The organism is Veillonella sp. LMAG:90 (assembly GCF_008679445.1).
GTDB lineage: Bacteria > Bacillota > Negativicutes > Veillonellales > Veillonellaceae > Veillonella_A.
In genome coordinates, this window is sequence record NZ_NAND01000001.1 from 57,672 (window position 1) to 288,357 (window position 230,686).

A 230,686-nucleotide genomic window follows, 5' to 3' on the forward strand; every position below is an offset into this window, starting at 1 on the left:
ACCACAAATACAGGAATGTCAAACACCTTAACCGGCGTACTCTTTAATGTATCTATCTCGCAGTCACAAATAATAACTGCGCCCACATTGGTAAAATCGGTTTGATGCGGCCGAATAACGTCACGTTTCGTCAATATACCGACTACTGATTCCGCCTGTTCTGATACTACTACTTTTAACTCGGTCATATACAACCTCCTTTATCTTCGTCACAAGCAGCCTTTGCTGCCAGCCATATGTCTAATACAATCGCCGAGACGTTAACTATTGCCGGCAACCGCTACACGATACGCAGCCACTCATGTGGGCCACTTCATATTCAAAAAACTCTTACTATTTATTATACCCTATTTTTCTTCTTTCGGTATATTTAATGCTTTGAATAAATCAACAAAAGGGGTATTATAAAGTTATATATACTCGTTATAAAACAATCATGACATTACACTTTCAAGATTCTATGCCTATAGCAGAAAGGGTTTGCCTTATGAATATCATTATTGAAAACGGTCTTATTTGCACAGCCACCGATCATTTCGTCGGTGATATCGTGATTACCGGTGACACGATTACCGCCATTACCGCACCACATGCGGCCCGGCAAACAGTTGGCTCCGGCACTAACAATAGCCCTGCTGAACAGGAATTCCAAACAGTCGTCCCTATTAAAGATCAAGGCACCGACTACGAAATCATTGACGCCACGGGGCATTATGTCGTGCCCGGCGGCATCGATCCGCATACTCATTTTGACCTGCAACAATCGCCGAAACATCGCGCCTGTGACGACTTTTTACATGGTGGCATCGCGGCGGCCTGCGGCGGTACAACTACCATTATCGACCACATAGCCTTCGGTCCTGCCGGCTGTTCCTTACATCATCAATTCGATGTATATCGCGACCTCGCCAAAGATTGCCCCGTGGATTATAGCTTTCACGGCGTTTTTCAACATGTTGACGATTCCATTTTAAAAGAAATCAATGAACTTGTAACCAAAGAAGGATTCCCATCTTTTAAAGCTTATACCACCTATGGTTCGCCCATGCACGAACCGGAACTCTTTGCCTTGTTGGAACGTTTAAAGAAATGCGGTGGTCTTTTGACCGTCCATGCAGAAGATGACACGATTACCAATACACTGCGTAATCGTTTGACCAAGGAAGAATTGCTGCCTATCGGCCACGCCTTGACGCGCCCTAATACGGCCGAGTCAATCAGCGTAAATACCGTTATCGGTCTCGCCCGCGTTGTCGGTGACGCACCGGTCTACTTAGTGCATATGTCGGCGCACGAAAGCCTCAGCGAAATCCGTCTTGCCCGCCAAGAAGGGCAAGCCAATATTTATGCCGAAACCTGCCCGCAGTATCTTTTCTTAACAGATGATAAATTTAAAGACGGCGGTCCCATGGAAAGCATTAAATATATGCTGGCACCGCCCCTTCGTAAAAAAGAAGACCAAGACGCGCTGTGGCAGGGCTTACAGGACGGCACGGTCCAGGTGGTTGCCACCGACCACTGTCCATTTACCATTGCTGAAAAGCAAGCCTATGTGGACGATTTCAGAAATTGTCCCGGCGGCATCAGTGGTGTAGAAGAACGCATGCCGCTCCTCTTTAGCGAAGGTGTTTTGCAAAAACGCCTTACGCCGGAGCAATTCGTGCAGGTGACAGCCACTAATGCGGCGCGCATCTTCGGGATTACAAACAAAGGCGATATTAAAGTGGGCTATGATGCGGATCTTGTTCTCTTTAATCCTAACGAATCACGGACATTCCGCGCCGATAATTTAAAAACTACCTGTGGTTACTCCGCCTACGAAGGCATGACCGTCAACGCCACGGTGGCCAAAGTATTCCTCCGCGGCCAACTTATTGCCGAAAACAATACATTCTGTGGCAAAAAAGGGTACGGCCAATTACTCAAACGACATATAAAAGCAGCTGACAAATAAACCTCGGTTTACTACATATAAAACGTCTGACAAACAACCTTCGGTTTTACCCCGAGTCATACTTTTAAACATCAAAAAAGCCCCGAAGCGATAACAACTATCGCCTCAGGGCTTACTTTATTTTACATATGATTCAGCCTGCCTCAATTATTCAGCCGGTTCAATGGTGCCTTTAAATTTATCGGCAATGAACTGCTTAATCGCCGGGGAGTGGTAAATCTCAGCAATTTTTTTATACGTAGGATTGTCTTTATCCTTTTCACGAGCCGCTAAAACCATGACAGCCAACGGTTCATTCTTAGGTTCTAAGAAAATCCCCTGCTTAGCCACGTCAATACCGGCACTCATTACATAGTTCATCGGAATCGCTGCTACCGTCACATCATCAAGACTGCGTGGTAATTGTGCTGCTTCCAATTCTCTGATTTGTAAGTTTTTAGGATTGGACACAACATCAGCCGGCGTAGCTTTGAAGCCAACACCTTCTTTTAAGGTAATAAGACCGGCTTTAGCCAATAACGCTAAGCCGCGACCGCCATTAGTCGGATCGTTCGGAATAGCTACAACAGCGCCATCGGGAATTTCATCAACACTTTTCACCTGATTGCTGTATAAACCCATGCGCATCAAAATTGTTTTGCCGATAGACACTAAATTAGCGTTATTATTTTTGTTAAAGTTTTCCATAAATGGTACGTGTTGATAGCTGTTAAGATCCAAGTCACCTTCAGCCAACGCTTTGTCCGGTGTTACATAATCGGAAAATTCCACAACTTTTACATTGATGCCTTCTTTAGCCGCTTCTTTGGCTACCGCTTCCACCACTTCCGCGTGCGGACCGGCCGTTGCGCCGATTCGAATTTCCTTCGATGAGGAATCAGTGCCGCAACCGGCAATACCGATTGCCAAAATTCCCACCAACACAGGTGCTAACCATTTTTTTAGATTCATTTGTAAGACCTCTCTCTCATTTACACTGCCCTATGGGCCCCTCAAAAAGTATCTTGGCACTACATCTCGGGTTCTCAGTCCGGATGCAAGCAAACTCTCAAACCAACCGTTATGCGAACAATGATAACGCCAACTGCAGTTCAAAGAGTTTTGTAAACCCCACTTCGCCAAGCTTATTTATTATCCTACCACATAAACCGGAAATAAAAAAGTCCCACAATAACCTTTTTTAGATTATTGTGAGACTTTTATGTTCTTCCCAAAGGAGATTTCTATTGATAAAGCTCTAAACGCTCTATGTCAATCTAAATAAATAACTATTTAATAGCCGTTACCGAACCTTCTGCTGCGGCAGACTCTTCACGAGCAGGACCACCGGCACCGAGTCCGTCTTCATGAACGAATTCTTCGTGAACAACCGGACGTTTATTCATGCCAAGACCATAGTAGAACGCCGTAACAATAGCGATAAACAACCAACCTACCACTAAGGATACACGCGTATCTTCATTCCAAATCATACCGATAGTAACGAGTACCAAGAAGCCCAAGCAGAAATAGTTGGAATATGGATACAATGGCGATTTGAACGGATGCTGATCCATGATTTCTTTGCCCCAACGTTCTCTGAACTTGCGCTGTGCTCCGGCCAATACGAACCAGGATACCATAGCAGGGAAAACGCTGGCACTATAAATATATAAGAACAATTTGGAGTCCGGAATCAAATAATTCAACACAACCCCGAATACTAAGGAAAGCATGGATACATAAATACCGTTGCGCGGTACGCCCGATTTAGATAATTTCGCAAAAATCTTAGGGGCCTGACCGTTTTTAGCCAACGTATACAACATACGACCACAACTATAAATACCACTGTTGCAACCGGATAAAGCGGCTGTCAAAACTACAAAATTGATAATACCGGCAGCACTGGCAATCCCTACTTTAGAGAATGTCGTTACAAACGGACTGCCTACAAAACCCAGTTCATTCCAAGGATAAATACAAAGAATAATAAAAATAGCACCAACATAGAAAATCAAGATACGCCAAACAATGCCTTTAACCGCTTTTACCAAGGTATGACGCGGATTCTGTGCTTCACCGGCTGTAATCCCTACCAATTCAACCCCTTGGAAGGCTGCCGCAACAACGCACATAGCCGCCAACATACCGCCGAAGCCGTGCGGTGCAAACCCGCCATGTTCCCATAAATTGGAGAACCCGATAGGTACACCGTCATTACCAAAGCCGAATAAAATCATCATGGCCCCGATAACGAGCATAAATACGATGGTCCCTACTTTAATCAAAGCAAACCAGAATTCAAACTCGCCATAATATTTAACGGACGCAAGATTGGCTGCGACAATAATTGCCATAGCTACGAAAGCCGATACCCAATGGGGCAGTTCCGGGAACCAATAACTCATGTAAATCCCAACCGCCGTAACTTCGGCAAGCCCTACGGATATCCACATAAACCAGTAGCACCAAGCAGTTATATAACCGATATACGGTGAAATATAGCGATAACCATAAGCCGCAAACGAACCCGGTACCGGCTCCAAATACAGCATTTCACCCATAATACGCATAATTAAAAACATTACGACCCCGGATAAAGCGTAACACAATAATACGGCCGGACCGGCTGTTTGTATCGTGCTGGCTGAACCCATAAATAAGCCTACCCCAATCGTACCGCCCAGGGCGATCATTTCCACGTGACGGGGTTTTAAATTACGCTCTAAGTTTTTTCCCGATTCCATATTTTTACTCCTACTCTATGTTTCTAATTTGTCTCCTCTCTATATGTGTCATCTCCCTAAAACACTCTCCCTTTAACGCATGGCTCCTTGTTAGCGTAAAATAGCCGGGAAGCCATTGTCTGCTAAGGTAGCCAACAGACTGGTAACATGTTTTTCATTCATGGTTTCAATTTCCAAAGCTACATGTACATAGCCCACTTCAATGTCACGCTGACTGCGGTCATGATAAATACTCAAAATATTGGCATTGCTGTCAGAAATTATGCTCGTAATTTTGGATAAAACATGCGGTTTATCTTGTACCACAACATCAAAATAAGCCCGACGCCATGTTTTAACAAGGCCGTTGTTGATGATGCGGTCAATCATGTTTACGTCAATATTACCGCCGCTTACCATAGCCACTACGTTCTTGCCTTCAACGCCGGCAATTTTATGATTCATCAACGCTGCTACCGGGCAAGCACCGGCGCCTTCGGCCGCCGTTTTTACACGTTCCAAAAGGAACAAAATAGCTTCCGCAATTTCCGCTTCACTAACGGTAACGATTTCATCCACATATTGAGACACGATGTCAAATGTCAAGGTACCCGGCGTGCCTACGGTAATCCCGTCGGCCAAGCTCTTTAAGGCCGGCACGGTCGTAATTTTACGAAGCTCTACCGATTCCTTCATGGACGGCATGTTCTGAGTCTGTACGCCGACGATGCGAATACTTGGTTTTAATTCCTTCGCCGCTACCGCAATACCGGAAATTAAACCGCCGCCACCGATTGGCACGACGATAACATCTGTTTCAGGCAATTTTTCAAGAATTTCCAAACCGATTGTGCCTTGACCGGCAATAACCAACGGGTCATCAAACGGATGACAGAAAGTAAACCCTTTCTCCTTCTGCAATTGGCAAGCCTTTTCATAACAATCGGCGTAAAAATCACCGGCCAGCACTACGTCCGCACCATAACTTTTAGTGGCATCAATTTTGGCAATCGGTGCATTGGTAGGCATGCAAATCGTCGCTTTACAACCATATTCCTTAGCGGCCAACGCCACGCCTTGCGCATGATTGCCGGCCGACGAAGCTACAATCCCACGAGCTCGTTCTTCCGGTGACAATGACGCTACCTTGTTATACGCACCGCGCAATTTGAATGAACCGGTACGCTGGAAGTTCTCCATTTTTAAATGGACTTCACAACCGCATTGTTCACTCAAAGAGGTAGAATGCATCATAGCCGTTCGCTGTGCAACCCCTTTCAGATGTTCTTGCGCTTCCCTAATCATTTCCAGTGTTACTAATGCCATGCGTTTAATCCTCCTCATCAAAGAAAACTCTCAGTGATTCTCTCTCAGGCATATAGCGGTACTTAAATTTAGGATATCCCACCATAATAGCTCCGGCAACCCTATACCCAGCCGGTAAATTAAGTAATTTCAGCAGTGGTTCATAGCCTACTTGTGCGCAAAATTCTACAAAGCCGGACCAACAACTTCCCAGGCCTAAGGAAGGTGCCATTAATTCCGCATAAGAAAGGGCAAAATGACCGTTGTCGCGGCCGCGTTCAATCAATTCATCCTTGCTTATGGCCAGGACTAAAGCAGGTGCTTTATGTAAAATAAAATCACGCCCAGTCCGGTTATAGCGCTTTGCATTATACGCATAAATTCGCATACGACTATTTTCTTTCCCCAATCCGTTCATCCAGTCCATCACGGCTTCACTGATAGCGGCCAGCGTTTCCTTATTCTGAATCACTCGATACGAAATGCCTTGGCTATTGGAGCCGGTAGGAGCCATGCGAGCCACATTCAAGAGTCTCGTAATTTGCTCCTTTGAAACCGGTGTATCACGGAATGTACGAATAGATCGGCGATAGCGGATAAACTTCTCTGCCTCTTCAGGACTTGGTACTTGGTAATCCCCAACCGGAATTTGATCGGCGCGCGGCGTTACTGTATAATCAATCGCATTTGTTGGACAAACTGCTACGCAATGTCCACAAGAAATACAACTGCCAAAACCGGCGGCCGGACCGTTTTCTTTCATAACCAATAATCCTGTCGGGCACTCTGCCACACACATTTTACACTGGATACATACATCTGTACGCACCGAAAAGCTCATCGTAAAGCCCTCCATTCGTAATATCACGACTAAATTATACTCCTAAATTTCAAATCTGTAAATTCTAAATGTACATCCCTCTAGTACAAAAGTATTTATCTCATTAAGTTATTTCATTTATGAGTTTTTAGGATAGTTAAATAAATATAGTCTCTGTCAAATTGAATAAATATAGATTTTGCAAAACGTAAAAAAATAGCTTCAATTATATAAATTGAGAATACTTAAGTAATGCTAATAATCGAGCTCTTTGAAATCGAATAAATTCGTTCACCATCGATTTGTAAGGTACCTCAATCATTAAGTCATAATTTTGAGGATAATTTCTAAGCATCGTACGGCATCTCAAAATATAACCATAGCACGATTTACAAAAAAATAAAAGGGTAAACTCATCTAATAAACCCCATAATTCAAATTCAGTTTTCAGAATTAAAAACTCTTCTTATTTAATCCTTTTTCTGTACGACTGTTTTCTCATGCCTCGTATTCGCCCATCAATAAAACCTTAAACTTTTTCAACTAAAATATGAAATGAATTCTCAACTTTAAACCGTGAATGATAAATTTATAATTTTTTAACTAGGTAATTTTGTTAAAATCAATTAGAATAAAGAGGAAAGGAGTACTCTCATGACCTTAATAACGACCAAAGACTTAGTCTTTAACAATATGATTGAATACCCTGATATGACCATTGAAAAAGGCAAAATGACCTTCATTCAAGGTGCCAGCGGCTCCGGCAAAAGCACCCTTTTTCGCTTATTCAATGCCACTATTAATCCCTCACAAGGAACCATCTATTACAATAAGGTAGATATCAGCACTATCAATGCATTAGAATTGCGCCGTAAAATCCTACTGATTAATCAACAAGTGTATCTCTTTGACGGCACTATTGCCGATAATTTCCGTCAATTCCATGCATATCGCGGCTCTACCCCACCGACCGAAACAGCCATGAAGGAGTTTCTTCACATTGCGGCGGCACCGTTTACGCCGGAACAAGATGTGGCCCGTTTATCCGGCGGTGAAAAGCAGCGTGTCTTTAACGCCATCATGCTTTCCTTCAATGCGGAGGTTTATATGTGGGATGAACCGAGTGCCGCCCTCGACTCACCGACAGCTACGACCTTCTTCACGCGCATGAAGGAATATATGGCCAAACACGACAAAACAACGTTGGTCATTTCTCATGACGACACACTCTATCCTAAATTCAGCGATGCTTTGATTGAACTTAAAAGTCGTCACGAAGTATAAACATACGGTTCCATAAGATTGGAGTTTTTATTATGACTGAAGCTATTTCCATGCAATTAGGCGGATTCTTATCCATCTACTTATTGCTCCTCGTTATTGCCGGAATTTTCACATATTGTAAAATCCCGCAGACGAAATTTCTCTTGCTGGGCACCTTACAGATGACGGTGCAGTTAATCATTGCCGGATACGTGTTGCTCTACATTTTCCAAAACCCGTCACCGATTTTTGTCTTAACCTATCTGTCCTTGATGGTCGGCTTTGCCGTGACTCGAACGCTTCGCAAAAATCCATGGCTTAACCGTAAATTCAAGTGGATTACTGCCTTATCCGTCATCGGCACCTGTATCAGTATAACAAGCTTTATGCTGCTTGTCGTTATCCGCAAAGACATTTTAACGCCCCAATATGTCATTCCGATCAGCGGTATGCTCGTAAGTGCTACCATGAACGGCGCCACTTTGGCGTTAAAGTCATTTAAAGAAAATCTCGATTCTCACAAACAGCAAATCGAGGTGCTCTTAAATATCGGCACACCGCCGGCTAAGATACTGCATCCATTTGTGATACAGTCCTTAGAAACGGCTTTTTTACCGACCATGAACTCCATGGTGGGCATGGGGATTATCGCCCTTCCCGGTATGATGACCGGTCAGATTTTGGCCGGTGCCATGCCGAATGAAGCCGTGCTGTACCAAATTACCATCATGGTTGCCAACTGTACCACCGTGTGCTTATCGTCGTTTTGCCTACTTTACTTCGGGGCTCGCACTTTGTGGAATGACAGGTATCAGTTATAACTAAGCACATCGGGCTCTTGCTCAGTAAAAAGAAGAAGGAGATTGCTCTCGGACTCCAATTTCTTACCAACAAAATCATATACAATCTTCCATAAATAATGTCTTTGGACTTCATAAGTAAAAAGAAGAAGGGTATTGCTCTCGGACTCCTGGTTCTACAAGAACAAAGTCGTCTACGAGCAATACCCTTCTTCTTTTTTTGCGTTACGCCGTTCCCTCAGTACGTTATTTATGTCTGATTGCTATAAAGACTGTGCGGAATTAACTCGGAGTCCTTACGTGCAAGGCTTGTTCTTTTTACATTAGCCTGTGCCCTCCGTGCATTAGTTATAACTTAGGGGAAGGAAAGGCCTATAAAAAGCATATTATTGTCCGGATGTTTCGTCTGTGAATTTGATGTCTACCAGATCCCACTTCTTGGTGTCTACGTATTTCTTTTGGAAGTAGTCTCTGATGTGTTGTTGGGCTTCGTTTTTAAGGTTTGTCATGTCGCCGTCTTTAATGCGTTGCATAACAAATTTACCGCTTACCAGGGCATCTTTTTGGCTGTCATAAGTATATTCGGTACCGCTTTCATCAATGTATAACACCCCGTCCCGTTCAGTTAAGTTAAATGGTTCAAAATCATGACCGATTTCTTTAAACGTATATTCCGGCTCCATTTTTGGCAATAAGCCTTGTCTGTTAGGCCCATTAGGAATGCCAAATACCATCCAACGGTCGCCCCGCTCGTACTCATCCATATTTAAAAAGTTCATCTTTTTCGGGGCATAGCGATACTGCCTAAAATTCCCTGTATACGTATGGTCGGTCTTTTTTTCAAAAGTAACAAGAATGATTTTATCACTGGAGTATTCATAGTTAACATCCTTCATTGTCGGAGTCTCTATATATCCCCATGTGCCCGAAAAGTCTTGTGAGCTTCCCAAACTGCCACAACCACTGAGAACAAGCATTAAAGCCATAGCCAAGGCCATCAACATATAGGTTACCTGTCGCTTCGTTTTCATAACAATCCCTCCCTATACTGTGGCCTGACGTCGACGATAGATTACATAGCCGATGCCTGCCAAAACAACAATACCCAATGCGCCACCGATAAGAAGACCGGAGCTGCCATCTTTTTTAAATTGGAAATAAATAGGATCGCCTGCGGCATAGATGACCGTGTCATCATTTTTCAAAATGCCCTTGCCGATGCTTTCCTTAATAATTTTGCCATCCACTTCAATGGTCGTAGCACCCGATGCCTTACCTAAATTAAAGGTGTACATATCAGGATCATCGCCATATGGATAAATTACATTTATTTTAGCATCAGGATTACGTCCGAAAACGGCCGCACTCATCTTAGCCAGTTCATCTTTATTGGCAAATTTCGCTTCTAATTTCCACATTTGAGATTGTACCGTTGCACTGTCCCCTTTTAATTCCTTCCCGTCAGGTCCGATGGCTTCAAGTTCTACTTTACTAATATCAATCGACGCCTGCCCGTTTGAATTCTGGGTCACCGCACTCAATAAATCCCCTTTACTGATTGGTACCGGTGATTGAATCGTGGCCTTCCATTCCCCGCTAAAGTCCGATTTTACCTCAATCTCAGAAGTAACTTGAGCACAACCTGCCGCCAGCAACAGGCATAAGGCTAAACATAAGAACACTAACCGCTTCATACGCTCCACTCCTTACTAAAATAGAATAATAAATTAAATACTCCCTAAATACACATTTGTGCATTTCAAAACTTAATTTCATTATATCAGTTATTCTGTATCATTTGTAGCAGAATTCCTATTCGCCTATTTTATATAATATCTATAGGCAATTGTGAGGTTAATTCAGTCTAATCTTGTTTCACCGGAACAATAACGCATTAAGGTTTGGATGTTTAAAATCTTAATTTCTCTGCGGGCCGTATCGATAATACCTTCTTCTCTCAAGCGACCGATATGGCGTGTCAGATTAACGCGGCTCATGCCGACGAGTTCTGCCAATTCTTCTTGTGAAAAAACCAATATTCCCTGGCCCACTTCACTTTGAGCATTGTGTAACAAAAGTATTACATTACACACTCTGACAAAACCCGAGTTGTACTCCTGATGAGCTGTTTCAAAAAGCAAGAGATTTATATAGCGAGCATAGGAATTTAACATGTATTTATTAATTTGTGGGTATGCATCCATTAATTGGCCGAATTCATCCCGTGAAAAGCGCCAAATTTTCATGGGCGTAATAGCTTCAGTCACCAAGGTTTGTTCAATTTTAAATTCCAATTCGTGAAAACCGGGGAAAATGGTGCCTGAGCCATGATAGGATATAATCTTGCGCCGACCCGATTCGTGTACCAAATAAGTTCTTGCAATACCCGACTCTATATAGTTGATATACTGAACATGCTCGTCCGGTTGCCACAAAAAATCACCGGTTTTAAGTTGTATTTCTTTATGTGGCTGAGCCTCAAATAAAGGCTTTAATTCAACGAAATCATTGGTAAAAATATACCGTGGTATTAACATGTTTTCACCTCAAATCGAACATTGATGTTATATTTTCACATTTATTTCCATTATTTTTTGTTACCGTTATTATAGCATTTATTATCATTATTATAGCATTTTTCAAGGAGGTCTTTCACACCATGAGCCAACAATCTACATCAAATCCAACTATGAGCATGCCTGCAAGCACAGCTTCCGCTTCCGGCAAAACATTACAGCTCGTCTATCCCCAATGGCAAGGAGGCGCTAACCCGAACTATCAAATAGGTGCCCAAGTTTTAGCGGCACTGCTCCCTTCTTCGCCTAATACTGAAAAAGTATATGTACCGGTAGCCGATGAAAAAGCAACTCTCGCCGCCAATGAAGAGCAAACCGCTCAAGACGTTTTTGCCGAAAAGATTCTCCTGCAACAACAGACTACGGCTCGGGAAATTCTTAAGGTTAAACAACCGCGCAAAATTATCACCATCGGCGGTGACTGCTCTATTTCGCAAGTACCGTTCGATTACTTGCACCAGCAATATCCGAATAATACGGCGATTCTATGGCTTGATGCCCATCCCGATATCATGACACCGAAGGAGTTCAACCACGAACATGCCATGGTGTTAGGAAATTTATTGGGTCATGGCGCCCCTAGTTTTGCCAAAACCGTGAAAGCTCCGTTCCGGCCGAACCAAGTCCTCTATGTAGGCTTAATTGAATCCGGCCTTCTACCGCATGAAAAAAGCTTTATTGCTGAGCATTCCTTGTCCTATTTGACACCACAGGATTTAACCTCTACCCAGCCTGTTACGGATTGGCTTACGGCTAATAAGATTGAACACGTCATGGTTCATTTGGATTTAGATGTTCTGAGTCCTACTGATTTCCGCAGTCTCCTCTGCAACAAACCGCATCAGGGCCCGGTTGAATACGCAGTTGGTGAAATGACATTGGCTAAGATTTTCCAAATTCTTCAAGCGGTTAGTGAAAACTCTGAGCTCGTAGGTCTATCCATTGCCGAATACTTGCCATGGGATATTATTAATCTTCGGAACGGGCTGTCAAAACTAGATATTTTCAAGTAAAAATCATTGTTATAAATAACTAAATATGCACAGCAAAAAGGGGCTGTAACGAAATTGAGTTTTTTAACTCACATTTCAGTTACAGCTCTCTTTTCAATTAAAACAAGGATATTTCCAAAATCAACAATTCTGAAAATATCCTTGTTTTTTTGTTTTTTAGCGCACTTAAATAAGCCTTTAGCTTTTGGCTTTTAATTACGCAGCAGAATTAGTTTCGAACAACCGTTGACCTAATCGCTTCTTCTGTATTCGGTTATGCAGCTTCAGTAAATTGTATCCAAAAGCTAATAGTAATAAATCTTTTTCTACGTTAACTTTGCCTCGGTGCCTGAACCTGGTGTATTCAAAATCTTCTTTTGTTATGCCAAAAGCACCTTCCACCTGAATAGAACGGTTTACTCGAAGTTGTAAGCCATAGTCACTATCAAATACAGCCTTGTTTTTGGCTAATAATTCGCGGTAATCAGTAGCAATATATATCGTCTTATTCCCCTTAGGAAGTTTTCCGAACTTAAGTTTTTGGCATTCCTTACGTAAGCCACAATAATTGCAGTTTTCACACCGGTATACTCGGTTTTGCTTAATGAAACCGGTCTTACTTTTGTTTCTGCGTATGTATTGGAATCGTAATGTACGGCCTTTGGCACAAGTAAATGTATCGGTCGCCTCATCATATACCATGTTATCCGCTCGACCAATATCTTTCTTATACTTTTTCGTTTTACTCAATTCATATGTACTTGGTTTAATACAAGTTTTGTAATCATGAGCCCATAACCATGCCAGATTTTCGTTGCTGTCATAACCGGCATCAGCTACCACATATTGAAAGTGTTGTTTGTATTGTCCTTCTAATTGTTGCATAAATGGAATTAAGGTGTTCGTATCTGTAGGATTTGGAAATACGCCAACGCCCATAATATATTCACTATGAACAGCTAGTTGAACATTGTAGGCCGGTTTTAATTGGCCGTTTAACATATGATCTTCTTTTAGTCGCATAAACGTAGCATCATGATCAGTTTTAGAGTAACTGTTGCGAGAGCCTAGAATAGCTAACTTTTCATCATATTCATTTCGCTTGTCACGCAAGGCTAAACAGGATTCAAAAGCTCTTTGCAATGGATGTTTTCGTTTACCGGTACCGTGTACAAACTCAATTTGCTTTTCGCGTATGGATTGCTCCAGCAAAACCAATAGTTCATCTTCAGTCATATCTGAGACGTCTATGTCCAAAAGATTTTGTATTTCATATTGAAGAACTAACAATTTATCCGGTAACTTAGCATAGTGCTTAAGAATTGCCTTTTTCCACACAAAGGTGTATTTATTTGCATAGGCTTCCCATTTAGTTCCGTCGATGAATACTTCAGAAAAATCTAAGCTGTCAAATTCACTTAATGCTTGAATAAATTGAGATAACAAATCTCTAAGTACATCAACAGTTAAGCGTTGAAAGAATCGATGAAATACCATATGAGACGGAGTCGGATAGCCCTGTAAGAGCCACATGTAATGGATATTTTTAGTGCATTGCTCAGCAATTTTGCGAACAGATACAATGCCTTCGGTCATAGCTAACACATAGACTTTAAACAAAAGATGGGGAGGTACTAAAGATTTTCTTCCTTTTGAAGAATATAAATGCTGCAACCTTGTATAGTCCAGTTCCTCCAATACAGCATCCAGTAATCTCACCGGTTCTTTTGGTCCGATCTGAAAGCCATAATCCAATGATAAAACTACTTGGCGAAAGCCAGAAAGTTTAGTATAATTGCCTTGTTGGATATGGTTTCTGTTCATAAATTAATTATACCAACAAAGAAGGCCCTTCGGGGCCTTTTTTCTTATACAAATATAGCAAGAATGCGGCTTGAAGACACTTTCGTATCTTCAAACCGCATTCTTGTTTTTAGGGGTGTATTTCGTTACAGCCCCTTTCTTTGTATGCTTATAACATTTTCTTGATGTTACAATTTACTTATTTTGCTTAAGCAACTTCTGTGTCGCCACCGGTTTTATTGCTTACCGGACGGTCGATTGTGGACGTATCGTTGAATGCTTCCTGGTCGAAAGTGCCCATAAGTTTATCTACCACAATGGCATTGGTCATGGAACCACTTACGTTAAGCATGGTGCGACCCATATCGATGATTGGGTCAATAGCCAATACCGGAGAAATGGAGCTGAAGAACGCGCCAAGACCAGTACCGGACAAAGATACGGATGCAGCCATAGTAGCTGTACCAGGCACACCGGCAATACCGATGGAACCTAAAGCGATTACGATAACACTCATAACATACATGGTCATATCGAGTGGTACACCGGCAACGTTCGCAATGTATACGATACACAAAGCCGGGAACACGCCGGCACAACCCTGCATGCCTGCAGTAGTACCGAAGCTGCCTACTGTATTAGCAGTAGCCGCGTTAACGCCTAAACGTTTAGTCAAGGTATCTACCGTTAACGGTAATACACCCATACTGGAACGGGATGTGAAAGCCAAGAACAATGGAGCTCTTGCTTTACGGAAGTACATAATTGGGCTTACGCCGAAGATTGTTAAAAGTACAGCCTGTACAATTAACATAATTACTACACCAACGTAAATCAATACGATGAAAAGACCCATATCGGCAATAGCCTGGAAGCCTTTTTGAGCCAAAGTTGTTGCTAACAAGCCCAATACGCCGTAAGGCATAAGGCCGATGATGAAATCTGCCACCCAAGAAATAATGAGGTGCAATTCATCAAATAATTTAGTAACCAATTCGAGTTTGTCGGTGCCTGTTTGTTTAATCAAACGAGCAATACCGCCAATGATAACGCCAAATACTACAACGGCGATAACGTTAGTTTCCGCCATAGCGCTGATTGGGTTATTCGGAATCAAGGCACGCAAAGTATCTACTACAGGTTTTACTTCACGCATCTTGGCAGGTGCACCGCCGGCGGCAATACCTTCACCCAAATGAGTTACGGAACCAAGCACAAGACCTACAACAGCAGCAATAGCTACCATTACTAAGGCTACGAAAGCGGTAGAGCTAACTAATTTTTTCAAATCAGCGCCGCGTTCCATGTGCAAAATTACGTGAATGATGGAAATAAATACCAATGGAATAACGAGCATACGGATTAAATCAATGAACCCGCCACCAATTAAGGAGAACCATTTGGTACTTTCTTTAATGTACACAACTTTCATAGGATCGTCCGGGAACTGTGCAATGAATTGCACCACGAAGCCCAAAACGGCGCCTAATAAGGTACCGATGATAACAAGGTTACCAAAGGCTGTTTGACGACGTTGTAAGTAGTAAACAAACCCCAACATCGCTACAAACAAGATTAGAATACCGATGGTAATCGGATTGCTAACCATTAAAAACTCTTGGAAAAATGGAATATCCACTTTTTCCCTCCTTACTGTATTCAATTGTGAATGTGACGATGATATTATAGCATAAGTTCTTTTAAATTCCTACTATTTCACAGGGATTATTTTCAAAATATTTCGATATATAAATTAGTCGATTTACATTGATACAATATCCGCGCAACAGCAGGTCGAAACAGCTTTCGTACAGCTATCTTTATCAGTACATTCACTAACCCTAAATTTTGTAAAATCTTTTGACGAAAATCTCCTATAAAAAAGTCCGACGTCATAGGGCACAATTTGTGCTTACGGCGTCGGACATTTCCTTACCTAGTCAACGAGAATAAACGTTACATTGATAGGACCATGAACCCCTACTACACGAACCAATTCGATATCGGCTGTGTTGGAAGGACCTGAAATGTGAACCACATTGGATGGGAACCCTTCAGGATTTTCTTTATATACTTTGGTAAGAGCACGCATAGACTGCGTCATGCGAGGCACAATGTCAGAAGTACGGATAACCGCAATGTGACAAAGTGGCAACAAACCGATGGAACGGCCGCTGGCTTCAAAGCTTGGTTGAATAACCGTTGCTGTTTCGGCAATCCCTAAGATTGGGAAAGTAATACCGATTTCAGCCACTTTGGCTTCGTCAATATTAGCTTGACGACCGGCGGATGGATTCCATTGATAGAAGGTGGTACCTTCTTTATCTACCTTATCAAAGTTTTCTTTTAATTGGAATTTTTCAGCTTCTTCACAGCAAGGATAAATTACTTTACCGCCGCCGCGTTCTTCAATTTCTTTTAAGATTGTTTCGACTACATGCGCTTCATCAGTAGTTACAAATTTAGTACCTACTTTTTCACATTCCACTTTGAACATGTCTACAACTTGTTCGTGGGAAAGGTCGGAGTACATTGCCTCTTGAGGTCCTTTTTCATAAGGATACGGTGCTACGAAAGTAGGAATCTCTTTACGACCCAACGCATGAGAAATACGGCTAAAAAATGCTTTACGTTTTACATCATCCATTGTCTTGTCTCCTTACTTACGTTTGCTAGCTTCATATTCAGCATATACATCGCGGAATTTCTTGAGTTTCAATGTACCCATTTCTTTCGCTTTCATCCAGCCGCCTACTACCGGCAATAATTTAGTCCAATCGGCCATGTTACCGTTCTTACTCATGAGTTTCATGCCGATGGCACCTAACTTAGTACCATAATCGAAGAGGAAGGAATTACTGAATACAGTAGCCACTGTTTTGAAAATAGCTTCTTCTGCTGCCGGACGAAGATGCGCTTTGTCGGCAATGTTAACGCGATGTTTCAAAAGTAATTCATGGAGTGGAATCTTAACCGGACAATGTTCCCAGCATTCGCCGCACAAAGTGGAAGCGTATGGCAAATCGCCCGCTTTTTCATAACCAACCAATAATGGAGTCAATACCGCACCCATTGGACCCGGATAGATGGAGCCGTACGCATGACCGGTGATATGACGATATACCGGACAGATGTTCATACAAGCACCGCAACGGATACAACGAAGCATGGAGTTGAATTCGCCGCCCAAAATATTGGAACGACCATTATCGATGATAATGATGTGAAGTTCTTCAGGACCGTCGGCTTCACCTGGTTTGGCAGGACCGGTAATCATGGAGAAGTAGTTTGAAATCTTAGCGCCTACAGAGGAGCGAATTAAGAGTTCCATCATAATGTCAAGACCGGCAAAGTCAGGTACAAGACGTTCCATACCCATGAGACAAATCATAGTCTTAGGCATGGAGCTACTCATACGACCGTTACCTTCATTGGATACGATAGTAATAGTACCGGTTTCAGCTACGGCAAAGTTACAGCCGGTGAAGCCGATATCGGCGCGCAAGAAACGATCGCGAATACGTTTACGTACGAAACGTGTCATTTCTTCCGGATCTTCCGTACCTTCATAACCGAGTTTGTCGTGGAACATTTCACGAATACGACCACGAGCAAAGTGCAACGCAGGTACTACGATATGGGAAGGTGGGTTCCAGTCAGCTGTCTGCAAAATGAATTCGGCCAAGTCAGTTTCGTTAACTTCCACGCCTTCTTTCATCAATGCTTCGTTAAGGCTGATTTCTTCGGACACCATAGTTTTGCCTTTTACGACCATTTTGGCGTTCTTGGCACGAACTACTTCCATTACATATTCATTTGCTTCTTCAGCTGTATGAGCAAAGTGCACTTTGGCACCGGCTTTAGTAGCGTTTTCAGCAAATTGGTTTAAATAATAGTCGAGGTTGCTTAATACATGATCACGAAGTTCAGCCGCTTCTTCACGGAAATCTTCCCATTCAGGTACTTGATCAACCAACGCTTTACGTTTTGCATAGAATACATCTTGCGCTTTTTGGATGGCCTTTACCTTAAAGTCATTGGCAAGAACATCCTCAACACGTTTTTTAAACGGGCGTTCATCGTATAAAATAGCCATGTTCAGTTCCTCCTAACGACTAGCGGGAATTCAATAATTCCGCAATGTGCATTACTTTGATGCGACGATCGATTTCGCCGTCTTTATAAAGACGATCAAGCATACCTTCAATATTCATAAGACAAGCTTGGTCACCACCGGCTACTACATTAGCGCCGGAGTTGTAAATATTCATTGCTTTTTCGCGAGTCATAACAGCAGAAATCTCAGGCTGTTTAACCGTAAACGTACCGCCGAAACCACAGCAGCCTTCCGCGCGATTCATTGGCAAATATTCTAGACCTTTAATATTTTCCAATAATTTCATAGGTGGTTCCTTGATACCCATGAGACGTGTTACGTGACAAGATTTGTGGTACGTAACTTTGTCGTTAAATGTTGCACCTACGTCAGTTACGCCTAATACATTCACGATAAATTCGGTGAATTCATAAATGCGTTCACTGACTTTGGCGGCACGAGCCATCCATTCAGGTTCGTCGGCCAAAATATGACGGTATTCGTCACGAATGGCAAAGGCACAAGAACCGGACATACTCACGATATATTCTGCGTTTTCGAAGACTTCAATTGTATTCTTGATAGCCCCTTTAGCCGCATCATTATACCCGGAGTTCACGAACATCTGTCCGCAGCATACTTGCTTTTTAGGTACTGTGATATCACAGCCTAAACGTTCTAATACCTGTACGCCGGCCATCCCCACGTGGGGATAAAACATGTCAATCAAACATTGTGAAAATAAATGAATTTTCATTTCCTCACATCCTCAACTTTCCTACGTACTTACACTTACTAGATTACCCACACTTGCGTATACTTCCCATTTTTTTCAACATTAAACGGTCTATATTGTATATTCGCACGGAAATCATCACTATTATTATATAGAATAACAAATATAATGTCCAAAGAATTGCGATATTGGCAAACGCCCTATGTCATATGCGTTTTACGAATGCTTGAAATAGGATTTAGTAAAAAATTTGTATACAGAACGTAATTATTTGAATAGTGAATCTCATTACCGCTAAACCGCCCCTTTATCTCTTTAAAGCCCCCGTGGTTCGTGATATAATCAATGTATTAAGGATATTATTTTTTAGTATTTGTAAAATCAATAATAAAGTGCATACTTTATCAAGGTGAAAACCGTTATTTTAACAACCTGTAACAGAAAGGGGTCTCATTTATGACATCACGTTCTTTACGTTTAGCCGTTCTCGTGGCTACACTTTTAACAACAACTACCTACACCGGCTTCGCCGCCGATGCGGACAACACTACGGCGTCTACCGCCACAACGGCTGCCGTAACAACAACCGCTACGGATAGCGATTCCATTGACACTGTAACAACTGCCGCTACTTCGACCGTTCAAACTAAAGAGTTAACCGAAGCGGACAAAGAAAAGGCGCAATTAGTCGAATCGATGAACGAAAAAGCGGCTGCCCGTGCTGCCGAGGAAGATGCCAAAGGTTTTAAAGATGTAAAAAATCATTGGGCTGCCATACCAATCAACGTGATGCTTGAGGATGGTATCTTATCCGGCAACGGTCAAGGTGAATTCAAACCGGATGACGCTTTAAAAACTGCCGATGCTGCCGCTCTTTACAACAAGCTCATTGCGTATGACAAAGCACAGCAAGCTGCCAAAGCAGCCAAAAGCAGCCAAAACAAAAAGAACACTAAAAACACCACCACTGTTAAAGATGTGACCGGCGAGGAGTTGCTCGCACCGTTCAAAAATCAGGAAACGTTAACGCGTGAAGAGTTTGCTCAAACCGCCGCTGAATATTTAGCTTACAAAGACGAACTTACCGTGGCTTCCATTAAAAGCAAAACGAAAGCTAAAGAGTATAAACCAAATATCGTGGTAGCACCTGACGAAGTGAACTTCCCGGATGAAAAGAAAATCGACAGCGATTATAGATCCTCCGTTACCACTTTGGCCAGCCGCGGCATCATCGCTTCCGGCGGTGACGACAATTACTTCCGTCCAACTGAAGACATCACCCGTGCCGAAGCAGTTGCCATGTTATTCCGCATCGAAAAAGGTATGACCGTAGCCCCGGCAACAAGCACTAAAGCGAGCGATACCACTGCTAAGGCTACCAACAGTGCAACCGGCGACAAAACAGCCGCTACAACTACCAAAAATCCTACTACCGGTAATGTAACCGCTAAAAAGACCAGCGAATTAGAAGCGCAGTCTGATCTAGAAAATAAAGTTTTCAAAAAATTAAACAACCTCTACAAAACACCGGGCAATTTCCAGAACTACGGCGTAATGTATTGGCAAAATGATGTGCTACATGTAGCCTTCAAGAGCGATGACGATCTTGCTCAATTCGAAGACATTTTAGCTAAAAACGACAAAGATAAACCGGCCAACGAAACATTGGCTAATCGTGTTCATTTAGAAACAACCCAATACAGCCAGGCTGAATATGACCGTATTGAAAACAACTTCCGCACGTTCTACGCTCAAAAACAGCCGGCCGGCACTATCTTGGGTGCTTATCCAAGCGTAGCTCACAATCAGCTTATTGTCCGTGTCGACAAAGGTTTCGATTATATGAATGATTCCATCCGTAATGCGTTCGGCAACAAGGTTCACGTTTTCTTGGTTACCGACAATGCCGACTCCACTACTGATACTGCTAAGAATTAATTAAGGAGTCTTCAGCCATGTTTGCAACACCTTTCACGCGCCGAGATTATCTCTACCTGGCCGCCATCGGAATCTGGCTCTTATTCGCCTACGGGCTCTTCGCCTGGAACTTTCCCATAACCGACACGGTAGAATCCAATTATGCCTTAAGTGCCGTCAATATGCTGCAACATCAAAGCTATCTGTCTCCCATGATTTACGATCAGTACTGGTATGACAAACCGATTTTCACCTATTGGCTCTTAATGACATCCTTCAGCCTATTCGGCATATCGGATTTTGCGGCGCGCCTGCCGTTCATCCTTTGTGCCGCCCTGAACGGCATGTTTATGTATTATGGCATGCGCCTCATCGCTAAGCGTCGTGATTTAGCTTTATGGTGTGCCATTATGCTGGGCACTTCGTTAGAATTTTGGTATATCAGTCATGCTATTTTGACGGATGGTTATTTATTCCTATTTACCCAAGGAATTCTCTACTTTGCTTATTTAGGTCTGCGCGGCCGACATGTAACACGCCATATGATGCTGGCCTACGCCTCGGCGGGGCTTGCCGTTTTGACAAAAGGACCGGTCGGCCTCATCCTGCCCGGCCTTATCCTTATAGCCTATGTCGCTCTTTTCCAGCGTGATACACTCACGTGGCAGCGCTTGTTCCACCCATTGGGCCTGCTCGCCTTTGCGTTAGTCGCCTTGCCTTGGTACATCCTGATGTACAGCTACCACGGCATGGCCTTCATCGAAGAGTTCTTGGGCCTCCATAATGTAGTTCGTGCCACAATACCGGAACATCCGGAGCAAAACTGGTGGTTTATGTACTTTGTGCTTTGGCCCGTATCCTTATTGCCATGGACAGGCCTCACTATTTACGAACTCATCTATGGTGAACGCAATTCTTGGTTCAAATATCTCTTAACTTGGGGGCTCGGCGTATTTATTTTTTATAACCTCATGGCCACCAAGTATATTACCTACACATTCTTGTGTATCATTCCGTTTATCATCTTGACCGCGCAAGGCTATATTCGTTTAAAAGGCCATCTTTTGCGAAATATCCCGCCTCGCGAAGTTAAAGTTATCGCCATGGCACCGGACAGCGATTTCTGTTGGCTCCCGCAGCAAACAAAATCGTATAGCAAAAACCTGCTTGTCCTATTACCGGCCTTTCTCTTAGTGGCTATCGCCATCATCGGTGTTTGGCTTGGCAGCCGCACCCAACCGGATGTGGATTCGTCACAACTTAGCATCGCTTTAAGTATCGGGGCCGTGCTCTGTGTCTTGCCCCTTTTATATGCTCTTATCAGACCACATATCTGCCGAAGTATAAAAGCCGTCGCCATAAGTACCAGCATTCTCTATGTATTATTACTCTGTGCTTTACCGCCAATCGTAGATGATGCTTCTACTGAAAAACTGGCTGATACCTTAGCCTTACGGCCAACTACGCAGATGTACTACTATCGCGATTATCGCACATCCCTCGTGTATTACACGGGCCATTCGGTAACGCAAATCATACCGGACCCGGACGCGGAAACCATCTGGGATAAGGGCAAAAATGTAATGCCTGTATTGTCTGAAGCAGATACTGAAAAAGCCATTCAAGGTCAAAGGGATTACTTTATCTTTGTGCCGAAGAAATATAAAGATGATTTCTTAAAAACTTCACTTAGTCAGCATACGACTGAATTCTATCAGGTGGAAAATATTATAGTTTTCAAACCGAAAGCACAATAGTTTTCAAACCGAAAGCACAATAGTTACAAACGATTTACAAAACCCAATTTTGGAGGAGTACCATGTCTAAATTTTTTACCACAAAGTCCCTCGCCGTACTTTGTGCCCTCGTGCTCACCGGCGCAGTGGCTCAGGCCGACACCGTAACGGTAACCGGCCCTGACGACGCCGTAAGTGACGATTATACCCCCGTTCGTGTTGTCAAAGAATCGACAGGCAACGAAACAACCTTTAGCCCTTTGGTGTTAAAATATTACACCACTAACAATACGGCTCAAGCCGTAGGTGAAGCCGCTAAAGCCGCCGTAACTGAAAAAAATGCCGTAACTGAAAAAAATGCCGTAACAGAAAAAAACGCCGAAACGACAGTGGCTGATAAAAGCGTCAAAACCATAGACGCGAAAACAGACGCTATTTCGGAAACGGCTAAAAAAGGCGCTGACACAGCTAACACCAAAAAAAGTGCCGAAAAAAACTCTTCAACCGACAACACCTTAGAGAACGGCACTTATAAGCCTTTTACCTTTAGCATCGCCACAAACTCCTCCCGTGTTTTTGAAGACGCTCGCAAATATACTTTTGTAGACATTCCTGCCGATTACTGGGCTGCCAAAGCCATTGCGGTTATGACAAACCAACAATTAATTTCCGGCTACAGCGACAATACCTTCCGTCCGGAAAAACCGATTAGTCGCGAAGAAGTGGCCTCACTTTTTAGCAACTTAATTTCCGGTGAGTCGTCCGTCATGCTGTCCAGCTCCTTCAAAGACATTACCTCCGACCGTTGGTCGGCCAATGCCATTGAACGGGTGGCTCAACTGAATATTATCAGCGGTTACGGTGATAACACCTATCGCCCGGAACAATTCATGTCCCGTCAAGAATTCGCCGTAGTAGCAGATAATTACATTCACTATCTGGGCTACAACACCGATGACCAAGCCGCCATGGAGGCTGTTCATTATACTGACCAGAAGTTCATCGCCCCTTGGGCTCAATCGGCCGTACGGGAACTGGCTGCTTTAGGTTTCCTTCATTACCAACCGCGCTTGTTATTTAGTCCTGAAAAATACATTACCCGTGCCGAGGCAACGGAAATTATGTATCGCGTTACAAACAGTAGTGCTGCCGTGGCCTTACGCGAAAAAATCTTACACCAACAGGTAGAGAATAAAATGCTCAATTTAATTAACCACACATTCGGTAAAGAGTATGTATTCCGCACCCATGGTGCCATGTATTGGCAGGACAATAAATTGGTAGCTGCCTTAAAAAACGAAAATGATGTCCAAAAATTAGGCGCCGCTCTTGCGTTTTCTAAAGATAGCGATTTGCGTAGCAATACCCTAGTAACAACAGGCGTCATGAACGAAATTGAACTGGGAAAACTACAAACCGAAGCCGCTTACTACTATAATCAGCAGGAACCAACCGGCTCCATATTATCCGCCGCACCAAATAAAAATGCGTCGGGGTTAATTTTGGTGGTTGACCAATTAAACACAGAAAGTAATAAAGCGATGGCAAAAAAATTCGGCTCCAAAGTAACGATAACGGTTGCCGAAGAAGCAAACTAAGTGTACTGCTCGAAAAATGATTGGCTCGACGAGCTAATAAAACGACTATATTTAAGCGAGTGAGCTAAATAAACCCTTTAATAAAAAGAAGGTTTACGCTTTCCAATATCCGCTCTCCTATTTGAGCGAGAATTAATCAATAAAACACATTACTAACATGAAAAAGAAGACCTACTCCCTTCCCCGCTGTTTCACACCAAGGGGACCCCTTTGGAGTAGGTCTTCTTTTTCATTGTTTATATCACAGTGCCTATTATTATATGTTATCTCGCTCAAATATCACCAACGCCATAAATGCCAATAACGTAAACCTTCTTTTTAATTTCATAGAGCCTCTGCACCAGCCTCACTCGCTTAAATAACATAGCTTCAATTAAAGCTATTCGAGCCAATCTTTTTTCACCGCCAAAACACTTAACTCGCCACCTTCGGCAACGGTTATCTACTAAATGGAATCCGAATTTTTTCTGCCCACCCTTTTGGCGGAAGGGCGGAGAGAAATAAAAAGGCCGTATCTTATACGGCGACTCCACTTGTTTCGCCTAATGGTGCTTCGGTGAGTGACATGGCTCGGACTTACACTATGGTTTTAAAAGAGACCCTTATCTTATCTACCTATTGCTGCTTGTCACAAAGAGCGATATAAGATGAGGGGATTATCCTAAATCACCGTAATATACGAAGAAGACCTCCTCCTCCTCCTTCTCCTCCCCCCTTTTGGCGGAAGGGCGGCGAGAAATAAAAAGGCCGTATCTTATACGGCGACTCCGCTCGTTTCGCCTAATGGTGCTCCGGTGAGTGACATGGCTCTAGTTCACAGGATTGTTCAAAGAGGACTCTTATCTTATAAAAAGACACGGTGTGATGCGATTAAGCGGGTGTAAGATAAGATTGGCACTATTTAATATTTAGCTGCATTAGAAGACGACACATATCTTATGAAGCGACTTTTGCTGCATGCAGCCCAGGAGCAAATAAGATATGTGTCGCCTTCTTGATAAAAAATAGGGACCCTTATCTTACACCCGTAAAACGGTACAGCCATTCCGGCTTATATAAGATAAGAGTCCCTTTATTAATCACTATAACCAGTCACTCACCGAAGCACCTGCCGTAAACAGCTCAGCGCCGGTAAGATACAACCTTTTTATTTTTTACGCGCTACGCCCGTTTTCACAGCCACATCCGCAACGGCTTTAGCTACTGCGAGTGGAACGCGTTCATCGAATGCGTTAGCAACTACATAATCTTCACGAAGGTCTTCGTCAGCTACGAGGTTAGCCAAGGCATCGGCAGCAGCCAATTTCATTTCATCATTGATTTTAGATGCGTGAACGTCGATGGCACCGCGGAACAAACCAGGGAATACGTTTACGTTGTTAATCTGGTTTGGTGCATCACTGCGGCCGGTACCCATAACGCGTACGCCGCAAGCTTTAGCATCGTCATACATGGCTTCCGGATTTGGGTTAGCCATAGCAAATACGATGGAGTCTTTTGCCAAGTTTTTCAAAATTTCAGGTGTGAAAGCACCGGCAGCGGACACGCCGAGCAATACGTCAGCGCCTTTAGCCACTTCAGCCAAAGTACCTGTTTTTTCTTCCTGGCCCAACAACTTGATTAATTCAGCTTGCAAGAAGTCAAGGCGTTTGTAGTTTTTGTTGAGTACTCCGGAACTTACCATCAAGGTAATGTCGCGAGCGCCTGCCAAGTACAACAAACGAGCAATATTAGCACCGGCTGCACCGGCACCGTTTACAACGATTTTAACTTTGGTAAGGTCTTTTTTTACAAGACGAAGAGCTGCTTTAACGCCGGCCAAACAAGCGATAGCTGTACCGTGTTGGTCATCATGGAATACCGGAATTTCAAGTTCTTCTTTTAAGCGGTTTTCAATTTCATAGCATTTAGGCGAGGAAATATCTTCCAAGTTAATGCCGGCAAAGTTTTTCTGCAATAATTTAACAGTGCGGATGATTTCTTCCGTGTCTTCCGTATCAATTACGATTGGCACACAGTCTACATTACCGAAACGTTTGAAAAGCAAGGATTTACCTTCCATTACCGGCATAGCAGCCGCTGCCCCGATATTGCCAAGGCCGAGTACACGAGTCCCGTCAGATACAACCGCCACCATGTTACCGCGGCAAGTTAAATCAAAAGACAACTCTTCATTGTCTTTAATGCGAAGGCAAGGTTCAGCAACCCCCGGCGTATACGCTACGGATAAATCGTGAGCATCCTTCAAAGGATATTTTGTACCGGTTGTCAAAAAACCACCTAATTCTAATTTCTTTTGTACTGCTTCTTCGCGTACGTCCATGTAATTTCCCTCCTATTGTTTTAATGTCGGTAGATTTCTACCATAAAAGATTTCTGCCATTTCCTGTTTCAATAATTGGTTAATGTGCTTGCGTTCTTTTGGCGTCAAATCGTCTTCCGTAATCCCAAAAAGGTAATTATTGATGTCATATTCTTTGAGCATCATTTTCGTATGGAAGATGTTTTCCTGATACACATTCACATCAATCATGTTATACAAGTTCTTGGTTTTTGCATCAATATAGTTCTGAATAGAGTTGATGCGATGATCAATATAAAGTTTTTTGCCTTGTACATCGCGTGTAAAGCCACGTACTCGGTAGTCAAGGCTGATAATGTCCGAATCAAAACTGCCAATCAAGTAATTTAAAGCTTTGAGCGGCGAAATTTGACCGCAAGTGGACACGTCAATATCGGCGCGGAACGTGCTGATACCGCGATACGGATGACTTTCCGGATAGGTGTGAACCGTCAAATGGCTTTTGTCCAAATGACATACCACATCTTCCTTATGAATTTCTTCTTCCGAAATCAAAATCGTCACACTGGCGCCTTGCGGATCATAATCCTGCTTAGCCACGTTAAGTACGTTAGCACCAATAATATGAGACACTTCTGTCAAAATATCCGTTAGCCGTTGTGCATTATACACTTCATCAATGTATTCAATATACTGCCGTTTTTCAGCTTCGGTATTCGTATAGCAAATATCATAAATGTTAAAACTCAATGTCTTTGTTAAGTTGTTAAAACCGTATAATTTCATCTTTTTAATCGGTTTCACGGATGTCTCCATAATATTTTGTACACCTTCCTCATTCAATACTTATTCCTATATTTCATTATATCGAAACTCTTCATCGTATTCAATACTTTCGATATCTTATTTTATAATATTCATGTAAAAATCTAATTGATAATCGGCATTTATGTAAATACTACTTAATAATCGGCGACTCCCACGGCTGTTCTTTTAAATAATAGAAGCGACCCGTGAAAAAACCGTCCTCATAAGTAGCCACCGCAAAGGTACCGCCCGACTTATCCCGCGGCAGTGCGGGACTCCCCGGATTGATAAAAAGCCCATGACCGTCACTATACTGACTGTGATGATGACTGTGCCCCGCAATGCACAAGGTAGCCCCCATACTTTCGCCTAGTGACAACACTTCCTGAATGCGATTATACGGCAAAAACTGATCCCCGTGAGTCATATAAATATATGTGTCCTTAAAAGGAATCAGCTGTTCGCGCGGCTCTAAGGGCCGTTGACGGTCATTATTACCGCGAACCGCCAATACGGGCACACTCGTTTGCTTAGCCATATAGCGTGCATCATCGCCATAATCGCCGGCATGGAGCCATAATTCAATAGGCCAATCAGCGGTAGCTGCCAAAATCTCATCAATTTTGTTCAAATAACCGTGGGTATCACTGATAATACCCACACAACTGACTGCTTGTGCGCTCATAGAGCCTCTCTTTCTTTTTATTGTAAATATATTATTATTTGGTGCTTACTTTAATTGTTTGTTACCTATTTAATTGTTTGTTACCTATTTAATTGTTTGTTACCTATTTAATTGCTTGTTGCCAACTTTGATTGCTTGTTACTTATTTTATTGGCTTATTACTTACTGTGATTTCAACTTTTCAAGTAACTCTTTTAACGCTAAACCTCGATGGCTGATCGCATTTTTTTCGTCCATGGATAACTGGGCCATCGTTTTTGCAAACTGCGGCAAGTAAAAATACGGGTCGTAACCGAAGCCGCCGTCGCCTACGGCCTCTGTCTGAATTAAGCCTTCACAATAGCCCGTTGCCGTCAGTTCACGACCGTCCGGATAGGCCAACACGAGTTCACATACATAGCGTGCCGTTCTTTTTTCAAAAGGCACGTCTTTAACAGATTCAATGAGTTTATGATTATTCGCCTCATCATCGCATTGAGGGCCCGCATACCGCGCCGAATATACGCCCGGTGCGCCATCAAGCACATCAACAGCGAGACCGCTGTCATCTGCCAAGCAGGGCAAACCGCAAGCCTCCATATAATATTGCGCTTTAATGCGTGCGTTGGCCAAAAAAGTCGTGCCCGTTTCTTCCGGTTCCGGCACCTTCACAACCTCACCGATGCTTACTGCCTCAATACCGACTGTTTCAAGGGCTGCTTTAAATTCACGCAACTTCCCCTTATTGTGGGTTGCCACAACGATTTTCATATATTGCTCCTACCAAAACCTCATAATTTGATACATGGAATACGCTACCTTAGTATTAATATCATATCCACTGTTAACTTAACATTAATAACTTAGACGGCGCTAACTTAACATCAATCGCTTAGGCGCCCGTACCGATATATTTGGCTTCATCACCGAGGGCTTCTTTTTGAGCCGCCATCAAAGTATCGGTAGCGGATTCTGCCAAGTCTAGCAACGTATTAAGCTCAATGCGGCTGAACGTACCATGTTCACCGGTGCCCTGCACCTCGATTAAATTGCCGGAGCCCGTACGAACTACGTTCATATCCACAATAGCTTGGCTATCTTCTTCATAACATAAGTCCGTAACCGGTCCTTCTTGACCGATACCAACGGAAATAGCGGCACAGTAATCGCGAATCGGATACATACCTTCACCGTCATACATCGTATTTACCGCATCAACCATAGCTACAAAAGCGCCGGTAATGGCCGCCGTACGGGTACCGCCGTCAGCCTGCAACACGTCACAATCAAGCGTAATCGTTCGTTCACCGAGAGCTTCCAAGTCCACTACGGCACGCAACGCACGGCCGATAAGGCGCTGAATTTCAACAGTACGACCGGTCTGTTTACCTTTGGCCGCTTCACGGCTGTTACGAGTTTGCGTGGCTCGTGGCAACAACGAGTATTCCGCCGTTACCCAGCCGCGACCTTCACCCTTCATAAAGCGAGGTACTTTTTCTTCAATAGTGGCATTACAAAGCACCTTCGTATTGCCGAATTCAATTAATACCGAACCTTCCGCATAGGCCGTAAAATGGCGTGTAATTTTAATAGGCCGAACAGCCTTTGGATTTCTTCCGTCAATTCTTATATTTGTCACTCCTATTTGGGTTGGTCACCCCTATTTCGTATTCATTTCCTATTATATCATAGGATATAACATACTATTAGTTCCTATTTGAAAACCGCCTATATTACTACAAGCGGTTTGAATGTTAATAATTTATTCGTCTTTTTTGCCGTCCCCGAACAAAATTCTCATATAATCACAACGAGCATAAAGAATACGATCGACAAAAACTTCGCTACCGTAAGAGCGATAAAAACTGATATAATTTCCGCTCACAATAAAGCGATAATCGCTTTCTATATCCGCAATTGAAGATAGCATCGGCCCAGCTTCTGCATAAGTCTGTAAAATTCGGAGGCTATTTGTAATTTGACCTACAATTCCCAATGCAGCTGACTCATTCATTAACTCTTCTATATTATAAGTTTTAATCCCGATAAGGTCTTTTTGAGCTTCTTCAGATAAATGTAAATTATTCATTGACTATCCCAAGATTCTTCTCTACCTCTTCCAAAGTTAACCAGCCCTTCTCTTCACCGGATTTTCGACCTTTTGCCAATTCATTCATCAGGCGGAGTGTTGCCTGCACCTTTTCAAAGTCTTGTATATCAAGAATTGCATATCTGCCGCGCCCATTTTTTGTTAAAAAAACCGGGGCACCAACAGTCACATCGCGTAGTACGTCACTGTAATTTCGTAAATCGGAAATAGGTTTAATATTTGGCATATTGCTCAACTCCTTTCACTCATAGTATATCTCAAATTTGCCGTAAAATTCAACATCAGTTTTTACAGCAATTATTCTATATCGACTGCAAAATTGCTTTTTTTCACAGAGAGATATTTTCGCAAAACGATAAGGCAATATTTTTATCAAAATATTATATCCTATATTTCTTCCTGTACGTCCTTCATAGGATCCACTACCACATAACGGTCCGCGTTACCGGCTTTTTTAGCCGCCAAGGTTGCGTCATAAGCATCTCTGCGACATTCGTCATCGGCCTGCCAAGGAATGAACGTAGCATACACATGTTGGGAACCGAATGGGCCGCCATCGCTACGAGAATCAATGCTCATATACCCCACCTTGTCCGGATAGAGGCGGATTTTTTCATCACGGTATTCGGAAATGCCCGTTTCATCATAATAAATCTGACGGCGATCTTGCCAAAAATCTCCTAAACCCAAGAGCGCATCCACTTGCATTTCGTGGCGGCGATGCCACTGGTCGGCCCATTTTCTGATAATATCATCAATACGGCGCGTCACATCGGGACGTTGGCGATTTGTATCTTCGTCAAAAGCCGGTTCCACTACCTGACTGTAATCAAGGCCTGCCATGGAAAGGACAATACCCGTATTTACATACGGTAACGCTTCTTGCACCGAATAACCGCCTTCGAGGACGGCAATATCGGCTTTTAAAATATCCGTAAGTCGCGCATAGCCTTTAGCGGTGACCATCATGTTCGCCAGGGGATCACTGAAATGATTGTCCTGACCGGCTGAGTTAATAACAATATCCGGTTTAAAATCATTGAGCATCGGCATTACCAAGTTCTGTAACACTTTAAGCATCCCTTCATCGCCCGTGCCCGGCGGGAGCGGAATATTTACGGTTGCACCGACCGCTTGAGGCCCACCATATTCATACATAAACCCGGTACCCGGATATAAGGTGCGCCCGTCTTGATGGAAGGAGATAAATAAAGTATCCGGATCGTGGTAAAAAATATCCTGTGTCCCATCACCATGATGAACATCTGTATCCACGATGGCAATGCGGCGCACGCCGTAATGGCGGCGCAAATAAGCAATCATAATGGCTTCCACATTGACCGTACAGAAACCGCGAATGCCGTGCACCATTTTCATAGCGTGGTGTCCCGGTGGGCGCACCAGCGAAAAAGCCCGTGTCACTTCACCGCGCATAACTGCTTCCGCCGCGGCAATGGCGCCGCCAACCGATACACGATGTGCTTCAGTCACCCATTTTTTCAAAGAAGGGGCTCCCACATGGACCCGTTCTATATCCTGCCACGAAGCTAGTAACGGATTATATTCACGAATAGCCGGATGTTCCAAAAGGCCTTCTTCCAACAGTTGATCTCGCGTATATAGCAAGCGTTCTTGCCGTTCCGGATGGGTCGGCGAAATTTTCCAGTCAAAGGCCGGGAAAAATACGAGGCCCAAAGTATTCTTATTGTACATATTCACTCACCCCCGGTTCCAATTGAGCTTTCACGGTAATTAAACGATGCATAGACTGCCAACCTTCAATAATCGGCACGTCTTCTACCGAAATAATATGTCCTGACGGCGCATTCGTAAGACCTAAGTCGCCTGCCGCCTTTTGCAAATAGTCTAACGCTAACGACTCGGCTTGCGCCGCGGTCTGTACCGATCTTTGTTTTTCGTGAATGCCCAGTTCCGGTACTACCAAAATACCTTTAGCCGTATCTACATGTACCGTAAGCATCAAAGTTTCACGGGCCACCGCGGCACCAACCGCATTGGCTACCGGTGCATTCTGCGGAATCTGAACCGGCAAGGCTAAGCGTTCACTTACAAATGGGGCCAGCGTTACAGCTGTACCGCCTACGGCCACCAGTTTTTCCGGTTTAAAAATCTTCGGTTCTACAATATCGCGCACCACATAAATAGGCAGTTTATTTTCCCGTTGCACCGAAGCCGCTATGCCGTCGGTAATTACCGTAACAGCTGCCGCTACAATGTCTTTGGCAAACGCTATAACAGCATCTTTAGCTATACCTTCAGCAGCATTGCCCGCAGCTATACCTGCATCAGCATCGTCCGCAGCTATGGCCGTATTATCTGTATCGGCAACATCTTTATCGGTCCCCGCAACATAACCATGAGGCGCTTTTTGCAACAAATTAGCCAGTCCCTGCCAAGCCATATGCGTATCGCCATAATTAGCTTTACCCAACACAATGAGGGCGTCCCCAAGCGTTGGCACGGTGCCGCCCAATACGAGGGATGGGCCCAATCTGTCGGGACCTACGGTCAATTTACCGTTTTCATCAAAAGCAACGGCCGATTCGCCGCCGATGCCTACGGAACTTACCGCAAAGGAGCGTACGGCGCTTGGATAATTACGTATCATCGCACCGCCGCGAGCCATCATAGGCACACCGTTTTCCCACAGCGAAATATCTGTAGTGGTCCCACCCATATCGAGGGCGACCGTCATATCTTTAGGCATAGAGCGAAGGGCCGCCATCCCCAAAACACTGGCAGCCGGTCCCGTAAAGGCCGTTTCAACAGGGCTTGCCTTCATTCGTTCTAACGGCAACGAACCACCATCGGCTTTTAATATGTATATAGGCGCCGTCAAACCATAGCGAGCCAAAGCTGCTTTAACGGCTTCACTGAAGTCTTCAAAGGTTCCCTGCACGGCACTGTTAAAATAAGCACTTACGGTACGACGCGGGAAGTTTAAGGAACCGCTTAATTCGGCACCGGCCGATACCGTTTCATAGCCGGCTGCCAATAATTCTTCTTTTAAGGCTTGTTCCAATTTTGGATTACGCACGCTGAATTTGGCCGATACAGCGGCTCGTGTATTTTGTTTTTCGCCGGGAATTTGGTCCAGCTCACGCTGTCTCAAAGGGGCTGCCAATGAACCGCGATGATCCGTATAACCGTTAAGTACAATTGGTGTTACCGGCAACAAGGGCCGAATATCCATGCCCGGCCCCGGAATCACATATAAATCAACCGGATCAACTTGATTCATGACGAGTGCATTCGTTACAATCGTCGTGGACAAAGTCACCCGTGTCACTTTTGTAGGCTCAATAGCAGTCGCTACACCGGCCAAAGCGGCTTCAATACCTTCCATTAAATTCGGCTTGGTGGTGCGGCATTTATGACTTTTTAAAATCCGTCCCTTATCTACGACTACGGCATCCGTAAAGGTACCGCCTACGTCAAGACCTACTAACATAGGAACAACTCCTTTCCCTAAGCTCCGCTATTTAATAGCAATAATACGTTAACTATATCATTGATACATCAAATATATATCTAAAAAATCAAAGAATAGTTTAGCAAAAAACTCTCTATATATAGTGTAACAAGGTTTTTAACAAACAAAAAGAGGCCCTAAGGCCTCCTTTTTATTTTCGCTCCGAAATGGAGGCGAAGTTTTTAATAATAACGATTGGCGTCATCTGATCATCATTGCCAAACGGATTGTCAATCAAAATGCGCGCAATGCGTTTAGGGTCCATACCGCGGCTGTGACCGAGAACGGCAGCGCGCTTCAAATCATTAACGTCGGCTACTACGGCACCGTAACTGCCGGTGCGTTGTACAATGCGTTCCGCCACTTTATCCGCGTCTTTCGGACCATACACAATGTGTTTATCGAACGGCGGCATTGTCCCCGTAACGTCATCCGTAAGTGCAGCCGCACGGGAAATTTGGTAAAAAACGCCGTCTTTGCGGAATATTTTAGCGATGGCCCCCAAAATAAAGGCGCCAAATACCTTCCATTTACCATCAAGTTCCATTGCGGACTGCATGCCGTACACGGAGCTCATAGAGCCTTCAGCCGGTACAAAACGGCACAACAAACGAGCCTGCCAAGTAGGACGAAGCTCTTCCGGACGGGTGATGCGGCCCTGCGTAATCGCTACTACAGATTCCGCCACACATACAATATCTTCCGGCCCGATATCTTTGCCGGCATAATGCATAATTGCTTCTACAATATCATCTCGATGGGTCAGTATACGAGTATGAACCGGTACTAATTCTAAATTTGCCATGGTTACCTACCTCCTACTGCCGCATAGCATGCTGTAATTCTTCAGCTGTCAAAATTAAACGATTTTTAGAAATGTGCCAATCACTGCGACCGACAACCTGGTATACAATATCAATATTCATATCAGGAAAACCTACCAAATCTTTGCGAATATTGCCCGTTTTTGCATTCAAAATAAGACGCAAGCGAACGGTGCCGCCTTTGCGCGGTTCGATGATAACAGATTTCCAATACCCATCATGACGTTCTTCCGCCGCATCGGTCGTCCACGACGTAATGGATACCTGATCAAACTGTTCCTGCGGCAACAAATGACGTGGATATAAATCCATAATAGTACCGTTTTGACGGCCTTTATTTACGAATGGAATATCCGATACCAAGGTTACCTGATTAAAACTGATGTCTTCTACTTCAAATTGAGTACGACGTTTAGGTAACATGACAATTTCTTCATTCCCCTGTTTCCAGGCAAAAATGCGAAACGCCACAAATAGAACGGCAACGATGAAAACAATCGTTACGATTATGTTAACTAATGTGTAAAAATACATATCCATATACTGCTCCCTTATAGTTTTATAGTGTAATAATCCGAACGTTGAAATCTTCCGGCGGAATCAATATTGAAGTCATGCGCTCAGCCAGTTCTTTGTCTTTGGTAAAACAAATATCCAGCTTGCCTTTAGCAGACTGCGAATTCAAGAGTTGCTGCGCTTCCAATATATCTTTCACTTCCTCAGCTGTTTCATAGGCCGGGTCGATAAATGTCTTGTTGCCACCCGACATGTGCTGCATCAAATCCATCAAAAACGGAAAATGTGTACATCCCAAAACGACTGTATCGGAACCGCTCTTTATAATCGGATCCAAGTACTGTTGCAATGATGAATGAACAATATGGTCATCCAAGTGGCCCTGCTCAATCAGGTGGGCCAAATCAGGGCAAGCCTGTTCCCATACGGCAACCGCAGGCTGTAACTCATGCGCTTCTTCAATATGTTTGTGACTATCAATAGTAGCCTTGGTAGCCATGACGGCAATCTTCTGAGTCTGACTCGTATCAATAGCGGTCCGCACACCTTTAGCCATACCTACCACCGGAAAGTCAAAGGTAGCTTGTAATTCATCCAAGGCCACCACGGAAAAGGTGTTGCACGCAACCACCGCCATCTTCACAGGCACCTTGGCTAAAAAATGACCGATATTCATAGCAATCTGACTGATTTCTTCCTTAGGTCGATTGCCAACCGGATTATTCATATTGTCGCCAACAAAAATAAAGTCTTCATGGGGAAACATTCGTCGCAATACGGCTAATACTGTTAATCCCCCGACCCCGGAGTCAAATACTCCGATAGGTCTTTTAGAGGCCTCGGTTGCGGCTGCTTTACTCATGACTCTTTCTCTCCTTTATGGTGCGGATAATTGGCTCATAATAGGTATCGCTTAAACGAATTACCTTCCCCGTCGCCTTATCGGTGAACACATTCTGCGTCTCACCGGTTGCAATCAATGCACCATCCGCTTCACGCACTATACGATACGTAAAAACACATTGAGCTCGTGTTACTTTGGTCGGCGTCACTTCAACGGTTAACACATCATCGAAGCGAGCCGGCTCCTTATATTCACAAGCCACTTTTGTAATCGGGAACACAATCCCGTTATCCATCATATCCCACAGGGAAATGCCACAGGTTCTGAAAAATTCCACCCGGCCTAACTCAAACCATCGCAAGTGATTGGTATGGTGAGCTACTTCCATCATATCAGTTTCATAAAATCGTACCTGCAATGATGTGGTAAACATATACTTATTTCACCTCTCATTACTATAAAATAATTCACCCTTCATTGTACGCCACCAATAGGTGGCTGTCAAACTATTGTAAGTGCCATGACCCAATGCCATGCACTCAGCTTGGTTAATCAAAGCAACCTATTGCAAACCACCGTGACCTAACGCAATGCACTCAACTTGGTCAATCACGGCAGCCTATTGCAGACCGCCGTGACCTAACGCAATGCAGTCGGCTTTCGTAATCGGATCATCCGATGCCAAACGTGGTAAAAAGACATCAAAGGCTGTCGGTTTACTGAATAAAACACCGCCCGGCAGGCCTACAAGCGGTGTGCCGTCACTCATGTAGGCTATGCATACCATGGAGCCCGGTAAAACCGGCAAGCCATATGTCACCACATGAGCCGCGCTCTTGGCAATTGCGCCCGGCGTCAAATCATCGGGATCCACACTCATGCCACCGGTACAGAAAATAATATCCGCCCCTGCGTCTTTTACCGCTTTAATAGCGGCCATAATTTTATCCGTATCATCAATAACAATCTCATGCGCTACGATTTTCATACGAAACGGTTCCGTTCGTTCTCCAATAATCGGGCGGAACGCATCTTGAATGCGACCTCTGGCCACTTCCGAGCCGGTCGTTACAAGACCGATGCGTTTTCTCACAAAAGGTTTTACCGTAAGGAGCGGTTGACCTTGCCAAATAGCCTTAGCCTGTTCAAGTTGCACTTTAGGGAGCCACAAAGGGATGCAACGCATACCGGCTAATTTATCACCACGCTTAACCGCCGTATTAGTGAATTTGGTAACGATTGTAAGGTCACCGATACTGTTAACCGCCTGCAATCGAGCCACATCAATTTTGAGCATCCCATCCCAGGCTGCAAACGCTTCAATTTTACCTTCACGGACATCAGATGCATAAATACTGTCATTAGCTAACAAGGCATATAATCCCACCGCTACATCTTCTTCGTGCAATGTATCGGCCAATATCGCTTCATCGCCCGGTTCCTGCACAAAAACGTGCTCCTTGCCTAATTCTAAAAAAGCCGGAATATCTTCTTCACGAATGATGTGACCTCGACGAAACGGCGTATCTTTAACTTCGCCAATGACTATACGCGCTATATCATGACATAAAACTTGGCCGACAGCTTCCTCAACGGCTACTTTTTTCATGAAAACCTCCTCTACAAATCATATGTTACAACAAAACCCAAGCTACTTGAATCTCATCAAAACATCATCTATACGAAACTATATATTTTTAATTAAAAACAGACTCCCGTTGTCCTCCACTAAAATACTTTTATTCGTTTAACTAAGTATTTAATCTTAAATCCTTTTTAAACGCACAAAAGCCTCGGCATATGCCGAGGCTTTTGTGCTTGAGAAAAAAGAGAGAGAGAACATTTGAATCACATTCAAATGTTAAGGGGCTTTGGGGGATGCCCCGAGATATGACTCTGTGGTCATATCCTGAAATGATTATAGCAAACTGTAAGAAAAAAGTAAACAGTTGTTATGCAAATTTTGCACTTTTTTCATGCAAATTTTTTAAATTTGTCTATCCGGTGCAAACTTCATCTTACAAAACGCTTTTATCAAGTTCCCAACTCCGGCATCAAAAGTCTTATAAACCAAATGGCTCGTAAATCGGCATGTGCTTTTTTAAATACAAAAGCATTGCGAATATGTTTACGCATCGCCTGTTCGGCTGCTTCACCATCGTGATTTCGAATAGCAGCCATAATTTCATCATGCTCCCGATTACAAGAGTCGGTGCGGGCTTGATCCATGGTACTGATGTACATGTCACGATTTACCATTTCACGGAACTCGCCCAAATAATCCATAACCCGTTCATTTTGTGAGAAGAAAGAGATTAACGTATGCAAACGACTGTTGATTTGAACACGCTCTTCCGCATCCGTCGTAGCCGAACCGGCATCACAAAGAGCCTGTAATTCTTCAATCTGTTCATCCGTGCACAATTCGGCACATAAACGAGCGCCCAAACCTTCCATCACTTCACGGCACTGATACATTCCGATAATTTCTTCCGGTGTATACCCTTTAACCGTTACACCTTTCCAAGGTTTGATGACTACCAGATTGTCCTTAGCCAATTTACGAAACGCTTCGCGAACCGGTGTAGCACTTACATTAAGCTGTTCCGCAATTTTCACCTCGTTCAGCTTCACCTGCGGTTTCAACGCGCCCGTCAAAATGGCTTGTTTTAATGTAACATATACCTGTTCACTCAATGGCAATCGGCCAATGGAGTCAATCGAATTAAGATGATATTCTTCTTGTTTACCCATAGTAAATCCTCTACTTTCGCGAATAGCACTCAGCCTACTCTTTGTAGTGACAGTCAATCTTTAGTATACTATAATGTATAAATACTTTATAATAGATATTACAAGGCTGTATGCTTATTTTCTGCAGACTATATTAATCTAATTATAAAGGTAAGTTCTGCAAAGCGTCAACTAAAATACAACGGGAGAACATATATGAGTCGCTGTTTAGTTATAATAAATCCTGTCTCAGGCGGAGGCCGTGCCACCCAGTATGCCATGGAGCTGCAATGGCAACTAAGCACCCTCTTTGATCATATGGAAATTAAATTCACTACCAAAGCCGGAGATGCGACCCGATTTGCCAAATATGCCACAGAGAATGGCTACGACGCCGTATTCTGCATGGGCGGTGACGGCACCATTAATGAAACGGTAAACGGTATCGCCCAAGGTGGCGGTAAAGCCAAATTTGGCTTTGTACCGGTAGGTACGGTCAACGATATGTCGCGGGCCCTCGGCATTCCACTGGAGCCGTTAGCTGCCATTCGCGCGTTAAAAAACAGTAAGATCCGCCGCGTCGATATCGGTCGCTGCAACGATCAATATTTTTGCAACAACATTGCCGCCGGCGTTATTCCTAAAGTAGTAGAAGAAGTAACACCTAAAGAAAAACAACTCCTTGGCCCTTTGGCCTACTTTGTAAAAGGAGGTCAAGCCCTTTTCACCACTAAGGATTACAGTTTTCACATTCAAACGGATGACCACGATTTTACCATCCGCTCGCCATTGGTAATCGCATTGCTTACCAATGTAGTATCCAGTTTTGAAAAATTTATGCCTCAAGCTTCGGTTGATGACGGCTATATGCGCATCATCATCTTCAAAGAATATTTCATCATGGACATATTGCGTATCTTACCGCTCATCTTGCGCGGATCGATTTACACGTCGAAATATGTGACGATTTTAAAAGTGCGCAAAGCCAAAATTACCTTGCTCGACGACATCGAATTGCCTACCAATATGGATGGCAACAAGGGCCCTCTCATGCCGGTTGATTTAGAAGTACTGCCGGGCTTTTTGCAGGTATATGTGCCGAATAAAAAAGACAAATAAACGCTAACCTATAGCGAACCCACATTAAAACTTCAATCAATGCATATAAAAACGCCGTTCAACTCGTACTGAACGGCGTTTATTTATTTCCATATTAGCTTGAACGTTGCACGTTAATTCTCCCGTAGCGGCTTATTGCCGAGGAGCTTATTTATACATCCAAACATGCGGACAACCTTCCTCGTCAAATACTTCGCCGGCCGCCGTATAACCGAGTGTTTCATAAAAACCTTTGGCCTGCACTTGGGCGGCTAACTTAGTTTTAATGCCACCCATGACACGAATAAAATCTTCCGCTGCCAAGAGAATCTTAGCTCCCAGTTGCTGCCCGCGGTGCGTTTTCATAACAGCCACCCGGCCGATAATAAAGGTGGACGCTTCATCTTTATCTCTAAAAAAACGACACGTGCAAACCGGTTCATTTTCAATAAAGCCTACCAAATGAGCGGCTTCCGTATTATCTATATCGTCAAACTCTTCTTGAAAGCCCTGTTCCTCTACGAATACGGCTTGGCGAATCGCACGCGCCTCATCCGGTAATTCAGAATATATAGATACTTTCCACGACATAATAAACTCCTTTAAATGATTATATTGAACTTGCCCGGTGCTATGCCTAGTGCGATTGTTTTACTTATTCCGAATCATAGACGGAATAATGCCTACTACACAAAAGGCCATAAATACCATTAAACTGTATTGAATATTAGCCAACAATACGGCCTTATCTACATTAGCAATAGCCGTTCCGGCTGCCCCGGTATTACGGGCCAAAATGGATGCCACAATCGCCATACTAAGCACCTGTCCCAATAGGCGAACCGTGCTGATAACAGAACTGGCCATGCCAAAATAAGCGGGCGGCACCGAGCCCATGATAGCGTTATTATTCGGTGCCGAGAACATGGCAAACCCGACGCCCACGATAATCAAGGCTGTAATAATAAGGGCCGTCGATGAAAGATTCATAGCCGTCCACATCACGAGGAGCCCTACGGCAATAACGCCCATCCCGGTAGATGCCAAAACGGCGGATCCGTAACGGTCGGATAAGGAACCCATAACCGGCGACAAGGCGGCCATTACAATGGATTGAACCAATAAGAACCAACCGGCCGTTTCCGAATCATAGCCCATAATCATCTGCAAATATAGGGATAATAAAAAACCAATCGCAAAGGTAGCGCTATAATTCAGCATAGATGCCAAATTAGAAAACGCAAACGTCTTGTTTTCCAGAAAAATACGTACCGGCAATAGCGGTTTGGCCGCACGGGCTTCGTGCCAAATATATATAATCGTCGTCACAATACCGGCTCCGAAAATATACTTAGCTACCGGCAATTTTACAATCTCCGATAGGCCGTAAAGCCCCATAACCAACGATGCGGCGTACAGCAAAATACTAACCGGATTCATATAGCCCTGCTCTTTATTTACCCAATCTTCTTTCATAAAAAGGATTGTCATTATGGTCGCAATCATACCGAGAAACGCGATAAAGTAAAAAATACTTTGCCAGCCGAAGCGATAGTTCAAAAAACCGCCGATAACCGGTCCCACCGCCAAGCCGATATACACTACTGCTACATTCATACCCATAGCCCAGCCGCGCCGTTCCGGCGGAAACACTAAGGCAATAATTGCGGTCCCCGTAGAGAACAGCATAGCTGCCGCAATTCCCTGCAGCCCGCGCAAAACCATGAGCCAATGAATAGTCGGCGCAAAATGGATAACCAACGAGCTCAATGTAAATAATATGGTGCCGATTAAAAATACCTTCTTTTTGCCGATGCGATTTCCCAGTTGACCCATGGGCACCGTAAAAATGGCGCAGGTCAATAGGAATGTTTCAATAACCCAACTGAGCTCCGACGTACCGGCATGAAACTCCCGGCCGATATCCGGCAACGACATATTCAAGGAACTGCCGCAAAATGGCGTCAAAAACGACGCAATCATGACGATGATTAATATTTGATTACTTCTGTTGACAGCCAAATTAAAACCTCCCGACTTCACTGCCAAAACCTATACCTGATTTCAAGAATTGATATGTTCTAAAAATTGTAAAACCTAACATAAGTATACAATAAATTTTAACAACAAGTGCAAACTGCCATAGAATCGAGTTCTTCGTTTGGTTTATTACCATCTACGAGTAAAGTCAACTTACTGGTATATGGATTTAACATGAGACCATGGATTTTAACATCATTTGGAATGAGTGGATTCTGACGAAGCTGTGCTACCGCTTTAATTACATTCTGTTCAGAATGACAGAAATTATTGGCCCAGCGATCCATTTCACAACGAATCATGGTAATCGCTTCCGGCGAAATACCGCGGTCAATCATGCGCTTAGACAGTTCATCGGGACAAGTTTTTTCCATGCCGCAATCTTCATGACCGACGATAAAAATTTCTTTGGCTCCCAATTCGTAAATACTTACCACAAGACTGCGAATAACATCACTGAACACATCGGTAATGCAGTTGCCGGCTACACGAATAACGTTGGCATCGCCGCGGTCAATGCCCATCGTACGTTCCAATAAATCAACCAGACGCGTATCCATACAAGTCAAAATGGCAATGTGACGTTGCGGCGTCTTAGGGGACGGCATCCCCGCTTCACCGTATTCTTTAATAATATCAGCCACATAGGCTTCATTAGCTTTTAAAACTTCTTCTAATAATGACATGACAGCCACCTCCATAACGGAATACTACTTCACTATAACTATATCACATTCTTTCGATGTGCGTGGCAAAAAAAATAGATAACAGCAGAAATAAAACTCAGCTTCACTCATGTTAAAACTCAAAAAATCCGCAACAATAGCGGCTGAATTGTACAATAGAAACTTTCCAATTACAATTCTAAATTACCGATATTACTACGGATTTAAAAGCATATTAAATTTCGAAATCTCACGCTATTACTGATTCCGTTTTAAACAAATATCAATATATTCAGAAAAGGAATTGCATATCTTTCTAACCTTATCTCTATATACCGAAAAAACAAACCCATCTTGATTCATGACAACAATAATATTATCAATACCGATATTTTCTAACACGAAACAACCTTTTGGAAAATCCTTATTAAACCTGCGCTCTTCTTTGGTCGCCTCAACCACATTCATAGGACCACTAATATTTAACCCAGTTAGCTCTGTTCCCCAAAAACTAATTGCACCAAATTGTTTTAAATAATCAATATAATCAGTAGAAAATTGCACGCCTAAACACTTTTGCGCCTTACTAATTTCTATTGATTCGGCACCATTAACTTTATACAAGTTAGGAATATTACTAATTTTTTCAACAATATTACTCATAATAGCCCCCTATAAATTTTCAGCACGTTCTGTCCAATGTTGACTTTTCTCACTTGCATATCTTATGCGATTAATTTCACTATCAATGGTTTTCCTATGCAGGATTTTATCATTTCCCTTGCCTCGATGTTCTTCAGACGTCAATTCAGCAAACGGGCTGTCAGATTTTTGCCCAATATGATGTAATTCTATAATTTTACCGTCCCGATTTATCGGCGACAAGCCATAAGAAATGCGTTCTTGGTTACTTCTTCCCATAGAATCCATTTGTGTCCAATCTATATCCATTCTAATTAAACAGCTTCGTTTATTTATAGTAGCTTCTTTAAGACTTGCCTTCTCATAAATATTATATTCTTCTACTGAGTGCATACAGTCAATGACTTTGTTAGACCAATTTATCTTTTCCTTGATTTTTATTCGCTCTGCTTCATTTAAGACATTTTCGATAAAGGGGGGCTCACTAATATCATGTGCACTAACCTTCTCAGCTTTTTCATTAATCTCAGCAAACCCTAAATTCTCTGAAATAGAAAAAGAAGCTTTTTTAACTATATTAACTATTTGAGACCAATCTAACAACGTCTCACTTTTTTCAGATTCATATAGAATTTCGATATTTCCAATCTCATTTACTTTATTTTTTTCATTGCCTTCAACCTTCTTGATTTCTTGTTTATTGGGAGTAACCCCTTCAAAAATAGTGCTCATACATCCCCCGCTCTACAGTTATTTAGTTAATTAAAGCACGGGAAAAATCGTCATAGTCAATAAAACCTCTCATATCCCGACAATAATCACCCCATAACTGCTTACTAATAAGTTCAGCTACCGTTTTTAAATTCATGTGATAATATGCGTTCAACAACTCTGTCAAGTTCGTATAATTTTTTTGATTAGAGCTATTTATAAAATTACGAATCACCTTCACTTGTTCATTAGATAATAATTCCCTATTAGTAAAAATGCTAAAACTTAAAAGTTCTATTACGTTGTCCGCTATACAATCTAATACAAGAGTTTCAATAGTATCTGCAAATCGTATAGTAGAGATAGGTTTCATTACTTCCTTATCTTCTATCTCACCACAAATATTTTTAAAATAATATCGAATTGTCTCTAAATCTTTTTCCAATAAAATTAAAAATAATAACTGAATACTCCATTTATTAAAGCTTTCACTGTAGTAGCTCTTTAATATAGATTTATTAATCTCAAATAATTTTTCATCTAAATTATCCATATACAGCTCACTATCTAATGTAATACTTTCAGGAGCACGTTCCAATCTCACCACTACAGGCTGTATCATGCCCTCCTTATGGCACAAAGCAAAACCCGTCTTAAGATAACCTAAGGAGACAGCCTCTGACCTATTAACATTAATCGTATTAGAAACAATATCTTGATCATCTTTAGCAACAATTCTGTGGACTATTTTATTAGATGAATTTTTAATTACATCAGCTGCTAATTTAGTAGGAATCTGCTCGACAACAATAACTCCCTCACCATATGATCTCATTTCAGCTAATATATTTGTGAAGTGTTCAACAGCTTTCCCTTTTGCATTTCCTCGTTCCGAATTAATTTCCAAGGATATATTCTTCAACAATCTATGTGCTTCTTCTATTACTAAAAGATGCTTAAGCCCTGTACCTCTATTAATGGCTTCATCGACTCTTCTATATTCATTTAAATAAATAAGCAACAATCCTAATGTAAAGGCCTTATCACTATCGTCAGACAAACCTTCTATTTCTATTACGACCTTACTTTCAAATAATTTTTTAAAATCAACTACGTCTGCAGTATTAAAAATATACCCTTTGGAGCCTACACACAACCCTTCAATACGAGTTTGAATAGCACTTTTAATATTCCCTTTTATTTCATTTTCATAATCCAATTCTTCCGTTAAATATCGTTTTATCTCATCCTTCAAATCGTCCATCGTAGGAAAGAGATATTTATGAGTTTCATTACTATATGAATCCTCTAATGTTTTCTGTCCAAATTGTTCATCTGCATACTTAGCATTATTCAATAATGGATGAATTCCTAAAGTTAAATCCCAACCTTTTTTTGCATATATATTATTCAAACATTTTTCGAATATATATGGCATAGGTCCATAAAATGCAAAAGATGCAGAAAATAAATCTTTTAAATAATCAATATGCTGATTTGGTTTAATCCCCATGGGAACATAAAATGGGTTTATTTTTAATCCCCTCAATTCAGGATTACCTAATGTATAGATAGTATCAACCTTCGTACTATGTCTATATTCTTTTTTTACAGGCTCAATTACCAAATATGGTGTATCAATAGCATTTAATATCTGTTTAACCGTATTAGTTTTACCACTTCCGGTAATTCCACATACAAATGTATGTTTAACCAAATCATTTTCAGCAATACCAAAAAAATGATTATTAATAGGGCAATCATAATCACAAATATTGCCAATACTTTTTTCATTGGTCGTGCTTTGATAATTAATAGCAAATCTTTTTATTTCTTGTATCTCAAATCCAACTATGTTCTCTGTAGGAATACTAAAAACACCACACAACTCTTCTGAATTCATAAAATTACTTAAAGGGCTTTTTTCGTCTTTAGTAGTATCTAAAAACCCCTTTGGAATCATTAATAGTGGCTCATTCTGTACCTCCGATTCACAATTAGTGTCTAATATTTTACAGGAGAATGTAACCGGGGGTAATTTTCCCAAATTGCCAGAACTAAGCACACGATGTAAAGTACTTTTTATAAGATTATATCCAATTTCATTATCTGATGAGTAAGTAATAACAGTATCCCACAAACCAATATTACGTCCTAATTTCAATCGTTCTATAACATCACTTATTTTACTTAATAATTCCTGAGCAAAACTGGTTTCAATCTGACTAGAAACTGAGAAATTAGTATTGAACGAAGCGGATTCCGATCGACTATTTCCAAGTATCTTTGTAACAGTTCGACTTTCACTTTGTCCATAAGTTTCAGAGTTCTGTGCACTTATAAAAGGAACTCCTCCCCCTACAGAAATGGTGTCATGAGTAGATTTTCCTTTGCTATTACTTTCAGATAGACTCCCACTGCAACTTTCACTATGGCCCATCGATAAGCCCAACTGCGTAGAAATATTTCTTGTTGCTAGTGCAGCGTATTTATCTTTTAATTCTAACGCTTTCTCTAATTGTTTTTGGATTATTTTTTCATTAACCGGTTTACACAAAATCAGAAGCATATAGTTTTGCCCATATAAGTTTCTAATTACAGGAGAAATATCACTTTCCTCCTGCTTTCCCTCTAATGGCAAACTTGGATTTCCTATAATCGTTCCAATATAACGCTTGCTTCTATTATTGCTATGGTTTCTGTCTACAATATTATCACTATCAATTATTTCTATCGAAATTTCGCCTAAAGTTCCCTTCAGTATACCTAAAATATTATTTTTATCTTTCGTTACCGGGACACCGAAAATCAGGGATGCAGAATTTGCATTTCCCACTACCCCATAACAAAACGAAGTTTCAATAGCATTCATTGAAGTGAAAAGATGTTGTAATTTTTTTTGAAGAAACTCAAACTTATTAATAACATTATAAATCTTACAATCACAAAACTGGAAAAAATTAAATTGAGTTAATAAATCATTAATATCTTCTTGTCCTAACTTTAAAGCATCTTCATTAGAAATCAAATGCGAAGGATAAAATAATTCTTTAAATTCAACCTCTAATGCTTGATAATCATCTTCGACATTCAATATTTCCATATTATTTTTATCAACAAATTTATTTGCATTATAAACCATAACTCTTCCCCTATAGTACATTCTTATAACGATTTATAATAATATTCCCATATTTACTTTACGACCAACAAACATTATTAGTTTTAGACAGATACTATAAATTATTATCAATTTCAACCTTAAGAGGCTCTACTAATTTAAGATACTCATAAATCTTTCGATTTATCACTTCCAATTCTTGAAATAATTTCTTTCTTTTTTCTGAATCATTTTTTTTATATTGTAATTCATCAATCTTACTTTCAAGACTATGATTCATTATGTCAAATGAATCAATGCATATTCCTAAAATATAATTACCTATATCAATGAAATTCTTTAAATCTGATACAACAACATTTTCTAATATTGACATAAATTCGTTTATAATAAGCCCTGCATGCTCCTCCCGAGAATATTCAACAAATTTATCGTCCTTAGAAAAAGCATCAATAGCAAACGATAGTAACTTTACACCTTGCTGAAAATTGGTTCCAGGTTCATTGAGTTCCGCTTCTCGCTTAGGTAATGTGTCAACATTAGCATCATCTTTCGTCAACAAAAATAAACGCTCAAAATCTAATTCTATGAATATTACTTTCCCAAACATCTTTTTATATTTAACATTTATGCTCTCCTTATTACAAAAACTATCCAATTCATTATATCTATCCGACAATTTATTTTTGATATTACTTATTTTCTTGTTGATATTATCGATTCCATCATTAATATAACTTCTCAATATATCGAATTTTTTATCAGAAATCATAGTATCTGATGAGTTTTTGTAATCCATTAAAGATTTCACAATTTGTTTCTTAGTATTTTTTATTTCTTCTTCAATAGGCGTCTTGTTTTCACTGAAATCAATGAACATATCATTTACAAAACTATATATTTCCTTAATCACTTCTATGCTCTTAATTAATCTATCTCGTTCAACTTCTATTTTCCGTTCAATTGCTTTATTCTCTTTTAAATGCTTCTGATTTAGTTTTAAATCATTTTCATTTTTTAATTTTATTTTAGTAAGCCGGTTCTCAATACTTTCTAATAGTTTATACAACCGAAAATACTTCAATTTTCTAACACACTCTGCTATCTGTTTCTCCAATTTAAAGAAACTTGATTTTTTAGCAGCTTTATAATAAAAACTATTTAGTTTCGTTCTATTTTCGCACCAAAGATTACTTATACTTCGATAATCAAAGTTTGTTCCTTCCAAACTACGAAAATATTCATCAATTTTTTCAATCGTATTTAATTTTTTACATTTATTTATAAACAGTTGCATCTTACTATCTATAAACAAAATATTCCCTTCTTGAATATTATTTTTACAATCTTTAATCACTCGAGAGTTCAAGTCATGAAGTTTTTCATCATCAAAATTTGCAATTTTGTTTCTCACCCAAAACAATATACCTTCCTTATTTTTATCTGTATTATTTCTTAAAAAATTTTGAAATGCATTAAACTCTTGTGATTGATCATCTAACGATTCCAAAAAGATAATCGCATTCGCCACGCTGATATTCTTTTCTGCTAATCTTCCTAATTTCCCCGATGAACTTAAAATAGGAACCTCTACGATAGTCTTTCCCTTATGTTCGTCAGGTAAAGGGCATTCTATATCAAACTCAACTACAATATCTTTCCATTTTAATCGCATTTCTTCAATATATTGCTCAATTAAATAAAAATACTCTTTACAATCAATATCATAATTATTTTCACTACTTATAGCTTCATTTAATCCACTTACTTTTATTCGATTTAAATCACCTTCATATTTTATTAAAAACTCGCTATCTATTAAAGCTGTCGGGATTTTCTCAAATCGATTATTTCTTACAGCGTAATCTTTTATATACTGTTTAACATTAGACTCACCCATTATATATTCCCAATCATCATTAGCTTTTTTTACTCCCAGTTTAAACTCCTCTCCATTTTTTATCTTTATTATTGCACTTATGCAGGATGTATTGTCCATTGGGAGTATTTCACTATTTAAATAAGCATTAATAAATGTTGACTTGCCACTATTATGCTTACCAAGGACGACTAAATTAAAGACTTCAGCTTTAATATTTTCAGCTATTTTATCAAAATCGGCTAAGTCATTCTCTTCATCTTTCAATATCTTTTTTAATTCACTATATTTATCTAACACTTCTTTTTTTACATTCTCATATTATTTTAAAATCATTTCCCTTAACCTCATTATCGCCTATCAACAATTAATATCATTATCTAATGAATAACAATTGCCCTTTATAAACCACCATTAAACAGAGTAATACAGAAGAATTTCACTAGTTATCAGATATACTGTATCAATTTTTACACGACTCCTTATTCAATAAAACACTTATTCGGTTTTGTCACTACTATTTATATTATAACTCTAAGATATAAAGCTCTCGCTTCATAATTCTTCATCATTTTCTTATATTTAGTATGCCACAAAATATAATTTTACGATACACATAAATAAATTACTTATATTGATTTTTACTTCTTATCAAAAAATAAATTTATTCGGTTGGTTAATTGTAAACTGAAATTGAACATATAAAAAATCCATAGTGAATACCGATTTGTGTTATGATTAAGGTCGCTAAACCAAATCTTTTACACGAGGTATCGATATCACTATGGACTCTATTAATCATAACACATCATTACGTACAAACAAACACTTATCTTACGAAGAACACTTTTTTATTGAAAAGCAATTACAAGTAGGTGTATCAAAAACAGCGATTGCTAATGCATTAGGCCGTTCTCGTACAACGATTCAAAGCGAAATACAGTGCGGTTCTGTAGAACAAATTAAAGCCGGCAAACGAGTTTTAATGTACTTAGCAGATTATGGACAACTTAACTATGAGAAAACCCGTCAAGGCTCCTTCAACACTCGTAAAGCCGGTATCATTTCACCTTTTCTTACGTGGGTAGAAGAGTAGGTATTAGTCCATAAATGGTCACTTGATGCTGCTGTAGGCTACGCCTTGCGTAAGTGCTTGTTTGTACGTAATGAAATGGTGTCTACCAAAACTTTATATAACTATCTACATGAAGGTCTTCTCCGTATTAAACCCATGGATTTACCGTTAGTATTACGTCGTTCTACACGTAAACACAAGAAAAACCTTGGTAAATCCATTGATCTACGCGATGAATCTATTCTGACTCGTGAAGAATTTGGTCATTGGGAACTTGATACTGTCCGTGGCATTAAAGATAAGCATGATGAAGTGATTATTTCCCTATTGGAACGTAAAACACGGGCTTATGTAACATTGCGTTCTCCGTCAGCTAAAGCAGCTGATATTAAAAATACGCTAGAGAGCTGGTTACTAAGCTTCAGTACTCATGACTCACTACAGCAACTCTGCAAGACAATTACAGCCGATAACGGTCTTGAATTTGCATCTATTGCTGAGTTAGAAACAGAGTATTTACAAGTGTTTTTTGCTCATCCGTATGCAGCTTGGGAACGTGGTTCTAACGAACGACACAATGGCTTATTGCGCCGTATTATTCCCAAAGGAACTGCTATTCGTGATGTTTCAGAAGCAACACTTCGACGTGCTACCGATTGGTGTAATGCACTGCCACGCAAAATTCTGAACTACCGGACACCACAAGAAGCCTTCATTGAAGAAGTTAATAAGTTACGGGGTTTTTAAAAGTGTTCAATTTCATATTGCAATTTACTAAAGTATTTACAAACATAACCAAAGTTGATAAAATATAAAAAGACATTTGCGGCCGTAGTTCATCGGTAGAACGACGGCTTCCCAAGCCGTAGAGGTGGGTTCGATTCCCATCGGCCGCTCCATAATTTTAACAATCAAAAAGCCATTAGGATTAACTAAACGTTAAAATCCTAATGGCTCTTTTATTTCTTTATTTTTATCTGTGTTATTCTATATTTTTCGGATTCCCCTATACCATTCGCTTACGGTTCCACACTTTACGTTTCCGTTGTGCATTTACATATCTAATCCGATACACGATATTTTTCAAAACATTGGCAATCATGATGAGCAAAGCCCCGATTAGCCCTTGACCATCCATGACTTCATTAAGGAAGAAGTATGCCAAAATGGCCGCAAAGACCGGTTCCATGGAGAAAATTAAACCCGTGCGGGACGGCGATAAGTAACGCTGTACGATGCTTTGCATAACGAAGCAAAAGGCACTGCATATAACGGCTAAGCCTAAAATAGCTCCCCACTGCATGCCCGTTTGTGGTAAATGAGGTGTTTCAAAAATAAAAGCGCTAAGCCCGCTGAATATAGCAATGGCTCCAAACTGCATCAATGTAGCCGAAAACATATCCTTCTCATTGGCCATCCGACCGACGACTACAATGTAAACGGCGTAACCGAAGGCGCCCCACAAACAATAAAGAGCCCCTATATCGAGGGATAAACCGTCTTTGACAGTAAAGAGCACTAAGCCCACAAAGGCCAATGCAATACTTAAGATGGTAAGCATAGGCGGCATCTTACGCTGCCAGACACCTTCTATAATCGGCACTAAGACCACCGCCGTAGTTCCTAAGAAAGCAGCCGTAGAGGCAGTCGTATGTTTTAGCCCCACAATCGTGCCAATTAACGAAGCATAGACCATAAATCCGAGAAATAATCCTTTAGCGACCGTTCGTTTGGAACAAATGTTTATTGTTTTTAAAAGTAACGGTAATACACATACAAAGGCAATTGTGAATCGTAAACACATAAGCGTAAACGGATCCACACCGGTCAGCGCAATTTTCATCAATAAATAGGATGAACTCCATGAAAACGTAACAAACAGCATCATTAGCTCAGCTTGCTTTACGGACATTTCCAATCTCCTCAATCCATCATATAACACACACTCAAATTATAACTGCATATTGCAAAAACGATTTGCCCACACAATAGTGCAACAAATCGTAATTACAAAGCACAATATTAGCGCTACAAACCTAACAGAATTTGTTCACGCTCAATACACATTAGCTACTCTTTTATCCTAGTATATATCATCTGAAAAATAAAAACAAGCTAAATTCTTATGCTTAAAACCTATTAATTTAATGAGACTTTGCCCGTTTCCAGAGTAAAACTGCCGTCCTGATTGCGAATTTCCAATTCTTCTTTTTGCGCTTTCAAAGCCGGATCATTAGGTGTTCCCAATAAACGACCATATAAGAAGTGATAGCATACAAAGGCAACCAGTGCCACAATAACGGTTAGTAAGAACATATTGGTAAAACCTACGATTTCCTTAACCCCGCCTAATACGTAAGGGCCAAAACCAAGACCGATATCAAGGGCAATAAAGTAAGTGGATGTAGCAATCCCGATGCGATGGAACGGCACCATTTTTACCACCACGGCCTGTCCGTTGGACATGTACGTGCCATATCCGAGACCCACAAAAACGGCGGATAATAAAATCATCCACGATGCATCGGCAAAAGCCAATAATAATATACCGATAGCCAGCGAAATAAAGCAAGGATATAATACATAGTTTTCACCTTTGCGGTCAAAGATGAGTCCCAAGGATGGTCGTGTGAGGGTAATTACCACTGCATACACAACGAAGAACCAGGTACCGGCCTGTACCATATTAATATCACGGGTATAAGACGCCATAAAGCCTAAAATCCCCGAATATGCAAAACCGACAAGAACCGAAATCAATGTGATGGAATTAACGCGCGGTTCCAAATAATCGGAAATACGGCGCCCCGATTCTTCTTTTTTAATAGCTTCACTGAACTGAGGTTCTTCGTATTTCATGCTCAACGCAGCAATCACACAAAGGATTACAAGACCAACACAAATTGCCACAATAGTACGGAATCCCGTAAGTGACAAAAGAAAAATCCCTAAGAACGGGCCGATAGCGGCTGCCAAACTGGTACTCAAACCATAATAGTTAATCCCTTCACCGCGCCGTGCTTTCGGAATAACACTGGCCACGATAGTGCTGGTTGCGGTTGAAGTAATCCCGTAAGCAAAGCCGTTAATAAAACGAATCGTATCAAGCACAATCAAATTAGGAATATAAAAATATAACGCCGTAGATATTAAGTAAATTCCCAAACCTACATAAAGTACTTTGCGACTCCCTAAGGTACTTACAAAGCGTCCTGCAAAAACGCGGGCCACTACAGTACCAATAATATAAATCCCTACAGCCAAACCGGCTTGACTTGAAGTAGCATGCAATGTATCTTTCGCTACCACCGCAATAATTACGATTAATAAATAATAAATCAAAAATACCAATAAATTAATCACTGTGTCCAGCACAAACGGCAATGTCCACAGTTTCTCTTTGTGAGCCTCCATACCTAATAGCATCTCCTTGAAAAAAACATCGACATGAAATTGTACGTACTACAGTGGCTAATTATATTCGTTTAAACAATTTATGTAAAATTACAAAAGAAAAACTCAGTCATAAATTTTATAAATAACCAATCACAAGCGCAAAAAAGACCGTAGTATCTATAGTTATAACCACAGATACTACGGTCTTTATTTTAGATTATCTAATTACCGAGCAAAAATTATATAATCTTAAGAAACTGCGTTTCTCTTATAAAATGGAACGATAGATTTCTTCAATTTCAGCTTGAGATACGTCGCGTGGGTTGCCTGGCGTACAAGCATCGTTTTTAGCGGATTCAGCCAAGAACGGAATGTCTTCTTCTTTAACGCCGGCTTCTAACAAGCTCTTAGGAATTTCTACATCGTCAGCTAACTTCTGGATAGCGTCGATAGCCGCTTTCTGGTATTCTTCTTTACTCATGCCGTCAACATTCTGAACGCCCATAGCTTTAGCAAGATCGCGATATTTTTCACCGGTTGCCGGAGCATTGAATTTCAATACAGCCGTAAGCATCATAGCGCAAGCTTTGCCATGTGGAATATCATACAAAGCGCTCAAAGGATGCGCCATAGAGTGAACGATGCCAAGGCCTACGTTGGAGAAGCCCATACCGGCAATGTACTGACCAAGAGCCATAGCTTCACGGCCTTTAGGGTCGCCGGCTACTGCGTCACGAAGGGAGCGACCGATGATTTCGATAGCTTTCAAATGAAGCATATCAGTCATTTCCCAAGCACCTTTAGTGATGAAACCTTCAACAGCATGAACCAAAGCATCCATACCGGTGGAAGCGCACAAGCCTTTAGGCATACCCATGGATAAATCAGGGTCAACGATAGCTACGATTGGAATGTCATGAGGGTCGGCACATACGAATTTACGACGTTTTTCTTCGTCAGTAATTACGTAGTTAATAGTAACTTCAGCTGCTGTACCGGAAGTAGTTGTTACCGCGATAATAGGTAAGCATTTGTTCTTAGTATCAGCAACACCTTCAAGGCTGCGAACATCAGCAAATTCAGGGTTTGTCATGATGATAGCAATGGCTTTACTGGTGTCGATAGTGCTGCCGCCGCCGATAGCTACGATACAATCAGCATTTGCTTTTTTACAAGCTTCTACGCCGTCTTGCACGTTCTTAATCGTAGGGTTTGGTTTTAAATCGTCAAAAATTTCATAATCTACGCCGGCTTCATCCAATAAAGCAGTAACTTTAGTAGCTACGCCGAATTTAATCAAGTCTTTACCGGTGGTAACCAATACTTTTTTCAAATTGTTGGCTTTTAATTCGCCTACAATGTTATTGATTGCACCAAAGCCAAAGTAGGATGTTTCGTTAAGAATCATGCGATTAACCATTTGTGTTGCCTCCTAATCGAGAGAAATTAGAATTTACCTTTTGAAAAAATTGCCTTGCTTATACATTTCTGTATATGAACCCGGAATTCCTGCCGGAGTCATTTTTATTTGGTGCCACAACGTGCCGATGCAGCGTCATGGCACCTATATGAAACCCTTACAAAGGTTACATAACTGATTTATTTTTTGTTACGCCATAAAGCATCGGCTACCGGAGCTAATGCTTCTTTTTGAGCATCTGTCAACGGTTTGATAGGTACACGGCAGTTTTCCTGCATAGGTGCGCCTAATTCTTTAAGAGCCCATTTCATAACCGGATTGAATGGTACATGCACTTCATAGAAAGCAAAGTAAGCATCAATCTTGCGTTGTAATTCTTTTAAAGCACTTAAATCTTCAGCATCCAACGCTTTGATTACATCGGCACACATTTTCGGATCCACATTGGATTGAGCGCCGATACAGCCGTCACCACCGGAGATTACCGATGGGATACAGTTGTTGTCATAGCCTGTGTACACTTTGAATTCAGGATATTTAGGCTTTAAGAACTGAATATAGCGTTGCGTATGACGCAATACCGGATGTGTATCTTTAACACCTACCAAGTTATCGTGTTTTTCACGAAGACGAAGCAAGGTTTCAGCCGGAATATCAAAACCGGTACGATCACCATAGTTATAGATATAAACAGGACCATTAATGGCACTCAATACTTCATCAAAGTAAGCAAATACGTCATCGCCGTTGCAAGCGCTGTAGTATGGACCTACAATAATAACCGCATCAGCACCGGCTTTAAGTACTTCATTGGAAAGCTGAATAGTTTCCGCTTTTACCATACGACCGGTACCGGCGATAACTTCCCAGCGGCCTTTGCCGTATTCAATGGCATCCAAGATAAATTCCTTGATTTCATCATATGAAAATGCATAGAATTCACCGGCGCTGCCACCGGCCAATACGCCGTCAATACCGGCTTCAATCAACTGATCGTAAAATGCATGCATCTGATCGTAGTTAACTGTTTCGTCCGCATTCATCGATGTCAAAATCGGACATATATATTTTGCTTTCACAAGCCTTACCCCCTACTTCTTATTCAAATCGTATACCATTTCCATGTCGGCCCACCATTCATTTTTCTGAGCGCCTTCGATACGAGTTTGACACGGATCGGTTTCACGCCACCAACGCTGTGTTTCCGGATCGTTGGCCATTTTTGCCATATCGTATTCAAAATCATCGCCTTCATAGACCATAATTGAAAACAGCAAATCATCACGATTGAAAATCTGATAGTGTGTAATACCGCATTCACGAATCATTTTATTTACACTGGCGAATGGGTCGGCATGTAATGCCTTGTAATATTCCGCTTTTTCAGGGCGAAGTTTAATTACGCTGGCAAACACTTGAGGTTTATTTAATTTATATAATTTTTTGGCATTTTTAGAGAAAATGTCAGGATCATCATGGAAGTATTCACGTACGGAGTTTAAATGATCCTTAAAGTTAGAATACAATTCCACAACCGGGAAGTTTGATGCATAAATTAAGCGACTATGGTCAAAGGTACCGGAAATAAAGTCTAATAAGTTCTTAACAAACACCTTATCTTCCGTAGCATAACCGGATACTTTACAGTATACATTCGGCAAGGATGCCAACTTAGTCATCGCTTCTTTGTAATCCGGCGTCAATTCCGTTACGTTACCGCAATGGTTGATAACTAATTTTAAGTCCGGAACTTGTGCTGCGGCCTGATAAATATCAATCAATTCTTCTACACGGTTACAGCTTTCAAAAATTAAGCCTTTATCAGCCAATACTTCGAGGCCTTCAATGAAGCTGCGTTCCAAACAACGGCCCCGTGGGGAGCTGTCGATGTGAAGCGGTTCACGTACACCTACGATGCCGGCCGGCAAACGAACATGACCGCTCAAATTACGAGCGCGCATAATTTTTGCCAAAATCTTAGGACTGTTCAACTTGAAGATAAATTCATCTTCTTTAATCGCGTCGTCGCAGTCCACTTCGATATAGATGCCCCCTTTAAAGTCTACGCCGGCTTTGGCGTATTCTCTAACCAGGTCATCCATGGAAAAGCTCTGCTGAATTACCCCTTTGCAGGAATTCAACCAAGGTAAATGTAATACATCCAAGTCCCATATATGTAAATGGGAGTCTACAATTTCCAACATGTTACCGTCTCCTTTAATGTAAGACATTCTTATAGCTTATTTATAATCAATTTTTAGCCATATAAGTGGATTGCCGACATTTCAGCCGGCAATCCTTGTCAGTACGTATTAGTCTTTAGATACACCATTCAAACCGTACCAAGCTACATATAAGAAGCAAGGTAATAAGAGTAAGAAGCTGGCACCGGTACCCCAGTGGTCGGCTACATAACCCATGAAGAACGGCATGAACGCACCACCTACGATACTCATGATTAACAAGCTGGCTGCTTTTTTAACTAAGCTGTTAGGAATTTTCACAACAGACAAAGCGAAGATTGTTGGGAAACTGATAGACATGAAGAAGAAGGATAACCAGAGAACGATAACGGCCGGTAAGTCATGTACGAATTGTAACACAACCATAATCCCCGCATTGATCAAGGAGTAAGTAGCCAAGATTACGTTACTTCTAACCTTTTTCATGATAGGTGTTGTTACGATACGACCAAGTAAGAAGGCTACCAAGGCGATACTGAAGAAGTAAGCCGCTTCATGGTCAGCCAAACCATGCCAGTGTTCTACGGAGTAGTTAATGAAGAATGCGCCGGCACCTACTTGTGCAGCAATATACAAGAACTGAGCAATAACACCTAAACGGAAATGACGGAAGGAGAATAATTTACCATAAGAGCTGTCAGTATCTTCTTCTACAACATCACCGGCTGCTTCGCTAACTTCAGCACCTTCCGGCATGCGTGTAAACACGAAGAGTGCCAATACAGCAAGTACTACTACGGCAATCCCTACATATACCATCTGAACGTTGGCCATGTTTTGGTCAATGTTGCCGTGGGATAAGGACAAGAACAATACGCCGCCAACGATTGGTCCTAAGAACTGGCCAACACCGTTGAAGCTTTGTGCCATGTTGATACGGAACGCCGCATCTTCATCACTACCTAATTTGGTAATGTACGGGTTGGCATTTGTTTCCAAGCTGCCGAGACCGCAGGCGATAATAAAGAAGGCTAATAAGAATAAGTTAAAGCTTTGTTCGTTACTGGCCGGGATAATAAGTAAAGCGCCTAATGCATATAAGGCCAGACCCATAATGATACCGCCTTTGTAGCCGAATTTAGTAGCTACCATGGAGGCCGGAATTGCGATTACGAAGTAACCGCCGAAGTAAGCTGCTTGCAATAAGCCGGATACGGCTTTAGTAATACCCAAGTGATTTTGGAAGTTTTTATTCATAACGTCCAAGAGGCCATAACTGAAACCCCAGAGGAAGAATAAAGAAGTTACTAACCAAAACGCGATTTTAATGTTTCTGCTGGTAACGAGTTTACCTGCGGCACCTTGTTGATTCATGTACAGTACCTCCTATTAGCTCAACGCACGATCGAGATGAACATAGCCGCCATCTACGAATACCCATTGACCGGTAGTATGCGAGGATTTAGGCGATAATACGAAAACTGCTGTGTCAGCAATTTCTTCGATTGTTGTGAAACGACGTTCCAACGGAATTTTGTCGGTAATAACTTTTTTACGAGCTTCCGGATCGTCAAATGTTTTAATCCAATTAGCGTATAAAGGTGTCCAGCATTCGCTGACTACTACACAGTTGCTGCGTACGCCGTCATCCAATAAAGCGGCTGCCCATTCACGGGTAAGACCCAAGATAGCACCTTTAGCGGCTGCATAAGCACTGGTTTTACCTTGACCGGTTAACGCCGTTTTGGATGTGATGTTCAAGATAGAACCTTTGGATTTACGCAAGTAGTCTACCGATGCGTGTACCAATTCATAGTAGTGAGTCAAGTTACCATGAATGCTCTTTTCAAATTCCTGCCAAGATGTAGTGTCGAGGTCTTTGTTGTCATTGGCACCGGCATTATTTACAATACCGTAGATGCCACCGCGACGAGCTGCTACATCGTCAACGATGCCTTTGATTTTGTCAGTGTCGTTTAAGTCAATTTGAATGAATTCATAGTTAGTCGTGATAGCTTCCATATCTTTTTTGAATTCGTCAGTGATTGGCGAACGGGAAAGAATAATAGGAATCGCACCTTCACGGGCCAACGAAAGGGAAATACCACTGCCGATGCCTTTACCGCCACCGGTTACAAATACAACCTTGTCTTTTAATTGCAAATCCATGATACATACCTCCAATTTAAATTAACACTCTATACACCTATAAACCAACTAAGTCGCGTACCTCTTACCGGACTTACTGTTTATATTCCTTGGAAACACGGCCGACTCGATTCACACACAATCTCATCTGCCATGCGTACGGCCTGCCGTACTATACGGTTGTGGCCAAGCGCCAAATTGAAAAGTCATTCTGTTCATTATGTTCTGCTTTTGTTAGTTTGCCGTTAGCCACTTCACAAATAGCATCTACAATTTCATAACCCACTTCTTTAATTGTTTGTTTACCGTCCACTACGGTGCCCGCATTTAAGTCGATAGCATCATTCATATTGTTATATGTAAAGGTGTTGGACGATACTTTGATTGTCGGTGCAATCGGGCTGCCTGTCGGCGTGCCGCGGCCGGTTGTAAATACTGCAATATTACATCCGCCGGCTACCATGCCGCTCAATTGTTCAATATCATTGCCCGGTGTATTCATAAAGGTTAAGCCTTTATCCACAATCGGTTTTGCATAATCTTTTACGGCCACTACCGGACTGTTACCGGCTTTATAAATACAACCTAAAGATTTTTCTTCAATACTGCTGAGGCCGCCTTCTATGTTGCCCGGACTTGGGTTAGCACCGCGAATATCCGCATTGGAGTCGATAACTTCTTGTTCAAACCCTTTGATGGTACTCATGATTTGTTCACTCACAACACCATTGATACCGCGTTTTGCCAAGATATGTTCTGCCCCGATAAGTTCGGTTGTTTCCGCCAAGATTACGGCCCCGCCGTGACTGACTACGATATCAGAGGCTACGCCGAGCGCCGGATTGGCACTTAAACCGGAGAAGCTGTCGCTGCCGCCGCATTCCGTACCGAGTACTACATCCGCCAAGGTACCTTCACTGCGTTCTTCTTTTAACGCTTCGGCCAACATATTTTTAACAATTTCTGTGCCGCGACGAATACTCTTTTCCGTACCGCCGGTGGCCTGAATATTGAAAAATTCTACTTTCTTATACGGTGCGCGCGCTTTAATTTCTTCAGCTACGGTGTGAGCCTGCACTACCTCACAACCGAGGCCGACTACCAAAACGCCATATACGTTTGGATTAGCTGCGGTGCCTACAATAACATCTTTCGTCTGATCCGCATCATAGGAAAGTTCGCTGCAACCGTGTTGATGATTTACATATACAACTTTGGTGTCATCACGACGTTCTACATCGCTGTACATAACACCGTTGGCAATACGTTCTACCACTTTGTTGGCGCAGTGAACACTTGGGATTACCAAGATATGATTGCGGAAACCGAAGCTGCCGTCACTGCGGCGATACCCGGTCAATTTATAGCTGTCTTTACCTTTTTCAATATTTGTTTTACGTTCTACATCTTGATCAATATCGCGAACTTCCGAATCCAAGTCGCCGCGACCGCGTTCGCCTTCGATATTGTGAACATGAACCCATTGGCCCGGTTCAATATCTACTTCAGCTACACCGATATGGGAATCATATTTAATAACGGGACTGCCTTTGGCGATTCGTTCCGTCGCAAATTTGTGACCTTTTGGAATCGGTTCTTTAATCACTACACCAAGAACCTCTTCGCCAACTTGTAAGGGCTCAATAGCTGTTGCTACATTATCAATTGAGCCTACATGAATACCTTTCATCTGTTACACCTCCACAATGCACTTGTTTACAGGTTTAAGCCGGTCATTACCAAGCTTCTAAAAAGAGTAACTTCTTCACACACATTTTGTATATTTTCACAAACTTGTACTTATATACATACTTTTAATCACAGTCTAAATTCAACCTGTTCGCATATAAGAATTGTGTTTGTGTTTCGTATATACAAACACAAATATTATTTACGTACTATTTATGTTCTTATCATATACTTATCATACGTAAAAGTCAATAACATTCGTATATACGCAATAACTATTTATCATAATAACAATAACCAAAGGCAGTAAATTGCGAAAATCATATTATAGTATGCATATACGAACAAACGTGATACAATATATATGCAAATTATATACGTTAAAGATTTTGGCATAATATATTACCTTTAAATAAAACAATATTGAGAAAGGAGGTTTTTAATATGCCTTCAAAAAAATTAATTAAACATGATGCCTTGCCCTCCGATTGCACGCCTTCGCCCACACAACATAAACCGACTTTGCGAGTTATTAAGATTCTTGAAACGGTGGCCGGCAGTAACGGGTTAACCCTATCGCAAATTGCTACACAGCTCGATTGCCCAAAAAGTACGCTCACCCCTATTTTAAAAACATTAGTAGATAATAACTTCTTACTCTGCGAAGACGAGTCTCTAATATATACTATTGGTAAACAGGCCTTCATCATCGGCAATACGTACCAGCATAACGGTGATATTTTGACACTCATTAAGGACCAAATGGAGACTATGTCTTCCTTGTGTAAAGAAACCATCCATCTGGGTATCTTGGAAGGCAATGAAATTATGTACCTGCAAAAGGTAAACAGTCCGAAACCATTACAGCTGATTTCCTCCATCGGTAAACGCTTACCGGCTTACGCCACCGCTTTAGGCAAAGCCTTATTATACGACCACTCCTTGGAGGACTTACGTCAATTGTTCCCGAATTCATTACCGCCGTTAACCGAGAATACCATTCCTACGGTAGATGCACTCTATCAAGATATCCATAAAGACGCCAATGATGAATTTACTTACGAAGAAGAGGAAATCACGAAATACGCCCGCTGTATTGCCATGCCACTGCGCGTAAACAACCAAATCGTGGCCGCCCTCAGCATTAGTTTCATCGTCTTCGATGCTACACCGGAACACATTACGAACATAAAATATATTTTAAGACGCTTCGGTACCGTCATTGCCAAACTTATGGAAACTAAAAACTTCCAATACTAATTCAATAGAGGTATTAATACACAAAAAAGTTCCCTATCACAACCGTACTCAATCATGAGTTCAGTCGTAATAGGGAACTTTTATATATGCACTGCTATTAAAAGTATAATATTTTTACGGGTTAAAGGACATTTCTACGTTTAATTAAAATGCGGCAAGCACCTGCAACGAATACACCTAAATATAAATACGCGGTACCCGTTCCGAGAAATCGCAGAAGATTTCATACGGGATGGTGCCAACCAAGGTGGCAATTTCAAGTACAGTTATGCTTTCATCACCTTGTGTGCCGATTAAAACAACCTCATCGCCGGGATGAACCGGTACGCCCTCTGGCATAGCCACCATTAACTGGTCCATGCATACACGGCCTACAATGGGACAGCGACGACCATGAATGAGCACACTGCCGCGATTCGACAAGCTGCGCGGATAGCCATCGGCATACCCTACCGGCACGGTAGCGACCGTGGTCAAACGGTCCGTCGTATAGGTACCGCCATAACCGATGCGTTCACCGGCTTTTAAATGTTGCACATGTACAACTTTGCTATACATACTTAACGCCGGGCGCAAGCCTAAGCGATTCGGCACGTCTAAGGATGGCATGATGCCATACTGAATAATACCGGGACGCGCATCGGTAAATAAACTATCTTTAACCGACAACAAACCGGCACTGTTAGCCAAGGAAAAACGGAACGGTTCGGAGCGATGGGCGCGAATCATTTCCACCATATTGCGGAACAAGGCCGTTTGTTGGTGCGCACTGGTTTTATCGGCCGCATCAGCGCTGGCCATATGAGAAAAGAACCCATCCACATGTAAATGCGGATACGCTTCCACTTTTTGCATAAAATCCAAGGCGTGATCCGGATGAATACCGATACGATGCATCCCCGTATCAACGGCAATACAACATTCAATAATCGTATCATGACGGGCGGCACAAGCTTCCAAAGCCGCCAGGTCAGTAGACTCACAGATAGCCGGTCGCGAATTACCTTCCACAATTAAATCAAAAGACTGGGGCAAGGTAATGCCCAATAAATAAATCGGCACCATAATCCCGGCCGCACGAAGTGGTAAGGCTTCTTCCGGAAAGGCTACGGCCAGCGATTCATAGCCTTCTTCTACGGCAATACGGCCTACCATGACACTGCCATGGCCATAGCCGTTAGCTTTAATTACCGCCGTGCTGGTACTCCATTCCGGTAAACTATCTTTGATGCGACGCAAATTCTCACGAATAATGGCCGTATCGATTTCTATGTGGGTCGGTCTCATACGTTAAATTCCTCCTAAGCGACAGCCTGTATGCCAGCTGTTGCATAAGACAATGCATATTACATGTCTATAACATGTATGTTAAGTAGTAAGGTAAAAAAATATATTTTAGTCACGTTTTTATTATACGCTAAAATTCTATAAAATCTACCTTTATTATACATCGCACCGATTACCATAGCAAAAATACCCGAAATCAGATAAAACAGCTTAGCTGAATTATCTGACTTCGGGTAGCTGTAGCAGGATTTCTGGCCGTTATATAACGGTTGAATGCACCTGCTGATTATAATATTGTCTCCGCTTTAGCGCCACATAGCACAATAGGTTTTATAAATAGCCTGAGCCTCTGCCACCGTTACAATTTCGAATTTTACAGTTTCACCCGGTCCCATTTGTGCCAAAATCGGCAAATCAGGGGTGATAACCGTAGCAATTTTAGTATAACCGCCGGTAGTCTGGCGGTCGGCCATTAAAATAATCGGCTGGCCATCGGCAGGCACTTGAATCGATCCAAATACGGCACCATCGGAAATAATATCAGCACCGTCTATGTGATTCAATTTAGCCCCGGCCAAGCGATAACCCATGCGGTCGGACGCAGCGGTAATCTCATAAGGCTCGCTCGTCATAATGGCGTAGCTTTCTTCCGTAAATCTATCCGCCTGAGGACCTAACACAATACGAATTGCCTGCTTAGCTCGTCGTGCCATAGGTGTTTCATACTGAAGAGGCACGGTATAATCAGGTAAAACTGCTCGATTAAGCCCGGTCGCGGCGATTCGTTCATCGCCGAGTATGAGCACATGCCCTTTTTGCAAACGACTGCCACCATAGCCGCCCAACTTTGATTTTACATGTGTAGCCACACTGCCGTTTATTACGGGTACATTAAAACCGCCGCGCACCGCAATATACATGCGTACGCCATTCGTACTGAATGTGGATGATACTACATCACCCGTTTGTAAGCGAATCGCCTCATTCATCGCCACCGGCACATCGTTAACCATAGGTCCCATCAAAGCCCCCGTAAAGGCTACTACACAGGGTTCAACAACCGTAAAGGTAGGACCCATAACGGTACATTCCAAAGCACCCAGATTCATAGGATTACCTACGAGACGTTGCCCTAGTTCGTAACTTTCAAGATCCATCGCACCGGCCACGGGCATACCGTACTGCTGATAGCCCGCCCGACCGCCGTCTTGAACGGTTGTAAAAAAGCCCGGCTGTTCTATTTGCCAATACGCAATAGGCGACACGCCGCTATGAGGATTGCCAATCAAATGAAAGGCATGAGCGGCACCGTTTTTTGTAAAAGTATTATCTACCATGGAGCTCACTCTCCTTACAATAAAATGACTTTACTTCATAGGTCGCCAAATGGGCCTTAATATCTAAAAATTCTTCTTCCGAAACCGGCACATAGCGCACATAATCACCGGCTTCCAAAAGGGTCGGTTTTTCACTGTTGCCATCATATAAACGAACCGGTGTGCGTCCGATAATTTGCCAGCCGCCCGGCGAATCGGATGGATACATCCCCGTTTGTGCCCCCGCAATACCTACAGAGCCGGCCGGGATCAGGGTGCGCGGCGTAGTAAGACGAGGGGTAGCAATACGTTCATCCATACCGCCAAGATAGGTAAAGCCCGGAATGAAGCCCAACATGTACACCAAATAATCGGTACCGCTGTGAATATTGATGACTTCTGACGCCGTAAGCCCTGCATGTTCGGCTACAAAGTCCATATCCATGCCATACTCGCCGCCATACACGGTGGGAATCTCTACGACCCTTACCTTGTCGGCTGCAGCTGTTTCATTCTCAGTTTGCGACGCTGCGCTTATCATGTCGCAAATGGCGTCATAATCTTTTTTCAGTGGGTCATAAATCACTAAAATCGAACTATACGTAGATACCATTTCTTCAATGGTATGGCCCACTTCAGTTTGCAAAGCCTGCACCGTATGACGAATTCTGCGATTAATGGCCGGATCGATTGTATCCCCGAATACGGCCGTTACCGCTTTATCACCTACCGGTGCAAAGCGCAATGTTTCCTGTATAGGTGTCAATACCGCCACCTCCTAATCAATGAGTAGCCCGTTTATTTTTAAGCTACTGAATTAATTTCAAAATACCTTGTAACGAAATATAACCGATGTACGCGGAAATAGCGACTACGGCCCAACCGCTCCACAGTAATATTGGGGAATGCTTATATTCTCCCATAATGTCTTTACGCTTGGCCGCAATCAGCATAACGGCTAAAGTAACCGGCAAAATAAGACCGTTCAACGAACCTGCTACGATGAGGAGCATAGCCGGTTTGCCGATGAGTACCAAGATAACTGCCGACGCAATGATGAACCCGATAATCCAAAGATTTTCGTGGCGTCCCACAGTTTTAAACAGAGTTTTTAAAAATGACACCGATGTGTAGGCCGCGCCTACTACGGAAGTGATGGCGGCACAGAAGAATACTAAGCCGAAAATACGATAGCCGATTTCACCGGCGGCAAAACGGAACGCATCAGCAGCCGGATTGCCTGCATCCAAAGTATAGCCCTGCATTACCACGCCCAATACGGCCAAGAAGAAAAGCACTCGCACCAAGGTTGTTACGCCCATGCCAAGAGTGGCGGAACGACGTACTTGCGATAAATTTTCCTCACCTACTATGCCGGCGTCAATCAAACGATGACCGCCGGAGAAAGTAATGTAACCGCCAACCGTACCACCAAGTAAAGTAATGGTGGCAAGCCATTCATATTTTAGCGGCAACACACTATGCTTTATGGCTGTCCCTACCGGCGGCGCTGCTACCACGGTAACATAGGCAATTAATAAGAGCATTAAAATCCCTAAGTATTTGGTCACCGCATCCATAGCTTTGGTCGCCTTGTGGGAAATAAAGACAATGACGCCTAAAACGGCTGACAAAACGGCCGCGATATTTGTATCAAGCCCAATCATTACATTAATCCCAAGAGCGGCCCCACCGATATTACCGATGTTAAAAGCTAAACCGCCCAAAGCAACCAGAAAGGCTACAAAATAACCGAGTCCCGGCAATACGCGATTCGCAATATCCTGACCGCGCAACTTGGAAACGGCAATAATGGTCCACACATTGAGCTGCGCTATATACGATAAAATAACGGATGCCACAATAACAAAGGCAAAGTCCGCTCTAAACTGATCCGTAAAAGCCGCCGTCTGCGTCATAAACCCCGGACCGATGGCCGATGTAGCCATCAAAAAGGCCGCCCCGATTAAAACGGACAGACTTTTTTTATTATCATCAACTCGCTTCATAGAAAACCTCCCTTAATACCTCTTTATCCCTAGCCGGCAAAATTAGCCACCGTTAAACCTGCTTTTTCGAGCCCTTCCCGAAGTTCCTTCGTAAAGGCTACCGCCTCCGGATTATCACCGTGAACACAAATGGAATCAGCGACAATCGGAATGGTTTCACCCGTATTAGCCACTACGGTGCCTTCTTTTACCATCTGCAAAATACGGGCCAATGCTTCCTGCGGATCTTTGACAAAGGCACCCGGTTCACTGCGTGGTACTAAAGTTCCTTTAGCCGTATAGCCGCGATCGGCAAATACTTCCTGAATAACCGGAATGTTGCGTTCTTTGGCCATCTCAACCATAACACTGCCACTGAGTGCCATAATGGCAATGCCATCACCCAGCGCTTCTATACCGTCCAATACAGCGGACGCTAATTTCGGATCCACGCAAGCCGTATTGTAAAAAGCACCATGAAGTTTTACATGCTGTAGCGGCACGCCGGCAGCTTTACAAAAAGCCTGCAAAGCCCCTACCTGATAGAGCATATACGCTTTAGCTTCCGCCGGTGTAATCGTCATGTTGCGGCGTCCGAATCCCATTAAATCGGGATAGCCCGGATGAGCACCGACAGCTACGCCTTTTTCTTTACAAAGTTGCACGGTTTTCGCCATGATGAGCGGATCCCCGGCATGCCAACCGCAAGCCACATTGGCACTGGTTACATGCGTAAGCACCGCTTCATCCATCCCCAACGTATAAGTACCGAAACTTTCACCTAAATCACTGTTCATATCCACGCGCATCATAATCGCTCCTTTCTAAACACCTTTCTCTTTTTTCTGCAACCATAGCTTCTATAACCCCATCAGATGTTATTTTAATCTTCTATAGAATATAGTTTAAATAAATTATAGCACTAAATCATGAATGTGCAATTCAAAAATACAAAAATATTCCCTAAATGGTTAAACAATTTACCTAGCCGATCACAGCCTCGTACGCCTCGCTGATTACAGCCTCATACACCCCGATTACAGCCGTACACATAACCTCCTAATTTTAAGTCTACCGAAATTATCTACTTTCAACGTCCCAAAATCGTCATTTTAAATCAAAGGATTTATGAGTTCCGTCCATAAAAGACATTTGCTTCATTAATAAAACATACAGAATCCATTCAAAATTCCTATCTAATAAAAAAATATTTATATAAGCCTATAAGAACCCCCTCGCGACAAACTATATCGAACTTATTCTCATTTATTATTAATTTTACAAAACTTTTACAGAGGGACATGAAAAACTTTACACAGCTTAGTTATACTGTGTGTACAAACTAAATTGGTAAATACGTCCATTTCTAATTAGGAGGCAATTGAATCATGAACTTCAAACGTAAGGCATTTACAGCAATGGCAGTAGCAAGCGTGTTAACACTCGGTTTACTTGGTTGTGGCAATGACAGCTCTGCCCCTGCAAACTCTCAGGCATTAAAAGGAACCATCACTTCTTCCGGTTCTTCCGCTTTACTTCCATTAGCAAAAGATGCTGCGGCTGAATTCAAAAAGAAACATCCTGATGTATCCATCGTATTGAACGGTGGCGGTTCCGGTACCGGCTTGAAACAAGTTTCCGACGGCACTGTAAACATCGGTAACTCCGACGTTCCTGCTGAAACAAAATTATCCAAAGAAAAAGCAGCTGAACTCGTTGACCACAAAGTAGCAATCGTAACTGTAGCAACTGTAGCTAACAAAGATGTTGCTAAAGCAGTTCCAAACTTGACTAAACAGCAATTGATCGACATCTTCACCGGTAAAGTAACTAACTGGAAAGAAGTTGGCGGTCCTGACCAGAACGTAGTATTGGTAACTCGTCCTACTACTTCCGGTACTCGTGCTCTCTTCTCTGAATTTGCTCTTGACAAAAACCAAGAAGCTTCCAACAAATCGTTAGAAACTGACGACTCCGGTGCTTTAATTCAGAGTATCGCCAACACTCCTGGCGCTATCGGTTATGTAGCTCTTCCTTACTTATTAAATAACTCCAGCGTAACTGCTATCTCCATCGACGGCGTGGCTCCTACCCTCGAAAACAGCTACAATGGTTCTTACAGAGTATGGGGCTTCGAACACATGTACACTAAAGGCCAACCTGACGCTCTTCAGAAAGCATACTTAGACTTCATCATGTCTGATGAATATGGTAAAAAATTGGAAGCTCAAGGTTACGGTGTAGCCTCTAAAGTTAAACAGTAAAAATAGGGGTAATAATAGATGAACATTGAAAGCACTTTACGCGCCGATAGAATATGGCGTAACGTTATCAGAGGCGCAGGTCTCTTCCTACTGATTATTACAGCAGCGATTGGGATCTTCCTCCTCTATCGTGGTACCGGTACCTTCACTATCTACGGGCACAGTCTTTCAGAATTCCTATTCTCAACCCAGTGGCAGCCCGCCGACACGCTTGACGGCGGCGGCCACGTTGGAGCCGGCATTTATATTGTCGGCTCTCTTATTACCTGTGCTCTCGCCTTGATAATGGCAACGCCTGTAAGTATTGCGTTAGCCATCTACATGGCGGAAATTACACCTAGCGTCGGACGTCGTTTCTGGCAACCGGTGATTGAAATTTTTGTAGGAATTCCTTCAATCATCTATGGTTGGCTAGGTCTTACCATCTTGGTACCTTTCCTTCAGAAGTACACTACAGCTGACAGCGGTTTCTCCGTATTGGCAGCATCCATTGTACTCGCAATCATGATTTTCCCAACGATTACATCTGTAACCATGAACGCCATTAACAGTGTGCCTAAAACATACCGTCAAGGTGCTTACGGCTTAGGTGCTACCCGCTGGGAAGTAATTTACAAAATCGTTTTACCGGTAGCTAAACACGGTATCTTAGCCGGCGTTGTACTCGGCTTGGCACGTGCCTTCGGTGAAGCCTTGGCGGTAGCCATGGTAATCGGTAAAATGAAAGCCTTCCCTAAATCCTTATTGGATCCTACCGTTAACTTAACCAGTGCGATTGCAGCGGATATGGGCGGTACTATGGAAGGCAGTGAATACAATATGGCATTATGGACCATGGCATTATTCCTATTCGTAATTTCCTTATTGTTCATTTTACTCATTCGCTACATTACATCTAAAGGAGGCAACCTAAGTGAAAGCAAGTAAAGCCATTCCGGGCCCTCGTCGACGGGCTTTATCTACCGACCGCTTGGTTACACTGGGTTTGCATATCCTTGCAGGCGCTACCTTATTACTGTTAGTTGGTTTTGTCGGCCATATTGCCTGGAGTGCCTTGAGTGAATTCAAACCTGAGCTCTTAGCATTCTCACCAACCGGTATCGGTAACCAATTCTTCAATACGATTTATCTCGTGTTCTTAGCCTTACTCATCAGTATTCCCCTCGGCATCGGTGCCGGTATCTACATGGCGGAATACGCAACTAAAGGTAAAGCACAAAAGATTATGCGTATCTCTATTGAAACCTTATCTTCTTTACCTTCCATCGTTCTCGGTTTGTTCGGTTACTTGGTGTTCATCATCATGACCAACTCCCAATGGAACTTATTCGCCGGTGCATTAACGGTATCCATCTTAACCTTACCGCTTATCGCAACTATCACCGAAGACGCCTTGCGCGCCTTACCGGCATCCTATGCAAAAGGTAGTTACGGTTTAGGTGCTACCAAATGGCAAACTATCAGCCGCGTATTAATTCCGGCCGCATTCCCGGCTATTATTACAGGCATCATCTTAGCAGCCGGCCGTGTATTCGGTGAAGCCGCTGCTCTTATGTTTACCGCCGGTATGAGTACCGACATCAATTGGGCCAGCACGGACATTACGTCCCCTACCAATGCGTTCAACCCATTCCGTTCCGGTGAAACATTATCCCTTCAAATTTGGGCGTCCCGCAGTGAATCTTTAGATCCAAATGCAAGTGCCATGGCCAACTTAAGTGCTCTCGTACTTTTAGCGCTCGTTTTCACATTCAGTATCGGTGCTCGTGCCTTGAGCCGTCACCTTAATCGTAAAAACCTAGGAGACAACAAATAATGGAAATTTCTGAAGTAGCAATGCCCAATCAGCAAGTGTTGGTAAATGCCGGTGCTAAAGCTGTAGCCGATCAAGCGGTAGGCAACGCGTTTACGGTAGAAAACCTCGATTTCTACTACGGCACCTTCCATGCCTTAAAAAATATCAACATGAACATTAAGAAGAACGAAATTACTGCATTAATCGGACCTTCCGGTTGCGGTAAATCTACCTTCTTACGTATCTTAAACCGCATGAACGACCTTGAAGGTGATGTTACCGTTAAAGGTAAAATCCTTTTAGAAGGCGAAGATATTTACGCCGACATGGAACCAATCGTTCTTCGTCACCGCGTAGGCATGGTTTTCCAGCAACCTAACCCATTCCCACAAAGCCTTTATGACAACGTAGCCTTCGGCCCACGTTTACAAGGCATCAAAAAAGCAAGCGAACTCGACGAAATCGTTGAAAAAAGCTTGACCCAAGCTTCCTTGTGGAATGAAGTAAAAGACCGCTTACACAAAAGTGCCATCAGCTTATCCGGTGGTCAACAACAGCGTCTTTGCATCGCTCGTACCTTGGCAACTCGCCCTGACGTAATCCTCATGGACGAACCTACCAGTGCGCTCGATCCTATTTCCACTGCTAAAATCGAAGAATTAGCGTTAGAATTAAAAGAAGACTACACAATTGTTATTGTTACACACAATATGCAACAAGCTGCTCGTATTTCTGATAAAACCGCTTTCTTCTTAATGGGAGATTTGGTAGAATATAATAAAACAAAGACTATATTTACCGAACCAACACAGCCAAAAACGGCTGACTACATTAACGGTCGCTTCGGTTGATAACAGGAAACTCCCCGGAACGAACTCAATGCAGTTCGTTCCTTTTTTTCTATCAGAATAAGGAGATAGCTATGAAACAGACCCACCCTTTAATTTATTGTGTAGAAGATGAAGACAGCATTCGCGGACTTATCTCCTATGTGTTAAACGGGCAGGGCTTTGAGGTCGGCACCTTCGAGTCAAGCGGACCCTTTTGGGCCGCCCTGGAAGAACGCCGGCCTCAACTTGTCTTGCTCGACATTATGCTGGAAGGTGAAGACGGTTTATCCATCTTAAATAAACTTCGTGAAAAACCTGCTACCCAGGATTTGCCGATTATTATGATTACCGCCAAAACTTCCGAAATTGATGTCGTGCAAGGTCTCGACGGCGGTGCCGATGACTACATCACTAAGCCTTTCGGCGTCGTTGAACTTGTTTCCCGTATAAAGGCTTTATTGCGTCGTACCCGTCCGATAACGCCACCTAAGAAATCCGTGCTCACTTGTGATGATTTAGTACTGGACAAAGACAGTCGCATCGTCACCCTTGATGGCCAACCTATTGCGTTAACCCTCAAAGAATACGAACTCTTACTCTACTTCATGGAAAACACGGGCATTGCCCTTTCCCGTGAACGCATTATGGAAGTTGTTTGGGGCTTCTCCTATGAAGGCGAATCCCGTACCGTTGACATGCATGTTGTTACCTTAAGACAACATTTAGGCCATGCCGGCCGCCATCTTAAGACTGTTCGCGGCATCGGATATCGTTGGGAGGCCACCATATGAGACAGAAGTTCTTCCGTGCCCTGTTCGGCTTGGGCATGTTGAGTCTCGTAGTCAGCACCGTAATTCTCAGTTATTTATTCTACAATAACTGGAAACATGATTTTCGCACCGTACTCTATACGGAAGGTCGAATTATTGCGTCTACAGGCACATTAACACCGGACCGATTACAAGCCATAGCCCAATCCACCAATAATACCTTGCGTATTACCTGGATTTCCTACGAAGGAAAAGTATTATTCGATTCCGTCCACGATGCGGATTCAATGGATAATCATCTGCAGCGTCCCGAAATATCACAGGCCATCCTCCACGGCGAAGGCAGTGATATTCGTGACTCTTCCACCATCCATGCCATCAGTTACTACGAGGCCATTCGCCTGCCGGATAACTCGATTTTGCGAGTCTCCCGTAACGGTTCTACCGTTTACAAAGTTATCTTAGACGCCGCCCCGGGGCTCTTCCTGCTCTTTGCGGCCATGTCGGGCGGTTGTTATCTCTTAGCCCGGCGTTGGACGGCTGATGCCATCTATCCGATTGAAGAAATCGTTAAAGCCTGGACCTCGCACGGCGATACCAAGCCCGTTATTGACGAGGCGTACAATGAAATTACACCGCTTCTATCGCGTCTGTCTTTTCAAAAAAATGAACTTGAAGCCATGATTTTGCGTCTACAGGCCGAAAAAAATACCCTCCGGTCTATTATGGAAGAAATGGACGAAGGGCTCTTATTGGCCGAATTAGACGGCACCATCATTACATATAATGAACACTTGAAAGAGTTTTTAAACGCTAAAAGCGAATTACACGGCGAATCGCTTTTACTGCTTTCCGATGATGTAGAATGGCGCAAAAATGTAATTAACGCCATGCGCAAACATCAGGGCGGCGAATATTTGCTTCATAAAGATAATCAGCATTTTCATATTATCTTCCACATTACGGAAGAAGATCGCTACAAAGGTCGCTTGCTTGTTATCATCTCAGATATTACGCAGAGCTATTTAGAGCAACAGCGCCGTTATGAGTTTACCTCAAATGTATCACACGAACTAAAAACACCGCTTACTACCATCAGCGGCTATGCGGAAATTCTTGCTAAGGGTATGTATCCCAACAAAGAAGAAGCGACCCTACTGGGCGGTCATATTCATACCGCTGCCCTTCACATGCAGGAACTAATCGACACTATTTTAAAACTCTCCCGCATCGAAGACGAAGGGTCTGAAGTACTATTTAAACAAACCTCAATTCGCTCCGTCATTAATTCAGCTTGGCAACAATTAGCCACTAAGCGACAGGGCAAAAATATCACCTTGGCCATAACCGGTGAAAGCCCGTCCTTACTTCTCTCCCCTAAGTTGATTGAAGAAGTGTTTATCAATCTCTTTGACAATGCTATTAAATTCAGCAAAAACCTGGATAATCATATTATTGTTAATATTTGCACCAAAGAAAGCTTTACCGTTGTCAGCGTCACCGACGAAGGTATCGGCATTCCTAAAGACAAACAAGCCCGTATCTTTGAACGTTTCTATCAGGCCGATCCGAGCCGCAACAGCAAACGTGAAGGCAGCGGCCTTGGTCTTGCCCTTGTAAAACATATTATGGAAATCCACAGTGGTTCCGTAGCTGTTAAGAGTGAACCGGGTGAAGGAACAACCTTCATTCTTCGTTTCAAAAACAACGACAACTAAATATTATGTAACCAATTAAGGCGTTAACTTTAAATTAAATCAATTTAAAGTCAACGCCTTGAGGTTTTTTAAGGGTTAATTGGAAGTGATTTTCAACTTCATTTTTCGAGTATACGTTATGCTCATATAGTCCTCTAAATCAAGATGTATTATGCAAAATTAATACTATAGAATTTCAATTTCACATGATTTTTCTTTATTTCATTTATGCGTATATGGTATCATTATTATACAGAGGAACATTTTAAAGGGGGTCATTATTATGTATGAAAATTTAGCAACTTTACAACCGGTTATCTTAGCGGGTCACAACAGTTCCCGCATGGGTTATAACAAAGTGTTTGCCAAATTCGGCGACCAAACATTAATTGAAACTATTTATACTATGTTAGCTTTTTCCTTCGAAAAAGACCCTATTATTGTAACCGATAATAAGACCCTTTTCGATAAATTTGAACCGTTAAAGGACGCCACGGTTGTGGAAGACAAATATCCGGGCCATCATACCTTAGGCGGCGTAGCGACAGCTTTTGAAGCGACCGATGCGGAAAACCTCTTCGTTATCGGCGTTGACATGCCGTTCCTCTCCCTCGTAGTATTGGACCGCATGGTAGAAGCCCAAGGCGTTGCTCAAGTCGTAGTACCTATCCTAAACGGCAAAGATATTTGCTTGCACGCCATTTATAATCGTAAACTCTTACCGATTATGAAAGAAAAAATCGCAGCCGGTGAAAAATTGCTTCATTCCTTCTACAAAGAAGTACCGCTTTTACAATTACCATTGAAGGAAAACACGTTGGAAGCGGATATTTTCATCGACATCAACACACCGGAAGATTTGGAATATGCTCAAGAATACTTCCACAAAATCCACGAAATCGATACGGATAAAGTACTCGTGCATCATCCGGAAAAATAACATAACCAATAATTCAAAACCCATAATGCGTTTGCGCAAAAGCATTCGTATTATGGGCTTTTTTGCTTTAAGGCGCATTTTAGTGTATTACTGTATACTTCAATATATTCCGGGTATCTTACTATCTGTTCTCTCCTACCGTGCTTATCGGCCTGCATATGATATAATCTTCTTAATACTCTATATGATTATACTAAAGTAATTAAAATGAGATTTATATAAAGGTGATTTATTATGAAACTATACGAAGTATCTAACCGTCCTACCGCTCTTATCGAGCAATTAACAACTGTTTGGGAAGCCTCCGTACGAGCCACCCACCTATTTTTATCCAATGATGAAATATTAGCTATCAAAGAATATGTCCCCAAAGCTTTAACCGCCGTTCCCCACTTAATTATAGCCGAAGATGATCCACAACAACCTATTGCCTTCATGGGCATTGACGAGCAAACCGTGGAGATGTTGTTTATCGCACCGGTCATGCGTGGCCATGGTCTTGGTAAACAATTGATTCAATACGGCATCGATACCTATGAAATTAATCATGTTGCCGTTAATGAGCAAAATCCGGAAGCTAAGGGCTTCTATGAACACATGGGATTTAGCGTATATAAACGCACTGAACTTGATGAGCAAGGTAATCCGTATCCATTACTATATATGCAATTAAAAAGATAGCAGATTCATTAAAATTGCTTACTTGCTGAATCTGCTATCATATTACAATTAAACCACCTAAAATTGTCATTTACTGCCGATTAATTGCGATTTTGTGCTACGCCTTGCATTCCTGATTGCATAAATTGGAACAGAGCCCGCTGTGCCATAAGCCACTCTTCGGTACGCTGCCAATTATACTTTTGATTTATAGCATATAGTCCGTGCACGCAAAACAAAAAAATAGCGTCAGCTACGGCTTCCGTGACTTTTAACTCTTTCGTAAGCGCTGCCACTTGCTTAGGCCGTTCATTAAAGTATAAATTATATATAATATGCTCAGCCAATAAGACATCTTTAAAGATTGGCATATATTTACGCTCACCGGAAACGCGCTGACAGAGCGGTAGCCGTGAAAATACGGACTCATAAGCAGCATACAGTTCGTCCCCGGTCTTTGCCCGATTCAAAGCTTTCGTAATCTGCGCTAAATTATCATCCTCTACGTCATTATCGCCGGCTGCCATTATAGCATCTTCCAAAAGCTCGTCGATTACATCCATCGGATTAGTATAATGCAGATAAAAGGTAGCACGCGTAATGCCGGCGGTCTTACTCAATTGTGATACAGTGATTTTTTCAAATGATTCTTTTTTCAAAAGCATTAACAAGGCTTCCTTTATTTGATGCCTGGTATATTCTTTGCGTGACATAATCTTCATACATCATCCTCCCATACACTGTTACATATAGTTACACAAGTATATAAGTAAAAATACTTATCGCTGATTTATGCTATTTTACATTAAAAATTTTTCGCCAATTATACACTTTTAGACAATGTGTCAAATTAGTTTACACATTGTCTTTTTTTGTTATTTCAAGTATAACAGATTCTGCTATACTTAAGCCATAATTAATCGAAAAAATTAAATCAGTGCTAAAATTAGTGTTAAAAACAATTGTGTAAATTTAAAGTATGTGTGTATTATGTAAAGGAGAATTATCATGAAATCAAAATTATTTGCATCCCTCTTAGCCGCTACTGTAATTGCTACTACCGGTTTTACTGCTTCTGCAGACAGCTCTTACGAACATATCCGCAATGCTACCGGTAAATTAACTTACAACGATACAACATTCCTCATTGACCCATTCTTTGCTGCTAAAAACAGCTTCCCGGGCTTTGAAGGTACCTTCAACAGTCAGCAACGGGTGCCACTCGTTGACCTTCCAAAATCTGTTAATGAAATCTTAAACGATGTAGATGCTGTAGTAGTAACCCATACTCATCCGGATCATTGGGATGAGGCGGCTGCTAAAAGCATTAACAAAGATACCCCTATCTTCGTTCAAAACGCATCTGACCAAGCCTTAATTCAGAGCCAAGGTTTTAAAGATGTACGTGTATTAAGCGATACAGCTACCTTTGAAGGTGTAACATTGTCTCACCGCAACGCAACTCACGGTACCGACGCTATGTACCAAAATAAACAGGCGGCCGACCTCTTAGGTGAAACCATGGGCGTTGTATTCACCATGCCAAACGAAAAAACTGTTTACATCATGGGGGACACCGTTTGGACTCCGGATATTACTAAATCTATCAGCAAATTCAATCCTGACGTACTCATAATGAACACCGGTTATGCTAAATTACTCGGTTTTGAAGACAGCATCATCATGGGTACCGAAGATGTAGGTAAAGCTGCTACCTTAGCGCCTAACGCTAAAATCTTAACGGTTCACATGGATACGGTAAACCATGCTGTTGTTGACCGCAAAACGATGAAAAAATACGTTGACGGCATGGGCTTAAAAGATCAAGTAACCATTCCTGAAGACGGGGAAACCGTAAAACTATAAATCACTTATATAGTATCTCCAATTGAATACTGAAACATGTTAAGATTTACTATTCCTAAATGTAACATACTATGAAAAAAAGGATGATGAGCCACCTGACTCATCATCCTTTTTAGTTCTCTGAAATTACATACAAAAAGGCATCGGTCAATAGACCGATGCCTGAACATTCGATAATTAAGAATCCTATTCAATATATTATTTTTTGGATTCGTCCATTACATCATATAACATTTTAAAAATTTCCGGATCACAAGGATATTCTTCCCCGTTAACGCCACGAATTACCCAGTCGCCGGGATTCGTTTTAACTACGCCGTTCAAAGTGAGCAAATAGCGCTCGCCGGTTTCTAAAATAGCGGTCAATTCATTAGGCTTATGACGAATCGCTACCGCTTTTTCAGCATAGAGCTTTTCATCATAATAAATTTCATGGGCTTCCGCCGCACAATGAGCTTGTAAAATAGTATCAATCAAAATCGGTTCAGTAATAGAACCTACGGTTTCTTCACACAATGTGATAACCTGCGCATTGAAGGCAGGATCGAAATGTAAAGCCAGCGGTGTTTCCGCAGCGTTCTTTACATCCTTATAAATAAATATTTCATGATTCTTAATCTGGAGCCAACGATAATCCAGCTTATAGGCACCAGCTAATACACTTGCTAAATTCTGCTTAAAATTCATAATTTACCACCATCATATTCACTACTAATGTCTTATACCGGCGTCCCGTATATTACGGTTGCGGCTCCTGAGAAATATAATCATGCAATTCCTTTACGGATTCGGCATCATGTACCGATATTTCAAATATTCGGCTGACTCCCGCCTCTTTAAGATTTTTGCGAGCTCTGGTCACATCGCCACCTAGGTCCATCTTCGTAATAACCCCGATAACTTCTCGATTAAAAGAAGCGGCAAAGTTCGGCGGAAAAATACTTTCCTTTTCATCCGCTTCATTTAAAAACAAGACGATATCTGCATCATAGGCATTCAACAAAATTGCCCGATAATATATGGGATTTTCTACAAATTCACCGGGTGTGTCGATAATCGATCCAATGCGGCCGATGGATTGAGTTTTTCGAGCTTCCGGACTGCCGTACATCAACGTATTGGCCAACGTCGTCTTACCAACTTCCGTACGCCCCACCATGATTACAGTTTTTAACGCTTGGTCCGTCTGTTCCATCTGCTCACCTCCGAATCTGCAGGCCACTAGCACCACTGACATCTATTATACTACAGATTTCCTCTAAATACCTATTAAATAAATGACACTAGCATGAATAACTGACGAATTAATTCATCAGGTACGTGTGATTTGCGTTGGGAAAAATCCTAAAATTTTATCCAAACCTTCCATCACGGCTTTCATAGCCGATTCTACACCGGATACATCACCCGTAATCAATAAGGCACCGGAAAAGCGATCCACAAAGCCCAATTCAATACCTGCAGCCTTAGTCGCAATATCGGCAGCAATAATGGTACCTTCACCGGGAGTAATCGTCAAAATACCGATAGCTCCGCGTTTTTTCTCATCTAACCCCATTTTGCGGAATAATTCCGGCTTTGGATTCGCAATAATATGAGCAATTGTAACCTGTTTGCCGGGTACAAATTCCTGAATAATGCGTTGTTTATTTTCTACAGCGTCTAAAAAATCCATAATACAATCCTTTCTGTGCAAGCCACAGTCCCTTTATAATTGATATACTCAGATTCCTGACATGTTTCAATTAGTCTGGTATGTTTTAATTTGTCGTATATGATCCATCAATTCGTTTGATTAAAACTTTATGATTCATTAGGTAATGACCGCCCTGAGCCTCCTCCGCTCTTTTTATGAGCAGTAATTACCTAACATTACTCACTCCGTATCAGCCTAAGCTGAATACGTTGTATCCCTTTAATACCCATCCTAATTGCGATTCATATACCAACAACCCGCTTAACTAAAATTAATAGCTGGGGAGTTAATGATCTGCGTTTAGGATACTCGTCGTTTTCTTATTTAGGCGCAACAGCCAAGAAGAATAATACGGCTATGGTTGCCCCGATGATAGGTCCGATAACAGGAACCCAGGCGTAACCCCAATTAGCCGTCCCGCGGTTAGGTACCGGTAAGATTGCATAGGCCAAGCGAGGGCCAAAGTCGCGCGCAGGGTTGAGCGCAAAACCGGTGGTAGAACCGAAGGAAAAACCAATGGACGCAACTAACATACCAACGATGAATGGGAATAAACCGTCACTCATTTTGCCGAGACAAAGAATTGCCAATATAAACATAAACGTAGCAATAACTTCGGATAATAAGTTCATGAAGCGGTTATCACTCATCGGGCCGGTGGCAAAAATACCAACTACATTGCCTTCATCCGGACCGGTTTGTTTGAAGTGAGGGAAATAGTGAATCATAGTAATAGCGGAACCAACGAAGCCTCCCAACATTTGGGCTGCCACAACAGGCAATACCTGGTCCCACGGAAAAAGGCCGCCGGCAGCGAAGGAAATAGTAATAGCCGGGTTCAAATGAGCCGGACCGCCGAGTGCTATACCGATATACACGGCAAAGGTTACGGCCAGACCCCAACCAAAAATCAAACTCATCCAATTTGGCGCAAACGCTTTCGCCAACGTATTTTTTAATAAAACCGAGGAGTTAACCCCACTACCAAAAGCCATTAAAACAGCCGTGCCAACAAACTCACTAATCAGGATCTGTGTATCCATACGCGACTCCTTACATGATCATTAATAATAGATTTTCCAGATCGTCCTTCGAGGCGGCATATGGATTTGTCTGATAGGTCATATCCTGTAATGCTTTATCCGCCATAATAGAAACTTTCTGTCTTGCCTCCTGTGCCGAAACGTTGGCTGCCGCACTGATATTGAGCGGACATTCAACGGTTCTTGCAAGTTGTAAGATAGCTTTAACTAACGCGACTAAAGCATCTCTCTTGTCTGTACCGTTATCTGCAAAGCCGAGCTTCTTTGCTAGCTGTACATATTTCTCATACGCCGTTTCACTATGAAAGGCGTTAAACATAACGACTCTGGCGATAAGCATCGCATTAGCCAAACCATGAGGAATGTGGAATTGACCGCCCAGCTGATGCGCTAAGGCGTGGGTAATACCGAGTCCGGCTCGGTTAAAAGCGAGCCCCGCCATGCAGGATGCTTCATGCATCCCCATGCGGTCTTCTTCCGTAGCTCCCGGTGCAAAACACTTAGGCAGGTATTCGAATACCAACTCCAAGGCTTTTTCGGCGAGGGCATCCGTAAAATTATTAGCCCCCGTCGAAACTATGGCTTCAATAGCATGAACCAACACGTCCATCCCGCTGTAGGCCGTTACTTTAGGTGGTGCCGTTTTGACAAAAAGCGGCGTTAAAATCGCTTCTTGCGGCAATAAGCTTTCATCTAATATAGGATATTTTGTCTGTGAAGTAGGATCCGTAATAACGGCAAATGACGTTACTTCGGAACCGGTGCCGCTGGTGGTCGGAATTACCGTAAAATAACGTACCCCGCTATACCCCATATGACGGGCAAAGTACAATACGGCTTTAGTCAAATCGATGGCCGAACCGCCACCAATGGCAATAACTACTGTAGGTTGTAGTTTCTGAATGAATTCCACCCCTTTAACCACATGGCTGATAGGCGGATCCGGCACAACGTCCGTATAAATGCTCACCTCGTTCTGTGGGCGGAGCTCATTCAAAATATAGTTTAAGTTTTCTGTTCCTTCTAAAAACGGATCACACACAACCAAGATCCGCTCTTGCCGAAATTGCTTCAATCGTAAGAGGGAATCATGGCCGGCAAAGATTTTAGTAGGAAATGTCCATTGATTCATAGCTGCCTCCTAACGAATTTGGAAGCCTGTAGTCAAGCAGCAACGACGGCGACGTGCAAAGTGACGGGCCGATGTAGTTGCTTCACCGGTTGGTGTGGCAATCGTAAAGGTGGTTGTACCTTCGCCGTTGTAACCGAGACCTGCATAGGATGGACCATTTTTAACGAAAATGGACGTTTTCATAGCACGTGCCATTTTGTTAAGGCGTTCCAAGTTAAGCGAATGCATGGTTGCCGTATGATGTAAACCGGCTTCTAAGAAGAGGCAAGTTGCCAAACCGTCTTCGAAGTTTTCTACCGTTACAATCGGTAAAATCGGCATCAACATTTCAATCGTAGCAAACGGATGATGTTTGTCGGTTTTCATGATGATGAGGCGTGGGTCGCCGTCCACTTCAATACCGGCATCACGCAAGATTACGGCGGCATTGCGGCCTACATATTTGCGGCTTGGTGTGCAGTTTTTCTGCAACGTAATATCCAACAATTTTTGGATTTGATCTTCTCTTTCGATAAGAACCGCACCGGCCTTTTTCATTTCTTCAATCAATTCATCGGCGATGGAACGAACGGCTACCACGCTTTTTTCTGCAATGCAGAGAATATTATTATCAAAGCTGGCGCCCATTACGATATCCTGAGCAGCCTGACGAATATTGGCGGTTTCATCAACGAATGCAGGCGGATTGCCGGCACCGGCGCCGATTACCTTCTTGCCGCTGCACAATGCCTGATGTACAACGCCCGGGCCACCGGTTACAACCAATAAAGGAATATCCGGATGTACCATCATTTCCTGAGCCGCTTCAATAGACGGTTCAGCGATAGTAACGATTAAGTTATTAATACCGATAGCATCAGCTACGATTTTATTAAGTTCACTTACGAGCCAACGGGATAACTTTTTAGCCCCCGGATGAACGCTGAAGAAAATTGCGTTGCCTGCCGCTAACATGCCGATAGCATTACAAATCAAAGTTTCACTTGGATTAGTACTTGGCGTAACGGCACCGATAACACCGTACGGGGATAATTCGTATAAAGTCATCCCGTTATCACCGGTTTCACATTCCGTTACCAAGTCTTCTACCCCCGGTGTTTTGTCGAGAGTAAGATTCAATTTAATAATCTTATCTGCTACACGGCCCATACCGGTTTCGTCATAAGTCATCTGAGCCAATTTATTCACTAATGGACGCATGCTCTGACGAATGGCTTCAATGGCTTTACCGCGAGTAGCCAAGGTGCATTCTTCGAATTGAATTTGTGCCTGTTTAGCGGCCGCTACGGCAGCGTTTACAGTGCTGAATACGCCCGGTTCATCAGGTAAGGAACCTTCCGAAGCGCTAACGCCGGTGTCAGTCCCGTTCATAATATTCATAACCATAGAGCGAATCATGCGTTCTAACTCTTGTTTATTTTCCATACTTTGCCTCCATATAATCCATTGCATATTCTCCGATAGTCACATCTTCAGCGACTGTCCCCCCACTAATACCTAAGCCACCTATGAGCTTACCGTTTTGCGTCAGCGGAAAGCCGCCGCCAAATGTAACTAAAGGCCTGGATACCATGGATTCAATCTGATATAAATCAGCCCCGGGCTGAGTGATTTCTTTCAAAGCTTGGGTCTTACATTTTAGAGCCACTGCCGTATAGGCTTTGCCGGCCGAAATTTCGGTACTTACGAGCAACACATCAGCCATGCGATAGGCAAGAACCGGATTACCGTGTACATCCACTACAGTAATAACAACCGGTACGCCCATAGCTTCGCTTTTGGCTGTTGCCCCTTCAAGTAAGCACATGGCCATACGACGCAGTCGTTCTTCTTCATTTATGGGCTTGGTTCCAACCTCGGTATGACTCTTAGCAGGTGAAGCCGCTTCTACTGCCCCATCCAATTTAGCCATAACCTTTGAAGAAACTTCGTCCACATAGAACATGAAGTCTTCCATACGCGCCAGCGTATAGATGCAGTCGGATAACCGGTTTACAAACGCTAACGCTGTCGGTCTAACCGGTTCGCCCTGCCGCAAGCCGTTGAGTTTTCGTTCCGCCCGTCTGCAAACGGTACGGGCCACATGAAGCTCAGCAGCTGCTAAATTATTGCCCTGATATATAAAACTTGTGAGCGGTGGCAATAATTGCGTATAGCGGTCGATGATTGATTCCAGCTCTTTTATATCCGCCTCACTGATGAGGGTGCTGTACTGTGTTAATTTAGCTTGGTCCATCGTCGCTACTTCCGCACAAAGTCTAAATAACAGGCCTTGTAAATTATGTAAAATTTGTTTTGTTTCCGGATACCGCACCAATTTTTCACACACACTTAAGTGCGCATTCAACTCATCAAGGGTGCCATAGGTGTTGACCCGTTCCGAGTTTTTGGCAACGCGAGTACCGTCAAACAGTCCCGTCGTGCCCTTATCGCCCATTTTTGTGTAAATAGCCATGGTGGCCCTCCTATTTATCAAAACTGTCTATAATACCTACGATAGCGCAATCAACAGCGCTATTGATGTCCTGTCCGTCGCCGAATACATGGCGAGCAGAAGAACCGCGGGTCAACAATACGTATTCACCAATCCCGGCACTCACAGTGTCCGCCGCCACTTCATACGAAGGTAACGGTTCCTGATTGCCGTCAACGTATTGTATAATCATCAACTTCAAGCCCACTAAGGACTCGTGTTTTTGTGTCGATACAATACTGCCTATTACTCTACCAGTCTGCATATCGTTTCGTCCCTTCTACACATACAAGTTGGCGGTCGCGCAATTCATCAAGCCCGAGAGCGGTAAATCGCTGACCACGAAATATTAGTATAACGGACTCTTTGTTGCAGGTACGAATCGCCGACGCACTAATGATGCGCTCTTTGAAACTGTATACCTTGCGGCCTTGTTTATCTTTAAAAGTAAACGGCCAGGCTAATATCATCGCCGGATTCCATTGTTGGTTGACACACATATCCGTAACCACCGTCATATCACAACCATAAGCGACAGCTCGGTCGAACCACGTCACTAAAGGACCTTCGATTCGCTCGGTCAGTTCATTTAATTGTGATTGAGTTAAGCCGGTAACCTCCACCCGTTGATGATGCAGCAAGGTGCGTTCCTCAAGCTTGCCGTCGTGAGCCAAATCCACCTGTCCTCGGCTTTCCATTCGCGCCTGCAAGCGTTTGAGTACTGCTGCAATAATTTCGTCCATAACTACCTCATTCCCTGTAAGATTGCCTGTAGCGATGTTTTTTTAACTCTATCAGCACTTCACCTTAGCCATGAAATCCACATTTGAGTTATACACTGCCAAGGGCAATTCCTAAAGGGGTTACAAATTCCGGATATAGAGGCTTTATAACCTCCCGTCCGATGACTTTCTCAAAGGTATCGGCAAAATCAGTAAAATTAGTGGCACCGCCTACGACATATACCGGACCGTTCTTGCGATAGGCCCCGTCCGTCAAGGCTTTATTGGTTATGGTGGCCATTTTTTCGACTACCGGACGAATTACCGGATACACTTCCCGTTCTCTTGAATGATCTCGCTTGAGAAGTTCCGCATCCGCTTGGGAAATTCCATAATTACCGCTCAGCACAAGCGTCATATGAGAACCGCCGGTCGGTTCATCGGCGGTGTAACTCACTTTGCGCCGTTTAATCACGGTAATTCCCGTCGTGCCGCCGCCCACATCGACTACAGCACCATTTACCATATCAAGTACCAAGGCGGCTGCCGTCGGTTCATCATATATGGCGGTTACTTCAAAATCAGCGCCTTCAAGGACATGACTTACCACGTCTTTGTTTTTGCCTAAAGTGCCGGGCGGTACGGCCGCTGCTGCCTTCGTTAAGGAGCAACCCAGTTCCGCTTCGGCTTTTGCTTTTAAACGCCGAGTTATGGTAACTGCCCCCACATAATCTACCACTAAGCCGTCTCTTACGGCCTGCGCGTATTCAAAAGCACCGTATACCGGTTGACCGCCCGCATCAACTACGGCAAGGACGATGGACGATGTGCCAAGATCGACGCCGACCCGTAAGGTATCAGCTTCCTTTTCTGAAATTGTGCGTGTCGCTCCTTCCTCAACGCATTGATTAAAAGCGGCCAATAGTTGATTTACTTCTTCAATACTGCGCATACTTGCCTCCTACCGTACTATTTTCGCCATCGTATGAGCATCCACTTGTGCCGCATTCGCCTCGTCCGTATCTAAATGCATTTCCGTCACATAATCAGGGGAAACGCGAATGATAACATCTTCGAAAACAGTCGTTCGTTCCGGTGTCACAACTCGTACCTTTACGGTATCGCCATTATTTACGCCCAACTTTGGCGCATCATCGGCATTCACATGGATGTGACGCTTGGCGATGATACAGCAAGGAATCGTAATTTGAGCGAATTCCGTTTTTAAGGTAATGGGCACCGCTTTATCAAGCTGACCGGATAACACAATCGGTGGTTTTACGCCCAGCATACGAGCATCAGTTTGTGAAATTTCCACTTGCGATGCTTTGCGAAGCGGTCCCAATAAACGAACTTTACCAATTTCATTCTTTGGACCCACAATAGTTACCACTTGTTCAGCCGCAAATTCACCGGGTTGTTTTAATTGTTTCTTGGACTGTAAGGTCACATGAGGGAATAAACGGTCATAGTCGGCTTGACTGAGATGAATGTGACGATTGGAAATCCCAATTGGGATTTCCGGCGTCTGCACATCTTGGATAATCTGGCGAATCAGCTCTTTTAAAGCATCTTTATCCATCATAGGTTATCCTTTGCTAATTAGTTAATCTGTAATCAGTGTTACTAATTCAAGTGTTTTATAAAAAGCAATGGTCTTATTTAACCAAGATGCTTTCTACATCGCTATGAGGGCGTGGAATTACATGAGTGGATACAACTTCGCCCACTTTAGCAGCTGCTGCGCAACCTGCATCAACAGCAGCTTTAACAGCGCCTACATCACCGCGAACCATTACAGTTACCAAACCGGAACCGATTTTTTCATAACCGGTCAATGTTACGTTAGCTGCTTTTACCATAGCATCGGCTGCTTCAATAGCGCCTACTAAACCTTTTGTTTCTACCATGCCTAATGCATTATTCATTATAAATCCTCCTTTAATGGATCCTGCTTATCTGTAAATCTTGTGTTTCAACCAAAGTGCTTACCTTTTGGGCTATTCTTTTGGTTTTGTAGTTGTTTTAGCTCGACTCGGTCGTTTCTTTGGCGTTGGTTTTACAACCTTCATCAAGGCTTCTTTCGCTGTATCAACGGAAGATTCCGCCTTGGTGCTTGCGGTTGGATTTGTTTTAGACGCCTCAGTTTTGGCAGTTTCAACCGTTTTAACCGGTTCGGCCGTTTTAGCCGGCGCTTTTACCGTCGCCGTAGTCGCTGCTTTTGCCGGTTCCGCTTTAGCGGTTTCAGCCGGCTTAGCTGCTTCACTCGATTTAGCCGGTGTACTCTTCACCGGTTTAGCCGTAGAAGCTGTTGTTTTAGCCTCCGCTTTGGCCGGTACCTTAGCAGGTGTTGCTTTGGCAGGTGCCGCTACTTTAGTAGCCGCTACCGGTTTAGCTTCGGTTTTTTCAGCGGGAGCCGGTGTTTCTTCCCTCACAACGTCCGTTGCCTTAGGGTTTAATACCGGTTTACCGCCACCGCTTAATAGCATTGCATCAATGCCCTCAGCCGGTCTTGGAATTACTTTATGCGCAATGTAATGACGTTCGTGTTTAGCTTGGGCTACCCCGGCCTGTACAGCTGCCTGAACAGCACCTACATCACCGGTTACTTTAACGGTCATCCAACCGCCGCCACGTGCTTTTTCCACGTTCAAAATCGTTACATTAGCTGCTTTCACCATCACGTCAGCCGCTTTAATGGCCGCTGCCAATCCGGCTACTTCCAAGAGTCCTAATGCTTCTTTCAAAATGCCACCTCCAATCCGGGGTCGGTTTTAAAAGGATTGCCTTTTACCAGGCGAGCTGCATTGGCCCCTAACGCTCGCATAGTTTGTTTTGCTTGTTTATAATTACGCAAACGATATATAAATTGATGAGGCGGTAAGTTTTTATAACTCAACACCAAAGTATCAGCACTGCAGCCTACTCCTACGGATAAGGCCGATGCATGAGAGGCTTCATCAGCCATAAGCAATATATCATCGCTTGCGGCACGTGCCTCTAAGCTATAGGGAATTCCTTCTTCTTCAATACCGAACAAGAGATCCTGAATAGTTTCCACTGATACATTGGGGTGGTGATAAATCATAATGGTCGGTTTAGGTGCAATAATAACCTCCATAATTTATCCCCTCCGCTCTTTGGCATACGATAGAATCAAGCCGGTTGCCACCGCATTACGTGCCCCTTCGGTGCCGCGCACATTGCCGCGCCCGGCTACCAAATTGTAGTGAGACAACGCATCCGTTACGAGCTGCGGCACTTCAAAGTCCAAAGCCGAACCGCCTACAATAACTACGAAAGGAATATCACGCACATTGTGCGTTGGGCTTACAGCCCGTAAGGCTCGCAGGGAATTGGTTACAAAAACACGTTCCTTCGCAGTTTGACGAACAATCTTAATTTTTTCCATTGATTGGTCCCCTTCGATAGGAACGAGTCCTTCGTCGGTTACAATTACCGTCTTGGCGAATAAATCGGCCGGTAACGGATCTTTGAAAAATTGCACATTGCCGTCTTCATGGCGGATATGATACACGCTGATTACTTTGGCTAATGGGAATTTCTTAATGCTTTCAGCTAAATGGATATCTTCCAGTCCCAATTCAGAGTTAATCAACATTGTTACCATATTACCGGCTCCGGCTAAGTGAATAGCCGTAACCCGTCCGTCAGGTGACATAATCGAAGCATCGGTAGAACCTGCCCCGAGGTCCAGAATCGCCAACGGCGTTTCCGTACCCGGTGTAGTCAAAGCCCCGAGAATGGCCGATTCAGCTTCCTGACCGCCGATTTCTACAGGGATTTTGAGCTCCCGTTCTACTTCTTTGGCGATAATTTCCATCTGTAAGTGATCCGATTTAACCATGGAGGCAATGCCCACGGCCTGTTCCATAGAGAACTCGCCGGCAAGGCCGCCTTTCACATTAATCGGCACCGATGTATCTACTGCCAGTAAATCTTCAATAAAAACATCATTTGGTGATTTATTGGTTAAGTCCGCCATAGTCTGACGAACTCGTTCCAGCATACCGCCCACATTCGTGCCCGCTTCACCGCATACATTGTCGATGTGGGACACTTGGCCAAGGGTAGCCATAATCTGTTCGGCACCTGCTGAAATATCGATGGATACGGTACGTCCGTCGCCGGATGCCACGATGGAACCGGCTGGGATTACACGTTCTTTGACATCCCCGGCAGGGGTTTTAATAACCACCGCCGAACGATTGCCGATAAGCGCTCTGGCGATAGGTACTATGTTCTTGGTCTCATCCGCTGTCAAGTTGAAAACTGTAGCAATACCGTAAGGATTAGACAATTGGGAAATTACTTTACCCGGTTCTACTACTTCCACTGCAGCCAACATACCAAGCGGTACTTTATCGACATAGGCTACTTCATCAATAATCGGAATCGGCTGCTGCAAACGGTTGGCTACCAGCACGCCGTCATCGGCCTGCAAGATAGCTCCTTTGATGCGATAGCCTTTTGTTACATACGCATTAATCAATTCGGCTACAAGCTGAAAATCTATTTCTTTCGGTACGACTACGATATAGTCATCCGACATAGGTTTATCCAGCAATTGTAGGATATGAGCCGTATAGCCCACACCGATACCAAGACCGCCCGGAGTTTTCGGATTATGCCCAATCATGGTTGATTCGGTAATAATCGTTTCTGTAATCGTCTCCATCGCCACGTCGCCAATAACCGGGGTAGCTTCATTGATACGAATTAAATCGATGTCCTTAAGGGACAGGCCCGTTTTGGCAACCAGTTGACGAAGCGATTCAAAGAGTCCTTGAATATTATCCTTAGTTCCTTTGATCCCGGTCGTATTGGCAATCGCCGATCCGAGAAAACGAACTTCACCGGACTCGTGAATTTCCGCTAACGCTGATTCTGTTGTGGAATTACCTATATCAATACCAACGACTCGCTTCATACACAAAACTCCTAACTCTTAGTTATCACCTTTCAATTTCTTACGTTTTTCATAGTTTTCAGCCGCTTCACGAACGAATTCAGCGCAAATTACAGCACCGTATTCTTTTTCAAGTTCATCAGCCATAGCCAATAATTCCTGTTTGGAGGAACGGTATGGACGAAGAGCATTATACATTTCCAATAAGCGTTTATCGCCTACTTTAGTCATTTCAGCAGCGCGGGAGAAGTTGTATTCAATCTGATCGCGACCGCCGGCTTTAGCGATTTGACCTTGTGCTTTTAAGATTTCAGGGCTGATACGCATATCATCCATAGAAACCTGACCGGCCATAACGGCATCCAAGGTAATATCATCTAAGGAACGATTGCCCACTTTAATCCATTCAGGATGTTTTTTAGCAATTGGGTAATCCGCTACTGTAGCAACGTGTTCGGTTGTGCTTGTCTGAGCTACGGCACTTACCGGAGAAGGGGTTCCCTTTTGCATATCTTCTAAAATTTTGCGAATCATCGCTTCCATATCTTGACTCATAAAGGCCTCCTTATAGGCTTACGCGGCATTCATCAGCCGGTTTACCTTTAACCACTCGTTTTGTTTCCTTAATGTGTAAAAGGGCTGACAACGCTTGATATTTAGGGCGTGCCATTTGATCGTTAAGCGTAGCTACCGGATTAGGGGATTCGCCCTTAGCGTATTTAGCTGCGTTTTTACCGATGGCGCGGTATACTTCTTCCGTAAGCAATGGTGCTTGTGGGAATAATTCCAAGTTGGATAACGGTTGTAAATCACGTTGGTGAATTACGGTAGTACCTTTGGATTGAATACCGATGCAAACGCCGGAACCGGATAAGCGGTCGCCTTCAACGGCTACGGCTGCTACGTCGGACGAACGATATACACGAACTACACGAGCTTTTAAGCCTTCTTCTTCAATACCGGCAACGAGTTGACGGATTACATTGCGATGTGGTACGCCTACGATAGTCGTGCGTTGGCTGCGACCAAATGCAGGACCTACAGCAATAACCACTTCATCAGGTGATGTATGGGCTTCAGCCGGGCCGCCGGTCTGAATCCAAGTATCATCTACGTCCTCTTCTTTAGGACGAGCCGGAGCCGCCGTTTCGGAGGAACCGGCAAAAGTAACAGGCTTGCTGGCGCTACCCATTTCTTTAAGCACTTCCATAATCAGTGCGCGTAAAACTTGCTCATTAACTTCAGCCATATTGATGCCTCCTTAAATATCACGCGGATCGATTGCGTTAGGAATATTTTTAATTACTTCCCAATCTTCGCCTTCCAAACGATAACCTGTGCCAACGCCGGCATAGTCGTTAGGATTGTTAATTGCTGAAATTACATTGAATTTATCGTCAAAAATAGCGGATGTCTGTAAGTAGTCACCGGCAATTTTCTGTTTCAACAAATTAAGAACGCTTTGGGCTAAATCATTGAAGCCGCGTTTAGCAAGACCTTTTACAAAGTCAATACCGGTAACGCCGCGATTCATAAGATCGGCAGCTGCTTTGATGTCAGCTACTTTATCGCGAGGCGGCATATCTTTGGAACCGTTAGCATAAGTAGCAGCTTCTACTTCTTCATCGGTAATAGCCGGTAAGCCGAGTTCAGCGAATAAACCTTGAAGCGCACGAGCTGCTTTATTACGAACAGCTACTACAGCATCTTCCGTAGCCGGTTTCAAACCGCCGTTAACTTTGAGGTCACGCTGAATGATTGTCCAGTCATCATAGTCTTCCGCATCCCAGTTGGAGCCGGCAAACATGTTGTCATAGTTTGGCGTGGAGCTGTAACCGGAACAGATGAAGTCAGTACCAGGGCAGAACTGCATGAGTGTACGAGCCGTACGACGTAAGTCGGAATGACTGAATGTCTGGTCATTACTGGATGCACATTCGAGGTCGAGCATAGCAGCGATCAAGTTTTCTGCCAATACCGCACGAATACCGGAAGGTACAGCTGCCGGAATACCGATACAGCTTACAGAACCGTTTTGGATACCTTGTACGCCGGCGCCTTTAGTAATGTAGAGGCAACGAGTTTCAAGGTATAACATGGATTTACCTTCTGCTTGACCCATCTGAACTTCAGAGCCTGTACCGGAAGTAAAACGCATTTTCAAACCACGGGAAGCATAAGCGGATGCTAAGAATGCTTTCGACCATGGAGTGTCATCACCATCGGTGAATACATCTTCAGTGCCGTATACGGAAATTGTTTCAGCATACGCTGTGAAACCGCGCATACCGAGTTCCAATTCAGTAGCTTCTTCCAAGGAGCATTGAGTCAATACGCCCGGACGACCGGCTTGGGAACCTACCAAGATACTGATAGCGTTAAGCGGTGCATAACGAGCAACCGCTACGGTTGTTTCTTCTTCGGCAAAACCGCGAAGTGCACCTTCAGCCGCATCAGCAGCGATTTGAACCGGGTTATCGTTAACGTTTGTTACGTGAGCCTGGTTAGCCATGGTGCGACGAGCACGCATTTTCTGCATACATTGCATCATTTCAACAACGTTGAAATTACTTACTACTTCAACCATTTTGGCCGGAGTCATGGATTTTGCAAGACTGGCGATTTCGCTGCGAGGTACGGTTGGTGTCAAAATCATGTTGGCGATTTTGCGGGAATCCATAGCCATAACTTCTTCAGCACGTTCCAAGCGGATTGCATAATTAGCAATAAATGTATCAATCAAGTCGAAATCTTCACGACGTTTGCCGTCAAGTTCTACAATTCGACCGTTTTCAATGCGGATACTAGGTTTAGGATCCTGCGGCGATTCCATGGCTATAAAGCCTTCTTCCACCCATTCTTTTACATAACCATCCTGGTTAACAGGGCGTTTGCTTAATACTTCAAAACGTTTTGATCTCATATGTCAAGCTTCCTTTCTATCGAAGTTAAATGTAAGAAGGAGCATCATTTTTAGGTTCGCTACCTAAAGTGCCTAATAATTCTTTACCGATTTCGCGAGCTGTAATAACAGCCTGACGAACTGCACCGGAATCACCGGAGATCTGTAAAATTACTTCGTTGGAGAAGCTTGTGCCGTTTGCAGGAGATGCATAGCCGATAACGTCTACGTTAGCTGCTTTTACAGCCACATCAGCCATTACCACGCCGATAGCTGCCGGAGCACCTACGATAAGGCCGAATGCTTTGCCTTCAGGAGCGCCGAATGCGGTGTTAATAGCATGGCTTGCGCGAGCTGTATATTGTAATTCGATGTGGCCTGCTTCATTAGCGTATACGTCGCCGAAAGTACGTTCAACTTCTTTAAGCGTTACTTCAACGGCACGTTTTACGTCGGAAACGTCGTCGCCACCGAATACGATTAAGGAACCGTGACCGGCGCCGCCTTTAGTGTCGCGCGCGAGTTCGATGCTTACGATTTCAGTGTTGGTAGCTTTTACGGCTTCATCAGCGGCCATAATGTGAGGGCCGGCACCGGTACGAGCACCTACAACACCGATTGAACGATATTTTTTTGTTAATTTCATGGCATCCAATACTTGTTGATCCACGTTAGCGATTACTAAACCGATAGTATCACCAAATTTTGCTGTGCCAATGAATTCTGTTAAACTGCAACTGTTCGCCATAATTTGTTCCGCTCCTTTGCTTTCACTTTGATTCGGGGTGGCTGCCGATAAGTTATCGGCTTTTTGTAAAACGCGTTTCAAAATCTCATCAACCATTTGATCCGTATTACTCATTAAGCTTCACCTTTTTCCTTTAAGATAACGCTTTCCACATCTTTGTGAGGCCGTGGAATTACATGCGTCGAGACAACTTGCCCTACTCGTTCGGCAGCTGCTGCACCGGCATCGACAGATGCTTTTACGGCACCTACATCGCCTCGTACCATAACGGTTACGAGACCGGAACCAATTTTTTCAGTTCCCACGAGGGCTACATTGGCGGCCTTTACCATGGCATCGGCGGCTTCAATAGCACCGACTAAGCCTTTAGTTTCAACCATACCTAGTGCTTCTTGCGACATACAATTCATCTCCTATCTTGGGCGCACATAAAACAAAAAATAAAAATTCAAATATTCACCACATTTTGCGGTTTTCTGTATACGCTAATTATACAAAATACTAGTATTCCATTTTTTAACACATTTTTACGAATTTTGATTTTTTTGTTCTACTTTTAACATTTTTTTGTTATAATTGGTATAACGATTAATCATAAAACCTCAGTAAGTTCTGTGTTTATCATGTGTTTTAGTTATTTGTTGTATTACTATTTTTTAATCCTTTTGTTTTGTACGCCCATACAAACAGAAAAGAGAGAGGGGTGGCAACGATGCCAACCGGTAATTTTAAGACAGAAACAACCATGATTAATGAGATCATGCGTGATTTTACAAACATTACGGAATTAGCAGCCGTATATGTAGATTTGCGCGGTCGTGTGCTTTCGTGCAAATACAACTTCAGTTATTTTTGCAAGTATATTCGCAGTCATCCTACATTGTCGCGTCTTTGCGCCTATTGCGACGCCTATGGCGGCCTCGAAGCATCCAAAGGACATTGCCCGTCTGCTTATCGCTGTCATGCAGGCATTGTAGACTTTTCTGTGCCCGTAATTCATGAAGGTCATTTACTGGGCTTTATTTGTGCCGGTCAAACAGCCGTAACGGATCCGCAGTTGCCACAAATTGCAGCACGCAGTGATTGGCAAAACGACACAACGGCCAAAATGTATTACCGTCAATTGCCCATTTATTCTACGGAAGAAATAAATAGTGCCTCTAAAGTATTGAACCTTATGGCCGGCCATTATTTCCCGGACATATTAAACCGCAGTCTTGATATTCCTGAATTACAAAGCAGTAAATCCGATGTACAGCATCATATGAAAACGTCGTATCGTCCGGAAATAAAAAGGGCTCTTGTTTATATCGACAAGCATTTAAACAACAACCCTTCACTACGGGATATTGCCTCCCACGTTTACTTAAGTGAATCCTATTTGTCCAAAATCTTTAAACAAGAAACGGGCATGTCCCTCGTGCAATATATTAATGAACGCAAATTGGAACAGGCCAAATTGATGCTTCGCGGTTCTGACTCATCTATCGAATCCATTGCTCGTAATCTGGGCTATAATCGAACCAGCTACTTCTGCAAGGTTTTCAAAGAAGCTACTTCGGAAACACCGCATTCCTATCGTCGTAAATACAGATTTTAAAAAATAGCTTTATAGCCAAAAGATTTTGCAAGAATTTCTAAACGTTCTTAGCAAAATATATCCGCAAATATGAAAGCAGTATTTAACTCACAATTGAATTAAATACTGCTTTTTTGCTAACTATAAATCATTATTCAATTTTTAATTTGTGGAGGCCCCCATGATTAATAAAGAACGCCTATTAGCACATCTCAACGCCATGCAAACCATAAGCACCATCGAAGGTGTGCCGGGAATCAATCGCATTGCCTTTACTGATGAGGATTGGCAGGGACGGAACTATCTCATAAAACAGCTGAAAGAGCTTGGTCTAAGCTTACGCATCGATGACTTCGGCAATGTCATCGGCCGTTACGAAGGTCATAATCCCGACGCCCCGGCCATCATGATGGGGTCCCATACCGACAGCGTGCCCCAAGGCGGTAACTACGACGGTCTTGCCGGTATCGTGGCCGCCCTGGAAGTTATCACCGATTTAAAAGAATCAAAAGAAATGCCGGAGCATCCGCTTGATATTGTCCTCTTCATGTGCGAAGAATCAAGCCGCTTTGGCAGTGCCACTTTGGGAAGCCAGGCTATGCGCGGTCAATTGAGTCTCGATCGTTTGCAAACATTGCGCGATAAAAAGGGACTCAGTCTCTATGAAGTACTCAAAGAACGCGGCTTTAATCCGGATACCCTTCCTCATGCAAAATTTACGACGCCCCTAAAAGCCTTTTTAGAACTTCATATCGAACAAGGCATTGTTCTCGAAAAAACAAACCACACCATAGGTATCGTAACCGGTATCGCTGCACCCACACGCTATAAGGTGCATATTCACGGCACCGCCGGTCATAGCGGAGCCACGCCTATGAATCACCGCCACGACGGTCTGTGTACAGCCGCCGAAATCATCCTTGCTGCCGAACGGATTGCTCAAAACAGCGAACCTATTCCGGTCGTAGCTACCGTCGGTGTTATCGAAGCCACGCCAGGTGTCATGAACGTCATCCCCGGCGAAGTAACCTTAGGTCTCGACATTCGCAGCATTTCCGCCGAAGCCAAAACGCGCGCTACCCAAGACATTCTGCACGCCATTTCACAAGTCGGCGCCCAACGCGAGATTCCTATCGACACCACGCTAATCGCCGATGAAATCCCGCTCATGGTCAAAGACTCTATGATTAAAGCCATGGAAACGGTGGCTCAAGCTAAACAGTACAATTATATGACCCTCTCCAGCGGTGCCGGCCACGATGCCATGAACTGGGGTGATTACACCGATGTAGGCATGATTTTCATTCCTTGTCGCGCCGGCGTAAGCCACAACCCGGCCGAAGCTATCGACATTCAGGATTTAGTAACCGGTACAAAATATTTGAAAGACCTTATCCTCTATTTAGACCAACAGTAATATACAAAATTTTCTATACATTTATACATTTTGTAGAGTATATAAAAATGTCCTTATATACTCTACTTTTGTTTATTTTATTGTGTTTTTAAGGTAACTACATTTGTTTTTATGTGTATAATTAGTTATATTTTATGCACAAATAAACAACATATAGAATTTATAATATAATATATTTTATAAGAACTAAGGCACGAATTCTAATATATATCGGCTTAAATGCATTCTCATGATTTTTGTATACATAGAAGTTTACTGAAATTTTATTGTATTTTTACGCAATCACATAGTATAATATTATCAAGTTGAAATATTTATTAAATGAAGGGCTTTTTCACTCGTAAAACTCTCCTTCCGTACTCATCATTTTCCAGTTTCATAATACCGGATGCCATCATTATTCCAATTAATTCAACTACTACGGTTACCCACCTGTATTATGAAGCCCCTTTTAATAAGGGAGTCAGCTTGCTTAAAGGAGGCGTTGTTTATGGGCGCAGAAGTCTTGACAGTCAAAATCAGTAGCGTACAAGCGGTCGCACTCGCATTTGTGACGTATTTCATCGGTTTATGGATTAAAAACCGAGTTCCCGTATTTCAAAAACTCAGCTTACCGGCTGCGGTAATCGGTGGTCTACCGTTCGCTTTTATCCTTTCCGGTTTGCGTGTATACGGAATTCTACAAGTAGATTTTGACAACACCTTATCTACCGTAGCCCTCTTAGTATTCTTTACCACCATCGGTATGATGGCCAGCTTAAAACTCATCAAATACGGTGGCTTAGCTCTCATCTTATACTTAATTGTATCTTCCATTCTCGGTTTTGTTCAGAACCTCTTGGGTATGTCCATTGCCGGTGCCATGGGCATTGACTTCCACTACGGCATCTTGGCCGGTGCTGTTTCCCTCATGGGTGGTCTCGGTACCTCGGCAGCCTTCGGTCCATATTTTGAAACCACTTACGGTATTCCGGGTGCCACAACCGTTGCCATCACAGCAGCAACCTTCGGGATGGTAGTAGCCCTCGTACTCGGTGGACCTTTCGGCGAATTCTTAATCAAACACTACAAAATTAAAACACCGGGTACACAACATATCGATCCGGCCACAACGCCAAATGCAACTAAAATATTCCGGCAGCCGATACTGATAATCCGGCAGCAGCTCAATTGGAACCGCATGTATTCGATATGTCTATTCTTGAAGAAGAAGAAACAACCGACGTAAACGGCGTATTAAAAGCAGCCGGCTTCGTATTCGTAGCCGTAGGTCTCGGTGCCGTACTTAGTGCGTACCTCAACACCATCATTACCTTACCTGCTTACATCGGTGCCATGCTCGTAGCAGCTGTTATCCGTAACATCGGCGATTTCTCCGGTATGTATCGTGTACAAGGCGGCGGCCTCAATGTAGTATCCGAAGTAGCCTTAACAGTTTACGTTACCATGGCTATCAACAGCTTGAAACTCTACGAATTGATTCACTTGGCTTTACCGCTCGTAGTCATCCTCCTTGCTCAGACACTTCTCATGATTGTCTTCGCATGGCTCGGTTACTTCTTGCTCTTTGGTAAAAACTACGACGGCGTTATGCTCGGCGTAGGCGGTATCGGTTTTGCCATGGGTGCTACTGCCAACGGTCTTGCCAACATGCAGTCCTTGGCTGAAAAATACGGTCCGTCCCCTAAAGCTTGGCTCATCGTATCACTCGTTGGTGCCTTCTTGATTGACTTCGTCAATGCCATTATTATTACGTGGATGGGGACTTGGTAAGAACGGCATAAGGTTCGTCCTTAAGCTCCTGATGGGCTCTACATCAGAGCTAAAAACAGCATAAACTTATAAAGAATGGAGAGGCTCCACATCTAAGGCTTGGTTTTTGCAAGCAAAAAAGACCCTTAGATGTGGACCTCTCCATTTCTTCTTCCCAGAGTACTTTATGTCTGTTTTTAGCGACGCAGAGCACTCCATCAGGGGCTTTGCGCAAAGAACTTTATGCCTGTTCTTACCGGCGTTGGTGGGAGATAGAGGCTTGGTTTTGCAAGCAAAAAAGACCCTTAGATGTGGACCTCTCCATTTCTTCTTCCCAGAGTACTTTATGTCTGTTTTTAGCGACGTAGAGCACTCCATCAGGGGCTTTGCGCAAAGAACTTTATGGCCGTTCTTACCGGCGGAGGAGGATAGAGGGGAGGTTTCTGCAACGCAGAAACCTCCCCTCTTCTCCCTCTCCCCGTTATAAAACGGCGAGAGGTTTTCTGCGAAAAGAAGGCCGTGATACAATTTCTGAGAGTCTTTTTGCTGCGCAAAACCAAGCCTTAGAAATTGCATCACGGCCTTCGCAAAAAAGCTCGCGTGTTTTACTTAACTAATAAAATTACTATCGGCAATGTAACGGCCGACAGCACGGTGGTGGCGACGACTAGTTGGGTGGCGTATTCAGTTTCGGTACGAAGTACGCCCGCAATGAGTGCTGTGGTTACGCCGGCCGGCACAGCCGCGGAGATAACGAGGACTTGCATAACGAGTTCCGAAACGGGGCCGGCTATGAGTTCATAGGGCCAAATAACGAGCCAAGCCATTAATGGTCCCACAATCAAACGGACCGCGCTACCCCACATAACGTCGCGATTAAAGAAGTTGAACGGGGTTCTGGCCAGTTGTACGCCCAAAGTAAAGAGGGCCACCATGACGAGAGCGTTACTCACATTGGTAAGGACGGGCCAAAAGAATGTTTGATCCACGGGAATTTTACCGAAATTACAAATTAAAGCCAAGGCTACGGCGTAAATAATCGGCATTTTAAAAACTAATTTGACCGCATCAGTGCTACTCATTTTGCCCTGTCCCGCAAAATAAAAGCCAAGGCTGTTGGTCACGATGTTTTGCCAAACAAAGACAACGATTTGAATGGCGATAGCCGCCTGCAGCCATATAGGCGAGCCGTCTTGTAAAAACGGTTCATTGGAGTAGATAAATACAATAAGCGGCACACCAATGTTACCGCAGTTATTAAAGAGTACCGCATTGCGGAAGATACCGCTTTTTTCATGGGACAGGCCCAACATTTTTTCAAAAACCAAACTGGCCAGCCAGGTGGCCGCAAAACCAATCACCGTGAGCCACACTACTTGGGCACTTTCAGCGGTCACGTTGTAACTGTATGTATTCGTAAACAAAAATGCCGGCGCCACCACATAGAAGTTCATTTTACTGAGTGTATCAAGGTCCATGTGGAATTTTTTATCCATAAAATAGCCGATGAGGACCAATAATAATATAGGCAGAACCGTCGTCAGGAAAATATGCAAAATCATTTATTACTTGGCACCCCACACTAAATTATACAGCGATTCGCCGATAGTGCCTGCCTGAATGGCGGCCGGTTTGGAATCATAAGTGTATTCGCTTTTATCGTAAGCGATGCCGGTTTGATGGAAATACTGCATATCCAAGGTTTGGATGGTGCGTTCATTCTTCTTAATTTCCATTTTTTCAAAATAATAGTCTCCACCCGGTTGAATTACACGAATCCAAAGTTGGGCTACATCGTCTTCTTTGTCGACGCTGCTGTTGTCGATGGATGTTGTGTTATCATGAATGTCGGCACCTACATAATACCAATAATCCGCTGCCTGTACAGGCGCTAACAATGATAGGCTCAATGTACCTACCAGGCCTAACATGGCCAATGTTCTATTCAGTAGTCTCATAATTAGCCTCTTTCTATATAAATTAAAACCTAAATAAATCAAAAGTTACATTATAAAATATCCATGCTAATGGGCATGCTAGTGTCATGCTAATATCCATACTAAACTATATCGATTTGTTTAGCATACACAACATTATACCCACTTAGACTGAGTTTTCAAGTCTAAAAAAGTGAAAATGGTCTGAACTGCTATCATTCAGACCACTACAAAAAGCCACAGTAAGCCGTAATCATCTTCGGCTACCGTGGCTTTATTTAATTTATTTGTAAATTAAGGCTATTTAACGCGCCAGGAAACCCACGCAACCTTATCTTCCGATGTATTACGAATGCGGCCGTCTTCCGTGCGATACGGCGCCAATAAAGGCAAAATTTCAGCACGCATAGCTTCTTCCGTACCCCATTCTTCCGAATGAAGGCGCATAGTAAAGTAGCGAAGGGCTTCTTCTTCCGTGAAAAATTCCACTTCCGGCACGTTTACATATTCCACTGCCACGTCTTGGCCAACTTTTTTAACCGTAGCAATAACATCATCTACATTAGCCTGCCATTTGAAGTCGTCTTTTTGACCGTAAAAGTGTTCATATAAAGCGTCCACGATAGTGTCCTGACGACCGGCAAAACCAACGAACAAGCAGGCATTGCGGCTTGTCTTGGTCAATGCTTCAATATTGTTCATGTCAAACATAACAGGACAGAAAAAGCTGTAACTCAAATCAAATTGACGTTCCCAGCCGAGTTCTTCACGAGTGGTTTCACTCCACGGACCTACGTAAAGGTCCAAATCAAGATCTTCTTTTTCCGCTATTTTACGAGCGCCCGCAATCATACCATTCGATAAATCGATGCCCGTAGCCTGATACCCCAGTTTGGCAAGGCCCAAGGAGTAGTCACCGACACCGCAGCCTACATCGAGGGTACGACCGCCCGGAACCGGTAACAAGTTATGTTTTTTCAAAAAATCTATAAAATTCGTAACTTGCGCAGCACGTTCTTGTTTGTCATGTAATTCCACAAAAAATTCGGAACGATTATTCCACGCCTCTTGTTCTGAGCGCCATTCCACTTCATTTTCGTGAATATTCGTTACTCGCACATTGCTCATAAAAGTCCTCCTATTGATAATTTATATCAATTCTAATATTTTCTATATATAGAGTACTCTTATTTTGTTCCTGTGACAAATACCAATTACGAATAATAGCCTATTTTCAGATGCATATTATCTTGAGATATAATCTCATTTTCATAATATATCGGCCTCTCATTTACCTAATATGGGGGCCTCTCATTTTCCTAATACATCGGCAAAGGATTCCACCGTACGATCTATGGCATCAGTCAATGTCTTATTATCCGTATTGAGCGGCGGATTGAAGTAGAGCACATCACCCAATGGACGAAGCAATAAACCATGGTCCAATGCTTTTTTGTATATCTGATAGCCTGTACGTGCTTTGCTTGGCAATGGTTCTTTCGTTGCCGGATCTTTAACCAATTCAATGGCATTAATGAGTCCGATATGACGAATTTCACCCACATTCGGATGTTTACCCAATGCATCTTCCAAGGCATTGTGCAAGAAGACCGCTTTATCTTGCGCCGCCGCTAAGACACCGTCGTTTTGCAAAATATCCAAAGTAGCCAGCGCAGCTGAACACCCCAATGGATTGCCCGCATAGGTATGACTGTGCATAAACGCTTTGTACTCGAAATAATCGGCATAGAAGGCATCATAAATCTTATCGGTAACAGCCATGATGGACATCGGCATATAACCGGCGGTCAAGGCTTTGGAAATGGTCATGATATCCGGTGTAATGCCGGCATGGTCGCACGCAAACATTTTGCCCGTACGGCCAAAACCGGTGGCAATTTCATCCGCAATAAGAAGGACGCCGTATTCATCGCAAAGAGCACGTAATTTTTTCAAATACAATGGCGGATAGATACGCATACCCGCACAGCCCTGTACGATTGGTTCCACAATAACAGCCGCCAATTCATGACTATGTTTGGCGAAATTTTCTTCCATATGCTCGAAACATTCGCAGCCACAGGTTTCACGCGTCTTATTATATGGGCAACGGAAACAATCCGGCGCTTCCGTATGGATTGTTTCCATCAGCATTGGCTGATACATTTTAGCAAATAAATCCATACTGCCAACAGCCAAAGCACCCATGGTTTCCCCGTGATAACTTTCAGTGAGACACATGAATTTCTGACGTTCCGGATGCCCCGTTTGATATTGATACTGGAAAGCCACTTTAAGAGCGCATTCAACGGCACCGGAGCCATTGTCGTTAAAATGTAATTTGTTGAGTCCTTTTGGCAATACTTTAGTCAACTCTTCCGCCAAGGTAATAGCCGGTTTATGACTCAAATTAGCAAAAATAACATGTTCCAATGTATCCAGCTGTTTTTTGATGGACGCATTGATTTTCGGATTGCAGTGCCCCAATAAATTACACCACCAAGAGCTGATAATATCGATATATTCATTGCCGTCTACATCATATAAATACGAACCTTTGCCATGGTCAATAACAATGGGCGGCAATGTTTCATAATCCTTCATTTGTGAACAAGGATGCCAAATATGCGCTAAATCTCTTTCAACCCACACCTGTGAACTCATGTTGAACTCCTTTTACCTCTAAATACCTATACCTAATCATTACGTATGTTAACTGTATTCGCAGCCTGATACGCGCCTAACTTAACTAATACGTAACCTAACTTAATATGTAAAAACTTATATATAACCCTTACATGTTGCTGTTTGAAAAAAATATTGCTTACACTTCGTCATATAAGGCGGCTAACGTATCCGCGGAAACACCTAAGTCCTTAGCCCCTTCCGGTACGCAAGCAATTACCGGTACGCCCGTTAATTCTTCAATCATCAGCTTATTATCCCGTTCCATCGGGCTATCCGTATAGAAGTTTAAAATAACCCCTTTAACCGGAATATTACGAGCCCGCAAGTATTCGATGGTCAAGACCGTAGCATTAATCGTACCCAATCCGGCATGAGCTACCAACAAGGTCGGCAAATTGAACCATTGGATAACGTCTTCCAGAAAAATATGTGCCGTTTCATCATAGCGCAATGGACACATAATGCCACCGCTACCTTCCATGGTGACGTATTCGAAGTTTTCTTTTGCTTTCGCAAAAGCCGCTTCTACTACGGCTTTTTCAAGAGGATGACCTTCCCATTGAGCTGCCAAATGAGGCGATACGGCATGATCATATAAATAAGATAATAAATCTTCGTCCGGTACATCAATGCCGGCCACTTTTTTCACATAACCCGCATCACTGGCTGCAATTGACGGCGCACCACTGACCGCCGCTTTATAATAACCGGCCTTATATTGACCGTCTCGCAATGTTTTCACCAAAAGGCCGGTAATGAATGTCTTGCCGATATCCGTTCCCGTGCCCAATACAAATAAGCCCTTACTCTTTGATTCGAGTTGTGCCATAATAACATCCCTTCCTCTATTATTACCCTATTTGTTAACACGTGGTTAACAAATTGATTTTGATTTAATTTAATCACGCCAAGGGGTTATTGTCAACTCGAACCATTTTAGTATGGTTTATAATTTAATCGAAAGATTTTTAAAAATTGCATTTTTAATATACCCAAAAGGCATTCAATCATCGTTTTTACCACTATTGATTACATTTGTTCAAAAAACGTCATTCATCATTGACTAAATGAGCGATTATGATTATATTATAGTTAAGATAAACCATAATTAAGCAAAATACTAATATAATTAATAAAATATATGTGATGTTACACAGAGGAGATTCCCATGCTATCAGAAGAACGGCAATCCTTAATTCTCGAACGGTTACGGACTAAACGGGCCGTTACCGTACAGGAGTTGGTGCAAGACCTTGATTCCTCCGCGGCCACGATTCGTCGCGATTTAACCGAACTGCATCAGAAGGGCTTACTACAAAAGGTGCACGGCGGCGCTGTAAGTTGCGATGTAGACTATTTCACCACCGAACCCGATATGTCGACGAAAGCCAATTTGTTTACTGATGAAAAAACGGCGATTGCCCAAGCAGCAGCCACTCTCATTGAAGAGCACGACTTCGTCTTTATCGATGCAGGCACCACGACGGAAATGATGTTACCTTTTGTAAATGCTAAAAATGTAACCTTTGTCACAAACGGCACATCTCATGCAGCAGCGCTGGCAGCCCGTTATCGTCGTGTCATTCTCCTTGGTGGTCAGGTAAAAGCGGTTACCGGTGCCATCATTGGCGACACAGCTTTACAACAATTAGATGTTTTTAATTTTACCAAAGGCTTCTTCGGAACCAACGGCGTCAGCATAAAAGGCGGTTTCAGTACACCGGATCCGGCCGAAGCAGCTATCAAAGCCAAAGCGATTCATAAATGTCATCGTGCTTACGTACTTTGTGATTCGTCAAAATTTGACAAAATATCGTCTGTTACGTTTGCCCCATTGGAAAGTGCAACGATTATTACAACTAAAGTAAAAGGTGCTTATCATAACTATACTGAAATTAAGGAGGTAGAGCCATGATTTACACGGTTACTTTTAATCCGTCCCTCGACTATGTCATGCGCGTTAACGGCTTTGAAGCAAACGGCGTTAATCGCACCTATGAAGACTTCATCGTAGCCGGCGGTAAAGGGATTAATGTATCCATTATGTTGCGTCATTTAGGCCACGAGAACACAGCCTTAGGCTTCATTGCCGGTTTTACGGGCGATGAAATCGTTCGTCAACTGCGCGAAGAAGGTTGTGAAGAAGCCTTTATTCGACTTGAAAAAGGGTATTCCCGCATCAATGTGAAATTAAAGAGCAACGGTGAAACAGAAATCAATGCGCAAGGTCCGGTTATCACCGAAGACGCCATGGCTAAGCTCTACAAACAGCTTGATACGTTAGAGAGCGGTGATACCTTAGTTCTCTCCGGCAGCATTCCCAAAGGACTTCCGGAAACAACCTATCGTGATATCATGGAGCGCCTCAGCGCTCGCAATATTCGCATCATCGTCGATGCCACCCAAGATTTACTCATGAATGTACTCGATTTAAAACCGTTTTTAATTAAGCCGAATCATCACGAATTAGAAAGTGTATTCCATACAAAATTTACAACGGAAAAAGACATCATCGAAGCCGCCCGCCAATTACAGGCCAAAGGTGCTCAGAACGTCCTCGTATCAAGAGCCGCTGACGGAGCCGTATTAGTTGATGCTAACGGCGAGGTACGAACCAGCCCCGTACCGAAAGGCAAACTCGTCAATTCCGTAGGTTCCGGTGATTCCATGGTGGCCGGTTTCTTGGCCGGCTATATCGAATCGGATGGCCAATATGACAAAGCCCTGGCTATGGGCGTCGCCGCCGGTTCAGCGTCCGCCTTTGAAGAGTGGCTCGCAAATCGTGAACAAGTAGAAGCATTATTGGAGAAGGAGTAATATCATGAAAATTACGGATTTACTACAGAAGCAATCAATTCAATTGAACGCCCATCCGACCAACAAAGATATCGCCATTCGCCAACTGGCCGAATTGATGGATGCAAGCGGTAATTTAAAAAATAAAGAACAGTACATCAAAGATGTATTGATTCGTGAAGAATCCGGCTCCACCGGTCTCGGCATGGGGCTTGCTACCCCGCATGCTAAAAGTATCGGCGTAAAAGCACCGGGCCTATCCGCTATGACGGTGCCGGAAGGCATGGACTTCGAAAGCCTGGACGGCGAACCGACCCGCCTATTTTTCATGATTGCCGCCCCGGAAGGGCAAGCCGATACCCATGTGCAGGTTCTTGCCAACTTAGCAACCCTCATCATGGATCCCGAATTTAAAGAAGCGCTCATCAAAGCACAAACCGTTGAAGGATTCCTCGCTTTAATTGATGTAAAAGAAGCAGACCAATTCAAACCGAAAATGACAGAAACGGAAGCATTAGCTATTGTGGAACAAAACGTAACCACAGCCGCTACCGCTGCGCCTAACGCTAAACAAGAGGCTCAACAACCGGCAAAAGCACCAAAAGCAATGCCGGCTAAAGCTGCCGACGGCTCTTATCGCGTACTGGCAGTAACCGCTTGCCCTACCGGCATCGCTCATACCGCTATGGCCGCTGAAGCCTTAACCCGCACAGCTGCTGACATGGGCATTACCATTAAAGTAGAACAAAACGGTGCAGCCGGCGTTAAAGACGCCATCACCGCCGAAGACATCAAAAATGCGGAATGTATCATTGTGGCAGCCGACAAGAGCGTTCCTATGGAGCGTTTTAACGGCAAACCGCTCATTCAGGTAAAAGTAGCCGACGGCATCAATAAAGCCAAAGAATTATTGGAAGAAGCAACGTCCGGCAAGGCGCCAATCTTCGAAGCAGGCGAAGAAAAAGCCGACAAAAATGCCATTACCGCCCAAGACAGCTTCGGTCGCCAGATTTACAAACATTTGATGAACGGCGTATCCCATATGTTACCGTTCGTTATTGGCGGCGGTATCCTTATTGCCCTCGCCTTCTTATTCGACGACTTCAATCCGGCCGACCCAAGTAAATTCGGTTCCGGTACGGAACTGGCCGCCTTCTTCATGAAAATCGGCGGTGCCTCCTTCAGCTTCATGTTGCCGGTCTTAGCCGGTTTCATCGGCATGAGTATTGCCGACCGTCCGGGTCTTGCCGTCGGTTTCGTCGGCGGTTATCTCGCCAACGCAGGCGGTTCCGGTTTCCTCGGCGCCCTCTTGGCAGGTTTTGTGGCCGGTTATCTCATGCTCTTATTAAAACGAGTTTTCTCCGGCTTACCACAATCTTTGGAAGGTATCAAACCGGTTTTACTCTATCCGGTATTGGGGGTACTCTTCATGGGTATCATCATTACCTTCATTATTAACCCACCTGTTGGTGCACTTAACGAAGGCTTGATGAACGCCTTGAAGAGCATGGACACCAGCAGCCGTATCGTTATCGGTATCATCTTTGCCGGCATGATGGCCGTTGATATGGGTGGTCCGGTAAATAAAGCGGCTTATGTAATCGGCACAGGTCTTCTCGCTACCGGCGAATACGGTGTTATGGCGGCCGTTATGGCCGGCGGTATGGTGCCTCCATTGGCTATCGCCCTTTGCACAACGTTCTTCCCTAATCGCTTCACTCCGGCTGAACGTAAATCCGGTATTACCAACTATGTTATGGGCTTCTCCTTCATCACCGAAGGAGCTATTCCATTCGCCGCAGCCGATCCGGTTCGCGTAATTCCATCCTGTATCGTTGGGGCAGCTGTAGCCGGTGCTTTATCCATGGCCTTTGAATGTACCTTGCGCGCTCCACATGGCGGTATTTTCGTAGTACCTACCATCGGCAACCCGCTCATGTACTTATTGGCTATCTTAGTAGGCTCTGTTGTGACCGCTTTATTATTGGCTATTTTGAAAAAACCGTTAAAAGCCTAATATCCGGCTAATAGACAATAACCTCATGCATAAAATTTTTACACGCAATGCCTAACCCTTATAAAAATACCCCTGAGTCCTATGGATTCAGGGGTATTGCCATATTGCCTATTAAATTTTAATCTCACTTGATCATTCAGGCAGACTTGAATAATTTAAGTCGCATGAAAACTCTATTTGTTCAATTCTTCACGGATACTTGCCACCGAACGACGCAAGAGCCAATCCGTATCGTTCGAATCACCTACCACAAAGGTATGCTCCCCGAATTTTTCAAAACCGAATTTAGCATAAAATTTCTGAGCTTTGTAGTTATGTTCCCACACACCGAGCCAAACATAATCACAGTCTGTTTGGGTCGCTAATTGCAGAGCCTTTTCAAAGAGAAGTTTACCAAGGCCGAGTCCTTGGTAATCAGCCAATACGTAAATACGCTGTACTTCAAAACCATGTGGCAATTCCTGCTCAGTTTGCGCACGGCCTACATTAACTTTCAAAAAACCGACCGGCTGGCCGTCTACTACGGCAAAAAAGTGTTGTGATTCGGAATCAGTTAGCTCCGCTTGTAACGTTGCTTCCGCCAACGAGGTATTAAAATAGGTGTCGAACTCTTCGTCAGTGTACTCATCCCTAAATGTTTCTGAAAATGTTCTCATCGATAAGTCGCGCAATGTTTTCACATCGTCCGCCCCAATCGGTAAAACATCGATATTCATAGTATCTCCCCCTCCTTTTTCAGGTGTAATATATCCGCTTTATTATAAAACATTCTCACCCTATTTTCAAACGGTCTGACAATAAAACATTGCAAGCATGCGCCGCCTGTGCTATAATCACGTTAGAAAATTCAGGGGAGCTTATGAACGTAGGCTGAGAGGAAGTCATCAAACTTCGACCCTTATACCTGTACGGATAATGCCGTCGTAGGAAGATGTTATAGCGACTTTCTCACGGAGGCACCGTATTGGTGCCTCTGTTTTTTTATGCTGTCTGTCAAAACAGACCGGCTGGCGGGGGAGCGCCCGACAGCTGTCATTACAGCGAAGGGAAGCCGTGTTCCGGCGTGAGAGGAGACCAGTAAGTCTCGACCGCTACAGGAGTTTGTAATGAACGAATCTACCAGTAATGTAAAAAAAGTAACCATGGCCGGTATTTTAGTGGCCGTAGCCGTAGTAGGCAGCACCTTTTCCTTTCCCGTTGGCATCAGTAAATGTGCCCCCGTACAACATATGATTAACATTCTTTGCGCCGTATTATTGGGTCGCTATTACGGGGTGGGCGTAGCTTTTTGCGCCAGCACTTTGCGTCTCGTTACGGGCCTTGGCAGTGTACTCGCCTTTCCGGGCAGTATGTGGGGTGCCCTCTTGGCCGGCATTGTCTATAATCGTACCGGCAATCTATTCTTAACGCTCTTAGCCGAAGTATTTGGTACCGGCATTCTTGGCGGTCTTTCTGCCTACCCGCTGGCCATTATCGTTTTGGGTAAATCGGCCGGTCAAATTGCGTTTTATACCTATGTGGTTCCTTTTTTGATTTCTACCATAGGTGGCTCCCTATTGGCAGGGATTTTGCTCTATACATTACGCAGCACCGGAGCCTTAGCGCAATTAAAACAGCATCAGTAGGCCTAATCTATAGACCGTGCCTAAGCCCTTGTTGACGCCTCAGCATAGCTGAAAGCGCCGATTGTCGGTTGGCCGCCTATGGTCCCTTGATGCCGGAGAAAGGGTATTCTATGAGTACAGCTACTTCTGAAACGAAATTATTATCTCACGGTCTTTTATGGTTTGGCGCCGCCTTATCCATTGCCGAAATTTTTACAGGCACGTTATTCGCACCACTCGGCTTTGAGCAAGGCGTCATTGCCATTTTGCTGGGCCATATTATCGGCGGTTTTCTATTTTTCTTAGCCGGTCTCATCGGTGCCAACACGCGCCGCAGTGCCATGGAAACCGTTCGTATCGGCTTTGGCCGTCAAGGAGCGTCCGGCTTTGCCTTGGCCAACGTACTGCAATTAATCGGTTGGACTACCGTCATGATTATTACCGGCGCCGCCGCTACCAATGCGATTTTACCTTGGGGTACTGCCGTTTGGTCCCTCGTAATCGGCGTTCTCATCATTCTTTGGCTCGTCCTCGGTTACAGTAATCTTACCCGTTTAAACCTCGTAGCCGTAGCACTCTTATTCTGCCTTACCATTTGGCTCAGTTTCATTATTTTTGATCCGTCCTCAGCCGTGGCCGGTGCTTTACAGTTAACGGAAGACCAAGGTCTTTCCTTCGGTGCCGCCGTTGAACTGGCCGCTGCCATGCCGTTATCGTGGTTACCGCTCGTGTCTGACTATACACGTACAGCCAAACGCCCCGTAGCAGCCACGGTAGTGAGTACCTTAACATATACCATTGTCAGCATTTGGATGTATATTATCGGTCTCGGATCCGCTATTTATGCCGGCGAAACAGACATTGCCGCCGTTATGTTAAAAACGGGGCTCGGCCTCTGGCCTTTATTAATCATTATCTTTGCCACCGTAACGACAACGTATCTCGATGCGTTTTCCGCCGGTGTCAGCTTTGTCAGCATTTTTCCGAAATTGTCTGAAAAAACAACGGCTATCAGCCTCACGGTACTCGGCATTGTATTAGCCATTTTAGTACCTATGACAGAATATGAGAACTTCTTGTTCCTCATCGGTTCGGTTTTCACGCCCATGATCGCGATTCTCTTTACCCAATACTTTCTCCTTAAGCAGGATGCATCTGGGCGTAAATTTTACCTTCCCAACCTGATTCTTTGGTTAGTCGGGTTTGTCTTATACAGAAATGTGATGACCTATGAAACACCTTTGGGAACCACATTCCCGGTTATGATTGTCATTGCAGTTCTGACATACATCGTCGGCCGTTTTACCGGTAAAATTCAAGATTAATAAAAAAGAGCTTTGAGTCACGACTGATTCAGAGCTCTTTTTCATTCTTATTTCCGGCAAACCATATTTATAATAGCCTAAATTTATATTTCGGGGCACAAATTTACTTTACACTGGCTTAAATAATAGTACATTTTACTAAAATATCGAATTTCTATAATTAGTTTCAAAAAAATCGATATTTTATATATACACTGCTCTCGTTCTATGCTATACTGAATTTGCAATAATAAGTCGGTATTAACTATCATAAATCATAATGACCGACAACTATAAGTAAACAGCCAAAGTGGCTGTGTATAAGTTTTTAGACAGGGGCGTATATCCATGAACGATTTTTTAAGAGGTTTTAAAGATTTTGCATTGCGCGGCAATGTAATTGACTTGGCAGTCGGTGTTGTTATCGGCGCTGCTTTCGGTAAGATTGTATCTTCCTTAGTTAGCGACATCATCATGCCACCGATCGGTTTACTTTTAGGCGGTATCGATTTCTCCGATTTCTTCATCAGCTTGAACGGCCAGCAGGCAGCTACTTTGGCTGAAGCTAAAGCAGCCGGTATTCCGGTTATCGCTTACGGTAGCTTCTTGAATGCGGTAGTTCAATTCCTCATCGTAGCATTTGCGATTTACTTAGTAATCAAACAAATCAACAATCTATATCCTAAAAAAGAAGCACCGGTTAAACCAATGCGTACTTGCCCATTCTGTAAACAGGACGTAGACGAAGAAGCAACGCGTTGTCCGCATTGTACTTCTGAATTGACACCGGAAGTTAAAGCCAGCTAATTGGCCATCCAAAAAAATCCCACATTATCGAAGAGCTTGCCTCGTAATGGACAAAGAGAGCGACGGACTTAACAGTTCGTCGCTCTCGCTCGTTTTAAATATTAATAATTATTTTTCACCTTCACTAATGCTGTCCATTAATTTAATGTACTCGTCCTTAGTGAATACAGGTTTGTAATTATCCTGCACTTTCTTAGCCCCTTCACCGTCGCCATATAGCAAGTCAACAATGGTCATGGCCAAAGCTTGCGCAGTTTTGGTATAGGCTACTTCAGGAATGGAAATCTTGTAATTGGCACCGTGAAGAACGCCTTCAATACAGCCAACCCACGGATGAATAACCGGTATAATATGCGCTACATCGCCCATATCCGTACTACCGGCCATGTGTTCGCCTTGAATTACATTAGCCTCGCCAAATAATGGAATGGAATTTTCTTTTAAAAACTCATTCATAATGGCATCATTACGCATCGGCAAATAGCCCGGTAAATCGTTGATTTCGCAAGTTGCACCCACTGCATCGGCACCGGCCTTGAGAGCGCGATTAACGCGTTTATTAGCCGCTATCATGGCCTCTACATTGGCCGCCCGCACATAGCTTTCCATAGCCACATAATCAGGCACTACATTTACTAAGCTGCCGCCACTGTTAATAATCGGATGGAACCGCACATAGTCGCTTTCTTTGAAGGTATCACGAATGGCATTGACTCCCATAACCCCCATCATAGCGGCTTGCAATGCATTGACACCTTCGTGAGGGGCGCCGGCTGCATGAGCCGCTTTACCGTGATAATTAATCAACTTACCGATAAAGCCATTCGATGTAGAGCCCAAGCCCATTTCACCGCCTTCGGTGTGCGCTGTTTCCACATGCATTTGCATAGCCATATCAATATCGTCAAAAGCGCCTTCATAGATAAGCTGCTGCTTGCCGCCTAAATACTTAATTTTGCCTTCTTCGCGCAATTTATTGCGATAGTCAATTTCTACATATTCTTCAGCCGGTACGGCAAAAATAACAACTTCACCGTTTAACTCCGGCAAAACACCTTCGGCCTGCAAACCGATGGCCACGGCCAACATATTGGCAATCTGTACATTATGGCCGCAACAATGAGCCGCACCGGTCACTTCATCGGCGCGCGGATGTTTAGGGCAAATGATGGCATCCAATTCACCAATCATGGCAACGCGATAAGCATCGCTTTTACCTTTTAAACGGCCCTTCACCCCGGTCAAAGCATGGCCGGTCGTAAACGGAATATTTAACTCTGTAAACAACTGCTGTACAAAGGCCGTTGTTTTATTTTCTTTATAGCCCAATTCAGGAGCTGCCATAATAGTTTCGGCAATTTCCATTAATCTTGGCATCGCCTTCTCAATGGCTGCACAGACTCGTTCTTTTACTTCTATTTTAGTTAATCCACTCATGTTAAATTACGCCCTCCCAATATAAAACTACTTGTGCTACTAAAGCGGCACAAACGAAGGTCCCTGCCGCAACGGCTAAGGCAACCGGAACAATACGCCACGACAATTGTTTAAAAGCGCCTAAATCCTTGCCCAAGGACAAACCGGCATACGCCAATACCGGTGTTGTTGTGGCTAAGAAGGTAACCTGAGCCGCTTGTTTGGTAATCCAGTCACTACCCGGTACGCCCGGAATCGATAAAATAACGCCTAAAATAGAAACCCAGAATACCATCGGTAATTTTTTAAATCCCGGCAAATACGAAAGCACGGCACCGGCAAAAGCGATACCGGCCAATACAAAACAGCCTACCAAACTCGGTCCGAAGGCATGCTTACCGTCTAAAATATTACCGGCCGCTGTAATCACAGCCGCTATAATAACAACTACCAAGAATTGAATTATTTTTTCCTGTAAGGTCATAGTTTTTTCCGTACTCATTAGCGCACCTCCTCAGAATCATGACGTAATACACGGGCACAGAAGCCGTATAAGCGTTCCATAATCGGCAACGATACAAATAAACTGAAGTATACGCCCACAACACTGGTTAATAAGTTGGCAGCCCCTGCCATGGCCATAATTTCACGTTCAAATTCAGGATGTACTGCCACGATGGATCCGGTGGCAGCCGCCATCATACTGGCACTACCGATACCGGCACCCATAGCGAGGGCTATCGGATGGAACCAGCCTAGTTGAGCAATCATGCCGGCCAATACGGAAATCCACATAGCACCAAATAAAGTACCGCAAATGTACATGCCCATAACGCCGCGACCTTCCGGTGAATGGAATCCGTAGCGGTCAATAATAATCGCCACATTGGCTTCACGGTCAATGGAGTAACAAGCCCCTACCGCTTCACGACGCATACCCACTAAGAGGGCGATTGGCAAACCGAGAACAATGGTTCCGAAGAAGTGACCCAACTCTTGTAAAATCAAAGCCCAACCGGAATTCATTATGATATGCAAATTAGGCCCGATGCCAAGACCAATCTTGGTCATCAAAATCATAATTGAAATATTCAGATAATCAGTAGCTGCTACCATTTGCTCTTCCGTAACAATCTTAAGTTTAGGAATTGAAATAACAAGACCGATTACCAAAGAATATAACAGTGGCAAAAATACAACAATGCCGAATTTTTGGATGCCTATCCCCTCCGCCACCAACGTAATCAGCAAACACAGCAGATGAATCTTCCAGTTTTTTAATAATCCCATAACCTTGTCCTCCAGAAGAAAACAAAAATACATATAAAAACCACACACACCAATTATACGCTATAAATCATATTTTGACTTATATTATTTTGTAATGGTACTTGATAAATTTGTAATAGTTCTTGATAAGTCTAAAAATAAAAACAGGTAATAATGCACGCATTATTACCTGTTTTAACTATTTATTTATTTTTTAAATATATAATTATCAATTTTACAATTCTCCCTTATGTTTTCTATGACAATCGGGATTTTATAAAATTCTTATTAATAATTTAAAATAAGCCCGTACGTTTACCGTAATGCTTAGAGTCGCCGTTTTGTTTCCAGCCAACCATATCACCGATGGACATAACGCGGCGAGTCAAGCAATCCTTACATTTATCGGCATTATCGTCTACGCAAGGTTTGTTATCGTAGAGTAAGTACTTGGCACGGTGTTCCGGAATCGTAATAATCGGCATCAAAATATTGGCGCCGGCCGCAAGACCTTTTTCACGTCCCAATTTATCGAGGGCCTGTAGGGCTGTGGTAGCCGCGATATTAACGTCTTTTAAGAATAAGCGGGTCAACGCAATCATCTTGAGCCCCAGCTGAATACGACGTTTTTTACCCGCTTCATCATCAATCCCCATGGCCAATGCTTCTTGACCGAGTGGGGTGTCATGATGTACCACATATGGTCCCATACCGATCATGTCGATATCCATATCACGGTAGAAGAGAATATCATTCACCAAATCTTCTTCCGTCTGATGAGGAAGACCGATCATAACCCCGGTGCCCACCTGGAAGCCCACTTTGCGAAGACTCTTTAAACAGTTAACGCGCGTTTCAAAAGAATGGAGTTCATCATTCGGGTGGATTTTCTTATATAATTCCGGATTACTTGTTTCAATACGAAGCAAGTAACGACTGGCACCCGCTTCCACCATGCGGCGATAACTTTCTTCAGTCTGCTCACCGACACACATGGTAATCCCCAAGGAGCCGTCGCCGATAGATTTAATTTCACGAATTAAGTCTACTACATAGTCCACGAAGGCCGCATCACTGCGCTCGCCAGACTGCAAGGTAATGGAGCCGTACTCATGGTCATAGGCCCACTGCGCCATTTTAATAATATCTTCGCGCTTCATATCAAAGCGTTCCGTTTTATCGTTCTCACGACGAATGCCGCAATATTCGCAGTTTTTCACACAGCGATTGGAGAATTCAATCAAACCGCGATAATACGCCATCTTATCTACATATTTAGCCTTAACTTCATAGGCCTTTTTATAAATAGCCTGCAAATCATCTTCGTCGGTGACGCTCATCAAAAAGCGCAACTCATCGACGGTCAACGTGTCATTGCCGACCAAATCTTTCTTAAGTATATCTTGTACTGTCATTTTTTGAACTGTCATATTCCTCCATTTATTCCGAACGACGATAGGCCCCCATCAGTGAATCCGCTGGCTTCACCGTCTTCATTGCGAACGACGATAGGCCACGGTAAGCGGCTCTGTCAGCGTAGCCGGCAGGTCCGTATCTTTTACAAAACCATCCAATTCAGCGGGCAAATCGGTCCATTCGGTTAATTCATGAGCAATCATATAATGGGCGAGGCGGCCGCGCATCTGTTTTGACGAGGTGCTGAGCTGCTTCCACACGCCCTGTTTTAATTCTAAAAACTCAACCGTCACTATATGCGGATGAGTCACTAATTTTGAATATTCCTTGGATGCCAAGTTCAAGAGCCAATCTTCCTTTTGAAAATAGGCCGTTACCTTGCCGGTCCAGCAATCATAAAGTGATTTGGCGTCTTTAAGGAGATCTTCAGCTACCGGCTCGGTTATCACGTTTTTGGCAAAAATCCGGTCTACCAAATCGAGCCGATAATCGGTAACCGGACTCTGCGGCGTTACTACGCCATACAAAGCGGATAAAATACATACATGGTCATTACCGAAGGCCTGTGCTTTTTCAGACAAATCCTGCCAAGCCAAATTTTTAAAGGCAAGGCCCGAATAGCTGAGTGCGGCAGCCCCTTCCGGCGCCGTTTCATAGTTTTGATAAAACTCGACCAAGTCAGCCGCCATATCTTCCTTAACTTTAAGAGCCTTCATGATGGCCTCCGCCGATAAAGTTTGCATATGGGCCACAATGGCTTCGGTTAAGGCTTTAGCAAAAACCGGTGCTGTAGCCTTGCCCTGCAAGGTTTTCGTTTTACTAGGAGACAGGAGTATTTTCATGCTTACTCATACCTGCCTCTTCATGCATAGCTTCGTCTTCGGCTACTAACTGCGCCTGCAAGTCTTTACTCCAAATCATCATTGGCAAGCCTACAACATACTTGGCTTTCATTTCCTTACACATATGAATTGCTTCATTCAAATATGGCGAACCTTCATCAATACCGTCAGTCAAAATCACAACATGGCGATTTTTTAAATCCATGCCGGAATATACCATATGTTCACCATTGTAGAAAATCTCTTCAATGAATAATTTATCGTGCATAAACTCGTCCATGCGGTGCAATATAATACGATCTAACAAGGCATTAGCCGGCGTCGAAACTGGTTCCGTAGTAGCCAGGCCTTCCGGCTGCAAACGAATAAATACAGTCTTTTGGTTATGACCTTTGCGGTACTCCAAAAGAGCCTGTTCCAAAGCGCCGTAGAACAAGAATTGTTCTGCCGGATCTAAGGTATCACTCAAAAACATATCTATAACGGAGCCTGATTCGGCCGTTTTCAACTGTGCTGACAACTGAACCGCTACATCTTCTACAACTTCTTCATAATCGGAATGTTTAACTTCTGCCATTACGCGATCCTCCTACATCAATACACTAAATCGAAACAGTCAAGCTTCTTTCTAATTCTAACCATATAATTATAGCATTTTTACCTAAAATATTCTATATCCCCCATGGACAATACCATATAATATGTTTTTCATTATATTTCGTCAAAAATCAAAAGGACTTCCGCAGAATTTGCGAAAGTCCTTAGTATAACCAATATTGACTGTTACATTGACGCGTCATGCATACACGCGGTCAATCTGCAGTAAACGATTAGGCTTCAAATATAAACGATTACGCTTCAAATAAGAGATAAATATTCATCCCCGTCACCACAAGCCCGATAAGCCACAACATAACCGCCGTAGACGGTTTGTTTTTGTATACCCCCATAACCTTGGCCGAACCGGTCAAGTAGAGCTGCAAGAAAATGGTAAACGGCAATTGCAAACTGAGGAACATTTGTGAAACGAGGAGTGCTTTAAACGAGTCTTGAATGAATAAAATGAGCACGAGCGCCGGAATATAAGTAAGTGCGAGCCCGATGCGACTGTGCAAATCCTTCATATCATAGGATTCACCAAACATCCCCGCAAAAATACTGGCTCCCGCCATACCGGCCGTAGCCGACGAAGCAAGCCCCGCAAAGAGTAAGGCGATGGCAAAAATAACCCCTGCCGACGGCCCGATTAAAGGTACCAACAATTCCTGAGCCTGTTCTAACTCTTCTACCATTACGCCTTGCGCAAAGAACGTAGCGGCCGCCAGAATAATCATGGCGGAATTGATGGCCCAGCCAATCCCCATGGAAAGAATAGTATCCAAGAACTCATAACGCAAGCGTTTCTTCATAATTTCCGGATCTTTTTTATTGAACTCACGGCTCTGAATAATTTCCGAATGAAGAAATAAATTATGAGGCATAATAACGGCCCCTAAAATACTCAAGATAACGAGCATCGATTCATTCGGCAATGTCGGATTCACCCAACCGAGTCCTGATGCAGCCCAATCTACATCAACCATGGAAAGCTCTGCCAAATAGGCTAACGCAATGAGCGATACAAAGCCGGCAATAACTTTTTCAAGCTTACTGTACGAATTTGTCAACAGCATGACGGTACACACAATGGCCGTCAAAATAGATCCGATAAAAAGGGGAATGCCGAACAGCATTTTTAAAGCTATGGCCGCCCCGATAAACTCGGCTAGTGCCGTAGCCGCAGCTGCCAACCCTGCCGTACTCAACAAAGTACGGGACAACCAACGGGGCAATGTCTCATAGGCACATTCCGACAAACAACGACCGGTTACAATGCCCAAATGGGCCACATTATGTTGCAACAAGATGAGCATAATCGTTGAAAGGGTAACAACCCATAACAAACTGTAACCGAATTGGGCTCCGGCCGCTAAGTTGGCAGCCCAGTTCCCCGGGTCGATAAAGCCGACCGTTACTATAATCCCCGGTCCAATGTATCGGAAAACTTCCGAAACTCCCTGTTTGTGGACCGTATTTAGTTTTTCTTTAATACGTGACAACATACCCTTCACCATTTCCTATCTTTTATAATCCAACGACACCGATTCACATACACTCATAATTACGGCTTGGATTTCAGCAAGGGTCCCCTTCCTGTCACAGTCCAAACACTATTGTGCGGCAGATGCACTTTCAGCAGCACTATTTGGATTTACCGGTTTAGCATCGGCATTGGCTCCGCCATCGTTAGCCGCATCAGCTTGAGCGGCTCCCTGAACTACCGGACCGGGCTGAGCCTGCGCGCCTGTCTCTTTATTGCCGGATTTGCCTTGATCCCGGGCAGCTTCTTTGTCTGCTTTAGCCTGTGCTTTCGCGGCTGCTTTATCAGCTTTAGCCTTGGCCTTAGCCGCTTCTTTATCGGCTTTAGCCTGAGCCTTAGCGGCCGCTTTATCCTGTTTAGCCTGTTCTGCTTTTTCTTCCGCTTCTATGCGTGCACGATTTTCCTGAAATTTTTCACGCGATTTAGCTGCTTCTTCATCAGCCTGAGCAATCGCCTGTTTGCCTACTTTATCATACAAAGCATCCGGCGCTGCCACACCGCTGCTCGAAATGACCACACCTACACGAGCCCTGGCATCACTGCGGCCGCGATTGTCAAAACGAAGGCGCACGTCGCCACCAGTTTGCACCTTGCTGCTGTCCACTTCAAAATGCTTCATTTTTTCCGCAATTTCTTCACGGGTTAATGCCGGCTGTTGTCCTTGCGAAATAGCATCTTCGCCGCGTTTACCTTCGCGAATTTCCTGATCCCGGTTATATTGCATCAAATCCTCACGGAATTCACTGTACAAGCGAATGGCAATATTTTTATCCGTATCATTCATTGTCTCACGACGTTCCACAATATCAGCCACCAGTGGTGTCAATTCATAACGCGTATATACTTGAGTTCCCAAATTTAAACCTTTAGTATCAGTAAGTGCCCCATGCTTTTCGAGCGTCATTAACGCCTGATACGCCCAATCCGACGGTTTCACATCGGCCAGGCGATTATCAGCCTGACTGATACCTACAGTACAAACGGTACATAAACCGGCTACTAATAAAGCTTTTTTCCAATTCATGGTCAATCTCCTTATTTTCTTAAATTCATCAATATTATACCATGTTTTTACGAACTTTGCTATCATTGAAAGTCATTATCAAAATTAATTAAAGTTATTCGCCGCTTTCCAAAAACTTCGCCTGTTTCAAGCAAACATAGCCCTAACTTTTTCAAAAAATCCTCTCATTTCAAGCAAATATGGTCCTAACAGCACTATACAAAATTCATTTCGGAATTTCATGAAAAAACGGCTTTTTACCCAACATACTAGTGTTTAAGTAAAAAGCCGTTTTTATCTATTCAACTGTTGTCCCTTACAATTTTTCAGTTTATTCGGCGCTCACAACCGCCGTTTTCATAGATCTTACGTATTCCCCTAATGCTTCATCAGCCGCATCACCATGGGCTTCAATGATTTTTACAATAGCCGAACCTACGATAGCCCCGTCCGAAACGGCCGCCATTGCTTTCGCCTGTTCCGGTTCGGCAATACCGAAACCGATAGCTACCGGCACGTCGGTATATTTTTTAATCGTTTGCACTAAGCCTGCGATATCGGTAGTAATTTCCTTGCGCACGCCCGTCACCCCTAAGGAAGATACGCAGTAAACAAAACCTTTTGCATCAGATGCAATGCGTTCGATACGCTGTTCTGAAGTTGGAGCGATTAAGGAAATCACGGTAACCCCCGCCGCAGCCGCCACATCTTCAATTTCACCTTTTTCTTCGTAAGGCATGTCCGGTACGATGATGCCGCGAATGTTAAGCGCTTGGCAGCGGGCAAAGAATTTTTCCGCGCCATATACATAAACCGGGTTCAAATAGGTCATGAACACCAACGGAATCGTAACGGTCTCACGGACTTTTTGAACCATGGCAAAAATGGCATCCGTAAGAGCTCCGCTTTTTAGCGCTCTTTGGGAGGCGCGCTGAATGACTTCCCCTTCGGCTACCGGATCGGAGAAGGGAATGCCGATTTCCACTAAATCGGCGCCCGCATCAGCCATAACCTTAATATAACGGGCCGTGGCTTCCAAATTAGGGTCGCCGGCAGTCAAAAATCCGATAAATGCTTTACCCTTGGCAAAAGCTTGTTCTATTGCATAACTGTCTTGTTGTACCTTATTCATTGATGTCATACCCCCTGTATCGCGCCATAGCCGCTACATCCTTATCACCGCGACCGGAAATACAAATAATAATCGATTCATCACGACCCATTGTCGGTGCCACCTTCATAGCATGAGCTACGGCATGGGCACTTTCAATAGCCGGAATAATGCCTTCGGTGCGCGATAAATATTCAAAGGCCGTTACCGCTTCTTCATCGGTAATCGGAACGTAAGTAGCTCGACCCGTATCGTGTAAGTACGAATGTTCCGGTCCGATACCCGGATAATCAAGACCGGCCGAGATAGAGTATACCGGTGCAATTTGGCCGTATTCGTTTTGCACGAAATAGGAACGCATGCCGTGGAAAATCCCCGGTGTTCCTTTTGCCAACGTAGCCGCATGTTCTTTCGTTTCGATGCCGAGGCCCGCCGCTTCACAACCTACCAACTGAACCCCTTCATCCGGAATAAAATGGTAGAACATGCCGATAGCATTGCTGCCACCACCGACACAGGCGAGCACCATGCTTGGCAACTTGCCTTCAGCGTCCAAAATTTGTTCCCGCGCTTCTTTACTGATAATGCTTTGGAAATCACGCACAATCATGGGGAACGGATGCGGACCTACGGCTGACCCCATGGCATAATAGGTATCATCCACCCGGCGAGTCCATTCACGAAGCGTTTCACTGACTGCGTCTTTTAAGGTCATAGTCCCTGACGTTACGGGATGTACCTTCGCGCCTAATAATTCCATGCGATACACATTAAGGGCCTGACGTTCCATGTCTTCTTTACCCATGAAAATCTCGCATTCCATGCCGAGAAGTGCCGCTGCCGTAGCGGCCGCAACACCATGTTGACCGGCGCCGGTCTCAGCAATGATACGTTTTTTACCCATTCGTTTGGCCAACAAAACCTGTCCCAATACATTGTTAATCTTATGGGAGCCGGTATGATTTAAATCTTCACGTTTCAAATAAATTTTGGCGCCGCCCAAATCTTCCGACATATGCTTGGCATAGTACAAAATCGACGGACGGCCCGTGTAATTCACCTGTAGTTCTTCCAATTCGGCCACGAAATCGGGGTCATTTTTATATTTCTCATACGCTGCTTCTACTTCAAGGACAGCGTTCATCAAAATCTCCGGAATATATTGCCCGCCATGCTCACCATAGCGGCCCTTGCGTTGTACTTCACTCACAAAACTCACCTCTCCAATCTTTCTCTTTTATTGTTTTACTATTTTCAAAAAGTCTTCTACTTTTCGTTCATCTTTAACGCCGTCAGTCTCTACACCACTGCTCACATCAACACCATAAGGTTTGGCAATGCACATCGCTCGAGCTACATTGGTAATATTTAAACCGCCGGCCAACATAAAGGGCTTCGTAAAATCTCTTAAAAGCGACCAGTCAAAGCTTTGACCGGATCCGCCCCGTTCGCCCTTTACAAACGTATCAAATAGAATCAAATCGGCTGAACTGTCACGCCATCGCGCTACATCGGCGGCTGATTTCACCGGAACGGCTTTCCAAATGGCCGCCTTCGTCAATTGACGTAACGCCGCAATATCTTCTTCCGTTTCATCGCCGCAAAGCTGAATCACATCAAGGGGCACGGCTATGGCCAGCTTCGCCATAACTTCTAATGACTCGTTAACAAAGATACCTGCTTTTTTTACTGTCGGCACCAAATGGGCCGCCAAGGTTTTAGCCTCAATACAAGTCACCTGCCGTTTGCTGGGAGCAAATACGAAACCTATATACTCCGGTCTTAATTCATGGGGCAACGCATTGATTAAGGCAATATCTTCCGGCCGTTTCAAGCCGCATATTTTTGCTTTCACCGGTGGTACTTTGCCGTAGAGTTCGGCAATCGCTTTTCCCTTATCGGCCACTCTCATAAAACGCTCCCCGATAAGGGCGGCGCCGATACCGTTTTCACGGAGGGCTTCTATATCAGAGGCCGTATTAAGACCGCTTTCCGATACAAATATAACCGAATCAGGCACCAGCTTTCTAAGCTTCAAACTGTGATTAATATCTACCGTAAAATCACGCAAATCGCGATTATTTACGCCGATAACCCGTGCCCCTATATTAAGAGCTTTAGCTATTTCTTCTTCCGAATGGGCCTCAACCAAACAGGCCAAGCCTAAACTGTTTGCCAATCCATGAAAATTCTTTAATTCTTCTTCCGATAGAATCGCACAAATCAATAAAATGGCGGAGGCACCGATTACTTTGGCCTCATATATCTGATAGCTGTCGATGGTAAAATCTTTGCGCAGCACCGGAATCTGTACTGCCTTGGCAATCTCTGTGAGGTATGTATCGGCCCCTTGGAAAAACTCCGATTCCGTCAATACCGATATAGCGGCGGCACCGGCCTTTTCATAATCCTCGGCAATCGCCAAATAAGGGAAATCTTCCGCAATAACGCCTTTCGATGGCGAGGCTTTTTTCACCTCGCAGATAAAATTCATCGAGCCCGCCCGCAGCGCTTTTTCAAAAGCAAAGGGGAATTGTCCGCCCTGTTTTGCCAGTTCGGCTCGTGCTATAACCTCTGCTTTGGCCTTGATCAGCTCCAAAGGCACACTTTCTTTTAACTTGGCCACCCGCGCTTTAGTGGCTGCTACAATCGTATCAAGAATCATTAAGCCACCTCATTGGTAGCGGCGATTAAATCTTCCAGCACCGCCAGGGCCTTGCCTTCATCGATAAGCCGCGCAGCCTTAGCAATACCTTCAGCTAACGTAGTATCTTCTTCTGCCAAATGGAAACTCATGCCTGCATTAAGAAGAACCGCATTACGACGGGAGCCGTTTTCACCATTCAATACGGAGCGGGTAATTTCCGCATTAACCGGCCCGTCACCGCCTACGAGTTCAGCCGGTTTGGCATAGGCAAGGCCGAATTCAGCAGGATCCAGCACATAGCTGGTTAACTTGCCATCATTAATTTCGCAAACATAGGTCTTATCACAAGCGGTAATTTCATCGAGACCGTCAAAACCGTGAACTACGGCGCCTCGTTTAACCCCCAGATTAGCTAATACCTGAGCCATCGGTTCCACTAATTCCTTCGCATATACGCCCATGAGCTGCATGGTCGCACCGGCGGGATTCGTCAAAGGTCCGAGCACATTAAACACGGTGCGAATTCCTAAAGCCTTGCGCACCGGCATGGCGTATTTCATGGAGCTATGATAGAGTGGGGCAAACATAAAGCACATGCCCACTTTATTAAGCACATCCTGATTGGCCGGTCCCGGTACATTTAAATTAACCCCTAAGGCTTCCAAGCAATCAGCGGCGCCACATTTACTGGATACACTGCGATTCCCGTACTTAGCGACCGGAATACCGCCGGCAGCGATTACAAAGCCTGCGGTGGTGGAAATATTAAACGTATTCGCCTTATCACCACCGGTACCGACGATTTCAAATACATCCTTAGCGTGCTTTACGGGCATGGCTTTTTCACGCATGCCTTGAGCGAAACCGGTAATCTCATCGATGGTTTCCCCCTTAAGGCGAAGTGCCCCCAACAAAGCACCGATTTGAGCCTCATTGGCTTCACCGTTCATAATCTCACGCATGGCTCCCAAAGCCATATCGTAAGTCAAATCCTTACCGTCTACCACTGTTTCAATCGCCGTTTTAATTATCATGATTAGCTCCTCTCGGGCCTTGCCCTCTCTTATTTGTCAATACTCTCAGTTCTCAATATTTCATCGTAATTTACTTATACACTCATGTTCAAAAAGTTCTTTAAAATCTCAATGCCATGGGGTGTTAAAATCGATTCCGGATGGAATTGAACGCCGTATAGCGGTCCTGATTTATGTTCCATGGCCATGATTTCGCCGTCCGCCGTTTCCGCTGTAACCACCAGCTCTTCCGGTAAGCTTGCTCTATCTACCGCCAAAGAATGATAGCGCGCCGCTTCGAAGTGCTTTGGCAGACCTTCAAACAACTTGGAGTCTTTAATTATATTAACCTCACTGGACTTGCCGTGCATTACCGTTTTGGCAAAACCTACGGTACCGCCAAAGCTTTCCGCCAAGGCCTGATGACCGAGGCAAACACCTAAGAGCGGAATTTTACCGGCCACGGCCGGAATCAATGTTTCGTAAATGCCCGCTTCATTCGGTCGACCCGGTCCCGGCGATAATACGATGTGACTCGGGTTCAGTTCAAGCACTTCCGGTACCGTTAATTCATCGCTGCGAACCACTTTAATATCCGAATTCAAGGTTCCGATAAATTGATATAAATTAAAGGAAAAACTGTCATAATGATCAATCAACAATATCATAACCGGTCACCTCTACCCCTTTCTTAATGGCTTCGATTATAGCCTGCGCCTTGTTGCGCGTTTCTTCATATTCATTGGCCGGTACACTGTCCCGTACGATACCGGCGCCGGAACGAACCGCTACATAACCGCCTCTGGCCACCGCCATGCGAATGCCAATACAAGTGTCCATATTGCCGGCAAAATCTAAATATCCGATAGCCCCCGCATACACGCCGCGCGGTGCTTTCTCAAGTGTTTGCAAAATCTCTACGGCCCGAATCTTCGGTGCCCCCGATAAGGTGCCGGCCGGTAAGGTAGCACTTAATGCATCCAATGCATCCTTATCTTTTTGAAGTGTTCCCGATACGGCGGAACAAATATGCATCACATGAGAGAATCGTTGAATTTCTCTAAGCGCTGTTACCTTCACACTACCGAATTCACAAACACGACCTAAATCATTACGGCCTAAATCGACCAACATATTATGTTCGGCCAATTCCTTTTCGTCATTTCTCAACCGCTCTTCATACGCCATATCTTCCGCTTTATTCTTACCTCGCGGCATCGTTCCGGCGATTGGGAAGGTTTCCACCTGACCATCACGAACCTTCACCAAAGTTTCCGGTGAGGCTCCGGTCAATTCCATATGCGGGCTGCTGAGATAAAACATATACGGCGATGGATTTGTAGTACGCAAGATACGATAAGCATTGAGTAAACTGCCTTTAAACCGTGCGCGACGTCCGATGGATAACACGCCTTGGAAAATATCCCCTTTTCTAATATGCTCCTGTAAGGTTTCAATCTTTGCCATGAATTCTTCTTTGGTAAACTCGTCTTCAAATTCCGTTAAGAGGTTACCGGCCGGTTCATTCACTTCTTCCCCTGTCGCCACCAATTTGGCTAAACTTTCCAGCTCCAATTGAGCCTTGTTATAATTCGTTTCCAACTCATCGGTGCGAATATTGGTAATTAAAATAATCTTTTTCTTATAATGATCAAACACAATAACTTTATCAAACAACAAAAGGTCCACATCGTTGAAGATTGGTATATCGTAAGGACCGGTGGACATCAACTTCATCCGTTGTGCTTGAAAACCGTGATCCAAATGCGGTTCTTGGTAAGTCATGTATTCATAGCCGAAGTAACCTACAAGACCACCTGTAAAGGTGGGCAAAAAATCGAATTGCGGACTACGGTATTCTTTCATTACCCGGCGAATTTCTTCATTCGGCTTGGTCGTCCGATAGGTTTGCGTCGTAGCGCCCTTAATCGTCATCGTGCCGGCCTTACAGGTGATTTCAAGGAGAGGATTATAACCCAGGAATGAATAGCGCCCCCAGTTCTCTTTGTTATCCGCACTTTCCAATAAAAAGGCAGTTTTGCTTACACGTTTTAACGCTTTAAGCACACTCACTACAGTTCGCGTATCCGAAAAGATTTCTTTGTATACGGGCACAATCGGATAATCTGCAGCGTATTTTTTTAATGTTTCCAATGGTAACTGATTCATAATGGCAGCTCCTTTTTCTCAATCATTTGGGCCAACGCTTATAACATTTAATACTTTCCATGCCAAGCTTTTTATGCTAACTCTCTTTTGGTAACAAAAAAGTCCTTGGCAAATATATGCCAAGGACGGGTAATTATACTCGCGGTACCACCTTGTTTGACGTTCTACATACAATAAAACGCCCCCTCATTCGCAGGGTACTAACATACCCCTCATTGCTAACGCCAATGTCGCGTCGCTGTATACTAAAGCTATTAACATAACTCTTTCCCAGCGCCCTCAACGGTCCATTTAATAAGCTGCGTTCTGTGAAAATCTCAGCTAACTCCACTCTCTGTAAGTGCACGTCTTATTTTTATCTCCGTCTCAACGGTTTATAGGTTCGCTATAAAGTTATATACGAGCCACCACCCCGGCGGCCGTTAAAATCAAATGTCTCTCACTCCATATTGCCCGGCAATCCCTATGCCGAACAAATCCTTCTCTCTGCTCCCTCAAGCTACCTTCGTGTTATCTCGTGATGTACAATTTTTATCAGTTTGTTCTTTTAACAAGAAACTCTGTCCACTTAGGTTGTATTTATAATATACACAATGACGTCAAATGTCAAGATTTTTTTTGTAAGGTTTTCATAAAATTTAAAACTAAGCTTTACCAATACCTTAATAACAAGCATTAATTGGGATTTAAAGCGTCATATATTTTTTTGAATTCTCACATCACAATCAATCTTGGTGGTATAATATACATATAGTGTATTTATTTTAGGATCCTTATATTTCGCAGTTTATTTTGGAGGGAAGTCCCATGGCCAACACCGACACCACAATTAATGCAGTTACCAATCCTGAACCGAATTACACAGCTATTAACATAGAAACAACCATTAAAAATCTGACACGCAATAACTTTGTTGTGCATTATTTTGAGACCGGCGCCGAAGCCACGGCTTACTTAAAAGAACGCATTCAAAATAAACGGGTTGGCTTGGGCGACTCCCGCACCTTACAAGCCCTTAAAGTCTATGAAGCCTTAGAGCCTACCAATAAGGAAATAACGGATATTCACCGCCCCTTAGAAGGGGAAAATTTCCGTCAGACAGCCCTTCGTACTATGCAGCGTGATGTTTTCCTTACGTCCGTAAATGCCTTGGCTCAAACAGGAGAACTCGTTAATATCGACGGCACCGGCAATCGCGTAGCCTGCTCCCTATTCGGTTCCGAAGAAGTATTCTTCGTCCTCGGCGTAAATAAGATTACCCCCGATTTGGCATCCGCCATTTATCGAGCTCGTAATGTAGCGGCACCTCGTAATGTTGTAAAAAACAAAAAACTCTCCAAGACTCCATGTGCCATTAAACAGGATCATTGTTATGATTGCGCCTCTCCGGATCGAATCTGCAACGCCCTTACCATTTACTACAAGAAAATGCGCAATATGGACATTATGGAGGTCATCATTGTCAACGAAGAACTTGGTTTCTAATAACTTGGCCGCTAAAACCAACACGCTTCGTCCTATAAGCCTGACTTGGCTTCTAATAACCAAACGAAAGCCCCACCCGTTGCCGGGTGGGGCTTTCTTCATAGGCACAAGCTATCAATCAAATGCCTGTATTAGTTTGTTTAGCTTATTATGCACCTACAAAACGGTTCAAAGCAGCTGTGCTTGTCATATGACGTTTAGTCATGCCAAGTTCAGCAGGGCTGATACCCAATGCTAAGCCGATTAACTGGCTCATATGGATAATAGGCATATCTTTGTCGCTAGGAACATATTGTTTAGCTTCTTTTTGGAACATATCAAGCTGCATCTGGCAAAGTGGGCAAGGTGTAACAACACAATCAGCGCCTTCTTTAGCAGCATCAGCATTGATGGAACCGGTCATCTGCATAACGGAATCATGTGCAGGGTATACAGCATGGAAACCACAGCAATCGAGTTTACGGGAGAAATCGATTGGTGTAGCGCCGATAGCTTTGATTACATCAGCCAAGCTGGTTGGAATCTGGAAGTCTTCAAAGCCGGTTTCTTCTTGCGGACGAAGAAGATGGCAACCATAGTATTCAGCAACACGAAGACCGCTTAAAGGTTTAACAACTTTAGCTTTAAGGTTGTTCAAACCATAGTCGCGAATCAATACCCATAAGAAATGAGTTACATCGCTGGTACCTTTATAACGTAAGCCTGCTTGGCCCAAAATGTTGTTTACGCGAGCGCGTTGAGTTTCATCGCGGTCGAGTTCATTTTTAGCTTCGCGAAGCATTAAAGTACAAGTGTTACAAACTGTCATTAACTGAACGCCTTGTGCTTCAGCTAAGGCAATGTTACGAGCATTGGTAGAAAGAATTGCCAATGGATCAACGTCCTGAACGTGGGACGCACCGCAGCAAGTCCAACCTTCCAATTCTTCCATTTGAATGCCTAATTTTTTAGCAACCGCAACAGTGGCGATAAAATCTTCTTTGGCTGCACCTTCAAGTACACAACCAGGGAAAAATGCGTATTTCATTATCTTTCTGCCTCCTCTGCTGCCTTAATAATGGTGCGCACATCCTTAATACCTTGAACAGGTTTGTGTGGAACTACGAGTTCAAGAGGATTAATCTTACCATGTGCCCAGAGACGCAATGCGTAGAGACCTTGTTTAGCGGAATCTACAAGACCGTCAGTTTTAAGACTCATCGTTACTTCGTTCAAGCGACCGGTCTGCATGAGGTCTTGTTTGAAGGCGATAGCATGGCGAGTACCTTTATTGGATAAGCCGGCTTTCGTAGCTACTGCACGAAGTTCGGAAATATCTTTTGCAGGTTTTAAGTGTTTTGGACAACGGGAGATACAGTTCATGCAATGAACGCATTTCCAAAGACCATGTTCAAAAGCAGGGTTTACGTGAGCCATAGGTGCAGCATCACGGGAATCCTGAACAAAGCGATTAGCTTTAGTGTAAACATATGGATCCAAGAAGTCTTCGCGATTAGCGGACAATTTGTTACATTCGGAAGCACAGCAACCGCAAAGGATACATTCTGTGTTAGTAACAAATTTTTTGAAATCTTCCGGAGTTTGGCGAGAGCCCATGTCGCGGTTGAATTCAGGTTTCATGAAAATCCATGGAGCAACTGTTTTAAGACGGTTAACTTTAGCTTCCCAGTCAACTGCCAAGTCGCGGATTACGTCGAAGTTACCGATTGGAGCGATTTCGATAGTGTCGCTGCCAAAACGTTCGGTAATGTCGTCGATTTTGCTTTCACAACCAAGCATAGCCTGACCATTAACTTTAATGGAGCAAGCACCACAAACAGCACTACGGCAAGCAGCGATGAATGTTAAGGTTGGATCGATAGTATCTTTAATTTTTTGAAGGCCCCAGAGAATTGTACGGTCCGGTTCATAATCAAAGGAATAGGTCTGTACATAGGAGCGACCTTCATTATAACGATGAATCTTATAAGTAATCTGTCTCATCTTAGTACGTCCTTTCTTTTGGTTCGAAGCGAGTAATTACAACTTCACTCTGACCTACTTCGTATTCGCCATCTTCTTTAAGTGTAATAACTGTGTGATTCAAGAAGTTAGCATCATCACGTTTTGCATAGTCTTCGCGAAGGTGACTACCGCGGCTTTCTTTACGACGCATAGCGCCCAAAGTAACAGCTTTAGCAATAGTTAAGAGGCTGCCTACTTCAACGTAGTTTACGAAAGCCATATTGAACGTACGGTTAGTATCGCCAACGTAGCAAGTTTTATATTCTTCAAGCAAACGATTCAAGATCGCCAATTCTTCTTCCATTTTCTTTTCTTCGCGGAAAATACCTACGTTGTTCCACATAGTAAGAGCCATTTCGTCACGAATTTCAGAAATAGGACGACCGGTTGTACGGCCGGTTACTTCACGGAAGCGTTGTTCCCAACCGTTAGCTGCTTCGTTAAGAGCTTTAGCAGCGTCTTTAGCTTGGTTTTCTTTAACGTAAGCTACAGCGCCTTCACCGGCTACTTTACCGAATACAACAGCGTCAGCCAAGGAGTTACCGCCAAGACGGTTAGCACCGTGAATGGATACGCAAGCAGCTTCGCCGGCTGCAAATAAACCAGGGACTACAGTACCGCAAGTTTTGAAATCTTTTACATCAATACCGCCCATGGAATAGTGACAAGTTGGACGAATTGGAATAGGTTGAACTAATGGATCGGCATGTTCGAATGTGATAGCGAGGTCGCGGATACCATGAAGTTTTTCAAGAATAACTTCTTTTGGTAAGTGACGAACGTCAGCTACTACATATGCGTCAAGACCGGTACCCCAGCCGCGACCTTCAGCGATTTCAGTTTCGATAGCTTTAGCTACAACGTCACGAGGTGCAAGTTCCATTTTGCTAGGAGCATAATCCTTCATGAAACGTTCCCCTTTGTTATTCAAGAGGTAACCACCTTCACCACGAACAGCTTCGGACATCAAGATACCGCTTTTACCGAGACCGGTTGGATGGAACTGAACCATTTCAGGGTCTTTCAAAGCACAACCTGCACGGAAACATGCGGCCATACCGTCACCTGTGGAAAGGTAAGGGTTGGAAGTACGAGTCCAATACATACGACCGGCACCACCGGTTGCAATTACTAATGCAGTAGTTGCGATTTTTTCAACACGGCCTTCTTTCATGTTCCAAGCAACAACGCCGCCTACGGAACCGTCGTCGGCTTTAACGATGTCTAATAAGTACCAATCTTGAAGGAAATGTACGTTTTCCTTTAAGCATTGTTCATACAACGTATGCAAAATTACATGACCGGTTTTATCGGCACTGTAGCATGTACGAGGGTATGCCTGGCCACCGAAGTTACGTTGTGCGATTTTATTTTCTTTAGTACGGGAGAATGGGGTACCGAAATAATCAAGTTCTTTGATTAATTCAGGACAACGGTTGATAAAGAATTCAACAGCATCCTGGTCGGCAAGATAGTCACTACCTTTAACGGTATCGAAGATGTGGTCTTCAATAGTGTCTTCTTTTGCCACATTGTTTAATACGCCATTAATACCGCCTTGAGCCATAGCCGTTGCAGAACGACTTGGGAAAATCTTGGTAATAAGTGCTACGCGCAAACCTTCTTGATGAGCTGCTTCTAAAGCTGCTCGTTGGCCGGCTCCGCCGCTACCTACTACTAGAACATCATACTGTTCCATAATAACCTCCTAAACTTGTACCTACTTCCTACAGACTTATCCGGCACGCCGTACCTGGGCATGCCTTTCCTATAGCTTGTTCTTTAATTATAGCGGTTTACAAAGCCTTTTGTCCAAAATCAAATACGCATACTTGAAAACAGCCCTCATAAATGATAATTTTTATCATTTGCTAAATCCCCCTATTTTTAGTGTGTATTTAAACCGACATTTATCATAAACTAATGTATTTTCTAGACAAACGCTAATATTATTCTGTTTATTTATATGGCCGGATAGAAAAACGGAATATCTAATCGAAAATCATTTTCACACATTTTTTTTGATTTTTTCAAGAACGTCCGAAAAACGTCCAATCTATGCATAAAACACAAAGGTACACAATTTAGTTATCATAAATTTAATGCCTTAACGTTATCCCTTCACAATGGGTTCATACCCTTACGCTATACTGACTTCAACTTAAGGCTATTATTATTATGCCTATGAAGTGTTATAATAAATTTAGACGTTCTTTAAATTGATTTATAGTTTTATTTTATAGTCTGTTACACCGACGGAGGTTGTGAAACAGGCTTATTTCTGTAAGACAGGAGTGATTGTATGAAAGTTTTACTTGTTGAAGACGAAGAAATGCTAAATAATATTATCGCCAAACGCTTGCGCGTTGAATCTATGACGGTTGACTGCTGCTTTGACGGCGAAACCGCTTTGGATCACATTAATACATCCAGCTACGACGTAGTCGTTATGGACGTAATGATTCCTAAAATGGACGGTTTTACCGTTGTGCAACACTTGCGCCAGGAAGGCAACAAAACGCCGGTATTGTTCTTAACCGCCAAAGATACTTTGCAAGATAAAGTAAAAGGCCTGAACCACGGTGGCGACGATTATCTCGTCAAACCTTTTGAATTTGAAGAGTTGATTGCTCGTATCTATGCCTTATCCCGCCGCAGCTACAATCATGCGCACAATGATTTGGAAGCCGGTCCTTTGACAATCAACAGCCAAAGCCGTACCGCTACCTTACACGGCCAGGAATTAGTACTTACCGCTAAAGAATTTGACTTATTATATTATTTAGCCAGCAATGTAAACATCGTATTATCCCGTCAACAGATTCTCGACCACGTATGGGAATACGACTACGAAAGTTATTCCAACTTAATAGATGTATATATTAAGGATTTACGTAAAAAATTGGATGTAGCCAACGAAGCCAAATTAATTCACACAGTTCGAGGTGTGGGCTATGTTTTCAAAGTGGAAGAATAAGCTAAGTTCCGGTGGTCGTTCGCTTAACCCTTTCAGCCGTTTACCGCTAACGCTTAAGATTACCGGCTGGTATTCTATATTTCTCTTATTAATGTTACTCATGCTCTCCGTGTTCATTCTGCAGTTCACGCAACTGTGGGAAGCCTCGGAAATGCGCAGTACCTTACAATCAAGGGTTATTAATACAGCCGACAATCTGACCCGGTTCCGTCCGTTCCAAGAAGGTGTTTTTACCGTTCTCTATACGGATAACGGCGTGGCTGTCAAAGGGGTCATTCCTGACGGTTTCCCACCGGAAAGTATGATTTCTCCCCATCACATCCAAGAAGTAACTGTCAAAAACACTACCTTCTATTATTATGACGCACCTGTAGCCGACCCGGCTTTCCACGGTTGGGTTCGCGGCGTAATGCCCGCTACCACAGCCAGTCGTGCGGCCAACATTATGTTGCTTTCTTTGATTCTCGGCGGGGTTATATTCCTCGTTATCGGCACCAGTGGCGGTTATTGGATTATCAAGCGTGGTCTCGGACCGATTCGTAATATGACCCAAACAGCCGCTGACATTGGTCAAAAACGCGACTTATCTCAACGTATCGAACAACTGGTAGACAGCCACGACGAAATTTCCGCACTGTCTAAAACATTCAATACAATGCTTGACAGTTTAGAAAGCTCTTCGCAGCGTGAAAAGCAGTTCAGTTCCGACGTATCCCATGAGCTTCGCACGCCGATAGCCGTTATTCAGGCAGAAAGCGATTACGGTCGTGCCTATATCGACAATATCGACGAAGCTAAAGAAAGCTTTGAACATATTTTCCAACAAAGTCGTTTCATGACCGCCATGGTTACCCAATTATTGGATATTGCCCGCTTGGACAATATGGACAGCATCAAGAAGGATCCGCTCAGCATCAGTCAAATGATGCAAGAAGTAGCCGACAGTTATCAACGAATTTGTAAAGAGAGAAATATTACCTTAACCGCAACCATCCAACCGGATTTATCCATGGTCGGCAATCTGCCGTTTTTAAAACGCGCGGTGGGCAACTTGATTGACAACGCCATAAAATTTACCAAAGATGCTATATCCATTCAGGTCGTAAAACTAAACAATACCATTCGTATTACCATTAAAGATAATGGCGAAGGTATTAATCAAGACGACCTCGATAAGATTTGGAATCGCATGTATCAAGTCGATCAGGCCCGTACCAAAAAAGCTAATCAAGGGTTGGGACTAGGTCTTTATTTTGTAAAAAATGTCATTAATTTGCATCAAGCCAAAGCCTATGCAATTAGTGAGCCTCATGTATCAACAAGTTTTATTTTAGAATTTCCTATCATGACCGATGAGGCCTTTAGAGAGGATACACCATGAAACCATTATTGCGACAGTTCACAGTAGAATCCAACGATGCAGAGCCGCCTCGACGAGCTTTACACCGTATAATACTGCTATTTGTTGCCGCTTTTGCAATCGGCGGTGGTATCTATGCAGTCCATGATTATATGGCACAACAGGAAGCGATGCGTGTCAGTGCAGCCCGCACCGAAATGATCAAAGCCCAGGCCAAAGCCAATAAATTGACCCTCTTGAGCGAAGATACCATTAAAGAGTTGACGGCCATTAATACCGGGGTGCCCCTGAATGAGCTGACATTTAAGGAAATTGCCTTAATCACCTTTGATGATCTGCCCTTTCCACCGGGACCGCCTATCGGCCAAGGAATGATGCCTAATGATAAAAATGCAGATTCTTCGACAAATAAGCCCATGAACGGACAAGCTGCCGATTCGTCTGATAGCCATGAGAACTTAAACTTGCCGGCTACAGCCGAAAACAGTAATGTGGCCTCATTGCCGCCTCTTCGTGTGCCGCCGCCAATAGCTGCAGCCGGGCCAAAACCGCCGCTGGAAAGCGAAAGAACGCTTATCAAACCGAATGAGAGTAATACCGATCGTGAGCATCCCCCAATTGACGAATTAGCCAAGGGCGTACAAATTAATGATTTCACGCGGACTCCGCCTAAAGAATTATTAAAGCATCCGTTGTATAAAATTACAGCCAAACGCTCCAGTTTGACCTATGATTTAATTATCGACGGGGTTAATGGACATATTATAAAATCTATTTTCCACTAAGATTCTAGGATAATTTAAAGTCACATAGTACATGTGTTTTACTACTAATTATCACTATTAAATTTAATCTGAAAATTTTATCAAAAAAAGTCATTAAAACTCAAAAACGTTCATTTTGCGTTCATTTTGATGACGTATAGTTATATCATCAAATGAATGGTAATTTCGATACCCCATTCGAATTACCTCCATCATTGATTACAGGGAACTATATTGATACTGAACCCTCCCTGTTCAGCCAATATAGGTGATCAAGATTTCATTTGATTAACACTAACACTCCCCTTACAAGAAAAACAGGAATCCCTCCCCGGATTCCTGTTTTTCTTTATTTTCAAATATTTATACACTACTATTAGCCCTTATTGACAAAGTCTTTACAGGCCATTATTTGCAGAGGGGCTTCATATATAGTAAAATGTTACTATTAAATTTATAAATTTCTATATAATGTAGTTTTTATAAATTTTAATTCAGTTGTACCCAAGCTTCAAGGAGGTTCACCATGGCTCTAATCAACGAAAATTATGCCAACCTACAAAGTTCCTATTTATTTGCTAACATTGCTCGCAAAGTGGCAGAATTTCAGAAAAATAATCCGGATGCCGACATCATTCGCTTAGGCATCGGGGATGTAACACGACCATTAGCACCTGCCGTGATTGAAGCCATGCATAAAGCAGTTGACGAAATGGGTCAAGCCGAAACGTTTCGCGGTTACGGCCCGGAACAAGGTTACGAATTCTTACGTCAAGCCGTTGTCGATCACGATTATAAACCACTCGGAATCAACCTCGACATTGACGAAGTCTTTATCTCCGACGGAGCCAAATCCGACGTGGGCAACATCCAGGAGCTCTTCAGTGCCAACAACGTAGTTGCCATTACCGACCCGGTGTATCCGGTGTATCTCGACAGCAATGTCATGGGCGGACGTTCCGGTCAGTTCAAAGACGGCCGTTTTGAAAACATCGTCTACTTACCAACCAATGCGGAAAATAACTTTTCGCCGGAATTTCCGAATCAACATGTAGACATTGTCTACCTCTGCTGCCCGAATAACCCGACCGGTACCGTTTTGAGCCGCAAACGCCTTAAAGAATGGGTTGACTGGTGTAAAGCCAATGATACGGTGCTCATGTTTGACTCCGCCTACGAAGCCTTCATCAGCAGTGAAGACACAGTTCACAGTATTTACGAAATCGAAGGGGCTCGCGAAGTAGCCATTGAATTCCGTTCCTTCTCCAAAACAGCCGGCTTCACCGGCACACGCTGTGCCTATACAGTGGTTCCGAAGGAATTAACGGTCAATATGGCAGACGGTCAAAAACAGGCCTTAAACCCTATGTGGAATCGTCGACAATGCACTAAATTCAACGGTGTTCCTTATATTATTCAACGTGCCGCCGAAGCCGTTTATTCTGAAGCAGGCCATCGTCAAACACGTGAAGCCATTGCGTACTACAAAGAAAATGCCCGCATCATCCGCGAAGGCCTTACTGCCATCGGACTCACCGTATTCGGCGGTGTTGATGCGCCTTACATTTGGCTTAAAGTTCCGGCCGGCATGACAAGCTGGGAGTTTTTCGACCTTTTATTGGGAAAAGTACATATCGTAAGCACCCCGGGTGCCGGTTTCGGCCCTTGCGGCGAAGGATACTTACGTCTCACCTCCTTCGGCAGTCGTGAAAACACATTGCGTGCCATTGAGCGAATTAAAACATTACAATTTTAAGCGAGGTATACATGTTTACAGTAGTAAAAAAACTAGAAATCAGTGCCTCTCATCAGCTGAAATTGACCTACCCAAGCAAGTGTCAAAACTTGCACGGTCACAACTGGATTGTGCACATTCATGCACGCGCCGCCGAGCTTGATGAGAACGGCATGGTAATTGACTTCGGTCATATCAAAGAAGCGATTCACGGCCAACTCGATCACAAACACGTGAACGATGTTATGGGCGATATCAATCCGACCGCCGAAAATATGGCCAAATGGATTGCCGACCAATTGGGTGAAAAATGCTTCAAAGTTGTTGTTCAGGAATCGGAAGGGAATGTGGCGATTTATGAACGTGATTGAGCGTTTCAGCTCCATCGAAGGTGAAGGTACCCGCCAAGGGTCCCTTTGCTCCTTTCTAAGACTCTACGACTGCAACTTACGTTGTGTCTATTGCGACACAACGTACAGCTACGGCGACGAAGTAGACTATGAAGTACAATCCGTGGAAGACGTAGCGGATGCGTTGCGCCAAATGGGGAATCGCTACATTACCATTACCGGCGGCGAACCCTTGTTGCAAGCCGACGAAGTAGAACAGCTCATCGATGTATTGAGCCGTGAAACAACGCCGTTTGGTCCCTATGAGTTCAACATCGAAACGAACGGCAGCATTATTGCTCCCTTCCAGCGAGATAATGTATTCTATACTTACGATTACAAATGTCCCGATTCGAGTGCCGAAGAGTCCATGCACCCTAAATTATGTGAAGCCATGACGGATAAAGATGTATTGAAATTCGTAGTCAGCTCCTACGGCGATTTACAGCGCATGAAAGAAATCGTGCTCACTAAAAAGCCGAAAGGACATATCTTCGTATCCCCCGTTTTTGGCAAAATCGACCCGCAAGAAATCGTAGCGTATTTACTGAAAAATAATCTGCAGCAGATTCGCTTGCAATTACAAATCCACAAATTCATTTGGGATCCCGATGCTAAAGGCGTCTAAAAACTAAAAACACCAGACGGCAATAGCTTAATTGCTAAGCAATTTAATCCTAAAAGAGTTAATAAAATTTACAACTATTATTTACAAAATCTTGACAAGTGCCTTCTACTAATGATATGATATTTTAGTAATTAGATATGGAGGATTACTCAAGAGGCTGAAGAGGACGGTTTGCTAAATCGTTAGGGCGGGTTACCGTCGCTAGGGTTCGAATCCCTAATCCTCCGCCAGTTAGATTACACCCCTACAAACCTAGGTTTGTAGGGCTTTTTTATTTAAAACAATCATAGTAAAAACTTTAGTCAAAGAGCTAAATATGATATACTAATAAAAGGAATTTTCCACTTACAGTTTACGGGCCTTTAAGGATAACGACTGTGCAGTTTTTTGCTGCCATCGTTATCCTTTTTTTCATATAAGGAGCTATTATGTATCTCATCGTCGATAATCATGATTCATTTACCTATAACCTGGCCAACTTGGTGGCCGAAACGGGACGCCAAGTCGAGGTGCGCCCCTGCGACACCATTACGGTGGATGAAATTACTTCTATGAAACCTACCGGCATCATCATCTCGCCCGGCCCCAAGGGGCCTGCCGATGCCAAAGAATCCTTGGATATTGTACGTGAATTTAAAAATACGATGCCTATTCTCGGCGTCTGCTTGGGCATGCAAATCCTGGCTCATAACGCCGGGGCTTCCGTGGTACGCGGCGAAAAGCCGATGCACGGCAAAATTACGGCCATTCATCATGAAGGAACCGGCTTATTCAAAGGTCTGCCCACAACATTTGACGTGACCCGCTATCATTCGCTGGTTGTCCAAAAAAGCACCTTGCCGCCCGTTTATCACGTAGATGCCATCAGCGACGATGGGGCCGTTATGGCCATGTCACACCAACTATTACCGCTCTTCGGACTGCAGTTTCACCCGGAAGCCTTATTGTCAGAATATGGCTCTGAATTAATCCAAGCCTTTTGCCGTCGTGCCGAAGAAGGAGGTCACCCCCATGCCTGAAGCCATGATAAAAAACGTCACTAAAACAATGACGGAATCTATTGGCGACACCATGATTGAAACAGAGGCTGAAGCCTGTATTTGCCGTTCAACTTTGCCCTATAGCGCCGGTGATATTTTCACCCTCTTTGCCGACGAAAAGAACGCCGCCTTTCTCGACTCATCCTTAGAAAACAACCTCGGTCAATATTCCATCATCGGTCTCGTACCTTATCACGAGGTAAAAGTTGAAAACGGGTGCCTTTATGTGGACGGCAAAGCCCATCCGGGAAGCGCCGAAGACTATCTCAAGACCTACTTGCAAAATCATTACCGTAAAAACGATACCGACCTACCTTTGACAGACGGTGCCATCGGCTATGTTACCTATGATTACGGCATGAAAGAAATGGGACTTACCTCGCAACACGAAACGAAGGTCACCATGGCCGATATGAAATGGGGCTTTTACGACTTTTTTATCATAGAAGATTTAAAAGATCACTCCCTTTGGTTCATCGCTAACGGTCATACCGAACCGGCTCCCGTTCTTTTGAAAAAGATGGAGGATCTTATCGCCGCGAAGATGGCTAACTTCAAGTCACAATCACTGGCAGAAACTTATCCCCTAGCAATTCATCCGGACAGCACATCGGATGAATATGCTCAGGCCCTTCATAAATTGATGGACTACCTTATAGCCGGTGACGTTTATGTTACCAATTTTACCGGTACGTTGACCGTCGATTGTCAGTGCCCGCCGTACACCTTCTTTAGCCGGCTGCGCCGAGATAATCCGTCGCCTTTCGGAGCCTACCTGCAATACGACTCCTATCAGATAATCAGTGCTTCCATGGAACGATTGCTTCGCATCAACGGCAAAAAAATTGAAACCCGTCCGATCAAAGGAACTCGCCGACGCGGCAAAACAGCCGAGGAAGATGCGGCGCTTCGTAAAGAACTGGCCGAATCGCAAAAAGACCAAAGCGAACTCTTGATGATTGTGGATCTGGAGCGAAATGACCTCAATAAAATCTGTGAGCCCGGCAGTGTTATCGTACCCGACCTCTTTGCGGTAGAAGAGTATGCCACAGTCTTCCATTTAATCGCCAACGTGATTGGCACGCTCAAACCGAATCAGACCGCCATCGATGCCCTCTCGGCACTTTTCCCAGGTGGCTCCATTACAGGCGCGCCAAAAAGACGGGCCATGGAAATCATCGACGAACTGGAATCGAGCCGTCGCCAACTCTACACCGGCACCATCGGTTACTTATCCCTCGACGGCAACTGCGACCTCAACATCGTCATCCGCACGGCCGTCCACCAAGGCGATTCGTACTATATCGGTGTCGGTGGCGGTATTACCGCCGAATCGGAACGTGGCTTTGAATATGAAGAAATCTGGCAAAAGGCAAAGGCCTTACTCAGTGCCTTGAAAGGAGAAACTTTTGATTATGAACCTTACCTTTGATGACGGCTATCAGTTTGGCCTTGGTGCCTTCGAAACCATAGCCCTCGTAAACAATCAGCCAATTTGGTTAGAAGCCCACGAAGCGCGCCTACGCCGCACACTCGACTGGCTTGGCATCACCCTACCTGACGATTGGCAACAGCAGCTTCAAATTTATTTAAACAAAAATGGTGACGGCATGGGCGTTGTTAAAATCATGGTGTCAGCTAACAATCTAAGCTTCACAGTAAGAGCTAACCCCTATGAGAATTTACCGTCTCGTCCGGGTTTTGTCCTCGCCATGTCCGACATTCGCCGTAACGAATCATCCCCTTTTGTCTACCACAAAACCTTTAATTACGGTGAATCCATCTTAGCCAAGCGACAAGCTGCTAAGGCAGGCATCGACGAGCCGATTTTCTGTAACAGTCGCGGCGAACTTACGGAAGGATCCGTAAGCAATCTCTTTTTTATAAAAAACGACCGACTTTATACACCACCCATCGAGGCCGGCCTCTTGCCGGGCATCGTCCGGGCCTACCTTTGTCAGCGCTATGAAGTAGTTGAAAAGACCATCATTCCTCATGAAATCGGCTCCTTCGATGAGTGTTTTATTACCAATTCCCTCATGGGCATCATGCCGGTACGTCAGTTTGGGACTCACGAATTCCCGGCCTCAGCACAGACAATGACGGGAACCTTATACCAAAATTATCTGCAAGATAGATTGCGACCTTTTCCTAACTACAATTAAATTTAACTCAATTAAATTAAACACCCCTGCAAACCTAAATCTGCAGGGGTGTTTAGTTTCTCGCCTATTTTTTATTAATTTGTAAGCTACTCGACGTTACAAAATTCTTAATTTTAAATTCTTTTCGCGCCTGCTCGGCAACCCTTGCCAATACATAATATAAAAAGTAAGGATCATACTCATTAAAAAAGTCTAGCCACTTATCCCTTTCTACAATATCCTCAATACTACCGATAGAAAGGAGCATAACATTACTGCGCATCTCGCCATGAGGAATCCGAATCAACGTCGTCAGCGTCTTGGCGCCCTCCTTATTTTTTAAAATTACATCAATAGAAATATCCTTAAAGCCCAATACATAACTTTCTTCCTGTGTCTTGGACTCATAGGTATCTCCAATCTCTATTTCATAGGGAACGTAGATTAAAATATCCTCGAGCCTGGTTATATCCAAAATCTGCATAACCCGTTCCAATGATTCCATATTAATATCTCGGAACTTATTGCTTACCAAGTTTTCAATAAAAGTTTTGGGGAAACCATTGTCCAAAGCAAATGACGTCTTTTTCAGATTCCGCTCTTTTAAAATTTTGCTTAGCTTGCATATAAACATTTATTAATCTCCCTATCTCCAAAAATCTATTTCAAATTACTTTTTATGTAAAATCAATTCTAAATCGACAATTAACATAAAGTATGTTATAATCCAATTATAGCCGAAATGATTATAGAAAGGCTATTATAACTAGTTACATTTTAAAGGATTTTCTAATTTTAAGAAAGAAGGAGATGATATTAGAGCAAACGTATTTAAAAGAATGTCAGTAATACATGAGGGATTTTTTGAAAAAGGAGGTCTCATATATACAATTGACTGCACTAAGAAAAAGAAAAAACCGTCTAGTATTGGCGTACTAAACGGCTAAAAACAAAGTTTTTAATTGAATTAACTACCTTTATTCTAACATACTATAGGTTTTTATAAAAGAGGCGTCTTAATGTTCATATCAATTGCCCGGATATAAACAAATAGGCGCCTTTAAACCTATCAAGAAAAAGTCTTAGCTACTACGAACAATGTTAATATGTGTTCTTTATATTCAAATCATGCAGAAAGCAGGAATACCCCATTAACACAAAATCCCTTATAGAACTACTATTTAGCTCTATAAGGGATTTATATTTTCTTATGGCGGAGAGGGTGGGATTCGAACCCACGGCCCCTTGCGGAGTCACTGGTTTTCAAGACCAGCTCCTTAAACCACTCGGACACCTCTCCAAATTAAACTATTACCTTAATATATTACCGTGTTTTGTCCAACAAATCAAGCCCTTACCGCAACTTTCCGCTGAAACGTACCGTAAATCCTGTAATCCTCCTATTTACTTCATCAAAGTTTTCTTTGTACTCTCAGCTAAAACAGGCTATAATTAACATATCGAAATTTATAATTATTATGTGAAATTTACTCGAGTTTAATAAACGAATTAAACACATCTGAGGAGCTCCATGAAATACACAAATAAAAATCAAACAAATACAAACTCATCAAATACCGCCAATACTTCCGGCACTGCCCGTAAAAATCATAAACGCAAAGCTATTGCCGCTATAATGACGATTGCCTTAGCCATGTCCGCATCAGCCTATCCGCTCAATTCCGTACATGCAGTAGATCCGGTTAACGCCTATATCGCCGCCAAAATCATCCCCTCTTTCTCGTTACCGTCACTTAATCCGATTAAAGCGGCCGGCAAATTACTGGGTCTCGTAAGCGATTCCGATGATGCCGTGAAAAAAGGCAAAAAAGTGGACAACAACTACAAGTTTAAAGCCACTAAAGTAGCGAACGGCTCAAAGACTTTTAAAAATTCTCTCAACAATAACCAGAATAATCAAAATGTAATTTTAGTACAGAAAACCGGCAAGGCGAAAGTGAAAAAAGCGGAACTCATTAAAACCGGTCATAGCGACAGCGAAGGTCTCAGCCTGTGGCGCGGTCAAAACGCCGCTCTTCTAGTTGCGCCATATAGTCAGGCCACGATTGAAAACAGCACTATCACTACCAACGGCGACGGCGCTTCCGGCATCGTTGGTAGCGGTAAGAAAGTAAAAATTACCGCTAAGGATTTAACGATTCGCACGAATAACCGCGTATCCCAAGGCATCGGTGCTGCCTATGGTGCCGAAATTTCCTTAAAGCAGAGTAATATCAGCACCTACGGTTCTCAAAGTCCGGCCCTCGCCACCGCAACGAAAGTCGACAGTAGCCTCACTGCTGATGGCGTCACCCTTCGTACTTACGGCCAAAACAGCCCCCTCATCAGCTCAACCGGCACGATGAAGTTGAATGCTATTAACGGTGAAGCATCGAATGGCACATTCGGACTTTTGGAAGGCAATACGGACGTGACATTTACCAATTCACAGCTAAAAGGAGCCAATGGTTTTTACCTATATCAAACCGATTTAGGCACCGCTGAAAAAGGGACGACCAAGCTCACCATTAACCAAAGCCGACTCACCGAAACGGGCTCTACGCCGCTTTTTACCATTCTCGGTGCTAAAGCCCAAATAAAACTCCAAGGCAATACTATCAGCCAACCGAGCCGTGCTCCATTCTTGCAGGTACTATCCGGCACGGGCGATACATCCGACCTAAATCGTGCAGCGGCGGCTATCAACAGCACCGGCAACACTAACAGCCAAGTACGTTTACAAGCCAATCAACAGGCCATTAACGGCGATATACTAGCCGACCGCGGTAGCAAGCTGGACATTAAGCTTTCGCAAAACTCCACATTTACCGGTGCCATCAATCCGAACAACAGCGCTAAACAGGCTTCTTTAAGCCTTAGCAAGGATTCTGTGTGGAATGTAACCGGTGATTCCTATCTGACGGAACTTAACAACGACGATTCAACCAACAGCAATATCCATACTAACGGTCATACGGTAAAAATTGTAAAATAATTACCCAAAGGAACGATTTATATGAAATTTATCACAACTTATTTAAGCCCCGTAAAATGGGCTTTTTTAAGCGCCTGCCTGCTCTCCTTAATTCATGTAGTCAGTGCGCTTACTGTGCCGACTTTAACGGCCAGCATCATTAATGAAGGCGTTTTGCAAGGCGACTTGGACGCCATCAGTCGCCTCAGCGTTGCCATGCTCGCCGCCTCTTTGGTAACCGTCATCGGCTCACTCAGCGCCGTATACTTGGCCGCCCATATTGCGTCACGCGTCAGCCTCAACCTGCGGCAGCAACTCGTGCAGGCGTTGCAGGACTTCTCTTTGTCGGATTTTTCAAAATACGGCACCGGCACCTTGCTCATGCGTGCCACCCGTGATGTGGAAAAAATCCAGTCCGTCCTCGCCAAAGGCATCAATATGATTCTCCCCATGCCGCTCATGATTATAGTCGGTTTAGGACTCACTTTTTACAAAAGCTTCGAAATGGGGCTCATCATTTTAAGCCTCATGGTCATCATGGTAGTGCTCATGATAAGCATTCAAAAACGGGCCCTCCCTATCGTCATGGCCGTTCAGCAGCAATTAGATAAACTGACCGACCTCGTGCGCGACCATATTATCGGCATGTCCGTGATTCGAGCTTTTAATCGCACGGACGATGAAAAAGCTGCTGAAATTGGCATGTTCACGGAATTATCCAACAAGGAAACTCGTCTGGCCCGCACCTACGCCATCGGACTGCCCAGTATCCTCATTATTTTCAACATGAGCACCGTGGTTATCCTCTGGCTTGGCGGCTATCAGATTGACTCCGGTGTGCTCCAAATCGGTGATATTATGGCCATCATCGAGTACGCCACCCTCATTTTGATGAACCTCATTATGGCTGTATTCGTGCTTCTCGACGTGCCGGAAGCCATTATTTGCTATCGACGTATTAGAGAGTTATTAGTTCATTCTGAAAACCCGACAGTTAGTTCTAAGCAAAATACAGTAACTGATAACGTTTATTTACATGCAACGGAAAGTATCTCCGGCCAAGTACCACTGTTAGAATTTCGCAATGTTACCTTCCGCTATGACGATGCGGAAGAAGCGGCCTTAAAAGATATTTCCTTCACCCTCAACGCCGGCGAAACGCTGGCTATCATGGGTGACATCGGTTCCGGCAAAAGTACCTTGGCCAAGCTCATTTTAGGCCTGTATCCTATCGAGTGTGGCGACATTCTCTTTAACGGTCAGTCAATTTTTAGCCAACCCATTGAAGATGTGCGCTCACAAATCGGCTATGTGCCGCAAAAAGCCTATCTTTTCACCGGTACCATTGCCATGAATTTAGAATTTGGCAAAAGCCAAGCCTCGAATGCACCGCTGACACGTGAAGATATTGAAGAAGCGGCAAAATTAGCGGGCGCCCATGAATTTATCAGCCGTTTCGAAGACGGTTATGAGCACGAACTTGCTCAAGGCGGTACCAACCTATCCGGCGGTCAGCGCCAACGCCTCGCCATGGCTCGTGCCTTAGTTCGTAAACCTCGTCTTTTAATTTTTGACGACAGTTTCTCTGCCTTGGACGGCATCACCGAACAGCAAGTGCGTAAAGCCGTAGCCGAGGAGATTAGCAATAGCAACGGCAATAGAAACAGCGATGGCATTACCTCCGGCAGGGCATTCATATCTATTGAACAGAAGGTCAGCGCCGCCCGAAAAGCCGATAAAATCCTGGTCATCAACCAGGGTGAATCGATGGGCGTAGGCACGCACGAAGAACTCTTGGCTCATTGCCCAATCTATCAGCAGATTGTAACATCACAGGAGGTGGCACTATGAAACTGGTCAAACGATTCCTCCTGGACTCACGCAGTCAGTGGTGGCGCCTCGGTTTTCTAACCATAGCCTTAATCTTAGCCGCGAGCTTTGAAATTATCGCCCCGCGCCTCTTAGGTGACATTGTCGATGCCATCGTTCAGGGCCTCGAACAGCACCGTGAAATCAACGCCATTTTAGACGGTACAATCGATACAGTCCTTCTACTCATCATTTTTTACAGCTGCCACGCCGTATTCACATACGTTAGTGAATTTATCATCGCCGGCAGTGCACAACGCATGGTATTAGCTTTGCGCAGCCGCGTAAGCCATCAGATTCATCATTTACCGATGTCCTATTTCAATCAACACAACCGTGGCGATATGTTAAGTCGCCTTACGAGTGACTTAGACTCCGTCGGCGAAACGCTCCGTGAAGGCATTCCGGGCCTCATCTCATCGTTTATCGGCATCGTCGGTGCCGTCGCCATGATGATTTGGATTAGTCCGCTCCTGGCTGCGATTATTCTCGGCGTTATCATCGTCGGCGTTCTCGGCTTAACCTTTACGTCTAAAAAAGCGCGCACTATCTACCTGCGCAATCAAGAGGCTTTAGGTGCTGTGAACGGCGGCATTGAAGAATTAATTTCAGGCAAGCAAATCATACAGTCTTTTGGTCTTGAAAAAGTCTCCACCGACCACATGACGGATTTAAATACACGTCTCTTTACGCGTGAACGACAATCCGGTTTTATGGGGCAGCTCATCATGCCGTTGGTTAACTTCATCAACCAAATAGGCTACGTCCTCGTTGCCATCCAAGGCGGTCTCTTCGTGTTGCGCGGCTATATCACCCTTGGTGACATCCAAGCCTTTTTCCTCTACGTAACACAAGTATCCGACCCGATTTCGCGCAGTTCCTACATCTTAACCCGATTTCAAGAAACACACGCCGCCTTAGGTCGTATTTACGAGATTCTGGACGCTCCGATGGAGGATGACTCAGGAACCTTACAAGACGTGCCTAACTCTGTTGCGGGCGCCGCATCAAGTACTAATGCCATTGAATTTAGTCATGTGAACTTCGGTTACAGCGACGATAAACCGCTTATGACGGATGTAAACTTTGAAATCCCCAGCGGCCACGTCGTAGCTATTGTAGGCCCTACGGGGGCCGGCAAAACCACAATCATTAACCTGCTCATGCGTTTTTATGAAATATCCGGCGGTACCATTACTATTCACGGTACGGACATTCGCAAATTAAGCCGCGAAGCTTTGCATCGTCAAATCGGCATGGTATTGCAAGACACGTGGATTTTTACAGGCACCATTGCTGAAAACATCGCTTACGGTAAGCCGGATGCAACGCGGGAAGAAATTATCCATGTTGCGAAACTGGCCATGGCGGATCATTTTATCCGCACCTTGCCACAAGGCTATGATACGATCTTAAAAAATGGTGCCGATGACCTCTCGCAAGGGCAGCGCCAATTACTGACGATCGCTCGTGCCTTTTTGGTTAACCCAAGCATTCTCGTACTTGACGAAGCCACCGCCAACGTTGATACGCGTACAGAAGTGGAAGTGCAAAAAGCGATGAATCAACTCTTAAAAGGCCGTACCGGTATCGTCATCGCCCATCGATTATCCACCATTCGTGACGCCGATTTATTGCTCGTTGTGAATAACGGTCAAATCGTTGAGCAGGGTACTCACCAAGAACTCTTGGCTAAGGGTGGTTATTATACGGAATTGTATGAAAACTACGCCAAGGGGATGACGGTGTAAACATGCATTCTAAATGCAATTGAATAAAAGATTCTATATACGGACAAGGCCTTATCGGCGGTAGGACGTATAGACTTATAAAGTAAAACGGGATTGTTCCAAGGTTATTACCTCGGAACAATCCCGTTTTTATTTAATTAAAGAGAAGCCAATTTAACTATCTCACACAGCTACCATATTAGAAATTGATAGCAGCGGTTTAGTTCAACTATTTATTAGCCAACTGGCGCATAATTTCCTGAACTTGCGTACGTAATTCCGCATTTTCCTGAGCCTGCTGTTGAACCTGAGCCCGTAATTCTTCAATCGTAGAATTCTGGTTTGCTAATTGCTTAGACTGTTCAGATACAACTTCGGCTAAGGCAGATTTCGAGTAATTCGAATACTCGTTACTGCTACCGAACTTAACACTTACGCCGGCATTAAACATGTTTTCACCGCCGCCCATGCTGGTGCCGATGGAGAATAACAAGTCATTCGTCGGACGATAGAACGCACCAATTGCTACAGCATTAGCCGATTTGTAGTTACCGTAACCGGCGGCAAAATCCCATTTAGCAGTCGGATCGTAATCTTGCGGATGCAATGCTGCTAAAGCGGCCGCACCGGCACCGACACGATTAATACGATTGTCCAGTTTGTTAACCTGACTGTTCAAGCTGGTTACGTTATTGGTAATATTGCTTACTTCGTTGGAAATGGAAGTAATATTATTGGTGTTCTGCGTAATCTGAGTCGTATTAGCAGCTACTTGGCTATCTAAAGCACTCAGGTTTTGGCCGGCTGACTTAGATTTTTTCACGTAAGTACCGTCTTCAGCAACGCGTGTTTCATTATAAACAGTACCGCCGGTAACAATTCCTTTATTGTCTGCAACTACCTTGCCATCGGTGTTCACTTTGATTTTGTAATTAGTTCCGCCGATACTATTCTTTTCTGTGCTGTCGATAGTAATTGTGCTATCACCATCAGCATTGGCAATGGTATTTCTCGTATCAACGGCAGCTGCAATTGTAGACAAGTTAACGCTTCCGGAAATGATTTCTTTTCCATCGGAATTCTTAATAGATAGACCTAATTTATTATCTTTAAAGCTCAAAGCATCCGTACTTTCCTGTAGCCCTGTACCCGCAGCATCCAAAGCCGCTTTAAGCTGCGCCACGTTGACCGCATCGGTATCATTGGTACCGGCTGCAACATTGGTAATTTGACGAGTTAAACCTGTTTCACTATCACCAACGGAAACAGCCGCCGCACCGGATTGCCAAGCGGATGTAATCTGAGTTTTTTCCGATACAGCTGCCGTATAGGCTTTATTGGCATCATTCACGGCTGTTTCTGCCGTATCCATAGCGGCTCTTGCTTCATCATTGGCAGTCTTAGCAGCATCCATCCGTTCTTTAATTTTTTTACCTTGATTCGAATCATGGTCAATACTGTTATAAGCATTTACAGCCTGAACATAATCGGCATTTTTGGCCAGATAATCAGAAACCTTGGTTTCATAATCAGCTTTAGCTGTCGAAAGAGCGGATTCCAAATCAGGGATACTGCTATTTAATTCGGCAAATCGATCTTCTTTGCCGGCATAAGCAACAATAGCCACTTCATTTTCAAAATCTTTACCTGTAATCGGATTATAGCCAAATAACCCTTTGTCAACAGCCGATACAGAATTACTGCCGATAGCCACGCCACCATCATGTTGTACGTCCGTATTATAGCCGAGCATAACAGCGTTGCTGATATTTTCCGTATGTTCACGTAACGGTTTTTGCACCTTCACCGCATAGTGCAGCGTATCTCCTGTCCACTGTAAATTTCCGGTCACATGTTCAAAACTCTTAGGCGTATGAGATTGTTCTTCATAGCCTACTTTCGTTCCCATAGTTCCAAGAATTACGTTATTTTTGCTACCCGATAAGGTATGGTAATCACCGATGACAACATCCGTAGTTGCGTCGCTAAGCGTATTGCCGCTCCCCATGACAGAGACATGATTCACATTAGTGGCTTTATTTTGATAACCGGTAACCATATTATAATCACTGACTGCAGCTTCGGTGCCGCTTAAAGTATTGCCCGTTCCAAAGATGGAAGATCGTCTTGCATAATCCGACACATTGCCGTTCCCAAGTGCAAATACGGAACCCCCATTTAAAGTTGCAAACTCACCCATCACCTCGGAAGAACGATCTGTATAACCAAAATCGTCCCCTGCATGATAATAGAGCTCGCCCCAACGGCCCGTCATAAAACCGCCTTCAATACCTTCAGTCATATTACCGGCTGCATTGGTCACACGGTTACCGGTACCGAAAACCATGGAACTCAAAGACGAATCAACTTTATTCAAAGTCCCAAAAGTTCCGGTTGCAATCGAAACACCCATTCCATTCTCGGAACTAAGCTTATTATCCACGCCATAAAGAGAGGAATAAACAGTCATTCCCTCAATGGTTGAACGAGTGCCAACAGCTGTACTGAGAGGCCCTAAGCTCTGAACTCTATGCCCGATTGCTGTAGTGCCATCGGCTCCCAATGCATGGTAACCAATAACAACCATTTTCCGATTACCAACTCCGATAGTCTTCTTTTCTTCAGGTGATAAAGAGCCTATGATAATAGAATCCAGAATATTACTGCCTTTTTGATTATCACCGATAATAATACCTGCTGCCGCACCGTCAATATCATTATTATTACCGATAACCGTTAAGGAGTCCCATTCATTGCGATACGTATGATTACCGGTAAGGACATTACCGCGACCAATGGTTAAGTCGGAAATATTAGGTTCACGGCCTTCCGGATGACCATAGTCAGTAACGGTACCAACATCTCGACCGATTATTTTATTATTATCACCGATAACGTTTTGTTTACGACTCCCCCGTACTTCGTTGTTATTACCTAGAACACGAGTATCAACGCTGGCTTCATATCTTGTTCCACCCTGCCATGGGTAGCTCTTTGTTACCTTATTATCATTACCTACAATATTAACGCCATTGGTGTCTTCAACGGTATTGGTATCCCCAATAACATTGGCATCTTCACTGCCGGTCACTGAATTTTCCGTCCCCACGACACGAGCCGTTTTGTCATCAGTTACGGTATTCGTTGTCCCCGTAGCGGTACCACTGTCTACAACGATGTTTTCTGCTGCTAACACTTGCCCGCCTAATAACAGACTCAATAATACGGCACTGCTCAAAGAAGCTTTGACTATGCGACGACGATTTTGATGCTTTGTTTCCATCCTAAAACTCCTCTCATACCCTATACCATATAACACTTTTACCATGCGATGAACTCAAATTATACCCCTTATAAATTCATCAAATATTCACTATAATTAAATGCTAGCACTTTTATCATGTAGGGTCAATGAGAGTATTAGTTCATATTTATCACATTTGCCCAAAATACAATCAATATAGCATAATTTTCTTTGATAAAACAATCTATATCACTTCATCTAACCTTTACAAGCTTAACAAATTCACACTATAACCATCCCATTACAATCATCAATATTTTGCGATAATTCATTGATAAAATTTTAGTAAGTATCTTGTTTTCCAACAAAAAAAGAACCGCCAAAACAATTTATCTTGCCTTGTAACGGTTCCTATCATAGATGTCATCAATATTCAATTATAATTCACTAATAGCCGAGCATCTTACCACAACATTCCCGACGTCCAAATCAATCGCAATGCTAAAATCCCTACTCCTAAAGAGAACACCATAAGAATACTGGTAGCTTTAAGACGTTTAGCAATAGCCGCACCAAGTTGGGCCCCAATGACGGCCCCAATGCCGCAGGCAATGGCGATATTCCATTGAATATGACCCAAGGAATAATGTGTGACTACACCTGTAATCGTGGATAAGAATAATATAAACTGGCTCGTAGCCGTTGCCACATGTGTGGGGAAGCCCAAAATATACACGAGCGCCGCCACGTGAATGAGCCCGCCGCCGATGCCGAAAACGCTGGAAATAAAGCCGACTACCACACTGATTAAACAACCGATAGTTTTACTATAGGTCAACTCATGAAGTTGCAAAGATTCTTCCTTGCGTTGTCCTTTCGTCCAGTTTTTATAACCGATAAACGTCGACATGCAGAGTAGGAATAAACCGAACCAGAATTTCAACATGGATATGTCGAAGCCTTCCGACGCGACAGCGCCAAGATAGGATCCGGGAATCGTAGCCAGCGTAAACCAGATTGCCGCACTGTAGAGTATTTTTTTCTGCTTAATAAACGCTGTCGAAGCGGACATGGCATTGAACATAACAATAGTGAGCGAGGTACCGACTACCATGGCCGGCGACCAGTCGGTAAATAAATATAAGAATACCGGCACGAAAATTAAGCCTCCGCCGGCGCCTATGAGTGTCCCGAAGGCTCCTACACCAATACCCAGCACAATAAATCCCAAAAGCACGCCCCACGACATGCCCAAAATCAATCCTGTTGCCCCATCCATAGCCGACTCAACCTCATTTCTCTTTTTTCAAAACACCGACTTAAAATAGCGTAACTACTCTTAATACTGCAAATACACCACGTATTTGATTATATCCATATTTTTATTCAGTATATCGCAAAATAAACAGAAACGCCATCACTTCCTGGTTATAGCTGTTCGTGATTCAGCTACAATCCCGCAAATGATGGCGTTTTTGTTTACGTAAGTTTGTGTAAGTGTGTGTAAATACGTATATAGTTAACTGATTGTTCGTGTCAATCAAGGAACTACCTTAAATCGGTATATTTGGTTGTTTTTGCCTATAAAACGGCGGATACGGCTGTTACGATTGGCGCAATGACCGTTGTCATGATGCCCATGAAAATCATGGCCAAAGAGGCAATAGCACCGGTTTTAGGGCCGTCTTCATAGGCTTTAGCAGTACCGGTCCCATGAGCCGAAATACCGTAAAGCATGCCTTTTAACAAGCGGTTATGAATATGAGCCCGTTTAATCATCATGGTGGTCATAATCATACCGATAAGGCCGGTTGCAATTACGAGGATGGCCGTAATCGTAGGGTCGCCGCCCATTGTATCAGACGCAGCTAAGGCTAGCGGCGTCGTTACGGAACGCGGAGCAATACTGTGAACGAGTTCAGGGCTAAGTCCGATAAGTTCGGCGAGTCCCATAGAACCCAAGAACGCCACCGAACAACCCATGCCGATAACAACCAAGAGCGGAATAAAATATTCTTTTACTACGCCACGGAATTTATACAAAGGCACCGCAAAGGCCACGGTGGCCGGTTGCAACATCATCGTGATGTACTGGCTGCCTTCCTGATATACATCGTACGGAATATTCATAGTTACGAGGAATAAACCGATAACTACCGGCACGCCCAACAACGGGGTAAAATAGAGTTTTTTGCCGGAACGTTCATACAATTTTTTAAAAAGAAAATACAAAACTACAGTGCCCACTAACGATTCGATGATATGAATACTAATCATCTGAAACGGTGAATAATTTACCATAATTTGTACCCCTTTCTACGTAATTTCATAACACTCAAGGTAATAACCGTAACGGAAATCAAGAGTGTTACAATACTCGTTACGATAACGCCCAAGAGCATAGCCCCCGTACTGCCAAATAATTGTGTATATTGAATAACCCCTATAGCGGACGGAATGAAGAACAACAAAAGTTCCCCGATTAAAACGGCCGCTCCCTGTTCCACCCAGTTAAGCTTGATGATACCTGAGCAGAGCAACAAAAATAACAAAATCATGCCCACCAAAGTCCCCGGTAATGGCAGGTTCAACCACTCTTTCAAGTAGCCTCCCAACACTCCAATCAAGGCGAGCAATAGAATCTGACCTACTACAATCGCCACACGTTTCATCCTCAAACGCCTCCTACATATCGACTAATTTTTATTCTGCAATATACTGTGTCTTCATTCAATAAACGAATGTTGTATTTATTGTGTACTCGTATAGGGATTTTTCGATATTCCCTTTGTCATGACTTATTGTATCTCATTTTTTCTTAAAAAAATAATATTTTTTCCCTATACGGCCGTATTCTTTTTAGCTATAATAGATGTAGATTATATTGCAGGAGGATTATATGGATATTACCCATTTAAAATATTTTGTCGAAGTGGCTCGCCAGAAGAGTTTCACCAAAGCGGCCCAAACTTTACACGTAAGTCAGCCGTCACTAAGTAAAGCGGTACGCCTGTTGGAAGGGGAATGGAACAAGCAATTATTCCGCCGTCGCGGGCATCGCATCGAGCTTACCAATGAAGCGTGCGCCGTATTGCCGCAGATTGAAGCCTTAGTGAGGCAATTTGAAGTGCTTGAACACCAGATGCATCACACGAATGATACGGAATCGGGTGAATTGAGCCTCGGCATCCCGCCGATGATCGGTTCTTCCTTCTTATCGCCGATTATTCGCGACTTCATGGCCGCCTACCCGCAAATTTCGTTAAAGGTAAGTGAACACGGTTCACCGCAAATCGCCCAGCTTGTACAGGACAATCAATTGCAGGTTGGATTCGTTACCTTGCCGGTGTCTGACTTTACCAACCCGGATACACAAACCTATATCTTTAACCACCAGCCTTTATACTATGTGATGCAACCAGATTCACCATTCGCCCATTACGAGTCCGTTACTCTTCACGAAATTCGCAAAGAACCGCTTGTGTTCTTTCATCCGTCCTTTTCGTTATACGATATCATCTTAGGTCGTTTTCAAGAAATCGGCGTAGTACCGCAAATCGTAGCGCAAAGCAACAACTGGGACTTCATCACGGAGCTTGTAAAAAGTGGTCTCGGCACGGCTATTTTGCCACAGACAATCTGCGAACGTCTTAATAAGGAGCAGTTGGTTTCAATTCCTATCGAGCCCCGCATCAACTGGGTGCTCGGCATGATTTGGAACGAACAGTCCATGATTGTACCGGCAATTCGCCTGTGGGTTAACTATTTCCGCTCTCATGTGGTGGAAGAACGCCTGGTTCACGGCGAAGATCCGGGGCCTGCCCCTTCTATTTTATGTGATTCTAAATAATCACATAAAACAAGCCCCTTACAGCCAATCGCTGTAAGGGGCTATTTTCATTCACTATGCGAAACTATGCAGGTAATTAATTACTTTAATAGTTTCTCCAATGCACGTTGTCGTTTTTTGCATTTTTCTTTCACCGGTCGGCAATGGTTGCCGCACACTTGACAACGACCTTTACTGTCGGTCAGCAAGGCTTTCTTTTCCGCCTTGGTCGTCTCGTGTAGGTCCGGTAATTTCTTACCAAGGCGTTTTATTTTTTTGGATTTTTGTCATCCGAATTGCTATGTAATTTTTGCAGGGCATCATCGATGAAGTCCAATACGCCCAAAGCCGCACCGCGAGCGCTTTCTTTCATATTGTCCGCTACTTCGGAAATATGATCGGCTACTTTGTCAGCTACTTCTTGAGCTCGTTCAGATAATTCATCGGCTTTATCGGCAGCCTGGTCTTTCAAATCAGCCGCTTTATCGGCTAATTCATCTACTTTGTCCGATGCCTGTTCCTTTAAGTCTTGCGCTTTATCAATTGCTTGATCTTTCAAATCAGCCGCTTTGTCGGCTAATTCATCTACTTTGTCGGATGCCTGTTCTTTAAGCTCTTCCGCTTTATCGGATGCTTGGTCTTTCAAATCAGTTGCTTTGTCGGCTAGTTCATCAACTTTGTCCGACGCTTTATCTTTTAACTCTTCTGCTTTATCAGTTGCTTGATCTTTTAATTCTTCAGCTTTATCAACAGCTTGGTCTTTCAAGTCTTCAGCTTTACCGGCCAATTCTTCAGCTTTATCGGAAACTTTTTCAACAACTTCTTCTGCTTTGCCATCAGTGGCTTGATTCAAATTCTTGGCTAATTCTTCTTTAGTGGACATTTCGTCTACCACCTTTCCTTTGACATCATTCACTTTTGACTGCACTGCTGTTGCTACACTGCCAGCTGTTTTGGAAATCTCTTTTGTTTTGTCAGCCGCGGTGTTAGCTACATCATCAGTCAACTCTTCCAAATTTTGATACCATTCTTCGCTGCGCTCTTGCACGCCTTTTTTGGCGTGTTTCGCTTTTTTCAATGCTTTTTTTGTTTCTTTTTCAGCCGCTTTAGCTGCTTTTTCAGCTTCTTTCGCGACTTTCTTAGCTTCTTTTTTCGCTGCTTTATGGGCTTTTTTAATAGATTTTTTTGCCTGTTTAGCGAGTTTTTTAAATTCTTTCCACTCCGTATGGAGCATCAAATCTTCAAGCGTCATTGTCCCCTCTTTGCCATCCGGCAAGTTTTGGCTCAACATGTCCAAAATATCTTGCAAAAAGATTTCCGATGTTGGGAATACGTTATGATCGTCATCCTCGTCATCATCCACCTCAGCTGCAAACGCCGCCGAATCGGCCGTTCTCACCCCCGCATTCAATACAGCATTCGTTCCTGCCAATAAATTGTCATCCGCATCGGCTTTTACACTATGAGTTAAAGATGATTGCGGAATATCTCTATCAGTAATGGCATCAGCTGCCACTGCCTGTGTTTTAGCTGCCGTCGGTTCAGCCACAAGGGTACCATCTTGACGTGGTACTACCGAGCCGTCACGGCGATTTACAACGGAACCATCCTGACGAGTCACTACTGTGCCATCTTGACGCGTAGCTACAGCACCTTCACGACGTGCCGCTACCGTACCGGCTTGGCGTAATGCAACCGGTCTTTCCGAAACATCTACATCCGCCAAATCCACTTGATCTATGTTTAATTCTTCACTGGTTAGTTCATCCCCTTGGGCCTGAAATTCATCTTCCAAGGAATCATATATATGAAGCTGCTCTAACAAGTCTTGCGTTTCATCGATTTCCTGCCACAAACTGTCCAATAACGCCGTATAAAATAAGCGTGCTTTCACTTCTTCATACGCCTGACGCGTAATATGAAGTTCTTCATATGTCAGGTCTTCAGTACTATCCAGCTCTTCTATTAACTGCTGAATATGACGATCCTCAGCATACTTATTCTGTAACGAACGACGAACCGATTCAATAACAGACTTACCAATGATGCCATGACGATTATGCATACTTCCAGCTCCCATCTTCCTATACCTTCGGTAATAAACATTAAGCTAAAAACAGTAAAAAGCAAATCTATATCATCGAGTGCTGGCTTTTTAGCCATCCCTACACACCCGGATTCGGTGAATCTATCTCTATCTTAAAACAAATTTCTTAAAAATACCAATCTAAACAGTTAAGCCATAACCTAATTCGCTATTAAAGTAATCCTTTGCAGGAATTATTTATTCAATAAAGGCACCGTGTTGCTGGCGAGTGGCATAACCGTTACGGTGTAATCATCGCGACCGATTAATTTGTTCGCAAGCTCAATGGCTTCATCGATGGATGTTACTACATCGATGCCCACGCGGTCACAAATTGCTTTATTTTCCGGTTTCGTCACCAAGATATGGCGATATTTCTGAAAATCTTCGCCTAAATGGAACGCAATAAAGCCCGGTACGGTAAAGCCATTACGCAATTTAATTTCACGTTCTTTCAAATCGCGGGTATCAAACCAACCGAGGAATTCTTCCGGTTCGTGAATATCCGGCAATTCCATAAGCAAAATAACCACGCCACCCGGCTTACATGCAAGCACTGCATTAACCTGGGTTTTAACACCTTGATACAAGTTAATATCTTTCGGATAACCGCCCGCCGAAGCGATAACGCAGTCAGCCAATTCATTAACCGGTACCCCGTAAATCTGTTTAACTAATTTCGTGCCTTCCAGCCATGCATCTTCCCAATGACCGGCCACGAATTTCGCTAATTTACCTTCCGTATTCGCTACGGAATTAATGAGGAAATCCGCTTCTACGGCACGACCATGTTGCATCTGATCGTCATGCATAATATTATTCGTAATATTACCGCTTACGATTTCAGGTTTCGTACCGCCACCAATCTCTTCCGACAAGCAAAGATTGTGGTTTTTTTGAATCGTCTGATAGGATGAAATACCCGGTAAAATGGCCTTACGACCGCCGCCAAAACCGGCAATCAAGTGGTATACGATACCGCCCGTCAAAATGAGACGATCCGCATCTAAAGCGAGTTCATTCACTTCAATCGGTACACCATGAGATGTTTCGCCGATATGACGGAAATGACTGTCCGGATTGATACCGCTACTGTGTTCAATACGAACGCGATTAACGACTTCGTCACCAAACTCGGAACGAGATTCCGCTTCCGATTGAAGACGATGAGCACCATAAGCGATTAAAAGGAAAATCTTTTCATCCGGCACACCTGCTTCGTTCAAATAATTAAGCAAAGTAGGTAAGTAAGCATCATAGCGAATCCAGGCGCGTGTAATGTCGGATACAACGATACATACCGTTTCATCATGCTGCACAATATCTTTTAGCGGCGCCGTGCCGATTGGATTATCCAAAGCTTCAAGAAGCGCTGCCGGAATATCTTCAATAGCGGGATAGTCCGCCCCTTCCACAACATCTACTACTTCTTGAGTGGGTAAATCAAATTCAACCTCGCCGTTGCCATACTTCAATTTAAAGTGTTTCATCGTTATTCTCTTCCTCTCTCTTTTGGTGGGCCAAGCGTTCCCAAAGGGCCCCTTTCATAACAATACCTTCACCGAATTTTTCTTCGAGGTCATCTACAGTCTTTGCCAATTCATCCTGTGACACTTCACTCTCAAATAAAGATGTCTGCCCCCATTCATCGGCAAAATCGCTGACCGTAAGCCCTAAAAGGCGAATCGGTTTATCAATGTTTAGTTTATTATACAACATCAATCCTATACGGTATAGTGTTTCTTCATTGTCAGTAGGCATATCTATGCGTTTTTGACGACTTATAGTCTTAAAATCGTTAAAACGGACCTTAATGGAAACGGTATGTCCTTTCAAACCTTGCTGCCGCAAACGTTTCGCCACTTTATGGGCAAAATAGTGCCATTCGCGGTCAATGACAGCTTCATCGGTCAAATCTGTTTCATACGTCAATTCATTGCCGATGGAATGAATCATGCGATCATATTCTATCGGCCGGTCATCAATGCCTCGGGACAAATCGTAGAGCCGTTTAGCCTGATTGCCCGCTACGGGGCGCAATTTCGACTCATCCCCTAGCGCCGCAATTTGACCGATTTTATAAAAACCCGCTTCATGTAGACGTTTTTCCGTTTGTTTGCCTACGCCCCACAAGCGTTTAACCGGCAGATTGGCAATAAATTTAGCTTCCTGTCCATAAGGTATTACCACCAAGCCATCGGGCTTTCTAATATCCGAAGCCAGTTTTGCCAAATACTTATTCGGTGCGAGACCAACCGAAGCTATAAGGCCGGTCGCATCTAATATATCCTTTTTAATAGCCTTACCGACCGCATAAGGGCCGTCAAAACGATTATGGAGGCCCGTTATATCCAAAAAAGCTTCATCTAGCGATAACGGCTCAATATAGGGTGAATAGCGTTCCATAATAGCATGGACCTGCTCTGAAACAGCATGGTACACTTCGAACCGGGGCCATAAATAAATACCGTCCGGACAAAGCTCACGGGCCTTGGCCATACTCATGGCCGAATGAACACCTAATTTACGAGCTTCGTACGACGCGGTAGATACCACACCACGCGAAGAAAGGCCGCCAACGATAACCGGGCGGCCTCTATACTCGGGATTATCGCGTTGTTCAACTGATGCATAAAAAGCATCCATATCCACGTGCATAATCCAGCGTCTCATATTAACTCCTGTTGTTTCTTATTCAGGTTTATCTTCTAAGCGACAATATTTAATCTGAGCGCAAATACATTCATCTTTGGTTTTGTACAAATCAGGTAAGATCTTAACTAACTCATCAAAAGTTTCTTCGTTGATTGAATAGCGTGTCCATAACCCGTTACGCTGCGAGTTAACAACACCTGCATCAATCAAAATTTTCATGTGATAGCTCAACGTAGACTGCGACAAATTGAAGCTTGCCAAAATGTCACAAGCACATAACTCATTACATGACAACATGTCAATGATATGCAATCTAGTTTCATCACTCAATGCTTTAAAAATCGTTGCCAATCTTTCGTATGATACTTCCATGCCCAATACTCCTTTTTTTAACCTTAGCCATTACCCTTTCGCCTTATTCTATGTAATATATTATATACTAAAACGCAAGATAAATCTAATAATTTCAATGTTTCAAGTTTTCGATAAATATATGAAAAAAAGCACTAACTTACAAACACTTATTCGACAAAGGTTTTCACGGTTTGTTAATTCATAATTATTAATTATTTTGAATAAGTTAGCATATGAAAGTCAATCAATTTTACCGCATTTTTATGAGGTTTTACTGCTCTTAGCCTTGACAAAAACGACTTTGCAACAATATACAAAAGTAGTCTTTCATTATACATTCGCCACAATTATCTTGAATTCTGCTTTTCCGAACACAATTTCGGTAAAACTCATTGACTAAAGTTGAATATAGCCACAAAAAAATGAATAAATACCCAAATTTTTTCAAAACAAATCAGATTCGAATCATCATTTTTTCATTCAACATTCACATAAAATCAAATGTGTTCAAACAAAAAAATCAGCGGCCGAGACAAGCTCGCGCCGCTGATTTTAGGAAAAGGGATCTCCTAAATATGTCAATGAACAACCTTCTGTAGGGAGGGACTTGCTGTTCATTTATTAACCGGTTAAAAAGGGTTAACCGAATAGTTGAATCTTATAATTTACCTACAAGGTCAAGACCCGGTTTTAAAGTATCTGCACCCGGTTTCCATTTAGCCGGACAAACCTGGTCACCATGTTTAGCTACGAATTGAGCTGCCTGCACTTTACGAACCAATTCATCGGCAGAACGACCGATACCCATGTTGTGGATTTCAGCAGTTTCTACTTTGCCTTCCGGATTTACTACGAAAGAACCGCGGTATGCACGACCTTCTTCTTCGGAGAAAGTTTCGAAGAAGTCAGCCAGTTCATGTTTCTGATCAGCTAACATAGTGTACTGAATTTTTGCGATGTTTGGAGACGCATCAGCCCATGCTTTATGTACGAATTCGGAGTCAACGGATACGGAGAATACTTCTACGCCCATTTCCTGCAATTCTGCATAATGGGACTGTAAATCTTCCAATTCGGTAGGGCAAACAAATGTGAAATCGGCCGGATAGAATACGAATACGCTCCATTTGCCAACTACATCTGCTTTAGTTACTGTTACTACGTCCGGATTGCGGAAACCCTGTAAGGAAAAATCAGGTAATTCTTTGCCGATAATTGCCATTTGTGAGTCACTCCTTGTGTTTAATAAACTTACTATACTTTAAAAACTATCATGAGCTGCATTATTACCAAACAGTAAAAAGCAACCTAACTTGCTATTAGAACAAATATACAGTGCTCTCTATTTTGAATATACAATGTCGCTAATTGATAGTTATTAATAACGGATAATCTATATCGATTACATAATTATCATACACCACGCAACGAAAAAAATCAATACGAAATCGAGTTTCAGTTATGCAATTTATGAAAAAAGGCGATACATTTTTGCAATCTAAAAATAAAGCGATATAGTAATACCACTATACCGCTTTACCTCTTACATTATTCAGTTTTATACACCTTATGTCCCCGCAATCATTAAATCGGTTTATAAAGCCTCATATATCAGTTATTTATTTTACTAAGCCCTTAGCTACCAAAAAGTCATGAGCTACTTCTTTAGGACTCTTATGCTCCACGTCTACTTGATAATTTAACTCACGCATTGTGTCCGTGTCTAAGGTTGCCATCATACGATTAATAACATCTTGTAATTCAGGATGTTCTTCTATGGTTTCTTGGCGAACCAACGGTACACCGTAATACGGCGGAAAGAATCCTTTATCATCAGCCAAAACAGTCAGATTATATTTCTTTAATAACCCATCTGTAGAAAAGGCATCCACTACCTGTACATCACCGCTTGACAACGCCACATAGCGCGTGGCCCCGTCAATGCCTTTAGCATCTTTAAAAGTAAAACCATACTCATTTTGAACGCCGCGTAAACCATCCTGACGATTCAAAAACTCAAGGGTAGTACCGGCCTTCAAAGAGGAGGCAACCTGACTTAAATCACTCATGGTATGCAAATTATACGCCTGTGCCACAGCAGGATCTACCGCCAAGGTATAGGTATTGCTGAAAGGAGCCGCCGCCAACAAGGCAACATCATACTTCTTCGCCAATTCCTCTTTCGTTGTATCGTATACTTCCTGCTCATCGCTTATGGGATCATGTTTTAAAATATCCACATAGGCCGTACCGGTATAATCAATATACGCATCTAAATCGCCTTTTTCCATGGCACTAAACAGCACCTGGGTGCCGCCGGCACCTAAGTGACTTTCTATCTTAATATTTGTATTTTTTTCAATCATTTCACCCAGCATATTACCCAACACTAACTGTTCGGTAAACTGCTTACTCCCGATACGAATCGTATTAGGATCTTTAACTAAATTGGCATATACATTCTGCCCAAACATAAATACCAGTAAGGCTACTACGACGCCGACACTCCATTTCTGGCGACGTCGTTTAGCCGTAAGGGTCGAGCGAGTTTTCAACAACTCAGGCTGCAAACTGACCGGTGTTACCAATGACTCCACTTGAGACAGCACCCAGTCAATGGCCAAGGCCAATATACAGGCAGGAATCGCGCCGGCCAAAATCATACCGTTATTAACGGAACTGATGCCGCTAAAAACTAAAAAGCCCAAACCACCGGCGCCGATAAAGGCGGCAATTGTCATAAGGCCTACGGCCGTAACGGCTGAAATTCGTACACCCGCCATTAACATAGGCAATGTTAACGGTAACTGTACCTTCCATAAAATTTGTTGACGTGTTAAGCCAATCCCGCGAGCCGCCTCAATGGTGCCCGGCGAAATCTGACTGATGCCGATATAGGTATTTTTGACAATCGGCAAGAGGGAATACAAAAACACCACAATGACCGACGGCAAGGTACCAATCCCTAAGAGTGGAATGGCAAAACCCAATAAGGCCATGCTGGGAACCGCTTGAATTAAGTTAGTAGCCCCCATGACCGGCTTATTTAAAGGCTTTACGTAGCTGATTAAAATCCCCAGCGGCAAGCCCACCAGAATAGCTAACCCCACCGCAATGGCAGTTAGCTGGATATGCTCTAACAAAAGACGCATAATCTGATCTATATTTTCAAACATATAACTAAATATACCCAATTATATTACCTCCGCATCATCTACATACTGACTTCCTAAGGTGGTAATTAAACTACTTTGTGTAATGACCCCCGCCAGGCGTTCAGAATCATCCAGTACAATCATATACGGACGGTGCAAGGTCTGAATTGTTTCTACCACATCTAATAAGGAATCCCCCACATGAGCCAATTTCTTCGGCTGGGCCATAATTTCACTGACAGGTCCTTGTAAACTTATTTGCTCACGAATCATACGGGCATTAACTAAGCCTCTAAAACGACGCGTGCCGCGGTCTACAATAATAAGGAAATCTTGAGGGATATCTTTAATTTTTTTCATACAACGGAATAAACTGTCCGTCGGATAGGCGATATTGGTGGCATCAATCATGATGTCTTCCGCTTTGATGAACTCCGGCGAGTTCCAAATACGATTTTTACCAATAAAGCTTTCTACATATTCCGTAGCGGGATTCCGTAAAATTTGTTCCGGCGTATCGTATTGTTCTACATGACCTTCACGCATTAAACAAATACGATCCGAGATTTTAATGGCTTCATCCATATCATGGGTTACGAAAACAATCGTTTTCTTTAATGTTTCTTGTAAACTGCGAAGCTCATCCTGCAAGGACACACGCGTAATAGGGTCAATCGCAGAGAAAGGTTCATCCATCAAAATAACATCCGGATCGACAATAAGCGCTCGTGCTACGCCGACACGTTGCTGCTGACCACCGGATAATTCGATGGGATAACGATTCAATAAATCACGGGATAAATCAACGAGGTCCATCATTTCATTAATCTTCTCAGCCCGACCTTCTTGCGGCATCTTATGAAGATCCATAACTAATTCTAAATTTTTACGAATTGTCATATGCGGGAATAAACCCGTTTGTTGGATAACATAACCAATCTTACGACGCAAGGTTACAGGTTCCATATCATGAATATTTTTACCATTTACATAAATATCGCCACCTGTAATAGGAATCAAGCGATTAATCATTTTAAGCAATGTGGATTTACCACAACCACTACCGCCGATGAGCGAAACAATTTCACCATCGGGAATAGTCAAACTAATATCATGTAATACTTCTTTTTTGCCATATCGTTTCTTTACGTTTTTAATTTCTATCATTCAATACCTCCCTAAAGTAACAACTCAATTCTAACATCAAGTTGTTACTTTAGTCAAATATCGACTTTTATAAATATAGTATAGTATATATTACTTTATGTCATAATGTCCTATATAATACAAAAAAGCGCCCGACTCATGTCAGGCGCTTATTGCGTTATATTGTAAATAAAATTATTAAATTATATAGTCAACCTTTAGTTAACCTTAAAACGTTACCGATTATCTGCCACAGACTGTTAAGCCTCATTTTCATCGGTATTATACAAAAAGCGTTCCAATCGCAACCAGCTGTCAGCGGGGCCGATAAAATAGATTTCTTCGCCCGCCGTAAAGGTAGCATACGGTCCCGGCGATATAATCATAGTCTTATCTTGATTTTCAATCGCCACAATGGTAACACCGGTATGTTGCCATAATTGAATGGATCCTATGGACTGTCCTAAATAACGACAGTCCTCCGTAATGGACATTTTCATAGGTTGCAAAGGATTTTTATATTGGTAATGCCCCACCGAATCAGTTAATTTTTGTATCGTTTCTTTTAATCCCTGCAGGGATTTTGTTTGATTCTCAATTTGCTGAGTCAGCTCGCGTCGCAAAGAGTCCACCGAATCAAAATCGCTAAATTGCATGCGGAATTGTTCGGCTTTCTCTTTAGATAAAACTGTACAGCCACTCCCTTTAGTCACTTCGACAATGCCTAAATCTGCCAGCAAAGCGATGGCACGGCGCGAAGTTTCGGGCGACACACCGTAGTGAACCGATAGAGCGGAGCGCGCAAAAATACGCTCTCCTTCCTTATACCCGCCGGATACAATTTTACCGGCCACATCGGCTGCAATTTGTTGATAACGAGCTGTACGTACAGTTTTACTCACTATTACATTCCTTTAATTTTCAAAATAGCATCAACAAAGCCTTTGAATAACGGATGTGCTTTAGTAGGACGGGATTTCAATTCCGGATGGAACTGAACACCTACGAACCAAGGATGATCTTTGAGTTCCACACATTCAACTAAACGGTTATCAGGGGATGTACCACTGATTACGAGGCCTTTTTCCGTTAATTCCTGACGGAATGCATTGTTGAATTCATAACGATGACGATGACGTTCGTAAATGAGGTCTTCGCCATAAGCTTCACGCACTTTGGTGCCTTCTACAGTCTTACATGGATAGATACCAAGACGCATAGTACCGCCTTTTTGATCTACATCTACCTGATCTGGCATCAAGTCGATTACAGGGTTCATGCAGTCTTCGTCGAATTCGGTAGAGTTAGCAGCTTCAAGGCCGGCTACGTTACGAGCAAATTCCATTACCGCAGACTGCATGCCGAGGCACAAGCCGAGGTAAGGGACTTTGTTTTCACGAGCATATTGGATAGTGCGAATCTTACCTTCTACCCCGCGATAACCGAAGCCGCCCGGTACTACAATACCGTCAACATCTTCATATAACTTAGCCACATTGCATGCGTTTTCTTCCAATTCTTCCGCATCAATCCATTTAATATTAACCTTTGTATCCGTTGCGATACCGGCATGAGTCAAGGCTTCAGCTACGCTGAGATACGCATCGTGAAGGGCTACATATTTACCAACCAAGGCCACGGTGATTTCTTTGTTAGGATGAAGAATTTTATCTACCATTTCTTTCCAAGCTACCATATCGGCCGGCTTATCAGGTAATTGTAATTTTTTAACAACGATGTCATCAAGGCCTTCTTCCTGCATCATCAAAGGCACTTCATAAATCGTGTTACAAGTGCGGTTTTCAATAACGGCTTCCGGATCGATGTCACAGAATAAAGCCAATTTATCTTTCATTTCGTCGGAAATGTGTTTTTCCGTACGGCAAACGATGATATCCGGTTGAATACCGATACTGCGCAATTCTTTTACGCTGTGCTGAGTCGGTTTAGTTTTTAACTCGCCCGCTGCACTGATGTATGGCACCAAGGTTACGTGAATGTAGAGCACGTCGTTACGACCTACTTCTTTTTTAACCTGACGAATGGCTTCGAGGAACGGTAAGCTTTCAATATCACCTACCGTACCACCGATTTCCGTAATAACTACGTCCGCGTTATCTTCTTTACCTACGCGATATACGTTTTGTTTGATTTCATTCGTAATATGAGGGATAACCTGAACGGTACCGCCTAAATAATCACCTTTACGTTCTTTGTTAATAACGGACCAATATACTTTACCGGCCGTTACATTCGAGCGTTTACCGAGGTTGATATCGATAAAACGTTCATAGTGACCAAGATCAAGGTCTGTTTCAGCGCCGTCATCGGTAACGAACACTTCACCGTGTTGATACGGACTCATTGTACCAGGGTCGATATTGATGTACGGGTCAAATTTCTGAATGGTTACATTCATACCGCGGTTCTTAAGCAAACGGCCTAAGGATGCTGCAGTAATACCCTTACCTAACGACGAAACAACCCCACCTGTTACGAAAATATACTTTGTTGCCATGATTCCTCCCAAAGCTATGAATGTATCTACACACTATCGCACGCTGCGACAGTTTTAAAAAATCTTACATTTTTTCCGGTGCGGAAATACCTAAAATACCGAGGCCGTTACGCAATACATCGGCAATCGCCGTGATAAGGCCTAAACGCGCCTGTTGTAAATCGCTGTCTACGCCCATAATACGACCTTGTTTGTAGAACGAATGGAACATGCCGGCCAATTCGTATAAGTAACGAGCAATACGATGTGGCGCACGATGTTCGGCAGCCTCACGAATTTCTTCAGGGTAAGCGCCTAGTTTTTTAATAATATCGAGTTCCAATTCGCTCGTTAAGGTATCAAATTTTACGCCGGTCCAATCGCCGTATTTGATGCCCGCTTCATTCACCTGATTAAAAATGCTGTGAATACGTGCATGCGCATACTGGATGTAGTATACCGGGTTATCATTGCTCTTTGAGGCTGCCAAGTTGATATCAAAATCCAATTGGCTGTCCAAGGAACGCATGAGGAAGAAATAGCGCGCCGCATCTACGCCTACTTCTTCAATCAATTCATCCAAGGTTACGGATTGGCCGGTACGTTTCGACATTTTTACAAGTTCGCCGTCACGATATAAGGCCACCATTTGTAATAACAAAATTTCCAAGCGGTCCGGATTATAGCCGAGGGCCTGCATGGACGCTTTAACGCGCGTCACATAACCGTGATGGTCGGCGCCCCAGATATTAATCATCTTTTTAAAACCGCGTTCAAATTTATTGCGATGGTACGCAATATCCGATGCCAAGTACGTAGGTTCACCGTTTTCGCGGATAACTACGCGGTCTTTGTCGTCGCCGTAGCGCGTGGACGCAAACCACAAAGCACCGTCTTTTTCATACACATCGCCGGTGTCTTTTAAGAATTGAATAGCTTTGGTTACTTCACCGCTTCTATGCAAGGATCGTTCGCTGAACCAGTGATCAAAGTCCACATTGAAATTGCGAAGGCTTACACGCAAGGCATTAAGCTTTTCAGTCAAACCGAATTCTTTAAAGAACGGCAAACGTTCTTCTTCGCTCAATACGGCAAAGAAATCGCCACCCCAGTTGATGATACTCTGTGCCGTATCAATGATATCCTGGCCATGATAGCCGTTTTCAGGGAATTCACTCTTCATATCGAGAAGTTCCATATAGCGAGCATCAATGGATTTCGCCAAGTTATCAATCTGATTACCGGCGTCATTAATGTAGTATTCCGATTCTACCTTGTAACCGGCGGCACGCAATAAGTTAACAAGCGCACTGCCGTACGCGGCACCGCGACCGTGGCCTACATGAAGTGGGCCCGTCGGATTGGCACTTACATATTCAACCTGAATCGTATCTTCATCACGAGTAGCTTGAGCACCATAGCAAACGCCTTGTTCCAACACGGATTTCAACGTATCGTAAACAGCGTCTGTTTTCACAAAGAAATTGATAAAACCGGCACCGGCTTTTTCAGCTTTTTCAAGCCAATCATAGTCCATATTGGCAATGATGATATCCGCAATAGCTGCCGGATTCATGCGGGCTACACGGGCCGATTGCATGGCAATATTCGTAGAAAAATCGCCGAATTCTTTCTGTGGCGGTACTTCCAAAACTACTTCAGGGTACGTTCCTTCCGGTAATGCGCCGTCAGCTAATGCTTTTGCTACTGCCGCCTCAATTCCTTGCTTGAGCTTGTCCTTTAGTTCCATACTCTAAATCCTCCTGTAATACGATATCTAATTGATTATAATATTGCCATTCGCCACTGACCGAAATGTCGTAGCCTAAGTGTATTTTACCAATGCCGTCCTCTAAGTCAGACTCCAATTCATGAGTTTTAAACGCCATGTGAAGCTCACCGAAGGGAGTTTCATACACTGATTGCCGTGTCTCGCCGAGCACATACTCATGTCGCATAGACACTTTGCCATTGCGAATTAATACAATGGAACGAGGCTTTAACTTAATCGTTGTATGGGAGCCTTCCATTCCGGATAATTCGGTTTCATTATACATAATATATTTTGTATCATTTTTTTCGTGATATTCACCGGGAGAAACCATTTCAATGACTGTATCATGCCCGTCCGCATCCCGTTGAATACTCTTTACACCAACTAAAACGCGCTTCATCGAAGTCCTCCTTTCCACTTTTGACACATCAGTTTGTTATCAAAAATTTTATTAAACTATACATCAGTTAATTATACCATAGAAAGAGCTTTATTTTAAGAAAATTCTTCGCTTAAACGCCTTGAAGAATGTCCTCAATTACCGTAGGATTCGCCTTTTTAAAAGCCGCCACCAAGGCTCTTTTTTGGTCCCTCGGCATGCGTTTTACCTGGTATTCCATGGACTGCGCATCCTGTTTGCGCTCAAAGGCGGTAAACCACACGAGGCTCACCGGCCGGCGTGTTCTGGTATATTTGGCGCCGCCCGGAATTTCGCCGTTATGAGCCGCCACACGTTGCTTCAAATCAACCGTCCAGCCCGTATACAACGATCCGTCCGCGCATTCTACCATGTATGTGTAAAATTGACTCATAACTGCCTCCCCTCATACAGTTTGCACTACTTTAATATCTTTATTATTGTTCTATTTACAGCTAATAATTGCTCTATTTACAGCTAATAATTACTCTATTTGCTACTACCTTGAGTGTCCGTAATCGGCTCCAAAGTAATAGACTTGATCACAACCGGCGCCAACGGCTTGTCATTTTTATCGGTCTGTACTTTGCCGATTTTAGCGACTACATCCATGCCCTGCGTAACAACGCCGAAAATGGTATGCTTATTATCGAGCCACGGCGTAGGCCCCAAGGTGATAAAGAACTGTGCCCCACCTGTATTCGGCCCGCGGTTGGCCATGGCCAAAAGGCCCATTTTGTTAAAATGTAAATCATTTACAAATTCATCCGGAATAGTATACCCCGGACCACCTTTACCGTCATCGCCGCCTTGAATCATGAATCCGTCAATAACGCGATGGAATGTTAAATCGTTATAATAACCTTGTTTTACCAAGTAGTCGAAGTTTTTAACCGTAATCGGTGTTTTAGTGCCGTATAAACGAACTTTAAACGTGCCTTCCGTAGTGTTAAACACGGCATAATGATCTTTGACCGGCGTGTTATCAAGCGTCGGTGCTTGCAAGGTACCGGTCTGGCTGTTTTGTGCTGTATTTTGGTCGGCCGAGCTGCCTGCAGCCGTACCGCAAGCGGCGGTTACGAGCATGGTCATCCCCAACAAACCAACCGAGCACAAACGTCGCCAATTTGTATAAAAATACGTCAGCTTCATCTGTACCTCCAATATATGAAAAACCGCTCACAAACAATATGAGCGGTACTTTCGACATTTCATTATAGCACAGAGTATTAAATTAGGCTAGAGGAATTTTTAAATTCTTCGATTTTCATTTATGAAGCGCGGCCCTATGGGCATCAACAGAGCAACAACTTAAATCCAACCGAAATTTTTACAAGCTTCGTAAATGCCGTCATTATTACAATCGGCCGTAATATAATCAGCCGCCGCTTTAAGCTCTTCACGGGCATTCCCCATGGCGATGTTAAGCCATTCCGGATTAAACATGGACAAATCATTATAGCCGTCGCCGAACACTACCACATCGGCCGGTTCCATGCCGTAATGGGCAATCATGCGACGCACGCCTTCCCCTTTAACCATAGGTTCAAACAAGATACAATCATTGCCATAGCGAATGATGTCATTCGACATATGAACGACGCCGGTGGCAGCTTCCTGTTCCGGTGTCATGTAGGCATAAATTTTGTAAAAATGTTCTACCTTACGATAGTCAAAATTCGGATCGTATTTGGTCGTGCATACATCCCAAACCGGATGCCAGTTAAGCACTTCTTCATACGGTGTAACTCGGACCAATTCATTCACATCGGTTACGGCCCAGTGAAGCCCCAACCTGTCCAGTTGTGCCAAGTAGTTAAGGCACGCTTCTCTATCCAAGCCTTCCATAAATAATATCTCATTATTAACGGTCACACTCTTACCGCCATCAGCCACAAAGTCATGCACATTCGCCATATCGGCAAAGCGTTTCGCATCGATTTGCAAGCGCCCCGTCGCCAAGGCTACGCGATGACCGTTCGCCTTTAACGTATCGAGCGTCATTTGAGCACTTTTTGGAATAATGCCATCCGGCCAAACAGCCAGCGTGTTATCAACGTCAAAAAAGAAGAATTTCTTTTTCATCAATGCCTCCCATCACATTAATATTTCATATAATTATACAGTTAAATGTGTTTTTATGCTTTGTCACGGCCCGACATCAGTTTAAACCGTTCTTTCTGTGTTACATCAGGATATTTTTCATGGTCTACCGGACTGGCAAACATAGACAACGGACGAATGTACGTCTTACGTTCACCATATAACTGCTGATACACAACGAAAGGTTCCCCCGTTTCCGAATGAACGGCGATGTCTTTTACGTAATAATACATGCCTTTGAAGTGGCGATATAAGCCACCTACTACGATTTCGTGCATACGACCTCCCATAAGTTGTGATTAAGAATAAAACTCATTGTTTCGCTTTTTTTATTGTAACATATGAGGGCGAAAATAAATACTTTTAAACTTATTTCACTACGGTTTATCTCTTATAACGAGTAGCTCGCCCCAATCCTATTTTAGTAATATATTGTTTTTCTATTAACGAATTAAGTAATCGAATTACTTTACCACGCTTATATCCTAAATGTTCAACTACTTCTGCTGTTGTTAGTTCTCTATTTTCGTTAAATGCAGATAATACAACCCTTTCATCATCAGTTAATCTTTCCCTATCAGTTACTACCGGCAACACAACCGTAATTGTGTTGTCCATAACGATAAATTGGGGTTGTATTGCTTTTCCTTTATAAGCTTCTTTAATACGACGAATACCGGTTCCCAATCTTTCAATTAAATGTAACCTATAAAATAAACTTCCCAAAATCGGGTTTCTTAAACTTGAAATATAGCCTTCTAAATATTCTTCCTTGCTCAAGCCATTAGGTAAGCCGCCCGGTGATGATATTTCAATCCGATCCTCAAACATAGCTACTCTAACATGTATATTTATATCCCAAGTACGATGTACCAATGCATTAGCCATGACCTCACGAAAAGCGGTTTCCGGAATTTTTTCTACTACTGTCCGCTCTACGCCTCTAACTTCTTCATAGCGGTAGTATAACTTATAAAACTCAATCGCTTCTTCATATTGCTTAAAAATCGATTGTTTATCTATTGTACGGCGACTTAAAATTTGATTAATATCTACGCCAAATTTAACTATATCCGTTCCATAAAACGGATTTTCATCAGCTACAATAGCCGCCGCATTATTGAGTTCATGTTTTTTGGTATAAAAGCCCAACGTTCTCAGTATATCCGTTGTAAACTCTTCAATATTTAATCGTTCTTTTACTAATTTTTCAAGCAAAGTAAACTTTAAGTCTTGATCCAAGGAAGGTAAATCTTCAAACTCCATGTTTTTTCCGGCTAATACTAATCGTTTCAATTCTACTTGATCAACTTTAACCGTAGATGTATCACTACGTCGATAGGCCGTACCATTGTATAAATATGGTTTATATTCACCTTCTTTAACTAATAATTCAATCGTTCTATTTTTTTCATTTACAATCAATTCAAAATCCGGCTTTGGTAAAATACTATCATTTATTTTGTTTTCAATAGCCAGACAATCTCCATTTAAATCAGAGAGACCCTTAACAGTCCCATCATCGGCAATACCAAAAATAATTTTCCCATCGCCAAAATTAGCATAGGCACTAACCGTTTTCAAAAAATTATTATTAGTATTTTCTTTATATTCTAATATTTTTGACTCCTTCATACATTCACCCCACTTTATATTCCCTATTATAATGGAACGAAAAATAGAACGCAAATTTTTTCATTCCATTTTTCGTTCTATTTTAGAACGTATTTTTACATTTCGTTCCATCTTGCGTTTCATTTTTGAAACAAAAAAGCAATTTGCGTTCCAAACGAAATGGAACGCAAATTGCTTTCATAGGATTTTATATGCTCTAAAGGAGTATTAAATTCTTAATTCTTATTTTTTAATCCAGCTCATCAAGCCGCGAAGTTCGGCGCCCACTTTTTCAGATTCATGATTAGCCGCTTTTTCACGACGAGCATACAATTTCTTGAAGCCGTCATTATAATCGGCCAAGAATTCATCGGCAAACGCACCGGATTGAATATCTTTCAAGATTTCTTCCATCTTTTTACGTGTTTCAGCGGTGATTAATTTGGTACCGGTTGCATAGTCACCGTATTCGGCGGTGTTGGAAATGGAATTACGCATAGTATGGAAACCACCTTCGTAGATGAGGTCTACGATAAGTTTCATTTCGTGAACGCATTCAAAATAAGCGTTAACCGGATGGTAACCAGCTTTCGTCAAGGTTTCAAAACCGGCTTGCATCAATTCGCAGATACCGCCGCAAAGAACGGCTTGTTCACCGAACAAATCGGTTTCTGTTTCTTCGCGGAAGGTTGTGCCCAAGATGCCCGCACGACCGGCGCCGATACCGGCCGCCCACGCCAAAGCCAATTCTTTAGTATCACCGGACGGATCTTTTTCTACCGCATAAAGGCTCGGTACACCGCTGCCTTCTTGGAAGGTACGACGAACGAGATGGCCCGGTCCTTTAGGGGCTACCATAAATACATTCACATCAGCCGGTGGTACGATTTTTTTGAAATGAACGTTAAAACCGTGAGCAAAGCCGAGATAGGCACCTTTTTTAAGATTCGGTTCTACGTCTTTTTTATAGGTTTCCGCCTGCAATTCATCAGGAATAAGCACCATAACTACGTCAGCGTCTTTTACCGCATCAGCCGTCACTTTAACCGGTAACCCGTCTTTTTCGGCTACTTGCCAAGATTTAGAGCCTTCACGAAGGCCTACGGTAACATCCATGCCGTTTTCTTTTAAATTAAGCGCATGGGCATGCCCTTGTGAACCGTAACCAAGTACGGTGATTTTTTTACCTTTTAATGCGTCCAAATTGCAATCTGCATCATAATAAACTGTTGCTCCATAGATTGTTCCTGCCATAATTGTTCCTCTCTCTCTGCCAGCTTCCCGGCTAACCTAATCTATCGCTTATAATCGTTCGCCCCGGCTCATTGCCGTCACGCCCGTTTTAGCCATTTCAAGCACCCCGTAGGGTTTCATAATATCAATAAAGCCGCGTAGTTTTTCTTCATCCCCCGTCAGTTCAATGATGAGCGATGTTGGTGCCACATCGAGCACATTGCCGCGATAAATATTGGCAATCTGCACGATTTGTGAGCGGGTCTGGTCGTCAGCCTTTACTTTAATCAGCATCAGCTCACGTCGTACCACATCGGTCTTGGGGAATACTTTCACTTTAACTACGTCGATAATTTTATAAATCTGTTTTTGGATTTGATCCAGTGTATCCGAATCGGCATCCACCGTAAGGGTCATACGGGCATAGCCCGGTTGAACCGTCACGCCGGAGGTCATTTTTTTCACGGAATAGCCGCGCCGGTTAAAAAGCGCCAGCACGCGAGCGCCGATGCCGGATGTGTTTTTAGTTATCACCAGAATTTGATGCTCATTCGACATCGTCAGCCACCCCTTCCTTACCGCGCATATCCGCTACCGTCATACCGGCCGGAATCATAGGATACACATTTTCTTCGCGCGCTACGACACATTCGATGAGCACGCCATCGTCCGCATCAAGCGCTGCTTTTAACTTTGATTTTAAATCTGTTTCCCCTTCGATTTTCACACTGCGTACGCCATACGCCGCCGCCAATGTTTGAAAATCCGGATTACAGGATAAGTCTACATAGGAATAACGCTTATCGTTAAAAAGCTCTTGCCACTGCCGTACCATGCCCAAGTAGGAATTATTAAGGAGTACGATTTTCACCGGCAATTTATACTGATTAATGATCATTAATTCATGAGCCGTCATCTGAAAACCACCATCGCCTGCCACAAGGACTACTTTGCTCTTTGGCATCCCCACTTGCGCCCCGATGGCGGCCGGTAAGCCAAACCCCATCGTACCGGCGCCGCCAGATGTAACGATGCTGTTCGGTTTCCGATAGGTAAAATACTGAGCTGCCCACATTTGATGTTGCCCTACATCGGTGACGATAACCGCATCACCTTGAAGCAATTCATTAAGTGTTTTTAACACTTGCTGCGGTGGCAAAGTACCGTCAGGTTGCTTGTTATAACGCAACGCATATTGTTTTTGCCAAGCCTTAATCTGTGTGAGCCAAGCCTCATGGGCGGCCACCTTAGCCTCGTCTTCGCCGATCTTCAGCTCCTTATTCAACGCCTGTAAAACCTGCTTTACATCACCTACAATCGGCACATCCACCTTACGGTTTTTCTCAATTTCCGCCGGATCGATGTCGATGTGAATAATGGAAGCGTTTTTACAAAACGCTTCCGGATTACCGGCGATACGGTCATCGAAGCGAATCCCTGCGGCCAATACTACATCAGCTTCATCAGTAGCGAAGTTTGCAGCTGCCGTTCCGTGCATGCCGAGCATCCCCAAGAATAACTCATGGTTCCCCGGAAATGATCCCAAACCAAGCAATGTATTTGTCACCGGAATTTGGGCTTTTGCAGCCAGTTCAAAAAGTTCCGCCGAAGCACGGCCTTTTAAGACACCGGCGCCGGCAATAATCAACGGGCGTTTCGCATTTTTCAAGACCTTGGCCGCTTTTTTTATCTGCTTAGGATGACCTTTATAATTCGGTTCATAGCCTTCGAGAGCGAAGGGCTCTTCATAAAGCTTATCGAATTCATCCCGCGTAATCTCTTTTAGCTGAACATCTTTCGGAATATCTACGAGCACCGGCCCCGGCCGCCCCGTCGTTGCTATATAATAGGCTTCGCGCAAGATGCGAGGCAAATCGTAAATTGATTTTACGAGGTAATTATTTTTCGTAATCGGCATCGTAATCCCCACAATGTCGGACTCTTGGAACGCATCTTTACCGAGTAAAGCACAACCGACCTGGCCTGTAATAGCCAGCACCGGCACGGAATCCATATGTGCCGTCATGAGCCCGGTCACTAAATTAGTCGCCCCCGGTCCCGATGTCGCGAGGCACACACCGCATTTACCGGTAGCTCTGGCGTAACCATCGGCCTCATGTGCCGCCCCTTGTTCGTGGCGGGCAAAATAATGGTTCAGCTTCGGGTATTTATAGATCTCATCGTAAATCGGGATAACGGCACCGCCGGGATACCCGAAAAAATCGGTCACTCCCATGCGATGAAGCGTTTCCAATACGATGCGCGCCCCGTTTATCATGGCGTCCCCCATTCGCTCACATCCTCTCTCTGTTTTCTCAAAACAGTACTTTTTCTTTTAGATTTCTAAAAAATTTCTCTCAATTTTTTCTCATCGTTTGCTTGTCTTTGCAAGCCATCACTTCGAACGTTTTCTCAGATTTTATTTAATACTGTATAATTCTTTTTTGATTTACTGCAACCTATTTTAATTGTTTCGTATAACTAATTTTTCATAACTGATTCTTTAAAAATAATTAAATCTGTTAACGTTCGTTTATTTCGCTCGTATTAATACGGCGAATTGTGTAGCCCTGTTTAGCAAACTCTTCGGTAATGCGGCGAATATGTTCTTCACCGTTAGTTTCTACCGTTACTTGTAATTCTACTTCGTGGAAACGATCCAAGTTTTTGAACTGATTATGTTCCAATTTAATAACATTGGCATTTTGACCGGCCAGGATTTCCGATACCGCTACCAGTTGGCCCGGTTTATCCGGTAAGTTTACGGAAAAGGTAAAAATACGGCCCCGCAATACCAAACCTTTATTAATCATGGAAGCGATAGTCAATACATCGATGTTCCCGCCGCTTAATATAGATACTACCTTTTTGCCTTTTTCTTTCAGTTTCTTTAACCCCGCAACGGATAAAAGTCCTGCATTTTCACCGACAATTTTATGTTTTTCCGCAAGCAACAAGAAGGCTTCCATCAATTCGTAATCGGATACGGTGACGATTTCATCGACATACTCTTTAATATACTTCAAGGTCACATCGCCGATTTGCTTAACCGCCGCCCCATCAGCAATCGTACTGACACTGTCAAGCACCACCGCTTTATCGGCTTTTAATGCAGCTACCGCACTGGCCGCACCTTCCGGTTCGACACCGACTACTTTAATGGATGGATTTTTTAATTTGGCCGCTGCCGCTACGCCTGCAACTAAGCCGCCGCCACCGATTGGCACAAGCAAGATATCTGCATCCGGCAATTCTTCAAGCACTTCCAAAGCAATTGTCCCCTGACCTTCGATGACGTCTTCATCATTGAAAGGATGTACAAACACATAGCCGTTTTCCTCTTGCAAGCGAACCGCTTCGGCATAGGCTTCATCATATACTTCCCCGGCCAGCACAACTTCGGCACCATATTGGCAAGTTGCTTCAATCTTGATGAGCAGGCTTGGCTTCGGCATTACGATAACTGCTTTAGTCCCCAATCGTTGAGCCCCGAGCGCCACGCCTTGTGCGTGATTGCCGGCGGAGGAAGCAATAACGCCACGCGCTTTTTCATCCTTCGTAAGCTTAGCAATCTTGTTGTACGCCCCTCTTAATTTGAAGGAGCCGGTCCGTTGTAAATTCTCCGGTTTAATATACACATCATTGCCCGATTCATCTGAAAATACCGTGCTGTGTATTAGCTTTGTTTTGACCGTTACCGTCTGCAAACGCTCTCTTGCTTCTATAAAATCATACAGTGTTAACATCCTACCCATCCTTTTTGCTCAATTCTCTCTATATTAAGGTTTCTCACGCCTCATTTAATGTTCTCTCTCGATTTTTCTCGCTATGGCTAAGGTTTCTCAGGTCTTAGTCAAAACTCTCTCAATTTCTCTATATAAAAGGTTTCTCACACCTTATAAAATGTTCTCTCTCTTCTTTTCTCTGAATCGGCCAGGTCTCTCAGGTCTTGCCGATTAACGCGCCTTTTTAGTAGCTTCCCCGGTTATTAAACGCTTAATATTTTTCAATAGCTCCTTCGGCTGCCGACGATACGAATGTAGCATATTTTTTCAAGTAACCCGTAGCACCGGAATCATGAGGCTTTAGATTGGCTCTTCGTTTTGCCATTTCTTCTTCCGTCAAACGCACCGACAAGCTGCGGTTTGGAATATCGATGTCAATCACATCGCCCTCCTGCACCAGTGCCAACGGCCCCCCGGCCGCCGCTTCCGGTGAAATATGACCGATGGAAGCGCCTCGGGTAGCGCCCGAGAAGCGTCCGTCCGTAATAAGTGCCACATCCTTACCAAGGCCCATGCCGGTAATCGTGGATGTTGGGGTCAACATTTCCGGCATCCCCGGTCCACCTTTCGGTCCGGCGTAGCGAATAACCACCACATCGCCTTTCTTAATTTGATTCGATGTAATGGCTTCGCAAGCCGCTTCTTCCGAATCAAATACCCTGGCCGGACCACTGTGTACCAACATTTCCGGATCCACCGCACCGGCTTTAACGACCGAACCGTCCGGCGCCAAATTACCTTTCAGAACGGCGATACCACCGGTTTCATACACCGGATTGGACCACGGATGAACTACATCTTCATCCAGCACTTTAGCTACTTTAGCAAGTTCCCCTTGCGTAACCAAAGTTACGGATTTGGTATCTTCGTGTAACTTGCCCGCTTCCTGTAAACGATGAAGTACGGCAGGAATGCCGCCCGCTGCATACAAGTCTTCAATGAAGTACGAACCGGATGGTGATAATTTTGCCAGCTGCGGTGTAACTTCAGCGAGTCGGTTAAAATCATCCAAGCTTAGTTTTACACCCGCCTCATGGGCTACTGCCGGTAAATGTAAGGCCGTGTTCGTCGAACCGCCAAGCACCATGTCGACGGCTACGGCGTTTTCAAAAGCATCTTTGGTAAGTACATCCCGTGGTCTTAAATCCGCTTTCAAAACCTCCATCACTTGAAGTCCTGCCCGCTTAGCCAATCTTAGTCGTTCCGAGTATACCGCCGGTATCGTACCGTTCCCCGGAAGAGCCATGCCCAAAGCTTCGGTGAGGCAGTTCATGGTGTTCGCCGTGTACATCCCGGAGCAGGAGCCGCAAGTCGGACAAGCTGTATCTTCGAGCTGTGCTAATTCCGCCTCGCTCATGAGCCCCGCTTCTACCTTGCCTACCGCTTCGAATACATCGCTGAGGCCTACCCGTTTGCCTTGATGTCGCCCGGCGAGCATCGCTCCGCCGCTGACGAAAACACTTGGCAGATTCAATCTGGCTGCCGCCATCAACATGCCCGGTACGATCTTGTCGCAGTTCGGAATGAACACGAGCCCGTCAAACGGTGTAGCCATGGCCGTCGCTTCAATCGAGTCGGCTACAATCTGCCGTGTCACCAGCGAGTACTTCATGCCGATGTGATTCATGGCCGTGCCATCGCAAATCCCGATAGTGTTGAATTCCATGGGAATACCACCGGCTTCACGAATCCCGTCTTTCACAGCCTGCACCAAATTACGTAAGTGCATATGGCCCGGGATGATTTCATTGAACGAATTGGCGATACCGATGACCGGTTTGCCGATTTCTTCATTCACAAAACCCAACGCTTTTAGTAACGACCGATGTGGTGCTCTTGCCACCCCTTTTGAAAAATTATCACTTCGCATGTTTCTCGCTCCTTTTCCTAATCGAATAACTTGCAAGGCCTTCGCCTGTAGTTTAAGCTCTTGGTACTTAATAAAAATTAACGATGTCACTTCATAATTGCCATTCAATCTTTGGCATCTTCTTGAAATATCGTGTTAGTAATAAAAAAAGACGATTCCGAAGAATCGTCTTAAAAATATCCGGCTAAATGTTCTCTTGTCTCTCACAAATATACGAAATACAGTATACGGTTTATGGCCCAAGCTCTTTATTAGCTTGCCTTCCCTTGCATCAAGGGGAGCTCAGGGCCATGATTTGTGGAAACTTTTAAGACGATGTCTGTTAAGTTTTGTTCACGGCTAATGACGATAATAATGTCAATAATAATGAGCAAGCTAATAATGAGCACGACTAAACCTAACATAACATTGTCCTCCTTTCCACAGTATTTTATGTGCCTTGGCACGTAACTTAAATCGATATCTGAAAATCCCAACGACCAACTGTCCACTGACCTTGTATCGTTGTTCATTATATTAGCACTTCATTTTTAAAATTGCAAGTACTAATTTTCAATTTTTTTAAAATAATAGACAAAAATCCATATCTAATAAACAACACAAAAATGCGCCACGAGCATACATACTCATGGCGCACCATAACTAAGCTTTTATTAAATTATTGAGCCTCCTAAAGCGACTCCGTAGCCTCACGGTTACCGTTAAGCAAGACGCTATGCTTGCGGCCGTAGCCCATGTAAACCAAAAAGCCTAAAACACTCCAACCCACGAAGAGCTCTATAGTATGAGCCGATAATTGTGAGAATACAAAGAGGCAGAAAATTATAGCGAGCGGTGCTACCACATACACGGCAGGGCAACGGAAATCGCGTTTAACATCCGGATATACCCGACGTAACACCATAACCCCGAGAGCCGAACACATGAAGGCAAACAAGGTACCGGCCGAACACATCTCAGCTACGATATGAATCGGCGTGAAGCCCGCAATCAATGAAACCACCACACCTACAATCATCGTAATAATGTGGGGCGTGTGAAACTTTTTATGAATGCGGCATAAGCTGCGCGGAATCAAACCGTCACGACTCATGGCGTAAAAAGCACGGGTCTGCGCATAGATCATAACCAAGAGCACCGTGGACAAACCACAAAGCGCACCGGTCCCGACGATAGCCGAACCGGCTCGCATGCCTACATATTCAAGTACGTAGGACGCCGGTGCCGCCGTATCAAGCTGTTGATACGGTACCACACCGGTCATGACAATGCTGACCGCAATATATAAAACCGTGCAGATAAGCAGTGACGCGATGATGCCCACCGGCATATCCACTTTAGGATTCTTTGTTTCTTCCGCCGCCGTCGCAATGGAGTCAACCCCGAGATAGGCAAAGAATAAAATGCCCGTACCGGCTGCGACGCCTTGCCAACCATATGGTAAAAACGGCTCCCAATTAATTGGGTCCACATGAGGGGCCGCCAAGAAAAGGAACAAGAAAATCGTACCCACTTTGATTAAAACCAGTATGCGATTAACTCGCGCACTTTCACGAATCCCCAGAACCAAGAGCCCTGTAACGAACAGCACCACCAACATGGCCGGCAAATTCACAATGCCCCCTTCATAGGGAACCGCCGTTAAAGCCTTCGGCAAGTCGATGCCCGCTGCATGCAAGATGCCCACCAAGTACGCCGACCAGCCGCCGGCTACCGCACTGGCTCCGACCGAGTATTCAAGGACCAAGCCCCAGCCGACCCACCAGCCGAAGAATTCGCCCAAGGACGCATAGGTGTAGGTATAAGCACTGCCCGAAACCGGCAACATGGCCACCAGCTCCGCATAGGCCAAACATACAAAGGCACAAGTAACAGCTGCCAATACGAATGATAACATGAGGCCCGGCCCCGCATAATTAGCAGCTCCGATACCGGTAAGTACGAAAATACCCGTCCCGATAATAACGCCTAAACCTAATAGGGTAACATCCAAAGCGCTCAATGCTTTGGTTAATTTTTTCTCCGCCGCCGCTGCAGTCAAATCAGCCAACGGCTTCCTACGCAACGAAATCACAAAATTCCTCCTATACTACTTACGCTACTTGCCCGGATCCGGCCATTAACACTTTGATACTCCATATCAAACAAATTACATGACAAACTATCAAGTTTTTAACCGCACATTACCCAGGCTTTACCTAACTATTATACACTATTTACAAAGATAACCAAAACGATTCCACCGGAAGATAACCAAAACGATTCCACCGGAAGATTCCCTACGCGACTCTGACTAATTTTCTTGCAAACGTTACCGGCACACAAAAAAGGCAGCCCCCCCAAGGACTGCCTTTTGTTGTTATTTCTAAACAATGACTAATGCATTATTCAATGATTATGCAGTTTTTTCTTCACCATTTACGGCCGATTTAGATACTAAAGCTTTATTGATAAAGCCTACCACAAAACCTACCACAGTAAATGGAATCCAGCCCATACCTACGTTATGGAACGGTACATAATTAGCGAACCATTCGCCGAAGGCACCAAGGCTTACACCGGCTGTTTCAGCACCGCTGACAAAGGCCGCTACACAGGTCAAACCGATAGTCCAAACATATACACATTGACGACCTTGGAATGTGTTATTCAAGAATGCCAAAGCGATGATGGCAATAGTCAACGGATATAAGAACATCAATACCGGAATGGCAGCTACGATGATAGTTTTCAAACCATACATACCGATGAAGAACGATACAACGGTGAAAACTACGGCATAGGATTTATAACCGATAACCGGGAATACACGTTGGAAATATTTAGCACAAGATGTGATCAAACCGATACTGGTTGTCAAACATGCCAACAATACAATAACGGCCAAGATTAAAGCACCGATACTGCCAAAGAGGTATTTAGCACTTTCAGCCAATACAGGTGCACCTGTTTCCAAGATGCCAAGTTGCTGCACACTGGTAGCCCCCAAATTAGCTACGAAAATGTATACAAAACCAAGGCAAGCAACGGCGATGATGCCCGCTTTAAAAGTAGCACTAGTAACTTCTTCTTTCGTCTTAGCACCGGATAATTTTACAAAGTCAATTACAAGAATCGCAAATACCAAGGAAGCCAACGCATCCATTGTGTTATAACCGTCAAGGATACCTTGAACAACCGCAACACCTGCGGTAGCATAGGATTCAGTCGGATTCATATAAGAACCCATTGGTGTAACCAAAGATTTTACAATCAAAGCACAGATACTGATTAACAATAATGGCGTTAACACTTTACCGATACGGTCTACCAATTTGGCAGGGTTAATGGATAACCAAAGAGATATTACGAAGAATACCACCAAGAAAATCGTCTGTGACATATCACTGCCACCGCCAGCTAAGAACGGACGAACAGCAATTTCATAAGATACGGTACCGGTACGCGGAATAGCGAAGGCAGGTCCGATAGTTAAATATAATAATACCGTGAAAAGAAATCCGTATAACGGATGAACTCGGCCGGCCAATGCCTGTAAGTCTTTGGCCCCGGAATAACCCATAGCCATAACACCGAGGAGCGGTAAGCCTACGCCTGTCACAATGAAGCCCAGAACAGCCCACCACACATTAACCCCGGCCTGTTGTCCCAATGACGCCGGGAAAATTAAATTGCCCGCACCAAAAAACAATGCGAACAACATCAAGCCTATAGCTATATAAGCTCGATTACTCAATTTTACATTTTCTGTATTCATAAGTCCCCATCCTCTCTCAATTAAAATAGGTTTGCAATAGATTATACAACGTTTTTACATATTGTACAAATGTATTTTAAAACTTTTTACCGGTTTATTCATTACTTTTTCGCATAAATTTATAACAAACATCATATACTTATCAAAAAAGCCGAAACATAAATTCCCCGGAACGCCCATTTTAACTGAATAATATGTGTAATCATCATTTTATCATAAAGTTGACAATTCTCATTCAACTTCTAAAAACTCATCATTTTATTTTGTAAATGGAGACAGTTTAATCCTATAGGGGTGTAATATCCACTTTTACGTCATAAAAAGTGCTGCCTTCCGCATAATCGGTCAGTCTTGATGAGGTTAACGCATTAATGCTGTTTCGGGGATCCGAAGAGTAGCGTTGCCACCAAACACCATAAGAAACTACCGTTTTAGGGCTAATTCCTTCATCCAAATATACGGGCATCTGTAGGGTTCCTTGCTCATTATAAAGGCGTACCAAATCACCTTCAACAACGCCGAGTCTCTCCGCATCAATCGGATTAAGCCACGCGCCCATCATCGGTTTCGACGTATCAAAGACCCGTTCATTAAATGATGAATCAAGAATTCGCAAATCAGGTGCATTAATAAGGGCGAACTCACCTTTTGCCACCGTATCACTGTGAGACTCAACATAGCGCGGAAGCGGCTCAGCCAGTATCGGATTTAAGATTTCAATCTTATGGGACGCCGTTTTAAAAGTCATTTTGTAATTATTTGGAACCGGCATTTCCACCGGTTCGCCTTGTAGTAATTTCTCTTTCAATTCCGCCGGTACATTAACGGCCCCGTCAAGCGTATCGTGGATTAAATCTAAAGCTGTTTTATCAAAAAACGGATCCGTAATCCCCATTGCTTTAGCGATAAGACGAATCGTGTCCCAGTTCGACTTGCTTTCACCGATCGGTTCAATCGCTTTATAACCTATAGCACTGGTGTAATGACCATAGGAATTATAAATATCATCCGCTTCTACTGACGAAGTAGCAGGCAAAACAATATCCGCATATTTAGCCGTATCGGTCAAAAAGCGCTCATGCACGACGGTAAATAAATCTTCGCGAGCTAGCCCTTGGCGCACCAAATTCTGGTCTGGTGCCGTAATCGCCGGATTGGATGAATAGATATAAAGACAGCGGATTGGCTCTTCTTCCTGGTTCAAAATTTCGCCTAGTTTAACCATCGGTACCATCGGCACGACCTTGCCGGCATGAACATCCCAGGACATAACTTTATCATTAACGTAAAAACTGCCCTTCGCGTCGCTCAAAAGGCCACCGCCCAACGTTTCATAAGCTCCGACCACGGCCGGTAAACAGGTTATGGCACGAACGGTCATGGCTCCGTTGCCATAGCGGGACAGACCGCTGCCCAGGCGGATAAACGGTGCTTTTGCCTGGCCGTAAGCATGCGCCAACGCTTCAATTTGTGCTGCCGGCACGCCCGTAATGGCGGATACCTTTTCAGGTGTATATTCAGGTAATGATTCTTTAACAAGTTCATCATAACCAATAACATTATTGGCTATAAACTCACGATTTACCAAGTTATCCCGTTCTAAAATATGAAGAATCCCCAACGCCAAGGCACCGTCTGTTCCCGGTTTGGTAATGATTACTTCATCGGCTTGTGCACAAGTGGTGGTTTTGTAAATATCAATGACCCATACTTTGGCGCCCCGTGCCTTCGCTGCCTTCACATCATGCATGATGTGAATTTCTGTAGCCAACGCGTTCAGACTCCAAAGAATAACAAGGTCACTGTGACTCATTTCCTGTGGTCGCGTGCCGAATGTATCACCCATAACCATATTCCACCCGTATGTTTTGGCCGGCGAGCATATCCCCCGATTATGTCGCACTGCCCCCAGACGGGCAAACAGCGGAAAAGCGGCGGCTTTTTGAATCAGCCCCATAGTTCCTGCATAGGAATAAGGCATGATACTCCGGCCACCGTATTTTTGTAGACTGTCCTTAAAACGAGCAGCAATCGTTGCCACTGCTTCTTCCCAAGTAATCGGTTCAAACTCACCGCTGCCTTTCGGACCGACACGTTTTAACGGTGTCCGCAAGCGTTCCGGCGAGTGAATTGTATCTTCATAATGCACCATTTTAGGGCATAAAGTACCGCGCGTAAACGCATGATCCGGATTGCCCTTTACGCTTAACACGGTGTTATTCTCTACCGTTAATACCAAACCACATGCATCGGGGCAGTCATAAGGGCACACAGCATTGATTTCTCGTTTACTCATAAAGCTCTCTCCTTTTCAAGTTAACTCTTTTACCTCAAATTATAGTTCTCCACTATAATCTCATGCTAAGGTTTTATTTTAATGTATCTACTCAACATTGTAAACCTCTGATATTGTATCAGTTGTTGCATATATCACCGGCATGCATTCTTTTGATTCCTGATTCAACAAAAAACAGCCCGCACGTTACCGTGCGAGCTGCTCTTCTTCTTACTGCTTAATAGGCTCTGCCCTTCCTATTAAACTGCACAATATCATCATTGCGCTATATGTGCTAGGTGCATTATTTACTGAGAGTCAAGGGACTCCTATTAATAGGGCTCAATGGCCGTCTATTAATAGTTACCGGTGAACATATCGCCGGCTACAGGTGGTTTGTAGTCGCCGAAGTATTTGCTGAAGTCAAGACCTAAGTACTGGCAAAGTTCATAAACTTCAGTCATAGTTTTGTCGATTACAGGGATACCGTTTTCTTCACGGTCTTTAACTGCTTCAACTTCTTTTTCACCATGAGTGTAAATACGTGCTTCACCTTCAGCTTTAGGAGCTTCACGAAGTTCAGTTAAGAAAGTGGAGAAATGTTTTTTGATAGCGTCAGCATCGCCGAAGAATGCAGGGTTAATAGCCATGAAGCCGTGGCAAATATTGGATTTGCCGTCTTTCATGCAGTGGTTGGAAGTGCCGCCCATGGAAAGGATAGCTGCGAACAATTCAACAACCATACCGTTACCATAACCTTTATGGGAACCTAATTGTTCAGTGTTACCGCCAAGTGGCATGATACCGCCGCCTACGTGAGCGGAGATATTTTTCAATACATCAGCTGCGTCAGTGGATGGGTTACCATCTTTATTCAATGCCCAGCCATCAGGTAATTGTTTACCTAATTTATTGTACATTTCCAATTTACCACGAGTTACTACTGTAGTAGAAGCATCGAAGAAGAAGTTGTAAGGTTCAGCAGGAGCTGCCCAAGCTTGTGGGTTGGAACCCAACATAGCTTTACGAGCATATGTAGGAACCATGATAGCTTCGGAGTTAGTGCAGGAGAAACCGATTAAGCCTTCTTCTACTGCCATGTTAGCGTAGTAACCGGCAATACCGTAGTGGTTGGAGTTACGTGCAGAAACGATACCTACACCGGATTCTTTAGCTTTTTTAATAGCTAATTCCATTGCATAGTGACCAATCAATTGGCCCATGCCGTCATGACCGTCGATAACTGCGGATACTGGAGTTTCGAAAACAACTTCAGGTTGAGCGTCAACTTTGATTGTACCTTTTTCGATACCTTTGTGGTAACGAACAAGACGCTGCATACCATGACTCTGAATGCCGTACATATCGGACATCAACAATACGTCACGAATAATTTTAGAATCTTTTTCAGAGAAACCAAATTTCATGAATGCATCTAATAAAAGTTGGTCAAGTTGTTCATACTTAAATTTTACTACGTTTCCCATTTGTCTAATCCTCTTTTCCGAAAACATATACCTGGAACAAGCTCTTCAAGAAATCCTTAATCCTAATTACTGACGTTTTTTGGTCCCCTTCTCAAATTGCTTATTTCCTTTTAAAGACAAGTTCATTATAGCACAGGGTTTTTGATTGTTGAATACTCCGAAGCCCTAAAAACGTCCAAAAACCATTACTAAATCTGCATAGAAAAGGCATTTTTGACGAATAATTGACGGTATGAGAGTCGATAACTGCTAGTTATCACTAGCTTTATCCATGAATGCGTTTTGATAATAGGAACGATGAATTTTTTAAAATTTTACGCTATTTTTTCTATAAATTTTCTGTTTTATTACTTTATTTGTCTACTACAAAACGTATAAATCAAACATTTTTCATGTTTTTAGTCAAAATTCAAAACCCTATTTTAAGGCGTTTCTCATGATTCACGGAAAATTTTTTAGTGTATTATTGCACTATATTGCATAAAAAAACGCCTGTCAAAGCATTCGCTTAACAGGCGTTCCGGTTAGAAGATTAATTAATACTATTCAAAGTTTGCTTTCGAAGCGGCCGTATTGTCGGTTTTTACCTTAGTATCAGCCTTAACTTTAGCTTTCTTGTCTTTCTTATCTGCTTTTGACTTATCGTCAGCTTTTACCTTTTTGCTGCTCTTAGAGTCAATAGCCGCTTTTAAATCCTGTTCCATGGTCACCGCTTTATCGGCGGAACTTAACGTTACCAAAGAAGTGCCATTCATAAGAACTTGGTTGCCCTGAGCTACCGGGATTCCCACATTATTATCATGATAGTATCTTGCCAATTTGCCGGCCACCAAATAAGCCCGCATGGCGCCCGTATATTGCCCGCTGGCCTCACCCGTATAAACAGGCTTTTTATTGACATAGACTACATCATCCGTAACACTTACATGTTTCCCGGAGTAGTCCTCAATACGTTTCAAATGATCGAGAATACGCTGACTCATCTTCGGATGGTTATTGGGATTGACAATTTGCCCCAAACCATCGGTGTACAAATCGCCGTATTTATCGCGCAGAACCGCCATGGCCACAGCCGCAGCGCCCACATTATAACCGGCATCGGCCAATAGTTTAAAGCCCCATTCATCAGCCGCTTTTTCTTGACTTACGCTGAATACCTGCTGGTTAACATAGTTACCCGCCACATTGCCGAGGAGCACACTAAGACCGCCCGCATTTGCCGTGGCAGCACCAACTGCCGTCTGCAAGGCTACGCTTTTGCGAATGCCCCGGATGGCATCCTTGTTTTCACCATGACCGATTTCATGACCCACAACGGACGCAATCGCCGCATCATCCATCATATCCATGAGACCTTTATTGATAGACATGACACGACCAAGGCTCATAGCCGCATTGGCATCTTCTTCCGGTGTTACATATACTACATACGTCCGCTTTACATCAGGTGTATCGGTTAGACTTTCAAAAATCCGCTTAGCTCGATCCTGATAGGCATAATTATTATAATATCCGGTATTTTTCTGACGTTCTTCGAGCATTTGCTGCTGACCGTCATCGGTATCATCGATACGAGATAATTCCGTATTGACCGTTACCATGGCCAATGTACCGCCCAACAATACATCAAACACACCGGCTGCCTCTGCTTTAAAGCCCGCCAAACCGGTAAAACCGCTACCGCCGGCCAAAGTTAAGCCAATAGCCGCCGCCAATACAGTTCGTCCCCAGCGTTTCATACAGTGCCTCCCCTACATCTCATCCGTACGCATAGTAATATCGCGGAATCTGGTGAATTCCCCTTGGAATAAGAGATTAACCGTGCCCAATGCGCCGTTACGATGTTTACGAATAATAACTTCCGTTACATCTTCCTGATTTTCATCTTTACTGTAATATTTATCACGATATAAAAAGACTACAATGTCCGCATCCTGTTCCAACGAACCCGATTCACGAAGGTCACTCAAGACCGGTCGTTTATCGGTACGCGATTCAACACCGCGGCTAAGCTGCGACAAAGCAATCAAAGGTACGTCCATTTCACGGGCAATCAATTTAAGGTTTCGGGAAATTTCCGAAATCTCCTGCTGACGGTTATCGCTATTACCGCCATTGCGCCCTGTCATGAGCTGCACATAGTCGACGATAATAAGATCCAAACCCTGTTCAACTTTCAGACGACGCAGTTTGGATCGCATCATTTGAACCGTAAGGCCCGGCGTATCATCAATATATAACTTGGATTCACCAAGTTGTTCCAATTGCCCGATAAGTTTCGGCCAATCTTCCTGTAAGAGGCGCCCCGTACGCAAACGGTCCGAAGGCACTTCCGTAGCGGATGACAAAATACGACCTACCAATTGTTCGGCAGACATTTCCAAGGAGAAAAAGGCAACGGACCCTTTACCTTTTACGGCCACATTATAGGCCAAGTTCAAAGTGAACGCTGTTTTACCCATGGAGGGGCGAGCGGCCACAAGGATTAAGTCAGAGCGCTGCAAGCCATTAGTTATCTTGTCCAAATCTTTGAAGCCCGTGGAAATACCGGTCAAGCTGTCACCATAGTTCTGTAATTCACCGATTCGTTTCATAACATTGGTCATTACGTCACCAAGGCTGACAAACGAAGTTTCCGCTTTTACCGCACCGGTTACATTTAAAATACTGCTTTCCGCATCATTTAAAATGTCCGGCACTGTTTTGTCCCCATTGTAGCTTTCACCGACGATGCGATTACCCGCGTCAATGAGGCGACGCAAGGTTGATTTTTCAGCCACAATACGAGCATGCTCTTCTACATTAAAGGACGACATAGCATCATTGGTGAGTTCCGCAATGTAATTAATACCGCCCACTTCGTCGAGTTTTTTCATGCGCGTCAATTCTTCTGTCAAAAGGACCATATCGACGCGACGATTACCGCGGCGCACGATATTTTCAATGGCTTCATAGATAATACGGTGCGCATCGCGATAAAAATCACTGCGACCTACAATACTGCTGACGGAATCATAGATATCATTCTCGGTTAAAAGAGCCCCGAGAACAGCCTTCTCCGCCTCAATACTATGGGGTGGAATGCGCGCTTCCGCCATATTATGCCTCCACTAATTCAACTTTAATAGTAGTCGTAATTTCAGGATGTACGCGAATCAACACATCATGAACGCCCAAAGTTTTGAGCGGTTCTTTGAGTTCAATTTTCTTTTTATCAACGGCTACATCGAATTGAGCGGCCAAAGCATCGGAAATATCTTTACCTGTAACGGAACCGAATACACGGCCCGCATCCCCCATTTTTACAGGAATGCGTACTTCTACTTTAGCCAACTGGCTGGCCAAAATCTTCGCTTCATCAGCATTTACTTGTTTCTTGTGAGCTGCCGAAGCTTGTTGCTGCTTAGCATTATTCAAGTTAGCAGGCGTACCTTCTAAAGCCTGGCCTTTTTTAATCAACACATTGCGGCCGTAACCTTCACTGACCTCAATGATTTCGCCTTTTTTACCTACTTTTTTTACATCTTCCAACAAAATTACTTTCATTCTGCTTTTTCCTCCTTCTTCATAGAAGCAAGCTGGCCTTTAGCTACACTTTTTACAGCTTCCACCGCTTCTTCCATGGTCATATCATATAGCTGGGCGCCGGCTACGGTACGATGACCGCCACCGCCCAAGGCTTCCATAACAAGCTGAATATTCATAGCCCCTTGCGAACGGGCACTTACGCCGATACCGCCATCCGACAAAGTATAGAGCACATAGCTGGCTTCGATACCTTCAATGGTGATAAGCTTATCTGCCGTTTGAGCCGACAAAATGGACGCGTTCTGGATACCCGCCGGACAAGTGGTAATCGCCATGCCGTCAAAACGTTCCGCATCGGCCAACATTTTAGCCCGCAATTGGATGCTGTCAAAACTTTCCATAAACAAATGGCGCACAATGGATAAATCCGCACCGGAACGGCGCAAGAAAGACGCCGCATCAAAAGTACGCGATCCCGTTTGTACCACAAAGTTCTTCGTATCCACTACGATACCGGCATATAACGCACTCGCTTCCACCACATTGAGTGAAATCGGGTCTACGAAATACTGAATTAATTCTGTTACCAGCTCACTGGTGGACGACGAAGCCGGTTCCAAATAAGTGAGCAATGGTTTTTCAATAAAGTCGGAGGCACGACGGTGATGGTCAATAACAACGCGACGTTTAGACTTCTGCAAGGCTTTTGGCGCCGCTACCATATCCGGTCGATGCACGTCCACTACAAATACGAGGGTTGTATCGGTTACAAAATCTTCAGCCGCTTGTGGCGTGATTAACAGACTTTCAAAACCCGGTTCGGTAGGGAATAAATCTGACAATTTCTTAATAGCCACAGTTTGATCGCTTACAGCTACGTGAACGGATTTACCGGCCGCTCTAGCCATGGCGGCTACGCCGATGGCACCGCCGATACTGTCATAATCTTCACGCTCATGGCCCATGACGATAACATTATCGGCATCATCCATGAGTTCTTTAATGGCTTGTGCTACCACGCGGGCACGGACACGAGTATTCTTTTCGGCGCCTTGCGTTTTACCGCCGTAGAATTTCAATTCTTCGCCGATATATACGCTGGCCTGGTCACCACCGCGACCAAGGGCTAATTCGAGACCGGAACGAGCTCGTTCCGATTGTTCTTTAATCGTAGCCGCACCGGCTGCAATACCGATACTGATAGTCGCCGGAATACGACGACTGGTCGGAATATTATGAACCTTCGCCAAAAGTGGGAAATTTTGTTCAATCATATTCATTAGCGCTTTTTTAGAAATACAGAAGATGTACGAATCATCCGCATAGTTACGGACAAAACCGTCGTAACGGTCAATTTCTTCTACGATGGCATTATTAATTTCCGCCCAGAGGTTAGTGTATTCAACGTCACTGAGACCTTTCGTCACATCTTCGATGTTATCCATCATGAGGAACCCGAATACCGGTGCCATCGCTTCTGCTTCATGGCGCAATTGTTCCGATTCGGTTACATCGTCAAAGTAGAACGCCATATATGATTCCACTTCGGAGTCAGGCGCCCCTTTATAATCCGTGCCATCAATGAATTTATAGATAACACGATAATATTTATTTTCAATTTTTTCATTAAAATAGCCGGACTTGCCCCAGATTTTATCGAGGCGCAAACTCGGAATAAAACCGTTAAGGCGTTGTGTTTTATCCGGATCTTGCGGCATCCAATCACGGAACACGCTATTATACCAGCAAACACGAGCCTTACTGTCAATAATAACTATTGCTGTCGGCAAGTTCTGCAAAGCAAAATTCGACGCTTGGGTAATCCCCTTCGCAATCGTATTAAATTGCTCATACCGTTGCTGTCGTTGTTTACACACCGCTCGGCTGCTGTATAAATAGGCCACAACGACAAACAAAAGGCCAAATAGCGCCATCTGCCAGTTAAGCCAGGCAATCACTAATAGTAAAACGATGATAACAACGAAGGCGGTTTTTTCAAAGGCTCCAAAAAAGCCTTCATTCCCATTCATAAGATCGCTCCCTACTTTTTCTCTTTACTCATCGCCGATTCGTCTCGACAGACGACGACGTAAATTTAAAATTAAATCTAAAATGCCAATCCACATCGTGGCGAACTGCATTAATAAAGTAATAAATATCAAAACTAAACGGATGCCGTTTGACAATCCATAGCTTTTAAAAATAGTCCACAAACAACCGATACCCTGCAGTACCAACATGTACGATCCCAGCGCGTACATATTATAAGCCACAATATTAATGGCTTCCGATTGCAGTTCGTTACCCCAATACGTCAACAGCACACCGAGGGCAAACATGTATAAGGTCCACTGCGGTACACGCCACTCTTCAAGGGGCGGTAAGGTTACGCCTTCACCACCGGTGCGGCGCATGATAATATTCGCTACGGCGCAAATGAAGTAGCTAATTACTACGGACGACATAAATAGGGCGGCCAAAAGCACATAGGCCATTTGCTTAAGCATGGCCTGCACACTGGTCATCATGGCGGTCACTTGTTCATCCATGAGACCCTGTTCACGATAAGCGGTTTCCATTTCGGTCAACGCTTCCTGCTGAAAATTTTGCCACATCGTAACTATATCCATCTGCATCACATATTGCGCAATCATAAGCTGTATACCGATGGTAACCATCATTGTTACGGCCGGCAATACCAAAAGCCGACTGGTCGACCAGCGATGTATATAACCATAGGCCAAGACAATACCGGGTATGCCCGATGTCATCACTTGCATGAGTGCCCCTAAGGGTGTCAATACAACCGACATAACCAGCCCCATCGTAACGGTCGCCAAAATACTCCAACGAACACCATGGCGAGCGCCCAACACTACAAGTACGGCGGGCATCAAGATGGAAGCAAGGAATCCCATAAACGGTACCGTAACTCCCACAAAGGTAAATACCATAATAAGAGCCGTCAAAAATCCTGTTTCCACTACGGCTCGCGTATCTGTATATCTCATAAATTACTCCTGACAAAATAGACGTATGACCGAGGTCATACGCCTATTATAACATTTTGTATTGTTTTTGAATATCATTAACCACAAAATCACAAATTACGACCTATATAGGAGGGTAAATTACCACTTATAAACAAGCTTGAATTTACCGCATCACTCAGCCGATGCGACTTATACGTCTTGGATAATCGGTAAAATCATCGGACGACGACGGGTCTTTTCATACAAGAATTTACCCAAAGTATCGCGTACTTGAGATTTAATGGTAGCCCAATCTTTCATCTGACTGGCTTCGCATTTTTCAATCACTTGTTCAATGCGTTTTTGCGCTTCGTTCATGAGATCTTCCGCATCACGTACATATACGAAACCGCGCGATACGATATCAGGACCGGCTACAATCTGGCCGCTGGCACGGTCCATGGCCATAACTACGATAACCATACCTTCCTGCGCCAATTGCTGACGATCGCGAATTACGATATTGCCAACATCGCCAACACCGAGACCGTCAACGAACACCTTGCCGGCCGTAACGTGACCGCCTTTGCGGCCTGTACGACTGGTGAATTCAAAAATCTGCCCATTGTCGCCTACAAGCACGTGATTTGGTTTCACAATGCCCATGGATACAGCAAGTTCACCATGTTTCTTCAACATGCGATACTCACCGTGTACCGGAATGAAGAATTTAGGACGAACCAAGTTGAGCATGGTTTTCAAATCTTCTTGGCTGCCATGACCGGATACGTGAATGCCGCGGTCACGACCATAAATTACATCCGCACCTAAGCGCAATAGATTGTCGATGGTACGACCAACCGCTGCTTCATTGCCCGGAATCGGCGTGGCGGAGATAATAATCGTATCATTCGGAGTAATTTCGATAGTACGATGATTATTGGTTGCCATACGGGATAAGCCTGCCATAGGTTCCCCTTGACTGCCGGTTGTCAAAATCATGATTTCGTCATCACGGTAACGACCCATTTCATCAACATCAATCAAAGTTCCTTCCGGAATATTCAAGTAACCGCGTTCCTGCGCAATTTCCGTTACGTTAACCATACTGCGGCCCAACACGATAACTTTACGCTTGAAGGCAACCGCCGCATCAACAGCCTGCTGCAAACGAGATACGTTGGACGCAAAAGTAGCGAGTACTACACGGCCGCGAGCTTCCCCTACAGCACGAAGTAAAGCAGGTCCTACGGTGCTTTCAGATGGAGTAAATCCCGGTTTTTCCACATTCGTGGAGTCGGACATCAAGGCTAATACGCCTTTGTTGCCCAGTTCGGCAAATTTATGAACGTCCATCAATTTACCGTCTACCGGCGTCTGGTCCACTTTGAAGTCACCGGTGTGAACAACAGTACCTACCGGCGTTTCAAAATAAACGGCGCAAGCATCAGGAATAGAGTGGTTCGTCTGAATGAAACCTACTTTGAAAGACCCTACACGAATTTCATCGCCCGCTTTTACAATATTAAGTTTTACGCCGCCTACTTTATTTTCTTTCAATTTGCCTTCGATTAAACCGCAAACAAGGTTAGTAGCATATACCGGCACATTGATTTCTTTCAAGAGATACGCCAAGGAACCGATATGGTCTTCATGACCGTGAGTGATAACTACGGCACGTACTTTATCTTGGTTTTCAATCAAATAACTCATGTCAGGGATGACAATGTCAACGCCCGGCATATCGTTTTCAGGGAACGCAAGACCTGCATCCAATACGATAATATCATCGCCATATTGGAATACGGTCATGTTCTTACCGATTTCACCGAGACCGCCCAACGGAATAATCATGAGCTTATCTTTTTTGCTCGAATGATGTTGATGATTCGCATGTGCATCACCATTGCTGTGGGATGTGTGACGGCCATTAATATTGGCACGATCGCCGGTATTTTTTTCATTGCGATTGTTATAACGTGTAGAGTTAGTACGATTATTCGTACGGTTGTTGGTACGAGCCGGTTTAGCTGTGCCTTCCGCATTAGCCGCAGCATTGGCAGAATTTGTGTTCTTACGACGCGGTGCGGACTGTTTAGCGCCTTCGCCGGATGCATTCGTTGTACGGCGTGTGCTTGGTCGACGAGTTTCCCCGGTATTGCGATTACTATTTGTGCGACGCGTGGTGCGACGAGTGGTTTCGCCGCCCTGTTGTGCTTGATCGGCACCTGTCGTTTCAGTAGCCACAACATTTTTAGCTACCGGTGCTTTTTTCTCAGCCGCCGGTTTAGGCTCATTAGCAGTATTATTGCTTTGGCCTGTTAATTGATTCAATAATTCTTTTAACATATATGTATTACTCCTCCTAAATTTTATATTTCCTTAAATATATACCTTAATCATGTACGTCCGTCCGGAGTATACCTATTCTCCGCGTTCCTTTGTGGGATGTACGTAAAAAGATTCACTCGTTCATTATTAACTTGTCATCACATAAGCGTATGGATGCAACACAAAAGCAAGGACCGTTCTTTGTAAGACACGCCTCTTCGTCTGCAAACTGCTTCTGTAAAGTTAAAGGGTAAAATGTGAAAAAACTGCACGATTACACATATTGTGTACCTGAAAAAAGAGCCGAATTATGACTCTTTGCACATTATATTAACCCAAAGCCGAACAAATATCTTACGAATAGTATACCATAAGTCATATAAAACGAAAAGAACCCCCGACAAATTAATCGAAGATTCTCTATATATAAAACTTTTTTATTCTATGTCTTTTGCGTATACTAACCGGCGCTTACACTAATTTTATGCCAAGCAACACGTCTTCGCCCTTACATACTGTCATTAACGCTCAATCGCAGCCTTGAACTGCTCGCGATACTGCTTGGCGCCGCCATTGGCAGGATGCCGCAGTGCATGAGCCACAATGCCCTGCCGCGCCAAAATATCCGCCGACTTGCGCCCTACGGCACAAATAATCTGTCGGTCACCATTGTACGCTTCAATCAAGGCCATTAAGTCCTCGGTAAACTGACCGCCGATAACAATTTCTGTCTCCGTAGGCGTGCGATTCGTCAAAGGCTGATTCGCTACATGGGGATGAAAAGGAAAAATATTCCACAATATAGCATCATAGGTAGAGATATTATTCTCCAAAAGAGCTGACCATACTACCGTATCCGTCGGTTCGTTAAACCCTTCCAAGCGTTGTTTATTATTAAGCAACAATGGGCTATCGGCACGACTCGTCCGTTTGCCTATGCCGTCCGGCAAAATCATAGCGGGTTTCACATCATTATGAAAACCGAGGAGCATGCGCTCACAGGTAATGGCAATACCGGAAAAGCGCCCACCCTGATAGCCTACGGCTTCAGCCACAATAAGATAACGGCTTTGTTTTAAGCGTGCTCTTAAATAACTCTCTAATTGCTCCCGTCGCCACTGAGGCGCCGCCTGCGATACATCGAGGGCCGGATCGTAATCACGCCACGGATTAAATACCGTATCAGAGCCTTCATAAGCTGCCAGTTTATCTATAAACCGACTAATTGAATCTTTCATAGAACCTCCTCTACGGCATTTAACACACATTTAACACGCATTCAACACACTTTTGACATGTATCTTTCCTGCTATAACAATTTGATAAAAATCCGCCAATCAATATAGTTAACAAACTGATTGTTTATCGTGTTTCGTAAATAAATATCTTATTCTCAACGCGCAACAATTTCACCATTGGCGCTAACGAAGATTTTTCAAAATGTCCCCGATACTTTTCAGGCACAAGAATCAGCGCATGAAGTGCTACCGGATTATCGATCGGCATCGGTTCCGTCGGATTTTTCCCCATCGGCAAGCGGGTTGCTTGTCCCTTATCATTCGTTACACTTTGTAAAACTCGTGCTTCATTATTAAGGGCCGCCTGAAAACGCTCCGTCACTTCTTCTACCGTTTGAGCAGGCATCTTGTTTTTACCTTCCCAAGCATTACTACGTTCCTTATTTTTATTAGGTAACGCATCGTCTTCAATTTTAGTAACTTCTTTGTCCGTATAATACACGAGCGACGCACTATAGTCACCATAATAATAGATATCGCCGTCATACTGAGCCACAACAGGTGCATAAGCTACCGATGAGCGTTGTTCTACCAGCGGTTGTATCCCTTCATGAATAACAAGCCCTGCAATGGCCATAGTCATAAAAGTAACTACTACCGGCAGCATATAGCGTTTCTGGTTCCAATACATCAGGCCGGTCAAAATAAAACCGACTACAATCAGTACATACAACAAGTACCAGAAGCCCCAAGGCACATAAAAACTGGCCACGCCCAAAACGAGCCACAAGAAGAAGGCCGGCCCCATAATGAGCCAAGACAACTTACGCGGGCGACCGGGACGCAATATTTTTACAACCCCAAAAGCACCTAAAAAGCTAAACGGTACCAAGCTGATAAATGTATACGTCGGGTACTTAGTGGCCATTAACGTATAGAATAATAATGTCCCCCACCCCATAATCATGGAATAAATATAGAACGGCTGTTTAAAACGCCAACCGTAATACATACCGTATAATACGGCGCCTGTCCACGGCAACGAAGCCAACGGGAACATAACTAAGTAATACCACCAATGATTAGCTTCCGGATGCTCCGACTGGGTGGCGCGCACCACATTATGAAGGCCCAAGAAACCATCAATAAAGTCTTGCCCGTGTGTCATGTACATATAGCCGTACCAAGGCATAACGACAACTAAAAAGGCTAAAATGCCTTGCCACGAAAAGATGTAGCGAAGCATACGGCCCGAACGCATTACAGCGGCATATACCAAGAGCAAAATCCCCGGCAATACGAGTGCCACCGGTCCTTTGGTCAAAACACCGATGCCCGCAAAAAGGTATGCCCACACCATAAACAAGGTGCGGCGTTCCGTAAGCCCGCGATAAGCATAGGCCAAGGTGCCGATAGTCGCCCACAAGAGCACCATATCCGTTACGATGCCTCGCGCCAAAATCCAGAATTCAAGGGATGAACCGAGAATCATGGCACTCCACAGCGATACCAAACGACGGCCGGAAATGCTGCGCACTACCTGGTAGAAGAACCCTACCGACAAGGCCCCGAATAAAGCGGCCGGAAAACGAGCAGCAAAATCGGAAAAGCCGAAAATTTTATAACTTAACGCAATAAGCCAATAAATCATTATCGGCTTATCATACCAATATTCATGATAAATCTGTGGCGATAACCAATCGCCGGACATGACCATTTCTTTAGCTGTCAATGCATAGTTCGACTCAACCGGATCGGTAATCGGCAAACTGCCATTGCCGATAGCAAACATGGCGAAGGCGATTAAGAAGCAAATGACGCTCAAGCGATGAAGTCGCATCTAATCCCTCCTTAGCGCTGTGTTGTATTATCCTGCACAGCATTGTCTTTCATTTCGGTTGTTGCCTCATCCGTAAGGTCTGCCTCTTCTTTGGTTTCAATCTTCGAGTCATGAGCAACTGAATTTACACCGTCTGTATCTTGCTTGCGCTTTTTGTTGCGATAGTAACGAATGCCGAAGAAGACCGCAATGATAGCAAAAACAACTATCATAATAACTAAGAATTCATGATTGTACTCAATCAAATCCTGCCAATGTTCACCCAATTTTACGCCGAGCCATACGAGCAAAATCGTCCAAGGAATTGTGCCGAGTAAAGTCCAAATGATAAAACGCCCCATCGGATAACGGGCGATACCGGCCGGGAAAGAAATAAAGGTACGAATCCCCGGCAACAAACGGCCAAAGAACACCGCAGCACCGCCGTATTTATTAAACATTTTCTCAGCCATTTCAAATTTATGTTCATTGAAGAAAATATAGCGACCATATTTTCTAAGCAACGGACGGCCCCCATGTTCCCCCATCCAATAGGATAAAATAGAGCCAACCACACCGGCAGCCGTAGCTACAATCATGGTCATATTCATCTCGAATACGCCTTGCGCAATCAAATACCCCGAGAAGCCCAACACAATCTCACTGGGAATCGGAACATTGGCATTTTCCAATACCATCGTAATAAACATGGCCGCATAGCCGTATGTCTCCAAAAATGAAATCAGGTAATCCACTGTTAATATCTCCTTTTACTTGTTTACAACTTACCAAACTATATTTCTCTTACAGAGTGTGTTAATTTCTCACATTATCTTTTATTTTACCATAATTTCTGTCTTTTTAACACAAAGTTATTACCAAAACGCATAGTTTATAAAAAGTTTATAAATTGTAAAATCCGGTTTAGCAAAGGGTGAAAAAGAAACCTAATTATAAGCTATATCTCAGCAATACTGCGAAAAAAGCCACCGAGTCAACGAATTAACTCAGTGGCTAAATTACTTACTGTTTCATTTTGCTATCATGCAAAAAAACTATACGAGAACTCTTAGGCTCCGAATACATCTTCCAACACGATAGTCTGTTTACGGTTAGGGCCTACGGATACGATACCGAGACGAACGCCGGTTACTTCCGAAATGCGTTCTACATAACGACGAGCCGCTTCAGGCAACTCATCATAATGACGAATACCGCTAATATCTGTCTGCCAACCAGGTAACGTTTCATATACCGGTTCGCATTGTTCCAATACCTGTAAATCTGCCGGGAATCCTTTAACCGGTTCGCCGTTCAAAGTATAACCTACACAGATTTTAATTTCAGGCAATTTGTCCAAAATATCAAGACGGGTAATTGCCAAATAATCAAGGCTGTTAAGGTCGGCTGCATATTTAACTACAGCCAAGTCTAACCAACCGCAACGACGAGGACGACCGGTTACGGTACCGAACTCATGACCGGTTTCACGGAGTAAATCACCGATTTCATTCAATTGTTCGGATGGGAATGGACCGGCGCCTACACGAGTAGCGTACGCTTTAACTACGCCTACGATATTTTTCAAATAATTAGGACCTACACCGGCGCCTACAGAAGCACCACCGGAAATAGGATGAGAGCTCGTAACGAATGGATAAGTACCATGATCGAGGTCAAGCATGGTTGCCTGAGCGCCTTCGAACAACACTTTTTTACCATCTTTGATGTAAGATACTACATTGTAATTTGTATCTTGTACATATTGGCGTAAACGATCGGCATATTCTAAGTAATCTTTTAAAATTTCATAGTAATCTACCGGTTCGGCGCCATATACTTCGCGCAAAATTTTATTTTTAATCTTAACATTATATTGTAATTTTTCTTTGAAAACTTCTTCGTTCATCAAATCGCAGATGCGAATGCCGATACGATTTACTTTATCTGCATAGCAAGGGCCGATACCGTTCTTGGTCGTACCGATGGATAAAGCGCCTTTAGAGGCTTCTTCCGCTTCATCCAAGCGATTATGATATGGCAAAATTACATGAGCACGATTGGAAATCTGCAATGTTTTAGCACTTTTGCCTTGGCTTTCCAAGTTTTCAATTTCACCTAAAAGAACTTTAGGGTCGATAACTGTACCGGTGCCTACCACATTGATTTTATTGTCATATAAAATCCCACTAGGCAATAAACGAAGCGCAAATGCTACGTCATCAACTACTACGGTATGTCCTGCATTGTTGCCGCCTTGACTGCGAACAACCACGTCCGCCTGTTCTGCTAAATAATCTACGATCTTGCCTTTTCCTTCATCGCCCCATTGGGTTCCGATAACCATACTAGTTGCCATAATATTCAAACCTCCATTTGTATCACATAGTGTCAGTTGTGGTATGGCCTGCTCTAAAATTTGAATTATAAAAGTCTAATTCTAAAACTAAAAAATAGAGACATTATCATACAATTTATTATAACATACCTTTGAAAAGTGTGCATCAAGTAAAACGGCGGAGGTATGGGAAACGGAGAGGCTCCTCGGCTAAGGCTTGGTTTTGCTTCGCAAAAAGACCCTCATCCGAGGACCTCTCCGTTTTCTCCCAAAGACCTCTCGTCGTGTTTATGATGCTAAGAGGGTGGCTTGGAGGAAGACCCTTTTACCGCAACACCTCGCCGCTTCGTTCTTAACCGCTCATACAACAGCAGATCTCTCGGCCATCGCTTAAAGCCTCTCATCGTGTTTATGATGCCGGGGAGGAGGTTTTTTTATGGCACTATAGTGCATGAATCTATAAAATGAGCTAAAATAATAGAAAATAGCAGTAAGTATTTGAATGTTATTCTATAAATTAGCAAAGGCTGTGGCCGTGCACTACCACAGCCTTATATTTCAATTCCCTATGTATTCTCATAGCAAGGTGATCCAACCCATGAAGAAAAAGGAAAAACGACGCCAAGAGCTCATAACTATATTAAATAAAAGTATGACACCGCTGACGGGTGATGAATTAGCTCAGAGTTACGGGGTTACACGACAGGTAATCGTGAACGACATGGCCGCTCTCCGTGCCGCCGGTTATCCGATTCGTTCCACCGTAAAAGGATACGAAATCAGCAAAGGGCCAACGCAGGGCGTTTTACGCACCATAACCTGCCGTCATAAGCCGGAGGATGTAGTGACGGAATTACACACAATTGTCGCCATGGGTGGCCTGGTTCACAATGTATCTGTCAACCACGACGTGTACGGGACGCTCACTGCCCCCTTGTTAATCAAAACAGACGACGATATTGAGGCCTTTTTAAACAAACAGAAAGATTCTACCAGCGGTTTGCTCTCCCGATTAAACAACGGTCTCCACACCCATCTGATTGAAGCACCCACGCCCGACATAATGGATCACATCATCAAAGCATTACAGGATTTACACATAATAGTAGCATCGGACGCATAACTGTCCGGTGTTTTTTCATATAATCATCTTGCTTACTTTTTTCAAAAAAAGCCCTTGCTATCTGAAAGTTATTGCTGTATAGTTAAAAAGTATACACATTGCTCAACTGTATACTTTTTATTTTTAGGTATTAGAAACAGGGGATGACTCGATGATTATTAATGAATTGAACACGATGAAACCTAATCGCTTTCATTACAAACTTTTACTCATTGCCGGCATCGGCTGGGCTTTTGACGCCATGGATACGGGCATTATTTCCTTCATCATGCCGTTATTAACCAAAGAATGGCATCTCACGGGCACAGAAATCGGTATGCTCGGCAGTGTAGGTCTCTTGGGCATGGCCATCGGCGCCGTATTGGCCGGTGCTTTAGCGGATCATATAGGTCGTAAAAAAATCATTACTTGGACCATGTTACTGTACGGTATTGCCACGGCCCTGTCAGCCATGGCGCCTAACTACGAGTTTTTGCTCGTCTGTCGTTTATTGGTAGGCCTTGGCCTCGGTGGTGAACTCCCTGTAGTAGCCACCTTGATTACCGAATATTCACCGCAAGATTCCCGCGGCCGTTTCATCGTCATGCTGGAAAGCTTCTGGGCTATCGGTTGGCTTTTAGCGGCCCTCATCGCCTATCTCATCATTCCGATTTACGGTTGGCGTATCGGCCTTGCCATCGGGGCCTTACCGGCCCTCTATACCGGGGTCATTCGCTCCCACATGCCGGAATCCTTACGTTATCTGATTAAACAGCAAAAACTTGACCAACTGAACGCAACCATCGCTCAAGTAGAGGCAGCTACCAAGGTTCCTCTCACGCGTTGCACCAAAGACGATTTAACTATGTTAACCGCCAACGACTCTCGACCTACCCTTGGCACTCTTTGGAACAAACAATATGCCTTGCGTACCTGCATGTTATGGATTACCTGGTTTGGCATTGTTTTCAGCTACTACGGCATTTTCATGTGGCTCCCTTCGTTAATCTATCAACAAGGTTTTACCATTATAAAATCATTCGAATACCTCTTAATCATGACCATAGCACAATTCCCGGGCTACATTTCAGCAGCCTATTTAGTTGATAAAATCGGACGTCGCTATACCTTATCGCTCTATTTATTATGTAGCGGCATCAGCAGCTATTTCTTTGGTCATGCCACCTCGGAAGCCATGTTATTGACCTCCGGTATTTGCATGTCATTCTTCAACTTAGGTGCCTGGGGTGTTATTTACACTTACACACCGGAATTATATCCTACCGAAATCCGTGGCCTCGGCTCCGGTTGGGCCGCCGGCATCGGTCGTATCGGTGGCATCATCGCCCCGTTTTTAGTCGGTTTCCTCCTCTCCCATGAAATGCATATGGACGCTATTTTTTACCTCTTTGCCTCTGTCTTCGTCATCATTGCACTCGTAGTGTTGAGTTTTGGTAAAGAAAGTAAAAAACAAGCATTAGAAGGAATTAAGTAAAACGGCGGAGGAATGAAGAAGTCCTGAGAAGCTCCTCAACTGAATAAAAATAGAAGTGGCGAGGTATCACGTCCAAAGGCTTGAAGGAAGACCCTTTTACCGCGATACCACCTCGCCACTTTTTTCTATCATCTCATATCAGCCGCGGATCTCTCAGGGCTTCGCTCAGCACCTCGCACCGTTCACTATGACGGAGAGAAGAGAAATGAAACAGCGCAAGGTTATATAGAAAAACCCGAGAAGTCCTTATCTAAGGGGCTTTTCTACTTGCAAACCCAATCTCCCCCTCCCCCTTTAATAAAACAGCGCGAGGTTATATGGAAAAACCCCGAGAAGTCCTTATCTAAAGGTCTTTTCTGCTTGCAGAAACCACTCTCTCCCTCTCCCCCATAATAAAACAGCGCGACGCTCTAGGGAAAAAAGGACCCCTACCCCTAATGAAACAGCGCGAGGTTATATGGAAAAACCCCGAGAAGTCCTTATCTAAGGGTCTTTTCTGCTTGCAGAAACCAAGCCTTAGATGAGGAGCTTCTCGGGGTTTATATATCTCGCGCTATTTTATTATAATCCGAATCTTGCCATAATCGTATCCACATGTCTCAACATGCGATGTGGGTCGAAGAGGTGATCGATTTCTTCATCGGTAAGATATTTTTTAATATCCGCATCACCTTTAAGGCCGGCTTTGAAGTCTTTGCCTTCCAACCAACGAGCCATAGCATGACGTTGTACCCAACGGTAAGCTTCGTCACGAACAGCACCTTTATCTACAAGGGCTGTTAAGATTTGCTGGCTGAAGATCAAGCCGCCGGTTAATTCCAAGTTTTTCATCATGTTTTCCGGATATACCAACAATTTGTCGATAACTTTAATAGCCAAGGACAGCATATAGTCAACAGTAATCGTGCTATCCGGTAAAATTACACGTTCAACAGAGCTATGGGAAATATCGCGTTCATGCCATAAAGCCACGTCTTCCAAAGCAGCCTGCGCATTGCCGCGTACCACACGAGCTAAGCCGCAGATACGTTCACAAGTAATTGGGTTACGTTTGTGAGGCATAGCGGAGGAGCCTTTTTGTTTAGGGCTGAAGTATTCTTCCGCTTCACGCACTTCCGTACGTTGTAAGTGACGGATTTCAAGAGCAATTTTATCCAAAGTGCTGGCGATGATGGCCAAGGTGCTGCAAAGTTCAGCATGACGGTCACGTTGAATAACCTGAGTGGCAATTTTTACCGGTTCCAAACCGAGTTTTTCACACACATATTTTTCAATGAACGGATCGTTAACGGAGTAAGTACCAACGGCGCCGGACATTTTACCAACGGCTACATTTTTCTTTGCATGTTCCAAACGTTCAATATCACGTTCAATTTCAGCCATCCAGAGGCAAAGTTTCAAACCGAAAGTGGTAGGTTCACCATGAATACCATGGGTACGACCAACCATTGGGGTGTATTTAAATTCAGCGGCACGACGGCGAAGTACATCGCGGAATTGATGTAAATCTTCCAAAATGATGTCACAAGCCTGTTTCATCATAGCACCGAGTGCTGTGTCTTTTACGTCCGTAGATGTAAGGCCGAGGTGAATGTATTTAGCTTCTTCGCCAACGTATTCACCGACAGCGGTTACGAAAGAAATAATATCGTGGTTCGTTTCTTTTTCAATTTCATGAATTCGTTCTACATCAAAGTTCGCTTTTTCACGGATAACCTTAGCCGCTTCTTTAGGGATAATTCCCAATTCTGCCTGTGCTTCACAAGCTAAGATTTCCACTTCCAACATCTGGTCAAATTCGTTGCGTTCGCTCCAAATATGGCCCATTTTTTCTCTTGTATACCGTTGAATCATGTGTCTTTAACCTCCATCGAAATGACTGAATATTACTCTTTCATTTTAACATAGTAAAAAATAAGGGTCAATAAACTTTACCGAACGTTAATGTGTATTTCACGCAAAACATTCGGATTTATATCTGCTAATATATAATACTTCTCATCAGCATCTTGTCACTGACTAAACACTAACCTGCTGCGGAACAACCACTACTTAACCGGGCCTCACTACTACTCATCAATAGCAACTTCCCAACTAATCACAGCCACTACTGCTGTTTGTAAAAATAAACAATCTCCGTACCCGCTTTATTCACGGCCGCACCGGTTACATATGCATGATTAAATGTCGTCCCTACGCTAAAAATATAGTAGGTGTATGAATCATCCAAATTCACCATATTGTAATTATACGAATAATAGCCTAACAGTTGCTGCTGAGCTTTTTTATTCGTGTCATTATCGAATAACTGATCCGTTACATAATTTCCGCTATTTACTGATGTTACGTCGATAATATCACTCCAGAAATCACGCCACGGTCCAAGATTCTTTAGCTCAGGCGTTGTCACGATTTTATAACCAGGTAATAATTCGCGCAAACTGTCGGCAAATTGCATGTCTGAATTAGGCTCCATTTTTACATAAACCGAACGGCTATCTGTTAAATTAGTCTGCATAATCGCTAACTTAAGCGCTTCCCCGATATACGGTGCCATTTCGGAAGCTGTACCGATGAAACTAACCTGCGCTTCCCCACCGGCTTTTATAAATTGTGGAATATAAAACACGGATACATTGTTGGCAAAGGACGGAACCTGTTTTGGGAAGCCGTCAAAATTCGGCACCAAATCATATTTTGATGCATCTGTCATAGGGAAAGCTACCCGTAAGGCTTGTTCTTTATACAAGGAATTACTTTCATTCGTGAGCACCGTCTTAGCACCCGATGCCGGCATAAAAGCTTCTAACACCTGTTTTGGTATGCCTCGGTTCACGTAAGGCGACCCCGCCTTAACAGCTTCCTGAGTCGCATAATTAACAATGGCTGCCAAATCTTTGTCGCTCCCTGTAAGCGCCGTGGTGCCATTATCTGTAGCGGCACTATTACCGGCGCCCAATACAGTGCCGGACACCATGGCCAAACCGGCCAAAACAAGGAATGCTTTCTTTTTCATATTAAACATTGTCATATATCATGCCTCCATATGAAACTAAAAATATAAGACATAAGAACTCTTTTATATATTTTTATTATAACTTAAATACAATACAACTGCCTATACTAAAGAGCACTCTATTTCAATTTTTTTCAATATAAAAAAACGGTGCAACCTGTTTTATACAGATTACACCGTTTCATTTATATGATTTCCGTAAAATCACACAGATTATTTAACTAACATCTCCCGGACTTTGTAGCGCCGCTACTTGTCCGGCCGTCCCAGACCCAAATCCTTAAGCCTGAGGCGTCATGGTCGTAGTTTCTACGCGAACCACATCTTTGTACGGATAGGCACAAAGTTCGGCCATGGCTTGGCCCACTTCTTCAAAATCCGCATTACCAAGTTCCGGATTAACATTACCAATGCTTACGGATTTTACTTTATTATCGCCTAAATCTAAACGAATCTGAATTTTTACTACTTCTTTTACTGTTGCGTCTGCCATAATTAGCCTCCTATATATTTATACTAGTAATATTTAATACTTTAACCTCATATCCCGCTACCCTAATCTGTCTAACCTTACTAGATTACCGAGCAGCTGAGACATATCGTTTGGTGACCGCCGATTAGTCAACCAATTGGGCACTGGTATTTTCTACCATAAAAGCGCCCTTATAGCCGGTTAAAATTTTACCTTTGGCGCTGGTCATAAAACGTTTGGCAATCAACAAATTTGCCACTGTTTCGGCTGCAGTGCGACTTACATCCGCTTTAGGTACACTGATGCGCACCGTAGTTTCTTTTAATTCATCATCCAAAAATACGAGTTGTAATTCTTTTTTCAAAACATTCATAGTTCCTGTAGCCATAGTTGCCTCCTAAAATTAAATTCGTCCGAAGCCCCATGTATGTATGCCAGAAAATCATACATCAAACAGAGCCCTTCATTTTGTCCATATTACTGAAAAGTACATGTACTATTGAGTTTCTCATCATTCTCATTGACCGTTTGCAAACGTCATAAGCAAGTCATCATTTCTTGTGAACCCGCTTACACCCCTATACATTCTCACAACGTTAAAATGTCAAGTCATTAAATTCCACCAACCGAAATTTTCATTCATCATATGCAAAAAATTCAATACAGATTGACATTTCCCTCTTTCTTTTCACCGTCGGAAAATAGTATAATGAGGTGTATCTTGTATATGATAACTAATATCGTATACAAGATATTGATTTATAATACAACTCATCGATAGTACCAAATAGATGTATTTAGAGGGTATGAGTGTATCAACGGCTTACGTAAATACAGTGAAGTCACTGTTTGCGAGCCATATTTTTATGTGTAAATGTAGTACTTTGTAACGGGAAGGAACCTTATTCATGGCTATTATGATTAAAAAACGAGACGGCCATTACGAACCGCTCTCGGTAGAAAAAACTAAAAAGATGATTGCCTTCGCATGCTTGGGGCTTGAAAGCTGCGATCCTATCGAACTCGAAATGGACTCCAAATTACAGTTCGTTGACGGCATGAGCACCAAAGAAATTCAGAAAATTTTGGTGCAGACTGCAATCGAAAAAGTTATCCAAAAAGTAGACGACGGTTACGGCAACATGGTTAACCGCATGAACCAGGACTGGCAGTTTGTGGCAGCCCGCCTGTTCCTTTTCGACTTATATAAAGAAGCGGCCATCCAACGCAAATATAAAGCGTTCGGCTACGGCAACTTCCCTGCATTAGTAAAAAAATTAGTGGAATCTAAGCGCTATGCGGACTTCTTCCTCACCCAATACACCGAAGAAGAATTGGAAGAATTAGGGGATTACATCAAACCTAAACGCGACTATCTCTTCAACTATGAAGGCATTAAATTGTTGGCTGATCGTTACCTCGTAAAAGGTTACGACAAAGAAGTGTATGAATTGCCGCAAGAACGTTTCATGGCGATTGCTATGCACCTTGCCCTCATCGAAGGGGATCGCAAAGTAGAATTTGCCAAAAAATTCTACGACTTAATGAGCGAATTAAAAATGACCACCGCTACGCCAACCTTGGCCAATGCGGGTACGCCGTTCCATCAGCTCAGCAGCTGCTTTATCTCCGGCGTTGACGATAACCTTTGGTCTATTTACGACGTAAACAGCAAATTCTCCCGCGTATCCAAACACGGCGGTGCCCTCGGTATTTACATGGGTAAAGTGCGTGCCTTGAACAGTGATATTCGCGGTTACAAAAACTCCTCCGGCGGCGTTATCCCTTGGGTTCGTCTTTACAATGATACAGCCGTAGCCGTAGATCAGCTCGGCAAACGTAAAGGCGGCGCTACCGTAACGCTTGATATTTGGCATAAAGACTTCTACGAATTCGTAGAACTTCGTACCAACAACGGCGACGATCGTCGTAAAGCACACGATATTTTCCCTGCCATTGCCATTCCGGACATCTTCATGGAACGTTTATTGGCTCGTGAAAACTTCAGCCTCTTCGATCCACATGAAGTACAACAAGTGATGGGCTTCAACTTGGAAGATTTTTACGATGAAGACGAAAACAATAAAGCCTTCACCGAACATTATCTCCTTTGTGAAAACAATCCGGATCTCCACCCAATCCAGGTCAGCGCTTTGGATATGATGAAAAAAATCATGCGCAGTGCCGTAGAAACCGGTACGCCGTTCATCTTCTTCCGCGACACAGCGAATCGCGCCAACCCGAATAAACATGCGGGCATGATTTATGCCTCCAACTTGTGCCACGAAATCGCGCAAAACGTTGGTTTCACCAACCTCAGCGAAGAAGTGATTAATCCGGACGGCAGCATCACAACTAAAACGGTTACGGGCGACATGGTAACATGTAACCTTAACTCCATTAACCTCGGTCGAATTACGGACGAAGAATTGGAAGCAAATGTAGCCCTTCAAATTCGCATGCTCGATAATGTTATTTCCATCAACCAGTTCCCGGTACCGGAAGCTAAGATGACCAGCGAAAAATACCGTGCCATCGGCCTCGGTACGAGCGGTTACCACCACTACTTGGTGCGTCATCAGATTCAGTGGGAATCGGAAGAACACATCGAAACAGCGGACAAATTATTTGAAAACATTGCCTACTACGCAATTAAAGCATCCATGGAATTGGCTAAAGAAAAAGGTGCCTACCCTGCTTTCAAAGGTTCCGAATGGGAAACCGGTGCTTACTTCGAGCGCCGCGGTTATACATCCGAACGTTGGCAACAATTGCGCAAAGATGTAGCTAAATACGGTATGCGCAACGGTTATCTCATGGCGATTGCCCCAACCGGCAGTACCTCCAATATCGCTAACACCACAGCCGGCATCGACCCTATTTTCAAAAAATTCTTCATCGAAGAAAAGAAAGGCAGCTTCACGCCGAAAACGGCCCCTGATCTCGATAACTCCACCTTCTGGCTCTACAAAGAAGCTCACACGATTGACCAACAATGGAGTATTCGTGCCTGTGCTGCCCGCCAACGTCACATCGACCAGGCTCAATCTTTCAACTTGTACATTACACCGCAAGTTAAGGCCAAAGAAATCCTTAACCTCTACATTGAAGCGTACAAACAGGGTGTTAAAACGATTTACTACATCCGCAATCAGTCCCTCGAAATGGACGAATGCACCAGCTGTTCTTCCTGATTTAAACTAAAACAATAAGCGGTTTAGTGACCGGCAGTCATACGAACAACATAAAGCCTCAATTAATCGATGTTTTACAACGGTTCAACAGTAACATATGACTGCCGGTTAGCCGTAAATTTCATATGTTTAACCGCTTTAATATGCTATACTAAAGACAACAACTTATATAGAAAGGGTGAATGTCATTATGGATAAAAAATTAATTTTTAACGAACATGGCGAGCGCGGCACGGAAAGCATGATTGGTGGCAATACGACCAACTTGCGCGAATGGAACCGCATCAAATATGACTGGGCAACGCAGATGTACCGTACCATGCTCAACAACTTCTGGATTCCGGAAGAAATTTCGCTGAACGAAGATATCAAACAATTCCCGTTCTTGACCGACAGCGAACGCCGTGCGTTTGACAAAATTATTTCCTTCCTCAATTTCCTTGATTCGATTCAAAGTGAAAATTTACCCAACTTAAGCCGCTATATTACGGCTGCCGAAGTAGCATCGTTGCTTAACATTCAGGCATTCCAAGAAGAAATTCACGCCCAAAGTTACTCCTATATTTTGGACACCGTAACGAATCCGATTACCCGTGACCGTATTTATGACGAATGGCGTACAGATGAACACCTCTTGGCACGTAACCGTTTCATCGCCGACATTTACCAACGTTTCAGCGATGATCCGTCGGAACATAATTTAATTCGCACCATTATGGCGAACTACATCTTGGAAGGCATTTATTTCTACTCCGGTTTCAGCTTCTTCTACACCTTGGCACGCCAGGGCAAGATGACAGCAACCAGTACGATCTTTAAATACATCAACCGCGATGAAGTAACTCACCTCGTTTTATTCCAAAACATCATTCGTGAGCTTCGCATCGAACGTCCTGAATTATTTACGCCTGAATTGGAAGCGGAACTTACGGACATGCTCCGTCAAGGTACGGAAAACGAAATCGCTTGGGGCCAATACATTACGGATGACAAAATCCTCGGTATTAACAATGTATTGATTGAACGCTATATCAAATACTTGGCTAATATTCGTTTAGAAGCCATCGGCCTCAAACATCTCTATCCGGACATCAAAGAAAATCCGATGGCTTGGATTGAAAGTTTCTCCAACCTCAATAGCACTAAAACGGACTTCTTTGAAGCAAAAGTTACGAATTATACCAAAGCAGCCGCATTCGACTTCGATGATTTGGAGTAATACAGCGCTACCAACCAAACCAGGAAGGCCGGCACATCGCCGGCTTTTCTTTTTTTAGCCAAGCCGTATCATTACAATAAGCTCAGCAATAAGTCGCATAATCAACTAAATAATTAGTTTACCTGAAGTTTACGAATGTTTTGCAAAAAAAGACTTGCCAGAATAGAAACTTAGGTTTATAATGTTGGCAATCACTTTAAGAGAGGAGCCAATATTATGAATACCGCTATCAGCACTATGAACAGCCAATACTTCTATTTTTGGTTCTTTATCCAGGCAACGGGTAAAGGACTATTTGGGCTACGCTGATTTCGGTATCATTGTCAGGCTTAGTATAGTTAAGGAGCTACCCGTAGTGCACGCGGGTAGCTCCTTTTTTACTATCACTTAAAAGTAATTATTGAAAGCAACGAAGGTTGTACAAGCAGTAAAGGATTTGAATTTATGAACGAAACCTGTTTTCAAATATTCATAAGTGACGAAAGAGGAGAGATTACTATGATTATTACATTGAAGGAAAATGCTACACCGGAGAAAGTTCAAGAGTTGCGCCAAAAATTAGAGGCCCAAGGGATTACGTTACATCCAAGCCAAGGCGACAACTACTCATTAATCGGTCTCATCGGCGATACCTCACTCGTAGACAAACGCCAAATTGAATCGTTAGACTTTGTTGAAAAAGTAACACGCATTCAAGAACCGTTCAAAAAAGCTAATCGCAAATTTCATCCGGAAGACACCATCGTAGACGTAAGTGGCGTAAAAATTGGGGGCGGCCACTTCGCTATTATGGCCGGTCCTTGCTCTGTAGAAACACCGGAACAAGTGTTGGCAACGGCAAGAGCGGTCAAAGAAGCGGGCGCTACTATTCTTCGTGGCGGTGCGTTCAAACCGCGTACTTCGCCATACTCTTTCCAAGGTATGGGCCCTGAAGGCTTGCATTTATTGGAACTGGCCAAAAAAGAAACGGGGCTGCCTATCGTATCGGAAGTCATGGATCCATCCCAATTGCAATACTTCGATAATGTAGACATGCTTCAAATCGGCGCCCGCAATATGCAAAACTTCACCTTACTTAAAGAGGTCGGCAAATTAAAGAAACCGGTTCTCTTAAAACGCGGCTTATCCGCGACTTATGAAGAATGGTTGATGGCTGCGGAATACATCATGAGCGAAGGCAATACACAAATCGTACTTTGCGAACGAGGCATTCGAACTTTCGAAACGAAAACCCGTAATACCCTTGATGTAACGGCGATTCCAATGATTCATGAGCTCAGTCATTTACCGATTATTATGGACCCGAGCCACGCTGCCGGCATGAGCCGCATGGTTCGACCTTTATCCCTCGCTTCCACCGGCGGCGGTGCGGATGGTCTCATGATTGAAGTTCATATTGATCCGGCCAAAGCGCTTTGCGACGGTCCGCAAGCTTTACGTCCCGATCAATTTGCTTCCCTCACCAAAGATGTATTCGCTATGCGCGAAATTGTTACCGGTCAAAAAGCTTAATTAAGACCCGTTAATTGATACCCAGTAAAAGGAGTTACCATGGAACGTATTCATATAGAAGCCTCCACTGCCTACGATGTCATCATTGAAGATGGGGTTTTACAACATATAATAGAATATATTAAGCCCCTTAAGGGCCCCTGCCCGACCATGCTCGTCAGTGATGACCAAGTAGCTCCGCATTATGCAGCGCTTGTCAAAAAGCAACTCACCGCAGCGGGCTATACGGTATATGAATACGTATTCCCTCATGGTGAAACAGAAAAAAATGCTGCCCGACTATTGGATTTAGTGGAATTTATGGCGGCCAAAGCGCTGACCCGTAAGGATTTACTTATCGCCTTAGGAGGCGGTGTAGTCGGTGATATGGCGGGTTTTGCGGCGGCCACCTATTTACGGGGCATCGACTATATCCAGATGCCTACATCCCTATTGGCTGCAGTTGATTCATCTGTTGGCGGTAAAACGGCCGTTAATTTAAAAGCCGGCAAAAATCTGTGGGGCGCTTTTAAACAGCCGATTTTAGTACTCTGTGACCCAACTGCACTCAGCACTTTGGCGGCCGATGAATTCAGTAACGGCTGCGGTGAAGTCATTAAATACGGCATGCTCGGTTATCCCGATTTACTGGCTGATTTAATGACCAATCCTTTACGTCAAGATGACCTTCCCCATATTGAAGCGATTATCGCCCTATGCGTGAAAGCCAAAGCGAAAATTGTCAGCGCCGATGAAAGAGAATCGGGCGTCAGAGCTTTGCTCAACTTTGGCCACACGTTTGGTCACGGCATCGAGCTTTGCAGTGAATTTTCCGTAAAACACGGTATGGCCGTCAGTATCGGCATGGCCCTCATGATGCGTGCCGCTTTTAAAAACGGACACATCAGTGAAACCGAATTAAATAACTTTTTAAATCTACTGGCCGCTCATAATTTGCCGACTAACACGACTATCAGTATTGACGAACTCTTAGAGGCCGCTTTACATGACAAAAAAAGTCACGGCCAAACTATTACCATTATCTATCCGACTCGTTGGGGGCAGTGCGAACTTCGCACCATACCACACAGCGAATTAGCCCATTACGCCATAAAGGAGGTAAAACACCATGGTGCCAACTAATCCATCTGAATTTGAAGCAACCAAAACTGCGACTGTCCATTCTGAATCCGTTACCGTAACCGGAGCCATTCCAACCGGTACCATTGCGGCCATTCCGGCCAAGGCCCACGCTCATCGAGCCTTGATTGCCGCTGCTTTGGCGGACAGCCCGTCCAGTTTACTCATTGCGCACTATTCAGAAGATATTGACGCCACTATTGCCTCTTTGCGTGGCTTAGGTGCTACTATTGAGAAAACAGAGAGCGGGGTTACTGTCACACCCATCCCCGAAAACCAAAAACACGGCACCATTGATGCTCACGAATCAGGAACTACCTTGCGCTTGCTCTTATCGGTAGGTTCCGCCATTTGTGATACCACCGATGTAACCGCAGCCGGTCGTTTACCGGATCGCCCGTTGGAGCCTTTAAAAAGCCAATTGGAAGCTCATGGCATCAACTTTTCGGCGGCCAAGCCGCCATTTACCATTAGCGGTCATTTAACAGGTGGGCTTTTTGAAATGGTAGGCAATGTGAGCAGTCAATTTTTTTCCGGCCTCTTATTGGCCTCACCAAAACTGGATGAAGATACTTTAATAAACAGCACAACACCGTTACAATCCCGCGATTATGTGACGTTGACGCGTCATGTCATGGCGGATTTTGGCGTTACCGCCTATACCTCCGATGATGGCAACAGTTTTACCGTTCCCAAAGGGCAACATTACCGCGGCCTCGAAAATTATCCCATCGAAGGGGACTGGTCAAACAGTGCCATTTGGCTCGTAGCCGCCGCCATCACCGGCCAACCGCTTACCATCACTAATTTGCAACCCGATTCGACGCAGGCGGATCGGCGCATCTTAGATATTGTTGACTGCGCCGGCACCACCGTGGAATGGCAAACAGAAGACGGTACCGTTGTTGAAGATGATGAATTGGACAAAATTAAAGTGCCGTTACGCCTTCATTGTGAAGGTCGTGCCATTGACCCTATAACGGTTGATTTAGAACAATGTCCTGACTTATTACCTGTTTTAGCGGCCTTAGCCTGCAGTATCGAAGGGGAAAGCTGGTTTATCAACGGTGAACGCTTGCGTCTTAAAGAATCAGACCGCTTATTAGCCGTTCGTGATTTGGTGAGAACTTTAGGCGGCACCGCTCACATTGAAGGAGATAATCTCTACATTAACGGTACCGGAAGTCTTACCGGCGGCACCGTTACTTCCCACAATGACCATCGTCTCGTTATGGCTGCTACACTCATGGCACTATACAGCGATGATCCGATTACGATTACCGACAGTCAGGCCATCAATAAATCCTATCCGCTATTCTTCAGCCATTGGAATCAATTAGGCGGTCACGCCAAATAATTTACTATCTAACCTTTCAAAACAGGAGACGCTTATGAGTTCAAGTTTTGGCAAAAATCTTACTATTTCTGTATTCGGAGCCTCCCACGGCAAGGCTATCGGCGCCGTAGTCGATGGTCTGCCATGCGGTGTAACCGTCGATGAAGCGGCCTTGGCCCGCTTTATGAAGCGCCGTGCCCCGGGGCAAAGTTTAATTACCACCCAACGTAAAGAAGCAGATCAACCCGTATTTCTAAGCGGCCTCGTAGAGGGCCAACTCAGTGGTTCACCACTTGCCTTTTATATTGAAAACACGAATCAGCATTCTAAGGACTATAATAATTTACGTGATATACCGCGCCCATCCCATGCTGACTATACGGCACGCATGCGCTATGGTGAAAAAGTGGACATGCGCGGCGGCGGTCATTTCTCCGGTCGCCTTACGGCCCCACTCTGTTGTGCCGGTGGCATTGCCTTGCAAATTCTTAAACAAAAAGGCATTGAAATAGGTGCCCATTTAAAACAGATTGGCTCGGTACAAGATACCACTATGAGCTTCACCGAACCGGATATGGCGGCCCTTCAAAAAGTAAGCCACGAAACCGTAGCCATGGTATCCTCTCAGGCACGCCTTAAAGCAATTACCTATATTGATGAATTGCGTCAGGAAGGGGATTCTACCGGCGGCATTATAGAGCTGTTTGCTACGGGTCTGCCGGCGGGCCTTGGGAATCCGAATTTTGACGGCATTGAAAATCGCCTTAGCCGTGCCCTTTTTGGTATTCCCGGCGTTAAAGGCGTTGCTTTCGGCAGCGGTTTTGACGGTTGCCTCGACCGCGGTTCCAATCAGAACGACCCGTTCCGTTTAGAAAACGGCAAAGTTCGCACCTTAAATAATAATAGCGGCGGCATCCAAGGCGGTATTACCAACGGCATGCCGCTCGTTCTCAAAGTGGGCATGAAGCCGACTGCCTCTATTGCCAAAGTACAGCCAAGCTTCAGTTATGAAGCAGCTGCCAATACGGATTTACAGATTAAAGGTCGTCATGATCCTTGCATCGCCGTTCGTGCCGTACCGGTTGTTGAAGCTGTCACCGCCTTAGTCCTATTAGATTTTCTCTTAGATAACACTATTAAACTTGATTGATAAGAGCCTAAAATTTAATTACGGGCAAACTACTATTTTCCTAATTTTCGACTAACTATTATAGTCGGTACCGAAATACACATTTCCAATGAACGGAAAGGATATTATTATGAATCATACATCTACGCTGACCCCTTTCGGCCTCTTGGGCAAAACCTTGGGGCACAGCTATTCGCCACAAATTCATAAGGCTCTCGGCAATCCCGACTATGTACTGTACGAACGAGCTTCTCACGAATTAACCGACTTCTTAAGTCAATCCGAACTGAAGGGCTTAAACGTTACCATTCCTTATAAAAAAGACGTCATGAGCGCCTGCCAAACTTTATCTGACGCGGCCAAACATATCGGGGCCGTCAACACCATGGTCCGTCAAGCCGACGGCAGCTGGTACGGTCACAACACGGACTATGACGGTTTTATATATATGCTGGAGCGAGCCGGTATTACTGTTAAAGATAAAAATGTAGTTGTTTTGGGAGACGGCGCTACAGCCCATACGATTCATGTGGCTCTAACCGATTTGGGAGCCAAAGAGATTAGCCACCTTTCCCGTAAAACAGCGCCTTTTTATAGTGACGCCAAAAGCTACGGGGCCGATGCCGATGTACTCATCAATGCCACGCCGGTCGGTACTTTTCCGAATTGCCCGGATAGCTTAATTTCATTGGATGATTTTCCTAAACTCAAAGGCGTAGCCGATGTGATTTATAATCCTTATCGCACGGCCCTTCTTATAGAAGCGGAGCAACGCGGCATTCCTTATACCGATGGTCTCCCCATGCTTGTAGGACAGGCGGTAGCAGCAGCTAAGCTGTTCATGCAAAAAGAGTTTCCACCGGAAGCAACGGAAGCTATCATTCGTCAAATGCGTCATGCTCAGGAAAATATTATTCTCATCGGCATGCCCGGTGTAGGCAAAACAACTATCGCCACTGCGCTCGCGGAACGCTTACAGCGACCGCTCATCGACTGTGATGATGTATTTGAAGAACGGTACTGTCACCCCGGCGAATATATTAAAACCTATGGGGAAGCCCAATTTCGTAAAAAAGAAACGGCCCTCTTGGCCGAACTTTGCAAAACCACCGGAGCCATTATTGCCACCGGCGGCGGCGTTGTAACTCAACCGGTTAATTATCCTATTTTGCGCCAAAACGGCCGCATCTATTGGCTTCGCCGCCCCCTTGAGAAATTAGCCGTTGACGGTCGTCCACTTTCACAGGGGGGGCTGGAGCGCTTAGAATCTTTATATACTGTAAGAGAACCGCTGTACGAAGCCTTTTCACAATGTAGTTTTGACATAAACGATCCGGATACCGGAGCTGCTCAGATTGAGGAGGAATATCATGCACATTTTAATTCTTAACGGCCCCAATATTAATCTGTTAGGTTTAAGAGAGCCGGATATTTACGGCTCTGAAACGTATGAACAGCTCGTCCAAATGATTCGCCAACATGCTCATGAGCGTCATATCGCGGTTAGTTTTTATCAGAGTAATCACGAAGGCAGCTTGGTAGACCGAATTCAGGCGGCCCATAATGACGCCGAAGCCATCATTATCAATCCGGCCGCTTATACGCATACATCAATAGCTATTCTTGACGCCTTAAAAGCGATTGGCCTCCCTACGGTGGAAGTGCACATCTCCAATCCCGATGAACGGGAAAGCTTCCGTCATTTCTCCTATGTAAGCGAATATGCTGAAAAAACCATCAAAGGCCATGGTCTTAAAGGCTATATCGAAGCCATGGATTATCTTATTGATACGTATGGCGATAAGGAATAAAGCGCCTTTTACGGCCTGATAAAAATTCAATAATTACAAAAAAGAGGTTTGAAGATGAGCCATGGTGCTCAACTTCAAACCTCTTTTCCGGTATATAAACTTTTGTGGTAAGTTTGTTTAGTAAGTTTTAAGTATGATAATTCGTTTAGTACTCGCTTTAGTACTTGTTGCCATAGGATAAGTTGTTAGTGTAAAACTCGATTTCTTCCCTTCTTTGTCAACTCCCCAAACCCAGCCCCCGCTGCAGTTTGGGGAATAATTTCAACCAAATCAAAGCCTGACGGTCAAGCTGTTTCATTTAAAACGAGATTGTCACATCCACATATATTTTTACAATAATAATGCCTACGTTATATACGGCCGATATCTGTATATAACGTAAAATATATTGTTTTAAATGAACCAAGCCATGTCGTCGGTCATATTCTTTGGTGTGAAGGCTACTTTATGCCGTGGCATATGTTTGCGTGAATGGCTGTCCACCAAATGAATCGTCGAACGAATCTTGCGAACAACGATGTTTTCAGGTTCCGTTTCATAGATGACCACATTCTCAGGCACATCACGTTTGATAACCAGATTACAGCCTATCCGGCTACCGCTGCCTACCATAATGTCGCCCAGTACTTTAGTACCGGCACCGATAAGCACGTCGTCACCGACCGTTGGATGGCGTTTCACGCGTCTTGAGCTCATGCCGCCCAATGTTACGCCGTGGAACAAGGTTACATTATCGCCAACAATGGCAGTTTCACCAATTACGACACCCATGCCGTGATCAATGAATAAACCTTTACCGATTTGTGCGCCCGGATGGATTTCAATCCCCGTCGCATTACGCGAATGCAGTGCCACGCGTCTGGCCAATAATTTGTAACCATGTTTATACAAACGATGGGCAAAGAAATGCCAGAACAAAGCTGTTATATGCGGATAGGTCCACAATACCATCAATACTGATGTGGCAGCCGGATCTGAATCCATAACGCGCTTAATATTATAGCGAATCGCTTGCCAAAGTTCTTTCATACATCCTCCCGGCCGGTATTCCCCCAACCCCTAAATATCTATGGCCATATAGCTGGCCGTTCATCTCTCTTCAAGCTAAACCTAAGTCAACTTATGGTCGTTCCCCCGAACGATTATATCGTCAGATGCTTAGGCTTTTACATATTCAACATCATCAAATTCAAGCATGGATAAGTATTTTTCAACTCCGTCCGGAGCAATAGCTACTACAGGCACGCCAGGGTTTTTAGCGGCTAAATCTTTAGCTGCTTTAATAGCTGCGCCGGCAGAAATACCGATGCTGATACCACTTTCGCGCATGAAAGTCTGTACTTGAGCGATAGCATCATCATCAGTTACGGTTACAACTTCATCCATAAGGGATTGGTCGAAGTTTTCAGGAATGAAACCGGCACCGATACCTTGGATTTTATGAGCGCCACCTTTACCTTCGGAAATCATTGGGGAACCTGCCGGTTCAACCGCAACAGCTTTCACATTAGCATTATGTTCTTTCAATTTACGAGCCACACCGGTGAAAGTACCGCCTGTACCTACGCCGGCAACAACGATGCCCACATTAGGAACTTGTTCAATAATTTCAGTAGCTGTTGTTTCGTAATGAATGCCAGGGTTAGCAGGGTTTACGAACTGTCCCAAAGTTACAGCACTTGGGTTAGCATCAAGAATTTCCTGAGCTTTAGCCAAAGCACCTTTCATGCCGGTTGCTTTTGGAGTCAAAATTAACTGAGCACCATAAGCTTTTACCAATTCACGACGTTCTTTACTCATGCTTTCAGGCATCAAGATTACAACTTTAATACCTAAAACAGCACCGAGCATAGCAAGGGCGATACCGGTATTACCGGACGTTGCTTCTACCAAGATAGTGTCAGGTTTAATTAAACCTTTCTGCTGAGCGTCGCGTAACATACCATAAACAGCACGGTCTTTAACACTGCCGCCGGCATTGTATTTTTCCAATTTAACAAAAACGTTAGAATCTCCAATTTGGTATACAGGTGTGTTACCAATCATTTTTAGTGTATCATTTACTGGTTTCATACTCATAATATTCATCGTTCCTTTCTCATAGAGTCTCTCAGCTCTAATAATCATAACCACCCGTAGAACGGGTGGTTTGCTCTGACCCTATAAGGGTCTTTCTCTAGTGGTTGCCCTCTAAAGAGGGCTTTGAGTAATCTGACAACCACTCTATTACCACTGGCTGCCCCCTACTCGGGGGCTTTTATTTTTGCCTACTTTACCTGCTCACCCGTGAACGGGTCCATATATTCTTTAAAATTTAACGTATCTTGAGCTATATCTTCTTGTAATTGATTGCGAATATACTCCTTTATCGCTCCTTCGTATCTGCCTACCGTATCCACATAATATCCTCTACACCAAAAATGTCGATTCCCATACTTATATTTTAAATTAGCATGTTTATCGAATATCATGAGGCTACTTTTACTCTTTAAATACCCCATAAAACTTGATACACTTAAATGTGGAGGTATAGTAACGAGCATATGTATATGATCGGGGCAGCACTCCGCCTCTATAATCTCCACATTCTTTCTTGTACATAAATCTCTTAATATTTTCCCTATATCAACTTTTATTCGCCCATATATAACTTGTCGTCTATACTTAGGTGCAAAGACAATATGGTATTTACATCTCCATTTACTATGTGATAAGCTTTTTACGTCATTCATTGACATTGAACCTCCTAAGTTGAAATGTTGTGGTTGCCAGACCAACTTCATTGTATCATTAGGAGGTTCTTTCCTTTTCTATAAGAATTTTTTACCGACCCCCAGTTTAACTGGGGGTTTTGTCATGCCTATTCGGCGTACAAAAAAAGCCCTTGGTCACATTTGTGACCAAGGGCGATATATCGCGGTTCCACCTTGTTTCATTTGACTGTGCGCACAATCAAACCTTTGCTGTACTATTAAACACATATTCTCCGGAGCATTTCACTCCTATCTGTTTAATTCTATACAGATTCGCTATAACGGGCGACCCCCGAATAAGACTCCCCTATATCGCTATAGCTTTGCCTTAATAACTCCGAGATGCACTTCCATACACTTCATAAGACCCGCTCTCACCGTCCGGGCTCGCTGCACATACAATAGTATATGTACTTTTCTCTTCCTCGTCCTGATTTCTATTCAAATCATAAACCTACTATAACACTATGAATTAATACTGTCAACAGCGAAATTAAACTTTTTGATTTTCATCAATTTATTATTGACGAATCTTTGACTCTCTGTTGCATGTACTTTATTTTACTACAACTGTACATTTTTTGCCAGTCCTATTGTATTTTATTATTCATTTTACGCTGATTTCGAACAATTTCATCAAACTTCTTTCAATTTTTGCAATTATTATCAATGCATTACCAAAATAAGCTGCAAAGAAAAAAACTGTCAAAGAAAAAACAGCCTATTTTCATAGACTGCTTTCTGTTATACATATATAAATTTTTGCTCGGTATAACCTAATCTAATGGGTATCCGCGTCCCTAATCGCAATCCCGATAAGACACGAGGCCTGCAATTACCGGTCATAGACTTAGCTACTGTCCATCACTCTTCACAGGTCTCAGTCTTACCTGTACTGTCATCTATGCAGTATATTCGAATCTATACTGTCTGTCCAACTCCTCGAAATAACCTATACCTTTAATCTATCCCTGCCGGTTCGACAGAAAGCTGACAGCCTTGAATACTAGGTATATTATAACAAACCTTTTGAATATAAGGAATATTTAAAATGAATTTTCGACATAAATATCCGTATCGATTATGCATAATTATCGTCAAAAAAACCGGCTATATAACTTAAAGTCATTTTCTAATTGACTTTAATGTAAAAAAATACCTTCCCGCTGTACTTGCGGGAAGGCATTTGCATATATGATTATATGCCGGTAAAAATTAAGTATTCATTTTACTGTGTTAAGTGTGTGTTTAATGTGTGTGTTATTTATGTTGTGTTATTTGTGTGTTGTGTTGTTTTGTATTGTGTGTATTTAAGTGTTGTGTTTGTGTTTAGGTATTTATGGAGTATTACCTATTAATGAGGGAGTTGGTTCTTCAGGGAAAAAACGTGCTTATGCGTTAAGAAGTACCCCGATTTGAACAGCTGTACCGGAATTTTGAGGAACCGGTTTCTTGTCATCTTTAGGTGGCAACGGTTTTTTATCTTCCGGTTTTACCGGTGGTTTTTCAGCGCCCGGTTTGCGATTATTGTAGTCGTTAGCCAAAGCTACTTTGCGTTTTTCCTTGGTTTCCGGTGTTACTTTGCTTGCTGCTTTATCTTTTTTAACAGTTTCTTTTTCAGGGGCTTTAGGTGCTACCTGAGGATTCTGCTGATTCTGATCTTTTTTATCGTTTTGGTTAATCTGTTTGTTGTCTTTATTAGGCTGATTTTGTTTGTTCTGCTCTTCTTGCTGCCATACAGCCGGTTTATTGTTGTTAATGTCTTGTAAGCTCTGAGCACTTACCAAAGTGCCGAAAGAGTTAGCCCAAAGAGTAACCGCCGCGACAGGTACCATTAATACATATTTGCGTTTCATAACTATACCTCCTAGTACAAAATTATACAATTTTCTTACTGTCTCATAAATGCTCGCGCATCACTTGAACAGCGCCATATACAAATCTAATCTGTTAACTTACGTTTAACATATGTACATCTTACCTAGATTTTATGAGGTATATATGAAAATTTCGATGAGCTTTCCGTAAAGTTTTTCATGATTGTTCATCTATCGTTCATCTATATTTTTATTCCAAAAGCAAGTATAATTATTCCTATTTATAAACAGAAAAATGCCGTTGCCCTTAGGGAGGAGGCAACGGCAAGTTGTTCGTACATATTTGTACTCACGATTAGGTATAGGTATTTATAGGTTTAACAAGTGGACTCACTCGCAATAACTTCCGGGATAAAGAAGTTAGTTGAGCTGTAGCGCTCGATTCTGAATAATCGTTAACTACTGTTCCCTTGTTATGAGCCTATTATAGCATGTAAATCTAATAATTTCAATATCTAAAATTTATTTTTTTTCGATTTAATTTATTTTTCTCTATATATCCGTCAAAAAACCGCATAAATACTGGGTTTGTATGTTAGCTAATAATTTATTTTTATCTGTAAAGTGACTACAAGCCGGCCTTCAATACATCACGAGCCGTTTCATACATGTAATGATACCCCAACTCATTGGGATGCACATCACCGGCATAAAGAATTTCACCGCGATAATCCGCTTCGGCGATGGTTTTATAGAAGTCTATATACAACAAGCCTTGTTCCTTACAGTAGGCTTTCAAACGCTCATTATAATCAACGAGTACCGCATCATCGCCATCGGGATCACAGTCAATCTGCGGCGCTAAACCAACAACCACATCACAGCCGATTTTTTGAATATGATGAATCGAGCGCATCATTGAAAAATAGCAATCTTCCGCCGTGCGCCCATGCAAAATATCATTAGTCCCACCCATGATAAACACCGCATCATAGGACGAATCATGGAGAGCGCGCTCCAAATTATTATAAATAGCCTGCAAGGTGGCACCATCAACGCCGGCATTAACCATAGTAATTTTTGCACTTTCATTAGTTGCCGTGCTTTTTTCAAAATATGCTTTCAATAATTCAACCCAGCCCTTGCCGTAGGGCACATCGTAACCGCGCGTCAAACTGTCACCGATAAATAACACCTTTTGCCAACTCTTTGTATTTGCCATGCCCTTACCGCCTCCTATTTCATCAATGGATCCGTGGTGCCGTTCAATTCAAAAGCCTTAATGCGATCGATGCAGGTACCGCAAGTGCCGCAAGGCTTGTCGCCACCTTCATAGCAACTCCAGGTAAATTCATACGGCACCTTAAGATCCAAGCCAACCTTAACGAGTTGAGCCTTATTTTTAGTAGCAAACGGAGCCTCTACTTGGACTTTATCGTAGGTACCTAAGGCAATAGCTTTGGTCATAGCATCAACGAAGGCCTCACTACAATCGGCATAGGCATTACCCGCCGCATCATCGGCATGGGCGCCCAAATAAAGCTGCACCGTATCATCAGGGAAAAGGCTCATGCCGAGACTGGCTACGGCGGATAACATCAAACCGTTGCGGAACGGCACATACGTGCTGACCATGCCTTCGCCTTGTTCTTCAATCTGTTCCGCATAACTCTTATGAATAATCTCATCGGTGGAATTTTGCAATAAGGATGAATTCGAGTATTTTAAAATCTGCGATAAATCCAATTCATAATGAGGTACTTCATAATAGGCTGCAATCTTGCGGGCACATTGCAGTTCTTTATCGTGTTTTTGCCCGTAAAAAATGGATACAGCCGCCACATTTTCCTTGCCAAGGCGATCAATGGCTAAAGCCAAACAGGTGGTGGAGTCTACGCCGCCACTGGATAATACAATTGCTTTCATAGTGTCTCCTTTACCAAATAGTATGTAATAACAATAAATCTATTGAATAATTTATACTACTTAAATACTTTATACTTCTCAAATACTTTATATCAAAAATTTCATAATCACCCAAAATCTCAGCACAAAAACTAAATACATCACTCATAATTTATCGTACATCAATAAAAACATTAGTGATATAATAATATTATTCTTTGCTATATTAAAAAAGGAGCATATATATGGAAAATCCAATAAATACAAAAGATCCTATAATTGAACAAATCACCATACAATTAGAGTCTATGAAATACTCATGGAATTTTGCAGGACTAATTAATTTTAATAATACTATATATCCTTTTGGCAATGATTCTAAAATAATTGGCCGCATATTCGAAATCGCCGCTAGAGAGGCGTTATCAATGGCCGCACAAAAACTTGGATATATATTTCAAGAAAATCCTACACAGACGGTATACCCTGATTTTTATTTTGCCATTCCAAATACCGATAAGCTTATTGCCATTGATATAAAAACGACATACAGACAATCCTCATCAGCCAGTTTTAAATTTACTGCAGGTAGCTTTACTAGCTATCTTAGAAACGGAACTAAAAATATCGTTGGACATTATGACAATTATATTAAACATTATATCATTGGATTTGTCTATGATAGAGAAGAAAGTCCAACTACTCAATGTACTCATTATGAAGATAGAGATTCTATTATTCCCGCTTATAAAAATGTAGAATTCTTTGTACAAGAAAAATATAAGATTGCAGGAGAACAGAAAGGAAGTGGAAATACTGACAATATAGGCACTATTTCCGCTAACTCAATAGAACCATTTAGATTAGGATATGGTCCATTTTCAGTACTTGGAGAAGAAATATTTGAAGACTATTGGAGACACTACCCTAAATACACAGACACAAAAAAGTTATATACTAACCTTCCAACATATATAGAATGGAAAAAACAAATTGGTGACCCACATGCGACTCGCATAGAATACTTATACAATACGTGGAGAAATAATATCACCCTATATTAAGCTTCAAATGAAAAAAATAAAATCCATAGTGATCCATAGCTAAGTACTAAAATTAACACGCTTAATGCTTAACCGAATAGGTAATCACTATGGATTTCTTATTTTTATATCTATTTTGAATTATAATCATTCAAAATTATTTACAACTAAGGCTTCAATCATTGGATTTCTATTACTTTCTTTAGCTCCTATATGGTAAAAGTGTTCTGTAGTTAACAGTTTTCCATGTGACCACAATTTAATGTGTTCATTTTCTCGATATTTATTTTTATACCACATACTAAAAGCGTATTTAGCAGGTCCATTTTGAGCCAATTTAGATAACAAAACTGCATAGTCTTCACTCCATGCATCATAGTAACCATCATACCTATCAATATATGGCGGATCTAAATAAGTAAAATCTTTTGGCTTCATCATCGAAAAGGCCTCTTCAAAAGGAATACATAAAAAGTCCCAATCATGATTAACGATTAAGTCTTGTGCCCACGCAACCTGATTTACTATTTTAGTAATGAGTGCTTTTTTAAACCTTTCTGGCTTTCTTCCAAAAGGAACATTATACTTCCCTTGATTATTAAACCGTATCATACCGTTAAAATTAGAACGTTGAAGGAATAAAAAATCAAGAGAAGTATGGGTTTTATTAAATCGTTCTCTAACTTCATAATAATAGGAGTTCTTATCAGCTGGTGTCGCCATTAGTTTTAAAGTCTCTTCCTCTAAAAATTCACGAACAATAGCCGGTGTAATAATTTTATTCTGTAAATCTTTATAAAATTGTATAATATAGGGATTCGTATCACTAAAAATTGCCTTTTTGGGTTGTAAATTAAATCCAACAACCCCTGAACCCATAAACGGCTCAAAATAAGTACCATTATCATCCCAATATATAGATGCAGCAATAAAAGGTACCAATTTTGTTTTAATGCCTTGAATTTTAATAGGTGGCACCTTCGTTAATTCGATATGCTTAGGAAACAAAAATAGACCTCCTCATTTTATAATGCTAAAAACACCATGATTATCCATGTGTTTTATTAAGCATAACATATCGTAAAGTATAAACAAAGTCCTATGTTACCAAGACAAGTGAAATTATAGAATTAACTCTTTTTCATAAGAGCGAATTCATGTTACTCCACATTTTATCTCTCTTCTTTGCAATATACTTTTAACAACTCTTGCATTTTTTCACAATCAGCGGCCTGCCCAACCGTAATCCGCAGCCATTCAGGACTGAGTCCGGAGCGCACTTGATAGCCCGTTTTGAGCCATACATCGGCAATAGCTTTAGCCTCTTCCGGTGATGCAAATTCTACAAAAATAAAATTGGCTTCACTGTGATAGTAATGGAGTTTTAACTCATCGAGGCAAGCTTCCCAGCCTTGACGAGCCTTAGCATTGGCTGCCACAACATCCGCAATAAAGGCTTGATCCATAAGGGCTGCCTCCGCCGCCACCTGTGACACGCTGTTGAGATTATAAGGCAAGCGAATAGCCTGTACATAATTTACCAATTCCGGACTTAATACTAAATAACCTACCCGATAATTGGCCAGGCCATAGGCTTTTGAAAACGTCCGCATCAAGCCCATATTGGTAAATTCTTTTAAAAGCGGTAAAGCACTGGCTGTTTCAGTAGTAGTGACGAACTCAATGTACGCTTCATCAATCAAGACCAGCACGTCTTGAGGAACCTTATTCATAAAATCGCGCAACGATGCTAGCGAACAATACGTACCGGTAGGATTATTCGGGTTGCATAGCCATACCAGCTTCGTCGTCTCATCGATAGCATTTAGCATACCGGCTAAATCAGTAGCACCTGTTACAGCATCACAAGGAACGCCTTTAATGACAGCCCCTTCCAACTGAGCATTCAAGGCATATTCTGAAAACGTCGGCGTGCTGATGACTATGGAGTCTTTATCGGTCAAAAAAGCACGACTGAGCATAGTAATCACTTCATCAAGGCCCACGCCGATAACAAGTGATGTTTCAGCCACGCCTAAATGATTGGCCAACGCTGTACGCAAAGAACTTGCATTGCCGTCAGGGTATTGGCTGCTGTCATGTTTAGTTACATAATCGATTACCGCTTCACGAACAGCCGGCGAAGTGCCATAGGGATTTTCATTAGCCGATAAGCGAACAACTCGCTCCACCCCCAAACGCGCCTTCAACGCTTCCACCGGTTCTTCCGGAACATATGGTTTTAAGTCTTTTATACTCTCTTTCATATACACTCACTCTTTCTCTTATCGCTTTATTGATTGCCCGTCATGCTTTATTAAATCAAGATTTTGCTTGGTTCATGATTTGTAAAAAAGGCCCACCGAGCGCAGGTGGACCCATATAGGCTATAAGTTCTTAATTTCCGGCCGATCCGTTGTTTTACTGATAAGACCTTCTCGACGTGCCAGTTCTTCCGTTATAGCTTCGTAAGGAATGCCCTTTTCAACCAATAAAACCAACACATGATACAGCAAATCCGCCGTTTCGCTGACAAGTTCCTCTGTACCTTCATTTTTAGCGGCAATCACCACTTCCGTAGCCTCTTCGCCGACTTTTTTCAAAATCTTATCGAGTCCTTTAGCGAATAGATAATTCGTGTAGGACCCTTCTTTCGGCTCTAATTGCCGATTCTTGATGACCTCATAAAGTTCAGCCAGTTCCTGTGTCATAGTAATCCCTCTCTTTTATTCAGCTTTTTAGCTATTTGTTTTTAATTTGATTTCGTTAAAAAAACAGCTCCTTGAACCGGTATGACAAGCCGGGCCGTTGGGGATAACTTCCAATAATAAGGTGTCCTTGTCACAATCCAAGGCAGCCCGTACAACCTTTTGCGTGTTACCGCTGGTTCCCCCCTTATGCCACAACTCTTGGCGCGACCGTGACCAAAACCAGGTTTCGCCGGTTACTAAGGTTCGTTCATAGCTTTCTTCATTCATATAGGCTACCATGAGCACTTCTTTCGTGTTGGTATCCACTACTACCGCAGGCAATAAATTGTGCACCTTTTCAAAATCAGGCCTCAAATCCGAATCCAATCTTAAATCGGTGGTAATGTTCTGTTGCATATCTGCTATTTTGTCAGCCATCATTGCCCACCTCCCTAGCGAACCGGAATATTATAAGCGCGCAAAGCCTCTTTTACTTCCTCAATGGTTATTTCGCCAAAGTGGAATATAGAAGCCGCTAAAGCACCGGTTACTTTTGTTTTTGAAAAAACCTCTACAAAGTGTGCTACCGTGCCGGCGCCACCGGAGGCAATTATGGGCACTTGCACCAAGTCGCCCAATTGTTTATACAGTTCAATATCAAAGCCGGACTTGGTGCCGTCTTTATCCATACTCGTTACGAGTAGTTCGCCGGCCCCCAAGGCTATGGCCTCCTGTGCCCAGTCATAAGCTAAGCGGTCTGTTTTTTTACGTCCCCCATGGCTGTACACAAACCGTTTCCCCGTCTCGGGATCGGTTTTCACATCAATGGCTACGACGATACATTGATTGCCGAATTTTTCAGCCCCTTCGCGGATTAGTTCAGGATTCGCCAAGGCTGCTGAGTTGATTGAGATTTTATCCGCCCCGGCCTGCAATAATTGTTGCATATCCGCCAATGTACGAATGCCGCCACCAACGGTAAGAGGCATAAATACTTCATTTGATATGGCTGAAATTACGTCCTTGAAGGTCCCCCGACCTTCCGTTGTGGCCGTAATATCCAGAAACACTTGCTCATCGGCACCTTGCACTTCATAAGAAGCGGCAATCGCCACCGGATCGCCTACATCTACTAAATTAATAAAATTAACACCCTTTTTTACACGGCCGTTATCCACGTCCAGACAAGGGATGATTCGTTTTGCCAACATAGTTTCTACTCCTTTATCATTAGCCGTATCCGGTTTATCATGATCATGAGTATGTATTGCTATCGCTATTGCTATGTGTATCTTATTAGTGTTATGTATTGATTTTATTTTATTGATTTTATTTTATTGACTTTATTATATTGAATTTACTTTGCCGCAACTGCGGAAATCGCTAAATTAGACACATCATGAGAATCTGTTTCTTCATGGATAGTGCGTGTATAGTATGGTGACGGTTCAATCAATTCACCGGCTAACTCGCTTTTTTCCAAAGCTACAATATCCGCTAAAGCCAATGGACCTTCATACAAGGCTTTACCGACAATACAGTCGACAATGCCTTTTTTACGCAAGGCTACAATGTCACCGGCATTGCGAATGCCGCCGGAGGCAATAATACGAGCTTCCGGAAATTGATCGTGTAATTCAAAGAGCAATTCCTGGTTAACCCCTTCCATGGTACCGTCACGATTAATATCGGTAACAATGAAGTGTTTAGCACCGGCCGCCATCATTTCACGAATCAAATGGCTCATATCAACGTCCGACTTTTCAAGCCAACCTTCTGTGGCTACTTTACCGTCGGCACCGTCAACACCGATAACAATGCGTTCTGCTCCATAAGTGGCCAGCATTTGCTTAGTAAATTCCGCATTTTTTAAAGCTACAGATCCTAAAATAATACGGTCGATACCGGCATTCAGATACGCTTTAATCATTTCTTCGTCGCGAATACCGCCACCTACTTCAATAATGCCGCTGAAAGCTCTGCGAATACCTATAATAATATCGAAACTAACCGGTTTACCTGCTTTGGCCCCATCCAAATCAACCACATGAAGTGCCTTAATACCGGCGTGTTCATAGTCCTCAGCTTGTGCCATCGGGCTATAGTTAATCACGATTTCCTTGTCAAAATCCCCTTTATATAAACGTACGCTGCGTTTGTCTTGTATATCAATGGCCGGAAAAATCACGGTCAACCCCTCCTTTAAGTACTGTTCTTATATATTTAATATTATATAATATACACTTCTAGATTACATCTGTCTATGATTTACATCGAAGATTTCTATGTTGTGTATCAATTTTTATTATAAAAAAATGTGCAATACAGGCCATCATATACAACAAACATTATCTTTTAGCAACTATTACAATTATCACTTTTCACTAATAATAGAGTTTTTAAATTCTCACAATACGACTAATCTGTTGATAAACATCGCAATAAATACCATTCTTTAAGCCTCATAACCTGCCGTATGAGCTTCACATAGCTCATTAAATCGTTGCAATAATCTTAGCCCGATAGCGGCGCTTTTTTCCGGATGGAACTGCATAC

Annotated in this window: 202 protein-coding genes, 3 tRNA genes, 2 pseudogenes and 1 riboswitch (2 of these 208 only partly in view); of the genes and pseudogenes, 56 read left to right on the top strand and 151 right to left on the bottom strand. The window is 43.4% G+C overall.

The window, feature by feature from the left end; all coding sequences use genetic code 11:
* A protein-coding gene (gene speC, locus CCC71_RS00240; protein WP_021841766.1) for an ornithine decarboxylase crosses the window boundary here: on the bottom strand, nt 1-188 show its 5' end (the start). The gene continues 2,026 nt to the left of window position 1, outside the view; only the first 188 of its 2,214 coding nucleotides appear in the window; it begins with the start codon at nt 186-188; its stop codon lies off the left edge, out of view.
* A gap of 299 nt (nt 189-487) precedes the next feature.
* Here speC and hydA point away from each other — a divergent pair, with 299 nt between their 5' ends.
* The gene (hydA, locus tag CCC71_RS00245; RefSeq protein WP_226974567.1) at nt 488-1,954 is read left to right on the top strand and encodes a dihydropyrimidinase; all 1,467 of its coding nucleotides are present in this window, start codon (nt 488-490) and stop codon (nt 1,952-1,954) included.
* A 147-nt stretch (nt 1,955-2,101) separates the two neighbouring features.
* Here hydA and CCC71_RS00250 read toward each other — a convergent pair whose 3' ends face one another.
* The 4 genes from CCC71_RS00250 to CCC71_RS00265 all read right to left on the bottom strand — a co-directional run bounded on the left by CCC71_RS00250 (nt 2,102) and on the right by CCC71_RS00265 (nt 6,835).
* Nucleotides 2,102-2,905, bottom strand: coding sequence for a MetQ/NlpA family ABC transporter substrate-binding protein (locus tag CCC71_RS00250; protein ID WP_021841764.1), 804 nt, complete (start codon nt 2,903-2,905; stop codon nt 2,102-2,104).
* A 317-nt stretch (nt 2,906-3,222) separates the two neighbouring features.
* Nucleotides 3,223-4,683, bottom strand: a complete 1,461-nt coding sequence (locus tag CCC71_RS00255) for an amino acid permease (RefSeq protein WP_021841763.1) — start codon at nt 4,681-4,683, stop codon at nt 3,223-3,225.
* Between the two features lie 90 nt (nt 4,684-4,773).
* Nucleotides 4,774-5,988, bottom strand: coding sequence for a threonine ammonia-lyase (gene ilvA, locus CCC71_RS00260; RefSeq protein ID WP_226974568.1), 1,215 nt, complete (start codon nt 5,986-5,988; stop codon nt 4,774-4,776).
* Between the two features lie 4 nt (nt 5,989-5,992).
* Entirely contained in the window at nt 5,993-6,835 is an 843-nt protein-coding gene (locus tag CCC71_RS00265) for a nitroreductase family protein (RefSeq protein ID WP_226974569.1), read from the bottom strand.
* Between the two features lie 606 nt (nt 6,836-7,441).
* Between CCC71_RS00265 and CCC71_RS00270 the strand changes: the two genes are divergently transcribed.
* On the top strand, nt 7,442-8,071 hold the full coding sequence (locus CCC71_RS00270; protein WP_021841760.1) for an ABC transporter ATP-binding protein: 630 nt from the start codon (nt 7,442-7,444) through the stop codon (nt 8,069-8,071).
* 32 nt (nt 8,072-8,103) lie between these two features.
* Nucleotides 8,104-8,871: an ABC transporter permease gene (locus CCC71_RS00275; RefSeq protein ID WP_021841759.1), complete on the top strand. Its 768-nt coding sequence runs from the start codon at nt 8,104-8,106 to the stop codon at nt 8,869-8,871.
* 365 nt (nt 8,872-9,236) lie between these two features.
* On the opposite strand, the gene CCC71_RS00280 is transcribed toward CCC71_RS00275, so the two are convergent.
* The 3 genes from CCC71_RS00280 to CCC71_RS00290 all read right to left on the bottom strand — a co-directional run bounded on the left by CCC71_RS00280 (nt 9,237) and on the right by CCC71_RS00290 (nt 11,387).
* Nucleotides 9,237-9,881 carry a hypothetical protein gene (locus CCC71_RS00280; protein WP_021841758.1) on the bottom strand — a complete coding sequence of 215 codons (645 nt, stop codon included), beginning with the start codon at nt 9,879-9,881 and terminating at the stop codon, nt 9,237-9,239.
* Nucleotides 9,882-9,893: 12 nt separating this feature from the next.
* Nucleotides 9,894-10,544, bottom strand: a complete 651-nt coding sequence (locus CCC71_RS00285; protein ID WP_296332600.1) for a hypothetical protein — start codon at nt 10,542-10,544, stop codon at nt 9,894-9,896.
* 165 nt (nt 10,545-10,709) lie between these two features.
* On the bottom strand, nt 10,710-11,387 hold the full coding sequence (locus CCC71_RS00290; RefSeq protein WP_021841756.1) for a Crp/Fnr family transcriptional regulator: 678 nt from the start codon (nt 11,385-11,387) through the stop codon (nt 10,710-10,712).
* Between the two features lie 122 nt (nt 11,388-11,509).
* Between CCC71_RS00290 and CCC71_RS00295 the strand changes: the two genes are divergently transcribed.
* Nucleotides 11,510-12,439: an arginase family protein gene (locus tag CCC71_RS00295; RefSeq protein ID WP_021841755.1), complete on the top strand. Its 930-nt coding sequence runs from the start codon at nt 11,510-11,512 to the stop codon at nt 12,437-12,439.
* Between the two features lie 195 nt (nt 12,440-12,634).
* Here the strand turns inward: CCC71_RS00295 and CCC71_RS00300 are convergent, their stop codons facing one another.
* From CCC71_RS00300 to CCC71_RS00320, 5 genes are all read right to left on the bottom strand, one after another.
* Nucleotides 12,635-14,242, bottom strand: a complete 1,608-nt coding sequence (locus CCC71_RS00300; RefSeq protein ID WP_156704349.1) for an IS1182 family transposase — start codon at nt 14,240-14,242, stop codon at nt 12,635-12,637.
* Between the two features lie 187 nt (nt 14,243-14,429).
* Nucleotides 14,430-15,860 carry a cation:dicarboxylate symporter family transporter gene (locus CCC71_RS00305; protein WP_021841973.1) on the bottom strand — a complete coding sequence of 477 codons (1,431 nt, stop codon included), beginning with the start codon at nt 15,858-15,860 and terminating at the stop codon, nt 14,430-14,432.
* 297 nt (nt 15,861-16,157) lie between these two features.
* Nucleotides 16,158-16,868, bottom strand: coding sequence for a LutC/YkgG family protein (locus tag CCC71_RS00310; protein ID WP_021841972.1), 711 nt, complete (start codon nt 16,866-16,868; stop codon nt 16,158-16,160).
* A 12-nt stretch (nt 16,869-16,880) separates the two neighbouring features.
* On the bottom strand, nt 16,881-18,317 hold the full coding sequence (locus tag CCC71_RS00315) for a LutB/LldF family L-lactate oxidation iron-sulfur protein (protein WP_247240005.1): 1,437 nt from the start codon (nt 18,315-18,317) through the stop codon (nt 16,881-16,883).
* A gap of 19 nt (nt 18,318-18,336) precedes the next feature.
* Nucleotides 18,337-19,074 carry a (Fe-S)-binding protein gene (locus tag CCC71_RS00320; protein ID WP_127058967.1) on the bottom strand — a complete coding sequence of 246 codons (738 nt, stop codon included), beginning with the start codon at nt 19,072-19,074 and terminating at the stop codon, nt 18,337-18,339.
* A 435-nt stretch (nt 19,075-19,509) separates the two neighbouring features.
* Between CCC71_RS00320 and CCC71_RS00325 the strand changes: the two genes are divergently transcribed.
* The 3 genes from CCC71_RS00325 to CCC71_RS00335 all read left to right on the top strand — a co-directional run bounded on the left by CCC71_RS00325 (nt 19,510) and on the right by CCC71_RS00335 (nt 24,304).
* Nucleotides 19,510-20,991: an S-layer homology domain-containing protein gene (locus CCC71_RS00325; protein WP_156705265.1), complete on the top strand. Its 1,482-nt coding sequence runs from the start codon at nt 19,510-19,512 to the stop codon at nt 20,989-20,991.
* Nucleotides 20,992-21,008: 17 nt separating this feature from the next.
* Complete coding sequence (locus CCC71_RS00330) at nt 21,009-22,727, top strand: ArnT family glycosyltransferase (RefSeq protein ID WP_021841968.1); 1,719 nt, start codon at nt 21,009-21,011, stop codon at nt 22,725-22,727.
* 62 nt (nt 22,728-22,789) lie between these two features.
* Nucleotides 22,790-24,304 (top strand): S-layer homology domain-containing protein, encoded by a 1,515-nt coding sequence (locus tag CCC71_RS00335; RefSeq protein WP_295250013.1) that lies wholly within the window; start codon nt 22,790-22,792, stop codon nt 24,302-24,304.
* A 1,147-nt stretch (nt 24,305-25,451) separates the two neighbouring features.
* Here CCC71_RS00335 and CCC71_RS00340 read toward each other — a convergent pair.
* The 15 genes from CCC71_RS00340 to CCC71_RS00410 all read right to left on the bottom strand — a co-directional run bounded on the left by CCC71_RS00340 (nt 25,452) and on the right by CCC71_RS00410 (nt 38,618).
* Nucleotides 25,452-26,627, bottom strand: coding sequence for an NAD(P)-dependent malic enzyme (locus CCC71_RS00340; RefSeq protein ID WP_295250016.1), 1,176 nt, complete (start codon nt 26,625-26,627; stop codon nt 25,452-25,454).
* 12 nt (nt 26,628-26,639) lie between these two features.
* Complete coding sequence (gene speD / locus CCC71_RS00345) at nt 26,640-27,422, bottom strand: adenosylmethionine decarboxylase (RefSeq protein ID WP_127058963.1); 783 nt, start codon at nt 27,420-27,422, stop codon at nt 26,640-26,642.
* Between the two features lie 142 nt (nt 27,423-27,564).
* Entirely contained in the window at nt 27,565-28,098 is a 534-nt protein-coding gene (locus CCC71_RS00350; RefSeq protein ID WP_021841964.1) for a metallophosphoesterase family protein, read from the bottom strand.
* A gap of 162 nt (nt 28,099-28,260) precedes the next feature.
* Nucleotides 28,261-28,848, bottom strand: coding sequence for an XTP/dITP diphosphatase (locus tag CCC71_RS00355; RefSeq protein ID WP_127058961.1), 588 nt, complete (start codon nt 28,846-28,848; stop codon nt 28,261-28,263).
* 121 nt (nt 28,849-28,969) lie between these two features.
* Nucleotides 28,970-29,707: a ribonuclease PH gene (gene rph / locus CCC71_RS00360; RefSeq protein WP_156705256.1), complete on the bottom strand. Its 738-nt coding sequence runs from the start codon at nt 29,705-29,707 to the stop codon at nt 28,970-28,972.
* A gap of 132 nt (nt 29,708-29,839) precedes the next feature.
* Nucleotides 29,840-30,166 (bottom strand): type II toxin-antitoxin system RelE/ParE family toxin, encoded by a 327-nt coding sequence (locus CCC71_RS00365; RefSeq protein WP_247240008.1) that lies wholly within the window; start codon nt 30,164-30,166, stop codon nt 29,840-29,842.
* A complete protein-coding gene (locus CCC71_RS00370; RefSeq protein ID WP_021841960.1) occupies nt 30,159-30,413 on the bottom strand; it encodes a type II toxin-antitoxin system prevent-host-death family antitoxin in 255 nt (84 codons plus the stop codon). Before CCC71_RS00370 ends, CCC71_RS00365 begins: the two co-directional genes overlap by 8 nt.
* Before the next feature lie 161 nt (nt 30,414-30,574).
* Nucleotides 30,575-31,900, bottom strand: coding sequence for a histone deacetylase family protein (locus CCC71_RS00375; RefSeq protein WP_021841959.1), 1,326 nt, complete (start codon nt 31,898-31,900; stop codon nt 30,575-30,577).
* Nucleotides 31,890-33,659, bottom strand: a complete 1,770-nt coding sequence (locus tag CCC71_RS00380) for a hydantoinase/oxoprolinase family protein (RefSeq protein WP_021841958.1) — start codon at nt 33,657-33,659, stop codon at nt 31,890-31,892. The genes CCC71_RS00375 and CCC71_RS00380 overlap by 11 nt, the downstream gene beginning before the upstream one ends.
* A gap of 172 nt (nt 33,660-33,831) precedes the next feature.
* Nucleotides 33,832-34,485 carry a coenzyme F420-0:L-glutamate ligase gene (locus tag CCC71_RS00385; RefSeq protein WP_021841957.1) on the bottom strand — a complete coding sequence of 218 codons (654 nt, stop codon included), beginning with the start codon at nt 34,483-34,485 and terminating at the stop codon, nt 33,832-33,834.
* Between the two features lie 13 nt (nt 34,486-34,498).
* Complete coding sequence (locus tag CCC71_RS00390; RefSeq protein ID WP_156705269.1) at nt 34,499-35,038, bottom strand: hypothetical protein; 540 nt, start codon at nt 35,036-35,038, stop codon at nt 34,499-34,501.
* A 25-nt stretch (nt 35,039-35,063) separates the two neighbouring features.
* Nucleotides 35,064-35,882 (bottom strand): glutamate racemase, encoded by an 819-nt coding sequence (gene murI / locus CCC71_RS00395; RefSeq protein WP_021841955.1) that lies wholly within the window; start codon nt 35,880-35,882, stop codon nt 35,064-35,066.
* Nucleotides 35,875-36,297, bottom strand: coding sequence for an acyl-CoA thioesterase (locus CCC71_RS00400; protein ID WP_021841954.1), 423 nt, complete (start codon nt 36,295-36,297; stop codon nt 35,875-35,877). The genes murI and CCC71_RS00400 overlap by 8 nt, the downstream gene beginning before the upstream one ends.
* Before the next feature lie 186 nt (nt 36,298-36,483).
* Nucleotides 36,484-37,473: a molybdopterin-binding protein gene (locus CCC71_RS00405; RefSeq protein ID WP_296332613.1), complete on the bottom strand. Its 990-nt coding sequence runs from the start codon at nt 37,471-37,473 to the stop codon at nt 36,484-36,486.
* A 425-nt stretch (nt 37,474-37,898) separates the two neighbouring features.
* Nucleotides 37,899-38,618: a GntR family transcriptional regulator gene (locus tag CCC71_RS00410; RefSeq protein ID WP_296332616.1), complete on the bottom strand. Its 720-nt coding sequence runs from the start codon at nt 38,616-38,618 to the stop codon at nt 37,899-37,901.
* Nucleotides 38,619-38,813: 195 nt separating this feature from the next.
* On the opposite strand from CCC71_RS00410, the gene CCC71_RS00415 reads away from it, so the two are divergent.
* A complete protein-coding gene (locus tag CCC71_RS00415) occupies nt 38,814-39,716 on the top strand; it encodes a diacylglycerol/lipid kinase family protein (RefSeq protein WP_021841951.1) in 903 nt (300 codons plus the stop codon).
* A 147-nt stretch (nt 39,717-39,863) separates the two neighbouring features.
* On the opposite strand, the gene CCC71_RS00420 is transcribed toward CCC71_RS00415, so the two are convergent.
* The 7 genes from CCC71_RS00420 to CCC71_RS00450 all read right to left on the bottom strand — a co-directional run bounded on the left by CCC71_RS00420 (nt 39,864) and on the right by CCC71_RS00450 (nt 49,020).
* A complete protein-coding gene (locus CCC71_RS00420; RefSeq protein WP_226974479.1) occupies nt 39,864-40,286 on the bottom strand; it encodes a GNAT family N-acetyltransferase in 423 nt (140 codons plus the stop codon).
* A gap of 60 nt (nt 40,287-40,346) precedes the next feature.
* Nucleotides 40,347-41,717, bottom strand: a complete 1,371-nt coding sequence (locus CCC71_RS00425) for an MFS transporter (protein ID WP_156704864.1) — start codon at nt 41,715-41,717, stop codon at nt 40,347-40,349.
* A gap of 98 nt (nt 41,718-41,815) precedes the next feature.
* On the bottom strand, nt 41,816-42,421 hold the full coding sequence (locus CCC71_RS00430; RefSeq protein ID WP_156704862.1) for a beta-class carbonic anhydrase: 606 nt from the start codon (nt 42,419-42,421) through the stop codon (nt 41,816-41,818).
* Between the two features lie 237 nt (nt 42,422-42,658).
* Entirely contained in the window at nt 42,659-43,063 is a 405-nt protein-coding gene (locus CCC71_RS00435; protein ID WP_021840106.1) for an SMI1/KNR4 family protein, read from the bottom strand.
* 9 nt (nt 43,064-43,072) lie between these two features.
* Nucleotides 43,073-43,774 (bottom strand): HNH/ENDO VII family nuclease, encoded by a 702-nt coding sequence (locus CCC71_RS00440; protein ID WP_021840105.1) that lies wholly within the window; start codon nt 43,772-43,774, stop codon nt 43,073-43,075.
* 22 nt (nt 43,775-43,796) lie between these two features.
* Complete coding sequence (locus CCC71_RS00445) at nt 43,797-46,895, bottom strand: ATP-binding protein (RefSeq protein WP_021840104.1); 3,099 nt, start codon at nt 46,893-46,895, stop codon at nt 43,797-43,799.
* 94 nt (nt 46,896-46,989) lie between these two features.
* Nucleotides 46,990-49,020 carry a dynamin family protein gene (locus CCC71_RS00450; protein WP_296332621.1) on the bottom strand — a complete coding sequence of 677 codons (2,031 nt, stop codon included), beginning with the start codon at nt 49,018-49,020 and terminating at the stop codon, nt 46,990-46,992.
* Between the two features lie 517 nt (nt 49,021-49,537).
* Here CCC71_RS00450 and CCC71_RS10905 point away from each other — a divergent pair.
* Nucleotides 49,538-50,606 (top strand): annotated as a pseudogene (locus tag CCC71_RS10905) (IS30 family transposase).
* A 47-nt stretch (nt 50,607-50,653) separates the two neighbouring features.
* Nucleotides 50,654-50,727, top strand: a tRNA-Gly gene (locus tag CCC71_RS00460).
* A 107-nt stretch (nt 50,728-50,834) separates the two neighbouring features.
* On the opposite strand, the gene CCC71_RS00465 is transcribed toward CCC71_RS00460, so the two are convergent.
* The 8 genes from CCC71_RS00465 to CCC71_RS00500 all read right to left on the bottom strand — a co-directional run bounded on the left by CCC71_RS00465 (nt 50,835) and on the right by CCC71_RS00500 (nt 60,665).
* Nucleotides 50,835-51,740, bottom strand: a complete 906-nt coding sequence (locus CCC71_RS00465; protein ID WP_226974511.1) for a DMT family transporter — start codon at nt 51,738-51,740, stop codon at nt 50,835-50,837.
* A 227-nt stretch (nt 51,741-51,967) separates the two neighbouring features.
* A complete protein-coding gene (locus tag CCC71_RS00470; RefSeq protein WP_226974510.1) occupies nt 51,968-53,242 on the bottom strand; it encodes an MFS transporter in 1,275 nt (424 codons plus the stop codon).
* Between the two features lie 250 nt (nt 53,243-53,492).
* Complete coding sequence (fucO, locus tag CCC71_RS00475; protein ID WP_127057787.1) at nt 53,493-54,644, bottom strand: lactaldehyde reductase; 1,152 nt, start codon at nt 54,642-54,644, stop codon at nt 53,493-53,495.
* 179 nt (nt 54,645-54,823) lie between these two features.
* On the bottom strand, nt 54,824-55,723 hold the full coding sequence (locus CCC71_RS00480; RefSeq protein ID WP_226974509.1) for a dihydrodipicolinate synthase family protein: 900 nt from the start codon (nt 55,721-55,723) through the stop codon (nt 54,824-54,826).
* A 12-nt stretch (nt 55,724-55,735) separates the two neighbouring features.
* Nucleotides 55,736-56,848: an L-rhamnose mutarotase gene (locus CCC71_RS00485; protein ID WP_021841217.1), complete on the bottom strand. Its 1,113-nt coding sequence runs from the start codon at nt 56,846-56,848 to the stop codon at nt 55,736-55,738.
* Nucleotides 56,849-56,956: 108 nt separating this feature from the next.
* Nucleotides 56,957-58,201, bottom strand: a complete 1,245-nt coding sequence (fucP, locus tag CCC71_RS00490; RefSeq protein WP_226974508.1) for an L-fucose:H+ symporter permease — start codon at nt 58,199-58,201, stop codon at nt 56,957-56,959.
* 15 nt (nt 58,202-58,216) lie between these two features.
* Nucleotides 58,217-58,996 carry an SDR family oxidoreductase gene (locus tag CCC71_RS00495; protein WP_021841215.1) on the bottom strand — a complete coding sequence of 260 codons (780 nt, stop codon included), beginning with the start codon at nt 58,994-58,996 and terminating at the stop codon, nt 58,217-58,219.
* Between the two features lie 151 nt (nt 58,997-59,147).
* Nucleotides 59,148-60,665 (bottom strand): UxaA family hydrolase, encoded by a 1,518-nt coding sequence (locus CCC71_RS00500; protein ID WP_226974507.1) that lies wholly within the window; start codon nt 60,663-60,665, stop codon nt 59,148-59,150.
* Between the two features lie 443 nt (nt 60,666-61,108).
* On the opposite strand from CCC71_RS00500, the gene CCC71_RS00505 reads away from it, so the two are divergent.
* Nucleotides 61,109-61,924, top strand: a complete 816-nt coding sequence (locus CCC71_RS00505; protein ID WP_296332628.1) for an IclR family transcriptional regulator — start codon at nt 61,109-61,111, stop codon at nt 61,922-61,924.
* A 177-nt stretch (nt 61,925-62,101) separates the two neighbouring features.
* Here CCC71_RS00505 and alr read toward each other — a convergent pair whose 3' ends face one another.
* From alr to CCC71_RS00530, 5 genes are all read right to left on the bottom strand, one after another.
* Nucleotides 62,102-63,211, bottom strand: a complete 1,110-nt coding sequence (gene alr / locus CCC71_RS00510; protein WP_021841212.1) for an alanine racemase — start codon at nt 63,209-63,211, stop codon at nt 62,102-62,104.
* Nucleotides 63,212-63,516: 305 nt separating this feature from the next.
* Complete coding sequence (locus CCC71_RS00515; protein ID WP_021841211.1) at nt 63,517-64,548, bottom strand: 5-oxoprolinase subunit C family protein; 1,032 nt, start codon at nt 64,546-64,548, stop codon at nt 63,517-63,519.
* Complete coding sequence (gene pxpB, locus CCC71_RS00520; protein WP_264294493.1) at nt 64,538-65,293, bottom strand: 5-oxoprolinase subunit PxpB; 756 nt, start codon at nt 65,291-65,293, stop codon at nt 64,538-64,540. The genes CCC71_RS00515 and pxpB overlap by 11 nt, the downstream gene beginning before the upstream one ends.
* Nucleotides 65,294-65,336: 43 nt before the next feature.
* Nucleotides 65,337-66,536, bottom strand: coding sequence for an NRAMP family divalent metal transporter (locus tag CCC71_RS00525; protein ID WP_021841209.1), 1,200 nt, complete (start codon nt 66,534-66,536; stop codon nt 65,337-65,339).
* 29 nt (nt 66,537-66,565) lie between these two features.
* Nucleotides 66,566-67,324 (bottom strand): LamB/YcsF family protein, encoded by a 759-nt coding sequence (locus CCC71_RS00530; RefSeq protein ID WP_156704874.1) that lies wholly within the window; start codon nt 67,322-67,324, stop codon nt 66,566-66,568.
* A gap of 579 nt (nt 67,325-67,903) precedes the next feature.
* On the opposite strand from CCC71_RS00530, the gene CCC71_RS00535 reads away from it, so the two are divergent.
* The 8 genes from CCC71_RS00535 (at nt 67,904) to CCC71_RS00570 (ending at nt 75,492) form a co-directional block, all read left to right on the top strand.
* Complete coding sequence (locus CCC71_RS00535; RefSeq protein ID WP_226974505.1) at nt 67,904-68,779, top strand: phosphate ABC transporter substrate-binding protein; 876 nt, start codon at nt 67,904-67,906, stop codon at nt 68,777-68,779.
* 18 nt (nt 68,780-68,797) lie between these two features.
* Nucleotides 68,798-69,706, top strand: coding sequence for a phosphate ABC transporter permease subunit PstC (gene pstC / locus CCC71_RS00540; RefSeq protein WP_226974504.1), 909 nt, complete (start codon nt 68,798-68,800; stop codon nt 69,704-69,706).
* On the top strand, nt 69,693-70,595 hold the full coding sequence (gene pstA / locus CCC71_RS00545; RefSeq protein ID WP_127057797.1) for a phosphate ABC transporter permease PstA: 903 nt from the start codon (nt 69,693-69,695) through the stop codon (nt 70,593-70,595). Before pstC ends, pstA begins: the two co-directional genes overlap by 14 nt.
* Complete coding sequence (gene pstB, locus CCC71_RS00550) at nt 70,595-71,425, top strand: phosphate ABC transporter ATP-binding protein PstB (RefSeq protein WP_021841204.1); 831 nt, start codon at nt 70,595-70,597, stop codon at nt 71,423-71,425. Before pstA ends, pstB begins: the two co-directional genes overlap by 1 nt.
* 71 nt (nt 71,426-71,496) lie before the next feature.
* Entirely contained in the window at nt 71,497-72,195 is a 699-nt protein-coding gene (locus tag CCC71_RS00555) for a response regulator (protein ID WP_021841203.1), read from the top strand.
* On the top strand, nt 72,192-73,892 hold the full coding sequence (locus CCC71_RS00560; RefSeq protein WP_226974502.1) for a sensor histidine kinase: 1,701 nt from the start codon (nt 72,192-72,194) through the stop codon (nt 73,890-73,892). The genes CCC71_RS00555 and CCC71_RS00560 overlap by 4 nt, the downstream gene beginning before the upstream one ends.
* A 262-nt stretch (nt 73,893-74,154) precedes the next feature.
* Nucleotides 74,155-74,811, top strand: a complete 657-nt coding sequence (gene mobA / locus CCC71_RS00565; protein WP_021842283.1) for a molybdenum cofactor guanylyltransferase — start codon at nt 74,155-74,157, stop codon at nt 74,809-74,811.
* Between the two features lie 234 nt (nt 74,812-75,045).
* On the top strand, nt 75,046-75,492 hold the full coding sequence (locus CCC71_RS00570; RefSeq protein WP_296332634.1) for a GNAT family N-acetyltransferase: 447 nt from the start codon (nt 75,046-75,048) through the stop codon (nt 75,490-75,492).
* An 80-nt stretch (nt 75,493-75,572) separates the two neighbouring features.
* On the opposite strand, the gene CCC71_RS00575 is transcribed toward CCC71_RS00570, so the two are convergent.
* Nucleotides 75,573-76,193, bottom strand: coding sequence for a TetR/AcrR family transcriptional regulator (locus CCC71_RS00575; RefSeq protein ID WP_226974415.1), 621 nt, complete (start codon nt 76,191-76,193; stop codon nt 75,573-75,575).
* A gap of 286 nt (nt 76,194-76,479) precedes the next feature.
* On the opposite strand from CCC71_RS00575, the gene CCC71_RS00580 reads away from it, so the two are divergent.
* Entirely contained in the window at nt 76,480-77,337 is an 858-nt protein-coding gene (locus CCC71_RS00580; RefSeq protein ID WP_226974416.1) for an MBL fold metallo-hydrolase, read from the top strand.
* 198 nt (nt 77,338-77,535) lie between these two features.
* Here the strand turns inward: CCC71_RS00580 and CCC71_RS00585 are convergent, their stop codons facing one another.
* The 20 genes from CCC71_RS00585 to CCC71_RS00680 form a co-directional block, all read right to left on the bottom strand.
* Complete coding sequence (locus CCC71_RS00585; RefSeq protein ID WP_021842287.1) at nt 77,536-78,024, bottom strand: hypothetical protein; 489 nt, start codon at nt 78,022-78,024, stop codon at nt 77,536-77,538.
* A 52-nt stretch (nt 78,025-78,076) separates the two neighbouring features.
* Nucleotides 78,077-78,532: a EutP/PduV family microcompartment system protein gene (locus CCC71_RS00590; protein WP_021842288.1), complete on the bottom strand. Its 456-nt coding sequence runs from the start codon at nt 78,530-78,532 to the stop codon at nt 78,077-78,079.
* 117 nt (nt 78,533-78,649) lie between these two features.
* Nucleotides 78,650-79,012, bottom strand: coding sequence for an ethanolamine utilization microcompartment protein EutS (gene eutS / locus CCC71_RS00595; protein WP_021842289.1), 363 nt, complete (start codon nt 79,010-79,012; stop codon nt 78,650-78,652).
* Between the two features lie 341 nt (nt 79,013-79,353).
* Nucleotides 79,354-80,076, bottom strand: coding sequence for an MIP/aquaporin family protein (locus tag CCC71_RS00600; protein ID WP_226974417.1), 723 nt, complete (start codon nt 80,074-80,076; stop codon nt 79,354-79,356).
* 10 nt (nt 80,077-80,086) lie between these two features.
* Nucleotides 80,087-81,208, bottom strand: coding sequence for a 1-propanol dehydrogenase PduQ (locus CCC71_RS00605; RefSeq protein WP_226974418.1), 1,122 nt, complete (start codon nt 81,206-81,208; stop codon nt 80,087-80,089).
* Nucleotides 81,209-81,217: 9 nt separating this feature from the next.
* Nucleotides 81,218-82,633: an aldehyde dehydrogenase family protein gene (locus tag CCC71_RS00610; protein WP_226974419.1), complete on the bottom strand. Its 1,416-nt coding sequence runs from the start codon at nt 82,631-82,633 to the stop codon at nt 81,218-81,220.
* Nucleotides 82,623-83,663, bottom strand: coding sequence for a cob(I)yrinic acid a,c-diamide adenosyltransferase (locus CCC71_RS00615; RefSeq protein ID WP_226974420.1), 1,041 nt, complete (start codon nt 83,661-83,663; stop codon nt 82,623-82,625). Before CCC71_RS00615 ends, CCC71_RS00610 begins: the two co-directional genes overlap by 11 nt.
* A gap of 10 nt (nt 83,664-83,673) precedes the next feature.
* Entirely contained in the window at nt 83,674-83,946 is a 273-nt protein-coding gene (locus CCC71_RS00620) for a EutN/CcmL family microcompartment protein (RefSeq protein WP_006555514.1), read from the bottom strand.
* Entirely contained in the window at nt 83,933-84,424 is a 492-nt protein-coding gene (gene pduM, locus CCC71_RS00625) for a PduM family microcompartment protein (RefSeq protein ID WP_226974421.1), read from the bottom strand. Before pduM ends, CCC71_RS00620 begins: the two co-directional genes overlap by 14 nt.
* Nucleotides 84,425-84,512: 88 nt before the next feature.
* Nucleotides 84,513-85,355, bottom strand: a complete 843-nt coding sequence (gene eutJ, locus CCC71_RS00630; protein WP_127057807.1) for an ethanolamine utilization protein EutJ — start codon at nt 85,353-85,355, stop codon at nt 84,513-84,515.
* Nucleotides 85,356-85,364: 9 nt separating this feature from the next.
* Complete coding sequence (gene pduL / locus CCC71_RS00635; protein ID WP_226974422.1) at nt 85,365-85,988, bottom strand: phosphate propanoyltransferase; 624 nt, start codon at nt 85,986-85,988, stop codon at nt 85,365-85,367.
* Nucleotides 85,989-86,061: 73 nt separating this feature from the next.
* Entirely contained in the window at nt 86,062-86,331 is a 270-nt protein-coding gene (gene pduA / locus CCC71_RS00640; protein ID WP_006555510.1) for a propanediol utilization microcompartment protein PduA, read from the bottom strand.
* Between the two features lie 72 nt (nt 86,332-86,403).
* Nucleotides 86,404-87,150 (bottom strand): BMC domain-containing protein, encoded by a 747-nt coding sequence (locus CCC71_RS00645; RefSeq protein ID WP_264294481.1) that lies wholly within the window; start codon nt 87,148-87,150, stop codon nt 86,404-86,406.
* Nucleotides 87,147-87,524 carry a glycerol dehydratase reactivase beta/small subunit family protein gene (locus tag CCC71_RS00650; protein ID WP_021842298.1) on the bottom strand — a complete coding sequence of 126 codons (378 nt, stop codon included), beginning with the start codon at nt 87,522-87,524 and terminating at the stop codon, nt 87,147-87,149. Before CCC71_RS00650 ends, CCC71_RS00645 begins: the two co-directional genes overlap by 4 nt.
* Nucleotides 87,525-87,527: 3 nt before the next feature.
* Nucleotides 87,528-89,354, bottom strand: coding sequence for a diol dehydratase reactivase subunit alpha (locus CCC71_RS00655; protein WP_021842299.1), 1,827 nt, complete (start codon nt 89,352-89,354; stop codon nt 87,528-87,530).
* Between the two features lie 18 nt (nt 89,355-89,372).
* The gene (locus CCC71_RS00660) at nt 89,373-89,888 is read right to left on the bottom strand and encodes a diol dehydratase small subunit (protein WP_021842300.1); all 516 of its coding nucleotides are present in this window, start codon (nt 89,886-89,888) and stop codon (nt 89,373-89,375) included.
* Between the two features lie 10 nt (nt 89,889-89,898).
* Entirely contained in the window at nt 89,899-90,582 is a 684-nt protein-coding gene (locus tag CCC71_RS00665) for a propanediol/glycerol family dehydratase medium subunit (RefSeq protein WP_021842301.1), read from the bottom strand.
* A 12-nt stretch (nt 90,583-90,594) separates the two neighbouring features.
* Nucleotides 90,595-92,256, bottom strand: a complete 1,662-nt coding sequence (locus CCC71_RS00670; protein WP_021842302.1) for a propanediol/glycerol family dehydratase large subunit — start codon at nt 92,254-92,256, stop codon at nt 90,595-90,597.
* 25 nt (nt 92,257-92,281) lie between these two features.
* Nucleotides 92,282-93,097, bottom strand: coding sequence for a propanediol utilization microcompartment protein PduB (gene pduB, locus CCC71_RS00675; protein WP_021842303.1), 816 nt, complete (start codon nt 93,095-93,097; stop codon nt 92,282-92,284).
* A complete protein-coding gene (locus CCC71_RS00680; protein WP_021842304.1) occupies nt 93,097-93,384 on the bottom strand; it encodes a BMC domain-containing protein in 288 nt (95 codons plus the stop codon). The genes pduB and CCC71_RS00680 overlap by 1 nt, the downstream gene beginning before the upstream one ends.
* 311 nt (nt 93,385-93,695) lie before the next feature.
* Here CCC71_RS00680 and CCC71_RS00685 point away from each other — a divergent pair, with 311 nt between their 5' ends.
* The 4 genes from CCC71_RS00685 (at nt 93,696) to CCC71_RS00700 (ending at nt 97,752) form a co-directional block, all read left to right on the top strand.
* Nucleotides 93,696-94,583 carry a PocR ligand-binding domain-containing protein gene (locus CCC71_RS00685; protein WP_296333588.1) on the top strand — a complete coding sequence of 296 codons (888 nt, stop codon included), beginning with the start codon at nt 93,696-93,698 and terminating at the stop codon, nt 94,581-94,583.
* A 160-nt stretch (nt 94,584-94,743) separates the two neighbouring features.
* Entirely contained in the window at nt 94,744-95,979 is a 1,236-nt protein-coding gene (locus CCC71_RS00690; protein ID WP_021842306.1) for a M20 family metallo-hydrolase, read from the top strand.
* 490 nt (nt 95,980-96,469) lie between these two features.
* Entirely contained in the window at nt 96,470-97,207 is a 738-nt protein-coding gene (locus tag CCC71_RS00695) for a sodium/glutamate symporter (protein ID WP_296332643.1), read from the top strand.
* A complete protein-coding gene (locus CCC71_RS00700) occupies nt 97,171-97,752 on the top strand; it encodes a sodium/glutamate symporter (protein WP_296332647.1) in 582 nt (193 codons plus the stop codon). Before CCC71_RS00695 ends, CCC71_RS00700 begins: the two co-directional genes overlap by 37 nt.
* 584 nt (nt 97,753-98,336) lie before the next feature.
* Here CCC71_RS00700 and CCC71_RS00705 read toward each other — a convergent pair.
* The 5 genes from CCC71_RS00705 to bioD form a co-directional block, all read right to left on the bottom strand.
* Nucleotides 98,337-99,293, bottom strand: a complete 957-nt coding sequence (locus CCC71_RS00705) for an AEC family transporter (RefSeq protein ID WP_226974423.1) — start codon at nt 99,291-99,293, stop codon at nt 98,337-98,339.
* 3 nt (nt 99,294-99,296) lie between these two features.
* Nucleotides 99,297-99,689 (bottom strand): hypothetical protein, encoded by a 393-nt coding sequence (locus CCC71_RS00710; RefSeq protein ID WP_021842309.1) that lies wholly within the window; start codon nt 99,687-99,689, stop codon nt 99,297-99,299.
* Nucleotides 99,690-99,968: 279 nt separating this feature from the next.
* Nucleotides 99,969-100,796, bottom strand: a complete 828-nt coding sequence (locus tag CCC71_RS00715) for a class I SAM-dependent methyltransferase (RefSeq protein WP_021842310.1) — start codon at nt 100,794-100,796, stop codon at nt 99,969-99,971.
* Between the two features lie 183 nt (nt 100,797-100,979).
* Nucleotides 100,980-102,332 carry an adenosylmethionine--8-amino-7-oxononanoate transaminase gene (gene bioA, locus CCC71_RS00720; RefSeq protein ID WP_021842311.1) on the bottom strand — a complete coding sequence of 451 codons (1,353 nt, stop codon included), beginning with the start codon at nt 102,330-102,332 and terminating at the stop codon, nt 100,980-100,982.
* A gap of 160 nt (nt 102,333-102,492) precedes the next feature.
* Nucleotides 102,493-103,185 (bottom strand): dethiobiotin synthase, encoded by a 693-nt coding sequence (gene bioD / locus CCC71_RS00725; RefSeq protein ID WP_021842312.1) that lies wholly within the window; start codon nt 103,183-103,185, stop codon nt 102,493-102,495.
* Nucleotides 103,186-103,524: 339 nt separating this feature from the next.
* On the opposite strand from bioD, the gene CCC71_RS00730 reads away from it, so the two are divergent.
* Genes CCC71_RS00730 through CCC71_RS00740 form a run of 3 tightly spaced genes read left to right on the top strand, consistent with a single transcriptional unit; the run spans nt 103,525 to nt 107,169 of the window.
* Nucleotides 103,525-104,271, top strand: a complete 747-nt coding sequence (locus CCC71_RS00730) for a DeoR/GlpR family DNA-binding transcription regulator (RefSeq protein WP_021842313.1) — start codon at nt 103,525-103,527, stop codon at nt 104,269-104,271.
* Nucleotides 104,268-105,173 (top strand): 1-phosphofructokinase, encoded by a 906-nt coding sequence (gene pfkB, locus CCC71_RS00735; protein WP_021842314.1) that lies wholly within the window; start codon nt 104,268-104,270, stop codon nt 105,171-105,173. The genes CCC71_RS00730 and pfkB overlap by 4 nt, the downstream gene beginning before the upstream one ends.
* A 4-nt stretch (nt 105,174-105,177) precedes the next feature.
* Nucleotides 105,178-107,169, top strand: coding sequence for a PTS fructose transporter subunit IIABC (locus CCC71_RS00740; protein ID WP_021842315.1), 1,992 nt, complete (start codon nt 105,178-105,180; stop codon nt 107,167-107,169).
* A 173-nt stretch (nt 107,170-107,342) separates the two neighbouring features.
* Here the strand turns inward: CCC71_RS00740 and CCC71_RS00745 are convergent, their stop codons facing one another.
* Nucleotides 107,343-107,885: a GNAT family N-acetyltransferase gene (locus tag CCC71_RS00745; protein WP_021842316.1), complete on the bottom strand. Its 543-nt coding sequence runs from the start codon at nt 107,883-107,885 to the stop codon at nt 107,343-107,345.
* Between the two features lie 123 nt (nt 107,886-108,008).
* Nucleotides 108,009-108,116, top strand: a riboswitch (TPP riboswitch).
* Between the two features lie 159 nt (nt 108,117-108,275).
* On the opposite strand from CCC71_RS00745, the gene thiW reads away from it, so the two are divergent.
* From thiW to mscL, 3 genes are all read left to right on the top strand, one after another.
* Entirely contained in the window at nt 108,276-108,794 is a 519-nt protein-coding gene (gene thiW / locus CCC71_RS00750; RefSeq protein ID WP_021842317.1) for an energy coupling factor transporter S component ThiW, read from the top strand.
* A gap of 110 nt (nt 108,795-108,904) precedes the next feature.
* On the top strand, nt 108,905-110,098 hold the full coding sequence (cytX, locus tag CCC71_RS00755; protein ID WP_021842318.1) for a putative hydroxymethylpyrimidine transporter CytX: 1,194 nt from the start codon (nt 108,905-108,907) through the stop codon (nt 110,096-110,098).
* A gap of 327 nt (nt 110,099-110,425) precedes the next feature.
* A complete protein-coding gene (gene mscL / locus CCC71_RS00760) occupies nt 110,426-110,884 on the top strand; it encodes a large-conductance mechanosensitive channel protein MscL (protein WP_021842319.1) in 459 nt (152 codons plus the stop codon).
* Between the two features lie 108 nt (nt 110,885-110,992).
* Here mscL and CCC71_RS00765 read toward each other — a convergent pair whose 3' ends face one another.
* The 14 genes from CCC71_RS00765 to CCC71_RS00830 all read right to left on the bottom strand — a co-directional run bounded on the left by CCC71_RS00765 (nt 110,993) and on the right by CCC71_RS00830 (nt 125,910).
* On the bottom strand, nt 110,993-112,321 hold the full coding sequence (locus CCC71_RS00765) for an amidohydrolase (RefSeq protein WP_021842320.1): 1,329 nt from the start codon (nt 112,319-112,321) through the stop codon (nt 110,993-110,995).
* Nucleotide 112,322: 1 nt separating this feature from the next.
* Nucleotides 112,323-112,802, bottom strand: a complete 480-nt coding sequence (locus CCC71_RS00770) for a hypothetical protein (protein ID WP_021842321.1) — start codon at nt 112,800-112,802, stop codon at nt 112,323-112,325.
* Nucleotides 112,802-113,590 carry a DUF3100 domain-containing protein gene (locus CCC71_RS00775; protein ID WP_021842322.1) on the bottom strand — a complete coding sequence of 263 codons (789 nt, stop codon included), beginning with the start codon at nt 113,588-113,590 and terminating at the stop codon, nt 112,802-112,804. Before CCC71_RS00775 ends, CCC71_RS00770 begins: the two co-directional genes overlap by 1 nt.
* 275 nt (nt 113,591-113,865) lie before the next feature.
* Nucleotides 113,866-114,984: a [FeFe] hydrogenase H-cluster radical SAM maturase HydE gene (gene hydE, locus CCC71_RS00780; RefSeq protein WP_156704679.1), complete on the bottom strand. Its 1,119-nt coding sequence runs from the start codon at nt 114,982-114,984 to the stop codon at nt 113,866-113,868.
* 78 nt (nt 114,985-115,062) lie between these two features.
* Nucleotides 115,063-115,827: a YaaA family protein gene (locus CCC71_RS00785; protein WP_021842324.1), complete on the bottom strand. Its 765-nt coding sequence runs from the start codon at nt 115,825-115,827 to the stop codon at nt 115,063-115,065.
* Entirely contained in the window at nt 115,805-116,404 is a 600-nt protein-coding gene (locus CCC71_RS00790; protein ID WP_021842325.1) for a hypothetical protein, read from the bottom strand. The genes CCC71_RS00785 and CCC71_RS00790 overlap by 23 nt, the downstream gene beginning before the upstream one ends.
* Nucleotides 116,405-116,678: 274 nt before the next feature.
* Complete coding sequence (locus tag CCC71_RS00795) at nt 116,679-117,929, bottom strand: Nramp family divalent metal transporter (RefSeq protein ID WP_021842134.1); 1,251 nt, start codon at nt 117,927-117,929, stop codon at nt 116,679-116,681.
* Nucleotides 117,930-118,037: 108 nt separating this feature from the next.
* The gene (locus CCC71_RS00800) at nt 118,038-118,991 is read right to left on the bottom strand and encodes a hypothetical protein (RefSeq protein WP_021842133.1); all 954 of its coding nucleotides are present in this window, start codon (nt 118,989-118,991) and stop codon (nt 118,038-118,040) included.
* Between the two features lie 310 nt (nt 118,992-119,301).
* Nucleotides 119,302-120,102 (bottom strand): tryptophan synthase subunit alpha, encoded by an 801-nt coding sequence (gene trpA, locus CCC71_RS00805; protein ID WP_021842132.1) that lies wholly within the window; start codon nt 120,100-120,102, stop codon nt 119,302-119,304.
* Nucleotides 120,095-121,291, bottom strand: coding sequence for a tryptophan synthase subunit beta (gene trpB / locus CCC71_RS00810; RefSeq protein WP_295269080.1), 1,197 nt, complete (start codon nt 121,289-121,291; stop codon nt 120,095-120,097). Before trpB ends, trpA begins: the two co-directional genes overlap by 8 nt.
* A 27-nt stretch (nt 121,292-121,318) precedes the next feature.
* Entirely contained in the window at nt 121,319-122,746 is a 1,428-nt protein-coding gene (trpCF, locus tag CCC71_RS00815; RefSeq protein ID WP_021842130.1) for a bifunctional indole-3-glycerol-phosphate synthase TrpC/phosphoribosylanthranilate isomerase TrpF, read from the bottom strand.
* On the bottom strand, nt 122,746-123,759 hold the full coding sequence (gene trpD / locus CCC71_RS00820) for an anthranilate phosphoribosyltransferase (protein ID WP_295243606.1): 1,014 nt from the start codon (nt 123,757-123,759) through the stop codon (nt 122,746-122,748). Before trpD ends, trpCF begins: the two co-directional genes overlap by 1 nt.
* 77 nt (nt 123,760-123,836) lie before the next feature.
* Nucleotides 123,837-124,409: an anthranilate synthase component II gene (locus tag CCC71_RS00825; protein ID WP_021842128.1), complete on the bottom strand. Its 573-nt coding sequence runs from the start codon at nt 124,407-124,409 to the stop codon at nt 123,837-123,839.
* A complete protein-coding gene (locus CCC71_RS00830) occupies nt 124,393-125,910 on the bottom strand; it encodes an anthranilate synthase component I family protein (RefSeq protein WP_021842127.1) in 1,518 nt (505 codons plus the stop codon). Before CCC71_RS00830 ends, CCC71_RS00825 begins: the two co-directional genes overlap by 17 nt.
* Before the next feature lie 807 nt (nt 125,911-126,717).
* Here CCC71_RS00830 and CCC71_RS00835 point away from each other — a divergent pair.
* Complete coding sequence (locus CCC71_RS00835) at nt 126,718-127,395, top strand: lactate utilization protein (RefSeq protein WP_021842282.1); 678 nt, start codon at nt 126,718-126,720, stop codon at nt 127,393-127,395.
* 148 nt (nt 127,396-127,543) lie between these two features.
* Here CCC71_RS00835 and CCC71_RS00840 read toward each other — a convergent pair whose 3' ends face one another.
* Genes CCC71_RS00840 through CCC71_RS00850 form a run of 3 tightly spaced genes read right to left on the bottom strand, consistent with a single transcriptional unit; the run spans nt 127,544 to nt 131,098 of the window.
* Complete coding sequence (locus tag CCC71_RS00840; protein ID WP_296332651.1) at nt 127,544-128,422, bottom strand: CoB--CoM heterodisulfide reductase iron-sulfur subunit B family protein; 879 nt, start codon at nt 128,420-128,422, stop codon at nt 127,544-127,546.
* The gene (locus CCC71_RS00845) at nt 128,422-129,378 is read right to left on the bottom strand and encodes a succinate dehydrogenase/fumarate reductase iron-sulfur subunit (RefSeq protein WP_021842280.1); all 957 of its coding nucleotides are present in this window, start codon (nt 129,376-129,378) and stop codon (nt 128,422-128,424) included. The genes CCC71_RS00840 and CCC71_RS00845 overlap by 1 nt, the downstream gene beginning before the upstream one ends.
* A gap of 1 nt (nt 129,379) precedes the next feature.
* A complete protein-coding gene (locus tag CCC71_RS00850) occupies nt 129,380-131,098 on the bottom strand; it encodes an FAD-binding protein (RefSeq protein ID WP_021842279.1) in 1,719 nt (572 codons plus the stop codon).
* 603 nt (nt 131,099-131,701) lie between these two features.
* Here CCC71_RS00850 and CCC71_RS00855 point away from each other — a divergent pair.
* The 10 genes from CCC71_RS00855 to CCC71_RS00900 all read left to right on the top strand — a co-directional run bounded on the left by CCC71_RS00855 (nt 131,702) and on the right by CCC71_RS00900 (nt 140,457).
* Entirely contained in the window at nt 131,702-132,376 is a 675-nt protein-coding gene (locus CCC71_RS00855) for a response regulator transcription factor (protein ID WP_006555394.1), read from the top strand.
* Nucleotides 132,354-133,757, top strand: coding sequence for a sensor histidine kinase (locus CCC71_RS00860; RefSeq protein ID WP_156704353.1), 1,404 nt, complete (start codon nt 132,354-132,356; stop codon nt 133,755-133,757). The genes CCC71_RS00855 and CCC71_RS00860 overlap by 23 nt, the downstream gene beginning before the upstream one ends.
* Nucleotides 133,754-134,521, top strand: coding sequence for a hypothetical protein (locus CCC71_RS00865; RefSeq protein ID WP_021842277.1), 768 nt, complete (start codon nt 133,754-133,756; stop codon nt 134,519-134,521). Before CCC71_RS00860 ends, CCC71_RS00865 begins: the two co-directional genes overlap by 4 nt.
* A gap of 505 nt (nt 134,522-135,026) precedes the next feature.
* Nucleotides 135,027-136,256, top strand: a complete 1,230-nt coding sequence (locus CCC71_RS00870) for an LL-diaminopimelate aminotransferase (protein ID WP_295244713.1) — start codon at nt 135,027-135,029, stop codon at nt 136,254-136,256.
* Between the two features lie 11 nt (nt 136,257-136,267).
* On the top strand, nt 136,268-136,606 hold the full coding sequence (gene queD / locus CCC71_RS00875) for a 6-carboxytetrahydropterin synthase QueD (protein ID WP_021842275.1): 339 nt from the start codon (nt 136,268-136,270) through the stop codon (nt 136,604-136,606).
* On the top strand, nt 136,593-137,252 hold the full coding sequence (locus CCC71_RS00880; RefSeq protein ID WP_226974452.1) for a radical SAM protein: 660 nt from the start codon (nt 136,593-136,595) through the stop codon (nt 137,250-137,252). Before queD ends, CCC71_RS00880 begins: the two co-directional genes overlap by 14 nt.
* Nucleotides 137,253-137,391: 139 nt before the next feature.
* Nucleotides 137,392-137,482 (top strand) — tRNA-Ser (locus tag CCC71_RS00885).
* A gap of 198 nt (nt 137,483-137,680) precedes the next feature.
* The gene (locus tag CCC71_RS00890; RefSeq protein ID WP_021842273.1) at nt 137,681-138,271 is read left to right on the top strand and encodes an anthranilate synthase component II; all 591 of its coding nucleotides are present in this window, start codon (nt 137,681-137,683) and stop codon (nt 138,269-138,271) included.
* Nucleotides 138,264-139,724, top strand: coding sequence for an aminodeoxychorismate synthase component I (pabB, locus tag CCC71_RS00895; protein ID WP_021842272.1), 1,461 nt, complete (start codon nt 138,264-138,266; stop codon nt 139,722-139,724). The genes CCC71_RS00890 and pabB overlap by 8 nt, the downstream gene beginning before the upstream one ends.
* On the top strand, nt 139,708-140,457 hold the full coding sequence (locus CCC71_RS00900; protein WP_021842271.1) for an aminotransferase class IV: 750 nt from the start codon (nt 139,708-139,710) through the stop codon (nt 140,455-140,457). The genes pabB and CCC71_RS00900 overlap by 17 nt, the downstream gene beginning before the upstream one ends.
* A gap of 64 nt (nt 140,458-140,521) precedes the next feature.
* Here the strand turns inward: CCC71_RS00900 and CCC71_RS00905 are convergent, their stop codons facing one another.
* The gene (locus CCC71_RS00905; RefSeq protein WP_021842270.1) at nt 140,522-141,070 is read right to left on the bottom strand and encodes a helix-turn-helix domain-containing protein; all 549 of its coding nucleotides are present in this window, start codon (nt 141,068-141,070) and stop codon (nt 140,522-140,524) included.
* A 577-nt stretch (nt 141,071-141,647) separates the two neighbouring features.
* Nucleotides 141,648-141,736, bottom strand: a tRNA-Ser gene (locus CCC71_RS00910).
* A gap of 231 nt (nt 141,737-141,967) precedes the next feature.
* Here CCC71_RS00910 and CCC71_RS00915 point away from each other — a divergent pair.
* From CCC71_RS00915 to CCC71_RS00925, 3 genes are read left to right on the top strand one after another with little or no spacing between them, the layout of a single operon-like run.
* A complete protein-coding gene (locus CCC71_RS00915) occupies nt 141,968-143,431 on the top strand; it encodes a hypothetical protein (RefSeq protein WP_156704359.1) in 1,464 nt (487 codons plus the stop codon).
* Nucleotides 143,432-143,452: 21 nt separating this feature from the next.
* Complete coding sequence (locus tag CCC71_RS00920) at nt 143,453-145,261, top strand: ABC transporter ATP-binding protein (protein WP_156704361.1); 1,809 nt, start codon at nt 143,453-143,455, stop codon at nt 145,259-145,261.
* Nucleotides 145,258-147,030 (top strand): ABC transporter ATP-binding protein, encoded by a 1,773-nt coding sequence (locus CCC71_RS00925; RefSeq protein ID WP_021842267.1) that lies wholly within the window; start codon nt 145,258-145,260, stop codon nt 147,028-147,030. Before CCC71_RS00920 ends, CCC71_RS00925 begins: the two co-directional genes overlap by 4 nt.
* Before the next feature lie 208 nt (nt 147,031-147,238).
* On the opposite strand, the gene CCC71_RS00930 is transcribed toward CCC71_RS00925, so the two are convergent.
* The 4 genes from CCC71_RS00930 to CCC71_RS00945 all read right to left on the bottom strand — a co-directional run bounded on the left by CCC71_RS00930 (nt 147,239) and on the right by CCC71_RS00945 (nt 152,925).
* Nucleotides 147,239-150,292: a YadA-like family protein gene (locus tag CCC71_RS00930; protein ID WP_156704363.1), complete on the bottom strand. Its 3,054-nt coding sequence runs from the start codon at nt 150,290-150,292 to the stop codon at nt 147,239-147,241.
* A 424-nt stretch (nt 150,293-150,716) separates the two neighbouring features.
* Nucleotides 150,717-151,532, bottom strand: coding sequence for a sulfite exporter TauE/SafE family protein (locus CCC71_RS00935; RefSeq protein WP_021842265.1), 816 nt, complete (start codon nt 151,530-151,532; stop codon nt 150,717-150,719).
* Between the two features lie 302 nt (nt 151,533-151,834).
* Complete coding sequence (locus CCC71_RS00940; protein ID WP_021842264.1) at nt 151,835-152,554, bottom strand: LrgB family protein; 720 nt, start codon at nt 152,552-152,554, stop codon at nt 151,835-151,837.
* Nucleotides 152,548-152,925, bottom strand: a complete 378-nt coding sequence (locus tag CCC71_RS00945; RefSeq protein WP_021842263.1) for a CidA/LrgA family protein — start codon at nt 152,923-152,925, stop codon at nt 152,548-152,550. Before CCC71_RS00945 ends, CCC71_RS00940 begins: the two co-directional genes overlap by 7 nt.
* Nucleotides 152,926-153,152: 227 nt before the next feature.
* Between CCC71_RS00945 and CCC71_RS00950 the strand changes: the two genes are divergently transcribed.
* Nucleotides 153,153-154,103 carry a LysR family transcriptional regulator gene (locus CCC71_RS00950; RefSeq protein ID WP_156704367.1) on the top strand — a complete coding sequence of 317 codons (951 nt, stop codon included), beginning with the start codon at nt 153,153-153,155 and terminating at the stop codon, nt 154,101-154,103.
* Nucleotides 154,104-154,350: 247 nt separating this feature from the next.
* Here the strand turns inward: CCC71_RS00950 and CCC71_RS00955 are convergent, their stop codons facing one another.
* The 36 genes and pseudogenes from CCC71_RS00955 to CCC71_RS01130 form a co-directional block, all read right to left on the bottom strand.
* Nucleotides 154,351-156,147 carry a hypothetical protein gene (locus CCC71_RS00955; protein WP_296332656.1) on the bottom strand — a complete coding sequence of 599 codons (1,797 nt, stop codon included), beginning with the start codon at nt 156,145-156,147 and terminating at the stop codon, nt 154,351-154,353.
* Between the two features lie 215 nt (nt 156,148-156,362).
* On the bottom strand, nt 156,363-157,658 hold the full coding sequence (larAH10, locus tag CCC71_RS00960; protein WP_156704369.1) for an NPN-dependent 2-hydroxyacid racemase, LarAH10 family: 1,296 nt from the start codon (nt 157,656-157,658) through the stop codon (nt 156,363-156,365).
* Nucleotides 157,645-158,841 (bottom strand): DNA polymerase IV, encoded by a 1,197-nt coding sequence (locus CCC71_RS00965; protein WP_021842259.1) that lies wholly within the window; start codon nt 158,839-158,841, stop codon nt 157,645-157,647. Before CCC71_RS00965 ends, larAH10 begins: the two co-directional genes overlap by 14 nt.
* A gap of 18 nt (nt 158,842-158,859) precedes the next feature.
* Nucleotides 158,860-159,195, bottom strand: a complete 336-nt coding sequence (locus CCC71_RS00970) for an ArsR/SmtB family transcription factor (protein ID WP_021842258.1) — start codon at nt 159,193-159,195, stop codon at nt 158,860-158,862.
* Between the two features lie 640 nt (nt 159,196-159,835).
* On the bottom strand, nt 159,836-160,399 hold the full coding sequence (gene ahpC, locus CCC71_RS00975; protein ID WP_021842257.1) for an alkyl hydroperoxide reductase subunit C: 564 nt from the start codon (nt 160,397-160,399) through the stop codon (nt 159,836-159,838).
* Nucleotides 160,400-160,796: 397 nt separating this feature from the next.
* Nucleotides 160,797-162,353: an ABC transporter permease/substrate-binding protein gene (locus CCC71_RS00980; protein WP_226981831.1), complete on the bottom strand. Its 1,557-nt coding sequence runs from the start codon at nt 162,351-162,353 to the stop codon at nt 160,797-160,799.
* An 18-nt stretch (nt 162,354-162,371) separates the two neighbouring features.
* Complete coding sequence (locus CCC71_RS00985) at nt 162,372-163,499, bottom strand: ABC transporter ATP-binding protein (protein WP_295243664.1); 1,128 nt, start codon at nt 163,497-163,499, stop codon at nt 162,372-162,374.
* A gap of 239 nt (nt 163,500-163,738) precedes the next feature.
* Nucleotides 163,739-164,380: a GntR family transcriptional regulator gene (locus CCC71_RS00990; protein ID WP_021842254.1), complete on the bottom strand. Its 642-nt coding sequence runs from the start codon at nt 164,378-164,380 to the stop codon at nt 163,739-163,741.
* A 2-nt stretch (nt 164,381-164,382) separates the two neighbouring features.
* Nucleotides 164,383-165,996, bottom strand: a complete 1,614-nt coding sequence (locus tag CCC71_RS00995; protein ID WP_127057858.1) for a CTP synthase — start codon at nt 165,994-165,996, stop codon at nt 164,383-164,385.
* A gap of 64 nt (nt 165,997-166,060) precedes the next feature.
* Nucleotides 166,061-167,725, bottom strand: coding sequence for an arginine--tRNA ligase (gene argS, locus CCC71_RS01000; protein WP_021842252.1), 1,665 nt, complete (start codon nt 167,723-167,725; stop codon nt 166,061-166,063).
* A complete protein-coding gene (locus CCC71_RS01005) occupies nt 167,691-168,149 on the bottom strand; it encodes a YwiB family protein (protein WP_021842251.1) in 459 nt (152 codons plus the stop codon). The genes argS and CCC71_RS01005 overlap by 35 nt, the downstream gene beginning before the upstream one ends.
* A gap of 112 nt (nt 168,150-168,261) precedes the next feature.
* Nucleotides 168,262-168,561, bottom strand: a complete 300-nt coding sequence (locus tag CCC71_RS01010) for a GIY-YIG nuclease family protein (protein WP_021842250.1) — start codon at nt 168,559-168,561, stop codon at nt 168,262-168,264.
* 95 nt (nt 168,562-168,656) lie between these two features.
* Entirely contained in the window at nt 168,657-169,319 is a 663-nt protein-coding gene (locus CCC71_RS01015) for a peptidylprolyl isomerase (protein WP_021842249.1), read from the bottom strand.
* Between the two features lie 159 nt (nt 169,320-169,478).
* On the bottom strand, nt 169,479-170,252 hold the full coding sequence (locus CCC71_RS01020; RefSeq protein WP_021842248.1) for an HAD family hydrolase: 774 nt from the start codon (nt 170,250-170,252) through the stop codon (nt 169,479-169,481).
* Nucleotides 170,253-170,305: 53 nt separating this feature from the next.
* Entirely contained in the window at nt 170,306-170,548 is a 243-nt protein-coding gene (locus tag CCC71_RS01025; protein ID WP_021842247.1) for a DUF1653 domain-containing protein, read from the bottom strand.
* A gap of 106 nt (nt 170,549-170,654) precedes the next feature.
* Entirely contained in the window at nt 170,655-171,905 is a 1,251-nt protein-coding gene (locus CCC71_RS01030) for an ATP-binding protein (RefSeq protein WP_226974497.1), read from the bottom strand.
* Nucleotides 171,906-172,127: 222 nt separating this feature from the next.
* On the bottom strand, nt 172,128-173,138 hold the full coding sequence (ilvC, locus tag CCC71_RS01035) for a ketol-acid reductoisomerase (protein ID WP_021842245.1): 1,011 nt from the start codon (nt 173,136-173,138) through the stop codon (nt 172,128-172,130).
* 48 nt (nt 173,139-173,186) lie between these two features.
* A complete protein-coding gene (gene ilvN, locus CCC71_RS01040; protein ID WP_021842244.1) occupies nt 173,187-173,675 on the bottom strand; it encodes an acetolactate synthase small subunit in 489 nt (162 codons plus the stop codon).
* The gene (gene ilvB, locus CCC71_RS01045) at nt 173,665-175,407 is read right to left on the bottom strand and encodes a biosynthetic-type acetolactate synthase large subunit (RefSeq protein WP_296334085.1); all 1,743 of its coding nucleotides are present in this window, start codon (nt 175,405-175,407) and stop codon (nt 173,665-173,667) included. Before ilvB ends, ilvN begins: the two co-directional genes overlap by 11 nt.
* Before the next feature lie 232 nt (nt 175,408-175,639).
* Nucleotides 175,640-176,863 (bottom strand): threonine ammonia-lyase, encoded by a 1,224-nt coding sequence (ilvA, locus tag CCC71_RS01050; RefSeq protein ID WP_295247081.1) that lies wholly within the window; start codon nt 176,861-176,863, stop codon nt 175,640-175,642.
* A 250-nt stretch (nt 176,864-177,113) separates the two neighbouring features.
* Entirely contained in the window at nt 177,114-178,772 is a 1,659-nt protein-coding gene (gene ilvD, locus CCC71_RS01055) for a dihydroxy-acid dehydratase (RefSeq protein ID WP_295247082.1), read from the bottom strand.
* A 251-nt stretch (nt 178,773-179,023) separates the two neighbouring features.
* Nucleotides 179,024-179,176, bottom strand: coding sequence for a hypothetical protein (locus tag CCC71_RS01060; RefSeq protein ID WP_021842240.1), 153 nt, complete (start codon nt 179,174-179,176; stop codon nt 179,024-179,026).
* 266 nt (nt 179,177-179,442) lie between these two features.
* Entirely contained in the window at nt 179,443-180,846 is a 1,404-nt protein-coding gene (locus CCC71_RS01065) for an amino acid permease (protein WP_296332660.1), read from the bottom strand.
* A 321-nt stretch (nt 180,847-181,167) separates the two neighbouring features.
* Nucleotides 181,168-182,529 carry a branched-chain amino acid transport system II carrier protein gene (brnQ, locus tag CCC71_RS01070; RefSeq protein ID WP_296332662.1) on the bottom strand — a complete coding sequence of 454 codons (1,362 nt, stop codon included), beginning with the start codon at nt 182,527-182,529 and terminating at the stop codon, nt 181,168-181,170.
* A 286-nt stretch (nt 182,530-182,815) separates the two neighbouring features.
* The gene (locus CCC71_RS01075) at nt 182,816-184,825 is read right to left on the bottom strand and encodes a molybdopterin-containing oxidoreductase family protein (protein ID WP_226974492.1); all 2,010 of its coding nucleotides are present in this window, start codon (nt 184,823-184,825) and stop codon (nt 182,816-182,818) included.
* A 335-nt stretch (nt 184,826-185,160) separates the two neighbouring features.
* Entirely contained in the window at nt 185,161-186,300 is a 1,140-nt protein-coding gene (locus tag CCC71_RS01080; protein ID WP_412192126.1) for an Ldh family oxidoreductase, read from the bottom strand.
* Between the two features lie 533 nt (nt 186,301-186,833).
* Nucleotides 186,834-188,030 (bottom strand): M48 family metalloprotease, encoded by a 1,197-nt coding sequence (locus CCC71_RS01085; protein ID WP_021842071.1) that lies wholly within the window; start codon nt 188,028-188,030, stop codon nt 186,834-186,836.
* Nucleotides 188,031-188,042: 12 nt separating this feature from the next.
* Complete coding sequence (gene dnaB / locus CCC71_RS01090; protein ID WP_021842070.1) at nt 188,043-189,389, bottom strand: replicative DNA helicase; 1,347 nt, start codon at nt 189,387-189,389, stop codon at nt 188,043-188,045.
* A gap of 1 nt (nt 189,390) precedes the next feature.
* Nucleotides 189,391-189,837, bottom strand: a complete 447-nt coding sequence (rplI, locus tag CCC71_RS01095) for a 50S ribosomal protein L9 (RefSeq protein ID WP_021842069.1) — start codon at nt 189,835-189,837, stop codon at nt 189,391-189,393.
* Nucleotides 189,834-191,849, bottom strand: a complete 2,016-nt coding sequence (locus CCC71_RS01100; protein ID WP_127057870.1) for a DHH family phosphoesterase — start codon at nt 191,847-191,849, stop codon at nt 189,834-189,836. The genes rplI and CCC71_RS01100 overlap by 4 nt, the downstream gene beginning before the upstream one ends.
* A 24-nt stretch (nt 191,850-191,873) precedes the next feature.
* The gene (locus tag CCC71_RS01105; protein WP_021842067.1) at nt 191,874-192,830 is read right to left on the bottom strand and encodes a YybS family protein; all 957 of its coding nucleotides are present in this window, start codon (nt 192,828-192,830) and stop codon (nt 191,874-191,876) included.
* A 171-nt stretch (nt 192,831-193,001) separates the two neighbouring features.
* Entirely contained in the window at nt 193,002-195,140 is a 2,139-nt protein-coding gene (locus CCC71_RS01110) for a ribonuclease J (protein ID WP_156704103.1), read from the bottom strand.
* Between the two features lie 503 nt (nt 195,141-195,643).
* Complete coding sequence (locus CCC71_RS01115) at nt 195,644-196,360, bottom strand: uracil-DNA glycosylase (protein WP_021842064.1); 717 nt, start codon at nt 196,358-196,360, stop codon at nt 195,644-195,646.
* Between the two features lie 124 nt (nt 196,361-196,484).
* On the bottom strand, nt 196,485-198,200 hold the full coding sequence (locus CCC71_RS01120) for an ArnT family glycosyltransferase (RefSeq protein WP_156704105.1): 1,716 nt from the start codon (nt 198,198-198,200) through the stop codon (nt 196,485-196,487).
* Nucleotides 198,201-198,349: 149 nt separating this feature from the next.
* Nucleotides 198,350-198,934 (bottom strand): annotated as a pseudogene (locus tag CCC71_RS01125) (DedA family protein); the annotation flags it as partial.
* Between the two features lie 314 nt (nt 198,935-199,248).
* Nucleotides 199,249-200,538, bottom strand: coding sequence for an adenylosuccinate synthase (locus CCC71_RS01130; RefSeq protein WP_021842061.1), 1,290 nt, complete (start codon nt 200,536-200,538; stop codon nt 199,249-199,251).
* Between the two features lie 577 nt (nt 200,539-201,115).
* Here CCC71_RS01130 and CCC71_RS01135 point away from each other — a divergent pair.
* Together CCC71_RS01135 and CCC71_RS01140 are read left to right on the top strand one after the other, a co-directional pair.
* Nucleotides 201,116-201,640, top strand: coding sequence for a transcription repressor NadR (locus tag CCC71_RS01135; RefSeq protein ID WP_226974600.1), 525 nt, complete (start codon nt 201,116-201,118; stop codon nt 201,638-201,640).
* A 151-nt stretch (nt 201,641-201,791) separates the two neighbouring features.
* On the top strand, nt 201,792-203,114 hold the full coding sequence (locus CCC71_RS01140) for an MFS transporter (protein ID WP_021842059.1): 1,323 nt from the start codon (nt 201,792-201,794) through the stop codon (nt 203,112-203,114).
* A 561-nt stretch (nt 203,115-203,675) separates the two neighbouring features.
* On the opposite strand, the gene purB is transcribed toward CCC71_RS01140, so the two are convergent.
* The 4 genes from purB to CCC71_RS01160 form a co-directional block, all read right to left on the bottom strand.
* Nucleotides 203,676-204,968 (bottom strand): adenylosuccinate lyase, encoded by a 1,293-nt coding sequence (gene purB / locus CCC71_RS01145; protein ID WP_021841754.1) that lies wholly within the window; start codon nt 204,966-204,968, stop codon nt 203,676-203,678.
* Between the two features lie 253 nt (nt 204,969-205,221).
* Nucleotides 205,222-206,145: a hypothetical protein gene (locus CCC71_RS01150; protein WP_021841753.1), complete on the bottom strand. Its 924-nt coding sequence runs from the start codon at nt 206,143-206,145 to the stop codon at nt 205,222-205,224.
* A gap of 265 nt (nt 206,146-206,410) precedes the next feature.
* Nucleotides 206,411-206,623, bottom strand: coding sequence for a DUF1659 domain-containing protein (locus tag CCC71_RS01155; RefSeq protein WP_021841752.1), 213 nt, complete (start codon nt 206,621-206,623; stop codon nt 206,411-206,413).
* A 124-nt stretch (nt 206,624-206,747) separates the two neighbouring features.
* Nucleotides 206,748-206,990, bottom strand: a complete 243-nt coding sequence (locus CCC71_RS01160; RefSeq protein ID WP_021841751.1) for a DUF2922 domain-containing protein — start codon at nt 206,988-206,990, stop codon at nt 206,748-206,750.
* Between the two features lie 520 nt (nt 206,991-207,510).
* Here CCC71_RS01160 and CCC71_RS01165 point away from each other — a divergent pair.
* The 8 genes from CCC71_RS01165 to aroQ all read left to right on the top strand — a co-directional run bounded on the left by CCC71_RS01165 (nt 207,511) and on the right by aroQ (nt 217,922).
* Nucleotides 207,511-209,796, top strand: a complete 2,286-nt coding sequence (locus tag CCC71_RS01165) for a ribonucleoside-diphosphate reductase subunit alpha (RefSeq protein WP_021841750.1) — start codon at nt 207,511-207,513, stop codon at nt 209,794-209,796.
* A gap of 190 nt (nt 209,797-209,986) precedes the next feature.
* Entirely contained in the window at nt 209,987-211,015 is a 1,029-nt protein-coding gene (locus CCC71_RS01170; RefSeq protein ID WP_156704110.1) for a ribonucleotide-diphosphate reductase subunit beta, read from the top strand.
* 498 nt (nt 211,016-211,513) lie between these two features.
* Nucleotides 211,514-212,527: a 3-deoxy-7-phosphoheptulonate synthase gene (gene aroF / locus CCC71_RS01175; protein WP_021841748.1), complete on the top strand. Its 1,014-nt coding sequence runs from the start codon at nt 211,514-211,516 to the stop codon at nt 212,525-212,527.
* Between the two features lie 39 nt (nt 212,528-212,566).
* Nucleotides 212,567-213,649, top strand: coding sequence for a 3-dehydroquinate synthase (gene aroB, locus CCC71_RS01180; protein ID WP_021841747.1), 1,083 nt, complete (start codon nt 212,567-212,569; stop codon nt 213,647-213,649).
* Entirely contained in the window at nt 213,636-215,003 is a 1,368-nt protein-coding gene (aroA, locus tag CCC71_RS01185) for a 3-phosphoshikimate 1-carboxyvinyltransferase (RefSeq protein WP_226974607.1), read from the top strand. Before aroB ends, aroA begins: the two co-directional genes overlap by 14 nt.
* A 34-nt stretch (nt 215,004-215,037) precedes the next feature.
* Entirely contained in the window at nt 215,038-216,132 is a 1,095-nt protein-coding gene (aroC, locus tag CCC71_RS01190) for a chorismate synthase (protein ID WP_156704112.1), read from the top strand.
* Nucleotides 216,133-216,241: 109 nt separating this feature from the next.
* Nucleotides 216,242-217,501 (top strand): shikimate kinase, encoded by a 1,260-nt coding sequence (locus CCC71_RS01195; protein WP_021841744.1) that lies wholly within the window; start codon nt 216,242-216,244, stop codon nt 217,499-217,501.
* Nucleotides 217,482-217,922 carry a type II 3-dehydroquinate dehydratase gene (gene aroQ, locus CCC71_RS01200; protein WP_156704114.1) on the top strand — a complete coding sequence of 147 codons (441 nt, stop codon included), beginning with the start codon at nt 217,482-217,484 and terminating at the stop codon, nt 217,920-217,922. Before CCC71_RS01195 ends, aroQ begins: the two co-directional genes overlap by 20 nt.
* A 393-nt stretch (nt 217,923-218,315) precedes the next feature.
* Here aroQ and epsC read toward each other — a convergent pair whose 3' ends face one another.
* From epsC to queC, 6 genes are all read right to left on the bottom strand, one after another.
* A complete protein-coding gene (epsC, locus tag CCC71_RS01205; protein ID WP_021840117.1) occupies nt 218,316-218,951 on the bottom strand; it encodes a serine O-acetyltransferase EpsC in 636 nt (211 codons plus the stop codon).
* A 129-nt stretch (nt 218,952-219,080) separates the two neighbouring features.
* Nucleotides 219,081-220,001, bottom strand: coding sequence for a cysteine synthase A (gene cysK, locus CCC71_RS01210; RefSeq protein ID WP_296332670.1), 921 nt, complete (start codon nt 219,999-220,001; stop codon nt 219,081-219,083).
* A gap of 188 nt (nt 220,002-220,189) precedes the next feature.
* Nucleotides 220,190-220,654 (bottom strand): IS200/IS605 family transposase, encoded by a 465-nt coding sequence (gene tnpA / locus CCC71_RS01215; protein WP_156703932.1) that lies wholly within the window; start codon nt 220,652-220,654, stop codon nt 220,190-220,192.
* A 1,412-nt stretch (nt 220,655-222,066) separates the two neighbouring features.
* Nucleotides 222,067-222,531 carry a hypothetical protein gene (locus tag CCC71_RS01220; protein ID WP_021840119.1) on the bottom strand — a complete coding sequence of 155 codons (465 nt, stop codon included), beginning with the start codon at nt 222,529-222,531 and terminating at the stop codon, nt 222,067-222,069.
* Between the two features lie 589 nt (nt 222,532-223,120).
* Nucleotides 223,121-223,714, bottom strand: coding sequence for an SGNH/GDSL hydrolase family protein (locus CCC71_RS01225; protein ID WP_021840120.1), 594 nt, complete (start codon nt 223,712-223,714; stop codon nt 223,121-223,123).
* A gap of 14 nt (nt 223,715-223,728) precedes the next feature.
* Nucleotides 223,729-224,418 (bottom strand): 7-cyano-7-deazaguanine synthase QueC, encoded by a 690-nt coding sequence (queC, locus tag CCC71_RS01230; RefSeq protein ID WP_226974404.1) that lies wholly within the window; start codon nt 224,416-224,418, stop codon nt 223,729-223,731.
* A 224-nt stretch (nt 224,419-224,642) separates the two neighbouring features.
* On the opposite strand from queC, the gene CCC71_RS01235 reads away from it, so the two are divergent.
* On the top strand, nt 224,643-225,461 hold the full coding sequence (locus tag CCC71_RS01235; protein ID WP_021840122.1) for a type II restriction endonuclease: 819 nt from the start codon (nt 224,643-224,645) through the stop codon (nt 225,459-225,461).
* A 126-nt stretch (nt 225,462-225,587) separates the two neighbouring features.
* Here the strand turns inward: CCC71_RS01235 and CCC71_RS01240 are convergent, their stop codons facing one another.
* The 7 genes from CCC71_RS01240 to hisH form a co-directional block, all read right to left on the bottom strand.
* Nucleotides 225,588-226,448 (bottom strand): DNA adenine methylase, encoded by an 861-nt coding sequence (locus CCC71_RS01240; protein ID WP_021840123.1) that lies wholly within the window; start codon nt 226,446-226,448, stop codon nt 225,588-225,590.
* Nucleotides 226,449-226,612: 164 nt separating this feature from the next.
* A complete protein-coding gene (hisC, locus tag CCC71_RS01245) occupies nt 226,613-227,707 on the bottom strand; it encodes a histidinol-phosphate transaminase (protein ID WP_021840124.1) in 1,095 nt (364 codons plus the stop codon).
* Between the two features lie 120 nt (nt 227,708-227,827).
* Nucleotides 227,828-228,151, bottom strand: coding sequence for a phosphoribosyl-ATP diphosphatase (hisE, locus tag CCC71_RS01250; protein WP_021840125.1), 324 nt, complete (start codon nt 228,149-228,151; stop codon nt 227,828-227,830).
* Nucleotides 228,152-228,178: 27 nt separating this feature from the next.
* Nucleotides 228,179-228,505, bottom strand: a complete 327-nt coding sequence (hisI, locus tag CCC71_RS01255; protein WP_226974414.1) for a phosphoribosyl-AMP cyclohydrolase — start codon at nt 228,503-228,505, stop codon at nt 228,179-228,181.
* A 77-nt stretch (nt 228,506-228,582) separates the two neighbouring features.
* Nucleotides 228,583-229,341 carry an imidazole glycerol phosphate synthase subunit HisF gene (hisF, locus tag CCC71_RS01260; RefSeq protein ID WP_021840127.1) on the bottom strand — a complete coding sequence of 253 codons (759 nt, stop codon included), beginning with the start codon at nt 229,339-229,341 and terminating at the stop codon, nt 228,583-228,585.
* Between the two features lie 146 nt (nt 229,342-229,487).
* Nucleotides 229,488-230,318 (bottom strand): 1-(5-phosphoribosyl)-5-[(5-phosphoribosylamino)methylideneamino]imidazole-4-carboxamide isomerase, encoded by an 831-nt coding sequence (gene hisA / locus CCC71_RS01265; protein ID WP_021840128.1) that lies wholly within the window; start codon nt 230,316-230,318, stop codon nt 229,488-229,490.
* A gap of 267 nt (nt 230,319-230,585) precedes the next feature.
* Nucleotides 230,586-230,686, bottom strand: partial view of an imidazole glycerol phosphate synthase subunit HisH gene (hisH, locus tag CCC71_RS01270; protein ID WP_021840129.1) — the 3' end only. The gene runs 529 nt beyond the window's last position; 101 of the gene's 630 nt are visible here — the last part of the coding sequence; its start codon lies off the right edge, out of view; the stop codon is at nt 230,586-230,588.

Coding starts and splice junctions, on each gene's coding strand:
- hydA (WP_226974567.1), top strand. CDS start 488: ATGAATATCATTATTGAAAACGGTCTTATTTGCACAGCCACCGATCAT.
- CCC71_RS00250 (WP_021841764.1), bottom strand. CDS start 2,905: ATGAATCTAAAAAAATGGTTAGCACCTGTGTTGGTGGGAATTTTGGCA.
- CCC71_RS00255 (WP_021841763.1), bottom strand. CDS start 4,683: ATGGAATCGGGAAAAAACTTAGAGCGTAATTTAAAACCCCGTCACGTG.
- ilvA (WP_226974568.1), bottom strand. CDS start 5,988: ATGGCATTAGTAACACTGGAAATGATTAGGGAAGCGCAAGAACATCTG.
- CCC71_RS00270 (WP_021841760.1), top strand. CDS start 7,442: ATGACCTTAATAACGACCAAAGACTTAGTCTTTAACAATATGATTGAA.
- CCC71_RS00275 (WP_021841759.1), top strand. CDS start 8,104: ATGACTGAAGCTATTTCCATGCAATTAGGCGGATTCTTATCCATCTAC.
- CCC71_RS00280 (WP_021841758.1), bottom strand. CDS start 9,881: ATGAAAACGAAGCGACAGGTAACCTATATGTTGATGGCCTTGGCTATG.
- CCC71_RS00285 (WP_296332600.1), bottom strand. CDS start 10,544: ATGAAGCGGTTAGTGTTCTTATGTTTAGCCTTATGCCTGTTGCTGGCG.
- CCC71_RS00290 (WP_021841756.1), bottom strand. CDS start 11,387: ATGTTAATACCACGGTATATTTTTACCAATGATTTCGTTGAATTAAAG.
- CCC71_RS00295 (WP_021841755.1), top strand. CDS start 11,510: ATGAGCCAACAATCTACATCAAATCCAACTATGAGCATGCCTGCAAGC.
- CCC71_RS00300 (WP_156704349.1), bottom strand. CDS start 14,242: ATGAACAGAAACCATATCCAACAAGGCAATTATACTAAACTTTCTGGC.
- CCC71_RS00310 (WP_021841972.1), bottom strand. CDS start 16,868: ATGGATGATGTAAAACGTAAAGCATTTTTTAGCCGTATTTCTCATGCG.
- CCC71_RS00315 (WP_247240005.1), bottom strand. CDS start 18,317: ATGGCTATTTTATACGATGAACGCCCGTTTAAAAAACGTGTTGAGGAT.
- CCC71_RS00320 (WP_127058967.1), bottom strand. CDS start 19,074: ATGAAAATTCATTTATTTTCACAATGTTTGATTGACATGTTTTATCCC.
- CCC71_RS00325 (WP_156705265.1), top strand. CDS start 19,510: ATGACATCACGTTCTTTACGTTTAGCCGTTCTCGTGGCTACACTTTTA.
- CCC71_RS00330 (WP_021841968.1), top strand. CDS start 21,009: ATGTTTGCAACACCTTTCACGCGCCGAGATTATCTCTACCTGGCCGCC.
- CCC71_RS00335 (WP_295250013.1), top strand. CDS start 22,790: ATGTCTAAATTTTTTACCACAAAGTCCCTCGCCGTACTTTGTGCCCTC.
- CCC71_RS00340 (WP_295250016.1), bottom strand. CDS start 26,627: ATGGACGTACGCGAAGAAGCAGTACAAAAGAAATTAGAATTAGGTGGT.
- speD (WP_127058963.1), bottom strand. CDS start 27,422: ATGGAGACATCCGTGAAACCGATTAAAAAGATGAAATTATACGGTTTT.
- CCC71_RS00350 (WP_021841964.1), bottom strand. CDS start 28,098: ATGAGCGCACAAGCAGTCAGTTGTGTGGGTATTATCAGTGATACCCAC.
- CCC71_RS00355 (WP_127058961.1), bottom strand. CDS start 28,848: ATGAAAATCGTTGTGGCAACCCACAATAAGGGGAAGTTGCGTGAATTT.
- CCC71_RS00365 (WP_247240008.1), bottom strand. CDS start 30,166: ATGAATAATTTACATTTATCTGAAGAAGCTCAAAAAGACCTTATCGGG.
- CCC71_RS00370 (WP_021841960.1), bottom strand. CDS start 30,413: ATGCCAAATATTAAACCTATTTCCGATTTACGAAATTACAGTGACGTA.
- CCC71_RS00375 (WP_021841959.1), bottom strand. CDS start 31,900: ATGTACAATAAGAATACTTTGGGCCTCGTATTTTTCCCGGCCTTTGAC.
- CCC71_RS00380 (WP_021841958.1), bottom strand. CDS start 33,659: ATGTTAGTAGGTCTTGACGTAGGCGGTACCTTTACGGATGCCGTAGTC.
- CCC71_RS00385 (WP_021841957.1), bottom strand. CDS start 34,485: ATGGCAAATTTAGAATTAGTACCGGTTCATACTCGTATACTGACCCAT.
- CCC71_RS00390 (WP_156705269.1), bottom strand. CDS start 35,038: ATGTATTTTTACACATTAGTTAACATAATCGTAACGATTGTTTTCATC.
- murI (WP_021841955.1), bottom strand. CDS start 35,882: ATGAGTAAAGCAGCCGCAACCGAGGCCTCTAAAAGACCTATCGGAGTA.
- CCC71_RS00400 (WP_021841954.1), bottom strand. CDS start 36,297: ATGTTTACCACATCATTGCAGGTACGATTTTATGAAACTGATATGATG.
- CCC71_RS00405 (WP_296332613.1), bottom strand. CDS start 37,473: ATGAAAAAAGTAGCCGTTGAGGAAGCTGTCGGCCAAGTTTTATGTCAT.
- CCC71_RS00410 (WP_296332616.1), bottom strand. CDS start 38,618: ATGGGTAAACAAGAAGAATATCATCTTAATTCGATTGACTCCATTGGC.
- CCC71_RS00415 (WP_021841951.1), top strand. CDS start 38,814: ATGAGTCGCTGTTTAGTTATAATAAATCCTGTCTCAGGCGGAGGCCGT.
- CCC71_RS00420 (WP_226974479.1), bottom strand. CDS start 40,286: ATGTCGTGGAAAGTATCTATATATTCTGAATTACCGGATGAGGCGCGT.
- CCC71_RS00430 (WP_156704862.1), bottom strand. CDS start 42,421: ATGTCATTATTAGAAGAAGTTTTAAAAGCTAATGAAGCCTATGTGGCT.
- CCC71_RS00435 (WP_021840106.1), bottom strand. CDS start 43,063: ATGAGTAATATTGTTGAAAAAATTAGTAATATTCCTAACTTGTATAAA.
- CCC71_RS00440 (WP_021840105.1), bottom strand. CDS start 43,774: ATGAGCACTATTTTTGAAGGGGTTACTCCCAATAAACAAGAAATCAAG.
- CCC71_RS00445 (WP_021840104.1), bottom strand. CDS start 46,895: ATGGTTTATAATGCAAATAAATTTGTTGATAAAAATAATATGGAAATA.
- CCC71_RS00465 (WP_226974511.1), bottom strand. CDS start 51,740: ATGTCCGTAAAGCAAGCTGAGCTAATGATGCTGTTTGTTACGTTTTCA.
- CCC71_RS00470 (WP_226974510.1), bottom strand. CDS start 53,242: ATGGAGGCTCACAAAGAGAAACTGTGGACATTGCCGTTTGTGCTGGAC.
- fucO (WP_127057787.1), bottom strand. CDS start 54,644: ATGGTTAATCGCATGATTCTTAACGAAACATCCTACTTTGGCTTTGGT.
- CCC71_RS00485 (WP_021841217.1), bottom strand. CDS start 56,848: ATGTTGGAAATTGTAGACTCCCATTTACATATATGGGACTTGGATGTA.
- fucP (WP_226974508.1), bottom strand. CDS start 58,201: ATGAATCAACAAGGTGCCGCAGGTAAACTCGTTACCAGCAGAAACATT.
- CCC71_RS00495 (WP_021841215.1), bottom strand. CDS start 58,996: ATGGATTTGCAATTAAAAGACAAGGTTGTATTTGTAACCGGTGGCGGT.
- CCC71_RS00500 (WP_226974507.1), bottom strand. CDS start 60,665: ATGAAAGGTATTCATGTAGGCTCAATTGATAATGTAGCAACAGCTATT.
- CCC71_RS00505 (WP_296332628.1), top strand. CDS start 61,109: ATGCCTTCAAAAAAATTAATTAAACATGATGCCTTGCCCTCCGATTGC.
- alr (WP_021841212.1), bottom strand. CDS start 63,211: ATGAGACCGACCCACATAGAAATCGATACGGCCATTATTCGTGAGAAT.
- CCC71_RS00515 (WP_021841211.1), bottom strand. CDS start 64,548: ATGGTAGATAATACTTTTACAAAAAACGGTGCCGCTCATGCCTTTCAT.
- CCC71_RS00525 (WP_021841209.1), bottom strand. CDS start 66,536: ATGAAGCGAGTTGATGATAATAAAAAAAGTCTGTCCGTTTTAATCGGG.
- CCC71_RS00530 (WP_156704874.1), bottom strand. CDS start 67,324: ATGCGCGTGGATATGAACAGTGATTTAGGTGAAAGTTTCGGTACTTAT.
- CCC71_RS00535 (WP_226974505.1), top strand. CDS start 67,904: ATGAACTTCAAACGTAAGGCATTTACAGCAATGGCAGTAGCAAGCGTG.
- pstC (WP_226974504.1), top strand. CDS start 68,798: ATGAACATTGAAAGCACTTTACGCGCCGATAGAATATGGCGTAACGTT.
- pstB (WP_021841204.1), top strand. CDS start 70,595: ATGGAAATTTCTGAAGTAGCAATGCCCAATCAGCAAGTGTTGGTAAAT.
- CCC71_RS00555 (WP_021841203.1), top strand. CDS start 71,497: ATGAAACAGACCCACCCTTTAATTTATTGTGTAGAAGATGAAGACAGC.
- CCC71_RS00560 (WP_226974502.1), top strand. CDS start 72,192: ATGAGACAGAAGTTCTTCCGTGCCCTGTTCGGCTTGGGCATGTTGAGT.
- mobA (WP_021842283.1), top strand. CDS start 74,155: ATGTATGAAAATTTAGCAACTTTACAACCGGTTATCTTAGCGGGTCAC.
- CCC71_RS00570 (WP_296332634.1), top strand. CDS start 75,046: ATGAAACTATACGAAGTATCTAACCGTCCTACCGCTCTTATCGAGCAA.
- CCC71_RS00575 (WP_226974415.1), bottom strand. CDS start 76,193: ATGAAGATTATGTCACGCAAAGAATATACCAGGCATCAAATAAAGGAA.
- CCC71_RS00580 (WP_226974416.1), top strand. CDS start 76,480: ATGAAATCAAAATTATTTGCATCCCTCTTAGCCGCTACTGTAATTGCT.
- CCC71_RS00585 (WP_021842287.1), bottom strand. CDS start 78,024: ATGAATTTTAAGCAGAATTTAGCAAGTGTATTAGCTGGTGCCTATAAG.
- CCC71_RS00590 (WP_021842288.1), bottom strand. CDS start 78,532: ATGGAACAGACGGACCAAGCGTTAAAAACTGTAATCATGGTGGGGCGT.
- eutS (WP_021842289.1), bottom strand. CDS start 79,012: ATGGATTTTTTAGACGCTGTAGAAAATAAACAACGCATTATTCAGGAA.
- CCC71_RS00600 (WP_226974417.1), bottom strand. CDS start 80,076: ATGGATACACAGATCCTGATTAGTGAGTTTGTTGGCACGGCTGTTTTA.
- CCC71_RS00605 (WP_226974418.1), bottom strand. CDS start 81,208: ATGAATCAATGGACATTTCCTACTAAAATCTTTGCCGGCCATGATTCC.
- CCC71_RS00610 (WP_226974419.1), bottom strand. CDS start 82,633: ATGGAAAATAAACAAGAGTTAGAACGCATGATTCGCTCTATGGTTATG.
- CCC71_RS00615 (WP_226974420.1), bottom strand. CDS start 83,663: ATGGCTATTTACACAAAAATGGGCGATAAGGGCACGACGGGACTGTTT.
- CCC71_RS00620 (WP_006555514.1), bottom strand. CDS start 83,946: ATGCAGACTGGTAGAGTAATAGGCAGTATTGTATCGACACAAAAACAC.
- pduM (WP_226974421.1), bottom strand. CDS start 84,424: ATGGACGAAATTATTGCAGCAGTACTCAAACGCTTGCAGGCGCGAATG.
- eutJ (WP_127057807.1), bottom strand. CDS start 85,355: ATGCGCAGTATTGAAGAAGTAAATCAACTATTGGCCGCTTTTAATCAA.
- pduL (WP_226974422.1), bottom strand. CDS start 85,988: ATGATGGATAAAGATGCTTTAAAAGAGCTGATTCGCCAGATTATCCAA.
- pduA (WP_006555510.1), bottom strand. CDS start 86,331: ATGAATAATGCATTAGGCATGGTAGAAACAAAAGGTTTAGTAGGCGCT.
- CCC71_RS00650 (WP_021842298.1), bottom strand. CDS start 87,524: ATGGAGGTTATTATTGCACCTAAACCGACCATTATGATTTATCACCAC.
- CCC71_RS00655 (WP_021842299.1), bottom strand. CDS start 89,354: ATGAAGCGAGTCGTTGGTATTGATATAGGTAATTCCACAACAGAATCA.
- CCC71_RS00660 (WP_021842300.1), bottom strand. CDS start 89,888: ATGAGTCAAGATATGGAAGCGATGATTCGCAAAATTTTAGAAGATATG.
- CCC71_RS00665 (WP_021842301.1), bottom strand. CDS start 90,582: ATGGCTGAAGTTAATGAGCAAGTTTTACGCGCACTGATTATGGAAGTG.
- CCC71_RS00670 (WP_021842302.1), bottom strand. CDS start 92,256: ATGAGATCAAAACGTTTTGAAGTATTAAGCAAACGCCCTGTTAACCAG.
- pduB (WP_021842303.1), bottom strand. CDS start 93,097: ATGAGTAATACGGATCAAATGGTTGATGAGATTTTGAAACGCGTTTTA.
- CCC71_RS00680 (WP_021842304.1), bottom strand. CDS start 93,384: ATGTCGCAAGAAGCACTAGGTATGGTTGAAACTAAAGGCTTAGTCGGT.
- CCC71_RS00685 (WP_296333588.1), top strand. CDS start 93,696: ATGCCAACCGGTAATTTTAAGACAGAAACAACCATGATTAATGAGATC.
- CCC71_RS00690 (WP_021842306.1), top strand. CDS start 94,744: ATGATTAATAAAGAACGCCTATTAGCACATCTCAACGCCATGCAAACC.
- CCC71_RS00695 (WP_296332643.1), top strand. CDS start 96,470: ATGGGCGCAGAAGTCTTGACAGTCAAAATCAGTAGCGTACAAGCGGTC.
- CCC71_RS00700 (WP_296332647.1), top strand. CDS start 97,171: ATGTCTATTCTTGAAGAAGAAGAAACAACCGACGTAAACGGCGTATTA.
- CCC71_RS00705 (WP_226974423.1), bottom strand. CDS start 99,293: ATGATTTTGCATATTTTCCTGACGACGGTTCTGCCTATATTATTATTG.
- CCC71_RS00710 (WP_021842309.1), bottom strand. CDS start 99,689: ATGAGACTACTGAATAGAACATTGGCCATGTTAGGCCTGGTAGGTACA.
- CCC71_RS00715 (WP_021842310.1), bottom strand. CDS start 100,796: ATGAGCAATGTGCGAGTAACGAATATTCACGAAAATGAAGTGGAATGG.
- bioA (WP_021842311.1), bottom strand. CDS start 102,332: ATGAGTTCACAGGTGTGGGTTGAAAGAGATTTAGCGCATATTTGGCAT.
- bioD (WP_021842312.1), bottom strand. CDS start 103,185: ATGGCACAACTCGAATCAAAGAGTAAGGGCTTATTTGTATTGGGCACG.
- CCC71_RS00730 (WP_021842313.1), top strand. CDS start 103,525: ATGCTATCAGAAGAACGGCAATCCTTAATTCTCGAACGGTTACGGACT.
- pfkB (WP_021842314.1), top strand. CDS start 104,268: ATGATTTACACGGTTACTTTTAATCCGTCCCTCGACTATGTCATGCGC.
- CCC71_RS00740 (WP_021842315.1), top strand. CDS start 105,178: ATGAAAATTACGGATTTACTACAGAAGCAATCAATTCAATTGAACGCC.
- CCC71_RS00745 (WP_021842316.1), bottom strand. CDS start 107,885: ATGAATATCGATGTTTTACCGATTGGGGCGGACGATGTGAAAACATTG.
- thiW (WP_021842317.1), top strand. CDS start 108,276: ATGAACGAATCTACCAGTAATGTAAAAAAAGTAACCATGGCCGGTATT.
- cytX (WP_021842318.1), top strand. CDS start 108,905: ATGAGTACAGCTACTTCTGAAACGAAATTATTATCTCACGGTCTTTTA.
- mscL (WP_021842319.1), top strand. CDS start 110,426: ATGAACGATTTTTTAAGAGGTTTTAAAGATTTTGCATTGCGCGGCAAT.
- CCC71_RS00765 (WP_021842320.1), bottom strand. CDS start 112,321: ATGAGTGGATTAACTAAAATAGAAGTAAAAGAACGAGTCTGTGCAGCC.
- CCC71_RS00770 (WP_021842321.1), bottom strand. CDS start 112,802: ATGAGTACGGAAAAAACTATGACCTTACAGGAAAAAATAATTCAATTC.
- CCC71_RS00775 (WP_021842322.1), bottom strand. CDS start 113,590: ATGGGATTATTAAAAAACTGGAAGATTCATCTGCTGTGTTTGCTGATT.
- hydE (WP_156704679.1), bottom strand. CDS start 114,984: ATGACAGTACAAGATATACTTAAGAAAGATTTGGTCGGCAATGACACG.
- CCC71_RS00785 (WP_021842324.1), bottom strand. CDS start 115,827: ATGAAAATACTCCTGTCTCCTAGTAAAACGAAAACCTTGCAGGGCAAG.
- CCC71_RS00790 (WP_021842325.1), bottom strand. CDS start 116,404: ATGGCAGAAGTTAAACATTCCGATTATGAAGAAGTTGTAGAAGATGTA.
- CCC71_RS00795 (WP_021842134.1), bottom strand. CDS start 117,929: ATGTTGTCACGTATTAAAGAAAAACTAAATACGGTCCACAAACAGGGA.
- CCC71_RS00800 (WP_021842133.1), bottom strand. CDS start 118,991: ATGAATTGGAAAAAAGCTTTATTAGTAGCCGGTTTATGTACCGTTTGT.
- trpA (WP_021842132.1), bottom strand. CDS start 120,102: ATGAATAAGGTACAACAAGACAGTTATGCAATAGAACAAGCTTTTGCC.
- trpCF (WP_021842130.1), bottom strand. CDS start 122,746: ATGATTCTTGATACGATTGTAGCAGCCACTAAAGCGCGGGTGGCCAAG.
- CCC71_RS00825 (WP_021842128.1), bottom strand. CDS start 124,409: ATGATATTGTTGATTGATCATTATGACAGTTTTTCCTTTAATTTATAT.
- CCC71_RS00830 (WP_021842127.1), bottom strand. CDS start 125,910: ATGAATCAGTTACCATTGGAAACATTAAAAAAATACGCTGCAGATTAT.
- CCC71_RS00835 (WP_021842282.1), top strand. CDS start 126,718: ATGGCCAACACCGACACCACAATTAATGCAGTTACCAATCCTGAACCG.
- CCC71_RS00840 (WP_296332651.1), bottom strand. CDS start 128,422: ATGAAATACGCATTTTTCCCTGGTTGTGTACTTGAAGGTGCAGCCAAA.
- CCC71_RS00845 (WP_021842280.1), bottom strand. CDS start 129,378: ATGAGACAGATTACTTATAAGATTCATCGTTATAATGAAGGTCGCTCC.
- CCC71_RS00850 (WP_021842279.1), bottom strand. CDS start 131,098: ATGGAACAGTATGATGTTCTAGTAGTAGGTAGCGGCGGAGCCGGCCAA.
- CCC71_RS00855 (WP_006555394.1), top strand. CDS start 131,702: ATGAAAGTTTTACTTGTTGAAGACGAAGAAATGCTAAATAATATTATC.
- CCC71_RS00860 (WP_156704353.1), top strand. CDS start 132,354: ATGTTTTCAAAGTGGAAGAATAAGCTAAGTTCCGGTGGTCGTTCGCTT.
- CCC71_RS00865 (WP_021842277.1), top strand. CDS start 133,754: ATGAAACCATTATTGCGACAGTTCACAGTAGAATCCAACGATGCAGAG.
- CCC71_RS00870 (WP_295244713.1), top strand. CDS start 135,027: ATGGCTCTAATCAACGAAAATTATGCCAACCTACAAAGTTCCTATTTA.
- queD (WP_021842275.1), top strand. CDS start 136,268: ATGTTTACAGTAGTAAAAAAACTAGAAATCAGTGCCTCTCATCAGCTG.
- CCC71_RS00880 (WP_226974452.1), top strand. CDS start 136,593: ATGAACGTGATTGAGCGTTTCAGCTCCATCGAAGGTGAAGGTACCCGC.
- CCC71_RS00890 (WP_021842273.1), top strand. CDS start 137,681: ATGTATCTCATCGTCGATAATCATGATTCATTTACCTATAACCTGGCC.
- pabB (WP_021842272.1), top strand. CDS start 138,264: ATGCCTGAAGCCATGATAAAAAACGTCACTAAAACAATGACGGAATCT.
- CCC71_RS00900 (WP_021842271.1), top strand. CDS start 139,708: ATGAACCTTACCTTTGATGACGGCTATCAGTTTGGCCTTGGTGCCTTC.
- CCC71_RS00905 (WP_021842270.1), bottom strand. CDS start 141,070: ATGTTTATATGCAAGCTAAGCAAAATTTTAAAAGAGCGGAATCTGAAA.
- CCC71_RS00915 (WP_156704359.1), top strand. CDS start 141,968: ATGAAATACACAAATAAAAATCAAACAAATACAAACTCATCAAATACC.
- CCC71_RS00920 (WP_156704361.1), top strand. CDS start 143,453: ATGAAATTTATCACAACTTATTTAAGCCCCGTAAAATGGGCTTTTTTA.
- CCC71_RS00925 (WP_021842267.1), top strand. CDS start 145,258: ATGAAACTGGTCAAACGATTCCTCCTGGACTCACGCAGTCAGTGGTGG.
- CCC71_RS00930 (WP_156704363.1), bottom strand. CDS start 150,292: ATGGAAACAAAGCATCAAAATCGTCGTCGCATAGTCAAAGCTTCTTTG.
- CCC71_RS00935 (WP_021842265.1), bottom strand. CDS start 151,532: ATGGATGGGGCAACAGGATTGATTTTGGGCATGTCGTGGGGCGTGCTT.
- CCC71_RS00940 (WP_021842264.1), bottom strand. CDS start 152,554: ATGGTAAATTATTCACCGTTTCAGATGATTAGTATTCATATCATCGAA.
- CCC71_RS00945 (WP_021842263.1), bottom strand. CDS start 152,925: ATGAAACGTGTGGCGATTGTAGTAGGTCAGATTCTATTGCTCGCCTTG.
- CCC71_RS00950 (WP_156704367.1), top strand. CDS start 153,153: ATGGATATTACCCATTTAAAATATTTTGTCGAAGTGGCTCGCCAGAAG.
- CCC71_RS00955 (WP_296332656.1), bottom strand. CDS start 156,147: ATGCATAATCGTCATGGCATCATTGGTAAGTCTGTTATTGAATCGGTT.
- larAH10 (WP_156704369.1), bottom strand. CDS start 157,658: ATGAAACACTTTAAATTGAAGTATGGCAACGGCGAGGTTGAATTTGAT.
- CCC71_RS00965 (WP_021842259.1), bottom strand. CDS start 158,841: ATGAGACGCTGGATTATGCACGTGGATATGGATGCTTTTTATGCATCA.
- CCC71_RS00970 (WP_021842258.1), bottom strand. CDS start 159,195: ATGGAAGTATCATACGAAAGATTGGCAACGATTTTTAAAGCATTGAGT.
- ahpC (WP_021842257.1), bottom strand. CDS start 160,399: ATGGCAATTATCGGCAAAGAATTACCTGATTTTTCCTTACAGGGTTTC.
- CCC71_RS00980 (WP_226981831.1), bottom strand. CDS start 162,353: ATGTTTGAAAATATAGATCAGATTATGCGTCTTTTGTTAGAGCATATC.
- CCC71_RS00985 (WP_295243664.1), bottom strand. CDS start 163,499: ATGATAGAAATTAAAAACGTAAAGAAACGATATGGCAAAAAAGAAGTA.
- CCC71_RS00995 (WP_127057858.1), bottom strand. CDS start 165,996: ATGGCAACAAAGTATATTTTCGTAACAGGTGGGGTTGTTTCGTCGTTA.
- argS (WP_021842252.1), bottom strand. CDS start 167,725: ATGGAACTAAAGGACAAGCTCAAGCAAGGAATTGAGGCGGCAGTAGCA.
- CCC71_RS01005 (WP_021842251.1), bottom strand. CDS start 168,149: ATGAAGCGCGTTTTAGTTGGTGTAAAGAGTATTCAACGGGATGCGGAC.
- CCC71_RS01010 (WP_021842250.1), bottom strand. CDS start 168,561: ATGAGTCAATTTTACACATACATGGTAGAATGCGCGGACGGATCGTTG.
- CCC71_RS01015 (WP_021842249.1), bottom strand. CDS start 169,319: ATGAAGCTGACGTATTTTTATACAAATTGGCGACGTTTGTGCTCGGTT.
- CCC71_RS01020 (WP_021842248.1), bottom strand. CDS start 170,252: ATGAAAAAGAAATTCTTCTTTTTTGACGTTGATAACACGCTGGCTGTT.
- CCC71_RS01025 (WP_021842247.1), bottom strand. CDS start 170,548: ATGCACGAAATCGTAGTAGGTGGCTTATATCGCCACTTCAAAGGCATG.
- CCC71_RS01030 (WP_226974497.1), bottom strand. CDS start 171,905: ATGAAGGAGTCAAAAATATTAGAATATAAAGAAAATACTAATAATAAT.
- ilvC (WP_021842245.1), bottom strand. CDS start 173,138: ATGGCAGGAACAATCTATGGAGCAACAGTTTATTATGATGCAGATTGC.
- ilvN (WP_021842244.1), bottom strand. CDS start 173,675: ATGTCGAATGAGCATCAAATTCTGGTGATAACTAAAAACACATCCGGC.
- ilvB (WP_296334085.1), bottom strand. CDS start 175,407: ATGGGGGACGCCATGATAAACGGGGCGCGCATCGTATTGGAAACGCTT.
- ilvA (WP_295247081.1), bottom strand. CDS start 176,863: ATGTTAACACTGTATGATTTTATAGAAGCAAGAGAGCGTTTGCAGACG.
- ilvD (WP_295247082.1), bottom strand. CDS start 178,772: ATGCGAAGTGATAATTTTTCAAAAGGGGTGGCAAGAGCACCACATCGG.
- CCC71_RS01060 (WP_021842240.1), bottom strand. CDS start 179,176: ATGTTAGGTTTAGTCGTGCTCATTATTAGCTTGCTCATTATTATTGAC.
- brnQ (WP_296332662.1), bottom strand. CDS start 182,529: ATGAATACAGAAAATGTAAAATTGAGTAATCGAGCTTATATAGCTATA.
- CCC71_RS01075 (WP_226974492.1), bottom strand. CDS start 184,825: ATGAGTAAACGAGAAATCAATGCTGTGTGCCCTTATGACTGCCCCGAT.
- CCC71_RS01085 (WP_021842071.1), bottom strand. CDS start 188,030: ATGAAACGCTGGGGACGAACTGTATTGGCGGCGGCTATTGGCTTAACT.
- dnaB (WP_021842070.1), bottom strand. CDS start 189,389: ATGGCGGAAGCGCGCATTCCACCCCATAGTATTGAGGCGGAGAAGGCT.
- rplI (WP_021842069.1), bottom strand. CDS start 189,837: ATGAAAGTAATTTTGTTGGAAGATGTAAAAAAAGTAGGTAAAAAAGGC.
- CCC71_RS01100 (WP_127057870.1), bottom strand. CDS start 191,849: ATGAATGGGAATGAAGGCTTTTTTGGAGCCTTTGAAAAAACCGCCTTC.
- CCC71_RS01105 (WP_021842067.1), bottom strand. CDS start 192,830: ATGAGATATACAGATACGCGAGCCGTAGTGGAAACAGGATTTTTGACG.
- CCC71_RS01110 (WP_156704103.1), bottom strand. CDS start 195,140: ATGTTAAAAGAATTATTGAATCAATTAACAGGCCAAAGCAATAATACT.
- CCC71_RS01115 (WP_021842064.1), bottom strand. CDS start 196,360: ATGAAAGATTCAATTAGTCGGTTTATAGATAAACTGGCAGCTTATGAA.
- CCC71_RS01120 (WP_156704105.1), bottom strand. CDS start 198,200: ATGCGACTTCATCGCTTGAGCGTCATTTGCTTCTTAATCGCCTTCGCC.
- CCC71_RS01130 (WP_021842061.1), bottom strand. CDS start 200,538: ATGGCAACTAGTATGGTTATCGGAACCCAATGGGGCGATGAAGGAAAA.
- CCC71_RS01135 (WP_226974600.1), top strand. CDS start 201,116: ATGAAGAAAAAGGAAAAACGACGCCAAGAGCTCATAACTATATTAAAT.
- CCC71_RS01140 (WP_021842059.1), top strand. CDS start 201,792: ATGATTATTAATGAATTGAACACGATGAAACCTAATCGCTTTCATTAC.
- purB (WP_021841754.1), bottom strand. CDS start 204,968: ATGATTCAACGGTATACAAGAGAAAAAATGGGCCATATTTGGAGCGAA.
- CCC71_RS01150 (WP_021841753.1), bottom strand. CDS start 206,145: ATGACAATGTTTAATATGAAAAAGAAAGCATTCCTTGTTTTGGCCGGT.
- CCC71_RS01155 (WP_021841752.1), bottom strand. CDS start 206,623: ATGGCAGACGCAACAGTAAAAGAAGTAGTAAAAATTCAGATTCGTTTA.
- CCC71_RS01160 (WP_021841751.1), bottom strand. CDS start 206,990: ATGGCTACAGGAACTATGAATGTTTTGAAAAAAGAATTACAACTCGTA.
- CCC71_RS01165 (WP_021841750.1), top strand. CDS start 207,511: ATGGCTATTATGATTAAAAAACGAGACGGCCATTACGAACCGCTCTCG.
- CCC71_RS01170 (WP_156704110.1), top strand. CDS start 209,987: ATGGATAAAAAATTAATTTTTAACGAACATGGCGAGCGCGGCACGGAA.
- aroF (WP_021841748.1), top strand. CDS start 211,514: ATGATTATTACATTGAAGGAAAATGCTACACCGGAGAAAGTTCAAGAG.
- aroB (WP_021841747.1), top strand. CDS start 212,567: ATGGAACGTATTCATATAGAAGCCTCCACTGCCTACGATGTCATCATT.
- aroA (WP_226974607.1), top strand. CDS start 213,636: ATGGTGCCAACTAATCCATCTGAATTTGAAGCAACCAAAACTGCGACT.
- aroC (WP_156704112.1), top strand. CDS start 215,038: ATGAGTTCAAGTTTTGGCAAAAATCTTACTATTTCTGTATTCGGAGCC.
- CCC71_RS01195 (WP_021841744.1), top strand. CDS start 216,242: ATGAATCATACATCTACGCTGACCCCTTTCGGCCTCTTGGGCAAAACC.
- aroQ (WP_156704114.1), top strand. CDS start 217,482: ATGCACATTTTAATTCTTAACGGCCCCAATATTAATCTGTTAGGTTTA.
- epsC (WP_021840117.1), bottom strand. CDS start 218,951: ATGAAAGAACTTTGGCAAGCGATTCGCTATAATATTAAGCGCGTTATG.
- cysK (WP_296332670.1), bottom strand. CDS start 220,001: ATGAGTATGAAACCAGTAAATGATACACTAAAAATGATTGGTAACACA.
- tnpA (WP_156703932.1), bottom strand. CDS start 220,654: ATGAATGACGTAAAAAGCTTATCACATAGTAAATGGAGATGTAAATAC.
- CCC71_RS01220 (WP_021840119.1), bottom strand. CDS start 222,531: ATGAAACGCAAATATGTATTAATGGTACCTGTCGCGGCGGTTACTCTT.
- CCC71_RS01225 (WP_021840120.1), bottom strand. CDS start 223,714: ATGGCAAATACAAAGAGTTGGCAAAAGGTGTTATTTATCGGTGACAGT.
- queC (WP_226974404.1), bottom strand. CDS start 224,418: ATGAAAGCAATTGTATTATCCAGTGGCGGCGTAGACTCCACCACCTGT.
- CCC71_RS01235 (WP_021840122.1), top strand. CDS start 224,643: ATGGAAAATCCAATAAATACAAAAGATCCTATAATTGAACAAATCACC.
- hisC (WP_021840124.1), bottom strand. CDS start 227,707: ATGAAAGAGAGTATAAAAGACTTAAAACCATATGTTCCGGAAGAACCG.
- hisE (WP_021840125.1), bottom strand. CDS start 228,151: ATGACACAGGAACTGGCTGAACTTTATGAGGTCATCAAGAATCGGCAA.
- hisF (WP_021840127.1), bottom strand. CDS start 229,341: ATGTTGGCAAAACGAATCATCCCTTGTCTGGACGTGGATAACGGCCGT.